This window comes from Microbulbifer maximicatervae (SeqCode) (assembly GCF_052467305.1).
This window is the reverse complement of record NZ_CP174306.1, coordinates 3,455,515-3,686,200: the sequence shown is the minus strand read 5'-3', so window position 1 is coordinate 3,686,200 and position 230,686 is coordinate 3,455,515. Positions and strand designations below refer to the sequence as shown.

The 230,686-nt window shown below is 49.3% G+C and carries 196 protein-coding genes, 4 tRNA genes, 1 other RNA gene and 1 pseudogene (2 of these 202 running past the window's edge); 121 read left to right on the top strand and 81 right to left on the bottom strand.

Annotated features, from left to right (window positions below; all coding sequences use genetic code 11):
* Positions 1 to 155, bottom strand: the 5' portion of a protein-coding gene (locus ACJJI4_RS16090; protein ID WP_282931463.1) for a peptidylprolyl isomerase. Its footprint begins 127 nt before the window's first position; the window shows 155 of its 282 coding nt (coding positions 1–155); it begins with the start codon at positions 153 to 155; the stop codon falls past the left edge of the window.
* A 194-nt stretch (positions 156 to 349) separates the two neighbouring features.
* On the opposite strand from ACJJI4_RS16090, the gene ACJJI4_RS16085 reads away from it, so the two are divergent.
* From ACJJI4_RS16085 to ACJJI4_RS16020, 14 genes are all read left to right on the top strand, one after another.
* Positions 350 to 925, top strand: coding sequence for an LON peptidase substrate-binding domain-containing protein (locus ACJJI4_RS16085; protein WP_413663148.1), 576 nt, complete (start codon positions 350 to 352; stop codon positions 923 to 925).
* A 96-nt stretch (positions 926 to 1,021) separates the two neighbouring features.
* A complete protein-coding gene (locus ACJJI4_RS16080; RefSeq protein ID WP_444925778.1) occupies positions 1,022 to 2,305 on the top strand; it encodes a glutamate-5-semialdehyde dehydrogenase in 1,284 nt (427 codons plus the stop codon).
* A 24-nt stretch (positions 2,306 to 2,329) separates the two neighbouring features.
* Positions 2,330 to 3,037, top strand: a complete 708-nt coding sequence (nadD, locus tag ACJJI4_RS16075) for a nicotinate-nucleotide adenylyltransferase (RefSeq protein WP_444925777.1) — start codon at positions 2,330 to 2,332, stop codon at positions 3,035 to 3,037.
* Entirely contained in the window at positions 3,034 to 3,411 is a 378-nt protein-coding gene (rsfS, locus tag ACJJI4_RS16070) for a ribosome silencing factor (protein WP_444896239.1), read from the top strand. The genes nadD and rsfS overlap by 4 nt, the downstream gene beginning before the upstream one ends.
* Before the next feature lie 5 nt (positions 3,412 to 3,416).
* Positions 3,417 to 3,893 carry a 23S rRNA (pseudouridine(1915)-N(3))-methyltransferase RlmH gene (gene rlmH / locus ACJJI4_RS16065; protein ID WP_282931467.1) on the top strand — a complete coding sequence of 159 codons (477 nt, stop codon included), beginning with the start codon at positions 3,417 to 3,419 and terminating at the stop codon, positions 3,891 to 3,893.
* Positions 3,894 to 4,013: 120 nt separating this feature from the next.
* Entirely contained in the window at positions 4,014 to 5,909 is a 1,896-nt protein-coding gene (gene mrdA / locus ACJJI4_RS16060; protein WP_444925776.1) for a penicillin-binding protein 2, read from the top strand.
* The gene (rodA, locus tag ACJJI4_RS16055) at positions 5,902 to 7,047 is read left to right on the top strand and encodes a rod shape-determining protein RodA (protein ID WP_413663143.1); all 1,146 of its coding nucleotides are present in this window, start codon (positions 5,902 to 5,904) and stop codon (positions 7,045 to 7,047) included. The genes mrdA and rodA overlap by 8 nt, the downstream gene beginning before the upstream one ends.
* A gap of 42 nt (positions 7,048 to 7,089) precedes the next feature.
* Positions 7,090 to 8,100 carry a lytic murein transglycosylase B gene (mltB, locus tag ACJJI4_RS16050; protein WP_444925775.1) on the top strand — a complete coding sequence of 337 codons (1,011 nt, stop codon included), beginning with the start codon at positions 7,090 to 7,092 and terminating at the stop codon, positions 8,098 to 8,100.
* Positions 8,101 to 8,247: 147 nt separating this feature from the next.
* The gene (locus ACJJI4_RS16045) at positions 8,248 to 9,123 is read left to right on the top strand and encodes a septal ring lytic transglycosylase RlpA family protein (protein ID WP_282931471.1); all 876 of its coding nucleotides are present in this window, start codon (positions 8,248 to 8,250) and stop codon (positions 9,121 to 9,123) included.
* Positions 9,124 to 9,372: 249 nt separating this feature from the next.
* On the top strand, positions 9,373 to 10,518 hold the full coding sequence (locus tag ACJJI4_RS16040) for a D-alanyl-D-alanine carboxypeptidase family protein (RefSeq protein WP_282931472.1): 1,146 nt from the start codon (positions 9,373 to 9,375) through the stop codon (positions 10,516 to 10,518).
* Positions 10,519 to 10,685: 167 nt separating this feature from the next.
* Positions 10,686 to 10,967: an HP0495 family protein gene (locus ACJJI4_RS16035; RefSeq protein WP_282931473.1), complete on the top strand. Its 282-nt coding sequence runs from the start codon at positions 10,686 to 10,688 to the stop codon at positions 10,965 to 10,967.
* Positions 10,967 to 11,668, top strand: a complete 702-nt coding sequence (lipB, locus tag ACJJI4_RS16030; RefSeq protein WP_444915656.1) for a lipoyl(octanoyl) transferase LipB — start codon at positions 10,967 to 10,969, stop codon at positions 11,666 to 11,668. The genes ACJJI4_RS16035 and lipB overlap by 1 nt, the downstream gene beginning before the upstream one ends.
* Complete coding sequence (gene lipA, locus ACJJI4_RS16025) at positions 11,661 to 12,644, top strand: lipoyl synthase (protein ID WP_282931475.1); 984 nt, start codon at positions 11,661 to 11,663, stop codon at positions 12,642 to 12,644. Before lipB ends, lipA begins: the two co-directional genes overlap by 8 nt.
* 893 nt (positions 12,645 to 13,537) lie before the next feature.
* The gene (locus ACJJI4_RS16020; protein ID WP_444925774.1) at positions 13,538 to 15,253 is read left to right on the top strand and encodes an AMP-binding protein; all 1,716 of its coding nucleotides are present in this window, start codon (positions 13,538 to 13,540) and stop codon (positions 15,251 to 15,253) included.
* A 71-nt stretch (positions 15,254 to 15,324) separates the two neighbouring features.
* On the opposite strand, the gene ACJJI4_RS16015 is transcribed toward ACJJI4_RS16020, so the two are convergent.
* From ACJJI4_RS16015 to ACJJI4_RS16005, 3 genes are all read right to left on the bottom strand, one after another.
* On the bottom strand, positions 15,325 to 15,615 hold the full coding sequence (locus tag ACJJI4_RS16015) for a DUF1540 domain-containing protein (protein ID WP_413663139.1): 291 nt from the start codon (positions 15,613 to 15,615) through the stop codon (positions 15,325 to 15,327).
* 147 nt (positions 15,616 to 15,762) lie between these two features.
* Positions 15,763 to 16,293 carry a GNAT family N-acetyltransferase gene (locus ACJJI4_RS16010; RefSeq protein ID WP_444925773.1) on the bottom strand — a complete coding sequence of 177 codons (531 nt, stop codon included), beginning with the start codon at positions 16,291 to 16,293 and terminating at the stop codon, positions 15,763 to 15,765.
* A 115-nt stretch (positions 16,294 to 16,408) separates the two neighbouring features.
* Positions 16,409 to 18,817 (bottom strand): autotransporter domain-containing protein, encoded by a 2,409-nt coding sequence (locus ACJJI4_RS16005; protein ID WP_444925772.1) that lies wholly within the window; start codon positions 18,815 to 18,817, stop codon positions 16,409 to 16,411.
* Between the two features lie 426 nt (positions 18,818 to 19,243).
* Here ACJJI4_RS16005 and arfB point away from each other — a divergent pair, with 426 nt between their 5' ends.
* The gene (arfB, locus tag ACJJI4_RS16000) at positions 19,244 to 19,663 is read left to right on the top strand and encodes an alternative ribosome rescue aminoacyl-tRNA hydrolase ArfB (protein ID WP_444896256.1); all 420 of its coding nucleotides are present in this window, start codon (positions 19,244 to 19,246) and stop codon (positions 19,661 to 19,663) included.
* Between the two features lie 279 nt (positions 19,664 to 19,942).
* On the opposite strand, the gene ACJJI4_RS15995 is transcribed toward arfB, so the two are convergent.
* Positions 19,943 to 20,503 carry a DUF2799 domain-containing protein gene (locus ACJJI4_RS15995; protein WP_444896257.1) on the bottom strand — a complete coding sequence of 187 codons (561 nt, stop codon included), beginning with the start codon at positions 20,501 to 20,503 and terminating at the stop codon, positions 19,943 to 19,945.
* Positions 20,504 to 20,749: 246 nt separating this feature from the next.
* On the opposite strand from ACJJI4_RS15995, the gene ACJJI4_RS15990 reads away from it, so the two are divergent.
* The 3 genes from ACJJI4_RS15990 (at position 20,750) to ACJJI4_RS15980 (ending at position 27,189) form a co-directional block, all read left to right on the top strand.
* Positions 20,750 to 22,171: an amidase gene (locus ACJJI4_RS15990; protein WP_444925771.1), complete on the top strand. Its 1,422-nt coding sequence runs from the start codon at positions 20,750 to 20,752 to the stop codon at positions 22,169 to 22,171.
* A gap of 472 nt (positions 22,172 to 22,643) precedes the next feature.
* On the top strand, positions 22,644 to 24,203 hold the full coding sequence (locus ACJJI4_RS15985; protein ID WP_444925770.1) for a M28 family peptidase: 1,560 nt from the start codon (positions 22,644 to 22,646) through the stop codon (positions 24,201 to 24,203).
* A 358-nt stretch (positions 24,204 to 24,561) separates the two neighbouring features.
* Positions 24,562 to 27,189 carry a TonB-dependent receptor plug domain-containing protein gene (locus ACJJI4_RS15980; RefSeq protein WP_444925769.1) on the top strand — a complete coding sequence of 876 codons (2,628 nt, stop codon included), beginning with the start codon at positions 24,562 to 24,564 and terminating at the stop codon, positions 27,187 to 27,189.
* 126 nt (positions 27,190 to 27,315) lie between these two features.
* Here the strand turns inward: ACJJI4_RS15980 and ACJJI4_RS15975 are convergent, their stop codons facing one another.
* The 4 genes from ACJJI4_RS15975 to can form a co-directional block, all read right to left on the bottom strand.
* Positions 27,316 to 28,047 (bottom strand): glycerophosphodiester phosphodiesterase, encoded by a 732-nt coding sequence (locus ACJJI4_RS15975; RefSeq protein WP_413663131.1) that lies wholly within the window; start codon positions 28,045 to 28,047, stop codon positions 27,316 to 27,318.
* 159 nt (positions 28,048 to 28,206) lie between these two features.
* Positions 28,207 to 28,719, bottom strand: a complete 513-nt coding sequence (locus ACJJI4_RS15970) for a flavin reductase family protein (protein WP_413663130.1) — start codon at positions 28,717 to 28,719, stop codon at positions 28,207 to 28,209.
* A gap of 103 nt (positions 28,720 to 28,822) precedes the next feature.
* Positions 28,823 to 30,439, bottom strand: a complete 1,617-nt coding sequence (locus ACJJI4_RS15965; RefSeq protein WP_444925768.1) for an FAD-dependent oxidoreductase — start codon at positions 30,437 to 30,439, stop codon at positions 28,823 to 28,825.
* A gap of 94 nt (positions 30,440 to 30,533) precedes the next feature.
* Positions 30,534 to 31,190, bottom strand: a complete 657-nt coding sequence (gene can, locus ACJJI4_RS15960; RefSeq protein ID WP_444915667.1) for a carbonate dehydratase — start codon at positions 31,188 to 31,190, stop codon at positions 30,534 to 30,536.
* Between the two features lie 136 nt (positions 31,191 to 31,326).
* Here can and ACJJI4_RS15955 point away from each other — a divergent pair, with 136 nt between their 5' ends.
* The 7 genes from ACJJI4_RS15955 to ACJJI4_RS15925 all read left to right on the top strand — a co-directional run bounded on the left by ACJJI4_RS15955 (position 31,327) and on the right by ACJJI4_RS15925 (position 38,954).
* Positions 31,327 to 31,530 carry a hypothetical protein gene (locus ACJJI4_RS15955; RefSeq protein WP_413663128.1) on the top strand — a complete coding sequence of 68 codons (204 nt, stop codon included), beginning with the start codon at positions 31,327 to 31,329 and terminating at the stop codon, positions 31,528 to 31,530.
* A gap of 136 nt (positions 31,531 to 31,666) precedes the next feature.
* On the top strand, positions 31,667 to 32,176 hold the full coding sequence (locus ACJJI4_RS15950; protein WP_444907420.1) for a GNAT family N-acetyltransferase: 510 nt from the start codon (positions 31,667 to 31,669) through the stop codon (positions 32,174 to 32,176).
* 1,153 nt (positions 32,177 to 33,329) lie between these two features.
* A complete protein-coding gene (locus ACJJI4_RS15945; RefSeq protein WP_413663126.1) occupies positions 33,330 to 34,052 on the top strand; it encodes a hypothetical protein in 723 nt (240 codons plus the stop codon).
* A gap of 236 nt (positions 34,053 to 34,288) precedes the next feature.
* The gene (locus ACJJI4_RS15940) at positions 34,289 to 35,401 is read left to right on the top strand and encodes a phospholipase A (RefSeq protein ID WP_444915669.1); all 1,113 of its coding nucleotides are present in this window, start codon (positions 34,289 to 34,291) and stop codon (positions 35,399 to 35,401) included.
* A gap of 80 nt (positions 35,402 to 35,481) precedes the next feature.
* Entirely contained in the window at positions 35,482 to 35,886 is a 405-nt protein-coding gene (locus ACJJI4_RS15935; protein WP_413663124.1) for an NUDIX hydrolase, read from the top strand.
* A 247-nt stretch (positions 35,887 to 36,133) separates the two neighbouring features.
* Positions 36,134 to 38,182, top strand: coding sequence for an aminotransferase class I/II-fold pyridoxal phosphate-dependent enzyme (locus ACJJI4_RS15930; protein WP_444925767.1), 2,049 nt, complete (start codon positions 36,134 to 36,136; stop codon positions 38,180 to 38,182).
* A 31-nt stretch (positions 38,183 to 38,213) separates the two neighbouring features.
* Complete coding sequence (locus ACJJI4_RS15925) at positions 38,214 to 38,954, top strand: SDR family NAD(P)-dependent oxidoreductase (RefSeq protein WP_413663122.1); 741 nt, start codon at positions 38,214 to 38,216, stop codon at positions 38,952 to 38,954.
* Positions 38,955 to 38,996: 42 nt separating this feature from the next.
* On the opposite strand, the gene ACJJI4_RS15920 is transcribed toward ACJJI4_RS15925, so the two are convergent.
* Positions 38,997 to 40,655 (bottom strand): acyl-CoA dehydrogenase family protein, encoded by a 1,659-nt coding sequence (locus tag ACJJI4_RS15920; protein ID WP_444925766.1) that lies wholly within the window; start codon positions 40,653 to 40,655, stop codon positions 38,997 to 38,999.
* A gap of 686 nt (positions 40,656 to 41,341) precedes the next feature.
* Here ACJJI4_RS15920 and ACJJI4_RS15915 point away from each other — a divergent pair.
* The 6 genes from ACJJI4_RS15915 to ACJJI4_RS15890 all read left to right on the top strand — a co-directional run bounded on the left by ACJJI4_RS15915 (position 41,342) and on the right by ACJJI4_RS15890 (position 45,780).
* On the top strand, positions 41,342 to 42,025 hold the full coding sequence (locus tag ACJJI4_RS15915) for a helix-turn-helix transcriptional regulator (protein ID WP_444896277.1): 684 nt from the start codon (positions 41,342 to 41,344) through the stop codon (positions 42,023 to 42,025).
* Between the two features lie 4 nt (positions 42,026 to 42,029).
* A complete protein-coding gene (locus ACJJI4_RS15910) occupies positions 42,030 to 42,458 on the top strand; it encodes a CsgE family curli-type amyloid fiber assembly protein (RefSeq protein ID WP_444896278.1) in 429 nt (142 codons plus the stop codon).
* The gene (locus ACJJI4_RS15905) at positions 42,458 to 42,859 is read left to right on the top strand and encodes a curli assembly protein CsgF (protein ID WP_444896279.1); all 402 of its coding nucleotides are present in this window, start codon (positions 42,458 to 42,460) and stop codon (positions 42,857 to 42,859) included. The genes ACJJI4_RS15910 and ACJJI4_RS15905 overlap by 1 nt, the downstream gene beginning before the upstream one ends.
* A 42-nt stretch (positions 42,860 to 42,901) precedes the next feature.
* On the top strand, positions 42,902 to 43,747 hold the full coding sequence (locus ACJJI4_RS15900) for a CsgG/HfaB family protein (protein ID WP_444896280.1): 846 nt from the start codon (positions 42,902 to 42,904) through the stop codon (positions 43,745 to 43,747).
* Positions 43,748 to 44,058: 311 nt separating this feature from the next.
* Positions 44,059 to 44,544, top strand: coding sequence for a hypothetical protein (locus ACJJI4_RS15895; RefSeq protein ID WP_444925765.1), 486 nt, complete (start codon positions 44,059 to 44,061; stop codon positions 44,542 to 44,544).
* A 54-nt stretch (positions 44,545 to 44,598) separates the two neighbouring features.
* The gene (locus ACJJI4_RS15890) at positions 44,599 to 45,780 is read left to right on the top strand and encodes a hypothetical protein (protein WP_444896282.1); all 1,182 of its coding nucleotides are present in this window, start codon (positions 44,599 to 44,601) and stop codon (positions 45,778 to 45,780) included.
* An 88-nt stretch (positions 45,781 to 45,868) separates the two neighbouring features.
* Here the strand turns inward: ACJJI4_RS15890 and holA are convergent, their stop codons facing one another.
* The 3 genes from holA to leuS all read right to left on the bottom strand — a co-directional run bounded on the left by holA (position 45,869) and on the right by leuS (position 50,094).
* Positions 45,869 to 46,873: a DNA polymerase III subunit delta gene (gene holA, locus ACJJI4_RS15885; protein WP_444925764.1), complete on the bottom strand. Its 1,005-nt coding sequence runs from the start codon at positions 46,871 to 46,873 to the stop codon at positions 45,869 to 45,871.
* Between the two features lie 13 nt (positions 46,874 to 46,886).
* Entirely contained in the window at positions 46,887 to 47,411 is a 525-nt protein-coding gene (locus ACJJI4_RS15880; protein ID WP_444896284.1) for an LPS-assembly lipoprotein LptE, read from the bottom strand.
* A gap of 85 nt (positions 47,412 to 47,496) precedes the next feature.
* Positions 47,497 to 50,094: a leucine--tRNA ligase gene (gene leuS, locus ACJJI4_RS15875; protein WP_444925763.1), complete on the bottom strand. Its 2,598-nt coding sequence runs from the start codon at positions 50,092 to 50,094 to the stop codon at positions 47,497 to 47,499.
* 161 nt (positions 50,095 to 50,255) lie between these two features.
* On the opposite strand from leuS, the gene ACJJI4_RS15870 reads away from it, so the two are divergent.
* From ACJJI4_RS15870 to ACJJI4_RS15860, 3 genes are all read left to right on the top strand, one after another.
* Entirely contained in the window at positions 50,256 to 50,705 is a 450-nt protein-coding gene (locus ACJJI4_RS15870; RefSeq protein WP_108734284.1) for a zinc ribbon-containing protein, read from the top strand.
* 197 nt (positions 50,706 to 50,902) lie between these two features.
* Entirely contained in the window at positions 50,903 to 51,484 is a 582-nt protein-coding gene (locus tag ACJJI4_RS15865; RefSeq protein ID WP_413663112.1) for a YdcF family protein, read from the top strand.
* 172 nt (positions 51,485 to 51,656) lie between these two features.
* Complete coding sequence (locus ACJJI4_RS15860; RefSeq protein WP_413663111.1) at positions 51,657 to 52,070, top strand: hypothetical protein; 414 nt, start codon at positions 51,657 to 51,659, stop codon at positions 52,068 to 52,070.
* 10 nt (positions 52,071 to 52,080) lie between these two features.
* On the opposite strand, the gene ACJJI4_RS15855 is transcribed toward ACJJI4_RS15860, so the two are convergent.
* The 6 genes from ACJJI4_RS15855 to miaB all read right to left on the bottom strand — a co-directional run bounded on the left by ACJJI4_RS15855 (position 52,081) and on the right by miaB (position 58,821).
* Complete coding sequence (locus ACJJI4_RS15855) at positions 52,081 to 52,998, bottom strand: TIGR01777 family oxidoreductase (protein ID WP_444925762.1); 918 nt, start codon at positions 52,996 to 52,998, stop codon at positions 52,081 to 52,083.
* 114 nt (positions 52,999 to 53,112) lie between these two features.
* The gene (lnt, locus tag ACJJI4_RS15850) at positions 53,113 to 54,678 is read right to left on the bottom strand and encodes an apolipoprotein N-acyltransferase (RefSeq protein WP_444925761.1); all 1,566 of its coding nucleotides are present in this window, start codon (positions 54,676 to 54,678) and stop codon (positions 53,113 to 53,115) included.
* 70 nt (positions 54,679 to 54,748) lie between these two features.
* Positions 54,749 to 55,633, bottom strand: coding sequence for a CorC family transporter (locus tag ACJJI4_RS15845; RefSeq protein ID WP_444925760.1), 885 nt, complete (start codon positions 55,631 to 55,633; stop codon positions 54,749 to 54,751).
* 83 nt (positions 55,634 to 55,716) lie between these two features.
* On the bottom strand, positions 55,717 to 56,187 hold the full coding sequence (gene ybeY, locus ACJJI4_RS15840) for an rRNA maturation RNase YbeY (RefSeq protein WP_444925759.1): 471 nt from the start codon (positions 56,185 to 56,187) through the stop codon (positions 55,717 to 55,719).
* A gap of 16 nt (positions 56,188 to 56,203) precedes the next feature.
* A complete protein-coding gene (locus ACJJI4_RS15835) occupies positions 56,204 to 57,259 on the bottom strand; it encodes a PhoH family protein (protein WP_413663106.1) in 1,056 nt (351 codons plus the stop codon).
* A gap of 194 nt (positions 57,260 to 57,453) precedes the next feature.
* Positions 57,454 to 58,821, bottom strand: a complete 1,368-nt coding sequence (miaB, locus tag ACJJI4_RS15830; protein WP_413663105.1) for a tRNA (N6-isopentenyl adenosine(37)-C2)-methylthiotransferase MiaB — start codon at positions 58,819 to 58,821, stop codon at positions 57,454 to 57,456.
* A gap of 180 nt (positions 58,822 to 59,001) precedes the next feature.
* Between miaB and ACJJI4_RS15825 the strand changes: the two genes are divergently transcribed.
* The 3 genes from ACJJI4_RS15825 to olsF all read left to right on the top strand — a co-directional run bounded on the left by ACJJI4_RS15825 (position 59,002) and on the right by olsF (position 62,107).
* Positions 59,002 to 59,334 (top strand): DUF1820 family protein, encoded by a 333-nt coding sequence (locus ACJJI4_RS15825; protein ID WP_172975496.1) that lies wholly within the window; start codon positions 59,002 to 59,004, stop codon positions 59,332 to 59,334.
* 311 nt (positions 59,335 to 59,645) lie between these two features.
* A complete protein-coding gene (locus ACJJI4_RS15820; RefSeq protein ID WP_444896292.1) occupies positions 59,646 to 60,437 on the top strand; it encodes a UDP-2,3-diacylglucosamine diphosphatase in 792 nt (263 codons plus the stop codon).
* A complete protein-coding gene (gene olsF, locus ACJJI4_RS15815) occupies positions 60,434 to 62,107 on the top strand; it encodes a bifunctional ornithine lipid synthase OlsF (protein WP_444915682.1) in 1,674 nt (557 codons plus the stop codon). The genes ACJJI4_RS15820 and olsF overlap by 4 nt, the downstream gene beginning before the upstream one ends.
* 84 nt (positions 62,108 to 62,191) lie before the next feature.
* Here the strand turns inward: olsF and ACJJI4_RS15810 are convergent, their stop codons facing one another.
* Entirely contained in the window at positions 62,192 to 63,466 is a 1,275-nt protein-coding gene (locus ACJJI4_RS15810; RefSeq protein ID WP_444925758.1) for an aspartate aminotransferase type Ic, read from the bottom strand.
* A gap of 190 nt (positions 63,467 to 63,656) precedes the next feature.
* Positions 63,657 to 64,523, bottom strand: coding sequence for a DUF6279 family lipoprotein (locus tag ACJJI4_RS15805; protein ID WP_444925757.1), 867 nt, complete (start codon positions 64,521 to 64,523; stop codon positions 63,657 to 63,659).
* Positions 64,524 to 64,785: 262 nt separating this feature from the next.
* On the opposite strand from ACJJI4_RS15805, the gene nagB-II reads away from it, so the two are divergent.
* Together nagB-II and nagA are read left to right on the top strand one after the other, a co-directional pair.
* Complete coding sequence (gene nagB-II / locus ACJJI4_RS15800; RefSeq protein ID WP_444925756.1) at positions 64,786 to 65,784, top strand: glucosamine-6-phosphate deaminase NagB-II; 999 nt, start codon at positions 64,786 to 64,788, stop codon at positions 65,782 to 65,784.
* 32 nt (positions 65,785 to 65,816) lie between these two features.
* Entirely contained in the window at positions 65,817 to 66,947 is a 1,131-nt protein-coding gene (nagA, locus tag ACJJI4_RS15795; protein WP_444925755.1) for an N-acetylglucosamine-6-phosphate deacetylase, read from the top strand.
* 29 nt (positions 66,948 to 66,976) lie between these two features.
* Here the strand turns inward: nagA and ACJJI4_RS15790 are convergent, their stop codons facing one another.
* Positions 66,977 to 68,023, bottom strand: coding sequence for a LacI family DNA-binding transcriptional regulator (locus ACJJI4_RS15790; protein ID WP_444925754.1), 1,047 nt, complete (start codon positions 68,021 to 68,023; stop codon positions 66,977 to 66,979).
* An 828-nt stretch (positions 68,024 to 68,851) separates the two neighbouring features.
* Between ACJJI4_RS15790 and edd the strand changes: the two genes are divergently transcribed.
* From edd to ACJJI4_RS15750, 8 genes are all read left to right on the top strand, one after another.
* Positions 68,852 to 70,669, top strand: coding sequence for a phosphogluconate dehydratase (gene edd / locus ACJJI4_RS15785; RefSeq protein WP_444925753.1), 1,818 nt, complete (start codon positions 68,852 to 68,854; stop codon positions 70,667 to 70,669).
* Positions 70,670 to 70,722: 53 nt separating this feature from the next.
* Positions 70,723 to 72,183 carry a glucose-6-phosphate dehydrogenase gene (gene zwf / locus ACJJI4_RS15780; RefSeq protein ID WP_444925752.1) on the top strand — a complete coding sequence of 487 codons (1,461 nt, stop codon included), beginning with the start codon at positions 70,723 to 70,725 and terminating at the stop codon, positions 72,181 to 72,183.
* A gap of 69 nt (positions 72,184 to 72,252) precedes the next feature.
* Positions 72,253 to 72,963, top strand: a complete 711-nt coding sequence (gene pgl, locus ACJJI4_RS15775) for a 6-phosphogluconolactonase (protein WP_413663095.1) — start codon at positions 72,253 to 72,255, stop codon at positions 72,961 to 72,963.
* A 21-nt stretch (positions 72,964 to 72,984) separates the two neighbouring features.
* Positions 72,985 to 73,611 carry a bifunctional 4-hydroxy-2-oxoglutarate aldolase/2-dehydro-3-deoxy-phosphogluconate aldolase gene (gene eda / locus ACJJI4_RS15770; RefSeq protein WP_413663094.1) on the top strand — a complete coding sequence of 209 codons (627 nt, stop codon included), beginning with the start codon at positions 72,985 to 72,987 and terminating at the stop codon, positions 73,609 to 73,611.
* A 75-nt stretch (positions 73,612 to 73,686) separates the two neighbouring features.
* Positions 73,687 to 74,721, top strand: coding sequence for a type I glyceraldehyde-3-phosphate dehydrogenase (gene gap / locus ACJJI4_RS15765; protein WP_444925751.1), 1,035 nt, complete (start codon positions 73,687 to 73,689; stop codon positions 74,719 to 74,721).
* A 117-nt stretch (positions 74,722 to 74,838) separates the two neighbouring features.
* Entirely contained in the window at positions 74,839 to 76,275 is a 1,437-nt protein-coding gene (pyk, locus tag ACJJI4_RS15760; RefSeq protein WP_444907446.1) for a pyruvate kinase, read from the top strand.
* A gap of 868 nt (positions 76,276 to 77,143) precedes the next feature.
* Positions 77,144 to 82,201 carry an RHS repeat-associated core domain-containing protein gene (locus ACJJI4_RS15755; protein WP_444925750.1) on the top strand — a complete coding sequence of 1,686 codons (5,058 nt, stop codon included), beginning with the start codon at positions 77,144 to 77,146 and terminating at the stop codon, positions 82,199 to 82,201.
* Positions 82,198 to 82,524: a hypothetical protein gene (locus ACJJI4_RS15750; RefSeq protein ID WP_444925749.1), complete on the top strand. Its 327-nt coding sequence runs from the start codon at positions 82,198 to 82,200 to the stop codon at positions 82,522 to 82,524. Before ACJJI4_RS15755 ends, ACJJI4_RS15750 begins: the two co-directional genes overlap by 4 nt.
* A 406-nt stretch (positions 82,525 to 82,930) precedes the next feature.
* On the opposite strand, the gene ACJJI4_RS15745 is transcribed toward ACJJI4_RS15750, so the two are convergent.
* On the bottom strand, positions 82,931 to 83,455 hold the full coding sequence (locus ACJJI4_RS15745) for a hypothetical protein (RefSeq protein WP_444925748.1): 525 nt from the start codon (positions 83,453 to 83,455) through the stop codon (positions 82,931 to 82,933).
* Positions 83,456 to 84,872: 1,417 nt separating this feature from the next.
* On the opposite strand from ACJJI4_RS15745, the gene ACJJI4_RS15740 reads away from it, so the two are divergent.
* From ACJJI4_RS15740 to ACJJI4_RS15730, 3 genes are all read left to right on the top strand, one after another.
* A complete protein-coding gene (locus ACJJI4_RS15740) occupies positions 84,873 to 85,424 on the top strand; it encodes a putative adhesin (RefSeq protein WP_444925747.1) in 552 nt (183 codons plus the stop codon).
* 555 nt (positions 85,425 to 85,979) lie between these two features.
* Positions 85,980 to 86,894, top strand: a complete 915-nt coding sequence (locus ACJJI4_RS15735; protein ID WP_444925746.1) for a zinc metalloprotease — start codon at positions 85,980 to 85,982, stop codon at positions 86,892 to 86,894.
* Between the two features lie 33 nt (positions 86,895 to 86,927).
* A complete protein-coding gene (locus tag ACJJI4_RS15730) occupies positions 86,928 to 87,329 on the top strand; it encodes a hypothetical protein (protein WP_444925745.1) in 402 nt (133 codons plus the stop codon).
* A 78-nt stretch (positions 87,330 to 87,407) separates the two neighbouring features.
* On the opposite strand, the gene ACJJI4_RS15725 is transcribed toward ACJJI4_RS15730, so the two are convergent.
* The 3 genes from ACJJI4_RS15725 to ACJJI4_RS15715 form a co-directional block, all read right to left on the bottom strand.
* Positions 87,408 to 88,271 carry a DUF4396 domain-containing protein gene (locus ACJJI4_RS15725; protein ID WP_444925744.1) on the bottom strand — a complete coding sequence of 288 codons (864 nt, stop codon included), beginning with the start codon at positions 88,269 to 88,271 and terminating at the stop codon, positions 87,408 to 87,410.
* 47 nt (positions 88,272 to 88,318) lie between these two features.
* Entirely contained in the window at positions 88,319 to 88,918 is a 600-nt protein-coding gene (locus ACJJI4_RS15720; RefSeq protein ID WP_444925743.1) for a class I SAM-dependent methyltransferase, read from the bottom strand.
* A 364-nt stretch (positions 88,919 to 89,282) separates the two neighbouring features.
* The gene (locus ACJJI4_RS15715) at positions 89,283 to 90,296 is read right to left on the bottom strand and encodes a Vgb family protein (protein ID WP_444925742.1); all 1,014 of its coding nucleotides are present in this window, start codon (positions 90,294 to 90,296) and stop codon (positions 89,283 to 89,285) included.
* A 409-nt stretch (positions 90,297 to 90,705) separates the two neighbouring features.
* Here ACJJI4_RS15715 and ACJJI4_RS15710 point away from each other — a divergent pair, with 409 nt between their 5' ends.
* Together ACJJI4_RS15710 and ACJJI4_RS15705 are read left to right on the top strand one after the other, a co-directional pair.
* Positions 90,706 to 91,887 (top strand): MFS transporter, encoded by a 1,182-nt coding sequence (locus ACJJI4_RS15710; RefSeq protein WP_444925741.1) that lies wholly within the window; start codon positions 90,706 to 90,708, stop codon positions 91,885 to 91,887.
* Positions 91,888 to 92,081: 194 nt separating this feature from the next.
* Positions 92,082 to 92,153 (top strand) — tRNA-Cys (locus ACJJI4_RS15705).
* Between the two features lie 84 nt (positions 92,154 to 92,237).
* Here the strand turns inward: ACJJI4_RS15705 and ACJJI4_RS15700 are convergent.
* Together ACJJI4_RS15700 and ACJJI4_RS15695 are read right to left on the bottom strand one after the other, a co-directional pair.
* Positions 92,238 to 92,798: a disulfide bond formation protein B gene (locus tag ACJJI4_RS15700; protein ID WP_444925740.1), complete on the bottom strand. Its 561-nt coding sequence runs from the start codon at positions 92,796 to 92,798 to the stop codon at positions 92,238 to 92,240.
* A gap of 10 nt (positions 92,799 to 92,808) precedes the next feature.
* Positions 92,809 to 92,961 (bottom strand): DUF5993 family protein, encoded by a 153-nt coding sequence (locus tag ACJJI4_RS15695; RefSeq protein ID WP_444919245.1) that lies wholly within the window; start codon positions 92,959 to 92,961, stop codon positions 92,809 to 92,811.
* Between the two features lie 431 nt (positions 92,962 to 93,392).
* Here ACJJI4_RS15695 and ACJJI4_RS15690 point away from each other — a divergent pair, with 431 nt between their 5' ends.
* Together ACJJI4_RS15690 and ACJJI4_RS15685 are read left to right on the top strand one after the other, a co-directional pair.
* A complete protein-coding gene (locus tag ACJJI4_RS15690; protein WP_444907459.1) occupies positions 93,393 to 94,100 on the top strand; it encodes a SapC family protein in 708 nt (235 codons plus the stop codon).
* A 139-nt stretch (positions 94,101 to 94,239) separates the two neighbouring features.
* On the top strand, positions 94,240 to 95,322 hold the full coding sequence (locus ACJJI4_RS15685; protein WP_444925739.1) for a sulfite exporter TauE/SafE family protein: 1,083 nt from the start codon (positions 94,240 to 94,242) through the stop codon (positions 95,320 to 95,322).
* Positions 95,323 to 95,441: 119 nt separating this feature from the next.
* On the opposite strand, the gene ACJJI4_RS15680 is transcribed toward ACJJI4_RS15685, so the two are convergent.
* From ACJJI4_RS15680 to ACJJI4_RS15630, 11 genes are all read right to left on the bottom strand, one after another.
* Positions 95,442 to 95,516 (bottom strand) — tRNA-Gln (locus ACJJI4_RS15680).
* Positions 95,517 to 95,555: 39 nt separating this feature from the next.
* Positions 95,556 to 95,632: transfer RNA gene (locus tag ACJJI4_RS15675), tRNA-Met, on the bottom strand.
* A 92-nt stretch (positions 95,633 to 95,724) separates the two neighbouring features.
* Positions 95,725 to 96,678 carry a DMT family transporter gene (locus tag ACJJI4_RS15670; protein WP_444925738.1) on the bottom strand — a complete coding sequence of 318 codons (954 nt, stop codon included), beginning with the start codon at positions 96,676 to 96,678 and terminating at the stop codon, positions 95,725 to 95,727.
* Between the two features lie 57 nt (positions 96,679 to 96,735).
* Positions 96,736 to 97,827: a redox-regulated ATPase YchF gene (ychF, locus tag ACJJI4_RS15665; RefSeq protein WP_413663075.1), complete on the bottom strand. Its 1,092-nt coding sequence runs from the start codon at positions 97,825 to 97,827 to the stop codon at positions 96,736 to 96,738.
* A gap of 206 nt (positions 97,828 to 98,033) precedes the next feature.
* On the bottom strand, positions 98,034 to 98,630 hold the full coding sequence (pth, locus tag ACJJI4_RS15660) for an aminoacyl-tRNA hydrolase (protein WP_444925737.1): 597 nt from the start codon (positions 98,628 to 98,630) through the stop codon (positions 98,034 to 98,036).
* 5 nt (positions 98,631 to 98,635) lie between these two features.
* Complete coding sequence (locus ACJJI4_RS15655) at positions 98,636 to 99,256, bottom strand: 50S ribosomal protein L25/general stress protein Ctc (RefSeq protein ID WP_444915710.1); 621 nt, start codon at positions 99,254 to 99,256, stop codon at positions 98,636 to 98,638.
* Between the two features lie 189 nt (positions 99,257 to 99,445).
* Positions 99,446 to 100,375, bottom strand: a complete 930-nt coding sequence (locus ACJJI4_RS15650) for a ribose-phosphate pyrophosphokinase (RefSeq protein WP_108735320.1) — start codon at positions 100,373 to 100,375, stop codon at positions 99,446 to 99,448.
* A 355-nt stretch (positions 100,376 to 100,730) separates the two neighbouring features.
* Positions 100,731 to 100,805: transfer RNA gene (locus ACJJI4_RS15645), tRNA-Gln, on the bottom strand.
* Positions 100,806 to 100,816: 11 nt separating this feature from the next.
* Complete coding sequence (gene ispE, locus ACJJI4_RS15640; protein ID WP_444925736.1) at positions 100,817 to 101,722, bottom strand: 4-(cytidine 5'-diphospho)-2-C-methyl-D-erythritol kinase; 906 nt, start codon at positions 101,720 to 101,722, stop codon at positions 100,817 to 100,819.
* Between the two features lie 86 nt (positions 101,723 to 101,808).
* Positions 101,809 to 102,456, bottom strand: a complete 648-nt coding sequence (gene lolB, locus ACJJI4_RS15635) for a lipoprotein insertase outer membrane protein LolB (protein ID WP_444925735.1) — start codon at positions 102,454 to 102,456, stop codon at positions 101,809 to 101,811.
* Positions 102,440 to 104,257, bottom strand: a complete 1,818-nt coding sequence (locus tag ACJJI4_RS15630; protein WP_444925734.1) for a tetratricopeptide repeat protein — start codon at positions 104,255 to 104,257, stop codon at positions 102,440 to 102,442. Before ACJJI4_RS15630 ends, lolB begins: the two co-directional genes overlap by 17 nt.
* Positions 104,258 to 104,494: 237 nt before the next feature.
* Between ACJJI4_RS15630 and hemA the strand changes: the two genes are divergently transcribed.
* From hemA to ACJJI4_RS15610, 4 genes are read left to right on the top strand one after another with little or no spacing between them, the layout of a single operon-like run.
* Positions 104,495 to 105,772: a glutamyl-tRNA reductase gene (gene hemA, locus ACJJI4_RS15625; RefSeq protein WP_444925733.1), complete on the top strand. Its 1,278-nt coding sequence runs from the start codon at positions 104,495 to 104,497 to the stop codon at positions 105,770 to 105,772.
* On the top strand, positions 105,769 to 106,851 hold the full coding sequence (gene prfA / locus ACJJI4_RS15620; RefSeq protein WP_282933938.1) for a peptide chain release factor 1: 1,083 nt from the start codon (positions 105,769 to 105,771) through the stop codon (positions 106,849 to 106,851). The genes hemA and prfA overlap by 4 nt, the downstream gene beginning before the upstream one ends.
* Positions 106,852 to 106,901: 50 nt before the next feature.
* The gene (gene prmC, locus ACJJI4_RS15615) at positions 106,902 to 107,729 is read left to right on the top strand and encodes a peptide chain release factor N(5)-glutamine methyltransferase (RefSeq protein WP_444925732.1); all 828 of its coding nucleotides are present in this window, start codon (positions 106,902 to 106,904) and stop codon (positions 107,727 to 107,729) included.
* A gap of 42 nt (positions 107,730 to 107,771) precedes the next feature.
* Positions 107,772 to 108,671 carry a cation diffusion facilitator family transporter gene (locus ACJJI4_RS15610; RefSeq protein ID WP_444892994.1) on the top strand — a complete coding sequence of 300 codons (900 nt, stop codon included), beginning with the start codon at positions 107,772 to 107,774 and terminating at the stop codon, positions 108,669 to 108,671.
* Positions 108,672 to 108,682: 11 nt separating this feature from the next.
* Here ACJJI4_RS15610 and ACJJI4_RS15605 read toward each other — a convergent pair whose 3' ends face one another.
* The 3 genes from ACJJI4_RS15605 to ACJJI4_RS15595 form a co-directional block, all read right to left on the bottom strand.
* Positions 108,683 to 110,149 carry a succinylglutamate desuccinylase/aspartoacylase family protein gene (locus ACJJI4_RS15605; protein WP_444925731.1) on the bottom strand — a complete coding sequence of 489 codons (1,467 nt, stop codon included), beginning with the start codon at positions 110,147 to 110,149 and terminating at the stop codon, positions 108,683 to 108,685.
* A gap of 121 nt (positions 110,150 to 110,270) precedes the next feature.
* A complete protein-coding gene (locus ACJJI4_RS15600) occupies positions 110,271 to 111,701 on the bottom strand; it encodes an MATE family efflux transporter (protein WP_413663066.1) in 1,431 nt (476 codons plus the stop codon).
* Positions 111,702 to 111,873: 172 nt separating this feature from the next.
* On the bottom strand, positions 111,874 to 112,587 hold the full coding sequence (locus ACJJI4_RS15595) for an alpha/beta fold hydrolase (protein ID WP_444925730.1): 714 nt from the start codon (positions 112,585 to 112,587) through the stop codon (positions 111,874 to 111,876).
* A 144-nt stretch (positions 112,588 to 112,731) separates the two neighbouring features.
* Between ACJJI4_RS15595 and ACJJI4_RS15590 the strand changes: the two genes are divergently transcribed.
* The 4 genes from ACJJI4_RS15590 (at position 112,732) to ACJJI4_RS15575 (ending at position 118,162) form a co-directional block, all read left to right on the top strand.
* Positions 112,732 to 113,349, top strand: coding sequence for an HvfX family Cu-binding RiPP maturation protein (locus tag ACJJI4_RS15590; RefSeq protein WP_444925729.1), 618 nt, complete (start codon positions 112,732 to 112,734; stop codon positions 113,347 to 113,349).
* Between the two features lie 47 nt (positions 113,350 to 113,396).
* The gene (rhlB, locus tag ACJJI4_RS15585) at positions 113,397 to 114,908 is read left to right on the top strand and encodes an ATP-dependent RNA helicase RhlB (protein WP_444925728.1); all 1,512 of its coding nucleotides are present in this window, start codon (positions 113,397 to 113,399) and stop codon (positions 114,906 to 114,908) included.
* 23 nt (positions 114,909 to 114,931) lie between these two features.
* Positions 114,932 to 116,947 carry an acyltransferase family protein gene (locus tag ACJJI4_RS15580; protein WP_444925727.1) on the top strand — a complete coding sequence of 672 codons (2,016 nt, stop codon included), beginning with the start codon at positions 114,932 to 114,934 and terminating at the stop codon, positions 116,945 to 116,947.
* Between the two features lie 129 nt (positions 116,948 to 117,076).
* A complete protein-coding gene (locus ACJJI4_RS15575) occupies positions 117,077 to 118,162 on the top strand; it encodes a hypothetical protein (protein ID WP_444925726.1) in 1,086 nt (361 codons plus the stop codon).
* Positions 118,163 to 118,216: 54 nt separating this feature from the next.
* Here ACJJI4_RS15575 and cysZ read toward each other — a convergent pair whose 3' ends face one another.
* The 5 genes from cysZ to gatC form a co-directional block, all read right to left on the bottom strand.
* Positions 118,217 to 119,047: a sulfate transporter CysZ gene (gene cysZ / locus ACJJI4_RS15570; protein ID WP_444918021.1), complete on the bottom strand. Its 831-nt coding sequence runs from the start codon at positions 119,045 to 119,047 to the stop codon at positions 118,217 to 118,219.
* Between the two features lie 43 nt (positions 119,048 to 119,090).
* Complete coding sequence (locus ACJJI4_RS15565; protein ID WP_444896334.1) at positions 119,091 to 119,387, bottom strand: PA4642 family protein; 297 nt, start codon at positions 119,385 to 119,387, stop codon at positions 119,091 to 119,093.
* 66 nt (positions 119,388 to 119,453) lie between these two features.
* Positions 119,454 to 120,905, bottom strand: a complete 1,452-nt coding sequence (gene gatB, locus ACJJI4_RS15560; RefSeq protein ID WP_444925725.1) for an Asp-tRNA(Asn)/Glu-tRNA(Gln) amidotransferase subunit GatB — start codon at positions 120,903 to 120,905, stop codon at positions 119,454 to 119,456.
* Between the two features lie 11 nt (positions 120,906 to 120,916).
* Positions 120,917 to 122,362: an Asp-tRNA(Asn)/Glu-tRNA(Gln) amidotransferase subunit GatA gene (gene gatA, locus ACJJI4_RS15555; protein WP_444925724.1), complete on the bottom strand. Its 1,446-nt coding sequence runs from the start codon at positions 122,360 to 122,362 to the stop codon at positions 120,917 to 120,919.
* A 71-nt stretch (positions 122,363 to 122,433) separates the two neighbouring features.
* Positions 122,434 to 122,721 (bottom strand): Asp-tRNA(Asn)/Glu-tRNA(Gln) amidotransferase subunit GatC, encoded by a 288-nt coding sequence (gene gatC, locus ACJJI4_RS15550; protein WP_413663057.1) that lies wholly within the window; start codon positions 122,719 to 122,721, stop codon positions 122,434 to 122,436.
* Between the two features lie 357 nt (positions 122,722 to 123,078).
* Between gatC and ACJJI4_RS15545 the strand changes: the two genes are divergently transcribed.
* The 7 genes from ACJJI4_RS15545 to msrB all read left to right on the top strand — a co-directional run bounded on the left by ACJJI4_RS15545 (position 123,079) and on the right by msrB (position 132,610).
* The gene (locus ACJJI4_RS15545) at positions 123,079 to 124,113 is read left to right on the top strand and encodes a rod shape-determining protein (RefSeq protein WP_020412569.1); all 1,035 of its coding nucleotides are present in this window, start codon (positions 123,079 to 123,081) and stop codon (positions 124,111 to 124,113) included.
* A gap of 139 nt (positions 124,114 to 124,252) precedes the next feature.
* Entirely contained in the window at positions 124,253 to 125,095 is an 843-nt protein-coding gene (gene mreC / locus ACJJI4_RS15540) for a rod shape-determining protein MreC (protein WP_413663056.1), read from the top strand.
* Complete coding sequence (gene mreD, locus ACJJI4_RS15535; protein ID WP_444896337.1) at positions 125,082 to 125,561, top strand: rod shape-determining protein MreD; 480 nt, start codon at positions 125,082 to 125,084, stop codon at positions 125,559 to 125,561. Before mreC ends, mreD begins: the two co-directional genes overlap by 14 nt.
* Positions 125,562 to 125,658: 97 nt before the next feature.
* The gene (locus tag ACJJI4_RS15530) at positions 125,659 to 126,270 is read left to right on the top strand and encodes a Maf family protein (RefSeq protein WP_444925723.1); all 612 of its coding nucleotides are present in this window, start codon (positions 125,659 to 125,661) and stop codon (positions 126,268 to 126,270) included.
* Entirely contained in the window at positions 126,267 to 127,754 is a 1,488-nt protein-coding gene (gene rng / locus ACJJI4_RS15525; RefSeq protein ID WP_444925722.1) for a ribonuclease G, read from the top strand. The genes ACJJI4_RS15530 and rng overlap by 4 nt, the downstream gene beginning before the upstream one ends.
* A gap of 36 nt (positions 127,755 to 127,790) precedes the next feature.
* Entirely contained in the window at positions 127,791 to 131,993 is a 4,203-nt protein-coding gene (locus ACJJI4_RS15520; RefSeq protein ID WP_444925721.1) for a YhdP family protein, read from the top strand.
* Between the two features lie 74 nt (positions 131,994 to 132,067).
* Positions 132,068 to 132,610, top strand: a complete 543-nt coding sequence (msrB, locus tag ACJJI4_RS15515) for a peptide-methionine (R)-S-oxide reductase MsrB (protein WP_413663051.1) — start codon at positions 132,068 to 132,070, stop codon at positions 132,608 to 132,610.
* A 59-nt stretch (positions 132,611 to 132,669) separates the two neighbouring features.
* Here msrB and yjgA read toward each other — a convergent pair whose 3' ends face one another.
* From yjgA to ACJJI4_RS15455, 12 genes are all read right to left on the bottom strand, one after another.
* A complete protein-coding gene (yjgA, locus tag ACJJI4_RS15510; RefSeq protein WP_444896341.1) occupies positions 132,670 to 133,185 on the bottom strand; it encodes a ribosome biogenesis factor YjgA in 516 nt (171 codons plus the stop codon).
* 46 nt (positions 133,186 to 133,231) lie between these two features.
* Entirely contained in the window at positions 133,232 to 134,599 is a 1,368-nt protein-coding gene (gene mgtE, locus ACJJI4_RS15505) for a magnesium transporter (protein WP_413663049.1), read from the bottom strand.
* Positions 134,600 to 134,698: 99 nt separating this feature from the next.
* A complete protein-coding gene (locus ACJJI4_RS15500; protein WP_444918013.1) occupies positions 134,699 to 134,968 on the bottom strand; it encodes an HPr family phosphocarrier protein in 270 nt (89 codons plus the stop codon).
* Between the two features lie 19 nt (positions 134,969 to 134,987).
* Positions 134,988 to 135,848, bottom strand: a complete 861-nt coding sequence (gene rapZ, locus ACJJI4_RS15495; RefSeq protein ID WP_444925720.1) for an RNase adapter RapZ — start codon at positions 135,846 to 135,848, stop codon at positions 134,988 to 134,990.
* Between the two features lie 105 nt (positions 135,849 to 135,953).
* Positions 135,954 to 136,415 (bottom strand): PTS IIA-like nitrogen regulatory protein PtsN, encoded by a 462-nt coding sequence (gene ptsN, locus ACJJI4_RS15490; protein ID WP_444925719.1) that lies wholly within the window; start codon positions 136,413 to 136,415, stop codon positions 135,954 to 135,956.
* Between the two features lie 3 nt (positions 136,416 to 136,418).
* Entirely contained in the window at positions 136,419 to 136,709 is a 291-nt protein-coding gene (gene hpf / locus ACJJI4_RS15485) for a ribosome hibernation-promoting factor, HPF/YfiA family (RefSeq protein ID WP_108734230.1), read from the bottom strand.
* A gap of 196 nt (positions 136,710 to 136,905) precedes the next feature.
* Positions 136,906 to 138,372 carry an RNA polymerase factor sigma-54 gene (locus ACJJI4_RS15480; RefSeq protein ID WP_444925718.1) on the bottom strand — a complete coding sequence of 489 codons (1,467 nt, stop codon included), beginning with the start codon at positions 138,370 to 138,372 and terminating at the stop codon, positions 136,906 to 136,908.
* A 194-nt stretch (positions 138,373 to 138,566) separates the two neighbouring features.
* A complete protein-coding gene (gene lptB, locus ACJJI4_RS15475) occupies positions 138,567 to 139,292 on the bottom strand; it encodes an LPS export ABC transporter ATP-binding protein (RefSeq protein WP_444925717.1) in 726 nt (241 codons plus the stop codon).
* 92 nt (positions 139,293 to 139,384) lie between these two features.
* Entirely contained in the window at positions 139,385 to 139,942 is a 558-nt protein-coding gene (gene lptA, locus ACJJI4_RS15470; RefSeq protein ID WP_444925716.1) for a lipopolysaccharide transport periplasmic protein LptA, read from the bottom strand.
* Complete coding sequence (gene lptC / locus ACJJI4_RS15465; RefSeq protein WP_444925715.1) at positions 139,929 to 140,498, bottom strand: LPS export ABC transporter periplasmic protein LptC; 570 nt, start codon at positions 140,496 to 140,498, stop codon at positions 139,929 to 139,931. The genes lptA and lptC overlap by 14 nt, the downstream gene beginning before the upstream one ends.
* Positions 140,495 to 141,034 carry a KdsC family phosphatase gene (locus tag ACJJI4_RS15460; RefSeq protein ID WP_444925714.1) on the bottom strand — a complete coding sequence of 180 codons (540 nt, stop codon included), beginning with the start codon at positions 141,032 to 141,034 and terminating at the stop codon, positions 140,495 to 140,497. The genes lptC and ACJJI4_RS15460 overlap by 4 nt, the downstream gene beginning before the upstream one ends.
* Before the next feature lie 66 nt (positions 141,035 to 141,100).
* A complete protein-coding gene (locus ACJJI4_RS15455; RefSeq protein ID WP_444896349.1) occupies positions 141,101 to 142,072 on the bottom strand; it encodes a KpsF/GutQ family sugar-phosphate isomerase in 972 nt (323 codons plus the stop codon).
* A gap of 409 nt (positions 142,073 to 142,481) precedes the next feature.
* Between ACJJI4_RS15455 and ACJJI4_RS15450 the strand changes: the two genes are divergently transcribed.
* From ACJJI4_RS15450 to hisD, 5 genes are all read left to right on the top strand, one after another.
* A complete protein-coding gene (locus ACJJI4_RS15450) occupies positions 142,482 to 143,135 on the top strand; it encodes an MlaC/ttg2D family ABC transporter substrate-binding protein (RefSeq protein WP_444896350.1) in 654 nt (217 codons plus the stop codon).
* 87 nt (positions 143,136 to 143,222) lie between these two features.
* Complete coding sequence (locus ACJJI4_RS15445) at positions 143,223 to 143,456, top strand: BolA family protein (RefSeq protein WP_444896351.1); 234 nt, start codon at positions 143,223 to 143,225, stop codon at positions 143,454 to 143,456.
* Positions 143,457 to 143,500: 44 nt separating this feature from the next.
* Positions 143,501 to 144,763 carry a UDP-N-acetylglucosamine 1-carboxyvinyltransferase gene (murA, locus tag ACJJI4_RS15440; protein WP_444896352.1) on the top strand — a complete coding sequence of 421 codons (1,263 nt, stop codon included), beginning with the start codon at positions 143,501 to 143,503 and terminating at the stop codon, positions 144,761 to 144,763.
* Between the two features lie 50 nt (positions 144,764 to 144,813).
* Entirely contained in the window at positions 144,814 to 145,452 is a 639-nt protein-coding gene (gene hisG / locus ACJJI4_RS15435; protein ID WP_444925713.1) for an ATP phosphoribosyltransferase, read from the top strand.
* A 14-nt stretch (positions 145,453 to 145,466) separates the two neighbouring features.
* Positions 145,467 to 146,777: a histidinol dehydrogenase gene (hisD, locus tag ACJJI4_RS15430; RefSeq protein WP_444925712.1), complete on the top strand. Its 1,311-nt coding sequence runs from the start codon at positions 145,467 to 145,469 to the stop codon at positions 146,775 to 146,777.
* Positions 146,778 to 146,824: 47 nt separating this feature from the next.
* Here the strand turns inward: hisD and ACJJI4_RS15425 are convergent, their stop codons facing one another.
* From ACJJI4_RS15425 to ACJJI4_RS15415, 3 genes are all read right to left on the bottom strand, one after another.
* The gene (locus ACJJI4_RS15425; RefSeq protein ID WP_444925711.1) at positions 146,825 to 147,253 is read right to left on the bottom strand and encodes a nuclear transport factor 2 family protein; all 429 of its coding nucleotides are present in this window, start codon (positions 147,251 to 147,253) and stop codon (positions 146,825 to 146,827) included.
* A gap of 20 nt (positions 147,254 to 147,273) precedes the next feature.
* The gene (locus tag ACJJI4_RS15420; protein ID WP_444925710.1) at positions 147,274 to 148,416 is read right to left on the bottom strand and encodes a trypsin-like peptidase domain-containing protein; all 1,143 of its coding nucleotides are present in this window, start codon (positions 148,414 to 148,416) and stop codon (positions 147,274 to 147,276) included.
* A gap of 270 nt (positions 148,417 to 148,686) precedes the next feature.
* The gene (locus ACJJI4_RS15415) at positions 148,687 to 151,368 is read right to left on the bottom strand and encodes a hypothetical protein (protein ID WP_444925709.1); all 2,682 of its coding nucleotides are present in this window, start codon (positions 151,366 to 151,368) and stop codon (positions 148,687 to 148,689) included.
* Positions 151,369 to 151,775: 407 nt separating this feature from the next.
* Between ACJJI4_RS15415 and sat the strand changes: the two genes are divergently transcribed.
* Entirely contained in the window at positions 151,776 to 152,966 is a 1,191-nt protein-coding gene (sat, locus tag ACJJI4_RS15410; RefSeq protein ID WP_444925708.1) for a sulfate adenylyltransferase, read from the top strand.
* 92 nt (positions 152,967 to 153,058) lie between these two features.
* On the opposite strand, the gene ACJJI4_RS15405 is transcribed toward sat, so the two are convergent.
* Entirely contained in the window at positions 153,059 to 153,499 is a 441-nt protein-coding gene (locus ACJJI4_RS15405; protein WP_282933890.1) for a Z-ring associated ZapG family protein, read from the bottom strand.
* A gap of 352 nt (positions 153,500 to 153,851) precedes the next feature.
* Between ACJJI4_RS15405 and zapE the strand changes: the two genes are divergently transcribed.
* From zapE to ACJJI4_RS15360, 9 genes are all read left to right on the top strand, one after another.
* Positions 153,852 to 154,976 (top strand): cell division protein ZapE, encoded by a 1,125-nt coding sequence (gene zapE, locus ACJJI4_RS15400; protein ID WP_444925707.1) that lies wholly within the window; start codon positions 153,852 to 153,854, stop codon positions 154,974 to 154,976.
* A 114-nt stretch (positions 154,977 to 155,090) separates the two neighbouring features.
* A complete protein-coding gene (rplM, locus tag ACJJI4_RS15395; RefSeq protein WP_108734214.1) occupies positions 155,091 to 155,519 on the top strand; it encodes a 50S ribosomal protein L13 in 429 nt (142 codons plus the stop codon).
* A gap of 15 nt (positions 155,520 to 155,534) precedes the next feature.
* Positions 155,535 to 155,927: a 30S ribosomal protein S9 gene (gene rpsI / locus ACJJI4_RS15390; RefSeq protein ID WP_413663030.1), complete on the top strand. Its 393-nt coding sequence runs from the start codon at positions 155,535 to 155,537 to the stop codon at positions 155,925 to 155,927.
* Positions 155,928 to 156,229: 302 nt separating this feature from the next.
* Positions 156,230 to 156,829, top strand: a complete 600-nt coding sequence (gene petA, locus ACJJI4_RS15385) for a ubiquinol-cytochrome c reductase iron-sulfur subunit (RefSeq protein ID WP_413663029.1) — start codon at positions 156,230 to 156,232, stop codon at positions 156,827 to 156,829.
* Positions 156,826 to 159,060, top strand: a complete 2,235-nt coding sequence (locus ACJJI4_RS15380; protein ID WP_444925706.1) for a ubiquinol-cytochrome c reductase — start codon at positions 156,826 to 156,828, stop codon at positions 159,058 to 159,060. The genes petA and ACJJI4_RS15380 overlap by 4 nt, the downstream gene beginning before the upstream one ends.
* A 107-nt stretch (positions 159,061 to 159,167) precedes the next feature.
* A complete protein-coding gene (locus ACJJI4_RS15375; protein WP_108734210.1) occupies positions 159,168 to 159,794 on the top strand; it encodes a glutathione S-transferase N-terminal domain-containing protein in 627 nt (208 codons plus the stop codon).
* Positions 159,795 to 159,819: 25 nt separating this feature from the next.
* Positions 159,820 to 160,215 carry a ClpXP protease specificity-enhancing factor gene (locus ACJJI4_RS15370; RefSeq protein ID WP_108735312.1) on the top strand — a complete coding sequence of 132 codons (396 nt, stop codon included), beginning with the start codon at positions 159,820 to 159,822 and terminating at the stop codon, positions 160,213 to 160,215.
* 134 nt (positions 160,216 to 160,349) lie between these two features.
* Positions 160,350 to 161,537 carry a GGDEF domain-containing protein gene (locus ACJJI4_RS15365; protein ID WP_444925705.1) on the top strand — a complete coding sequence of 396 codons (1,188 nt, stop codon included), beginning with the start codon at positions 160,350 to 160,352 and terminating at the stop codon, positions 161,535 to 161,537.
* 107 nt (positions 161,538 to 161,644) lie between these two features.
* The gene (locus ACJJI4_RS15360; RefSeq protein ID WP_413663026.1) at positions 161,645 to 162,268 is read left to right on the top strand and encodes a Yip1 family protein; all 624 of its coding nucleotides are present in this window, start codon (positions 161,645 to 161,647) and stop codon (positions 162,266 to 162,268) included.
* 38 nt (positions 162,269 to 162,306) lie between these two features.
* On the opposite strand, the gene ACJJI4_RS15355 is transcribed toward ACJJI4_RS15360, so the two are convergent.
* Together ACJJI4_RS15355 and ACJJI4_RS15350 are read right to left on the bottom strand one after the other, a co-directional pair.
* Positions 162,307 to 164,214, bottom strand: coding sequence for a M48 family metallopeptidase (locus ACJJI4_RS15355; RefSeq protein ID WP_444925704.1), 1,908 nt, complete (start codon positions 164,212 to 164,214; stop codon positions 162,307 to 162,309).
* Positions 164,215 to 164,216: 2 nt separating this feature from the next.
* Positions 164,217 to 164,813, bottom strand: a complete 597-nt coding sequence (locus ACJJI4_RS15350) for a LemA family protein (protein ID WP_444925703.1) — start codon at positions 164,811 to 164,813, stop codon at positions 164,217 to 164,219.
* A gap of 174 nt (positions 164,814 to 164,987) precedes the next feature.
* Between ACJJI4_RS15350 and ACJJI4_RS15345 the strand changes: the two genes are divergently transcribed.
* On the top strand, positions 164,988 to 166,178 hold the full coding sequence (locus ACJJI4_RS15345) for an acetyl-CoA C-acyltransferase (protein WP_444925702.1): 1,191 nt from the start codon (positions 164,988 to 164,990) through the stop codon (positions 166,176 to 166,178).
* Between the two features lie 70 nt (positions 166,179 to 166,248).
* Here ACJJI4_RS15345 and ACJJI4_RS15340 read toward each other — a convergent pair whose 3' ends face one another.
* From ACJJI4_RS15340 to ACJJI4_RS15325, 4 genes are all read right to left on the bottom strand, one after another.
* Positions 166,249 to 166,839: a BON domain-containing protein gene (locus tag ACJJI4_RS15340; RefSeq protein WP_413663022.1), complete on the bottom strand. Its 591-nt coding sequence runs from the start codon at positions 166,837 to 166,839 to the stop codon at positions 166,249 to 166,251.
* A gap of 3 nt (positions 166,840 to 166,842) precedes the next feature.
* Complete coding sequence (locus tag ACJJI4_RS15335) at positions 166,843 to 167,433, bottom strand: SIS domain-containing protein (RefSeq protein WP_108734203.1); 591 nt, start codon at positions 167,431 to 167,433, stop codon at positions 166,843 to 166,845.
* 64 nt (positions 167,434 to 167,497) lie between these two features.
* Complete coding sequence (locus ACJJI4_RS15330) at positions 167,498 to 167,860, bottom strand: YraN family protein (protein WP_413663021.1); 363 nt, start codon at positions 167,858 to 167,860, stop codon at positions 167,498 to 167,500.
* Positions 167,847 to 169,760 carry a penicillin-binding protein activator gene (locus tag ACJJI4_RS15325; protein ID WP_444925701.1) on the bottom strand — a complete coding sequence of 638 codons (1,914 nt, stop codon included), beginning with the start codon at positions 169,758 to 169,760 and terminating at the stop codon, positions 167,847 to 167,849. Before ACJJI4_RS15325 ends, ACJJI4_RS15330 begins: the two co-directional genes overlap by 14 nt.
* Before the next feature lie 39 nt (positions 169,761 to 169,799).
* Here ACJJI4_RS15325 and rsmI point away from each other — a divergent pair, with 39 nt between their 5' ends.
* The 21 genes from rsmI (at position 169,800) to mutT (ending at position 194,974) form a co-directional block, all read left to right on the top strand.
* A complete protein-coding gene (rsmI, locus tag ACJJI4_RS15320; protein ID WP_444925700.1) occupies positions 169,800 to 170,642 on the top strand; it encodes a 16S rRNA (cytidine(1402)-2'-O)-methyltransferase in 843 nt (280 codons plus the stop codon).
* 59 nt (positions 170,643 to 170,701) lie between these two features.
* An RNA gene (rnpB, locus tag ACJJI4_RS15315) (RNase P RNA component class A) lies at positions 170,702 to 171,058 on the top strand.
* Between the two features lie 455 nt (positions 171,059 to 171,513).
* Positions 171,514 to 171,957, top strand: a complete 444-nt coding sequence (gene mraZ, locus ACJJI4_RS15310; RefSeq protein WP_444925699.1) for a division/cell wall cluster transcriptional repressor MraZ — start codon at positions 171,514 to 171,516, stop codon at positions 171,955 to 171,957.
* 12 nt (positions 171,958 to 171,969) lie between these two features.
* Positions 171,970 to 172,902 carry a 16S rRNA (cytosine(1402)-N(4))-methyltransferase RsmH gene (rsmH, locus tag ACJJI4_RS15305; protein ID WP_444925698.1) on the top strand — a complete coding sequence of 311 codons (933 nt, stop codon included), beginning with the start codon at positions 171,970 to 171,972 and terminating at the stop codon, positions 172,900 to 172,902.
* Positions 172,903 to 172,906: 4 nt separating this feature from the next.
* A complete protein-coding gene (gene ftsL / locus ACJJI4_RS15300) occupies positions 172,907 to 173,182 on the top strand; it encodes a cell division protein FtsL (RefSeq protein WP_413663017.1) in 276 nt (91 codons plus the stop codon).
* Positions 173,183 to 173,370: 188 nt separating this feature from the next.
* Positions 173,371 to 175,128: a peptidoglycan D,D-transpeptidase FtsI family protein gene (locus ACJJI4_RS15295; RefSeq protein WP_444893031.1), complete on the top strand. Its 1,758-nt coding sequence runs from the start codon at positions 173,371 to 173,373 to the stop codon at positions 175,126 to 175,128.
* Positions 175,125 to 176,657: a UDP-N-acetylmuramoyl-L-alanyl-D-glutamate--2,6-diaminopimelate ligase gene (locus ACJJI4_RS15290; RefSeq protein ID WP_444925697.1), complete on the top strand. Its 1,533-nt coding sequence runs from the start codon at positions 175,125 to 175,127 to the stop codon at positions 176,655 to 176,657. The genes ACJJI4_RS15295 and ACJJI4_RS15290 overlap by 4 nt, the downstream gene beginning before the upstream one ends.
* On the top strand, positions 176,650 to 178,029 hold the full coding sequence (locus tag ACJJI4_RS15285) for a UDP-N-acetylmuramoyl-tripeptide--D-alanyl-D-alanine ligase (protein ID WP_444925696.1): 1,380 nt from the start codon (positions 176,650 to 176,652) through the stop codon (positions 178,027 to 178,029). The genes ACJJI4_RS15290 and ACJJI4_RS15285 overlap by 8 nt, the downstream gene beginning before the upstream one ends.
* Complete coding sequence (gene mraY, locus ACJJI4_RS15280; protein ID WP_413663013.1) at positions 178,029 to 179,114, top strand: phospho-N-acetylmuramoyl-pentapeptide-transferase; 1,086 nt, start codon at positions 178,029 to 178,031, stop codon at positions 179,112 to 179,114. Before ACJJI4_RS15285 ends, mraY begins: the two co-directional genes overlap by 1 nt.
* Before the next feature lie 8 nt (positions 179,115 to 179,122).
* A complete protein-coding gene (gene murD, locus ACJJI4_RS15275) occupies positions 179,123 to 180,505 on the top strand; it encodes a UDP-N-acetylmuramoyl-L-alanine--D-glutamate ligase (protein WP_444925695.1) in 1,383 nt (460 codons plus the stop codon).
* Positions 180,502 to 181,725 carry a putative lipid II flippase FtsW gene (gene ftsW / locus ACJJI4_RS15270; RefSeq protein WP_444925694.1) on the top strand — a complete coding sequence of 408 codons (1,224 nt, stop codon included), beginning with the start codon at positions 180,502 to 180,504 and terminating at the stop codon, positions 181,723 to 181,725. The genes murD and ftsW overlap by 4 nt, the downstream gene beginning before the upstream one ends.
* Entirely contained in the window at positions 181,725 to 182,822 is a 1,098-nt protein-coding gene (gene murG, locus ACJJI4_RS15265; protein WP_444925693.1) for an undecaprenyldiphospho-muramoylpentapeptide beta-N-acetylglucosaminyltransferase, read from the top strand. Before ftsW ends, murG begins: the two co-directional genes overlap by 1 nt.
* A gap of 29 nt (positions 182,823 to 182,851) precedes the next feature.
* Positions 182,852 to 184,315: a UDP-N-acetylmuramate--L-alanine ligase gene (gene murC / locus ACJJI4_RS15260; RefSeq protein WP_444925692.1), complete on the top strand. Its 1,464-nt coding sequence runs from the start codon at positions 182,852 to 182,854 to the stop codon at positions 184,313 to 184,315.
* A gap of 133 nt (positions 184,316 to 184,448) precedes the next feature.
* Positions 184,449 to 185,135, top strand: a complete 687-nt coding sequence (locus ACJJI4_RS15255; protein WP_444928238.1) for a cell division protein FtsQ/DivIB — start codon at positions 184,449 to 184,451, stop codon at positions 185,133 to 185,135.
* A gap of 115 nt (positions 185,136 to 185,250) precedes the next feature.
* The gene (gene ftsA / locus ACJJI4_RS15250; protein WP_282933862.1) at positions 185,251 to 186,486 is read left to right on the top strand and encodes a cell division protein FtsA; all 1,236 of its coding nucleotides are present in this window, start codon (positions 185,251 to 185,253) and stop codon (positions 186,484 to 186,486) included.
* Between the two features lie 88 nt (positions 186,487 to 186,574).
* On the top strand, positions 186,575 to 187,816 hold the full coding sequence (gene ftsZ / locus ACJJI4_RS15245; RefSeq protein WP_444915754.1) for a cell division protein FtsZ: 1,242 nt from the start codon (positions 186,575 to 186,577) through the stop codon (positions 187,814 to 187,816).
* Between the two features lie 394 nt (positions 187,817 to 188,210).
* Positions 188,211 to 189,125, top strand: a complete 915-nt coding sequence (gene lpxC / locus ACJJI4_RS15240; RefSeq protein ID WP_282933860.1) for a UDP-3-O-acyl-N-acetylglucosamine deacetylase — start codon at positions 188,211 to 188,213, stop codon at positions 189,123 to 189,125.
* Between the two features lie 156 nt (positions 189,126 to 189,281).
* Positions 189,282 to 190,217 (top strand): M23 family metallopeptidase, encoded by a 936-nt coding sequence (locus ACJJI4_RS15235; RefSeq protein ID WP_413663007.1) that lies wholly within the window; start codon positions 189,282 to 189,284, stop codon positions 190,215 to 190,217.
* Positions 190,218 to 190,380: 163 nt separating this feature from the next.
* Positions 190,381 to 193,131 (top strand): preprotein translocase subunit SecA, encoded by a 2,751-nt coding sequence (secA, locus tag ACJJI4_RS15230; RefSeq protein WP_444925691.1) that lies wholly within the window; start codon positions 190,381 to 190,383, stop codon positions 193,129 to 193,131.
* A gap of 232 nt (positions 193,132 to 193,363) precedes the next feature.
* The gene (argJ, locus tag ACJJI4_RS15225) at positions 193,364 to 194,566 is read left to right on the top strand and encodes a bifunctional glutamate N-acetyltransferase/amino-acid acetyltransferase ArgJ (RefSeq protein ID WP_444925690.1); all 1,203 of its coding nucleotides are present in this window, start codon (positions 193,364 to 193,366) and stop codon (positions 194,564 to 194,566) included.
* Positions 194,567 to 194,575: 9 nt separating this feature from the next.
* On the top strand, positions 194,576 to 194,974 hold the full coding sequence (gene mutT / locus ACJJI4_RS15220) for an 8-oxo-dGTP diphosphatase MutT (protein ID WP_444925689.1): 399 nt from the start codon (positions 194,576 to 194,578) through the stop codon (positions 194,972 to 194,974).
* Positions 194,975 to 195,027: 53 nt separating this feature from the next.
* Here mutT and yacG read toward each other — a convergent pair whose 3' ends face one another.
* The 5 genes from yacG to pilB all read right to left on the bottom strand — a co-directional run bounded on the left by yacG (position 195,028) and on the right by pilB (position 200,281).
* Positions 195,028 to 195,243 (bottom strand): DNA gyrase inhibitor YacG, encoded by a 216-nt coding sequence (gene yacG, locus ACJJI4_RS15215; protein WP_108734183.1) that lies wholly within the window; start codon positions 195,241 to 195,243, stop codon positions 195,028 to 195,030.
* 319 nt (positions 195,244 to 195,562) lie between these two features.
* The gene (gene coaE, locus ACJJI4_RS15210; protein ID WP_413663003.1) at positions 195,563 to 196,171 is read right to left on the bottom strand and encodes a dephospho-CoA kinase; all 609 of its coding nucleotides are present in this window, start codon (positions 196,169 to 196,171) and stop codon (positions 195,563 to 195,565) included.
* A gap of 110 nt (positions 196,172 to 196,281) precedes the next feature.
* Entirely contained in the window at positions 196,282 to 197,166 is an 885-nt protein-coding gene (locus ACJJI4_RS15205) for a prepilin peptidase (protein ID WP_444925688.1), read from the bottom strand.
* 3 nt (positions 197,167 to 197,169) lie between these two features.
* A complete protein-coding gene (locus ACJJI4_RS15200; RefSeq protein WP_444925687.1) occupies positions 197,170 to 198,384 on the bottom strand; it encodes a type II secretion system F family protein in 1,215 nt (404 codons plus the stop codon).
* A gap of 184 nt (positions 198,385 to 198,568) precedes the next feature.
* Complete coding sequence (gene pilB / locus ACJJI4_RS15195) at positions 198,569 to 200,281, bottom strand: type IV-A pilus assembly ATPase PilB (RefSeq protein WP_444925686.1); 1,713 nt, start codon at positions 200,279 to 200,281, stop codon at positions 198,569 to 198,571.
* Positions 200,282 to 200,653: 372 nt separating this feature from the next.
* Here pilB and ACJJI4_RS15190 point away from each other — a divergent pair, with 372 nt between their 5' ends.
* From ACJJI4_RS15190 to ACJJI4_RS15165, 6 genes are all read left to right on the top strand, one after another.
* On the top strand, positions 200,654 to 201,061 hold the full coding sequence (locus ACJJI4_RS15190; RefSeq protein ID WP_444925685.1) for a pilin: 408 nt from the start codon (positions 200,654 to 200,656) through the stop codon (positions 201,059 to 201,061).
* 205 nt (positions 201,062 to 201,266) lie between these two features.
* On the top strand, positions 201,267 to 203,168 hold the full coding sequence (locus ACJJI4_RS15185; protein WP_444925684.1) for a hypothetical protein: 1,902 nt from the start codon (positions 201,267 to 201,269) through the stop codon (positions 203,166 to 203,168).
* A 68-nt stretch (positions 203,169 to 203,236) separates the two neighbouring features.
* Positions 203,237 to 204,442: a glycosyltransferase family 2 protein gene (locus ACJJI4_RS15180; protein ID WP_444925683.1), complete on the top strand. Its 1,206-nt coding sequence runs from the start codon at positions 203,237 to 203,239 to the stop codon at positions 204,440 to 204,442.
* Between the two features lie 29 nt (positions 204,443 to 204,471).
* Positions 204,472 to 205,542 carry a glycosyltransferase family 4 protein gene (locus ACJJI4_RS15175; RefSeq protein WP_444925682.1) on the top strand — a complete coding sequence of 357 codons (1,071 nt, stop codon included), beginning with the start codon at positions 204,472 to 204,474 and terminating at the stop codon, positions 205,540 to 205,542.
* Positions 205,543 to 205,712: 170 nt separating this feature from the next.
* A complete protein-coding gene (locus tag ACJJI4_RS15170) occupies positions 205,713 to 207,026 on the top strand; it encodes an MATE family efflux transporter (RefSeq protein WP_444925681.1) in 1,314 nt (437 codons plus the stop codon).
* The gene (locus ACJJI4_RS15165) at positions 207,027 to 207,992 is read left to right on the top strand and encodes a glycosyltransferase (RefSeq protein ID WP_444925680.1); all 966 of its coding nucleotides are present in this window, start codon (positions 207,027 to 207,029) and stop codon (positions 207,990 to 207,992) included.
* Between the two features lie 184 nt (positions 207,993 to 208,176).
* Here the strand turns inward: ACJJI4_RS15165 and ACJJI4_RS15160 are convergent, their stop codons facing one another.
* The 5 genes and pseudogenes from ACJJI4_RS15160 to imuA form a co-directional block, all read right to left on the bottom strand.
* Complete coding sequence (locus ACJJI4_RS15160) at positions 208,177 to 208,872, bottom strand: methyltransferase domain-containing protein (protein WP_444925679.1); 696 nt, start codon at positions 208,870 to 208,872, stop codon at positions 208,177 to 208,179.
* 307 nt (positions 208,873 to 209,179) lie between these two features.
* Positions 209,180 to 210,135: pseudogene (locus ACJJI4_RS15155) on the bottom strand (IS30 family transposase).
* A 666-nt stretch (positions 210,136 to 210,801) separates the two neighbouring features.
* On the bottom strand, positions 210,802 to 213,978 hold the full coding sequence (locus ACJJI4_RS15150) for an error-prone DNA polymerase (protein ID WP_444925678.1): 3,177 nt from the start codon (positions 213,976 to 213,978) through the stop codon (positions 210,802 to 210,804).
* Between the two features lie 76 nt (positions 213,979 to 214,054).
* A complete protein-coding gene (locus ACJJI4_RS15145) occupies positions 214,055 to 215,560 on the bottom strand; it encodes a Y-family DNA polymerase (RefSeq protein ID WP_444925677.1) in 1,506 nt (501 codons plus the stop codon).
* A gap of 21 nt (positions 215,561 to 215,581) precedes the next feature.
* Positions 215,582 to 216,289 (bottom strand): translesion DNA synthesis-associated protein ImuA, encoded by a 708-nt coding sequence (gene imuA, locus ACJJI4_RS15140; RefSeq protein ID WP_444925676.1) that lies wholly within the window; start codon positions 216,287 to 216,289, stop codon positions 215,582 to 215,584.
* Between the two features lie 206 nt (positions 216,290 to 216,495).
* On the opposite strand from imuA, the gene dcd reads away from it, so the two are divergent.
* From dcd to ACJJI4_RS15110, 6 genes are all read left to right on the top strand, one after another.
* Entirely contained in the window at positions 216,496 to 217,065 is a 570-nt protein-coding gene (gene dcd, locus ACJJI4_RS15135) for a dCTP deaminase (RefSeq protein WP_282933840.1), read from the top strand.
* A gap of 33 nt (positions 217,066 to 217,098) precedes the next feature.
* A complete protein-coding gene (locus ACJJI4_RS15130) occupies positions 217,099 to 218,307 on the top strand; it encodes a BaiN/RdsA family NAD(P)/FAD-dependent oxidoreductase (protein WP_444925675.1) in 1,209 nt (402 codons plus the stop codon).
* Positions 218,308 to 219,020: 713 nt separating this feature from the next.
* Positions 219,021 to 219,827, top strand: coding sequence for a TnsA endonuclease N-terminal domain-containing protein (locus ACJJI4_RS15125; RefSeq protein ID WP_444901101.1), 807 nt, complete (start codon positions 219,021 to 219,023; stop codon positions 219,825 to 219,827).
* Positions 219,828 to 219,829: 2 nt separating this feature from the next.
* Positions 219,830 to 221,974, top strand: coding sequence for a TnsB C-terminal domain-containing protein (locus ACJJI4_RS15120; protein WP_444901102.1), 2,145 nt, complete (start codon positions 219,830 to 219,832; stop codon positions 221,972 to 221,974).
* A 59-nt stretch (positions 221,975 to 222,033) separates the two neighbouring features.
* Positions 222,034 to 223,428, top strand: coding sequence for an ATP-binding protein (locus tag ACJJI4_RS15115; RefSeq protein WP_444901103.1), 1,395 nt, complete (start codon positions 222,034 to 222,036; stop codon positions 223,426 to 223,428).
* A gap of 22 nt (positions 223,429 to 223,450) precedes the next feature.
* Positions 223,451 to 224,866: a TnsD family Tn7-like transposition protein gene (locus ACJJI4_RS15110; protein WP_444901104.1), complete on the top strand. Its 1,416-nt coding sequence runs from the start codon at positions 223,451 to 223,453 to the stop codon at positions 224,864 to 224,866.
* A gap of 9 nt (positions 224,867 to 224,875) precedes the next feature.
* On the opposite strand, the gene ACJJI4_RS15105 is transcribed toward ACJJI4_RS15110, so the two are convergent.
* On the bottom strand, positions 224,876 to 225,988 hold the full coding sequence (locus ACJJI4_RS15105) for a hypothetical protein (RefSeq protein ID WP_444901105.1): 1,113 nt from the start codon (positions 225,986 to 225,988) through the stop codon (positions 224,876 to 224,878).
* 366 nt (positions 225,989 to 226,354) lie between these two features.
* Between ACJJI4_RS15105 and ACJJI4_RS15100 the strand changes: the two genes are divergently transcribed.
* Positions 226,355 to 226,918, top strand: a complete 564-nt coding sequence (locus tag ACJJI4_RS15100; protein WP_444901106.1) for a 3'-5' exonuclease — start codon at positions 226,355 to 226,357, stop codon at positions 226,916 to 226,918.
* A 403-nt stretch (positions 226,919 to 227,321) separates the two neighbouring features.
* Here the strand turns inward: ACJJI4_RS15100 and ACJJI4_RS15095 are convergent, their stop codons facing one another.
* Positions 227,322 to 228,065, bottom strand: coding sequence for a transglutaminase-like domain-containing protein (locus ACJJI4_RS15095; RefSeq protein WP_152454492.1), 744 nt, complete (start codon positions 228,063 to 228,065; stop codon positions 227,322 to 227,324).
* 991 nt (positions 228,066 to 229,056) lie between these two features.
* Here ACJJI4_RS15095 and ACJJI4_RS15090 point away from each other — a divergent pair.
* Complete coding sequence (locus ACJJI4_RS15090; RefSeq protein WP_444901107.1) at positions 229,057 to 230,388, top strand: TolC family protein; 1,332 nt, start codon at positions 229,057 to 229,059, stop codon at positions 230,386 to 230,388.
* Between the two features lie 14 nt (positions 230,389 to 230,402).
* On the top strand, positions 230,403 to 230,686 hold the beginning of the coding sequence (locus ACJJI4_RS15085; protein ID WP_444901108.1) for an efflux RND transporter periplasmic adaptor subunit. 1,066 nt of this gene lie beyond the right edge of the window; 284 of the gene's 1,350 nt are visible here — the first part of the coding sequence; its start codon is at positions 230,403 to 230,405; its stop codon lies off the right edge, out of view.

Below are 230,686 nucleotides of genomic sequence, written 5' to 3'. Positions count from 1 at the left end.
AAAGAGCCCAGGTCACCGCCGGAACGGCTAGAGGGGCACTGGGAGTACTGCTCGGCAATTTTACCGAAGTCAGCGCCGTTCTCGATTTGCTGTTTCAGGTCCTGGCACTGCTGTTCATTTTCAACCAGGATATGGCGAGCGGTTGCTGTAGGCATGAAAAATCTCCGTTTGGTCAATTTACCGCAGCAGCTTAAAGGCTGGGTGTTGGGCTTGCCAGCGACAATTACCGCAAAGTGGAAAAACTTGCTCCCAATCCAACCGGTTGGCGGTAAAAAGTCTCTTAACCTGCCGCAGAGTTCCCTAGGGCGATGTTATCTTTAGGGCACACAAAAAATAATGAGTGATGACTTTGCAACAGATACCCCTTTTTCCCCTGAGTGTCCCTCTATACCCCGGCGTGACTTTGCCCCTGCGGATTTTTGAGCAGCGCTATATTCACCTTGTCAGTGAGTCCATGAAAACCAATAGCGGCTTCGGCATTGTATTGATTCGCTCCGGGGGTGAAGTGGGGCGCGCTTCAGTATGGCCTCTCGGTGTTTATGTCGACATCGTGGATTGGGGACAGGGCGAGGGAGGGCTGCTAAACGTGGAGGTGAAAGGTCGGCGTCGCTTTCGCATTGTCCACACCCGTCGCGCAGAAGATGACCTGCTTCTGGGGGACGTGGAATGGATACCAGATGAAGATGAAAAGCCGATTCCGGCGGATTGCGATGGTCTTCTGTCGGTGTTGGAGGAGTTGAAGGAGCGGGCGCAGTCGCTATCACTTAAATTTGAGCCGGTGGAGTCTGCGGACTCACTTTCCTGGCAATTGGCTCAGCTTCTGCCACTGGAGGATAAGGTTCGTACAGATCTGCTGGCGGTAGAAGATCCTCTTATGCGGCTTGCCACCATCGCCGAGAACCTGGACCGTTGGACGCGGGAATAGCTAGATACAAAGCTGTGCGGCCCGGTAATCGGCACTTTCAACCGGGTCTCGCTGGGTTATACTGCGCGGCCGACCGGATTTTGCACGGAGAGCCAAGTGACCGCCACAGACACCGCTGATCAGCAATCCACTCGCGCCAAGCTCGAACAGATGGGGCGCGCTGCCCGTACCGCCGCCAAACAGATAGCTGCCGCGGATACCTCCACCAAGAATAATGCTCTCAAAGCCATCGCTGCCCAACTGGAGACACAGCGGGTGTCTTTACTGAAGGCCAATGCATTGGATATGCAGGCGGGTCGCGAGCGCGGCCTGGATGCGGCTCTTCTGGATCGCCTGGAGCTTAATGATGCCCGCATCGATGGCATGATCGAGGGCCTGGTACAGGTGGCAGAGCTGCCCGACCCGGTGGGAGAAGTTGAAGATTTACGCTATCGCCCCAGCGGCATTCAAGTGGGCAAAATGCGTGTGCCCCTAGGGGTGGTGGGCATTATTTATGAGTCCAGGCCCAATGTGACCATTGATGCAGCAAGCCTGTGCTTAAAATCCGGCAACGCCACAATTTTGCGTGGAGGCAGTGAAGCGCTGCACTCGAACAAGGCAATTGCCACCTGTATTACCGCTGGCTTGCGAGAAGCGGGTTTACCGGAAACAGCGGTGCAGGTTGTCGATACCACCGATCGAGCGGCGGTGGGTGCCCTGATCACCATGCCGGAGTATGTGGATGTAATTGTACCCAGGGGCGGAACCGGCCTGATTGAAAGGGTCAGTCGCGAAGCCCGAGTGCCGGTGATCAAACACCTGCACGGTGTTTGTCATGTGTATATCGATGATCGGGCTGACCTGGCCAAAGCTTTCGATATCGCCCTCAATGCCAAGACCCATCGCTATGGTGTTTGTAACGCCATGGAGACACTTTTAGTTGCCGAGATGGTTGCGGCGGATATACTGCCGCGCTTGGCTAGTGCCTACGAAGAAAAAGGGGTTGAATTGCGCGGTTGTGACCGGACCCGTGAAATCATTCCTCACTGTGTAGCGGCGACAGAAGATGACTGGAGTGAGGAATACCTTGCCCCGGTTCTGGCTGTGCGTGTTGTTGCGGATATGGAAGCGGCTATGGAGCATATTGCCTGTTATGGATCCGGCCACACCGAGGCAATTGTCACTCAGGATTACAGTCGCAGCCGCCGCTTTATGAGTGCTGTGGATGCCAGCTCAGTGATGATTAATGCCTCAACCCGTTTTGCTGACGGTTTCGAGTACGGCTTGGGGGCGGAAATTGGTATCAGTACTGATAAAATCCACGCCCGCGGCCCGGTTGGCCTGGAAGGGCTCACTTCGCAAAAATGGATTGTGTTCGGAGATGGCCATATCCGGCAATAAGCATTTTTCCCTTTGGGGCAGCGAGTGCGAGAGGTACGAGAAATAATTGTGGCGAGCAAAAGGCATACGTTGGCCCTGTTTGGCGGAACCTTTGATCCGATTCATCTCGGTCATTTGCGCATGGCGCTGGAGCTGCGCCAGGTGCTCGAATTTGATGAAATGCGCCTGCTACCCAGCCACCAGCCCGCCCACCGGCAGACGCCAGGTGTATCGTCCCGCCAGCGTAGCGAAATGCTGGCTCTGGCGCTGGAGGGGTGTGAGGAACTCACCCTGGATGAGCGAGAACTCCATCGTGGCGGAGCTACTTATACGGTAGATACCCTGGAGGAGCTGCGCAGTGAACTGGGAGGTGAAACCTCCATCAGTTTCTGCATGGGATTGGACTCCCTATTGAGTCTGCACCGCTGGCACCGCTGGGAGCGCCTCTTGGAGTTGGCACATCTGGTGGTGGTAACAAGGCCGGGCTGGCACCTGCCAGATCGCGATAGCGAAGAGCATGGCCCTCTGGCAGAACTGCTGGAGAATCATCGGGGCACGGTTGCAGACTTGCATACACGAGCATGTGGTTGCCTGCTGTTGCGGGAGCAGACCATGTTGCCAATTTCCGCGACGCAAATTCGCGAATTAATTAAAAGTGGCCAGTCGCCACGCTATTTACTGCCCGCAACTGTGTTGCAGTACATAGAAGATCATCGACTTTATACAGAGGTTGCTTCAGGCGACCCGCAATGAATCAAGGTGTTATGACAAATATTAAAGATATCGCTCTCAATGCGCTGGAAGATTTGAAAGGTAAGGATATTGTTTCCCTGGATGTTTCCGGACATTCAGATGTAATGGACAATCTGCTGATCTGTACTGGTACTTCCAGTCGCCAGGTTAAGTCCCTGGCAGAGAACGTTGTAGACGAGCTGAAAAAAGAAGGTATTCGCCCCATTGGTGTTGAAGGTGTCGACCAAGGTGAGTGGGTATTAGTCGACTACGGTGACTTGGTTGTTCACGTGATGCTCGCAGATGTTCGCGGTTTCTACGATCTGGAAAAACTCTGGTCTATGACTCCGAATACCCGTGACGATGCCGATGGCAGTGATCCGCACCAGGGTTAATTGCTGTGAAAATCCGCATTCTTGCCGCCGGTGGAAAAATGCCGGCTTGGGTGCAGGAGGGCTACGCCGAGTACGCTAAGCGCCTGCCCCGGGAAATTGCTCTGGAAATGGTGGAAATTCCACTCGGCCAACGAGGCCAAAAGAGCTCTGCAGCCCTGATTGAAAAAGCGCGAAAAAAAGAGGGCGAGGCGATGCTCGCCGCTTTGGGACCGCGGGATCACGTGGTAGCGCTCGATGTGAAAGGCAAGCCCTGGAGTACCGAGCAGTTGTCGGCACAATTAAGTGATTGGCAAATGCTCGGGGAAAATATCAGCCTTTTAATTGGTGGGCCCGACGGTTTATCCGAAGACTGCCTCGCCCGTGCGCGCCAGCGCTGGTCTCTGTCCCCTCTGACCTTGCCGCACCCGCTGGTGAGAGTGGTTCTGGCTGAACAAGTTTATCGCGCCTGGACATTATTGGCCGGCCATCCCTACCACAAATAAAATATTTGCGATAAGTCGCGGAGAGATTTGCCGACTCGGTTCTCTCTCCAGACTCGCCCTGTGTTAATGTAGGGAATTAGATTTTTTGCACGCCAGTCAAAAACCATCGAATAAATTCTGATGCCGCACGATTACCATCTCAAGGACCCCCATACCGAGCAGCGATTGTTTCGCAATCGTATGTTGGTAGCGCTTGTGGGGGTTATCTTTTTACTGGGTGTTCTCGTAGCGCGTTTATACAACCTCCAGGTGGTTAATTACGAAGACTACCGCACTCAATCTGATGAGAACCGTATCCAGGTGCGCCCGGTCGCGCCGACCCGTGGATTGATCTACGACCGCAACGGCATTTTGCTAGCCGATAACCGCGCCAGTTATAACTTGTCGATTGTTCGCGAGCGCGTGCGCGATATGGATGCCACTTTAGAGCTGATCGGTAACCTGGTGCGACTCGATGAAAATGATGTCACCAAGTTCCAAAAACGCCTCAAGCGCCGGCGCCCCTATGAGCCAGTGCCTCTCCGGTTTCGATTGAACGAAGATGAAATCGCACGGATCAGTGTTAATCAATTCCGTATGCCTGGGGTGTCAGTGGAGGCGGAGTTGGTGCGCTACTACTCCCTTGGGGATTTATTTGCCCACAGTGTGGGCTATGTGGGGCGAATCAGTGACCGGGACCTGAGTAACTTTACCGAGGGTGATGTGCGCCGCTATCGCGGTACCCGCAGCATCGGTAAGGTTGGGTTGGAACGCTCCTACGAGGACCTCCTGCTCGGAGAGGTCGGCTATGAAAATGTTGAAATTAATGCTCGTGGCCGGGTTTTACGAGTACTGGAGCGCCAGGACCCCAAACCGGGCTCGGATCTGGTGCTCAACCTGGATGCTCAACTGCAACAAGTCGCCTCTGATGCCCTGGGAGATCGCCGCGGTGCAGTAGTTGCGATCGATGTAAATAGCGGTGGCGTGTTGGCGTTTGTCAGCAAGCCGTCCTTCGACCCCAACTTGTTTGTGACCGGCATCAGCTTTGCCGACTATCGCGCCCTCAGCGATTCCCTCGATGTGCCCCTGTTTAATCGGGCGGTGCAGGGTCAGTATCCACCGGGTTCCACTTTAAAGCCGTTGATGGGGCTGGGTGGACTCCAGGCGGGCATTATTACCCGAGAGAGTACAGTCAAGGACCCCGGCTTTTACAAGCTGCCGAACGATCCGCGCATCTACCGCGACCACGTGCGCTGGGGGCACGGTGAGAAAGTGGATCTGATACAGGCCATGGCGCAGAGCTGTGACGTCTACTTTTGGGATATGGCGCACCGCTGGGATATCGATGATATGCACAGCATCGCCTCTCATTTTGGCTTGGGCAGCAAGACCGGAATTGATCTGCCCATGGAACGCTCCGGGTTGTTTCCCTCTAGAGATTGGAAGCGCGGCGCCCGCGGAATGCCCTGGTTCCCCGGTGACAGTTTGAATGCGGTGCTGGGGCAAGGTTTTGTGTTGGCGACGCCACTGCAGCTTGCAGTAATGACTGCCACGATTGCCAATCGCGGCACCCACTACCGCCCGCAGATGGTCAAGTCGATCAACGGGGTGGAGCAACCTCCCGAGATACTGCACAACCTCGAGGCCCGCCCTGATCACTGGGATTTGGTATTCGAGGGAATGGAGGCTGTAGTCAACCACAGTACCGGTACGGGGAAACGGGCAGGTAAAGATCTGGATTTCCGCGTGGCGGGTAAGTCCGGTACCGCTCAGGTGGTCGGCATTGCCCAGGGGGAGCGCTATGACTCAGAGGCCCTGCAAGAGCGCCACCGAGACCACGCCCTGTTTGTGGCTTTCGCGCCTGTGGATAACCCCCGTATCGCTGTTTCGGTACTGGTCGAGAATGGCGAGGGCGGCGGCAAGGTTGCTGCTCCGGTGGCAAGAGAGCTATTTGCGGAGTGGATGTCACGCCCGCAGTTGGAACCGCAAAAGACGGCGGATACCACTTATTTGAGCGAGGGGGCTGGCAATGGCTAGTCGCGATTTCTCCCACCGTTTGTCAGATGCCCACGGCAGTCTGCGCAAGCCGGTCAGTCTCTCACGCCGCCTGCATATTGATATACCGCTACTGGTGCTGTTGTTGGTGTTGGCCGCTGTAGGACTTGGGGTGCTGTACAGCGCTTCTGGCGGTGATATGAACTATGTGCGGCGCCAGTCAATTTTTATGTGCGTGGCCTTTGTGGGCATGTTTATCGTTGCGCAAATCCCCCTGGATTTTTATCGGCGCTGGTCCCCCTGGGCCTATTTGGCCGGTTGTGCGCTATTGGTTGGGGTATTGTTCTTTGGTACCAAGGCGATGGGGGCACAGCGCTGGCTGGAGATAGGCGGGTTTCGCTTCCAGCCATCGGAAGTGATGAAGCTCGGTGTCCCCATGGCAGTGGCAGCTTACCTGCATCAACGCCGTTTGCCGCCATCACTGACCACAGTGATTGGAGCTTTGGCAATTGTGGCGATTCCCGCAGCTCTTATCGTACGGCAACCGGATTTGGGGACTTCGATCCTGATTGCGGCGTCCGGTCTTTTTGCCCTGTATCTAGCGGGGTTGAGTTGGAAGATGATCAGTGCGGCAGCAATGGCGCTGTTGGTTGCTGCCTATCCAATTTGGCACTGGGGGCTCCACGATTACCAGCGGCAGCGAATTTTGACCCTACTCAACCCAGATGATGACCGTTTTGGTGCTGGTTGGAATATATTTAACTCCAAAGCGGCTATCGGCTCCGGTGGTGTTTACGGCAAAGGCTACCTGCAGGGAACCCAGTCACAGCTCGATTTCCTGCCGGAGAGCCATACCGATTTTATTATCGCGGTACTGTCGGAGGAGTGGGGTATGCGCGGCGCCCTGTTGCTGCTTTTGCTATATGTACTGATTATCGCCCGTGGCATTTACATCAGCTTTATGGCCCAGCACGTATTTGGCCGATTGTTGGCGGGGAGTATTACCCTCACTTTTTTTGTCTATGTATTTGTAAACATTGGTATGGTTACAGGATTGTTGCCGGTAGTTGGGGTGCCTTTGCCAGTGATTAGTTACGGCGGGACATCCTTGATTACATTGATGGCCGGATTTGGCTTGTTGATGGCTGTTGGCACTGAGCGGCGCAGAGTTCACTTTTGAGGAACACTGCATAGGGACAATAACCGGATTTAGAGACGCGAGATGAAGACAGGAGCGGTCGTTTTGAAGTGGACCTCGGGATTATTAATCGGGATGGGACTGGCCCTCGCCGCCTGTGCGCAGGAACCGGGTCACGGAAATAATAAACAAGCGCAAGAATTCGTAGATTATATGGTGGAAGAGCACGAGTTTAATCGCGAAGAAATGCAGACTCTGATGCGTGAGGCCAAGCGCAAAGATTCCATCCTAAAGGCGATCAAACGGCCAGCTGAGAAAGCCAAGCCCTGGCACGAATATCGCAAAATGTTTCTCACCCCGCAGAGCATTGCCGGTGGGGTAGACTTTTGGGATCAAAATGCCGAGGCCCTGGCTGAGGCTGAAAAGAAATACGGTGTACCGGCAGAGATGATTGTTGCCATTATCGGTATCGAAACCCGATACGGCGGTAATATGGGCGGCTACCGGGTTCTGGATGCACTTTCCACGCTGGCATTTAACTACCCCCGTCGCTCTGCGTTTTTTACCAAAGAGTTAGAAAACTACCTTCTGCTGACTCGTGAGCAGGATATGGACCCCCTGGCCCTCAAGGGCTCTTATGCTGGGGCTATGGGCTACGGTCAATTCATGCCTTCAAGCTACCGCTCTTATGCGGTGGACTTCAGCGACGATGGCAAGGCGGATATATGGAACAACCCTACCGATGCGATCGGCAGTGTGGCTAACTATTTCGTTAAACATGGATGGAAGCCCGGTGAACCGGTCGCGGTACTGGCCAGCCCCCGCCCGAATGCGGATATGACAATCGTCAACGATACTCTGCAGCCGCAGTGGACCGTTGGAGAATTGGCGGACAAAGGCTTTAACGCTACTAGCCAGGTGGCTCCGGAAATGCCGGCCAACGTATTCTCCCTGCAAACTGAGCAGGGAAAACAGTATTGGCTCGGTTTGAATAATTTCGCGACTATCACCCGCTATAACCGCAGTCGTCTCTACGCTATGGCCGTCAATGACCTGGCCCAAGAGATCGTTAAAGCGAGAGGCGGCAAGTCTTAAGGCGGCTTCAGTCCCGCAGCTAAATTTAACCCAAATGGAGGGAACCATTTGGGTTTTTAGTGTTCATATTTTTCTATTTTATTTAGCAGTTCCAGATAATAGCGGCTTGGAGACGGCAGCAATAAGTTGTCGCGCGCCGGGGGGATTATGTTTCAGTGCAAAGCGCGTTGGGGAGTGGCCCTGGCGGTCCTGATATTAGCGGCCTGTAGTGGCCCGCAGCCAAAACCACAGAAAACCGAAAACACCAAGCAACCTGACTTTAATAGTATCAAGGATAGTGGCCCTGCTGCTCCGGTAAATATGCAAGCAGCCCCTGAGCCGATCCCTGTCCGCGAGCCGATCGGCGACGCCGGCAATAAATCCCCTTATAAGGTCAACGGTGTCACGTATCGTGTACGCAATGACGTCAAGGGCTATAAAGAGGTGGGGCAGGCTTCCTGGTATGGAACAAAATTCCACGGCCGACGCACTGCAAATGGCGAGGTCTACAATATGTATGCCATGTCTGCTGCCCATAAAACGCTACCACTGCCCAGCTATGCCAAGGTCACCAATCTCGACAATGGCCGCAGTATTATCGTGCGGGTAAACGATCGGGGGCCCTTTGTGCACGGGCGCATCATCGACCTCAGTTATACTGCTGCGCAAAAGCTTGGATACATTGATAAAGGCATTGCTCGGGTTGAGGTAGAGGCTCTGGACCCGGCCGCGTTGCCGGCGGCCAATGAAGTGCTGGCCAATAGTGATGGCACCGCTGGTTTGGCGGAAGATACGACTATCAAGTTGCCCGACAATACCTATCTGCAAGTTGGTGCTTATAGCAGTTCCGCGCAGGCCCAGGAAATTCGCACCCAATTGGCAGCGGCCATTGACTATCCTGTTGCTGTTAGTTCTGTTCAGAGTGGCGGCAAGACTTATTATCGAGTGCGAATTGGCCCACTCACCCAGCAGAGAGCTTTGGCAACAGCGCGGGAAACTGTTGAGCAAAAGCAATTTGGACAGCCACAAGTAGTTTACGAATAGTGTTGTGGGCTCTTGGGTATCAATAGGGAAGGGTGATATCTGCCTTAAATGATTGTGACTGATGCTATCGGTGGCAGTCATTTGAATACCCGTTCACAAAATAGTGCGCATTGACGCGTTTTTTCTTGTATTTTGTAATTTTGTAATGATAGGCGGCGTTTGGTGACAAGCTCTAGTGCCGCTGATTAACCTTGTAGATTTCGTTGCAGGTTAAGCCAACGAAAACGAGGAATGACGAGACATATACCTATGATCACACGGATTATCGCCTGTTCTTTCCTGTTGTTATGTGCGGGCCTGGCCCAGGCGCAATCTCTTATCCCTGCACCGCCTCAATTGGCGGCGAAGTCTTACCTGCTCTTAGATGCCAATACCGGTCAGGTCCTGGTTGAGCACGAGGCGGATACTCCGGTACCGCCGGCAAGCCTTACCAAGATGATGACGGCCTATATCGTTTCTGAGGAGATCCTTAAGGGGAGCATCAAAGAAAACGATATGGTTCGTATCTCTGAAAAGGCCTGGCGCAAGGGTGGCTCCAAGATGTTTGTCAAAGTGGGTGACCAGGTGCCGGTTATCGACTTGATGCGCGGTGTGATTATTCAGTCCGGTAACGATGCGAGTATCGCCCTGGCAGAACACGTCTCTGGTAGTGAAGAGGTCTTTGCCGAAGTTATGAACCAGCAGGCAGAGCTGCTGGGAATGGAAGATACTAACTTCGTCAACGCCACCGGCTGGCCTGCAGAGGGGCATGTAACGACTGCCCATGACCTGGGTGTACTGGCGCGCGCGCTGATAATGGACCACCCAGAGCATTACGATATTTATTCCGAGAAGTATTTCAGCTACTCCGGCATTAACCAGCCCAACCGCAATCGTTTGCTGTGGCGCGATTCCTCTGTAGACGGAATTAAGACCGGCCATACGGAAGAAGCAGGGTACTGCCTGGTAGCTTCTGCAATGAAGCGCGGCATGCGCCTGGTTGCTATTGTTGTCGGCACCGACAGTGATGAGAAGCGCGCCTCTGAGACCCAAAAACTGCTCGCCTACGGCTTCCGCTACTACCAAACCCATAAGGTCTATGGTCAGGGTGAAGAGTTGCAGACGGAGCGTGTCTGGGGTGGTAAAGAGCCCAGCGTGGGTATTGCCGTAGCTAAAGATGTATTCGTTACCATCCCCCGTGGCGGTGAGGAAGGCATTAAGGCCGACCTGATTGTGGATGGCGAGCTGGAAGCGCCTGTACAGAAGGGCCAGCCAGTGGGTAAAGTTGTTGTGACCCTGGATGGTGAGACTGTCGCCGATGTTAAAGCCGTTGCTGCCGAAGATGTGGAGCGTGCCGGTTTCTTCAAGCGCATGTGGGACTCCATCAAGCGCTTTGTAATGGGCTTTTTTAGCTAATTGCTGATTTAGGGATGGGAATGATTCCCATCCCTGTCCATCCCTCCCCACTCTCTGTCCACTTCCCCTTTTGCTCACTGTCCACTGCTGTTTAGCCGCTGTATAATCGCCGCCCGGCTGTGCCTAAGCTTTTCTCAATATCTAACAGCCCGGCCCCGGAGAGTGGTATGAGTCAAGATCCCAATCAAAAAGCCCCGAAAATTGAATTTCCCTGCGAAGACTACATGGTCAAGGTCGTGCGTGATGCCAATGATGAGGCGCACGAATTTGTACTGGATGTGATGCGTCGCCATGCCCCCGGCCTGGATGAAGAGCGCGTTACCTTGCGTGACAGTAGTACTGGTAAATTCACCTCAATGACTTTCTTTATCCTCGCCACTGGTGAGGAGCAGCTCAAAGCATTATTTGAAGAACTGAAACAGCACCCCGCTGTGCATATGGTGCTCTGATGACCATTGTTCGCGATCTTGCGCGGCGAGATTACAAGAGTGTCTGGCAGGCCATGTCGCGCTATACCGATAGTCGCGATGGCGAAACTGCCGACGAGATCTGGTGTGTAGAGCACGAGCCGGTTTTCACCCAGGGGCAGGCAGGCAAAGCCGAGCACCTGCTGAATACCGGTGATATACCCGTGGTTCAGGTGGATCGTGGGGGACAGGTGACTTATCACGGCCCCGGCCAGTTGGTGGTGTACCCATTGTTGGACCTACGCAGAGCAAAAATCGGCGTGCGTGATCTGGTCACTGCCCTGGAGACTGCCACGGTGGCAATGCTGGAAACTTTTGGTGTTGCAGCGGCACCCAGGGCCGATGCGCCTGGGGTCTACCTCACTGAAGGCCCACGTGCGGGAAGTAAGATTGCCTCTATCGGATTGCGAGTTCGGCGGGGGTGCAGTTTCCACGGTATCGCCATCAATATCGATATGGATCTGGCTCCATTCCTGCGGATCAACCCCTGTGGCTATGCGGGGATGCAGATGGTGCAGATGGCAGAAATATTGGAACCAACCCCGAGTTGGAGCCAGGTCGCCGAGATTTTTGTACGCGAGCTGCTCCACACTCTTCAGTTGCCCGACGCCCAGTGGCAACCCATTGATGAAAAAGTATTTGCGCAGCTGAGCGCAGAACAGCAGGAATTAAGTAATGGCTGATAAACCCGACCTGGTGCCCGTTAAGCGCACTCGCCGCCTCCAGCAGGGGGAGAAACTTCGCGATGGCGATAAGGTAGAGCGTATCCCGGTGAAGGTAATTGCCAGCGATAACCTGCTGCGTAAGCCTGACTGGATTCGCGTAAAGGTTCCCGCTTCAAAAGAAGTGGATCGCATCAAAAATATTCTCCGCTCACAAAAACTGTCAACGGTTTGTGAAGAGGCGAGCTGCCCTAATTTGGGAGAGTGCTTTAGTGGCGGTACCGCGACATTTATGATCATGGGTGAAATCTGTACCCGTCGCTGTCCTTTCTGCGACGTAGGCCACGGTAAGCCCAATCCACTGGACCCGGAAGAGCCTAAGAACCTGGCGGATGCCATTGCTGCAATGAGTTTGCGCTATGTGGTAATCACCTCTGTTGACCGGGATGACTTGCGCGATGGTGGCGCCGAGCATTTTGCCAATTGTATTCGTGAATCGAGAGCGCAATCCCCGAACCTGCAAGTGGAAATTCTCACTCCGGATTTCCGCGGCCGTATGGATGTAGCGCTGGACATTCTGGAGAAAGAAGCTCCGGATGTGTTTAACCACAATTTGGAAACTGTGCCACGCCTGTATAAAGAGTCTCGTCCCGGTGCCAATTACAAGTGGTCTTTAAAGCTGCTGCAGGAATACAAAAAGCGTCGCCCTGACGTACTGACCAAGTCCGGGTTGATGGTTGGCCTGGGTGAGGAGAAAGAGGAAATTTTCCAGGTAATGGACGATATGCGCGAGCATGATATCGATATGCTTACGATCGGCCAGTATCTGCAACCGAGTAAAGAACACTTGCCGGTACAGCGCTACGTCCACCCGGATGAGTTTGAAGAGTATCGCCGCTACGCCGAGCAAATCGGCTTTAAGCACGCGGCCTGTGGTCCCTTGGTACGCTCTTCTTACCATGCTGATAAGCAGGCTCACGGAGAAAAGGTAGGTTAATACAATTTGTAGGAGAGGGGGGTGTTTTTCACATCCCTCTCCCCATTTCTCCCTCCTCAATCTCGCTTTTAACGCCCAGTTAAACACATCTATTTTTATACAAAACTGACAATGCTTTCTGTGTTGCGAGCTCTGAAAGTATATTCTTGAATGAGAAATTAAAGTTATTTTCTCTGAAGTATTGAGGCGGCTATTTTCAATATTTAAGAGCTGTTAATGTTCTTAATTAAATTAAGGTTAATGTATTAATTGCCTTAAATGGATTTTAAGTCTCCGTGGCTTTTGTCGTTTTTAGTTTTACCTGGGTGCTCGCACTTGCTAAAAGGAAAGTTTTGTGGTTTTCGGACTTTTTAAGTCGGGTTTTGCTATTTGTTTTTGCTTGTTGTCTCAGGTTGTTTCTCTGTAACCGTGATATCAAATTAGAAATTGGTGCGGATTAAATTTTTAAGAAATCAAAAGTAATTTTGAATTACACTCATGTGACACTGTGTACCACAATGCTCTAGTTTTTAGTCCTATTAGTAAGTAGCGCCCTGCCTGATAAAAGGGATACTTTTGTTAGACCTGATGTCCCAATTAAGCAGCAAAGAGCCTGCTTCTTTGTGACCAGTCATTCGCATTTTATGGTTGATAACAATAATTGCACTAACAGCTGATCTTCAGTAACTTAAGGTAAAACAATAACTGTCAGAGATTCTGCCTTTTTAGGTGTTTCATCTGCCATATTCATTCGGCGGATCTAGCCAAGCTGGCTAAAAGTCGTTATTTAATGGCTTTGCTGCTTAGTTATCTTGGTAACTCCGCTCAGGGTGTGCTGCATATTGGTGCAATCTGCCCGGACAAATGATACTGCTCATAATTAAAAAAAACACAATAATCAGAGAGGACTAGCGATGACCCCGGAAGAAAAGTACGAGAAGGTGAAGGGCCTGCAACCTTTAGAGCTTCTTTATCAGAGGGAGGCGCAGCAGGCTGATACAGTCTTTCTTCGCCAAATGCAGCAGCGGCAATGGAGAGACTATACCTGGGGTGAGGTAATGGATCGGGCTCGCAGGATTGCTGGCTACCTGCGCGCTCAGTACGAGCCCGGTGATCGCATCGCTATTCACGGCAAAAATTGTGCGGACTGGATTATTGTGGATGTGGGTATCATGCTGGCGGGAATGATCAGCGTGCCGCTTTACCCAGGTCAATCTGTCTCCTCAATGACTTATGTCTTACAGCACTCTGAATCGAAGATGCTTTTCTGTGGGGCCACCGACAATAATGCGGCTCTACAGGAAGTTGCTGATAAGCTGCCCTCGGTCGCTATCCAGCGCTGTGAGATCCGTTGTGACCAGGATCTGGAAACCCTAATCAAAGAGAGTGAGCGCTTTGAGGAGAAGCCGACTTTTGATCTGGATGATATCTTTACGATCATGTACACCTCTGGAACTACAGGTAATCCAAAAGGGGTTATGCATAGCTGGTCTTCGGTGGTTTTTGTCTCCCCAAATATGATTCGCGGTTATGGAATGGATGAGAATGACCGTGTTCTTTCCTATTTGCCCTTAGCTCATGCTGCAGAGCGGATATTGGTTGAATTCCATTGTTTGTATTCTGGTACCCCAATTCATTTCCCCGAATCTCTGGATACTTTCCTGGAAGATTTAAAGCGCACGCGCCCGACGATGTTCTTCTCGGTTCCTCGTCTTTGGACCAAGTTTAAAGAGGGAATTGATGAAAAAATCCCGCCGTCACTGCAAGAAGTACTGCTACGTATTCCTGGAATCAATACCTGGTTGAGAAAGAAAGTTCGCAATGGTCTGGGGTTGGATGATGCAGAAATATTGGTTAGCGGCGCATCCCCTATTTCCATTGAACTACTGCGGTGGTACCACCGCATGGGAATGAAGGTGGCCGATGGCTACGGTATGACCGAGAATTTTATTTATGGTTGCTTTGCTCCGCCGGGGGAAGATCCTGTGCCGGGGACGGTTGGTAAGCCTTATCACGGCTGTGAAGTTAAGATTTCTGAGGAAGGGGAGATACTCTTTAAGAGCGGTTCCTTGATGAAGGGATACTATCTTGAACCGGAAAAAACTGCGGAGGTAATACGGGACGGTTATTACCACACGGGTGATTCTGGATTTATTGATAAGGACGGTCTGGTACATATCACTGGGCGTATTTCAGAAACCTTCAAAACCAGTAAAGGCAAGTTTATTCAGCCCAGCCGACTCGAAGGATTTTTTGGTAATGAGACAATGCTGGCCCAGCTCTGTGTTCTGGGGCACGGTATGGATCAGCCGGTAATGCTGGTGACTATCTCCGAGTCCGCTGAGAAATTACCACGGGGAGAAGTTAATGAGCATTTGCAGAAGCTACTGACTTCGGTAAATGATAAGTTACCGCAACATGAGCGGATTAAGACCATCTTTATTACCAAAGAAGAGTGGACTCCCCTCAATGAATTCCTAACGCCGACACTAAAGATTAAGCGAAAGGTACTTGAAGCTCATTATCAGCCTTTATTTAAACAACACGTGGATACCAAGGGGATTGTATGGGAGTCTCGCACTGCGGTGAGTGAGGGCTCAAAAGAGGCTTCACTTGAACCTGTGAGTTAATCGCCCCCGATTAATAGAAAAGCCCGGTGAGTATTGATCCGGGCTTTTTTATTGGGTTGTTGGTTGCCTAGTCAGTGAGTGTAGCTCTGACAGTGCTGGGATTTTCCTGTCAGCCCAATTTGAATACTTTCTGCTGAGCACTCGAAGTCATCATTAAATTTACAGTCTTCCATTTTGCAGGCACCAACGCCGGCGGTACGGGAGCTGCTTGTATGACGGGAGTTGGTGAAGAAAGTATCACAGTCGGGATCGGCACCGTCACCAATGGTAATTGCTCTGGCGTGGCAAGCATCATTGGCGTTATAAGCACATTGGCTGGCGGCACATCGACTGACTTCTGGCATATCGGTTGCGATAATCATGGCAGTCCTCTCCTTAATAGTAAGTTGGAGACTAGACCAGCATGGTTGCATGTCAATGAAAAACCACAGGGTCTGTGTGGTATTTTTATTATCAAGGTGCAGTGACGCTGTATATCAGAATTACTTTCTTAAGAAATAGTTTTTATTCTAGTTTGTTATTTCAGCTGCGTCTTTGTCCCAGGCCATTAAAGCCAGTTTCTCAGTCTCGCCTGGCAATACAATTTGCTTCTCGTGGGCTAGGCCGAGTTTTTCCAGTAATCGGATAGAGGGTTTATTTTCTGGTTGTGCAATCGCAAGGATTCGCGTTAATCCCAGTATATCCCTGGCGTACATCATTACAGCTTTGGCAGCTTCTAAAGCAAAACCCTGGCCACGATAATCGGGTAAAAAGGCAAAACCAATATCGGCTCCATTGAGCCCCTCTCGCTTAACCAGTCCGCAGATGCCTATTGCAGTGCCATTGTTCAAGGACACTTTGTACATACCAAAGCCGTGCTCACGATACATGGCAATGGGACCATTTAGGATATAGTTGCGAGCCTCACTTTTTGTGCGAACTCCGCGATCGCCAATATTCTTTAGAAAATCGGCATCATTGAGTAGTGCCAGCATTAAACCGTTATCCCGGTCTTCATTAAGCTCTTGAATAACCAGGTTGTCAGTTTCTAATCGGAGCATTTGGACGGACCCTGTTTTTTCAGTTTCACTGATGAGGGAAGGCTCTGAGGTGAGAAGAATCGTAGTTAAATAGAAGGGGAGGCTGTGCCCCCTGGTAGGGGGGCACAGTTACCACTTAGAAGCGGTAAGTTAAATTGACGGAAGCAGATTCAGTCGTTGGGCGGGAAGCGACAGTTGCGCTGACTGCGATAGCGTCAGCTGCTTGCCAGCGAATACCGGCAATCATACCCATACCACCGTTGAAGATACCTTCGTCGACACTGGCATAGCTAGGCATGGCATTCATATTGCCTTCCATGGATTTTACACCCACTTCAATAGTGTCTTCTTCAGTACCGTTGGTGTCTTCGTACCAAATTTCTGCATAGGCATTAATGGTGTCCCAGCTCTTATTGGCGAAGGCACCAAAACGCATATTTCTCAGGCGGCGCTCCTGATCACCGTAGTGCATACCCAGAGGGTCGAGCTCATTACCACTCAGGTCGGTATAGGTAAAGCCTTCGATGGCATCTTCGGTGTAGCCATCTACATCCGTAGTTACCTTGGTAAAGCTTACAAATGGACCGAACTGGAAGGTTTCGCTATTGAGCAGGTTGGCACCGGCAGTAATACCCAAGGACAAGTTCTCGCCAGAGGTATTCCCGGTCAGGTTGCCGTTATAAGTGTCGCCCAAAGAGACAGAACGGCTGACGTCATCGTAATCTACATCGGTCAGGGTCGCGTTACTTTCGACAAAGAAAATGTCGTAGTGCATGCGGCCAAAAACGCTGTAGTTGGTTGAGGTGGAATCAATAGCAAGCTGTGAATTATCCACATCAATATTGGAGCGGCTTACTGCAAAACCGATTTCCGCATTGTCGCGCACGGCGAAAGTCATGCCGAGAATATTGGAATAGCCATCTCCCCTGACATTGGCGGTGTAATCTGTATCGTAGTCGACGTTACCCAGGGAGCTACCGGCGAAAACGCCAGTTTGCGCAGTGCGATAGCGCATGCTAGCGAGGCTCTCGTCCAAGCTGTTGGTGTGGGTGCGAGCAGATTGGATGGCAATATCTGGCAGTTGCCCGGCAACTTGAGCCGCATTGACGACGGCGGTGTAGTAGTCACCGAGGATTTCCTGACCAATTTGGGTAGGATGAACCGTATCGTTAAAGATCAGCTTGTTCGCATCGGGGGCCGAGCCATCAATACCGTATACTTCATGCTCTACGCAGTCGTTACCACTATCGTCGTAACAAAACTGTTGGTCCTCAGAAGAAGCTAATCCAAATACTGTAGGGTTGTTTAGAGCGACTTTCAGGATACCGGCCTGGTCGACCATCAATACGCCGTCGATATTCTTTGCTTTGCTTAATAAATCAGCGTTGAAGGACTCAGAAGCGGCGCTAGCTGCTAGGAAGAAGGCAGACTTTACCTGAGCATCGGCATCTTCTTGGCTCATCAGGCCAGCGTCAACGGCTGCTTGGAGAGAGTTGGCATCTTCCTGGCTCATTAGGCCGGCGTCAATGGCTGTTTGGAGGGCGGTGGCGCTGTCAGTGCCTTGGATTTCGGCATAAACACCTGGGGTCTTGCTAATGTCTGGTACGTTAGACAGTAGAATGTAGTTGGCGCCAGCGTCGGATAGTGCGCCAGCGGCGCTGGCCAGCATTGTCGATGCTATTTCCAGTTCTGCTGTGACGGCTTCGATGGTTGCGCTACCTGCACTGACACTTTTGAAGCCGCTGAGCAGGTCGTTGCCCCCGCCATTCACCCAGTAAAGTGCGTTGTGGTCAACGCTACCGAGAGTACTTTCTAAGTAGCCCATGCCTAGAGGGTGTGGATTGCCAGAGATTCCGGTGGTACCAATAAGACCAGCAAAGGTGTCTTTAATTGCGTTGCCCATAGCGGCAGCTTGAGTCATCAAGTTAGCATAAGTAGCCATATCTCCCTCAGCCTTAGCTGCTTCGGCTTCAGCTACTAGTTGGGCTGCTGTGGCCTGTTGTACTAGCAATTGACCCAATAGTTGGGAGTCTGGATAGTTGGGCGTTAAGCCCTCGTCACCAGTGGTTGGCATCAGGGCGCTTAACAAGTTATGACGGCTCGGGTCAGCTTCTAGGCCATATGCTTGCAGGTAGGCCGCATAGTTGTCGGGGCCGATGATATTCATCAGAACATCAGCAGCTTTATGTCCACCTACGGCCCAGCCTGTACCAGCATTGCTCAAGCCAGCAGCAATCTGAGCAGTAACTGAATCTTCAAGATCCTCTGCACTCAACGAGGGGTCTACGGTGGGTAGGCAAAAGGAAGATTGCATACCTGCACAAGACGGTGTAACTGCACCCAAGCCGAGATTCTGGGATAAAAGACTAATGGCTACTTCACGATCGTCGCCACCATTAGTGAACACATCGTAGTTGCCAACATCAGTCAGACTGTCACCAAAGGCGATAACTTGGGAAAAGGCGGTGTCTTTAGCAAAAGCTGCAGAGCTTGTCATTGTTGCGAGTGCAATGGCCGCTGCGAGGCTACGCTTGGCGTTGTGCATGGTTTTCTCCTTGTCGCGGTAATCTCACACCCGCGGAGACATCGGGAGCAGTCCAGAGGAAACTACAGGGCGCGAGTCTTTATTGTTCTTTGCTCCAGTACTTCGAGGAAGCTGGGCAATGTTAGCGGATTTGACTGAGACTTGAAAATAAGTCACTAATCATCCCGCGTATTCTGGTCGGCTCTCAGGCCGCTTCACTAGCTTTTATTTGGCTGGCGCAATATTACTTAATGAGGGTTTCCCGGTAAATGAGGTTTACCCCCTGATATCCTCACTTTATAGAAAGCATTTTTCGGTATATTGATTTCTGTCAATGGCGAATTGTATCTGTGTGGCGGGACTGGTTAATAGCTGCACTATTTGGGCAAAATAGTCATAGAGTTTTGTATTTTTAGTAAAACGATGTAGCTCAGGCTTTGGATATTTATGGTTTATGGAAAAGGCAGGATATTGGTTTCTCAAGATGAGATTGAAATGAGTGCGATACGCGCTCAAGGCGCCGGTGGCCAAAATGTAAATAAAGTTTCCAGTGCAATTCACCTGCGCTTTGATATTCAGGCTTCTTCACTTCCTCAGCTAATTAAAGATGGCCTTTTGAAGCTCAAAGATCGGCGTATTTCTTCAGATGGAGTGGTGATTATCAAGGCCCAGAGGTTTAGGACCCAGGAAAAAAACCGTGCAGATGCCCTAGAGCGATTACAGGAGCTGGTGGATAAAGCCGCATTCAGGCCAAAGTTTCGTGTGGCTACCAAGCCCAGTCGAGGTGCCAAGGAGCGCCGTTTACAAGCAAAAAATCGTCGTTCTCAGGTGAAATCAATGAGGGGTAAGGTAAAAGATCAGCACTAATACAGTTCCCTAGAAAAGGGAAAAATTTTCACAAAGCTTTACTACCACTTGGCCCTTAGTACGGATGTTCTAGTTGGCGGGTAGGGTGATAACTCAGCTCTAGTGCAATCGAATTATTTGTAGAGCCGACCTATTTTTCTTTTCTAATATGAATTCCTTAGCTACTCACAGAGGGTGGCGTAAATCTGGGAAGGATGTGTGCTGATTGGAATAAGCTATATAGGTGTTAACCCCTGCGGACTAGAGTGACCGCAGAGGTATCCTCGATGGGGTAGAGACCTATAGGTAAGGAGAGCGGGCTAGGGCTTGCTGGTACTCTGCCTCCCGTTGCATTAGTTCGTATTGTAAGTCCGCTATTTCCATTCCTAGCTCAGAGTGCCTAACCTTTAGGCGAGCGACGTCAGCGATAAGTGTTACTCGTTCGGAATTGTCGATTGCTTCATCGACCAACATTGCACCAATTTCTGTCATGTCATCGAGAATGTGTTCTCTCTCCAACTCCAGGTTGTGAATTGCCGACACAATTTCCTCAACGGCTGACTTGGCAAGAAAAATATCCTGGCCTGAATTGTACCCCCGCAGGAATAATCCTTCGAGGTCCGCGGGGCAGACACCGTTATAGTGGTTACCGGAGCGCCCTTGGTCAAATCCGCGCAGCTCGGTACAAAAAAGCTCCAGCCCTTCACCTCGCCCACCCCGGTAAGCATTAGTATTGACCGTTACGCCATATTTTGCACAGGATTCGCGGCGTCTCCCCAGGTAGGATAAGTCCCTGCCCGCTGCGCCATCCTCATACCCGATTGCCTGCCAATCTGCGACATAGCATTCATCTTCACTCATGGTGGCACACCCTGAGATTGAGGTTGCTAAAAATAAGAGGAGGGCAATTGTAGGAGTAGACTTCACGGTGTTTTTCCATCTCATTAGTTTTGCTACAGCCTACTCAATTGATCCTGACTGGCAGCTGAAGCGCTAGTTTCATATGGCCATTATGTTAACAAATTGCTACCAACCGTGGCGCCGATAAGTTTCCGCTGACGACTAGTCTGATGGTGTTAAGGGGCCGGTAATTGTGAGTTTGGGTCAATGAGCGATTTCGTTGGGATGACTGCTCTCGAGTTGTTACGCGGATACAGGGCGAAGTGTTTTTCACCGGTTGAGGTTGTCGAGGGGCTACTCAATCAAATTGAGAAGCTAAATAGGCATGTCAGTGCTTTTTGTCTGATAGACAGGAAGACCAGCATTGCCTACGCACGGGACTCTGAGCGCCGCTATATGTCTCGTACTGTCAAAGGGTTGCTTGACGGAGTGCCGGTGGCAATAAAAGACGTTTTTTACACGCCGATGTGGCCGACAGTTTTCGGTTCCCAAATTATTGACCCAGAGACAACATTGGGTTGTGCGGCCCCTTGCATCGCGGCTTTGCAGCGCCATGGGTACATACCAATAGGGAAAACCACGACACCGGAGTTTGGTTGGAAGGCGGTGACGGATAATGCCATAGACGGTATTACGAGAAACCCCTGGGATAGGGATAAGACATCAGGTGGTTCGAGTGGCGGGGCCGCGGTTGCAGTATCACTGGGATTGAGCCCTCTAGCTGTGGGGGCTGATGGTGGTGGATCTATCCGGATTCCTGCCAGCTTTTGTGGCACGGTTGGGTTCAAACCGAGTTATGGGCAGGTTCCCCATTGGCCATTAGGTACCTTCTCCTCCCTGGTGCATGTGGGGCCCTTAGCATCGACGGTGGAAGACTGTGCACTGATGATGAATGTAATCAGTGAACCGGATCACCGGGATATCCGCGCAATACCACGTCGGAACATTGATTTCCTTGCAGCTATAGAGGGAAGGTTGATTGAAAGAACAGGAAAGTTGCGTATTGCTTACAGCCCCAGTCTTGGTTACGTAGAACCTGATCCCATGGTGGTGAGCAACGTTTCTGCTAGTGTAATGCACTTCCAGGAATTGGGTGCTGAAGTTGTAGAGGTTGACCCAGGTATTGATGATGCTAGTGCAGCTTTTGGCTGTCTATTTTGCGCGGGAATAGCGAGTATCTTTAGGGCGATGGATAGTACCAGGCGCCAACTGGTGGAGCCCCAATTGTTAGAGGTCGCAGAACAAGCGGACAAATTATCCTTACCTGATTATCTCGATGCGCTGAAGTGGCGAGATAACTTTGTCGAGCGATTACAGGAATTTTTTCTGAAATATGATCTGTTAGTGACCCCAACTTTACCCATTACCGCATTTAGTGCTGGGGCCAATGTGCCGGATAATAATCCAGGCTCTCTATGGTATTCCTGGACACCTTATACCTACCCCTTCAATTTATCAGGCCATCCGGCAATATCAATCAATTGCGGTTTTTCAGGGAATGGTCTGCCAGTAGGTCTGCAAATAGTAGGCAGAAAATATGCTGATGAGACCGTTTTATGTGCAGCCGCTGCTTTACAAAACCAGCAGGGATTAAAAAGGAGGATTCCTGATTGGGTAGATTCTGTGTGAGTTGCAATCTTAAAATTCTTCTTGTAGATCTAATTAAAATAAAGGGCTGAAAAACCCTTTAGTTCAGAAATTATTCCTAGTTCTATTTGCTATTAATAGTGTTTTTATATTCTATGTTTTTTGTGTATTTGTGATCCGCTTAAAGTTTATTGCGGCTCTTACGCTGAAAGATGCCAAATTGTTTTAGTATTTATTTGAATGTGCTAGCTTTTCCTTGCCGGATTGGTCAATCCGGTTTTGTTTGTTCTCTCTGCGCTTTTCGAAATTCGAATAATAAAAATATTTCTGGATTGTCCGCGATTGTTTATAGGTGTGGCCTGTAGTTCCATCCTTATTGATTTTTGTATTATTTGAATATTATTGAGATTCAAAACTGCTGTTTGTGCAGGCTTCTTGCATGTGTGTTTATTGCCTGCCTGTGTTTTTGAAATATCAGGGATTCGCAGGGGGCTAACTTAATGTGGAGAAGATAATGAAAAAAATTATTAGTAGGTCTTTAGTTGGGGTTCTTGCACTCCCCGGCGCTGTTATGGCAGAAGAGCTGTGGATAACTATAGGTAGTGATGGTTATAAAACCTTAAAGCAAAACAGTAGCCTGGTTGCTAAGCAACCACTCGCGATTCAAGGTGAGGAACGTAACGGAGTCACTATTCTAAAAGTTAATGAAAAGAATCTTTCCGAAATATCGACTCTGATGCACATCAACCATAACCGTTGTGGCGGCTTTATGGTACATGACTCATTGGAGGAAGCAGAAGCTGCCCAGATTTCATCGCTGACGACAACAGTGAATAACGTGATCGCTTACTCTATTGATAATGCAGATGTGGTTAACGCCCTGCAAGCAGAGATCTCAGAGTCTAATATACGGTCGACTATTCAAAGTTTGTCGAATTTTACTAATCGCTATTACACCACTTCAACCGGCGTGGATGGTGCTGAGTGGATAAGGGATGAGTGGCAGGCATTAACGAATTCACGAAGTGATGCCTCTGTCGAACTTTATAGCCATAGTTGGGCGCAACCCTCCGTAATTTTGACGATTCAGGGGCAAACTGACCCGGATGAAATTATCGTGCTGGGGGCGCACCTGGATTCTACGGTCGGTTTTGGCACTGGTGAAGGTACGAGAGCGCCGGGGGCTGACGATGATGCGTCTGGCATAGCAACATTGACTGACGTCATTCATGCAATTGTCGCTACAGACTATAAGCCGGATAAAACGCTGGCTTTTATGGGGTACGCTGCTGAGGAAGTGGGGCTGCGGGGGTCAGATGATATTGCCAGCGATTACAAATCACAGAATAAAAATGTGATAGGTGCTTTGCAATTGGATATGACTAATTACTATGGCTCAAATAGTGATATCTATATTATTGGAGATTACACCAATAGTGCCCAGAATAGCTTTCTTGAGGATCTGGCCCAGACCTACCTGAGCGGCCTTACTGTTGGAACAACTTATTGTGGTTATGCGTGTTCTGATCACGCATCTTGGTATAACCAGGGTTATCCGGTTTCCTTTCCTTTTGAGGCGACTTTTAATGGCTCAAATCCTTATATCCACACTTCAAGTGATACCCTCGCTAATAGTGGTGGAGATGCCAGTCATGCGGTGAAGTTTGGAAAGCTTGCTGCTGCCTATGTCGCTGAATTGGCCAAGGGTTATATAGGGGATGATCCGGGCCCAGACCCCGATCCGGACCCCGATCCCGACCCCGGTGAGGAACAAACAGAAACCTTTAGTGGTGATGTGGGTCGAGGTTCGGAGGATCACTATGGACCTCTCAGTGTAACGCCCGGTACAGATTTTATCGCGGATATGACCGGTACTAATGATGCCGATCTATATGTCCGTTTTGGTGCGGCACCTACTTGGCGCTATTACGATTGCCGTCCCTATGAGGGAGATAGCTCTGAGAACTGTTCCTTAACCGTGCCAAGTGGTGAGAGTGAAGTCTATTTTATGGTGCGGGGCTACAGTCGCCTGGGATCGGATTATGAGGTTGACGTTACTTATACACCTCAATAGACGGTGCTGATTTCACCTATTTATTTTTTTTAAGTGAACTCATTGCTGTCACTTTTGCTTCAGCCTTTCTAAAAGTCACGTTTGGCAGTTTTTGGCATTTGCTAAACGTGTACCCCCTCCTTTTAAAATAAATATCGCGACATTAATTTTTTGATTTGTTGGAAGTTGACATTTAATCGCGTAAAAGATCTACCCCAGGCGTGCACTAATTTCTGGCATGGATGCAATTTAACGGAACGTCAGTATGCCGCTTTTTTTGTTTAACCCCTGCACAGATCTAATTTGATGTGCATTACTTTGATGAATTATCCGGTGATGTTCTGTTTGATGTTAATAATGAGAAGAGAGGGTGGTGATTATGAAGCGTTACTTGTTGAGACCTTTGTCATTGGCGGTGGCAGTTGCGATTTTTAACTCTGGTGGGTATGCGATTGCTGAGGAAAAGGAAGAGGGTGCCTCTAATACTGCTGATCGGGCAATGGAGGAAGTGATAACCACAGGTACGCGCAAAGAGGGTGTATCTCCCACCGAGACTCTTTCTCCGGTAGATGTGGTTGGCGGAGAGGACATTGCGGATCAAGCGAGCTTTGATCTTACTGAGTCCCTGGCAAAAATTGCCCCTTCATTTAATACGCAGAGATTTCCAATTGCTGATGGTACCGCTTTTATCCGCCCGGTAACTTTACGTAATTTATCCCCAGATCAAACTTTGGTACTGGTCAATGGAACTCGCCGCCATCGCTCTGCGCTGGTTAATTTGCAGCTTGCCCCCCTGGGCACAGTTAACCAGGGTGCCCAAGCCGTCGACTTTTCGGCGCTACCCTCTATGGCTATAGAGCGAGTTGAGGTTTTGCGTGATGGCGCTTCAGCACAATATGGCTCCGATGCAATTGCCGGTGTTGTTAACATTATCCTGAAGGATGATGCAGAGGGATTCAGCTTATCAGCTCAGACAGGAGAATATTTTGAGGGGGATGGAACCCGGATGAGTATTGCCGCAAATACGGGATTTGCGCTGGGTAATGCAGGATTTATTAATGGCACCGTTGAATTTTCCCGCGCAGATAAAACCTGGCGTAGCGAAGCGCGGCCAGATGCGCAGCAGGTAGGATCAGTTGTGGGAAATAATTTAGTACCACTGGATGGCTTGGGTCAGAGATGGGGTGATCCCGATGTTGAGTCCCTGAAGTTTTTTATTAACAGCGGCCTGGAGATCTCTGATTCGGTAGAGCTCTATGGAAATTTCGGTTATTCACAAAATGAAACAATTTCTGACTTTTTCTATCGTGGACCGGTGCTCGATCCAGAACACCAGTTTACTGCGAGAGGTACCCTGCAAGTAGACAGCCCCAATGACCCCCTTGATCCGAATAGTATCGACTACATGCCCGATCCAGCTCCCCAGTCTTTAGTGGATTCTATTTTGGCGCAAGGCCTAAACCCCTCGGATTACCTGGTAGCAGATACTTCCAGCGACAGTGGGTACGTGTTGCGGAACCCAATTTATACTCAGTTCCCCGGCGGCTACAACCCTGAATTCGGTGCAGATATTTATGATATCGCTGCTGTATTCGGGGCTCGTGGAGAGCTTGCCAATGGTCTCTCCTGGGATCTACGCGGACGTTTGGCTGAAAATGAAGTGGACTATGTCCTGAAAAATTCCATCAATCCAAGCTTGGGTATTTTGTCTCCTACTTCCTTCAAGCCGGGAACCCTCACGCAGGAAGAGTCCAGCCTCAATGCGGATTTTGTCTACCCTATTGATGTCATGGCTTTTGCTTCGCCATTGAACCTTGCATTCGGCGCTGAGTGGCGTGAAGAGACTTACTCAATTGGTAGGGGGGATGCAGCGTCCACTGAGGTAGGTCCAACTGCTGCGTATTTTGGTGTGGGTTCAGATGGTTTTCAGGGGTTCCCGATTGAAGCGCTGGGTAGTTTCAGTAGTGAGAGTATTGCAGCTTACATTGACCTTGAAGCCGATGTGACTGAGGCTCTGACTTTGGGAGCGGCTTTACGGTTAGAGGAATATGATGAGTTTGGCTCGACATCGGATTGGAAATTGTCAGCACGGTATGATGTGAATGAACAACTGGCATTTCGAGCGACGGTAAATACTGGTTTCAGGGCGCCAACACCCGGACAGGTGAATACCTTAAATGTTACTACTACGACGGACTCCAGTGGCAACCTGATACCCAATGGAACCTATCCTGTGGCTCATCCGGTAGCGTCAGCGCTCGGAGCCGTTGAGCTGGAGCCGGAGGAATCCACCAGTTTTACCCTGGGTGCAGTTTTTGCTCCACTGGACAATACCAGTGTGACAATAGATTACTACAACATCGACATCGAGGATCGCCTGGCTCTGCGCAACAATGCCATCGGAGATGACGAAGTGATTCTGTTGCAAAATGCCGGTATAGAAAATGCAGCACTACTCAACGGCAGCAATGCAAACTATTTCGTCAATGCTTATGACTCGGAAGTGTCTGGTATAGATCTGGCAGTTACCAGTGATTTCGAGATTTTTGAAAGTTTATTGGTGGTGGATTTACGCCACAATCACAATCGCCAGGAAGTTACCAGTGTTACGCCAAATACCATCAATGCCTCACGGGTATTTGACCTGGAAAACCAAGTTCCCAGTGATCGAACGACTTTAACTTTTGATCTCGATACGGGTGATTTATTTGCAGGGTACCTGCGTTTTAATCGCTATGGCAGTTGGGAATCAACAGGCGGGTTGTTTGGTGCTGGGGATGCCAGTGATACCTATAGTTATGGCAGTGAAATTCTCGTTGATATCGAAGCGACGTTTACGCTGTATGAAAATTATAAATTGTCATTGGGGGGCGAGAATATCTTTGACGTAATGCCTGATGATGAGCAGGAGCCCACGTTGCGATATCTCGGAGTACGTCATGCCCTCACATCACCATTTGGCTTTAATGGTGGCTATTGGTATTTACGTGCTAGCGCAGAGTTTTAAGCAGTATAAATAGGGGAGACTATTTAGCCTGGAGTCTTTTCTTGCATTAACTCACAGCAGTACCCCGGTAATTGTCCCGGGTTACTGTCTGTTCTCTTAGTTGGTGAAGGGGATCTTCTCCAACGTCTAAGTGCCAGTTTTTGTGAATTCAACACGGGCATTAAAATCGGATACGATTTGAGGTTCATCAGTGAAAACCCCATCGATACCTTGAGCTGCCAACAGTATCAAATCGTTGGGGTCGTTGACGGTAAATACGTAGTTCTTAAGCCCGCGCTGTTTTGCATCGGCTATTAAATCTGCATTTATAAAATCTACGTTCGTATGTAATGAATAGGCCTTTAATGGAGCAGAGCAGGCTGCAAGATCGAGGGGAACACCGGAAACCAGCACTCCCCGCCGAACCTCAGGAGCTAATTGGAGGCACTGGTACAACTGGCGGTGATCGAAAGAGGAAACGATGTATTGCTCATAGCTCGCACCTGTATCCTGCGTAAAGGTGTGGATTTCATCCGCGAAAAGGGCTGCACAGTTAGGCCCTTTCAGCTCGATATTGAGTTGGGCACTATTTCCCACAAGTTCCAGGACTTCCCGTAATGTAGGGACCTTATTCCCGCAAGGGAGAGGTCTCTCTTTCAGGGCATCGGGATGCATTTCAGTGATGAGTTCGGAGCCCGCAATTAGGCGTCCGAGTCGCCGGTCATGCTTGACCAGAAGCTGCCCACCAATATTCCACACATCAATTTCGATACCCCCGACGTTGAGTTCCAACGCATGCCCGATTGCTTGGAGAGTGTTTTCACTGGCTCGCTGTTGATAGCCCCGGTGGGCGAAACAGAAGAGCGTAGTTGAAGTCATGGCTTATCAGTCCATTTTCATGGTTTGCTTCAGACTGCCCTTGAATTATTACGAGGTCACTAATGCAACACCAAAGTTTCTGCCAAATACTGGTTAATTGGCATTAAAAAATTATTTTTATAGCCTTTGGGTAGTGATTAGGCTCCAAAAAGTGAGCTGCTACTCTCCAGCCAATGCACGATAACAGCCTTGATGAAAGACCAGGGGTTCACCACCAAAAGCGGCAAATTCCAGCACCTCTCCAAGCAATATTGTGTGATCTCCACCATCAATGCACTGCGCGCGGCGGCAATGGAAATAGGCTGCACATTCCTCTAGGCGAGGTATACCATTGGGGCCTTCATACCAGTTGACCTGTCCAAACTTGTCTGCTCCTCGACCAGCAAATAGGTTTGAGACATGTTGTTGGTCTGCTCGCAGGATATGCACGGCAAAGTGCTCCCGGGTGGTAAATGCTTTATAGCCCATGGACTGCTTATCGATACTCCATAGAACCAGGGCGGGGTCGAGGGAAACGGAATTAAAGCTGTTAGCCGTCATGCCGGCAGGTTGGCCATTGGTATCCTGAGTGGTAATGACGGTTACACCGGTAGCAAAGTGGCCGAGGGTGTCCCGCAGTAGCCGGCTTTGCTCGGGTGACGGGGAAATCGTACGGCTTTTCTCTGTCGTCATACTAAGGCTACTTGTACCAAAACTTTGAAGGGCCGCCATTTTAAGGCAAAAGTTAACGGTTTGCGCGCTTTACCTCGAATAGCTATTAAAATAAGTACGATTATCAGTTATTTTTTGACTGGTCGTTCATAATTGGCTGGCACTCTTGGCTGAGCTTTTCCCGGAGGGCGATCGCACCACCGGTAAGGGCAAAACCGAGTAGATTGCCCTTTTCGTCGCGAAATTCGGCGCAAACCCCTGAATCTTCTATGTTGATTTGCCAAGTCCCCTTGGTATCAGGGCTTGGCGGGCAAACGGTAGTTGGGTGCAGGGTTGTCTTTACGGCCACAGGAATAACGCCAAAGCAAACGGGAGTCAGATTTCCTGACAGAGTTTGTGAGAGACTCTTCACACAGCTGATTAGGGGGGCGACAAAGAGTAACTGATGGCCGTCTATTTCTGCGCAATCCCCCAGGGCGTAGATATCGAGATCGCTTGTTTGCAGATATCGATCTACAGCAATACCTCTTTGCACGGCTATACCGGCCATGGAGGCTAAGCCGGTGTTAGCCTCAAGTCCAAGTGCGGCGAGAACGACATCCGCTTCTATTTGCTCTCCATTACTCAGCTGGGCCCGGAAACCGGTGCTCAATTTCTCGATACGCTTTAATGATGAGCCCCCATGGAAGCGAACGCCATAGTCTTCCAGGGCTCTCTGCAGATCGCGTCCGGCGACTTCCGGCAGCAGTGTCGCCAGTGGCCATTGCTCTATATCAACCAGATCCACTGCGAAGCCGGTCTGTACCAGATCGTTGGCAAATTCACAGCCAATCAAACCAGCGCCCAGGAGTAGTATGCGCTTGCGCCCCACCACGGCAGTTCGAAAACGGTGGTAGTCTCTGAGATTATTTATGCGAAAGATATGTGATTGGGCATCCCCCTCATAGTGGGGAAGTTTGCGGCACTTGGCCCCGGTTGCCAGAACTAGCTTTCCATAGGGAATCTTGGATACATGCTCTGCACCATCCTGCTGAATCGTCAGAGTTCTGTTTTGGCGATCTATATGTATTACCCGCGTGTGAACCAGAATTTGTGCATTGAGTTCGCGAGCCATATCTTCAGCACTGGAAGTGCTGAGTTGCTGTGCAGTCTTGCCGTGAGAGAAAGAGGCTGACAGCAAAGGCTTGGAGTAAAAAGCCCCATCATCGGCGGTGATTAACAGGAGAGAAGACCGGGGGGTAAGCTTGCGAAATTCTCGCGCCAGATTATACCCGGCCAGCCCTGTGCCAATAATAATTAAAGGTGCTGAGGTTGTAGTGGATGCGTTTTGGTTGGCTGAAGGGGACGGGGCTATGGGGGCTTGGCCCACGAGGACCATATCAAATTCTTGTTTACTAACGCCGCATTGAGGGCAATTCCATTCGTCGGGAATATCCTCCCACCGAGTACCAGGAGCAATGCCATCTTGTGGACATCCCTCGGCCTCATTGTATGTCCAGCCACATACCATACACTCCCAGATCCGGAAGCCATCATTGCTAGCTAAGCTGGCTTGAGTGGTATCGGCGCCAATCTCCAGCATGGAGAAATCTTGTTTGGCTGCACCACACTCCGGGCAGTACCAGTCTTCAGGTATATCTTCCCAGCGAGTACCGGGAAGAATTCCATCCTCGGGCCAACCTTTGGACTCATCGTATATCCAGCCGCAGTTCTGGCACTGCCACTTTCTGTATGCCGACATGTTTCTCCACCAAGCAGGGTCGAGCCCGATAAATAAATACCGGGGCTTTCCCATTTATAGCGGTAAAAACGAAAGGAGTTGTGGTTGGGCGGTATTATTCCGTGCTGCGCTGGGCGATTTTACTGAGAGCACTTTGATAAATATCAGCAATTTCCCCAGGGTGCTTGATTGAAATACCCAAATCGTGCAGCAGGCCATCCTTGAGTCCATATACCCACCCATTGACGGTCAGTTCCTGGCCCCTACGCCAGGCATCGCGGACAATGGTGGTCTGGCAAACGTGTATTACCTGTTCCAGAACATTGAGTTCGCACAGTAAGTCTGTGCGTTGCTGTTGCTGGAAAAGATCTATCAAGGTGTGATGCTTATCCCTGACATCCTGAATGTGTCTCAGCCAGTTATCGATCAGGCCAAGTTGCTCGTTATTAAGTGCAGCCTGGACACCGCCGCAGCCGTAATGACCACAGACAATAATATGTTTTACTTTTAGGATTTCTACAGCGTACTGCAGTACTGAAAGGCAGTTCAGGTCTGAGTGGACTACTACATTGGCAACATTTCTGTGGACAAAAAGCTCCCCGGGTAATAGGCCGACAATTTCATTCGCGGGAACGCGACTATCAGCGCAGCCAATCCAGAGGTATTCAGGGCTCTGCTGCTCAGACAGTTTAAGGAAAAAGTCAGGCTTATCTTCGCGAGTTGCCTCTGACCAATGTTGGTTGTTCTCTATTAAATGATTAAGCGGGTGCAATGAATCTATCCTGATGTGACCGTTTGGACAATTAGTCAGCAGGATAGCGACTTTGTTCGTGCGCGCCAAGTGTATCTGGTCTAATCTAAAAAGATGACTATTGCCTAAAACCTGGTCTAAAAAGGAATCTAAGATCATGGGAAGAAAGAAAAGCGCCATTCCCAGAAGGCGGCAGAGGGTTTCCAGGCACTCGAATTCAGTGGGGCGGCATCGCTTGAGAGTGCGTCAATTGCTTGCAAGAAGGACGCGTTTGCGTAGCTATTTACAGCATTTCCCAATGGATGAAAAAGCCAATATCGAGGCGGTACCGGAAAAGAAGGGTGCTGAAGTTACGGAGTAAATCCGATATTGTACCCTCTGTTGTCCACGCTGTATCAGAGATCTATAAGTGTGGTGGATAAGTTGGCTGTATAAGTGGTTATTAAATTACATTCAATAAAACCGTTGAGCTAATGGAAAAGTAAAAAGAGAATCATATGGTGTTGTCAGGTTGTAATGTAGATATTGACTTAAAAATTAGTTTGGCGAATTATGATGACTTGCATGATGCAAAAAGCATAATTGCTTTAATGGAAGAGTATGCACTTCATCCATTTGGTGGCGGTGAAGCTCTTTCTGATCATTGTCGAACAGGGTTGGTGCCGGCACTAAATGAATTTCCTGGAGCTTTTAGTATTTTAGCATACCGAGATAGTAGAGCTGTTGGTCTAATTAATTGTTTTACTGGTTTTTCCACTTTTTTATGTAAGCCTCTTATTAATATTCACGATGTTGTTGTTAGTGAATCTGCACGAGGTTTGGGCGTTTGTACGGCTATGCTGGGTTTTCTTGAGAAAGAAGCAAAAGATAGGGGATGTTGTAAGTTAACCTTGGAAGTTCTACAAAAAAATTACACTGCGCAGGCTGCTTACCGTAAGACTGGCTTTAAACCGTACGCCATGGATGAGGAGTTCGGTCAAGCCGAATTTTGGCAGCGATATCTTTAATGTTCACCTTTTAAAATTTGTAGTCATTGTATGGAGCTATCTTCCGATAAGCCGTGGCTGTGATCTGACAGCTACGGCTGACCAATACTGTTAGATATTTTATTGGTAGCTGCTGAAGTGCGATGTACCCCAATTATTAGTTCCATAGATTGGGTCTGTAGCCCTGAGATTTTACTGATTGATAATATTAAAAATAATGTCCATACAAACGGTGGTAGCAGTAGATACACAGAAGCTTTATGGAAGGGAATGTTTCTTGAGGTTTTGGGTGTTTTAAGAGTCCTAAATACCAATATCATATTTCTTGACTTTGGTGACGCTAGTGCGTGAAAGCTGGTAGGAGAAAGCGATATTTATAGGGATCTAATGGTTGTATTCCAGCAACATCATGGATACCTAAAGATATTGTCTCCGTAGCTCTTCTAAGATAATTAGTAGTTGAATTAGCGATCCTCTATTCAAACAAATTTCTGACATGCTGTTGCGTCGAATTTTACTCGCCATGAAAGCCATTCACTTTGCTGTACCAGCAAGTTACTGGTTTCGATGAGTGATATGGATAATGATAAAATTCGAGAGTTTACTCTTTGGTCATGCTCAAGAATTAAAGGCTACCAAATATATTTGGCTCATTCCCCCGGAAATCCTGTGCTGATAGCTGGAGTTTTATGCTTATGTGACGTGGGAAAAATTATTTGATGTTTATTGCGTCAGCTTGACGTTATTCCGCTTAAATAGTTTAAGTTTCTTTTGGGTGAATGAGAATAAAAGAAGAGGCTTTAAGTACTTTTGAAGATATAGGTTTTCCAATGATTGATAGTTGGTTCTAGGTCAGGAGTTACCTGGAATTTTTGATGAGCCTATTTTGGGGATACCTTAAATAAACCTCACTAGAGCTTTATATAAAACGTTCACTCTTTTGGTGCATCCAGCTGGAAAATTCTTCAACTACTTCAGGTTAAGTCATTCACTTTGGAGGTATTTCAGCTGTTTCATAGTTTTCCCTTATTTTTAAATCCTTGTGTTAGTCACTGTCTCCATAGTGTTTGGCTAAAGGAGGCGTAAAAAACGAGGTTAGCCTCCCTCCATGTGCAATACTTTTTGGGTACTGGACCGCCGGTCTGATGTACAGCGAGCAAGGAGGGAACCTGCGATGCGTTTAAATTCAACTTTGGCTCAGGGTCGCTATCACTACAGTTGTGATGGCAGGGAAATGCCTGTGCAAGATAGTTGGCAGTTAGGGAATGATGAGCAGGGGCGACGCTCGCTTGTCAGTCGGCGCTTAGTCGGGGACCAGGGGTTTGGTATCGAAGTATTTGCTCTTTTGGAAGGGGGGCTAGTGAGTGAGTGTGTTGTGCATTGGCGAGATGAAGTTGATGAGGTTAGCGCCCACTACAAGTTAATTCCAGAAGAGGGAAAGAGTCCTGCGATAGGTGATGATATTCAAGCCAGCTGGACAGGCCCCAATGGCCCTCAGCAACTCAATATCGAAGGGGAAGAGCGGCTATTGTTTCCACTGATGCGGGTTTTTATGGGGCCTGTCTTGTCGAGGTTGGTACAACATGAAAATGGCCTGGAAGTTGTGTCCCCTGATATTGTCGATCCATCTCAGCGGGGTAAGTTGCTCTCTCCTAGGGTGAGCCATCGCACGGCAAGATCAATGGCGGGGGATGTTTCGAGCCAGAAGGCTCAGGAACTGGGTTCTGATATTATTGCTTACATTTACCAGGGCGATGAAGCTGAAAGAGATGCCCATTGCTATGTTGATAGTCGGAGCCTGTTAGTGGGGTACGATTGGCCATCTAGTACTGGCCGCCTGTGGCAGGTTCGGCTGAGGGACTTGGAGTGGTCGTCGAGCTTAAAAGGACTACTTTAGCCCAGCTTGAGGAAACTTTATAACCACTATTGGTCACACAAATAGGCTTAAATGGAGATTGCTGTTTCTATACCTGTCATTATTTAGTTTTTTGTTCTAGCTAAGCTGAAATAAGGGCTTCTCTAGCCTGATTGGCTGTCTTGTCACGATAATCGCAAAATTATGTAGTGGGACTTGTAATCCTCTCCAGTGTAAGCTTGCATCATGATTGCAATAAATGACTGGGGGAAAGCGTTTTGTCCTACTATCGAAGAAGGGTTTTTGCCGGGCTCACATTACTTTCTTCTGTTGGGTTAGTTGCACAGTTGCCAACAGCTTTAGCTGAAGAGGTGCCAGAATCAACTTTTTCTATGGATGCAGGAGAAAACCTGCAGACCCACCATAAGCGCTGCTTGAACGAGCAAATTCTTGTTTCGGATGCCGATGTCACGATAAGGGAAATCCGACGTATCTGCGCTGAAAGAGTTAGAGCTGAACTGACTCTTGAAGAGGATCCGGTGATAGCGGACTTTATTGTCGACGAGTATGAGGAAGACCTTCCTACAGATGAAGTATTGTTAGGGGGGAGGGCTCAGGCTATCAGGGATGCTGCCAATAACCCTTTTACTTTAGCTTCCCATAAAACTAACTACGTGCTGCCAATGGTCTACAATCCAGCCCCTGAAGAGGGAGGGCTGGCAGACATTGAAGGCCTAGCTGAGGCAGAAGAGTTGGATAACGTCGAAGTTCAATTCCAGCTTTCTGTGCAGGTTCCTATTTGGCGGGGTTTTTTGGGGCAGGCTTCTGTACTGAGTGTCGCCTATACAAATCGCAGCTTTTGGCAGGCGTACAACTCCGATGACTCCGCTCCCTTCCGTGAGACAAACCACGAGCCGGAATTGATTCTGAGTTGGCTCAATGACTGGAGCCTATTTGGTTGGAATAATGTGGCTAACCAGGTAGCGATTAACCACCAGTCAAATGGGCGCAGTGAACCCTATTCCCGCAGCTGGAATAGAATATATGCGAATTTCATTTTTGAGCGGGATAATTATTCAATCAGCCTAAAGCCCTGGTACAGGGTCCCTGAAGATAAGGATGATGATGATAATCCGGATATTGAGCACTACTTGGGGCATTTTGAATTGGGTGGGCGATACCGCGATGGGGATCACACGATTTCAATGATGCTACGTAACAATTTGCGCTCAGATAATCGTGGTGCAGTGGAGCTGACCTGGGGCTTCCCTCTCGGGAAACGCGTCGATGGGTATGTTCGCTATTTCAATGGTTACGGCGAGAGCCTCCTTGATTATGATGAATCGGTGCAAACTTTAGGGTTTGGATTTGTGTTAGCCCAGGGATTTTAACCTTAACGACGAGGGCGTACTCGCAATGAATAGGCTCTCGTTTTTCCCTTCTTAACCTCACTTGTTATCAGGGTTTGTTCATGGCCTTTGATGATAGTTACCGCTTGAGTGCCCATGCGGTAATCACGAATACTGGCGGAGAAGTACTGCAGCTGAAAGCGACTTATGCTGAGCGTAGCTGGGGCTTGCCAGGCGGAGCATTAGACCCGGGTGAAACTGCCCATGAGGCATTGGTGCGGGAGTGCCATGAGGAACTTGGACGAGAAGTTCGAATAGAGTATCTCAGTGGCATCTATTACCACAACGCTTTCAATTCACATGTTTTTATTTTTCGAGCCCATTTCATTAAAGAGGGTGACTATATTCTCTCTGATGAACATTCCCAATGGGCTTACTTTCCGCTTCACCAATTATCCCAGGTACAACGTCACAGGGTCGAGGATTGCCTCACGTTTAATGGTATTGTGCGTAGCGCAAAGTTCTAACTTTATTATCTTCCTTGGCAATAGATCTGGTATGCCTGGGTACATTTGGCGAAAATCGCCAAATGCAATGTAGTCGCAGAATTCCCCTCCCTCCTACATTAGTATTTGCCCCCTGGTGTTTATTGCCCTGGAATTCCAGAGCCACCGCAACTCGCGGAGGCCTTATAAAAGTTAATAAAATCAAATAGTTGAATAATTGATACAGCAAGTTGTACTCACCTGCAAGCTATGCTGATGGATAAGAATTATGGGTTTGGAATTGAAGATGCCTGAGTTGGGCAACCTAAACGAAAACAGCCTTGAATTAGAGTGCCGGGTCGCTCTGGTCAGTTCTGATAGCAAATTGGCCAATGAGTGGATTACCGCTCTCAATAATACGGCAGCAGTACACGACAATCCTTTTGGTCTTCATTTTGAAGCCGTAACGCCCGCAGATGCTGAAAGGTTGGCAAAAGAAGAGGATTCCCTGCAAGCGGTCATTGTCGATGGTGGCAGTGACGGGCAGGGGCTGGATGCTGCAGATGACCTCGCTGACCGAATTCACGCTTTGCGTTCCCAGCTTAATATCTTCCTCGTAGCTCACAGTGGTTTTGCTGGAACAACCTCCAAGCCGGGCAAATCCGGTTCAAAATCCCTGGCAAATTTGCGTCGCCGCTTCGATGAGTTGTTCGACCGCCGTGAGGGCAATTTCAACCATATGTTCCGCTTGGTGCAGGCGTTTATTGCTCGACGAGCTTCGACTCCTTTTGCCGACACCCTGAAAGAATACGTATTCTCAGCTCGGGATGCGTGGCATACACCTGGTCATTCTGGTGGTGACAGTTTGCGCAATAGTCCCTGGGTGGGGGATTTTTATCGCTTTATGGGTGAACATATCTTCAATACAGACTTGTCTGTATCTGTTCAAGTTTTAGATAGTTTACTCGAGCCCCACTCGGTTATTCAGGAGGCTCAGGATCTAGCGGCTCAGGCTTTTGGGGCTCGCCATACCTTTTTCCTGACCAACGGCACCTCTACCGCGAATAAAGTGGTTATTCAGCAAATTCTTGGCGGTGGCGGAAAAATTATCGTTGACCAAGCGTGTCACAAATCAGTTCACCATGCGATTGTGATGAATCGCTGTGAGCCGGTTTACCTGAAGTCTGTATTGCATCCAGAATTTGGAATTTACGGGCCGGTAAAGCGTTCGGATATTGAAGCTGCCCTGGATGAGCACAGTGATGCGCGCCTATTGGTAATTACCTCCTGCACCTATGATGGATTGCGTTACGACCTTAAGCCAATTATCGACTACGCCCATGAGCGTGGAGTGAAAGTGCTGGTGGATGAAGCCTGGTTTGCCCATGGTTTCTTCCATCCCGAGTTGCGGCCTACAGCACTGGAATGTGGGGCAGATTATGTGACCCAAAGCACCCACAAAATGCTGTCGGCCTTTTCCCAGGCCAGTATGATCCACGTGCAAGACCAGGACTTTGATGAATTCCGTTTTCGCGAAAACCTGAATATGCACGCCTCTACCAGTCCTCAGTACGCAATGATTGCGAGCCTAGATGTGGCGCGTAAACAAATGGCGATGGAGGGGTATGGTCGTTTGAAGCAATGTCTAAAGATGGTGGAAGTTTTACGTAATGCCGTCAATGAGACAGGTGTGTTCCGCGCGCTAACACGTGATGACTTAATTGCTGACCCACTTGCCAGTGATAACATTCGCCTTGATCCCACCAAGGTGACTATTGATATTTCCAAGAGTGGTTACTCTGGCAATGAAATGCAGATTAAATTGTTTGATCAGTATGGCATCCAGGTGGAAAAGACCACCTACAATACCATTACTGTACTTGTAACCCTCGGTAGTACAGAGAGCAAATTACTTCGCTTGATTCATGCTCTTAAGCAATTGGCAGGAAATACTCACAAGCGTATTCATATCGGGTCGCCGAGGCGTTTGCCAGAATTTACCCGTTTTACATGTCTACCGGCAGATGCTTATTTTTCGGAAGCAGAAGAATTGCCGCTGATGGATAATGGCACAGAAGCTATTGAGAACCTGGTTGGTCGGACCAGTGCAGATGAAATTGTTCCCTATCCGCCAGGTATTCCGGTCCTTGTGCCGGGACAGGAAATTTCAGCCCAGATAGTGCAGTTTTTACAGCAGCTACTTCAGGGGCAGAATACGACAGAAATTCACGGTCTTATTTTCCGCTCTGATGAGCCGATGCTAAGGGTCGTTAAGGAAGCCTCCAAGGGCAAAGCTGAGAAAGTGCAGTCTTCTGGAGAGAAAAAGAAAGGAAAATAGTAAAACTCCATAATCCGGCATGGAGGCCGGTATGCTCGAAAGTCCACAATCTGTGTTGATAGCCGGTGCTTCCGGTGGCATAGCGCAGGCTATTGGCGCCGAAATTATTCGGCGCTATCCTCAAGTTACATTATTGACCTTGAGTCGAATCACAGTTGATATGATTCCTGGCCATGTCGGTGAGCGACACCATTTATCCGTTTGTTTAGAGCAAGCCGAGTCCATCGATATTGTTGAAAATTTTTTGGCCGAACACTCTGAGCCACCAAGTTGGGTAATCAACTGTTGTGGCATTTTACATGATGAGTTCCACGGACCGGAGAAGTCCCTATCGCAATGTGATGATCACTGGTTATTGCAGTCGATTCAGGTCAACGTACTTTCCCATTTACATTTAGCGCGCGCACTGGATGGATTCTTGAAGCGTAGACGCCCTTTGTTGTGGGCATCGCTTTCGGCAAAGGTGGGAAGTATCACGGATAACCAGCTCGGTGGCTGGTACAGCTACCGGTGTAGTAAGGCCGCATTAAATATGCTGGTTAAGAATCTGTCTATTGAGTGGGCGCGGAAACTGGAGGAAAGTTGTGTGGTAGCGATTCACCCAGGTACGACAGATACTTCACTATCCAAACCTTTTCAGTCTAATTTGCCCCCAGATAAACTCTACACCCCTGAATTAAGCGCGAATCGTATTGTAGATGTCTTGAGTCAACTGGCATCGGCAGACACCGGAAAATTACTGTCATGGGATGGAAGTTTTATACCCTGGTAGCGATCAGCGTGAAATAGGCGCGATAGTAGCTGTTATCGTATCTTAAGTTATAAGAGGGTTTCCCCGCTCCAGAATAGTGGCGATATCAATCCCAGTGGGTAGGCTTCCAGTATTGTGTGTGCCGTTAATCCCTATTCTTGATTTGATAAAGGCGTCAGTTACACAAGGGTTACTCCCCTGTAGCAGAAGGTGCGCCTGCATGGTCAGGGCCATTTGGTCAATAATATGACGGGCACGGTATTCAAATTGATTTAGGTCGGAAAGATCGTTTCTTAACTTGTCGACTGCCGTATCAAATTGTGTGTTTATGCCTCGACTAATGTTTAACTCATCAAACCAGTGGCTAATTACTGCAGGGGTTTTAGTGATGGCACGTAACACGTCCATCGCTTGAATGTTCCCTGAGCCCTCCCAGATTGCATTTATCGGAGCATCTCGGTACAGCCGTGCCGTAATAAAGTTTTCAATAGCTCCATTGCCTCCCAGGCACTCCATAGCCTCATAGGCGTGATGGGGACTGCGTTTGCATATCCAGTATTTTCCCACCGCGGCCCCGAGCCTGAGTAGCATCTTCTCGTGTTCGCTGCCCTCTTGATCCATTGCTCTGGCTATGCGCATGGTAAAGGCAATTGAGCCTTCCACCTCCAATTGAAGGTCGGTAAGCACATTTTGCATCAGTGGTTGATCAATCAGCTTTTTGCCAAATGCTTTGCGCTCACTAGCGTTGTAAATTGCCTGGATAACAGCTTGCCGCTGCCCTGCAGATGAGCCCATCATGCAATCAAACCGCGTAATCGCTACCATCTTGATGATGGCGCTGACCCCACGCCCTTCTTCGCCGATTAGCCAGCCCAATGCGCCGCGTATCTCAACTTCTGAAGAAGCATTGGAAACATTGCCACACTTTGTCTTCAGGCGTTGAATCTCCAGCTGGTTCTTCGAACCATTCGGCCTCCATCTTGGAACCAAGAAGCAGGATAAGCCGCCGGGCGCCTGGGCAAGAATTAAAAAGGCATCGCACATAGGGGCGGACATAAACCATTTGTGCCCTAATAATTCATAGGTTCCATCGGCGAGGGGAATTGCAGCGGTGGTATTTGCCCTGACATCTGAGCCCCCTTGTTTTTCGGTCATGCCCATACCGATCGTCAATGAGTTTTTCTCAAAATATGGGCGATTACTTCCATCGTAAGTGCGGCTGGTTATTTTGGGTATCCATTCGATGGCGATTTCAGAGTTTAGCTCGATAGTGGGCACTGAGGCGAAGGTCATAGTGATAGGACACCCGTGACCGGCTTCAAGCTGAGTGTGCAAGTAATTTTTTGCAGCTCTGGCCACGTGGGCACCTGCGCGTGGGTCGGTCCAGGGAGAGCTGTGTAAACCTTCTGAAAGTGCCAGCTGCATTAGCTGGTGATAAGAGGGATGGTATCGAACCAAATCAATGCGGTGGCCGGAACGATCGTGACTTTCGAAGATAGGTTTAAATTCATTGGCGGCATAACCCCGCTCAATCATTTCTGGCCTGCCACACACCTCCCCATACCGCTCCAGGTCATCTTCAGCCCAATGGGCCCCATTAATATGTACGGCTTCCTTTAACGCCTGATCAGTAATATAGAGGTTATGACCAGTAAGTGGGCGAGGCTGATTGCTAACTTGATATGTGGATTTGTAATCTGGCACATAGTTTTGACTGTTCATAACTTCACCTAAAGGACTTGAGATTTCAATTGGTGTAGCGACTTACTTTGTACAATTTTACCAATTAATTGAAGGTAATAATTCAAGAAATAGCTGAATATGAGCATAAAACAAGCTTTCCTTGATTACTATTTAAGCTGTTTGATTGTGGTCAGTTATTTTGTTGCTTTTATTTACAGGGCTGTATGTTTTGATTTGAGGGTAATGTTTACTCGATCAAATATGGTTTTAAAGTAATGAAATGAAATTTATATTTAATTGCTATCGAATACTATTTTTTCAGTTTATCTACTGTAGCTCTTGAATAGTTTGATGTTTGTCACCTCATTTTAGCTAAGGTTTTTTTTTATCTCAAATTGATCAAAATAAATTTAATAATACTGTGGACCAGTATAAAAAAATTGATATTTATGAGTTCTTGTTTGCTGGGAGAATCTATACCAAAGCATGTGAATTTTTCTTTTCGGTTCACCTTTCTATGATACCTTAGTATTACTAAATGGTATGAGGGAACCAAGTTGGCACACTTAAGATTGAATTTTTGATATCTAGATCACTACCGGTTGAAGTCATTGGGTTGATCGAATAGATTTAGCTCACAGCATAAGATGAGCGCGGAAACTTAAAAAATAGTTAGCCTGGCAACAGGCTTAAACATAAAAGGACTGCACATTGGGGGAACCCAGATGAATTTGCATAAGGATTATGCACCGCTAAAGGTTGTTAGCCCTAAGTCAGAAAAGACAGGGATTACAGTTGCCTTTTTAACCGCATGCGTCAATCTACAATCCTCAATATTTGCCGGGCGAATTGAAGATGAGTTTAAGACTACTTGCGCTATTTTGCAGCGCTCGACACTTTCTTCGCTGAGTGGCATTAAGGCTGAATACCTCCTTCTTGATTGTGCCGATGTCTCTGCTTCAGAGCTTGAATTACTCTTAAGGGAAATACACTCCCTGCCCAGTCCACCAAATATCGTATTGATCAATGTAGGTCAGAAATCGGATATTGATTTTGTTCTTCACTGGGAAAAAGTCTTGGGATTAATACCCTCTGAGTGCGAAGCAAAAGTCATTATGGAGAGGTTAGGGAGGATATTCTCAGGGGAATACTGGTTCCCAAGAGATGTGCTTCATAACTTCCTTAGGCAGCATAGAAAGCCAAAAAAATGGTGCGATAAAGTATCAAATCTTACTCAGCGGGAACGGCAAATTTTGCAGTTGATTTGTGACTGTAATACTAACGCTAATATAGCTGAAGCCTTGTGTGTCAGTGAACATACTGTTAAGAGCCATCTATATAAGATCTATAGAAAAATAGGCTGTAAGAATCGCCTAGAAGCAAGTAGCTGGGCCAGTCAAAACTTGTAATATTATGAAATCACTATTAATAAGTGCAGCTGTGTTTACAGTTGCACTTTCATGTATCGTATACAAAAGTTATGCCCAAGAAACAGGTGAGCAAATCTCAGAGGAGTCTCTGCTTACTGGACTGGTTATTGATAATACGGTAAGTGGTATCGGCCATGAGTTTGCGAGATCTCTTTCTATTTATATCACGACTAATTTCACTGGGTTTGATTACAATCTGACAGTGCATGAAAGGCCGTCGGCTAGATGGGGTAGTGTTGTTTGGGTGACCTTCGATAGCAAGCAGGTTTTTAAGACAGTTATTTACCCTGGGCGAAGAAAGTTCGGTGCAGTTGTTGAGCAGGCAGCATCGCAAATAAATAATAATGTACGTCAGCAGCGGTTACAGGAGCTGTTATCTCAAAATATTGATTTGGCGGGGGATGAAATATAATGAAATATATTTGCGCGGTAGCTATTTGTATTTTTTCTTGTTCAGTGTTTGCAACGGAGTTGGTGTATACGCCAGTTAACCCATCATTCGGGGGTAATCCTTTAAATGGTAATTATTTGTTGAATAATGCTAGCGCGCAGAACAGTAAGAAAGATCCTGATGCTAAGAATTCCCCCTATTCTGATTCTTCTTCCCTGGATAGATTTACAGACACTCTAGAATCTCGCTTGCTTTCACAGTTGTTGACAGATGTCGGGAACGGTAATGACGGGACTTTGGTGACTGATGACTACATTGTAAATATTGTTGATATTGATGGTGAGCTAACAATAACGATAACCGATGCTGTTACAGGTGAAATATCTGAGATTGTGGTAGTGGGTCTCAATCCTACCAATTAATAAAATTTTATCGATAGGCTTAGGTTTTTGTGGGGTGGTGCAATGTTGTTAAGAATATTGTTGTTTACTGTTATTTTTGGGTTGAGTGCGTGTAGCTCTGTAAAAGAAGCTTTATTTGGTCCCGGTCAACAAAAGGCAACGCTGACAGACCGAATGAGCACTTATTCTGATTTGGTTAGCTTGCCAGCTCCCAGGGGAAAAATAGTCGCAGCTGTTTATGGTTTTAGTGATCAGACTGGGCAGTATCGGCCTGCGCCTTCCAGTTCATTTTCGACAGCGGTTACTCAGGGAGCTGCTGCCATGCTTGTTCAGGTTCTGAATGAATCTGGGTGGTTTGTAACGCTTGAGCGAGAGGGTCTTCAGAACCTATTGACGGAAAGGAAAATAATTAGGGCCGCAATAAAAGAACAGGATAGCCCTGCAAGTCCTGTGTTCGATTTACCTTCACTAATGTCAGCAAACATTATGCTTGAAGGTGGGATTGTTGGTTATGATACCAATATTAAGACTGGAGGAGCAGGTGCCCGTTACTTTGGTATTGGTATTTCCGAGCAGTATCGTGTCGATGAAGTGACCGTTAATTTACGTGCAGTAGATGTGCGAAGTGGTCGGGTGTTGAGTAGTGTTTTGACTAGCAAGAAAATTTTGTCGAGGCAGGTTCAGGGAGACGTTTACACTTTTGTTGAGTATAAGCGATTGCTTGAAATAGAAGCAGGTATGACAACTAATGATCCTACTCAGTTATGTGTTCTTTCGGCCATAGAGTCAGCGGTAATTCACCTTATTTCACAGGGGGTCAATGCTAACCTGTGGGCGCTAGAAGATAATAGCCAATACCCTATGTCTGTACTTAGCGAATACGCAGCAACTCCAGTTAAAATATTATAAATTTTTAAAGAATATTAAATTTTGCAATACATGTTTCTATTTGTTTGGTTGGCCTGGAGTGGTTTTGTTTGTTAATTGTCAAATTTTATTTGTGAGCTTTAATGTTTTTGCGTGTAATTAGATGGAATGGGTTTACGTTGGCATTTTGTGTGTTTTGGGCTTGTGGTCTAAGTTAATACCAAAGTCTTATATTCTTCTTATTCTTTTTTATTAAATATAATCTTTCTTCTGATTCAATATTTCTCTTTTTTACCTATAGTTGTTCTCGTTGTTTTTTTAGTTGTTAACCGTTCTTTATTGAGAGGTGGTTGGTGATTGCTACAGCGAAACGAGTAACGGTAATTACACTTCTGTTCCTGGTTTTACCGCTTTCGGTGTGTTGGGCTTCTGATCTGGATAACCACGATGAACTGTCTGCGGGGCAGGGGGCCCTGGATCTTCTTTTACTAAGAAAAGATTCAATTGCGGGCAACTTGGCTCAGGTTTCACAAACGGGTGATTATAACGTTGCAGAGATTACCCAGTCTGGTTTTTATAACCAGGCCGTCCTGATACAAGGAGGTGAATCCAATGCTGCATTAGTGCAGCAAACAGGCGATTCTAATTATGCTGCGATATCGCAGTCTGGGGCCTACAACCAAGCTACAGCGATACAGAGTGGTGTGGGTAACGTGGCATTGATCAGTCAGGTTGGCTACGGAAATTCCGCAAACATTATTCAAAACGGTGATGGATTGTTTGGTTATGTCGCTCAGTTCGGTGACGACCATGCGGTGCAACTAGTGCAGTACGATTAAAGCACTGCACTCTTTTACTTGTATTTATAATTTTATTCCGAGGGAGATTGATAGATGAAAAAGGTTACACTTGCTGCTGCTATTGCTTTGGTTGTTGGCTCTAGCCAGGCACTAGCTGATAACAACTTTGGTGATCAGGTGCAGCTTGGAAATGACAATGATGCCAATGTTATCCAGGTGACAGCAGCTACCAATAATGCGGCGTACCAGTGGCAGGAAGGCGAGTCAAACTACGCCAGAGCCATTCAATCTAATGCTGATGACAACTACATTGACCAAACACAAATTGGCAACCGTAATTCAGCTAGAACAACCCAAGAATATGGCCAAGTAGGTAGTGAGGCAACTACTTATCAAGATGGTGAGGGAAACAACGGTGTAATTCATCAGTGGGAAGGTTCGTATAACACGACTCATATTGCTCAAATCGGTAGTGAAAACCAGCTGCATGTAGATCAGTTCTTTGGGTCTAATTTCAATTACTCTGACATGTATCAAGTGGGTAGCGATAACGCCGGACTCTTACAGCAAGAAGGTGATGGTAACTACTTTGTCAGCACCCAAGAAGGCGATAGTAACGGTGTTTGGAACAGCGCAGTTCTTTCTTCTACCGATGGGTTTTATGGCGGTCAGCTAGGTGACTTCAACGTGGGGTCAGTCTATCAATATGGTTCTGCCAACAATGCTAATTTGATGCAAAGAGGCGACTTCAACCTATTAGACGTTGGACAGGCCGGAGCTAATAATACGGCTAATGTCTTACAAGAAGGCCTGGGAAATGCGGGAATGGGCTATCAATCTGGAGATAATAACGTTGTTAATATCAGCCAGAACGAAACCTTCAATTATGGTGTTATGAATCAAGTGGGTAATGATAATAGCGCTAATCTTGTTCAAACTGGTGACGCTAATGTGGCCGACTTCGGTCAGTATGGCGATTTGAATCTTGTTAACATTGACCAGGCTGGTATTAGTAATGAGACATACGGTTATAGTGCCGGTGTATCAAATATTGTAGATGTAGATCAGTTTGGGGAGCTGAACTTGGCTGAAGTGCATCAAGATTTTGGTGCTGATAACCTGGTAACCGTAGCTCAATCAGGCGCCGAGCACTTCGCTCACGTTGGTCAGTCTGGCTATGAAAACATTGCCACTGTTAACCAGACAAGTACCTTAAATATGGCTAGCATTGAGCAAGTTGGCGCCAACAATATGGCTACCATCACTCAAAACTGATCTTGAAAAGTTTCAGGTATGAGAAAAAACCGCCCTTTTGGGGCGGTTTTTCATGAGGCCAATGTGGTTTTAGGTAAACAAAAAGTGACTAGATTATCCGTTGACCAGAAAAGTTGAGGATCAGCTCTAATAGCCCTGTCCATGGAGATTGCTGCCCACTACCACCTTTGATAGAGACATCTATAGCCCGAGCGCGAATTAATAAGCTTTCTAGTTGCTTCCTATTAAGTCTATGTAGGGCTCCTTGGACCAATGGCTGTCGCTTTTGCAGCCGAACCAATCTCGCTAGAGGTTGGCCTTGATCCAGTTTTTCCATGATGTCGAGAAGAGTGCGAATTTCTCTTGCTATTGCCCAAAGTACAATGGGTGGTTCAATACCTTCGACCCTCAATCCGTCGAGTGTTTTGACTGCTTTGGCTGAGTTGCCAGAGAGTGCTGTGTCAATTAGGTCAAAAACACTGTAACGGGCGGAGCTGGTAACACTATGTTCCATCATTTCCCGGGTGATTTCTTGCCCGGGGCAGGAAAGCTTAAGTTTTTCTATCTCCTGGCTTGCGGCAAGCAAGTTGCCTTCTACTCTTTCTGCCAGGATTTGTACTGCTTCTGGTTCGGCTGAGAGGCCTGCAGATGCAAGGCGCTGGTTGATCCAGCGGGGCATTTCCTGAATCGTCACAGGCCATACCTGAACCAATACTCCTGATTGTTCTAGGACTTTGACCCATTTGCTGTTGAGTTGCGATTTATCAAGTTTCGGTAATACCAGTAAAAGCAAAAGATCTTCACTCGCCAGTGAGGCAAACTCTTGCAGGGCTTTACTGCCCTTATCCCCCGGTTTACCTCCGGGTAAACGCAGCTCGACGAGTTTTTTTTCTGCGAAAAGAGACATATTTCCGGCTGAAGCAACCAGCGTGCTCCAGTCAAAATTATGCTCTGCGTGAATAAGTTCTCTCTCGGTGAAACCGTGCTTTTTCGCTGTTGAGCGGACTAAATCGCAGCACTCTTGTACTATTAAGGGCTCATCACCAGTGATAACAAAAATTGGCGATAGGCCCTTTTTTAGATTTTGCGATAATTGATGGGGGTTAACGCGCATTAATAAAACTAACCTAGTAGCTCTTTTCTTCTAATGAAGCATTCACATCGATACGCCGTAAGCGGTCGATAATGCGCCCAATAAGCTCCCGCTGCATCTCCGCGCGTAAGGTATTTTCCTCTTCACTTTTACTGACAATTTCATCGACATCCCACTCCAAGGTGCGGTAAACGTCTGCCTGTGCTTTATTTAGGAGGACTTGGCCTGAAGCTGTGCGTACGCTATAGATTGCACTGGTAATTAATTCGTATTCAGATGCTCGCCCTTCAGAGTCTACAGCTACGGTTAGTTTTCTCTCGGTTTCCTGGTGAATGATGAGTGTATAGTCAGCTTCTGCAGGTGATTCCGCCATAGGCACACCCGCATTATTGAGCAGTCGCGTTAATTGATCTGCGATATCACTGCGAGGGTCTACTGTGGATATATAGAGTGTACTACCGGGAGGAAAATTCTTAGGGGCGCCTCTTAGATGCCAGCCGCAACCGGCAATAGTGATAGCGAGAAGAAAAATAAAGGCTCGAATTGCGATTGTTTTCATAAACTACTTGCCTTGATCTTGTCGGCTACAGCGAGCTGACTTAAGTGAGCCGGGAGTGAAACTCCCGGCATCATATTGCGGGTCTCTACTTGGCGACAATATTAACCAGTTTGCCAGGAACGACGATTACTTTGCGCACCGTAGCTTCACCGATAAATTTCTGAACGTTCTCATCGGCGAGGGCGAGTTTTTCCAGGCTCTCTTTGTCTGCATCAGCAGGCGCATCCAGTTTTGCCCGTACCTTGCCATTGACCTGGACGACCAAAGTAATCGAGGTGCGCACCAGTGCTTTTTCATCTGCCATTGGCCAAGGAGAATCGATTAGGGCACTGGTATTCCCCAGCACCTGCCACAGTTGGTGACAGATATGAGGAGTAACCGGAGCCAACAGCAAGACGGCGGTCTGTAGGGCTTCTCTCTCTACAGCCAGTCCTTGATCACTGTTGCGATCTGCCAGCTTGCCCACTTCATTGAGCAATTCCATTACTGCTGCGATAGCGGTATTAAAGGTCTGGCGGCGGCCATAGTCATCCCCCACTTTTTGGATGGTCTCGTGGGTTTTGCGGCGTAGCTGCTGTTGCTTGTCATTGAGGGACTGCTGGTCGATCTGTGCTTCACTGGAGCCCGCTGCAATATGGGCGTGAACGGTCTTCCAGAGTTTGCGCAGGAAGCGGCTGGCACCTTCCACACCGGCATCGTGCCACTCCAGAGTCTGCTCCGGAGGGGCGGCAAACATGGTGAACAGGCGAACGGTATCGGCACCGTACTCCTCAACCGCAGCGTGAGGGTCTATGCCATTGTTCTTGGACTTGGACATCTTTACCACGCCGCCGGCAATAATCTCTTCGCCGGTGGCTCGCTCAATCGCTTTGGTCGGCTTGCCCTTGTCATCGCGCTCGACGTCCACATCGGCGGGGTTGATCCAGGTCTTGTGGCCGTGTTCCTCCTTGTAGAAGGATTCGGCTAACACCATGCCCTGACACAGCAGCTGCTTGAAGGGTTCATCGCTATTGACCAGGCCCTCATCCCGCATCAGCTTGTGGAAGAAGCGCGCGTAGAGAAGGTGCAAGATGGCATGTTCAATACCGCCGACATACTGGTCCACTGGCAGCCAGTAGTTGGCGCGGTCCGGGTCCAGCATGCCCTCTTCAAAATCGGGACAGGTATAACGGGCGTAGTACCAGCTGGACTCCATAAAGGTGTCGAAGGTATCGGTTTCACGTTCTACGGGAGTGCCGTTGAGTTCGTCTTTACGCCATTCGGGATCGGCTTTAATAGGTGATTGAACGCCGTCGAGCTCGACATCTTCCGGCAACAGGATCGGCAGCTTGTCTGCGGGTACTGGTATTTCTCCGCCGTCGGCCAGGTTGAACATGGGGATGGGCGCACCCCAGTAGCGTTGGCGGGATACACCCCAGTCGCGCAGGCGGTAGTTGGTCTTAACCCGACCCTTACCTGCAGCAATCAGCGCTTCGGAGATCGCAGTAAAGGCGCCATCAAAATCCAGGCCGTCAAAACTGCCGGAATTCACCAGTTTGCCTTTCTCTGTATAGGCCTCTTTCTCCAAATCGATAGACTCGCCGTCGGCAGCCTCGATAACCTGGATAACGGGCAGCTGGTATTTTTGTGCAAATTCCCAATCGCGCTGGTCGTGTGCCGGTACTGCCATCACTGCGCCTGAGCCGTAATCCATCAGAACATAGTTGGCCACCCATACGGAGACTTCTTCACCGCTGATGGGGTGAATTGCCTTGAGCCCGGTATCCATGCCTTTCTTGTCCATCGTGGCCATATCGGCTTCGGACAGGGACTGCTTTTTGCACTCGGCGATAAAGGCTTTGAGTTCGGGGTTGGACTCGGCAAGCTCCAGAGCGATGGGGTGCTCGGCGGCGAGGGAAACATAGGTAACGCCCATCAGTGTATCCGGACGGGTGGTATACACATCGAAGTGGTCCATGCCCGCAATAGGCTTGGGCAGGGCAAAGCTCAGCTCTACTCCCCGGCTCTTGCCGATCCAGTTGCGCTGCATGGTGCGCACCTGCTCGGGCCACTCGGGCAGTTTGTCCAGGTCTTCGAGCAGCTCTTCGGCATAATCGGTGATCTTGATAAACCACTGGGCCAGCTCGCGGCGCTCAACGGTGGTGCCACAGCGCCAGCAGGCGCCATCTTCGACCTGCTCATTGGCCAGTACGGTCTGGTCGTGGGGGCACCAGTTCACTGCAGAGTTCTTCTTGTAGACCAGGCCTTTTTCGTAGAGGCGGGTGAAGAACCACTGCTCCCAGCGGTAGTAGGTGGGCTGGCAGGTGGCCAGTTCGCGGGACCAGTCAAAGCCAAAACCCAGGGCCTTGAGCTGGCCTTTCATGTACTCGATATTGGCATAGGTCCATTTGGCTGGAGCGGTCTTGTTCTGGATGGCCGCATTCTCTGCAGGCAGACCGAAAGCATCCCAGCCCATCGGGTGCAACACGTTCTTGCCCTGCATGCGCTGATAGCGAGTAATTACATCGGTAATGGTGTAATTGCGCACATGCCCCATGTGTAGCTTGCCGCTGGGGTAGGGGAACATGGATAGGCAGTAGAACTTTTCCCTGCCGGCGTCTTCCTTTACTTCAAAGCTCTTCTCGGCCTCCCAGAATTCCTGGGCGGAAGCTTCGACTGCGGAGGGGTTGTACTGCTCTTCCATCGATTCGGGACCTATACTCTGTGATCAAAATTTGCGGGAAACTGTTCAGTGTTTATTGGGGGATGTGAACGCTTGTCAATCGGTAAAGATTGATCGCGATCAAGTTTCGCTCCCAGTGCATCTTTTACGATGCGTAAACGCGGGATTATAGGAGGGATACCGTGACGAAGGAACCAAAGTTGCCGCCGAAGGACGATCTGATTAATGAGTTTCGCGAAGACTTTGAAGATTTGGTCGAAGGTGAGCTGGCTGTTGAGAATCTCACCGCCAATAAGATGGCATTTTTGCGCGCTTGGCTGAAAGATGACCTGCATCGGGCTGCTGACTATATCCGGGGACTAGGTGGGGAATTGAAGACCCTAGAGGAGCGCAGCGGTGATTGGCTGCTGGATGCGGCGGACCCCACAGAAACTGCCTGGCCAAACTTAATGCGATGCATCAAAGAGGGCAAGCCCTGGGCTTTGGCCGGCGAGTTTGTAGGGCCGGATGAGGAGTTGCAGTGTTTGGGCTGTGGATACCGAGCTATGCCGCCGGCAAATACCCAGATCACTCCCTGCCACCGGTGTGGTTATGGATGCTTTCGTCAGATTGAGGGTGGTCTCGAGTATTGAATGGGCTCTATACGGCGGCGGCCACGCTTCTGATGCCTCCAGCAGCCCCATTGTTGGGGCTGCTGGTTGCATTCCTTTTGCGATTCTCTTCATCCGGGTCCTTGCTTGAGAGATGCTCTCTACCCTTGGCTGTGATTTCCTTTTGTGTGCTTTGGTTAGGGGCGACCCCGGCATTCTCATCCTGGCTTGGGGATCGATTGGGCAAAGTACCTTATCAACCCCATATAAGGCCTGAGGCTGTTGTGATCCTTGGTGCAGGGCGTTATCGCGACAGGTATTCGAATAGGGAGAGACTCTCTGCGGCGAGTCTTGAAAGAGTTGCCGGTGCTGTCGAGCAAGCACCAAAAGAGTTACCGATTCTGGTATCTGGCGGTCGGGTTCACAGCGGAGAGCGGCTGGCAGAGTCTGATTTAATGGCTGCGTTGTTGGAGGAAGAGTTTTCCACTCCGGTCACTTGGCGTGAAGATTGCAGTCGTACTACTGCAGAGAATGCAGTAAATAGTGCTGATATTTTGCACAGTGCTAATGTGAGGTCGGTTTTTTTGGCCACTCACTGGTGGCATATGCCTCGCGCAGCGGAAATTTTTTCCCGCGCTGGCTTAGAGGTACAACCCCTGCCGGTTGGGAGTGCCGGAGAATTGATGCCCCGCGCTCAAACAGGTGTGGGGCGCTGGCTGCCCAATGCTGTCTCCCTGCTAAGGACCCAGGTCTACTGGCGGGAAATACTGGCACGGATCTGGTATCGGTGGAGTTCGCTACCGTCCATCAGGAAATGTTGAGGATCCATAAGGAACTTTTTGATAAATGTAATCTCAGAGGGCTACAGGATTTGAGGGATCAGGCGTCGAGCCCAAATGTTTGAGAGCTCTTGATTGCTAGTTGTACCGGGCTTAGGATGACTGGCGCCACAGGACATACCCATTGATTACCTTTTAATATGGAGTAGCGGCTGTGGATAAGAAACATAACAATAATCGAGATAACCTTATGATGAAGGGCATCCCACTTTCTTTCTCTCCGATACAGTTACATAACCGGTTGAACCGGGCTGTTTGGATTGGCTTCAAGCGGGTTGAGCAAGATGGCCGCACACTGGTTTTTCTGTGTGCCGGTGGCGATAGCGGCGCCCAACTCAGTAAAAATTTTGAGACCTTTGCCGGGCAGATAGTCCGGGAGTTCGGTTTTGCTCCCGCCGAAGTGGAGTTTATCGAGCTGCGTTCAAAAGCCGAGGAGTCCCATTGGTATCGCTGGCATGCCCAATGGGTGGGGTCTGCGCCAATGGAGTGCCATGGCGACCTGGTGACCAGTGAATCTAGCCGACGCTACTTAGCCCAGGCACTCGAAAGCGATATGGCCGCCGCTTAAATTCATTTGTTCAGGCGCTGGCTTTAGTGGCAGCGCCGTCACCCTTGAGCAGGTCTGAGAGGGCCTGCTCCAGAGTTGGAAATTGGAAGGTATAGCCGGTTTCCAATGCTGTACAGGGCTCGACCCTATCACTGGCTAGCAGTAATTCATCAGCCATCTCTCCAAAAGCTATCTTTAAAGCCCAGGTCGGTAAGCGTAAAAACGCCGGGCGATGCAGCTCTTTGGCCAGGATCCGGGCAAAGCTGTTGTTGGTGACAGGTTCTGGTGCACTTCCGTTAAATGGACGGCAAAGTTGATTGTCGATGGCGTGTAATATCAGCCCGACTTCGTCTTCTTCGTGAATCCAGCTCATCCAGTGCTCGCCCGAGCCCATGGGGCCGCCAAGCCCGAGACGAAATGGTGGCAGCATTTGGGGAAGGGCGCCACCGCGCATGGAGAGAACGATAGCTGTGCGGATAATGCCTACCTTAACGCCAGAGTGCTGCAGCGGGAGCGTGGCGGCCTCCCAGTCCCGACACAGCTGTGCGGCAAAGCCCCCTCCTGGAGCGCTGTCTTCTTTCAGTAACTCCCCTCCGCGATTGCCGTAATAGCCGATTGCGGAGCCGGACAAGAAGTAGGATGGCTTGTCTCTTTGGCCCAGGGTCCAGTGAACCAGCTTCTCTGTTGTGTCCAGGCGTGAACTGCGAATCTCAGTGCGATATTTTTCTGTCCAGCGACGGGAGATGGGGGCCCCGGCAAGGTTCACAATAACATCTACGGGCTGGTTTACCTCTGCGGGATCGCGGCAGGCGTTGGCTGATTCGCCACATAAGTTTCGAACCCTGTCCGGATGTCGGCTTAATACCGTAATAGTATTGCCTCGCTCCAGCCAGCGCCGACAAAAGAGTCTGCCTATAAGCCCGGTGCCACCGCTAATCAAGCAATGCATGGGGAATCACCTTGCCTTATATTCGCTAGAAAATTGAATGGAGCATAGCAGTGATATTCAGTGGCGGTAGCTTACCGATGGCCACCCCGGCAGGGAGTGGCCACAGGGCTTGTTTTAATCGGGTAGCTCGCCACTGAGAGGGGAGTTGGATTGGGGTTCCACCCTACGGCGTAAAAACAGGGCCAGGGCCAGCATTGGGAGCGCCAAGGCAAATACCAATGAGATGCCGGCTAGCATAAACGGAGTGGCGCCACTCATCGCTCTGATATCCCCGGTCATATTCGCGCGCTCGAATTGGGGGAGTTTTTTAATAATCCTCCCCTTGGGGTCCACAATTGCCGTCACACCAGTATTTGTCCCTCTCACCAGGTAGCGACCAGTTTCCAAAGCGCGCATCTGCGCCATTTGCATATGTTGTAAGGGGCCAATAGAGGTCCCGAACCATGCATCATTGCTAATGGTCAGCAAAACCTGGGAAGACAGTGCTGAGTCGGCAACCAGCCTGGGATAGACAATCTCATAGCAGATAAGCGGCGCCCAGCTTGCACCAGCAGCATTGAGTGGTGATTGTTCGTCCGGGCCTGAGCGGATAAAGGAAGTGGGGAGATTAAAAAACTCGATAGTGCCCCGAATAAAATCCTCCAGAGGTACATACTCACCAAAGGGGACCAGGTGGCGCTTGTGATACACGCTGGGGCTCTGGCCAAAAACTGCGGCGGAGTTGTGAATACTCGGCCGCTCCTGTGCCGAACCCCGGGTGTCATAGAGAATACCGGTGATCAAATCGATGTTGGTAGTCTCAGCATTGCGTTGCAGCGCCTGCATAAGGTTGGGGGCTTGCCCGTAGAGCATGGGCAGGGCGGCTTCGGGCCAGATAATAACGTCTACATCCTGATCGCTAAGGGCGCGAGTACCCTCCTGATAACGACTGATAGTTTCCCCGCGAAACTCTGGCAACCACTTCTTTTCCTGAGGAATATTAGCCTGCACCAGCCCAACGCTGATAAGAGGACCTTTTGCGGAGGTCCACTCCACTTGGGAGAGGGCAGCTCCTATTGGCCAGGAGGCCAGTGCCGCAGTGAGTAGAATGATATGGCTGTGTCGCTTGAGCGGGGATAGGCGGCCACTGACAACCAGGGCCAGCACTGCGCCGGTAAATGCCAATAGCAGGCCTATGCCGTAGACACTCAAAATCGGCGCCCAGCCCGCTAGCCAGGTTTCTGTATGGCCATAGCCGGCGAAGAGCCAGGGGAAACCGGTAAAGGCCCAGCTGCGCAGCCATTCACTGATAAACCACAATGCGGCAAAAGCCAGAGCGAAGCTGAATTTATTATCTGTGAAGCGGCCCAGAATGTAGAAGGGCGCGGCTAACAGCAGCGCCATAATAGCGACGAAGCTTCCGGTGAGGGCCAGTCCTAATGGCACCGATGAGTTGCCAAAATTTGTAATCGAAACGTAGACCCAGGAAGCCCCGCTGGCGAAGAGGCCCAATCCATAGCAGAGGGCGAGCCAGAAGCTTTTGCGACCTGGTAGCACCTGCCCTTTGGCTGCAGAGAGCAGAATCCAGGCGAATAGTGTCAGGGACAGCAGGCCACATACCCAATAGTTAAATGGGGCAAATGAAAGTGTCATCAACCCGCCAGCTACAACGCTGGCGAGAGGAGAAAATAATCTGCGCATAAAGTTGTTGTCAGGATACCCCGTTCGCTCAGGGTATCAGTGTATTAAGGCTTGCAGTAATGAGCGGTACTCAGCTGTCTTCTTCTGGCGGTTTGCGCATATGGGCAACCCGCAAAAGGTGTATCTGGCGGCTGTCTGCATAGAGTACCCGGAACATAAAGTCACCCAGTCGGGTGACTTCGTCACGGCCCGGCAAATGGCCGAATGATTGCATAATAAGACCGCCGACAGTGTCGAATTCTTCATCACTAAAGGCGCTCTCGAAAAATTCATTGAACTCTTCAATGGGAGTCAGAGCTTTAACGATAAAATCGTTTTCCCCAACTTTACGGATATAACTATCCGCTTCTTCCTCGTCGGTCTCGTCTTCGATTTCACCGACAATTTCCTCGAGAATATCTTCGATAGTCACAACACCGGATACACCGCCGTATTCGTCTATCACGACCGCCATATGGTAGCGGTTCTCACGGAACTCGCGCAGCAGGATATTGAGGCGCTTGCTCTCGGGAATAATATTGGCTGGGCGGATCAGGTCTTCGAGCTGAAATCCGTCGAAACCTTTCAACAGGAGAGGGAGCAGGTCTTTGGCGAGCAATATCCCGCGTATATCATCAACACTTTCGCCGACGACAGGGAATCGGGAGTGCCCCGAATCAATAATTTTGGGGAGGAACTCTTCCGGCTTATCTTGAAGGCCTACCACAACCATTTGCGAGCGTGGAATCATAATCTCGCGGACTTGCTGGCTGGAAACGTCCAGTGCGCCTTCGATAATAGAGAGCGCTTCAGCATCTACCAGCTGATTTTCAGCGGCGTCCTTAATGATGTCCAATAATTCGTCGCGAGACTTGGGTTCAGCTGAAAAGGCGCTGAACAGCTTTTCCAGCCAACTTTTTTCACTCGCGCGGGATTTGCTCGCTGAGTGACTACTTGGGGGCTCGTCTGTGGTCATGGAAGTGGCCATGCTCCGGGGTTCTCTCGTTGGTAGATAAAATTCAGTAGCAGTTTGCCATTACTTCGGTGGTACAGCGGCTATCATCCCACTTCATCCTGTGGGGCGTAGGGGTCTGCAATGCCGAGGTTGGCGAGCAACTTCGTTTCCAGGCTTTCCATAACCTGAGCGTCTGCATCTTCGATATGGTCATAACCTAGAAGGTGCAGTGTGCCATGGACCACCATATGTGCCCAGTGCGCCGATAGTGATTTGCTCTGTTGCTCCGCTTCCAGTTCAACTACTGGGGCACAGATCACAAGATCTCCAAGCATTGGGAGATCCAGCTCCGCAGGGAAATCGGTAGGGAAGGATAAAACATTAGTGGGTTTATCCTTGCCTCGGTACTGGTGATTAAGTTCCTGGCTCTCACTTTCGTCCACGATTCGCACCGACAGTTCCGCTTCGTTGCGGTGGCCGGTCAAAGCCTTGGATACCCAGTTGCTGATAGCCTCATCGGAAGGGATGTCGTGGCAGCGGCTGACCCGCTGCACATCGAGTATTAAATCAGTCATAACTCAGGTGCGGACTCTAAGCGGCATTCTCATCGGCTTTATTGGAAATTCGATCTGCCGAGGCCATTTCCAGCTCAGCTTCATGAATATCGTAGGCCTCCACAATGCGCTGCACGAGGGGGTGGCGAACCACATCCTTGGCTCCAAAGTGGGTAAAGCTGATTCCGTTAACCCGCCCCAGTACTCCAACAGCATGGCGCAAACCGGAAGCTTGGCCACGGGGCAGGTCGACCTGGCTGGGGTCACCGGTAATTACGGCGGTTGAGCCAAAGCCAATCCGCGTGAGGAACATTTTCATCTGCTCGCGGGTGGTATTTTGGCTCTCATCGAGAATAACAAAGGCGTTATTCAGGGTGCGCCCGCGCATATAGGCAAGGGGAGCCACTTCGATAACGTTGCGCTCGATCAGCTTGCCAACAGTTTCAAAACCGAGCATTTCGTAGAGGGCGTCGTAGAGTGGGCGGAGGTAAGGGTCTACCTTTTGGCTCAAGTCACCGGGCAGGAAGCCCAATTTCTCGCCGGCTTCAACGGCGGGGCGGACCAGGAGGATTCGCTCAACTTCATCCTTGAGCAGAGACTCCACAGCACAGGCTACTGCCAGGTAGGTTTTACCGGTACCGGCGGGTCCGATACCGAAATTGATATCATTGGTCTGCACAGCGCGAACGTATTTACGCTGATTGAGCCCTCTGGGGCGTACCGAGCACTTCTTCGTGCGAATCAGTACTACTTGGTCAGCTTCGCTGGAGTCACCGCTACCATCCTGGCCGGTGAGTTCTTCAACTCCCGCTTGCTGCAGAGCCAGGTGAATCTCATCTGGAGTGAGATAGTCCTTGGTACCGGTTTCCTTGTAGAGCCTACTGAGTAGTTCGCCAGCGGCACGCGCCGATTTGGCATCGCCGAAAAATGAAAACTGGTTGCCACGATTTCGAATTTCGATATCCAGGCGCTGTTCTATTTGGCGTAGGTGTTGGTCGAACTGACCGCAGAGATTGGCGAGACGGCGTGCGTCGTTGGGCTCGAGAGTGATGCTGTGAGCGAGGGTTTGTGTTTCCAAATTGGTTTCCGGCACCTTTAATCCAGGGGTTATATTGCTAGGGTATACCCATTTTCCCTAAAGGGGAAAGAGGTGATTCCTACAAATAGGTTCTAACTTTACCTGATTTTAATTACGGGGCGTAATTTGGGGGGTAAGTTGAGCCTAATTTGGCGGCAGGATGTGCTTTCGAAGTACATCTTGCCGCTATTTGAGGTAATCACAAAGTCTTAGAACAGATCTTCTTCCAGCTCAGATGTGACTAAAGTACCGCGCAGGGAGTTTGGCAGGGCCTCTTCAATCACAACATCGGCAAATTTGCCGATCAGGGCGAGATCGTCCGCACGGAAGTTGACTACCCGGTTGTTCTCGGTGCGGCCTTGCAGCTGTCCGGGGTCCTTTTTGGAAACGCCGGTTACCAGCACACGCTCAGTGTTGCCAACCATGCGGCGGGCAATAGCTGCAGCCTGCTGGTTAATCCGCGCTTGCAGCAGCTGTAGGCGCTGCTTTTTCACCTCTTCCGGGGTGTCATCGGCCAAGTCGGCAGCCGGAGTGCCTGGGCGAGGGGAGTATATAAAGCTGAAGGAGATATCGAAGCCCACGTCCTGGATCAGGTTCATGGTCGCTTCAAAGTCCCTGTCAGTTTCGCCGGGGAAGCCGATAATAAAGTCTGAAGACAGGCAGATATCCGGGCGAATTTTCTTCAAGCGGCGGATCTTGGATTTGTACTCCAGGGCGGTGTGGCCGCGTTTCATTGCCATCAGAATGCGGTCGGAGCCACTCTGTACGGGCAGGTGAAGGTGACTAACCAGTTCTGGCACCTGTCCGTAGACATCGATCAGCGCATCGGAGAACTCTACCGGGTGAGAGGTGGTATAGCGGATACGGTCGATGCCATCGATCGCTGCCACATAAGTGATCAGCTCGGCGAAATCTACTTCGTGGCCATCTTCTCCCGTAGCGCGGTAGGCGTTTACGTTTTGCCCAAGCAGGTTCACCTCGCGGACACCCTGGTCTGCCAGATGGGCGATCTCTTCGAGTACATCGGCCACAGGGCGGCTGACTTCTTCGCCACGGGTGTAGGGAACCACGCAGAAAGTACAGTACTTGGAGCAGCCTTCCATAATAGAGACAAATGCGGTGGCGCCGTCGGCCTCTGGCTGGGGCAGGCGATCAAACTTCTCGATCTCTGGGAAGCTCACATCGACGATAACTGCGCCGCTTTTTTGCTCTTTGGTCTCCATCATCTCCGGCAGGCGATGCAGGGTCTGGGGACCAAAGATCAAGTCTACATGGGGTGCGCGCTTGGCAATCGCCTCGCCTTCCTGACTGGCTACACAGCCGCCAACACCAATCACCAGGTCGGGATTTTTTTCCTTCAGGTGCTTCCAACGGCCCAGCTGGTGGAACAGCTTTTCCTGGGCTTTCTCGCGGATAGAACAGGTGTTGACCAATAGTACATCCGCCTCGTCGGGATCGTCGGTAGGTACCATGTCGTGGGACTCGCCGAGCAGATCGCGCATCCTCGCGGAATCGTACTCATTCATTTGGCAGCCGTGGGTCTTAATATATAGCTTTTTCACCGATGTTTCGGACATATCGCGCCTGGTTAAAAACTGGTCAACAATTAGGGTGGGGCATTATAGCGATACGACCCGGCACTGCATAGATGGCTATATTAGCTGTTGCGAACCTGTGCTATTCTTGCGCGCTTTTTCGGGCTTTGCCCGTTCTTTGATCAATTTGAGCTTCGGGGTCATCCCCATCCTGAGAGACTTATGGCCAACCCGATTTATAAAGTTATTTTCCACAATCAAAACCAAGTGTACGAACTCTACGCTCGGGCCATCTATCAAAGTGATATGTACGGCTTTATCGAGGTGGAGGAGTTTGTATTTGGGGAAAAGGCTCAGCTTGTGGTCGATCCCAGTGAGGAAAAGCTGAAAACCGAATTTGCTTCGGTAACCCGTTCCTATATTCCGATGCACAGCATCGTGCGTATCGATGAAGTGGAAAAAGAGGGCACCGGCAAGATTGTTGAAGTAAAGGGTGACAAAGTTGCCAAGTTTCCTTTTGCCCCGCCTATCCGTCATCCCCAGGACACAGAGTGAGCTTTATTTTTACTCTGAATCAGGCCGGGCTCTATGCCCGGTTTTTAGCGCCAAAATCATCCGCTGCACCTTTTTTTCCTCTGCAATATAAGCTTCAATAAAAATCCTCCTGACTGTCATCAAATCGCTGCAAAGTGGTTGCGCTGACGATCAACGCCGTTCTGTATTTAGTTGATCTCAATTTGCTAGCAAGAGAGCAAATACGGATTTATCGATTTTTCTCAAGTTAGCTCAAGCGACGACCTATATTTTTGCCGCGTATCTGCCCTGATTTTTATGGGCTGATAACTGGTACAGACTGGAACTTTGCTATGAGCAATCGCTATCGCGCACTGTGGATTTCCGATGTCCATTTGGGCAGCAGAGACAGTGAGCCCCATCGACTTGCAGATTTTCTGGCTCAGAATCGCGCCGATACGGTCTATCTGGTTGGGGATATTTTTGATATGCAGGCACTCGCTCAAGGACGAGGTACATGGTGTCAGGCCTCTTCGCTGCTACTGGAAATGCTTTCCGAATTAAGTAGCCTGACGCCTGAAGTCATTTATATTCCTGGAAATCACGACGCGCCAATGCGCAGCTGGGCCGGAAAGCGGCTCGGCAATATCCGAATTGAAAAAGACTATATCCACACTGCTTCTAATGGGCGCCGCTTTTGGGTAACCCACGGCGATCAGTTTGAACACCGAATTAAAATAAATCCAATCAGTTACCATATCGGCGATCGCAGTTATTACCTGATGCTGCGCTTTAATCGCTGGATCAATTATTGGCGCAATCGGTTTAACAAGCCTTGGTGGTCGCTGGCCAGCCAAATAAAAAATCGTGTGGGTGCCGCTCGACAAATGATGAGTGATTTTGAGGATGTCGCCACCCGTGAAGCGATATCGCGGGGGTTCGATGGTGTTATTTGTGGCCATATCCATAGGCCTGCCCTTAGAAATAAAACAGTGTGTGGGGATGCTGTGACCTATGCGAATTGTGGTGATTGGGTCGACTCTATGAGTGCGGTTGTAGAACAACAGGATGGCAATTTAGATCTTTTACATTGGTATCGGACTCCAAAAATTGCCAGCATAATGACAGAGGTGGTTGCGGCATGATTCATCTTGAGACTCTTTTGCAGAAAAACGCCTGGTACAGCGCGGCACCACAAAAAACCACGCGAAAATTGGTTTCTGCCACAGTAAAGAAAATCTGTTGTGAGGAGCAGCTACAGGAATTTACCAGCAGTTACCCCCACCTTGGCGGCCTGGATTTTATTCGCCAAGTATTCGATGACTTGAATTTTCGCTACGAATTAAATCCATCAGAGTTGGCTCGGGTTCCCACTAGTGGGCCGCTGGTGATTGTGTCTAATCACCCCTTAGGAAGCCTGGATGGTCTCGCTCTGATCGATATGGTAGCGCGGGTACGGAAAGATGTTCGAGCTGTCGCAAGCCAATTATTATGGAACATAAAATCCCTGCGCCCCTGTTTATTGCCCGTAGATAACTTTAATGGGCGTACCCGTCGAGCCGATATTGAAGGTATCTATAGCCATTTAGGTGACGGGGGAGCGATTATTATTTTCCCGGCGGGAGAAGTATCCAGGCTCACCCCCCATGGGGTTCGGGATGGACGCTGGAATTCAGGCTTTGCCCGTTTTGCGGAAAAAACCAATGCGCCGATATTGCCGGTGCAGGTTTTAGGGAGGAATTCCTGGTGGTTCTATGGCCTCTCCATGTTGAACAAGCCCCTCTCGACTTTATGGTTGATTAGGGAGATGTTTAAACAGGCCAGCCGCAGTATCGATATTCGTATAGGACGTCCCTTGGAAGCGGAACACTTTCGTAGCTGGCCGCTAACACCCCGCGCCAAGGCTGCTCTGTGGCGTAAACATGTCTACCAGTTACATCGTTCGCCCGCCCCTCTGGGGCCGGAATTAATTGTTGAAGCTGAGCCAAAAGCCGATGTGGCGCGAGTGGTTGAGTCCTGTGTATCACTCTCTGAACTGGGTAATTTTTCTGTGCGTTTGTATCGGCAAAAAGCAGATTGCCCCGTCATGCGGGAATTGGCCAGAGTGAGGGAGATAGCCTTTCGCTCAGTGGGGGAAGGGACCGGCCAGAGCCGGGATTGGGATGCGTTTGATGCTCATTACGACCATCTATTGTTGTGGGATGCAGAAAATCGACAGATTGCAGGAGCTTACCGCATAGCAGCGACCGAGGCGCTCTCGGATGATCAGATATACAGCAGTACGCTATTTAATTACCCGCAGCCTCCTCGGCAGTGCCTGCCAGATTCTGCTGAGCTAGGGCGTAGCTTCCTACTGCCGGAATATTGGAGAGGGCGCGGGTTAGACCTGCTCTGGTGTGCTATTGGGCAGTGGGTATTGCGCAATAAGGTACGCTACCTATTTGGCCCGGTGTCTATGCCCGGTACATTTTCCGTGAGAGCGAAGTCCGTTATTGTGCGCTATTTTTCCCATTATTTTGCTCCTGAAAACTCCTTGGGGGATGCTCGACTGCCATTTCCGGAAGCACAATCTGAACTGCCTGAATTACTTGGGGATTCGGTGTCAGATATGCGTCAATTGAAGCATATTTTGCGTGAGGAGGGCGTTATGCTACCTCCCCTATTTAAAAAGTATGCCTCTGTTACTAAAACGGGAGGAACCAGTTTCCACGCCTTTAATATTGACCCGGATTTTTGTGATGCTGTGGATGGGCTGGTCGTTGTTGATTTATCAAAAGTGGACGAGAAGTTTGCTAAACGTTATTTATCCAGCTGACTTAGAAGTGGCTCTTTATGAAAAAGGCAGCGTAAAGCTGCCTTTTTTGAAGATTCAGGAAATCTCACCTGGCATTTTGGATGGTTAAATTTTGCCAAGCTTTTTACGTAGACTCACCAGTTTGACACAGAGGACGAAAACAGACATTGCGGTATCCAGTTCTTCCAGCGGTGGGAAACTGGGTGCAATACGAATATTGCTGTCCTCAGGGTCCTCACCATAAGGGAAGGTAGCGCCGGCAGGTGTTAATTTTACTCCGGCATCCGCAGCCATTTTAACCACTGCTTTTGCGCAACCGGGAAGGGTATTAAAGGAAACAAAATAACCCCCTTCAGGTTTTTCCCAAGTACCCATATCTGCATCGGTGAGGGCATTATGTAAATGCTCCAGAACACACTCGAACTTCGGGCGAAGAATATCTGCATGTTTATGCATGTGTTCTGTCAGGCTGGTGTATTCGGTAAAAAATCTCGAGTGACGCAACTGGTTGACTTTGTCAGGACCAATGGTCATTGCCTGCATTTGGCCTTTGAGGGAATCGAGATTTGCCTGGCTGGCGCTCACAAACGCAACGCCTGCGCCAGCGTGGGTGACTTTTGAAGTTGAGGCAAACTGTATTACGGAGTCTGCAGTATCATTTTCCAGGGTTGCTGTGCGAATATTTGGCAGATTTACATAGTTGCCAATGTCGTGCACCGAATAGGCATTGTCCCAAAATATCCGGAAGCTAGCGCCGGCAAATTGTCCCAGTTGCGCCAATCTTTCTACAGTTTCCTTGCTGTAAGTGGCTCCTGTTGGATTTGAAAACTTGGGCACACACCAAATACCAACAATCTCTGCGTCTTCACGCACGAGCTTTTCCACAAGCTCCATGTCGGGCCCCTGCTCTCCCATGGGCACGTTAATCATCTCGATACCCAGCTGCTCACAGATCGTAAAATGGCGATCATAGCCGGGAACAGGGCAGAGAAATTTGGGAGCTTTTAATTCGCGCCAGGGGGTAGTGCCCGCAAAGCCGAACAGGTAACCGGTGACTAGGGCGTGATACATCAGTGTAAGAGAGCTGTTGCCTCCGGCAATCACTTCGTTGACCGGCACTTGAAGCATTTCGGCTCCCAGCTCCCTTGCGCAGGTCAGACCGATTAAGCCACCGTAGTTGCGAGTGTCGGTACCGTCTGCCGCTCGATAGTCACCGGAGAGAATTCCATCAAGTTTATCGGAAAGTTTTAATTGCTCCGCCGAGGGCTTTCCACGTGTGATATCCAGGCTTAACTCGTGTTGACAGATCTTGTTGTAGTGAGCGCTTAATTCTTTTTCCCACTCGATCAATTGTTCCTGTGTGGCGGATTCGATATGCACTTGAATTCCCCTGGCTGGTAATGTGAGTTGGCGAGCTTATCAGCCTTAGGTCGCTTTCGTCAGCAGGAAATCACACATGATTATTAGTTTCTCTTGAATCTATTGAGTGGAATTTATCCTGGATACGCTAGCTTTTGAGCTCTCATGTCGTTCATCAGTTCGGCGGTGGTGTTGGGATCTGGGCGTCTGATTATTGGCTGGCTAGAGAGCGGAAGTCCTGGGCATAGTCGCGCAGAGTTTTGCTTAGATGACGACGTTGTGTGGGGCTGGTACTGGATAGAATTTGTTCTCCCAGTTCGCGAGCTTGGGTTTTGCGCTGCTCTTGCGCCTTGCGATATTCTTCGGACCAAAGTTGGTCTGGGTTTTCCAATAGACCGCGCAACTGTTGTTTGTATCCATCAGGCTTCTGTCGGAGAAGCTCAATGGCATGTTGCTGCCAAATCATATGTTGTTCGTTACGTAAAACAGGGTTGTACTCTACCTGCTTTACCCAGGCTGCGATCAGCTGCTTTTGTTGCTCGGTTAAACTTCCCAGCCATCGCCTGCTCTCCCGGCGAATTTGCCGATCGCGGTGTCGTTGTATTTTCCACGGCGAGCGCTGCCATTTTTCCAGTGTTTTCTGCTGCTTTTTGGCCAGGTTGTGTTGCAGGCGATCAATCTGTTGTGGTGTTAACTGCGCCACAATAGGAAGCATTAAGTTGAAGGCGTTGTTACTGGCGCTTTCGATGAAGTGGTACACCTCTTTTTCAACTGGGGCCAGCTGAGGATTCTCAAGTTGGCCTTGATCTACTTTATCTGCCAGTTGGCTCAGGAAATCGGCATATTTTGGTAGCTGTGTTTGGCGGTGCCAGTGAAAGAAGCTGTTTAGAGCCCCTTGAAACTCCAGCTCTTGCTGGGAATTTAAGTCGACATAGTCACGAAGCTTCCAGCGAATCCAATAGTCAATGTTGTTATAGGCGAATTGAATGCTGGAGCAGCTGCTCAGTAAGCTCGCAACTACAAGGAGAATGATTAAACGCCATTTTTGTGTGGTGCAACTGCCCGGGGTTTGGGGCATTGATCCTTCCTGTAGATATGATCGGCAGCGACTGATAGGGGTGCCTTAAGCATAGATTAAAAAGGTATACCCAATTCCAGTTTTGTTGTGACAGTAATGGGGTATCGGGTTGTCGAGCTAGTGGGCGTTTGAAAACAAAGCAGGACGATTAATGGCGTCAATTAACCGAGGTGAAGTACTGCTGGGCATAGACTGTTTGATGGAGCTCGGTATTAATGTGAGAACTGGGTTCATATTTTGAGTGAGTCAGGTAGGAAGTATTATGGTTACCACGGTCATGGAGGCTGAGGCTCGTGAGGCGCCGGATAGGATTGCTGAACAGCTGCATTCCAATGCCAATATAATGTCTCATCTGGGAGAGCGGCTGCGCCAGAAGCCTCCTCGTTTTGTGATGATTGTGGGGAGGGGTTCTTCTGATCATGCGGGCGTCTTTGCCAAGTATCTGATAGAGATTGAAACTGGTACCCCTACTTTTGCTGCCGCACCGTCGGTCTCCAGTGTTTATGGTCGCAAATTAAAGCTCGATGAGGCCCTGGTTATCGTCATTTCCCAGTCTGGGAGAAGCCCAGATATTCTGACCCAGGCCCGCATGGCGAGAGAGCAGGGGGCTTATACAGTCGCTTTGCTTAACGATGAAGATGCGCCGATTAAAGATGTGGTTGACTTGGTAATTCCCCTAAAGGCTGGCCCGGAAAAAGCGGTTGCAGCTACAAAAAGTTATCTAGCGACCCTATCTGCGATACTGCAGATGGTCGCCAGTTGGACGCAGAATCCCGCTCTTTGTAATGCTCTGGAAAAGTTGCCGGAAACTTTGAGATCTGCGGTGCGGGCAGAAATTCAATTGCGTCCGGAAAACCTGGCCTCGGTACAAAATCTGGTAGTTTTGGGGCGGGGTCCCGGTTATGGGATTACCCGGGAACTGGCGCTGAAGTTAAAAGAAGTCTGCAATATCCATGCGGAGTCCTATTCCAGTGCGGAATTCTTGCATGGCCCCGTTACGCTGGTGGAAGGGAAATTGACAGTGGTGAATGTTCCAATCGAGGATGAGTCATTCCCCACACACAGCCAGCAGATCGATGAAATTCGACGGCGTGGGGCGGCTCTGATTAATTTGCATGTGCCGAGTAAGGGGGTTCACCCGAGGGTGGCTCCACTGGCGCTGTTGCAGCGTTTTTATATCGATGTGGCCCACGTGGCGGTAAGTCGGGGGATTAATCCCGATGAGCCGGCGGGTTTAAAGAAAGTTACTCAGACAGTCTGAATAAAACAGAAAATAATATTTGGGAGGGGGAAGTGGGGGTTATCCTGATTGCTGAAAAGCTATTTGATGGCGAGCGCATACTTGCAGATGTTGCTATCACCATTGGAGATAGCGGACTGATTTCCGCAGTGGGTGGGGGAGTGAGTTCCGATGCTGAGCGCTTACCGGGTTTGTTGGTGCCGGGCTTTATTGATATCCAGGTCAATGGTGGAGGTGGTGTACTGTTTAATCAGGAGCCCTCAGTTAATGCGCTTCAGAAAATAAGCGAAGCCCATAGTCAGTTTGGTACCAGTGCTTTCCTGCCCACCTTGATTACGGATAGCTTTCCAGTGATGCAGCAGGCAGCCGATGCGGTAAGTGGGGCCTTGTCCAGCGGTGTTCCGGGTGTGATTGGAGTACATTTTGAGGGGCCGCATTTAAGTGAGGCCAAAAAGGGTACCCATGAAGGAGGGTTTATCCGCTCTTTGAGTCATGAGGAGCTCTCCCTCTACGCCCGGGAAGACCTGGGAATCCGCTTGGTCACTCTGGCGCCAGAGTGTGTATCGGTATCCGATATCCGAAAGTTGGTTTCCCTGGGGGTTCATGTTTGTCTCGGCCATTCGAATGCGAGTGCTGAAGTTGTTGAAGCTGCGTTGGATGCTGGAGCGACAGGATTTACCCACTTATACAATGCAATGTCCCCGCTTCATTCGCGTGAGCCGGGTATGGTGGGGGCAGCCCTGATCCGGGATGATGCCTGGTGTGGATTAATTGCCGATGGCCACCATGTCAGTACCGGCGCTATGGCGTTAGCTTTGAAAGCAAAACCTCGCGGTAAGTTGTTACTGGTAACCGATGCAATGTCGCTAGTGGGCAGTGATGCCACCAGTTTTCCCCTATTTAATCGAGTGGTTACACGAGAAGGGGATAAACTGACCTCCAGTACCGGAGAATTAGCGGGTTCTCACTTGGATATGATCGGCGCGGTTAAAAATATCAGCGACTGGTGTGGGATTGAATTGCTGGAAGCGCTGCGCATGGCAAGTTTGTATCCGGCGCAGTTCCTTGGTCTGGGGGCAGGTGTAATCACTGAAGGGGCCCGAGCGGATATGGTTTTATTAGGTGAGGATCTGCAAGTGAATAGGACCTGGAGCCTGGGGCGTGAAATTTATCGACGAAATTAACTTTCCAGGTCTCTCTTAAGCTGAAGGGGTTATTTGGGCGCGGGGCCAGTGGATTGTCGAATAATTAACTCGGGGGTGAAGCTACGGTATGTTTCACCCTCTTGCCCGGAACCATTGAGTTCTTTTGAACTTTTACACTGAATTTTCTCAAGCAGTAATTCTGCTGCCGAACGGGCGATTTCCTGGTTGGGTTGGTGTGCGGTTGTAAGTTTGGGCCAGGTTTGTCGAGAAAATGGGCTGTCTTCAAATCCTGCGATAGAGACTTGCCCGGGAACATCAATCTTTAACATACGAGCAGCAAATAGAGCGCCCGCTGCGATTTCGTCATTAGCGGCAAATATTGCTGAGGGAGGTTTGTCGCTGTCGAGGATCTTTCTCGCATTAATCTCGCCCGATTCAAATGAATATTTCCCTTCAACAATCAAATGTCGGTCTACTGCTATTCCTGCATCTTTGAGTGCCTGGCTGTATCCATTTTGGCGCCCCAATGTAGAAAGGTGCTCCTCGCCTCCGCTTAGATAAGCGATACGTTTGTGCCCGAGTGAAAGTAGGTGCTGGGTAATATTGTAGGCGGCTTGGCGGTCGTCAATCTGTATAGATTTTCCCTTTGCTTCCTCTGTACTGGTGGAGGAAATAATTCGCACAAATTCCACATTCATGGATTGGAGCGTATCGATAAAAGAAGGTGACTCTGAAAAAGGGGGGGTCAGGACCAATCCGGCTACTTTGCCGTGCTCGACCAGTTTATTTAGGTCGCTGTGGATAACTGGAGATTTCGAACTGCATGGATGGATAAGTAGTTCATACCCTTTTGCTCTGCAGGCTTCCAATATGCCGTTTTGCATATCGATAACGTAGTAGGCATTAGGGTTGTCATAAATAAATGCGATGGAGTAGGAATGTGTCCCCGCCAGATTCCGCGCGGCCAGATTGGGTGTGTAGTTCAGGCTTTTGACTGCGTCGAGCACTTTTTGCCGAGTGGCTGCGCGTACAGAGGGCTCATTATTGATCACCCTGGACACTGTTTTGATAGATACGCCGGCGCGCTCGGCAACATCGTTAATTGTGACTTTCATGCATCAACTAGTTCTATCTGAGCCTTGGCCTTGCTGGCATCGACAAGTAAGTATTGCTGGAAGGTGGGATTTTAACAGTTATGAGTCTGCAATTAGTTTATGGAGTGCGCTTCCTTTCTTAATTTGTGGGTAATTTGTAGTTTTTTATCCCAATGCGTTGAGATTTCTAGACCTTATCATTTGTCTGTAAAAATCCTACACCTAAGTAAGGCCAATCTTTCACTTTGTGACTGAATGAAGGCATTAAGTTTCCCAGTATTAAAGAAAATGATGGCTTTTACGCCAAATGCCTCCTATATGCCTGTCTCCCCTGGTCAACATCTTCAATCACTATTTGAAGCCTCTTGAAAATTTTTGTAGTTTTACTACATAATGCGCATCAATAAGATTGAGTGGCTACAGATTGGGTGAATTACTCAAGCCGGGCGTCCAAAGTCTCTACCACCTCAGTGGGGAGGAGGTTCCGGCATTGTTGGATCACTAACATTCAGCTCTAAGAGCGGGAAGAGGTTCGGAAGTGAGATTTCTACCCGATAACAGGATTTCCCATAAGTCTCCATAAGCAGTCTTGCCGTGGGCTGAAAGGTTTTCCGCTGGAATGATTGGGTTTCCAGCGATCTGATAAAGGCAACTTTGTTCCTTCTGCTTCAGATTTACGATTGGGCAATAGGACATTGGTGGCACTACAACCAAAGGGTTGCAGTGGGAGCCATTCCGCCGAAAGGCGCTCCACGGAAAGATAATCACAGGTGGCTGATGCCACTGAAATGTGACCCTGGTGGTTTTTGTAACTAGAGACCACCTCAACAGAGTTATTACGGAATAGTCATGGTTCACAGCAAGCTTCAGACCGTTACCGAACGCATCATTAAGCGCAGCGAAGAAACTCGTGCAGAGTATCTGGCGCAGGTTGAGAAAGCGCATATTGAAGGGCGGGCAGCGGCACATGTGTCTTGCGGAAACTTGGCCCACGCAATAGCTGCATCTCCGGAAGGTGATAAGCAGTTGATCGCCTCTGGGCGGGGGCCGAACCTGGGTATCGTCAACGCATACAACGATATGTTGTCCGCTCATCAGCCTTATGGTGCCTACCCTGCTCAATTGAAAGAGGCAGCTGCGCGCAATGGCGCAACGGCTCAGGTTGCCGGTGGCGTACCGGCAATGTGCGATGGGGTGACTCAAGGGCGTGCAGGGATGGAACTCAGCCTGTTTTCGCGAGATGTGATTGCCATGTCCACAGCAATCGCGCTTTCGCATGATGTTTTCGAAGGAGCCATATTCCTGGGTATCTGCGACAAAATTGTCCCCGGCCTGGTTATTGGTGCTCTCTCTTTTGGCCACTTACCTTCAATTTTTGTACCTGCGGGTCCAATGCCCACAGGTCTGTCCAATGCGGAAAAAGTCCGGGTTCGCCAGCTGTATGCTGAAGGTAAAGTAGGGCGCTCTGAACTATTGGAAGCCGAGAGTGCTTCCTACCACAGTGCCGGCACTTGCACCTTTTACGGCACTGCCAACAGTAACCAGATGTTGGTAGAAATTATGGGGCTGCAATTGCCCGGCAGTTCCTTCGTAAACCCCGGTACTGATTTGCGCTCGGCATTAAATGAAGCTGCTGTGGCGCAATTGGTAAAAATTACTGAACCGAGCCAGCATACTTCGGTAGCTAAAATTCTCACCGAAAAAGCATTCGTCAACGGAGTGGTGGGATTGCTCGCTACCGGCGGATCTACAAACCACACATTGCACCTTATTGCGATGGCGCGTGCAGCAGGTATTCAGTTGACTTGGCAGGATATGGCAGACCTCTCTGAAGTGGTGCCGTTGCTTTGTCATGTGTACCCGAACGGCACTGCGGATATCAACCACTTTGCCGCAGCCGGCGGTATGCAGTTCCTGATTCGCGAACTCCGCTCCGCTGGCCTTTTACACGATGATGTGCACACAGTACTCGGTAATTCCGGTCTCGAACCTTACTGTGAAGACCCCTTCCTCAACAGTGATACAGGTGGAGTGGTTTGGAAACCCACTCCAGAAGAGAGCGGTGATACGACGGTCATTCGTCCAGCCACTGACCCTTTCTCCCAGCATGGTGGCTTGCAGTTGCTCGAAGGAAACCTTGGGCGCAGTGTAATCAAAGTCTCTGCGGTTAAACCTGAGCACCTCAAAGTGAAGGCTCCGGCCATTGTTCTAGATAACCAGGACGACCTGCTCAAGCGATTCAAAGCCGGTGAGCTAGAGCGTGACTTTGTCGCTGTAGTGAGATTCCAGGGACCTCGCGCCAACGGTATGCCGGAACTGCACAAGCTAACACCGACGTTGGGGGTGCTACAGGACCGTGGCTTTAAAGTGGCATTAGTCACCGATGGGCGTATGTCCGGCGCTTCCGGGAAAGTCCCAGCTGCCATTCATATGTCACCGGAAGCCGTAGAGGGCGGTGCGATTGCCAAGGTACAAGAGGGTGACATGATTGAACTCGACTCAGAGGCTGGTGTTTTACGCGTACTGGTAGATGAAGCTGAATTTAATGCCCGCCAACCGGCCCAGTGTGACCTGTCTAAAAGTGCCCGTGGTACCGGCCGTGAACTATTCGCTAATATGCGCGGGCTTGCCAGTGGTGCAGAGACCGGTGCAAGTATTCTTTATTGATTATTACGGAGCCAAACAGGCTCCGAGACAAGAACGATCTCAGAGCAAAATTTATGATTAACCCTTTTGATATGGTGTTATTTGGTGGAGGCGGAGACCTTGCACTGCGCAAGTTACTACCGGCACTTTACCGAGCATTTAGAGAGGGCAGCTTGGTTGAGGGCTGTCGCATCCTTCCGGTGTGTCGCCGCCAGTCAGATGTTGATCAATATATCGATACAGCCCACCAGGCACTGCAAAAATATCTCCGTGAGGGTGAGTACAGTGCTTCGAGCTGGGACCAATTTAGCCAATTACTTTGTCCGATCGCACTGGACATTGCCGTACCGGATAGCCAGTGGGATCACCTGGCAGAAATTCTCGGTTCCGACTCAGAGCGGGTTCGTATTTTCTATTTGGCAATACCGCCCGCGGTATTCGGCCCCTGTTGTGAAAACCTCTCCGTAAAAGGCCTGATTACTGGAAATTCTAGAGTCGTAGTGGAAAAGCCACTGGGCTATAACGCCCAAACCTCTGATGAAATTAACAGTAAAATTGCCAGTTACTTCCCGGAAGATAGTATCTTCCGTATCGATCACTACCTGGGTAAAGAAACTGTCCAAAACCTTCTTGCACTGCGTTTTAGCAATGTATTGTTTGAGCATCTTTGGGATGCAAAAACCATTGATCATATCCAGATCAGTATTTCAGAAACCGTAGGCCTGGAAGGGCGTGCGGGTTTTTATGATGAAACTGGTGCTATGCGGGATATGGTGCAAAACCATCTGCTGCAACTGCTGTGCCTTATCGCCATGGAATCTCCCAACAGTATGTCGGCGAAGAATATCCGTGCAGAAAAAATTAAGGTGCTTGAGGCTTTGCGCCCGCTTACCGGAAACTTGGTCGATAAAAACGTTGTGCGTGGCCAGTATATAGCTGGGCAAATCAATGGCAATGATGTTCCTGGTTACCTCGATGAGCTCGACGGTGGAACCAGTTCAACCGAAACCTTCGTTGCCATTCGAGCGCATATCGATAGTTGGCGTTGGGCAGGGGTGCCGTTTTACTTGCGTACTGGTAAACGCATGGAAAAGCGCTGTGCCGAAATTGTAGTGCAGTACAAAAATGTTTCTCATCATGTATACGATGAGTCAGCCGGAAAGATTGTTCCCAACCGTTTGGTTATTCGCTTACAGCCAGAAGAAAGTATCAAACTGGTTTTGATGGCGAAGAAAATGGACAGTCTCACCACCGAGTTGCAACCGGCTGAATTGAATTTAACCCTTTCTGATACTTACGACAGCTTCCGCAGCGACGCTTATAAGCGCCTGATGTTGGATGCTGCAGCAAATAATCCCGCGCTTTTTATCCACCGTGACGAAGTTGCTGCTGCCTGGGCGTGGGTGGATCCAATTATTGAGCATTGGCGCGAAACGGCTAATCAGCCGCAGCCCTATCCTGCAGGTAGCTGGGGGCCAGAAGAGGCAGAAAAACTGCTGTCACGCACTGATCGTCATTGGTTTAACGCGCAGTAATAATTTGGAAAGCCGGCGCAGCTATTAATTTTACCGCGCCGGTTTCCACTAAGAGAAATGGAAGAATCCATGGCTGAAGAAAAATTTTTCCAAGATCGCGAGCGCCTGGTGCAGGCTCTAGCCCACGATTGTGCTTGCGAACTGCAAAAAGGTATTAAAGAAAATAATCACGCAAGTTTCCTGGTATCTGGCGGCAGTACGCCGGAACCAGTATATCGCGAGCTATCCAAACGCCCGCTTCCGTGGTCGCAAATTACAGCTGCTCTCGTTGATGAGCGCTGGGTAGAAAAAACCGAAAGCGGTAGTAACGCAGCTTTTATTGAAAAGTCGCTTTTACAGAATTTTGGAGCCGAAGCCAATTTTCTGGGTATGAAAAATTCACATGCATCAGCCGCTGAAGGTGAAGAGGCCTGTGAGCGCGCATATGGCGAGTTGCAGAAACCATTTGATGTTTGTTTGCTGGGTATGGGCAGTGACGGCCACACCGCATCACTATTCCCCCATGCACAGGGCTTACAGGATGCACTAAATCCTGAATCACAAAAGTTGTGCAAGGCAATTACTGCTAATCAAAGTGAAGTTACCGGCTCCAATACCGAGCGTATGACTTTGACCCTGAGTGCAATTTTGCAAGCGCGCAATATCAAGTTATTGATCACTGGCGAAGAGAAGCTAAAAGTTTATCGCGAGGCGTTGCTCGGCAGTGATGAGTTAGAAATGCCGGTGCGCAGTATTCTTAAGCAGGGGCTGAAACCAGTCACTGTTTACTGGGCGCCTTAACGAAAGATTTGGAATTATCTGATGCAGAAAAATATCGCCGAGATTTTGCAGGTAGCTGGCGTTGTCCCAGTACTGGTTGTAGATAAAGTTGAAGATGCCCTCCCTCTTGCCGGCGCTTTGATTGAAGGTGGCCTGAAAGTACTTGAGGTAACCCTGCGCACTGAGGCAGCCCTGGAAGTTGTTGAACAAATTGCAAAACACCTGCCGGAAGCCCATGTGGGAACTGGCACGGTGCTAAATGGTGATGATCTGCGTCGCTCTATCGAAGCCGGCGCCAGCTTTATGGTGAGCCCCGGCGCAACCGACCGCCTACTGAATGCTGCTGAAGGCAGTGAAGTACCGTTGCTGCCCGGTGCTGCCAGTGTTTCAGAAGTGATGCGCCTCTACGAGCGTGGTTATCGCTACCAGAAATTTTTCCCAGCCCAGGCGGCAGGGGGAGTGCCAATGCTGAAATCCATTGGCGGTCCGCTACAGGACGTTCGCTTTTGTCCCACCGGTGGTATAGGGCCTCAAAATGCCCCGGACTTTCTGGCTCTGAACAATGTGGTTTGTGTCGGTGGTTCCTGGATGGCGAGCAGCACTCTGGTTCGTGAAAAGAACTGGGCAGAGATTACTCGTCTGGCAAAACAAGCTGCGGAATTGAAATAACACACACTCGGTATGGTGCACTCGCAAGCGGGTGCCACTTGAAAAACCAGAAGCATATAAAGAGGGTAAAGCGAGATGAAAATTAAAATTGCCATTAATGGTTACGGTCGTATCGGTAGAAATGTCACCCGAGCTATCTACGAATCAGGCTACAGCGATCGTGTTCAATTGGTCGCGATTAATGATCTCGCTCCGGTAGCTTCTAATGCTCACCTGACTCGCTTCGATACTATTCACGGTCGCTTTGGTACAGACGTCAAAGTCGATGGTGATGCTCTGGTTATTGGTGGTGATCGAGTTCAGGTTTGCCAGGAGCGCGATCCTTCCAAATTGCCTTGGAAGCAATTGGGTGTGGATTTAGTCCTGGAGTGTACTGGCCGCTTTACCGATCGCGCTTCCGCTTCTGCCCATATTGAAGCCGGTGCCGCTGCAGTGCTGATTTCTGCACCCTCAAAAGATGCGGATCTCACAGTTGTTTACGGTGTAAACGACAGCAATCTCACTGCGGATCACCGTGTGGTGTCCAATGCATCCTGCACCACCAACTGTCTGGCACCTGTAGCTCAAGCACTGCATCGTGAATTGGGTATTGAGCGCGGCTTTATGACCACCGTGCATGCCTATACCAATGACCAGAATACCCAAGATGCAGTGCACGCAGATATTTATCGTGCCCGTGCGGCGGCGGATAATATGATCCCTACCAAAACAGGTGCGGCTGCAGCGGTAGGTTTGGTATTGCCTGAGTTAAAAGGTCGCCTCGATGGTATGGCCGTCCGTGTACCGATAAGTAATGTGTCTCTGGTGGACTGTCAGTTTATTTCCGGCCGTGACACCACCGCCGAAGAAGTTAACCGCATTATGCAGGAAGCTGCTAAGGCCAGTGGCGGTGTACTGACCTACTGCGATCAGCCCTTGGTATCCGTGGACTTCAATCACACCAGTGCCTCCAGTCACTTTGATGCCAACCACACCCGTGTGAATGGTAACTTGGTGAAGGTCATGGCTTGGTATGACAACGAGTGGGGCTTCTCCCACCGCATGTTGGATACCAGTTTGGCGATGGCTGAAACGCTTCAGTTGAACCAGCCTGTTGCTGAATCCGCCTGATTCCCCTCATTTACCATATTTTGGTAATTCAATTACTGAGGGCCATTAAATGGACATAGAATTCCTGTTTGATAGCCCTCTGAACCTCCTTCTCAAATTATTAGATGACGGGATCTTATGATTCGCCATACAAAAATCGTAGCAACCTTAGGCCCGGGTACGGACAAGCCTCGCGTAATTGATGAAATGATTCGCGCAGGGGTGAACGTTGTACGTCTGAACTTTTCTCACGGATCGGCAGAGGATCACCGACGCCGCGTTACAGAGGTGCGCAACGCCGCCGAAGCGCAGGGAAAAATTGTTGCGGTTTTGGGGGACTTGCAGGGTCCCAAAATCCGCATTGCCCGTTTTGCCAAGGGCAGTGTACAGCTTGAAAACAATGACGAATTTACCCTCGACCTGGATTGCCCGGTTGAAGGGGGAGATGAGCACCGCGTTGGAGTGGATTATCCAAGCCTGATCAGCGACTGCCAGTCCGGCAATATCCTGCTGTTGGATGACGGCAAGATTCGTCTCGAAGTAACCGGCACTACCCCAAGCAAGCTCTATTGCCGGGTTTTACAGGGCGGTAAGCTGTCGAATAACAAGGGCATCAACTTGTTGGGCGGCGGCCTGTCTGCACCGGCTCTGACAGAAAAAGACTACCGGGATATCAAGCTGGCAGCAGATCTCGAAGTGGATTTCCTCGCGGTCAGTTTTCCGCGCTGTGCAGAAGATCTGGATACTGCTCGCAAAGCCATGGCAGAGGCTGGTAGCCAAGCGGCGATCGTCGCCAAAGTTGAAAGGGCCGAAGCTGTTGCCGATGATGAGCAAATGGACAGCCTAATCCTGGCTTCCGATGCGATTATGGTAGCTCGCGGTGATTTGGGGGTAGAGATCGGAGATCCTGCTTTGGTCGGGGTGCAGAAAAAACTGATCAACCGCGCAAATGCTCTCAATCGCGCCGTAATCACTGCAACACAAATGATGGAGTCGATGATTACCAGCCCGACTCCCACCCGTGCCGAGGTGATGGATGTTGCCAATGCGGTGCTGGACGGTACCGATGCAGTTATGCTATCGGCGGAAACAGCAGCGGGCGATTACCCGGTTGCCGCTGTGGAATCTATGAGTGAAGTGATTATCGGCGCTGAACAGTATTTGGGTAGTGTTCCCTACACTGCAGAGGACCACGGTTCTTCAGCTTTAATCGATACTGTGATTGCCCAGGCGGCGATTGATGTTGCAACGCGAGTGGAGAACCTCTGTGCTGTAGCCGCATTGACCGAGTCTGGCCGCACACCGAGAATGATGTCCCGTGCAAATACTCGCTTGCCGATCTATGCACTAACCCGGCATCCTAAGATCGCTCGCCAGCTGATGCTGTTACGGGGAGTAGAGACAGTGAGCTTTGATCCGGCTTCGGTTCCCCTGGGACATTTAACCGAAGCGGTTATCGAGGTATTAAGCTCTAGAATCGATTTGCAGAAAGGGCAGCGGGTACTGATTACCCAGGGGGAACGCCTCAATATGGGTGGGCATACCAACTCCATGCGGATCAAAGAGATCGAATAGGCTTTCTGAAAAAAGGCTCAGGCACCTGATCATGAGGTTACTGGGCCTACTTCAACCCATACCGCGCTTTATTACAGTTCCAGGCAATCCCGTCCGCTGATTTCCCCGTTCACCCTGCTTGTAACTGGGATACCCCTGTGATGAGTGTCACAAATTTAAAGATCCAATTTCGCAGCCTGCCAAAAGCTATCCAATTAGTTACTTTTATCAATAACGGAATATTGATACTCGCTGTAGAGAAATTATCCAATTACGGTAAACAAATGAATAATAATTGTTCATAGGGTTTGTATTACGGGATATTTTTTTAATACACGGGTACTATTTTTATTGGTTTATTAAAAATTAATCGACGATAACTTTGGCTCGGTTTTGTGTTATCGAAGTTTTAATTTCTGCACCCGAAAGCTTCGCTACTCAGCTTAACACTTGCTATCTACCGTATTTACCTAATTTGCGGTAACCTCGCGAAGTAGATCTCAGTCCTATGTTTTATTTGGCGCCACCTAGATTCTTAATTTCTTAAGAGTGAAAAGGAAGATAAGAATCTAGTCGTTAGTATTCTTCTAGCACAGCAGCCCTTAAGCTCCCTTTTTTGGATAGAGAATGTTCTTCTCAGCGGCTTCGTTGTGTAATGGCGTGGTATTGGCTGATCTTGCGATTTCGATTTTAATCGACGCCGGCAAAGCTCGGAGGAATCACCAGTTCAAGTTTGGTTGACTTCAGCTTAAAGGTATTTTGCTCGAAAAATAGACGGAATCGAAAGCTTACCGGAGTTCTTTGGGGGTTCCCTAATGTTCGCGGGTGAGAATTAACTGAATTAAGTCCCCACTAGGTCCAGATAGGCGTAAGTGTTTAAAGGATTATCATGCAGCTACGTGTTGAAAATAAGCAAGGCATCCAGTACGAAGTGAGAGTAGGGTGGACGTACCCGCTGGGGATTCCTATGCAGGTCGATGCCGGCCACTTGCTTTCAATGTTCGACGATGCGGTTATTGAGAAAATTTACCAACATTTTTTCAGCCTGGGAGGTAGCTCCTGCAATTTGCTCAGTACCAGTATTCAAGCAGGTACCTCGGGCACAATCTTCCTGGGGCCCCTATCTGAGCCGCCCGGCCATTTGTCCTCTTCTGAACGAGAGATTTATCGCGCTTTAATCCAGAATCGACTGATTATTGAAGAAGCGCCAACAGCAGCTACCGTAATTGCTGAGAAACAGGCTGAGTTGATTGCCAAGATTCGTATCGGCCTACAGCAAATTATTGCCCAGGAGAGGGCAGAGGCGGCCCAAATCCAGCAGCAGCATGAGAAGCGCTCAACGCTGGAAAAAGTGGGTGCCTATATTGAAAGTGGCGCGACCGGTTTTGGCAATGCCGCCTGGGGCTTGGCGGTATGGACAAAAGATGTGCTTGAAGTGGCGCAAATGCTGAATCCCATGCGCCAATCCCAGCGGCTGGGTGTTGCCACAGCAAATTACTTCTGGAATGACAAGAGCTTCGCAGAGTCTGGCCAGGAATATGTCACTGACTTACAAAAGGAAGTGGTGGATGTACTCGGTTTTGACCCTTCAAAGATCACTAAACAGCAACTGGATTTGGCATTCGACGTTGCTCAAATTATTTATGATGATCCGGCCCTACGCGAGATTATTTTTCGCTTTGCCCAGGATTATGTAAAAGCACAACACAGCCTGGAAATTACCGAAATAGCCGGCGGTGGCGCCTTTGAAATTATCCTCACTATCGTCCTAGCGGCGATTACTGGAGGCGTCGGCGCCGCTGTAGCTATGGCCAAAAATGCGCGCTTGCTGAAGTCCTTTAAAAATGTCGGCGAGCTGATGTTGGACTTGGCCAAACTGAAGAAGCAGCAACAGCTGGTTTCCAAGAAAAAGGGTGGCAACGCTAAGGGAGGGGAAGGCGCTAACTTCTCCGATTTGAGTTCCTCTGAAGCGGCAGCCCCACCAGCCAGCTCCAGTGGGCCCTCTTCAAGTAGCTCCAGCTCCGGCAGTTCTGGTGGCTCAGGGGCCAGCAGCACTGCCTCAAATTCCAATCAAAGCAATAGTGGCTCCAATAATAATTCAAGTGAGTCGCAAGGTAGCCAAGCGAATAATAGCAACGAGCCGGACAATACCAATAGCGACACCGGGGAAAACCAGAACGGTGATACCTCCCAGTGCAATGCCAATGCCTGTGAAGGTGGTGAACCGATCAACTTAAAAACAGGTGAAGAGCGTCTGACTTTGGTGGATACGGTGCTGGATGGCCCGCTGCCACTAACTCTGGCGCGAACTTACCGCAGCAGTAACGCCAGGGATTTCGGTTTGGGCCACGGCTGGACCCACACGTTGAATGAGCGCCTGGTATGGCGTCCAGGCAAAGCGGTACAGTTTCATGATGCCGAGGGCCGGGTAATCAGCTTACCTGCACCGGGTAATAGCGGCCGCAGCCACAATGTGGTGGAAAATTTATCGTTAACTCGCGTTAACGATGAGCATTGGGTTGTAACTCCCTACGGAGCCCAAAATGGTGTGCAAAAACACTTCAAGGCGACAGGTACTAAAGGGGCTCTAAAACTCTCTGAAATCCGCGATGGCTACGGTAACTATTACCTCTTCCACTATATTGATGAGCGCCTGATTTGTATCGAGAGCAGCCTCGGTGAAGCTCTGCATATCAGCCCGCCCGAAGGGCAGCCCAATAGCCTGCGTATTGGCGAGTTAAAGAAAGAAACTCGCGATGGTCGCATTAAAATACTGGCTCAGTACGAATACAGTGATGAAGGTGATCTGATAAAAGCCACCGATGCGGATGGCTACAGTGAGCAATATGAATATCACCAGCATGTTATTTCCAAGCGCATCCTAAAAACCGGTTACCGCTTTTACTTTGAATGGGATAAAGAAGGCCCATCTGCCCGTTGCGTACGCCAATGGGGTGATGCTATTGACGGGCAGGCTACCTACAACTACAAATTTGCCTGGGATGAGGATGGCCACGGAGTTACCGTAACGGATACTCGCGGGGGACAGGAACGTTACCGCTTTAATGATCGCGCCCTACCGATTTATCACCGCGACCCTGAAGGTGCAGAGACCCTCTACAGCTACAACGATCTGGGCCAAGTTACCAAAGTACAATTGCCCAGCGATGATGGCAGTCGGCGAGAAGAACTCTATAAGTATGATGACCAGGGTCGCTTGATACTAAAGACCGATGCCGCCGGCAATAGCCACCGTATCGAATACAATAGTGAAGGCCTACCAGCCAAAGTCACAGACCCCAGTGGTAACACCTGGCAGCGTGAATACAACCAGAAAGGCCAGATCGTCACCACCAAAGACCCCCTTGGTAGTAGCACCCGATATAGCTATAACCCGGTCGGCCTGATCGGCAGTGTTACCGATCCTCTGGGCAACGCCACCCGCTATCTGTGGAATCCTGAGGGCAAGTTGGCAGCGGTCAAAGACCCCATGGGCCGTACCCAGCACTATCGCTATGACGGTGCCCGCCGCCTGGAGGAAGTACAGCATGCTCCTGGCCAGATAACCCGCTATGAATACGATGCCCAGGATCGTATCCACGCAGTTATTACCCCGGATGGATCTAGGACTCAGTACAGCTATAACCCCCAAGGGCTGCTTGCGGAAGTTATGGACTCCGAGGGCCGCAGCACCTGCTACGCCTACGACGGCCTGAGCCAGGTTAAGACACGCACCAACCCGGATGGTAGCCGCCTGGAATACCATTACGACGGCGAGCGTAACTTAGTTGGCCTCACTAACGAAAATGGTGAGCGGTACAAGCTCAAATACGACCTCAATGAACGCCTGATTGAAGAAGTGGGCTTCGACGGACGCATGACTCGCTATGCGTATAACAGCGCCGGTCATCTGATCAGTTCCAGGGCAGTCACTGATGCTGATAGTGGCAAAGGTGTCGACACTATTTTCGAGCGTGACCCCTTTGGCCGCCTGTTGGAAGAAGTCACCCCGGATGGTGTAACCAACTTCCGCTATAACCGCAGCGGTCAGTTAATCGAAGCGGAAAATACCCATCGTAAACTGCGCTGGGAATATGATGCCAACGGCCGCGTGACTGCGGATTGGCAGGGCAAAGATAAACTCAGCCATAACTACGATGCCGCCGGCAACCGTATCGCCACCACCTTGCCCGATGGCGAAGTGCTCAACTTTGCCTTCAACCCCGCCGGCCAATTCCAAAGCCTGCACCGTCGCCCCTCAGACACTGATATTGATCAGCTGATTACCAGTATCAGTCACGATGAACAGGGCAGAGAGAGTCAGCGACAGCACGGCAATGGACTGGAAAGCCAGCGGGATTATGACCCTCAGGGGCGACTGCAAAAGCTGTGTCTAAATAAAGCTAGCGGCCCAGTCTCCGACCCAACTCAAAATTCTCACTCAATTCTGGAGCGCAGCTACCAGTACAACAAAGCTGGTCAGATCGCCAAGATTGAGGACAGTTTGCGTGGTACTCGCATCTATCACTACGATGCTCTGGATCGCCTCACCCAGGTTGATGGCCCCAACCCAGAATATTTTGTGCACGACCTCGCACACAATATTCTGGCCACCGCTAGATCAGAAGATGAAGCCAAACAGCAGGCCAGTGCCACTCAAGTCAAGGGCAATCGTTTGGCTTTCCGTGGCGATACTCACTATCGCTACGATATCCATGGCAACCGTATCGCCGAGCTGCGTGGTAAAGGGCAGAAACTGCAGACCCGCTATCAGTACAACAGTCGCCAGCAGTTGGTGCGGGTTGAAAAGCTCAAAGTGGAAGAGGGGAGCGAACAGCTTCAACAAGAGATTCACTACCAATATGACCCACTGGGTCGCCGTATTGGTAAATCTACTAATAGCGAACAAACCTGCTTCCTCTGGGATGAGGATGTCCTGCTTCGTGAAAACAAATCCGATATCCACACCCAACAAGATCTTAATACTCGGACTTACTATTTTGAACCGGGGACTTTCAAACCGGTTGCACTGAAAGAAGATGAGCAGGTCTATCACTACCATCTGGATCACCTGGGAACGCCTGATACTCTTACAAATCAGGAAGGTGAGGTGGTTTGGAGTGTTGCCTATAAGAGCTATGGCAATATTGCATTAGCTCATGAGAATCAGGTAGAACAGCCGATTCGTTTCCAGGGACAGTATTTCGATGAAGAGACTGGGCTGCATTACAATCGGTTTAGGTATTATGATCCAGAGGTTGGGGAGTTTACTCAGCAGGACCCGATTGGGTTGTTGGGGGGATCGAATAATTACCGGTATGCGCCTAATCCGGTTGGGTGGGTTGATCCTTTGGGATTGGTTTGTAAAGAGCGCTTTGATCGGTATAAAGAATTAAGACAACAAGGTTTTTCCGCCAAAGAGGCGGCGCAATTTTCAAAGTCTAATTCACTTAGAATGGGTGATGAGTTAACCGGCAATGATCAAGCTTTAATAGAGGGCGCGGTCGCGTGGCAAGGTCCTGATAATAAAGGGTACCCCTACAAAGATACTTATGCAGGTGTTATGACACTTAGAAAAGGAGATGTCGTTCATGGTTTGTCTCCAGGTCGAGGAGAGTACTATACGACAAGTAATACTGTTGAGCGGTTTGGAGACTCATCGCAGTCTATGAATGAAGCATTGCAGGTTTGGCCGAGTGACTATGGTCAGCCTGAAGGCGTATATCGTTATAGGCCTGCTTTGGCTACGTATAAAGTTACTCAAGATACAGATGTTCCGGTTGGCATAGTCAAAGCTAATGACCAGTGGGGAGACGGTGGAGGCACTCAGTTGTATATGAAGGATCACTGGGACGTTTTAGAAGAGGTTGAAGTTAAAGATTTACCCAATAATGTCCCAAATGATTCTGTCCATGATTATAGAGCTGGAATGGATGAGAAAAAATGAAGCAAAAAATTAAGGAATCGCCCTATAAAACGGCGACGAAATTTGATGTCTGTACTCATCTTCAGCCCATTTTAAAGGTGCTAGAAGCTAATGGTAATGTTGCTGATAGATTAACAGGGATTATTTGTGATAAAGGAGATGGCAATATTCTATTGGTCGAGAAAGATATCGACTTCAATCTACTAGAAGCTTATTTTGAATTGCCTAATTTTATTATGATAAATGAACAAAAAAATCGGATAGTTTGTTCGAAATGTTGGTGTTCCATTGAGAAGAAAGTGTTAGGGAAAAAATTTAATACAAGTCAGAAAATTATTTACTAATCTTCGAGGGTTTCCCAAAGTGATTTTCTATATTTCAAAGCAGTCCTGGACACTCAGTGCGCCGAGCTAAATCGGCAAAAGTTTGGAGGTGAAAGCCCACTGCCTGAAAAGGTTTAGTAAAACACTGGGGCCCGAGTCATGAATACGGATTAGGACATCCATAGAATGGAGAGTCGGAAGCTAGACAAGAATTTTTACGCCACCACTTGGTAGCCGGTATATCTGTCTCAAAATAGATGGCAATTTGGCGTTAAAAGATCATTTGGAGAGTCCATAGGGAATCAGGCGGGATGTAGAGTCGGGAGCGATGGAATCTAGGGGCAGCTGATAAGCGGATTTCTGTAATTTAGCAAGGGGGGCTAAGAAAGTGCTGGCAGTCGCGCAGCCCGTGTACCCAGCGTTTATTTTACTGCGCACAGATCTGGCGTACTGCTTCCGCCGAGCCCATCAAGCGTTTAAAGCGGTTTTCAAAATTGCGGTTTAGATAGAGCCAGTGTTTTGGCGAAATACCCAGCCGATTTAAAATAGGTGGGATGTTTTCGGGAATAGCGCCGCGCTTTTCAGGGTGCAGCTGCCGGCCACTCCAGTCTACCAGCTCTAAATAGTGATCCAGCTGAAAAGGCAAGCCTTTAGGCATATCCCAGCGCTCCCCGCCCACCAGTGGCAGTAGGCTTTTGGGCTGCTGGCCTGAGATGGCTGTGTGGATGCGTTGCTGGATCGAAGTGTAATTGGATTCTTCTGGAGTTTTAGCGATACCAGCACGGATAGGGTTGAGGTCCACGTAAGCCAGGCAGGCGGCAAGGGCTCTTTCATCCAGCAAGGCCTGAGATTTGAAACGCCCTTCCCAGAAACGACCGGTGCAGTTGTCCTCGACATTGGCCTGGCGGGCGATGGACTCGTTTAGGCAGCGCATAAACCAGCTGATATTCATTAGGCGCTCCCGCCATTGGGACAAGAATTCTTTTAGCCTGTTTACTTCAGCGTGACCGAGGGCATCTCCTTGAAGATAGCGCTGGGCCAAGCTAGAGGCTTTGAAGAGCTTTTGTCAGCGAGTAATTATCTCTGCGACCACTTATTAGCAGATTCTGTGTCGATGTATAGCTCTATATGGTAGTGATTACTCATTACCGCATAGGCAGCAATAACTAGCGTAAACACCTTGGCCAACTTATGCATACGGCTTTGAATTCATTCGCGGCGATGCTCGTAATCCTTTCCGGATTCGGTATCTCTGCCACAAATAAATGCACGCCGCACACTGATGGCAACACTTAAAGATAGAAAAATATCAGGAAGGATAAACTCGTAAACTGGATTTGACCTGACGGGGTACCTTTATAAAAGCTGATAACTGTTAGATCGAGTCTGAACCACTACATTTAATACACATCCTTTAAGCCGATTTAAAGTCTCCGCTGCCTTCAAATAGTGAAGCAGTTTAGTTTTTTCCTGCCAAACAGTTTTGACGCCAGGCTCACCAGCGCTGCTTCGTCCAAGAAAGTCTCCAATGCCTGTCAGCATACGATTTATATCTATCACATTTAGAGGTTAATTTGGTGGGAAAGTTTTATCTTGTTTTATCCATACCATACGCCACTCTTTTTCAGCGTAGGCATTCGTCCATAGCTCATCAATTCATTCTTATCAGCTTAAAAAAGTAATCCAGCTGAAAGAGTAGGCCGTCAATATATTTAAGCCTTAATCGCTTGTGAGAGATTTCTCGACAATATTTTTGTAAGAAAATAACTCTGTATTTCATATGTTGGTAATCTAGGTTTTTGTGGCCTATTAACCTCTCTTCCTAGAGCAATGATGAGAGATGGAATGCCTCCCGCTTCTGATTTTAATCAAATAAATTTGAAAAAAAGAGTTTGCTAGGCGTACTTGACTGTATGATGGTTGTAATTGGCAAGCATATTGTCTTTTATGTGTAATAGAACTTTTTGTCATACGAAATTGAGTCTCAGCTTCTCTAAGGCTGCATAACCATTTTTTTTGTGAGGTTGTTCATCAGGCCTTAAACCCTTTTACTCCTAGTTTGAAATGTGGAAGAAAAATTCCTTAATTGGGATCCTGTGGTTTTTTTTGGGTTTTGTATGACGTTTGTTTCTCAGCTCATAGTTTTTTCACTTGTCATGATTACGGTTTTGCTTGAATGAGAGTGTGGTAATGAAGATTGGATTTCAGTCGCTTAGATAGATTTTATTTTCGTTGATCTAGTTTTATTTATCTGTAACCATTGAAAACAGTTGGGTTTTGTTTGAAAAGAATAATCTTAAATTTGTGACCGCACCTTGCTGGTGTAGTCAAAAAATAGATTCTCCAACCTTTGATCGATAGGGAATGTAATGAAAACTGTTCAGTTTGGAAAAGTAATAATTCATAAAAAGGAACAAGCTAGTGGTAATGAGGCGATCCTTTACGCACATGGTTCATTTGATAACGGCTCTTTTGGTAAGGCTGAATTGCCAGAGGGTTTGGCCCTATACTTCTACTCATTTCATGGTTCGGCATCCTCTGATCATGCAGTCAGGAGTTTGACAAAAACAGGTAAGCCTGCCAATGAGGAAAATAGTAAAGAAAAATTTGGAACTTTTGAGTTCCTAAACATGGGGTCAGGAAAAGTCCACTCTATAGCTGGTGGTGGTGCGAGTGTTTATAATTATAATCTCTCATATAATGAAAAAAGCCCTGGTCATCTGGATAATATCAAAAAGGCTTGGCAGAGTGGCCTTCATGATCATGATTTGATTTTGGTTGAAGATGGGGCTCATATTCATTTGGATGATGTTCTAAAAGTCATTACTGAAAATAAGTTAGGTTATAACAAGCTTCACTTTACTGCTTGCCGCTCGCCGAGTAGCGGGAATGATCTTAGCTCTCAAGAACAGTGGGGCTAATTGAGATTAGAGTGTTCACTCTAGTTTAAAAATTCCAGAATTTAAAGGCCGCTTAACTCCTTGGTCATAGGGGGTAAGTGGCCTTTGTTGGTTGTGATTGGCGTTTTGGTTTAGATTGTCTATTGATTGGAATGTCTTTTAATTATTAGCTCCAGCTGGTGCGAGCTTTTTTTTGCGATGATGTATCATAAAAAATATAATTGTCCGCTTTATTGAAATAAAATTCGGTATTTTTTTGTTTGAATTTTACCTATCAGTAATTTCAGGTTTCGCGAATTTTCATTCGTATTTTTAAGTGAGTTGCACCCTGTTTTTTTTGTGAAAAAATTTCATATGTAACTAATTTCATGGAGAAATGTATCTACATTTTGTTTTTTTGAGTTTTTATTTTTTTGGATTTAAATTTTTCTTGTTGAACGTTACGCCTTATTAAAGAGTTTGATGTCATTATCATCAATTTAAGAATTGGTGCTATTGACAAAAGTTTATGGAAGCGTGGAAAGTTGGCGGGCTCTTATGGGAGTGTAAATAAATAATAAAATTAAGGCTTAGGTTATGAGAAAGACTGTTTCCAATATCTCGATAAAAACTGCTCTATCATTGTGCATGCTTGCGTCATCAACTATAGGTTTTGCTCAAAGTGTTTCTTCGGTTGAGGCTGCCAACAATAGCGTTGGGCTAAAGCGCTGCGGTACAGACCATCCATCAGTTCAGGAAGCTGCATTAAAAGAGCAGCATTTTTCTACTCTGCGTGGTATATCAAGTGATAGAAGTGTGGCGCACACATTACGCCCCGCAGGTTCTGTAGAAGTTGATGTTTACTTTCATGTAATTACTGACACTGCTAATAATGGAGCGCTTTCTAATAGTGAGATTAATGCGCAAATGGATGTATTGAATGATGCTTACGCAAATACTCCATTTACCTTTAATTTAGTTTCAGCCACTGTTACAGCAAATAATTCTTGGTATAACGTTGGTTACAATTCTTCGGCTGAGCAGTCAATGAAATCTTCCTTGCGAGTTGGCGATGCAGGGGATTTGAATATCTATGTAGCTGAAATTAGTGATGGCCTACTTGGGTGGGCTACATTCCCAAGCAGTTATTCCTCTGATCCACTTGATGATGGTGTAGTAATTTTAACTGGTTCTGTGCCTGGAGGTGATGCTGCGCCCTACAATGAGGGGGACACCTTAACTCACGAGGTTGGCCACTGGTTGGGTCTTTATCACACATTCCAAGGAGGATGTTTTGGCCGGGGGGACTACGTCTCAGATACCCCTGCGGAGAGATCGGCTGCTTATGGCTGCCCTGTTGGTCGGGATACCTGTACCAGGGGAAGAAATGCTGAAGGGGAAGATCCGGTAACTAACTTTATGGATTACACTGACGACAGCTGTATGTACGAGTTCACTGAAGGTCAAGCCACTCGTGCGGATGAACAAAGCGCGACTTATCGTGGTCTTTAATGGTTAAGGGGGGCTTGCCCCCCTTCTTTAATTATGAATAAAGAACATTATTTATTTTTAGTGCTGAGCTTATTTGTTTTTGCTAGCCCGAATCTTTTGGCTCAAAGGTTAGCTGTTCCAGAGTACCTGACCTGTGGTCGAAACCAATTAACTTCATGGCAGGGAGAGATCACAAAACTTGTGCGAGTGAAAGATGGAGTCAAACTTTGGATTGCTACTGACCATGGAACAAATGAGGTTCTAAATTTGACTATGCAAAATTGGCAAGAGGTTCTCGGGCAGTTTCGTATCTATGGCCGCTCTTTTCATTCCAGCGATTGGGAGAAACTCATTGATATTAAGGGGAAGCTTAAGGCTGGCATAAAAGCGACTGTTTGGTTATGTAATACTGAAGGTATAAGTCCGGTAATCAATTGGCAGCCACCCTCAGAGTGAAACCTTACTACAGGCGGATAAAGAAAATTTTTGAATCTTATGCTTAAGCGATTATTTTGAGTGCATAAGGTTCTTAGATCAAAAGTATATTGGTGTGATTTTATCTGTGACATAAATTGCAAGAAAAAGAACTATAAAAGTGCCCGTTATCCATATACTTGATTCCATTATAGATAGAGAATGCATTTCCATTTTATGCGTTTCTGCTTGTGAGGTACCATAGGTGTGCGATGCTGAATTTGGGGCGCATTCATGAGAGCAATGACCAAGATTGGGCGCGGCTCCATCTTTTCCTGGAAGAGTCATACATCCGTGTTTTAAATGATTTTTTACCAGCCAATAGTTAATAGGGTAAGCAATAATACCTCCAACAATGGTTGCCAAGCTCATACGAAACCAAAAGGTAGCATTTGTTGGGTCTTCAGAATTTGGCCATATGGAAGTCAGTATTACCATAGCAGGTATCATGCCAGCCATAACCATATTCATAGATACAGTTTCAGCAAAGAAAGTTTTACCCACTGCTTTTAAGTAGTTTCCCTGATACATACTTCGCATCATCAATGCCTGGAAAATAAACAAACCACAAATAAAGCCAGCCAAGTACTCAATTATGGAGTCCCATCCATTGGTGAGGCCCAGTGTGGGTACAATAGATGCTGCGATAAGGATCCCGGTTGCATCACCTGCTAGACAGTGCATTTCGCTATTTACACTTTGCTTCCATGTCGCCCGAGTGAATTGATCATGGCCGCCAGGAAAGGGGCGGCGACAGGTGAGCAGGTAGAAGATTAAGCCGATGACACCGGTATAAAGAATCACTAATATCCAAGCCAGGCGCTGAACCCAGCTGGTTGGCGCATTAGTGATTGAGTCCCAAATAACAAAAACTAGGCTGAGACCGGTAAGAATAAACCAAACAAACATTGCTCCGGTTAACATATAGGCTACCCATGATTGAGGGGGCGGGGTCCGTGTATATAAAATAATTATATCTTCTGAGCAATCAAGTAGGCGTGTAATTCTGACGGTTGATCGTACTCCAGATGTCTACAAATACAACCAGATGAAATAAGGAGTTGTACAAATTTATTTGTGCCTAAGGTGGAGTAATATAATTCCGGTCCCATCGCATCATTCGTATGATAGTCCTCTTTATCTGTTCCACCAAAGGAAAATATTAGAACGCCTTCCTTGTTTAAGTAAGACGCTAGATTCCTTATTGTTTCCTCTTGTTTTTCAATTGGTATATGCCAGATGCTATCCCACGCACTTATAAAGTCATATTTTCTTGTGGCTTTCCACTTACATATATCTTCTAGATAGAAGTTGACATTAGGGTGCTTATCCCTGGCGATCTCTATCATTTTCTCAGAAACATCAATTCCCTCGGGAGAAAATCCTTCAGTTAGTAGAAGCTCGATATGCCTTCCTGTGCAGCCACACCCTACATCTAGTGCGGAGCCTCTATTTTTTACAAAGCCAAGTGCCCGCTTATACTGGCTAATACCGTTGTTCCTGTTGAACTCTTTACGTTCCCATAGATGTATGATGGTATCGTATGCTATCCCGGTTTGTTTCGGTTCCATAATTGTAAATTCTGTTTATGAGTTTTATTTAATGATTGCTGCACGCTTTTTGTTTTGTAGATTCGTTAGAGTTTGATTTATTTGAGGCGAATACTTCAACACCTATAATTATAACGGTCGCCACGAGTATCCACACGAGCCACTTTATGCCATTTTAAGCTAGTGTGACTTGTAGTGGGTTGCCAATAAGGTAATCCATCAATGGTTGCCTCATTAGGGCGCCGTGAATGGCTGTTAGTAGCGCTGAAAAAATTAGAACTCTAAATGGAAGTCTGTATTTGAATAGTTTGTCCTGTATCAGGATATATAGAGCTATTGCAGTGACGCCATACATCGATTGATATCAATAGAGCTATATATACTTCTATTTTGGTATTCCCTGGTCGATAAATCCAGAATCAACACCAAACCAAAAGCTTCCATCCATATTGTTAAAATACATATATCTTATATTTCCACCACTTGGAACTGGGGTCTTGCTTGTAAATTTCTCTTTTTCTGTGTTAAAGGAAAAAATGATATTTGGAATCTCTCCAGTATCAGCGAGCCAAAGTTGGTTATTGTTGTCCAGTGCTGTTCCGTAGGGGCGTGGATTCTTACTGGGTAGCTTCCACTCTTTAAACTCCTTGGTCGTCGGAGTATAGCGCCCCAAATAGCCTTCTGGATAATCTACGTACCAAATATTGCCGGTAGGGTCGATTTCCAGTCTGCGAGGGCGAGCATTTGGGCGCGGCAGGTTAACCTCATTTATGGTCATGGTTTTTGCGTCTACACGAGCTAACTTATTGGTGCCGAATAGAGCTACCCAAGGGTTTCCCTTAGCATCAATCTTAATACCGTAGGGGCGGGCATTAGCGGTTGTTGGGGTGGCACTTAGAACTTTGCCACTCTGTATATTTAGCAGGCCTATGCGGTTACTTTGCTGGGCTGTGAACCAGATATTTCCCTCTCGATTGAAGATTAACGTATGTGGGTCTTTGATACCTTCAGGCATTGGATACTGTTTAATTTGCCCATTCTTGGTGTCTAATCGCCCAATATGCGCATTGCGATTACCTGCATACCAAACAATATCGTTTGAATCCACAATCAGGTTATGAGGGTGAGTGCCTTCAGGTATTTCATACTGCTTAAACTCTTCAGAGGTCGGTGTAAACTTTCCGATGTAGTTACCCGCTTGTCCACAGAACCAGACATTACCTTTACTGTCTACATGCGGGTCTCTGGGGAGTCCCTCCCAGGGCACCTTCCATTCGTTTAATTTAAGTTTGTCAGGTAAGTTATCTTCTTGAGCAACGGCGTTCGCCAGTAGGAAAGGGAGTGTGGTAAATAGCATGACTAAGGTAAGATGATAAATTCGCCAGGAATGAATACGCATTTTTCTCTCCAAGAGTTATCTATGTCGGTAATCAGTCAAGCTGTGGAGTAAGGTGCCTAGACATGCAGCAGTTAAAGCATAGGTGAGTTTTGGTTAGAGTTGTCTGACTCTAGTCATTATATATAGTGAGCTAAGCTCCCTCATCTCATTTAAAATACATGGTTAGCGGGAATTAATACATAAATAGATTGCTTACTACTTTGCCAATTGGTACTTCTTATGCACCGATTTTCAGGCGGTTGAGCAAGCTATTGGAAAGTGTTGTCACTATTTAATGACATAATCAGTATTTATTTACATGAGCCGTAATATTCCCGATGAAAAGAGATATTTATCGGTACTATTTATATGGTTTTACAGCTGGATATTGAGGGCGTATATTGCGGGCCTTAGCTATAGGAGGTCATTTATGCTACAGCGTCTTCGCCGGCCTGAAATTCTTTTGCTTATTCTGGCAGCTTCAATGCCGCTCTCGTTTGCTGTTTGGAATACGCTACTTAATAACTTTGTCATTGAAAAGGCAGCATTTACCGGTGCAGATATTGGTTTGTTGCAAAGTGTGCGTGAGATACCTGGCTTTTTAGCCTTCCTAGTAGTCTTTGTATTGCTTTTTGTCAGGGAGCAGAGGCTGGCGATAATCTCCCTGGTAGCAACTGGCCTTGGAGTGATGCTAACGGGACTGTATCCGTCATTGACCGGGTTGTTACTCACTACGCTTTTAATGTCTACGGGATTTCATTTTTATGAGACCTTGCAGACCTCCCTGGCACTCCAGTGGTTCCCCAAACAAACAGCAGCAGTTTGGATGGGACGTATGGCTGCCGCAGGCTCCTTTGCTGCGCTTCTGGCTTATGGTTTGGTATGGGGTTTAATGAACTTCGCAGGTTTGGATTATTCCTGGGTTTATCTAATTGGTGGTGGCGCGACCATTGTCATTGCTTTAGGTGCCTGGGTCCTTTTTCCTCAGTTTGCTCAGCCCCACAGCCAGCATAAGAAGCTTATTCTGCGAAAACGCTATTGGCTCTATTATGCGCTCACGATGATGAGTGGGGCTCGCAGGCAGATCTTTATAGTATTCGCTGGTTTTTTGATGGTGGAGAAATTTGGATACAGCGTGGGGGAGGTTGCTGCTCTCTATACGGTAAACCATTTGCTTAATTTGTATATCGCACCGAAGATCGGACAGTTTATCGTTCGGTTTGGCGAGCGCCGTATCCTCACTTTGGAATATATTGGCCTGATACTGGTATTTGCGGGTTATGCGCTGGTAGAAAGTGCTGCGCTGGCAGCGGCATTATATATTGTTGACCATTTATTCTTTTCTATGGCAATTGCGATTAAAACCTACTTCCAGAAGATAGTCGACGAGCGGGATATCGCGGCTTCGGCTGGAGTCAGCTTTACTATTAATCATATTGCCGCAGTAGTTATCCCTGTAGTATTTGGCTTGCTGTGGCTTGTCTCTCCGCCAATGGTATTCTTTGCCGGGTCTTTAATGGCCTTAATTTCTCTTGGGTTGGCACAGCTGGTTCCAGAGCAGCCGTTGCCCGGTAATGAGGTTAGGGTTGGGCAGTATTCTGAGGCTACCTAGAAAGAGTTGATGGAGTTTTTGTTCCATTATCCTTGGCGGCAACTTAAACAAGACTGTTTACTATGAAATACGCGCAAGAACTTCTTTCTATATGTTGCTGCCAGGCAACCTGCGTGCTTCTGTAAATTTATTCGGAAGCGTTTTTGCTTCCGTAGAGTCAAAGAACCCGGAGCGGAAGCGCCGGGTTTTTTTATGGCCAGGTGGCAGAGAGGAAATGCGACGGTCTGCAACACCGTTTTTCACCGGTTCGAATCCGGTCCTGGCCTCTATTTATTCTGTTGATCTATGGATATATGCTTTGCAAGCTGTCTTTTGTATAGCTATCCCCCTTTTCTTTTCTCAGCTTGCTTTTAAATTCCGTCGATAGCGCCAAAGAGCCAATAGTTGTCTGGATTATCCGGGCAAACAGTAGGTCCACACTCTGCGAAGGTTATAAATATATTAAGTGTGGTAATTGAAAATGCAGCCACTATGGCCGTTTTTCCGAGAGCTCTCTGATCTCGAAAGCTAATAAATATGGGGTTCCCATATTGCTTATTAAATGCACTGACAATCGCGATGCCAATAATTGTCATGTAGAAGATAATCAGAGCCCAGGTGTAATAGTGATACCCCATTAATGGATTGCCATAACCTGGCGTTCCGGGAATAACATGTAGGCTGACTTGGCGCAGCGCGGTAGCGGCGCCAAATAGCGCTGACAGTGTAGCCAGGCTGTAGTGTAGAGGGCGGTTGCCATAGAGTACATTTAGCATCAGGCCAAATAAGACTCCTGTGAGCCCAATTCGTTGAAGTAAACAGAGAGGGCAGGGCAATTCTCCATTCACTAATTGAAAGTACTCTGCGGCGACGAGTACGGCACATACGGCGAGTATGCCCAGTGCATTAAGCTCTCGAAATATTTGCCCCATTCACCCTCCTCTACAAGGCTAAGTTGAGATTGTCGCCGGTGTGATAGCCCAGCCAGGCGATGCTTGATATCAAGGCAAAAATGAATGTTGCGGTTGCTAGGGTGTGGTAATTCTTCACGGCTAGAGACATTGCTAGGAGGTAAAAAATGAATAATAGGCTCATCATAGTGAGGCGCCCCTCGGTTTTGACATCAAACTCACTCCAACCACTTCTTCAATCGTATAAAAAAGCACCACTTGTTACGATAGCTGTAGAGGTGAGGGAGGGCTGATACAGGTAATGCGCTACCTGTCAGGGTAGGCTAACTAATACTCGATTCGTTGATTTTGAAGGTTGCCGGGTCATTTTAAGGGGGGAGCAGTGAATTTAATTGGTTCGACAGTCTTGAATTGTGTGAATTTAACCAAATAAATTTGTCTTTAGGTTGTTGTTGGTGGACTTTGTTTGCCAGTTGGGCTTCTTCCCTGTTTAATGCTGGCTTTGGTTTCCGGCGACTGTCGGGAAGCACTTGTCATCGTAGATGCGTAGAAGAGTGGTACGTTAGGGTATCTCTGAAAATTTAGTAACTATAAAAGTAGCTAGGAGTTGTACTTATGGCACAGATCAAAGCTTTGGATAAAAAGGCACATGCCAACCTGAAACTCACCCAGGACATTACTTTTGACCATGTAAGCGGTAATCACATTTTGCCGCTGGTGGTTCAGGAAATCGTACAGGCAGCCCAGAGCTACCCGATCCTGTTCGTTAAAGACCAGAATACTGACCAGTTTAAAGTTGTGGCGCTTACTGGTCTGCGCCCCGGTGAAAACCTGTTCTCTGGCGCTGATGGCTGGAATGGCAGCTACATTCCAGTGCAAGTGCGCACTTACCCGTTTGTTTTGGTGAAGAATCCAGACAACGCTGATCAGGCTGTTCTGTGCATCGACGAAGACTCCAAGATGCTGAGCGACTCTGAAGGTGAAGCGCTGTTTGATGGGGAAGGCGAGCAAACTGACTTCCTGAAGAATCGTGCTCAGGCAGTGGTTGAAACTGCACAGCGTGTTGCAGTGACTGAGTCTTTTATCGAGTTCCTGGTCTCCAAGGACTTGCTGACCCAGAAGAAGCTGACTCTCCGTGTTAGCGAAGATGACAAGCCTTACGATCTGACAGGTTTCTTTGTTATCGATGAAGAGAAGCTTAACAAGCTGTCTGATGAAGACTTCCTGGAACTGCGTAAACGTGGCGCGCTGCCGGCAATCTACGCCTCTATGATGTCCTCTATGCAGGTTCAAAACCTGATTCGCAAGAAGCGCTTGAACTAATCGCGCTTTGCCCGGCAGCTGCGGCTGTCGGGCGACCCTCCTGACTGGAATAGGCGAGTTCGCCAAATCTTGTCTTGATCCCACCTCACACTCGTACCACTATTGTCTCCCTCTGACGCTTTAGCTCACAAATAATAAAATGAAAAATGTGGCGCGATTCTCTCTTCGCTATTGGTTCGCTTGGTTGGTTCTGTTTTACGGTGTTTGGTTGTTCCTGATTTTACAGGGCGAGAACCTGGCCCTGGCGCTCGAGCATTGGTCCATGGCGCTGGCGATGGCGCTGGGTAGCTATGCCGCAGGTTCTACGCCGATGGGCGGCGGGACAGTTGGGTTTCCCGTGCTGGTGCTGTTTTTTGATATGCCGGCAAGCCTGGGTCGCGACTTTAGTTTTGCGGTTCAGTCGATAGGGATGGTCAGCGCCAGTTTGTTTATTCTCTGCCGACGCCAGCAGCTGGCTTGGTCGATGTTGCGGGGGGCGCTGCTTGGCTCCCTATTGGCGACTCCCGCCGGTATCCTGCTGTTTGCCCCTCTGATACCCGAACTCTGGGTGAAACTCTCCTTTGCCGTTCTCTGGGGCAGTTTTGGCATTTTCCATCTGTATCGCCTCAGCGAAATTACTGATTGTGAGCACGCGGGGGACCCCCGGTGCCCGACTGATTTTCGTGTCGGCTTGCTATTGGGTGCTTTTGCCGGCTTTTGCGTTGTGGCAGTTACCGGTGTGGGTGTGGACATGCTGGTGTATGCGGCTCTTGTGCTGTTGAGCAGGGTGGATCTCAAGGTGGCGATCCCTACATCCGTGGTGATCATGGCATTTTGTTCGGTACTCGGAGTAATAGTGAAGTCGCTGGCGGGAGATTGGCAGCCTGGGGTGTTCGGGAATTGGCTGGCGGCAGCACCGGTAGTGTCCCTGGGGGCGCCTCTGGGCGTTTTTGTTGTTAGCTTGCTGGGACGCAAACCGACCCTGTTGATTGTGGCCTTCCTGTGCGTTGTGCAGCTTGTGTGGACTTGTATGTCCGAGAGTGAGGCTATGAAGGGATATGGCGGTCTGCTAGTGCTGCTGGCATTGCTGTGCTGCCTGGCGGGGTTCGAGTGGCTGCGAGCCCTGGGTTTGCGCAGGGAGCAAGTGCGAACGCCTGTAGCAACTTCAGGAACTGCTGACCTGGAGCCCGATAGCGCCGAAGTGACAGTTATGGAAGCTAATGGTGTGGTGCTGCCGGAGTAGTTGATTTTTGGATTGCGTTCGCCGGACGAACTCTGGCGAACTATTCGCAGAATCAGATAAAAAACGGTTGGGGTTTTGATTGCTGCCCAGACTTGGGCCTGCTAGATAATTTGGGAAGATGGCTGGGGCGGAAGGATTCGAACCTTCGCATGACGGGATCAAAACCCGCTGCCTTACCGCTTGGCTACGCCCCAGTTTCAAGGTTCACAAAGAATAGTCTCTGTGATTTGAAATGGTAGCAAGGGGGAGACTCGAACTCCCGACCTCAGCATTATGAGTGCTGCGCTCTAACCGGCTGAGCTACCTTGCCATTTCTTTTGTTGTCTCGGCTGTCCCGAGGGCGCGCATTATTAAACGATGGGCCGGGGGTGTCAACACTTTTTTTGTATTCTTTTCAGATAGTTAGCGATTTTTTTCATCTGATGCCCGGGGCTGCTCAGAACCGCGCCTGGAACTGATTGCGGCGAGGGCGGAACCGAGTACCACGGCGCCGGCGCCGGCCCAGCTGATCCAGTTGAGCGGCTCAACTGCAATATAGTCGGGCCAGATAGAGCTGATCAGCGTACTGAACAATAGGGTGATGACTGGCACTAATGACAGGGTTGCGCTGACACTGGATGCCTCCCAGTGCGCTAGTGCCTTGCTAAAAGCCCCATAGGCGATCAGCGTATTGGCGGTGAGAAACGCTAAAAGCGCCCACTCGAGCCAGCCCAGGTGGGAAACCTTCATTGGCTCCGCCATGGGCAGGAAGAACAGGGTCCCTGCGATATAAATCACTACCAGTAAATCCTGGGGTGTTGCGCGGCTCAATATTTTCTTCTGGAAAAAACCGTAAATCGCCCAGGTGACAGCGGCGATCAGGATATAGCCGAGCCCCAGCAGGTATTCGCCGCCGGCGCCACTGGTCAGCTCTTCCAGGCGCTGGTTAAAAAATAACAGCAGCCCAATTACTACCAGTACTACGCCGCTCCACTGGCGCGGCGAGAAGCGCTCTCCCAGCCAAAGTACGCTGGATATCAGTAGAAGCAGGGGAGCCAGCTGGATCACAACCTGGGCGGCACCAGGGGTGATGTAATTGAGTCCACTGGCGTAGGCGAGGTAGTTCACCAGGAGGCCGGCAACGGCGAGGAAGGTGAAAAGCAGCAAGCCGCGACTGAATAGTGGCTTGAGCTGTAGTTTACGCGCCTGTCCGTAGTAGACGCCCGCTAACAGTGCTGCACCGGCAAAGCGATACCAGGTGGCGGTACCGGGACTGATGTATTCGAGAAGCCCTTTGAGAGCGATGGGCAGGGTTGCCCACATAAATACGGTAATCAGTGCCAGGGGCAGGCCGACTTTCCAGTTTGATTGAGCCATGGAATTTACACGGGTGGGCGCGCCTCCCGGGGTGGGGAGGCAAAAAAGGAGAGGTGGTTAGACGTTAAAACGGAAGTGGATTACGTCGCCGTCGGCGACAATGTAGTCCTTGCCTTCCAGGCGCCACTTACCCGCGTCTTTAGCGCCGGCCTCACCATTGTTATCAATGTAATCGCTGTAGCTGATCACTTCTGCGCGAATAAAACCCTTTTCAAAATCGGTGTGGATTTTGCCGGCAGCGTTGGGAGCGGTAGCGCCCAGTGGGATGGTCCAGGCGCGCACTTCCTTCACGCCAGCGGTGAAGTAGGTGTGCAGGCCCAGCAGTTGGTAGCCGGCGCGGATCACGCGGTTCAACCCCGGCTCTTCCATACCCAGTTCTTCCAGGAACTCCTGCTTCTCTTCGTCGTCCAGCTCGGCAATTTCCGCTTCGAGCTTGTTGCAGATAGGTACCAGTACCGCGTTTTCTTCAGCGGCGATGGCAGCTACAGCATCCAGGTGCGGATTGTTCTCGAAGCCATCTTCGTCCACGTTGGCGATATACATGGTGGGCTTGATAGTGAGCAGGCTCAGTTCGCGCAGGTCCGCCAGTTCGTCTTCTGAAAGCTCGAAAGAGCGCAGCGGTTTGGCTTCATCCAGGTGTGGCTGGATTTTTTCCAGCAGCGCTTTCATCTTGATCGCGTGCTTGTCCTGTCCCTTAGCGGCGCGGGTAAAGCGCTGTAAGGCCTTTTCCACAGTGTCCAGATCGGCCAGGGCCAGCTCGGTGTTGATCACCTCGATATCCGCTACCGGGTGTACCTGGTTGGCGACGTGGATAACGTTATCGTCTTCGAAGCAGCGCACAACGTGGGCGATAGCGTCGGTCTCGCGGATATTGGCGAGGAACTTGTTACCCAGACCTTCCCCCTTGGAGGCGCCCGCAACCAGACCGGCGATATCGGTAAATTCCATGGTGGTGGGAATGACCTTTTCCGGCTTGACGATCTCAGCCAGCTTGTCGATGCGGGGATCTGGTACCGGCACGACCCCAGCATTGGGCTCGATGGTGCAGAAGGGGAAGTTTTCCGCATCGATACCCGCTTTGGTCAATGCGTTGAATAGGGTGGATTTGCCCACATTAGGTAGGCCGACAATACCGCAAGTAAAACCCATGGTGATATTTTTTCCGTTTGCCCGAGGCGCATACAGCGCGCTCTGCTAATTGCGTTTGAGGTCCGGTAGTGGTTGCGCTGGCGGGATTTTGGATGGGCGGGATGTCTCGGCCACCACAGGGTCCGGGCCAGCCGGGAAAATACCGGCAATTTAGCGCAGCACACTATCGAGATTTCCGCGGCAAAAGGCAAGCCGGCGGGTGGGATCTATTTGTTGGTGTGCAGCGTTTTCATGGCTGCGCCCCAATCGCCGGAAGCGGCGGTGGGCAGAACGTCGATCGAGCGATCGATCGCATCAGCCAGTGTTTCCTGTTCCGCCCTGGGGGCTCGCTGGAGCACAAACCGGGCCACTTCGCTCGAGCTGCCGGGGTGGCCAATGCCGAGTCGCAGGCGCATAAAGTTTCGGTTGTTGCCCAGTGCGGCAATGATATCCCGCAGGCCGTTGTGTCCACCGTGACCGCCGCCGGCTTTCAGGCGCGCGATACCGGGGGCCAGGTCCAGCTCATCGTGAGCGACCAGAATGGCTTCCGGGGGAATCTTGAAGAAGTTCGCCAGTGGGCCGACAGATTGGCCACTGCGATTCATATAGGTGGTGGGAATCAGCAGCCGGATATCCTGGCTGCCGACCCGCATACGGCCAGTGAGGCCGTGGTACTTGCTGTCGAGGCTGAGCTGGGTGCCTTGTTGGCGGGCCAGCTCGACAACAAAGTCGGCACCGGCGTTGTGTCGCGTCCGATCGTATTCCGGTCCGGGGTTTCCCAGGCCGACAATCAACTGGATCGGAGTATCCGGTGCCGCAGCCAAGGCGATTACTCTTCGCCTTCGCCAGTTTCGGCTTCAGCTTCCACAGCGCCGCGAGGCTTGTGGATAGAAGCTACAACCAGATCGTGGTCTGCACCGTGGCTCAGTGCCACAGACTCAACACCTTCCGGCAGTTTCAGGTCGGAGATGTGCAGTACGCCGTCCATTTCCAGGTCGGCCAGGTCCACTTCGATGAACTCAGGCAGCTTGCCGGCAGGAGCGTTAACTTCCAGCTCGGTCAGGGTGTGGGAAACGATACCGCCAGCCTTAACACCTTTGCTGCTCTCTTCGTTCAGGAAGTGCAGAGGTACTTTAACGTGTACTTTGGTGTTGGCAGATACGCGCTGGAAGTCGATGTGCAGCAGCAGGGCTTTAGCCGGGTGACGCTGCAGGTCGCGCAGGATAACTTTCTCTTCTTTGCCGTCTACGTCAACAGTCAGCATGGAGGAGAAGAAAGCTTCGTTTTCCAGAGCTTTGGTCAGGTCTTTGTGCAGCACGGAGATAGAAGCAGGCTCTGCTTCACCGCCGTAGATGATGCCGGGTACACGGCCTTCCAGGCGACGCAGGCGGCGGCTCGCACCTTTCCCTTCATCGCTGCGGGCAATGGCGTTCAATTTAATATCAGACATGGGATAAACCTCGGGTTGTCTGTCCAGAGTGACCTGCGACCGGACCGCTCTGGCATGGATGTTAAATGGGCACTGGGCCCAAAAGTAATCGCCCGGCAGTGCCGGGCGGGCGCGTATTCTACGGGAATCAGCGCTAAAGGCAAAGTGCCCCGGCATGCGGGGCGCGGGGATACCTTGATCGGCAAGTTCCTAGCGGAACATTGCGGACAGGGATTCCTCATTGCTGATACGGCGCATGGACTCGGCCAGCATTGCAGACAGGGTCAGCTGGCGAATTTTTGGTGCCTTCTCCATTTTGTCACCCAGGGGGATGGAGTCGGTAACCACCAGCTCATCCAGAACGGAGTTGTTCAGGTTGGTGATGGCGTTGCCAGACAGTACCGGGTGGGTACAGTAGGCGACAACTTTCTCGGCGCCGTGCTCTTTCAGGGCGTTGGCGGCGTTACACAGGGTGCCGGCGGTGTCGACCATATCGTCTACCAGCAGGCAGGTGCGGCCGCTGACTTCACCGATAATATTCATGACTTCGGCAACATTGGCGGCCGGGCGGCGCTTGTCGATAATTGCCAGGTCGCAGTCGAGGCTCTTGGCCACAGCCCGGGCGCGTACAACACCGCCGATGTCCGGGGATACCACCACCAGGTTCTGGTATTTTTGGCGCTCGATATCGTCGAGCAGGACAGAGGAGCCGTAAACGTTATCCACAGGAACGTCGAAGAAGCCCTGGATCTGTTCCGCGTGCAGGTCGACGGTTAATACGCGGTCGATACCGACGCTCACCATCATATCGGCAACCACTTTTGCGGAAATCGGCACGCGCTGGGATCTTACGCGGCGATCCTGGCGGGCGTAGCCAAAGTAGGGGACTACAGCGGTAACGCGGCCGGCGGAGGCGCGGCGCAGGGCGTCTACCAGCAGGATCAGTTCCATCAGGTTGCGGTTGGTAGGTTGGCAGGTGGATTGCACCACGAAAACGTCGCGGCCGCGTACGTTATCGGTAATTTCTACTGCAATCTCGCCGTCGGAGAAGCGCTTGACCGTGGCTTCACCCAGGGGGATCGCCATATGGTCGACAACCTTCTGTGCCAGTTCCGGGTTTGCGTTGCCGGTAAAGACCATTAAGTCAGCCACTGCGAGTTCCTTTAATTCTGTCTTGAAGTGAATTGAAGTGTAGATGCCTGCATATTTGCTAGCAGTCAGGGTTTTTGCTGCAACACTTTTGCGTTGAGCGGCGCACTGTTGCGCGGATAAAAACAGGGTTTTGGCCACAGTTTTTTTCCTTGCTCAACGGGTTGCTCTGGGTGCGTGCTCGCACAACCATCGGGCGCTTGCACTCAAGTCTGCCTTCAGGATTCTTTAAAAATTGGGGGGTGGCTCTGTAAAGCCCTGTGCGAATGGCCTGGGCCGGCTGGATCAGCGTAGACTGAATCATGTCGGAACCGGTTTTTGACTGTGCCATTGCATATAAAGAAAGTGGCTGGGGCGGAAGGATTCGAACCTTCGCATGACGGGATCAAAACCCGCTGCCTTACCGCTTGGCTACGCCCCAGTAATGTTTCCTCAAAAATCTGAGGAGATTTTCGCTAGCGCTTGATGTGTCGGTGAAACCAATACACCCGCTGCTGTAAAACCCTGCCACGCTTCGGGCAGTTTGGCGTGTGCCTCAGTGGCCGCCTCTGCCGTAGGGAATGCTGCAAAAACGCAGCCCCCGGTGCCGGTGAGTTGTGCTGGAGCAAATTGCTCGAGCCATTCTCTGGCATCGCGTATTTCAGGGTAGAGCCTCTCAACTAATGGCTGGCAGTCATTGCCGGAAAATGTTTCCAGTTTTTCGCTGCCGAGTCGCATCTCGTTGGCCTGCTCCTCGCGAAGGGCCGCTAATGTAATTGCGACTGAATCTCTTGTCAAACGTGAATCGCGAAAAATTTTTGCAGTGCTCACTTCGCAACCAGTTGAGACAACCAGGTAGTGGCGTTGCTCGGTGGTTATTGGGGTTAATTTTTCACCAACCCCTTCCGCCCAAGCGGTGCGCCCCCGCACAAAAACTGGAATATCCGCGCCCAATTGCCGCCCCAGCTCCGCCAGTTTATCGATCGATAAATTGCACTGCCATAAGTGGTTGAGCCCGAGCAAAGTGGTGGCGGCATCGCTACTGCCTCCACCGATGCCGCCGCCGTGAGGCAACTTCTTTATCAACCGAATAGAGGCGCCGAGAGAATTTTGTCGGTCCGGCTCAGCTTGTTTGCGCAGTAATTGAGCTGCGCGATAAACCAGGTTGTCCTCTTCAGCCACATCCAGCTGGCCTGCATCGACACTGACAATGCCATCGCTGCGCTCACTGAATTCCAATAAGTCGCCGAAATCGAGAAGTTGGAACAGGGTTTGTAACTCGTGATAGCCATCCGGGCGACGGCCGAGAATGCGCAGAATCAGGTTGAGTTTTGCTGGGGCGGGCAGGGTTAGCAGCATGAGGCAAAAAGACGTCAATCAATTACAGGGTCACCATAATACCTGCATGCTGCGATTTGGGCATTGGCAGAGTTATGTGAAACTCTCTACAAACCCCAGTCTTTAATCACCAGGGTGACGGATACCGGGCCAGTAGGACTGTTGGTTTGTGCTTTGATCCGGGTTGGCAGCATAAAGGGGCCTTCGCTGCGATATTCACTAAAACTCAAGGCCCAGCCGGATTGTTGCAGGCTTTGCAGCTGGCCCTGGGCGTTGCGCTGCTCGCCACTTTTGGCGCCGGGCGCGGGAAGACCGCGTACCCAGTAGAACATCTCCCGGGCGGGCAGGGGCCAGCCCAGTGCTTCCTGGGTTAGCTGTGCCGGGTTGCGCGCATAAACTGGCGGCTCGCTACCGCGCACCAAACTGACGCCACCGGCTGAGCCGGTGATGACGGTGGTACCTGCTCCGAGCGGACCGCTGAGATGCAGGCGAAAATTCTCCGCGCCGCCCTGAAGCCAAGCCAGGTTAGCGCTGCCGTTTTCTTTTGGGGAGCGAACACCCAGCTTGCCCTTGAGATTCCACTGGGTAAATTCAGCTACTGTTTGCGGCGTTGGATTTTGATTTTCAGTGGGGGAGCCTGGCTCCGGTTCCTGTTTGGTTTTTTGACCGGCACAAGCGGAAACCATTATTGCCAGACATGCCAGCAGTAACAGATAGAATCTTCGCGCGGTTGTCTTGTCAGCTATCTGATGCATGTTGTTCCAGTGACTCTTTGATTTGTAGGCGCTTCATGGCAGCCGGAATAATTTTGCTGTGGGGATTCAGCAGAAGGCCTTTTCTCCACATGTTCATGGCGGCTTCTCTGTTTCCCTGAACCCAGAGTACTTCACCGAGGTGTGCGGCAATTTCGTGGTCGGGCAACTTTTCCATCGCCTGCCGCAGATACTTTTCCGCAGCTGCGTGATTGCCGAGACGGTACTCTATCCACCCCATGCTGTCGATTATTGCCGGGTCCTCAGGCTCGAGTTCCAAAGCGCGGCTAATCAATTGGTAGGCTTCTGTGTGCCGGGATTTATCTTCAATCAGTTTATAGCCGAGCGCGTTGAGAACTGTGGCGTTATCGGGATTTCTTTCCAGCAGGTTTCTCAAGTCCTTTTCGAATTGTTGTGCGTTGCCGAGTTGGTCATGCAACAGCGCGCGGGTGTACATCAAGCGACCGCTGGTGCTGTTGGTTTGTAATGCCTCGTCCACTCGCTGCAAAGCCATACTGGCTTCACCACTTTTGCGAAGTAATTCGACCTCCATCAGGTAAAAATGTTCTTCCTGAGTGGGGTGTTTTTTTCTCAGTTCAGCAAACCATTCCCGGTTAGTGCTGTACTGTCCGAGGCTCGCCAGTAATTCCGTACCGCGAGTAATGGCTTCTACGTAATCACTACCGGGCCCCACTTCGCGGAAATATTTAATTGCATGGGAAAAATCTCCAGATTTTTCTGCGATGCTGCCCAGGTAAAAATAAGCAGCGGATTCGTGCTGCTGTAATTCAAGTAGTTGGGTAAAGAGGACTTTGGCTTCGTCAGTTTGCTCTGTCTCGTACTGAATTAGGGCCAACGATAAAATCAGATTGCCATCGTCAGGGCGCTGCTTAACCAGTTCGGCAAACTGCTTGCGTGCCAGGGCCAGGTCCTCCCGAATTAACAGGCGGGCGTACTGAAGGCGCAGGCGGCTCTCGGAAGGATGGATGCCGACGAGTCGCTCGAGAAGGGAAATGGCTTCCTTGCGCTTGCCCTGATCAACCAATAGATGACTTTCCAGCAGTGGTGCATCCAGTTGGTCTGGATGGTGCTCCTGAACGCGGCGCACCAGGGACAGGGCGCGGGTGAATTCCCTTTCGGTGCGCAGTACCATGGCATAGGCGAGCACGACCTCGTCATCGAGGGGATAGACTTTTGCCAGCCGAGCAAACTCCCGCTTGGCTTGTTCCGTGAGTTGCTCGTGCCCAATAGCGGTTGCTGCGAGAGATTGCATGGGTGGGTTGCCGCCGAGTTCCAGGGTTTTACTGGCGTGAATCAGGGCTGTGTGTAAGTCGCCGGACAAAGTCAGCTCGGCTGTGAGGGCCAGCTGTGCATCGGCGTTTTGTGGCTCAAGCTCTACCCATAGCCTGGCTGAATCCAAGGCGGCCTGGCGGGCATTTAAAAAGCGGGCAATGCGTGTAGCGCGGGCGGCAACCCCGGGATCTTTGGTGACCTCCGCCTGGTGGTAGTAATTGGCTAGTGCAACGTCGTACTGCTCGCGGATACCGGCGACTTCGGCCACCAGAAGGGTGTAAAAGGTATCAATAGGGAAAGTTTTAGCTTCCGGCCCGTCTGACTCAGTGGTTTCCTTACCCTTAAGGTTGCTAGGCTCCAGTGCTGTGTTCACGGTTTCTGTAGAGGGGGCTGCCGGCGTCTGGTACTGGGTACAAGAAGCAAGCATTACGGATGCTACAAGGAATGCGGCAAGCTTGAGCAAGTGGCTGGAAATTCGGGCCGGAAGCTGATGTGCGCGAGGTGGGAGCATAGATCGTGTCCATACGTTACGTTGTCGCTGAAAGCTGGGTATTACTGGCGTGTTTTAAACGATTATCGCCATATAATTCTAGTCGTGAATCGGGTTTGGAACGGTAGTGGGCAGGGGCTCTTGCCAAATCGGCGGGCAATTTTACTGCCTCTTACGCTTGCAAGGGAGACGGCTGCCTATGAAAATGCGCTCCCAGTGCGGTTTCCGCCTTTTAAGATTTAATGCTAACGGAAGTCTATGCCAATTCTTACCCTGGGTATCAACCACGATAGCGCGTCGGTCGAAGTGCGCGAGCGGGTGGCCTTTGCCCCCGAGGTGATGCCCGGCGCACTGGGAGATGCGCGAAAAGCACTGGGGTGCCGCGAGCTGGCCATCCTGTCTACCTGCAATCGCACCGAAATATACGGAAATGTGGAGTCAGAAGCCCTGTTGCAATGGCTGTCTGAATACCACCAGGTGCCCCTGGAGCAGCTCAAGGGCTGTGCCTATGTGTACAGCGATGAAGAAGCGGTACGCCATATGATGCGCGTTGCCTGTGGTCTCGATTCCCTGGTGTTGGGTGAGCCGCAAATCCTCGGCCAGATCAAGTCCGCCTATGCGGTGGCGCGGGAATCCGGCAGTGTTGGCAGTGAACTGCACCGGGTTTTCCAGCGGGTGTTTACCGTCGCCAAGAAGGTTCGCACCGAAACTGCAATCGGTGAAAACCCGGTTTCTGTTGCCTACGCTGCTGTTTCTCTGGCTTCGCGTATCTTCACCGACCTGAAAAAGCAGACTGCCCTGTTGATCGGTGCGGGAGAGACCGTGGAGCTGGTTGCCCGCCATTTGCTCGATCAGGGAATCAAGCAGGTCATTGTTGCCAATCGCACATTGAGCCGGGCCCAGTTGCTCGCAGAGAGCTTTGGTGCCGAGGCAATCCTGCTTGCGGATATCCCCGAGCATCTGGCACGCGCGGATATCGTTATCAGTTCCACCGCGAGCCAGCTGCCGATTCTGGGTAAGGGAGCGGTCGAATCGGCGCTGCGCAAGCGTCGGCACAGCCCCATGTTTATGGTGGATATTGCGGTACCCCGCGATATCGAATCGGAAGTTGGCGAGCTGGATGATGTTTATCTGTATACGGTGGACGATCTGCGTGGGGTTATCGATGAGGGCAAGCGCTCCCGTGAGAAAGCGGCGGAGGCCGCTCAAGAAATCGTAAATGCTGCAGCGGCTGAATTTACCAAAGAGAGCCGCTCTTTGGAGGCTGTGGATAGTATTCGCAGCTACCGGCAGCGAGCCCAGGAAGTGAGCGCTTCCGAACTTGAACGGGTACTTTTGCAGCTGGAAAAAGGCGAGGACCCTCGTCGACTGATGGAGCAGCTCGCTCGCTCTCTCACCAATAAATTAATTCATGCACCCACCGTCAGTCTGAAAAAAGCTACGGCGGAGGGTGATATTGAGCGTTTGCGTATCGCTCGCGAGGTCGTTGGGTTGGATGATCTCACCGATATCGATTTAGAGAAAAAGCATCAATGAAAGAATCGTTACTGAATAAACTGGAAACCCTGCTTGAGCGCCATGAGGAAGTATCTGCGCTGTTGGGCGACGCCGACGTAATTGCTGATCAGGATCAATTCCGCGATCTTTCCCGCGAGTATTCTGAGCTGGAAGAAGTGGTTAAATGCTACGGCGCTTACAAACAGTTGCAGGAAGATATGGTCGCGGCTCGGGAGATGCTGGGGGAAGATGACCCGGAAATGCGCGAAATGGCTCAGGAAGAGCTGCGCGAGGCTGAAGGTCAAGTGGAGCCGCTGGAGCGAGAGCTACAGACTTTGCTGTTGCCGCGCGATCCTAACGACAGAAAAAATGTCTTTCTGGAAATTCGCGCAGGAACCGGTGGTGATGAAGCAGCTATTTTCTCCGGTGATCTGTTCCGCATGTACTCTCGCTATGCGGAGAAGCAGGGATGGCGAATAGAAATTGTCAGCGAAAATCTCGGTGAGCACGGCGGTTACAAGGAAATTATCACTCGCGTCGCCGGTGAAGATGTCTACGCAAAATTAAAATTTGAGTCCGGTGCGCACCGGGTACAACGGGTTCCTGAAACAGAATCCCAGGGTCGTATTCACACTTCGGCTTGTACGGTCGCGGTGATGCCGGAGCCGGATGAGCGCGATGCGATTGAAATTAATAAAGCGGATTTGCGTGTGGATACCTACCGTGCATCCGGTGCCGGTGGTCAGCACGTTAACAAAACCGATTCCGCTGTGCGCTTAACCCATATTCCCACGGGGATTGTGGTGGAGTGTCAGGACGAGCGCTCCCAGCACAAAAACAAAGCCAAGGCGATGGCACTGTTGCAAGCGAAGCTCAATACTGCGCAGGAAACGGCGGCGGCCCAGGAAATTTCCGATGCCCGCCGCAGCCTGGTGGGCAGCGGTGATCGCTCTGAGCGAATCCGTACCTACAACTATCCCCAGGGCCGGGTTACCGATCACCGTATCGGCCTCACTCTCTATAAACTCGATGAGATTATGCAGGGGTCTCTGGGGGAGGTGATCGGGCCATTGCGCACGGAATACCAGGCCGATCAGTTGGCAGCCCTGGCCCAATAAATCCAGATTTTTTACGCCGCCTCGAGCGGCGTTTTTATAGGTTTTTCTCCATGACCAGCGTCAAGGAAAATATCGCACGCTGCGCCCAATTAACCGATAGCGACAGCGCGCGCCTGGATGCAGAGCTTCTGCTCGGCAGTGTGTTGGGGCGCGAGCGCACCTGGCTCTATACCTGGCCGGAATACGAATTGAGTGAAGCTGAGCAAGTGCGCTATGAGCAGTTGCTCCAGCGCCGGCAAGCGGGAGAGCCGGTGGCACACCTTATCGGTGAGCGCGAATTTTGGTCCCTATCGCTAAAGGTGGATTCCTCCACTCTGATCCCCCGCCCGGACACTGAATTGTTGGTGGAGACCGCGCTGGAGTTTTTCCCCCAGGGCAGGTTGCGAGCACTGGACCTGGGCACTGGCACTGGTGCTATTGCACTGGCTCTGGCGTCGGAGCGACCGGGATGGGAAATTATTGCAGCGGAGAAATCACCCGCTGCGGTAGCACTGGCAGAGGAAAACCGGCGCTCCCTCAAGTTGCAAAATGTGCAAGTTATCCAGAGCGATTGGTTTTCTAGTTTGGAGCCACAGCCGTTTTCCCTGATCGTTAGCAACCCTCCCTATATCGATGCATCTGACCCGCACTTGGTGCAGGGCGATGTGCGCTTTGAGCCCCGCACTGCGTTGGTGGCAGAGCGACAGGGTTTGGCAGATATTGAGCATATCGCCACAACCGCTAGTGATTACCTGGAAAACGATGGCTGGCTAATGGTGGAGCACGGTTGGCAGCAAGCCGAGAGCGTGCGGGATATTTTTTCTGCGGCGGGATTGAATATAGTTTCAAGTCGCAGGGATTATTCCGGTTGGGAGCGAATTACCTTAGGGCAAAAATAGTGATACCTGCGGAGCTGCCACAGGGATTTGAGGAGGGAGCCTATGCATGATCATGTCCACCACCGAACCGGCAATGGGGCTTTGCGCCCATTAATTATTGCACTGGTTCTCACTCTCAGTTTTTCCATAGTTGAAGCCATAGGTGGTTGGCTATCTGGCTCCCTGGCATTGCTCGGCGATGCTGCCCATATGCTTACCGATACTTTTGCCTTGGCACTGGGGGCTATTGCCGCAGTACTGGCGAAAAAACCCGCTGATCGGGAATTGTCGTTTGGCTGGGGGCGAGCGGAGGTCTTAGCTGCGGTAACCAACGGCCTGATTATGCTTCTGATCGTGGTCGGTATTTCTTTTATGGCCATTGATAGGTTGCGCAATCCCCAGCCGGTGCATGGCAGTACGGTGATGTTGATTGCAGCCATGGGGTTGCTGATTAATATTCTGGCGGCCTGGGTTTTATTAAAAGGCGAGCGCACGCTCAATATTCGCGGTGCGCTTTTGCATGTGATGGGCGATATGCTGGGCTCTGTCGCAGCACTGGCTTCCGGAGCTGTGATTTATTTTACCGGCTGGGTACCCATCGACCCCCTGCTTTCATTGCTTATTTGCCTGTTAATCCTGGTTTCCTGCGTGCGACTGCTCAGGGATGCAATCGATGTATTGATGGAGCGGGTACCCAGGGAATTGAGCCTTCCGGTTGTGGGCGAGACACTGGCGGCGGTAACCGGGGTACGCTCTGTGCACGATCTCCATATTTGGCGCTTGGATTCCAGCACTATTTCCCTATCGGCCCATATTGTGGTGGATGACTTACAGGCTTGGCCCAGCGTACTGGAGCGCTTGCGGGAAACCCTGGTCAAGCGCTTCGATATCGACCATATAACCCTTCAACCGGAACCTTTGGCAATGCCCGAAGTGACGGTGATCGATAAGGTCAGTGATTAATAGGTGAGGATTTACTCCTCACCTTCTGTCGGCGGCTGGCGGTTTTCTGGAGTGGCCGGTACTTTACTCTCTGATTTGTCAGCGACCGATTCTTCCGCTACTACTTCCTGGGGCTGGCTGATTTGTTCCTGGGGAGCCTGGATACCGATATGGTAGGCGGCAAACCCCGGTTGCACGACCTGGTTTAATGCCATGCCGAGAATGCGGCCGTTGTGCTCGGAGCGAATTTCTGTGCGTACATTGGTAATAGGGTTGGTTACTGTTCCCAGTAAGTCGCCTTTACGCACAAACTCGCCGAGCTGGACTTCACTAAAGATAACCCCGCCAGTCGATGTCCGCTGCCAGGTGGAGGTGTAGTAAACCGGTTCGGGATCGCCCCAGAGGCGGAATTTACTCACCATACCCAGCTGGTTGAGCAGAGTGCGTATACCTTTCACACTGTGACTTACCGATAGCTCATCCAGCACCATGGGTGCTCCGGCTTCCAGAGTGACGGTGGGGATACCTGCCTCCACAGCGGCGCGGCGCAGGGTACCCTTGGCTCCGGCGCTGTGCAGCACCACAGTGGAGCCAAAACCCTGGGTCATTTTCACTACCTTGGGATTGGTTAAGTCGCCGCGCAACTGTGGCAAGTTGGTGCGATAAAAAGAACCCGTATGTAAGTCCACCACGGCGTTACAGTGGCTGATCACTTCGTGGAAAAATGAATTGGCAATTCGCGAAGCCGAAGAGCCATTGGGATCGCCGGGGAAGTGCCGGTTCAGGTCGCGTCGATCAGTCAGGTAGCGGGAGCCTCGATGGAAGCCTTGCAGATTGACGATGGGTACGCCAATTACCGCACCGCTCAAATGGTCTGCATCCAGGTCGTACATAACCCGCCGCACAGTTTCCACACCGTTCAACTCATCACCGTGCACCGCCGCAGTAAGGCAGAGAACCGGCCCTGGCTTGGCGCCGTTAACCACCAATACAGCGGTGGGGCTATAGACCCCTTCAAAGTGTTGGCTGGGAGACCAGGCTAGGCGCGTAGAGGTCGCAGGGGGAACCTCTGAGCCTAATAATCGCAGCGGCTTGGCCGTCTCGCCCGGAACCAGGGAAATGGTGCCGGGCTCCGGTAATTCGGGTTGAGGTTTAACTGTTTCAGTTTCTTTATCGGCAGTGGGAGCAGTCTCGGTGGGAGCTGCCGGTTTATCCAGTTCCTGAATAGGTTGGTCCAGCTCCAGATTTTCCGCTTGGGGCAGGGAAATTTCTTCAGAACCAGCATCTGTCGACTGGGATTGATCTTCAGTAGGGGCAACGTTGGTGGGTGGCCCCAGCTCTGTGATCACCGGTTGGTCCAGCTGCATATTGGCAGCCTGGGGGACCGCTTCTGTCTCTTCGCCAGTGCTGTCATCGGCGCTCAGGGCCTGGGTGGATGAAAGCAGTAAAGCCAGGCTTAGCAGGTGTCGGGTCCTTCGGGAGGATTGGCGCGGGATCATTCGGCACTCCGGTCAACTTCGTATATCTGGGTGTGCCGGAGAGCCTTGTGTCCGGCACAGATTGGGACTTTGGAGCGCCAGTATAGTCAATACGTTCCCGAGGAATGTGATACGCGCCGAATTACGCGTATCCGTAGGTTCGCTCGATGGCTTTGCGGCTGGTTCGCCAAAAGCGAATTCCCAGCAGGATTGAAGCCGTTCCCAAGCCGATACAGACACCGGTCCAATAACCGTATACCCCCCAGAAGCTCTCTCCCAGCCAGTAGGCGGTAGAAAGCCCCACCAGCCAGTAGGAAAATAGCTGTATAAACATGGGCGCACTGGTGTCCTTATATCCGCGCAGTGCGCCCCAGGTCATTGCCTGGGTGACATCCACCAGCTGGAATGCGGCACACAGCAATAGCAGGTTGGTGGCCACCGCGATAATTTCTTCATTGCTGGTGTAGGCCTGAACAAATAGGGTGCGCAGGGTAATCAAAAGTACACCGGTGCCCAGTGCGTAGATTAGCCCGCTACTGATGCCCACTTTGCCACAGAAGCGCGCGCGCTTTGGCCGTCCCTGACCGAGTAGTTGGGCGGTGCGGATACTCAGGGCCTGGGCCAGTGCTAGTGCGACCAAGTAAAAAATCGAGCCCACATTCATGCTGATCTGATGGGCGGCGACAATGGCTGCGCCATAAGGGGCAAGCAAAATAGTAAGGCTGGCAAAAAAAGTAACTTCACTGGCTGCACCCACACAAATTGGCAGGCCAACTGCGAGCAAGTGGCGCAGGGTTGGCCAGTGGGGGCGAGGCGGTAACAGCCTAAGTTTTAGCTTGTGATAAACCGGGTCGGTATTTGCGTGCCAGAAGAGTGCCAGTGCGATCAGGCAGCTGACCGCTGCGGTAGCCCACCCACATCCTGCCCCTCCCATTGCCGGTATGGGGCCGGCACCAAACACCAAAAGAATATCCAGGGGAATATTTAAAATTGCGGCAGTGATATAGATGCGCATTACCGGGCGCACTTGTCCCATACCCTCACAGTAACCGCGCAACGCCGTGCCGAGTGCAAAAGGCAGGGTGCCGACAGTCAGGGCCAGTACATAGCCCTCCATCACCTTGCGGACAGGCTCTTCCGTGTCTATCCAGTGGCTCCAGATAGGAACCGCAAGCAGGGCGGAAAACACCAGGATGCCACCGATCAGTGCGATCCACAGCGCCTGGTGCAGTTGCCTGGCGCAGCCAGCTTCATCGCGGCCACCGCGCAAGTGTGCAACAACCGGGGAGATAGCAGCGAGCAGGCCGATTAGTGTCACTGCGCAAACAGCCCAAATACTGGCCCCTAGGGCGAGCCCAGCGAGACTTACTTCTCCAGCGCGTCCTGCTACCAGAGTATCGACAACTCCCATGCTCACCACAGCCAGGTTACTGACCACCAGGGGGCCTCCCAAGGTGGTTAGGTGCGACAGTTCGGTTTTAGTGGCATTTCGGTAAAGCTTGAACAAAGAAAAACCTGAGCTCTTGTTACTGGTCTCGATAGAGGGTTCTGGGGTCTGGGCTAATTTTGACAAAAAATTAATCCTGCGGGGGGTTATTAACAGGCCCTGGCCTTCGCAAATACAGCTGAAAACGGGCGGCGGGCCAAAGTTCTGAGAGGCTTTCAGTCTGCCGGGAGAAGGCGGGGTAGTACTGCAAAAAGGTTCGACATTCTACGGTACAAACGGCGCCTGCGCCCAGTGCTGATTACGGACTTTCCTCAAGTAGTTTGGCCACAATTTCTGCCTTATTAATGATGCAGTCGTGGTTTATTGCTACCTCCCGATAAAGCCACCCGCTTATCCGCTTTGCTTTGCGGCTACTGTAGATGGCTGGAGGGTACTCGGGTTGGGTGCAGTGAATGAAAGTACAAGGAGGGCCCTGTTCTGGAGGGCGTTGTAAATAGATCGGGTCCAGTAGTGTTTTGATGGGATGTGGGGTCATACGGCGGTTTAGCCAGCGGATATCATCGGGGTGGGTTATCCCCAGGTCTTCTGGTGTTGGCGGCATAATGCACAGAGTGCCGTCGATATTTTGCGCCTGCCTTAATCGCTGCTCCTCTATACCGCTGGGGAGTTGGCTGCTGAATGGGCGCCCGGGCTCTGGAACAGCGCCATCCAGGTAGATCAAGCGGTGCACCCGCTCGGGTAGAGCGTCGGCGGCACCGGTTGCAGCCATTCCCCCAAAGCTGTGGCCCACAAGGGTGACTTGCTGCAACTCCTCCCAGAGGATTGTATTGACTAGGTCCTGGATAAAGGTATCCAGGCCAACGGAGGGGGAGAGTAGGTGTTTGCGTTCCCCCAGGCCACTATGGGTGGGGGTGAGTACTCGATGCCCATTACGCTGCAAGAGGTGGGCGACTCTGCTCCAGCACCAGCCTCCATGAAATAGCCCGTGGACCAGTACGTAAGTTTTCCCCACTAGGTTGCCCTCAAGTTACTTGGGTTCTGCAAGCATAGATGTGCTTTCTGGGGCGCTGAGATAGTGCAGTGTAAGAGTTGGCGATATCACTCGACTAAAGTGAACAAAGACACCGATAAGAGAGTGAGCTAAATGAGTGGAGCTATGAATAGTCTGAGCGGTTGGTACAACTGCTTTGTACATTATGTACGCAAAATAGACTGGCTGGGGCCATTATTACTACGGATTTATTTGGCGCCAATTTTTATCCTGGCCGGCATGAATAAGATGAATAATATCGAAGATGTTGCTGCCTGGTTTGGCAATCCCGATTGGGGGTTGGGGCTTCCAGCGCCGATGTTGATGGCGTGGATAGCTGCATTGGTGGAATTCTTAGGTGGCATCGCCATCTTGCTGGGCGTAGCAACTCGGCTGGTGGCGATTCCCCTGATGTTTGTGATGGCAGTGGCAGCCTATACGGCCCACTGGGAGAACGGTTGGTCTGCGTTGCCTGATAAAACCTTGAGTGTGCCCTGGGAGTGGCGCAAGGATCTGATTGATGAAGCCTCAGTGCGTAAAGAGAAAATTGTCGGTTTACTCAAGGAGCACGGAAATTATGAGTGGCTGGTGGAAACTGGAGGAGTGACCATCCTGAAAAATGGTATTGAATTTGCAGCTACCTACTTCATTATGCTGCTGGCGCTATTTTGTAGTGGGGCTGGGCGGTTTTTCAGTGTGGATTACTGGCTGTGCCGTCACTATAGCGGGCAGGGAGCCCCGTAGAGATGTTATACTCGCCGATTATTTGAACATTTGAGCGAGTATTTCACTTGATAGGAAAGTTGTTCCGCCGATCCTCCTCCAAAGAGGATAAGGGCTCCCGCCGGGGAGAAGACAGCTCCGGACGCCGAAAAGAAGGGCAAAAGCCGTCTGATAAGGCTGCCAAGGGGCGTACAAAATCCGCACAAGCGGAGGGGAAGTCGCGCCGGGGCGGTAGCAGAAACGCTCAAAAAGGGCGCCAGCGCAGCAGAAAGCCAGCGGCACCCGCAGCGCCCTGGTCCCTGGATGAATTCCAGGTTCCAGAACAGGAGGGCAAGGTCCGCTTCCACGACCTGGGACTGCCCAATGAGCTGATGCACGCTATCCACGACCTGGGTTTCCAGTATTGCTCGCCAATTCAGGGTCGCTCCCTTCCCCACACCCTCAATGGCCACGACCTGGTGGGTAAGGCACAAACCGGTACCGGTAAGACAGCGGCCTTCCTGATCACAGTGATTGACGATCTGCTCAAGCACCCGTTTGAAGGTGAGCGCTATGCCGGCGAAGCCCGCTCCCTGATTATCGCTCCGACCCGTGAGCTAGTAATGCAGATTGCCGATGATGCCAAGGCACTGTGTAAACACACCGAGCTGGAAATTCATACCCTGGTGGGCGGTATGGATTATGACAAGCAGCAGAGAAACCTGAATGAGCGGCTGGTGGATATCCTGGTGGCGACGCCGGGTCGCCTGCTGGACTTTGTCAGCAATCGGGATTGCTTCCTGGATCAGGTGGAAGTCCTGGTGATCGATGAGGCGGATCGCATGTTAGACATGGGCTTTATCCCCCAAGTGCGCCGCATTGTTCGTCAGACGCCGCGTAAAACTCATCGCCAAACTATGTTCTTCTCCGCCACATTTACTCCCGAAGTGGATGATCTGGTGGAGCAGTGGACGGATGATCCGGTAGTTGTGGAGATTGAGCCGGAGAGGGTTGCCACGGATACTGTAGAGCAGCATGTCTACCTGTCCGCCAGCGAAGAAAAGTACACCTTGCTTTACAACATTGTGCAGCGGGAAGAGGTGGATAGCCTGATTGTTTTTGCCAACCGCCGCGACCAATGCCGCCGCTTACACGAGCAGCTTCTTGCTCACGGCATTTCTGCGGGCCTGCTGTCCGGTGAAGTGGCACAAAACAAGCGGGTTCGCACCCTTGATGACTTTAAGTCTGGCAAAACCAAAGTACTGGTAGCTACTGATGTCGCCGGGCGTGGTATTCATATCGACGGTATTAGCCATGTGGTGAATTTTACCTTGCCTGAAGAGCCGGAGGATTACGTTCACCGCATTGGCCGAACTGGTCGGGCGGGTAAAACGGGCACCTCTATCAGTTTCGCCTGTGAAGATGATGCCATGCGTCTGGAGCCCATTGAGCAGCTGCTCGGGGGCAAGCTCAAGTGCGAAGTGCCGCCAGAAGAGCTTTTGGTTGAACCGCCCAAGGTGAAAGTTCAGCGCAGTCACGGTGATCGCGATGGGCGTCGCGGTGGCTCTGGAGGCCACCACCGTCGTCCCCGCAGACATTAAGTTTGGGGTTACGGTTACACACTATGAGCAGTATTGGGTACCGTCGAGATATTGACGGGTTGCGTGCATTAGCAGTTCTTCCTGTTGTTTTGGCCCATGCAGGGTTGCCGGGCTTCTCCGGCGGCTTTGTTGGGGTCGATATTTTTTTTGTTATTTCCGGTTACCTGATTACCAGTATCCTGGTGAAGGAAATTGGTGAACATCGCTTCTCCCTGGCTAATTTTTATGAGCGTCGAGCTCGCCGTATCTTGCCAGCATTATTCTTTGTTCTGGCGACTTCGATTGTTGCAGGGTGGTTTGTATTACCACCAGACCCCTTTAAAGAACTGGGGCAGTCCGCATTGGCGACGCTATTGTTCGCATCTAACTTCTGGTTTTGGCAAAGTACCGAGGACTATTTTGGCTCGGGAGCAGACTGGCAACCTCTGCTACACACTTGGTCGTTATCTGTTGAAGAGCAGTTTTATCTGTTTTTCCCGCTGTTGCTTTGCCTGCTAGCTTCTCGTAGCCGGCGCTCGAAATTGCTGGTTGTGGCTGGGTTATCGATACTCTCTCTCGTTTACTCAGTTTGGGCAACTAAAGCTCAGCCTTTCGCCAATTATTTCCTGACGCCTTCGCGGGTTTGGGAGTTGGGGCTTGGGGCTCTACTGGCCTTAGGAGTTTTTCCACAAGTGCGCAAAGCTTGGTTGCTGGAGTTGGTGGCGGCTGCTGGAATCACAATGATTCTTTATAGCGTCTTTGTTTATGACTCCTCCACGCCCTTCCCTGGAATTGCCGCACTATTACCTTGTATCGGAGCTGCGGTGCTCATTTGGACTGGAGGGAATCGGGAAACAATTATTGCTCGGTTGTTGCGGCTGCGGATCATCGTAGCAATAGGCTTGATTTCCTACTCTTTGTATCTATGGCACTGGCCAGTCCTGGTTTTACTCCGCCTTCTCAATGGATCAGCTGAGCTCCCCCTGGCAATGGCATTGGTCGCGATTGCGCTCTCTCTCATTCTCGCTTGGTTCAGCTGGCGATTCGTAGAGGCGCCATTTCGCCGTGCATCTGAGAGGGGATTTTCCCGTCGAAATCTTGCTTTGACATTGGGTATTGTGGGAACTCTTATCATGAGTGTCTCTCTGGTTATCAATGTTAAAAAAGGAGTACCTTCACGCTTACCTGAGCCGATATATGCAGCCTATGAAAGCGCTAAAAAGCGCACATCTAAAGAGCGTCGCTGCATGAAACTTGCGCCCTCTGAAGGGCTTTGTGAGCTGGGGAAGTTGGAGGATGAGCCCACGGCAAATTATCTGCTTTGGGGAGACTCCCATGCTGGTGCCTTTATCCCAGGCTTTGAGCGCTGGCTCGAAGCTGTCGGACAGAGTGGTATTGTGGCTGCTAAATCTGCCTGCGCACCATTACTGGGGGTAGTCCGGCTGGAGATGGGGGCAAGTCATGGCTGCGATCGTTTCAATAATGAAGTTATTGAAATCCTGGAGCGGCGCAAGGATATCGAGACAGTCGTTTTGGTGGCGCGTTGGGCGCTGCTTGTCGAAGGTAATCGCCCGTTGGGAGAAGGTGGTTCCCCCGCTGTACTCGGAATAGCGAAGGGAGCAGTTGATTCACCCAAAAGCAGTGATCCATCTAGACGTAACTTTGATTTGGTTAGTTATGGGCTTAGGGAGACAGTAGCAAGAATCCGTGAAACGGGTCGAAAAGTTGTGATTGTTGAAGGTGTACCTGAAATTCCTTTTTCAGTACCTCTAGCCATTGCCAGTGCAGAGTTTATCGGGGCTAAAGTCCAATCGGCGCCAACACTAAAAGAGGTTGAGGAGCGTAACCGTCGAGCTGGAATAATATTTGAGGTTTTGTCCCAGGAGTTTGAGATTCAGAGAGGATCTTTGGTGTCCCAGCTTTGCCCCGCTGAGTGCCAAATACAGCTGAAGGGGAAATCTCTATATCGGGATGGTGATCATTTGAGCACTTTCGGCTCTGAAAAGCTTGTTCCCGAACTGATGAATCGAATCTTGCTTGCTAATTCAGCGATGGAGTAAGGAACTGTATCCTTAGCTTCCTTTAAACGATTCATTGCATATGTAATAACGACAGTAATCATTGAGATGCGCACCCTTTACTTGCATATTGGATTTCATAAAACTGGCTCTAGTTCCCTCCAGCTAGCGATGAAAGAGCAAACCCAGGCTTTGAATGACGCCGGATTTGAGTTTTTGTCCTTGGGAAAAAAGGGTAACTCCTCGGGATGTGTGGAAGTCTCACGTTGTAGAGATCAGCTCAATTTTCAGCTTAATATGAGACTGGATGCATTACTGGCATCAAGTAGCGGTGAAAAAGCGATAGTGTCGGCGGAGCATCTTTGTTTTTTAGATCAACGCGAAAGTATTGAATTAGTTCAGCGTGTCTGTGCGAAATATTTCGATAAAGTTAACGTGATTGTATATTTACGCAGACAGGATTTGCAGGCGATTTCTTTTAAAAAACAAGGGGCGAGAGGTGTAGCTGCTAATCGGAGTTCTTCCAGTAAATTATTAGGTCATAGTGAAGGTGCTTTCCCAGCTTTCACTAAGGATATCGAGACTTACTATGATTATTTCTCCAAGTTAATTCTGTGGGAGTCTATATTCGGCAAGGCTGCTTTAAGCGTTCGCTGTTTTACCCGTGAGGCCCTTCAGGGGGGAGATATTGTCAGTGACTTTCTCGCATTGCTGGGAGGTGACATAGACATTTCAGGAAGGCGGGTCAATGAGGGGGTGGGAAGAAAGGAATTCCTATTGACTCATAAGTTATTGGAATTGGGAGTGGCTGAGTCGGAGCTGCTTAAGCTGAAACCAATGATGCTGGAAGAAAATACTCGGTTGGTACCCTCAGTAGTGGATGCCAAAAGTTTCTTTATGCACTTTAGCGATTCAAATCGCCAATTGAATGATCACTTTTTGAAGAATCAATCTGGCTTGGCATTTGATAGTGATTTTTCAGAGTATCCTGAGTGGGGAAATGACCGGATTACAGCGCAGGATTTGTTCAATTGGAGCCCGCAAATCTTGGCGTCTGGAATTCAAAAACCAGAGGGTTTACGCGATGCATTACTGGCTGACAGGATTCGACAAATGCGGAGCAAGAGTCTCTCGGGCGAGGTGCTTAACAGTGAGCTGGAGTACTTGGGGAAATGTTTGTCGGCTACAGCTTGTGTTTCTAAGGGTATGCAACCTTGGTATCGCCGGCTAAAAAAGAAAAAAGCTACAGGCCGCTAATATAAAAAGCCCTCTATTCGTGAGGGCTTTTTTTGGGGGGTATTTGAAGTTAGATTACTGAAGAATAGGAGTTCCAGTCCCCGGATCCCCTTCAATACGAAGTCGCTCAATCCACAGAGCCGTACCGCCAGCAACTGCCGCAGGCATAATAAAGATATTTAAAATCGGCACCATTTTGGCAAGCATCACGGTCCCACCAAAGGTAAGGCTAGTGAGTTTACGGCGGCGCAGTACCGTTTTTAATTCATCGAATGGCCGCTGGTGGTTATCCAGTGGGTAGTCAACGTATTGAATAGCCATACACCAAGCGCCCCAAACTGCGGTGAGCACTGCGGGGATAATAATGGTCCAGCTGGTGATGGTGGCAATTATAAATACGATCAAACCCCAAAATATAAAGTAACCCAGCTTACGCAATTCCCGGCCCAGGGTACGCCATACCATTTGCATTATCGGCTCTGCAGGAGGAGCTTTACCGGTTAGCAGTTCCTCTACTTTCTCAGCGAGCAAACCGTTAAAGGGGGCGGCAATAATGTTGGTGATGACGCTAAATAAATAGCCGTAAGCAAGGAAAAATAGGAAAAGCACTATTAGTGCAATAATCCAGGCCAGCCAGCGAAAAACACTGGCGGTCCATGCTGCACCCTTGGCCATAATGGCTTCCCACCAGGACATATTCTCCGTATTTACCGGCGTGTGGGAAAGCAGGCTACTTATATAATCGGTAAGCCCTCCGAGCTGTGAAATCATTATGCTACTAATAATAATAAACAGCACCAGATTTATTAGTAATGGCACCAGGATAAATGGGCGTAACTCACGCCGGGTAATCAAGTGGATACCGCGCACTAATGCGTCGATACCGTGAACGGGATTTGAAGTCATACTCTCACCTTTCGCTGGTACGATGCCTAAATTTCCAGAGTTCTCAGTTGGCGCCAGCGGCTTTTAAAATCTCGCTATATTCTGCGCCCTGGCGGTGTTCAGCAATACGTGCCAGCAGAGTTTTTCCATCGGGACCAGGACTGTTCAGATCCAGGCCTTCAGCAAGAAATAATTTTATAAATGTGGCAAAGCTCTCTGCTTTCATACTTCGGTAGGCGCGCTCGAGAAGATGAAAATCCCGGTTTACGCCTGCGGGAGCTTCGCCAATCAAGAATCCAGCAATACGCTCCTCGTCAAAAACTTCTCCGAGTACTTTCTGTTTGTCTTTTTTCAGGCTCAAAACTATATCCTTGCTACATAAATAGGGGGCGGGCGAAGCCCGACCCAGGTCTTGAAATGTTGAGGGTTAAAGCAGTGCGTCCAATTTTTGTTTGAGGATTTTATTAATCATCTGTGGGTTTGCCTGCCCTTTGGACGCTTTCATGATTTGCCCGACGAAATACCCCATCATTTTGGGGCGCTTTGATTCATCGGCCTTGCGGTAGTTTTCTACCTGGGCATCGCTTGCAGCGATCACCTCATCCACCATTTTTTCGATAGCGCCGGTATCGGAAACTTGTTTCAGCCCACGCTTTTCGATAACTTCGTCGGCACTGCCCTCTCCGTCGGCAATAGCCTCGAATACCTGTTTGGCGATTTTGCTGGAAATGGTGTTGTCTTTGATGCGCGAGATTAGTCCAGCCAGCTGGTCGGCAGAAACCGGCGATTGTGAAATAGTTAGTTCACGACGGTTGAGCAGCGCTGCCAGTTCACCGTTAATCCAGTTGGCGGCAAGCTTGGATTCGCCACAGGATTTACTCACAGTTTCAAAATAGTCTGCACTGGCACGCTCCTGTGTCAGCTGGTCTGCATCATAAGCGGATAGCTGGTATTCCGCTTGGAAGCGGGCTGCTTTTGCATCAGGCAGTTCTGGCAGGATGTTGCGCAGTTGCTCGACATATTCATCAGTGAGTACAACTGGCAGAAGATCCGGGCAGGGGAAGTAGCGGTAATCATTGGCCACTTCTTTACTGCGCATAGAGCGGGTTTCATTTTTGTCCGCGTCGTAGAGGCGGGTTTCCTGGGTAATGGTGCCGCCGTCTTCCAGGATATCGATCTGACGTTCAGCTTCGACTTTAATTGCGCGCTCGACAAAACGGAAAGAGTTGATGTTTTTTAATTCTGTGCGGGTGCCGAGTTTTGCTTCGCCTTTCAAACGCACGGATACATTGGCATCGCAGCGCAGTGAGCCCTGGGACATATCACCATCGGAAATGCCCAGGTAGGTTACGATACTGTGAATTTTTTTCAGGTAGGCCACAGCCTCGGCGGCACTGCGCATATCCGGTTCAGAGACAATCTCAATCAGCGGCGTACCTGCGCGGTTCAGGTCGATACCGGACATTCCGTGGAAGTCTTCGTGCAGGGATTTACCAGCATCCTCCTCCAGGTGAGCGTGGTGCAAACGCACTTTCTTACTGCTGCCATCTTCCAGGTGAATTTCCACTTCGCCGGGGCCGACAATAGGCTGTTCCAATTGAGTGGTTTGATAGCCCTTGGGCAAGTCTGGATAGAAGTAATTCTTGCGTTCAAAAACAGAGCGCTTGCCGATCTCTGCGTTCATCGCCAGGCCGAACATTACCGCAAAGCGAAATGCTTCTTCATTCGGTACCGGCAAGGTGCCCGGCATAGCCAGGTCCACAGCGCAAGCCTGGGTATTCGGCTCGGCGCCAAAGCGGATGCTAGCGCCGGAAAAGAGTTTTGACTGGGTGGAGAGCTGGACGTGAATTTCCAACCCGATAACGATTTCCCATTCCACAATTTATCTCCTTATACGGCGCTGGCTTTGTGCCAGTCGGTTACCTGTTGGTATTGGTGGGCGATATTGAGCATGCGCGCCTCTTCCAGGTAATTACCGGTTATTTGCAGGCCCACTGGCATATTGTCCACCAGGCCACAGGGTACAGACATACCCGGCAGCCCCGCCAGGTTGGTGGCGATGGTGTAGATATCCTCCAGGTACATAGCTACTGGGTCAGCGCTCTTTGCGCCAAGCTCGAAAGCGGGGGAGGGGGTCGTGGGGCCCATAATCACATCCACTTTTGCGAATGCTTCGACAAAGTCCTGCTTGATCAGGCGTCGGGCCTGTTGGGCTTTGTTGTAATAAGCATCGTAATAACCGGCGGACAGGGCGTAGGTGCCTACCAGGATGCGACGCTGCACTTCTTCGCCAAAGCCTTCACCACGGGAGCGCATATAGAGATCGCGCAGGTCCTTGGGTTCTTCACAGCGGTAGCCATAGCGCACCCCATCGAATCGAGAAAGGTTGGCTGAGGCTTCAGCGGGGGCAATCACGTAGTAAGCAGGTATCGCTAACTCGGTGTGTGGCAGGCTGATATCTACCAATTTTGCCCCCAGCTTCTCGAACTCTTTCAAAGCCTGTTGAGCCCGGCTTGCGGTGTCTGGGTTAAGCCCCTCACCAAAATACTCCCGGGGTACTCCGATCCGCAGCCCAGCAATCGGGTTATTCAGTTCGGCGGTGTAATCAGAGGGCTGCTGCTTCAGGCTGGTGGAATCTTTCGGGTCGTGGCTGGCCATAGCGGACAGCAGGTAAGCCGCATCTTCGGCGTTGCGGGCGATGGGGCCAGCCTGGTCCAGGCTGGAGGCGTAGGCCACGATGCCATAGCGGGAAATACGCCCGTAGGTGGGCTTCAGCCCGGTGGTATTTGTCAACGCCGCCGGCTGGCGAATAGAGCCGCCGGTATCGGTAGCTGTGGCGCCGGGTATCAGTTGTGCAGCAACTGCCGCAGCTGAGCCGCCGGAGGAGCCGCCGGGCACACGGCGAGTATTCCAGGGGTTTTTTACCGGGCCGTAAAAGCTGCTTTCGTTGGATGAGCCCATGGCGAATTCATCCATATTGGTCTTGCCTAGGGATACGGTACCGACAGCGTTGAGGTTCGCTGCCACCGTGGCATCGTAGGGAGGGATAAAATTATCCAGCATTTTTGAGGCACAGCTGGTGCGCACGCCGTTAGTGCAAATAATATCTTTGTGGGCGATGGGCACACCGCACAGTGCCGGTGCCTGACCATTAGCGAGGCGCTGGTCGGCAGCTGCGGCCTGTGCCAGAGCGCTTTCTTCGGTGACGGTAATAAAACTGTTGTAGTTGCTGTCCAGTTGCTGGATGCGGCCGAGTAAATGGTGGGTAAGCTCTGTACTTGAGAACTCTTTGCTCCGCAATCCACGGATGATCTCGGCGATAGTAAGCTGATGCATGTTATTCCCTTAAAGGCTCTAGACGGGCTGAGGGCTGGGTATTTAGGTGGACTTCGTTAGTGTTGGACCGGTTAATCAATCACTTTGGGAACCAGGTAGAGGCCTTCTTCGGTTTGGGGAGCCAGTTCTAGGAAGTCTTTGCGCTTGTCAGCCTCTGTCACTGCGTCGGTACGCAGCTCCTGGACTTCGTCCAATGGGTGCGCCATCGGGGCGATACCATCGGTATTGGTGGATTGCAGCTGGTCGACCAGTTGCAATACATCGCCGAGGCGGTTGCTGACTTCTTCGATGGTTTCTTTGGATATGGCGATACGGGCCAGTTCCGCGAGTTTTTCTACAGTTTGCGTATCCACTGCCATGGTGATGGACTCCTCCAGCTTGAGTTGCGAGTCGAAAACTGCCCGGATTATTTGCGGCGGGCAGAACCGGCAAATTTAGCACATTGGGGTTATATTCTCACCGGCTCCGGCAGTAATGGATAGTGGGCCTCAAATGAACTCCCTTCAGCCTTGCCCTGATGCCTAGCGGTTGTTAGAGTTTGCCGAATCCTGCCGAGTGATGAGAGACTCCGGTGTTTTGCGTAGAATCCGATTCGAAATGCGGCTCGGAACTCAGAATTATTTTTGCGGACTAATTAGGATTTGTATCCATAAAAGAAGCCGCGCCCGCAGTGCCCGACCTGGGGGCTGATAATTAGTACAAGGTAATCGAATTCCATGTTTAAACGTTTGCGGGGTATGTTTTCCAGTGATCTCTCCATCGACCTGGGAACTGCCAACACGCTGATTTACGTTCGCGATCGCGGCGTAGTACTCGACGAACCCTCTGTCGTCGCAATCCGTCACTACAATGGCCAGAAAATCGTTGAGGCTGTCGGAGTAGAAGCCAAACGCATGCTCGGCCGGACTCCTGGCAATATTACCGCTATTCGCCCGCTGAAGGACGGTGTTATCGCCGACTTCCAAGTGACCGAGAAAATGTTGCAGCACTTTATCAAGAAAGTGCATGAAAATAGCTGGATGCGCCCGAGTCCGAGAGTGCTGGTGTGTGTTCCCTGCCAGTCCACAGAAGTGGAGCGCCGCGCGATTCGCGAGTCGGCCCTGGGTGCAGGTGCTCGCGAAGTGTCACTGATCGAAGAGCCCATGGCCGCTGCCATAGGCGCAGGCTTGAATGTCGAGGAAGCGAGCGGCTCCATGGTGGTGGATATCGGTGGGGGCACCACTGAGATCGCCATTATCTCCCTGAATGGTGTGGTTTATTCCGATTCGGTGCGTATCGGCGGTGACCGTTTTGATGAAGCTATCGTCAACTACGTGCGTCGCAACTACGGCAGCGTAATTGGTGATGCAACTGCTGAACGGATCAAAGAGGAAATTGGCTGTGCTTATGCAGGCAGTGAAGTTCGCGAAATCGATGTGCGCGGACGCAATCTGGCCGAGGGCGTGCCTCGCAGCTTTACCTTGAACTCCGACGAAATTCTCGAAGCCCTGCAAGAGCCTCTGACTGGTATTGTGCAGGCTGTTAAAAGTGCGCTGGAACAATCCCCTCCCGAATTGGCTTCTGATATCGCTGAGCGCGGTATGGTGCTGACTGGTGGTGGTGCTCTGTTACGCGATCTGGACCGTCTGTTGATGGAAGAATCGGGTTTACCGGTGATTGTCGCCGATGACCCGCTGACCTGTGTGGCGCGGGGTGGCGGCAAAGCGCTGGATATGTTGGATCGCAGCCGTCTCTATCTGATGTCTAACTAGTAGACATCGGTATTATGAAACCTGCTAGGGAGCTTGTGGCTATATCCGCAAGCTCCTTGTAATAAAAAAATGCGAGTCATCTTTTGTGGCTTGTACTGTTCTCACCATCTTTGATTGACCTGTTAAGAGGGGATTGCCTGTGAAACCGCTATTTACCCGCGGTCCCTCTGCCGAATACCGCCTGGGCTTTCTCATCATACTCGCGATCTCGCTGATCGTTTCCGATCATTACACCAATTGGTTTCAGCCTGTCAGAGAACGCTTATCAGGAGTTATTGCTCCACTGTACTGGGTTACAGGAGCCCCCGAGCGTGTGGGCGATTGGGCCGATGAGCAGTTTCGCTCGCGCGAAGAACTGCAAGAGGAAAATAGCCGCCTCAAGCGCCAGGTTTTACTGCTGGAGCAGCGCAGCCAACTATTGGCGGCCGTAAAAGCGGAAAACACTCAGCTCAAAGAACTGATGAACTCAGCAGAAATGGTCGATGACCGAGTATTGGTGGCTCAGGTAATTGGCGTTACCCCGGACCCATTGGAGCATGTGCTGCTGATTGACAAAGGCCGCGATGACGGCATTGATATCGGTACCCCGGTAATGGATGCCAGTGGATTGCTGGGGCAGGTGATTGAAGCTGGCGACTCCTATAGTCGTATCCTGCTGATAACTGATTCCAGTCATGCCATTCCCGTCCAGGTTCTGCGCAACAGTATGCGCACCGTCGCCGAGGGTACAGGTGATCTGTATCGCCTGAAGTTACGCCATCTTGCTAATACCAGTGATATTCGTGAAGGCGATTTGCTGCTCAGCTCCGGCTTGGGTAGCCGCTTTCCCGCAGGTTATCCGGTTGGGGAGGTCATCTCGGTGCAGAGAGATCCGGGTAAACCTTTTGCGGAGGCTGAAGTGTTGCCGAGGGGGCGGATGAATCGCAGCCGCTTTGTATTGGCGGTCATTGGCAGTGGAGGACATTCTGTTGCAAGCGAATAACCGCTGGTTTATCGCGGTCACTATTCTGCTGTCACTGCTTCTCTCGGTTATGCCCCTGCCACAGCAGTGGCTTTGGTTTCGGCCGGCATTTCCGGCTTTGCTGGTGATATTCTGGATTACCCGAATGCCCCAGACCTTCGGGGTGGGGTTCGCTTGGATGATCGGTATTGTCCAGGATTTGGCTACGGGGGCGAGCTTGGGAACCCATGCCCTGGCCCTATCGGTACTCGCCTATTTCAGCTTACTGACTTACCAGCGCACCCGGGCATTTAATCCGGCCCAGCAATTGTTGTGGGTATTTGTTCTGGTGGGCATTCATCAAGTGGTGGGCAACTGGGTGCACGGCCTTGAGGGGAAATCGGTACCCGGGCTGACCTTCCTGTGGCCCGCCTTGACTACAGCCCTGCTCTGGCCCTGGGTGACCCCGTGGCTCAGGGGGCTTTCCGGGCGTTTACACGTTCGTTGACCGTCTCGTCGGCACTGTAAATCAGTGTAAAAAATCGATCATTTTTCGAACAGTGCCGCTATAATCAGCCGCTGACCCACAGGGAATATGTAATAGAGTGACAACAAGCGCTTCAGAAAATCGACTTCTTTTGGCCTCTGGTTCGCCGCGCCGCGCCGAACTGTTGGCCCAGATTGGGGTGCCTTTCTCCCAATTGTCCCCCGCTGTTGTAGAACAACGCCAACCTGCTGAAAGCCCTCTTGAGTACATAGAACGCTTGGCCCACGACAAGGCTGTCGCCGGGTTTCAAGCCGCTGACAGCCCGCAGGGACTCTGGTCTTTGGGAGCGGATACGGTGGTTATGGCAGGTGAGAGGCTGCTGGAAAAACCCCAAGATTTTGCTGACTTTGAGTCCATGATGCTGGCGCTATCGGGAGTAGAGCACTCTGTTTTCACGGCAGTGTGCTTGCGTTCACAGGATCGACAGTTTAGCCGTGTAGTGGAAACTCGAGTCAGGTTCCGCCACTTGTCCAGGGCTCAAATAGCGGATTACTGGAGTACCGGAGAGCCTGTCGATAAAGCTGGCGGTTACGGTATTCAGGGTTTTGGTGCCGCCTTGGTAGAAGCTTTTAGTGGCAGTTACAGCAATGTTGTAGGGTTCCCATTGGAAGCTGTAGTCCCCATGCTGGATCATGCGGGCATTCCCTATTGGCAGGAGGGCCAATCTTGAGTGAAGAGCTGTTAATTAACGTTGCGCCGACTGAGACCCGGGTTGCGCTGGTAGAAAATGGTGTGCTCCAGGAGGTCTACCTGGAGCGGAGTGCGCGGCGAGGGATTGTAGGAAATATCTATAAGGGAAAGGTGATTCGCGTACTGCCCGGAATGCAGGCCGCTTTTGTCGACATAGGCCTCGAGCGTGCGGGCTTTATCCATGCCTCGGATATTGCACCTCTCGACGAAGAAGGTATGGAGGCACGGGATGCCGAGGTGGCGGATATCCGCGCGCTAGTCAGAGAGGGGCAGTCAATGATCGTGCAAGTAGTGAAGGACCCTATCAGCAGTAAAGGTGCCCGGCTGACTACCCATCTGTCGGTTTCTGCACGTTACCTGGTGTATATGCCGCAGACGCGCCATATCGGTATCTCTAATCGAATTGAAGACGAGAACGAACGCGAGCGATTGCGCCAGTTGGTTGAAGCAGCTTCTCTACGCCTCGCGAAAGATGGTTTGTCGGCCGATGGGGGCTTTATTTTGCGTACCGTTGCCGAGGGAGTGAGTGAGGAAGAGCTGCTGAGAGATATCCCCTTTCTGTACAAATTATGGGGGGAGCTGGATGAGCGCATTAAGGAGCGTCCAGTGCCTTCGGTTATCTATGAGGACCTTCCACTATTTATGCGCGCATTGCGTGACCTTGCGCGCCCTTATACCGAAAAGATTCGTATAGACTCCCGAGAGGCCCACGGCCGTGCGGCAGAATTTGCCGGTAAATATGCGCCGGAAATTGCCGGTCGCCTGGAACACTATCCCGGTGAGCGCCCACTGTTTGACTTATACGGTGTTGAAGAGGAAATAAGAAGGGCACTACACAACAAAGTCACCTTGAAGTCTGGCGGCTACTTGATCGTAGAGCAGACAGAGGCGATGAGTACAATTGATGTCAATACGGGTGCTTTTGTTGGGCATCGAAACCTTGAAGAGACTATCTTCAAGACCAACCTGGAGGCCGCTACAGCGATTGCCCGCCAGCTGCGTTTGAGGAATCTGGGTGGGATTATCATTATTGATTTTATCGATATGAAAGACCCCGAGCACCAGCGACAAGTCTTGCGCACCCTGGAAAAGACCCTGGAGCGCGATCATGCCAAGTCCAGTATCACCGGGGTCTCCGAACTGGGGTTGGTGGAAATGACTCGCAAACGCACCCGTGAGTCACTGGGGCAGATTTTATGTGAGCCTTGCTCTGTTTGCAGTGGGAGGGGCACCTTAAAGAGTGCGGAGACAGTTTGCTTCGAGATTTTCCGCGAGATTATTCGAGAGGCGCGCTCTTACGATAGTGAAAAAATTATGGTACTGGCCAGTCAGGTGGTAATAGATCTTTTACTGGATGAAGAGTCGGCTAATGTCGCCGATCTTGAAGAATTTATTGGTCGGCCGATTCAGTTCCAGGTAGAGCCCATTTACAACCAGGAGCAATATGACATTGTTCTTGTGTAATCCATTATTCACTCGCCAGCAAGCTAAGAGAGCTTATTGTCAGCGCTCGGTCCGTGCCTGTTTGGTGGTGAGGGTATAGCGATGGTTGTAATACGCTGGATTGCAAGAAAGTTCTGGTTACTGTCGGTAAGTTTGGTGATTGCGCTGGCAATCATCGTGCAAACAGGCCGACTGCTGTCCCCGCAGGTAGAGAACTATCGTCCGCAGATTAGTCATTGGCTTAGTGAGCAGCTTGGTGTTCCTGTGCAGATGGATCGTATTTCCCTGCGTTGGGAGGCCCTTGAAGTTGCATTGCAGCTGGATGGACTGCGCCTTGGGGAACACGGCGAGCTGAGAATGGGGCACGGCCTGTTCCAGCTGGATCTACTTTCCAGTCTCTGGAACCGGGAGTTGGTTTGGAAAGACCTGCAAATGAATCAGTTTTCGGCCGGGCTCAGCCGCGATGAAAATGGCCTCTGGTATCTACAGGGGTTTCCCGATGCCCCGCTTAAGCTTGAAGGCAGCACTGCACCCGACCCCGAAGCGGCAGATCCGGCCCGCTTGTTCCAGTTGAGCCCCAAAATTCAAATCAGTGATGCAGCGATCACTGTGCGCCTTCCCGATGAGCAGCTGGCAGAAATCAACTTGCCTGAAATCCAGCTGGAAAATAGCGGAGATTTTCACCGACTGACTGCAAGGGCTTTTATTTCCCGCGAAGGGGAGAGCAGCCAGGTTGATGAAGAGACCCTTCGTGTTGTGTTAGAGGGGCGGGGCAATCCCAAAGATAAAGAGCACTTCTCACTGCGTGGCTATATGCAGCTTAATGAGTTGCTACTGGATGAAGACATTGTCAGTTTGCTTCACGAACTCACCCCGTTACCTGACCGGTTTCACTGGCAGGGGAAGAAGTGGGCAGACGGCCGCTTGTGGCTGCATAGTGATGCCGTAAGTGGGTATCGCATAGTGGGCCAGGTGGACTTGGCCCAAGTAGAAAGCCTGACCGATATGCAAAGGGCAGGAGATGATATAGAAGAGCATACACTGGCTCCGTTGCGCGCTTTTTCTGGCAACTTGTCGGGCCGCTGGTTGCCGGGAGAGCACTGGCGATTAGCGCTGCAGGATATTGAAATCGATTGGCAGGGCTTGAAAATGCCGTCGCTGAACCTGCAGGTTAACAGTGGCCAAGAGGGTATAGCCCTGATGGCAGATCTGGTCGATCTCGCTGGTTGGAGCAGTATCTTAAATCGCTTGTCGTTACTAGAGGGAGCTGCAGATGAATGGTTGCGTGCACTAAAACCCCAAGGTCAGTTGCGCAGCCTGCGTCTGCGAGCTGGTGCAGACCGGCAGTTAGAGATCAGCGCAAACTTGGAAGATATTGCGGTCGAGGCGTTTCGAGGAGCCCCGGCAATTACCCAGTTGAGTGGATATCTTCAGGTTGAGGGCGCCAGTGGCCGGGTTGAACTCGACGGTACCTCCCTCGGGGCGCACTTTCCCAGTCTGTATAAGAATGCTTTTGGGTTTGAGCAAGCCAGCGGCACCATAGCCTGGGATGTCGATAAGGCATTGAACGAAGTCAATGTATTGTCGGGCCCGCTGATGCTTGGCGGTGAACTTGGTCAGGTCGGTGGTCAGTTTATGCTGTCACTACCCTTCCACACCCAAACACGACCTGTGGATCTGGTGCTTTCCCTATCGATAAAAGATGCGGGGGTTATTACCCAGGAAGAGCTGGTGCCATTTGTGGTTAGCGATGATTTGCGCAGCTGGTTGAAAACTGGCCTGGGTAAGAACAATCAAGGGCGCGTTGAGAGTGCGGCCTTTATCTATCGCGGCAGTAGTTATAGCAAAGAGGGTAAAGAAGAATCCCTTAGAGCATTCGCGACTCACCAGAAGCGCAGAACGATTCAGTTGGCGCTCGACTTTTCAAATGCGAGCCTGGACTACGCCAGTGAGTGGCCTGAGGTCAGGGATGTGGATGGCCGTTTGTTGCTCGATGATGAAATTGTGCGGGTCAATGCCGATAAAGCCAAGCTCTGGAATATGGATGCTGGAAATATTCTGGTTGCGGTAACCCCTCAGAAGGGTGGAGGCTCACGCCTTGATGTACAAACTGAGGTGGTTGGACCCGCTGCCGATGGGTTGCGACTATTGCGTGAATCACCACTCAGAGATCACCTTGGAAGTGCCTTTGATGATTGGAGCCTGACGGGGAATTTGGATGGCGTTGTATCCTTAACTCTACCCTTGGGACAGTCATCCGTAGTTCCCGAGCAACAGGTTGAAGTCAACCTGAAGCACGGTGACCTTCAACTGAAAGGGCTCCGCCTCGATGCGACTGCGTTGAATGGTTTGGTGAAATACGATAGTGCGACAGGCCTTGAAGGGACCCAGCTGAATGGCAAATTGTGGGGCCGCCCGCTGACTGCTCGTATCCAACATATTGGCGAGGGGGATGCACGGGGTACCCAGGTGGTTATCGACGGCAATGCATTGGTTGAGTCGGTACACGCTTGGAGTTCGCGGCCAGAACTGCAGTGGCTGGAAGGAGAAATGGATTATCAAGCCCTGGTGACCATTCCTGCAAAATCAACGGAAACCCCTTACGCCGCAGTATTTGAGCTTACTTCCAACCTGGCCGGTGTGGCTGTAAATCTGCCTGACCCACTTGGTAAGACGGCGGAAACAGAAACCAATTTTGTATTGCGAGTGCCGATTGGAGAGCAGGGCAGCTTGTTCCACTTGGACTATGGAGAACATTTACAGGGACAATTCTGGCTGATTGATGGAGAGTTAGATCGGGCTGCAATCGCCTTGAATGCTGAGGCAAATTTGCCCTCCAAACGGGAGTTGACGGTCACTGGAGATATTTCCACTGTTGATCTGTCTCGCTGGCAGTCTCTGCTGGATATTTACCAGTTGTCTGAACCAGCGAAGCCAAGCGCTGCCAGTTCTGTTGCAAGTAATGCAGAAAATCCAGGAGAGGCTGCGGGTAGTGCCAGTGAGCCACTTCCGATACGCCTGGATCTCAGTACAGATCAGCTTCGGTTGGGCTCTGCAGAAATTGAGCATATCCATGTTACCGGTGAGGGAATGGGGACGGATTGGAAGCTCAAATTTGACAGTGAAATGATTGCAGGAAATCTAACAGGCTTATTGGATGGCAGTACACCGTTACGCCTCAAACTGGCTCATTTGCGTCTGCCTCAGCCAGAGAAACCGGCGGAAGTTAGTGATGAAGCTTTTCCCTCAGACCCCTTTGCGGAGGAGGTAGTAGCGGATCCTTTGGCGCAGTTTGATTTTACTAGTTTGCCACAAATCGATTTTAGTACTGATAACCTTCAAATAGGTGAAGAGGCCTTGGGTCCCTGGTCATTTAAGTTGAGGACATCTGCAGATCGTTTGGTGGTGAGTGATATCCACGGCACGGTGAGAGGGTTCCGCATCGAGGGGCAGGGCAAACACAGTGGTGAGCTAGGTGCAGAATTGGTGTGGATGAGGGATGCCGAGGGGCAGCAGTCATCACAATTTATCGGCCGACTGGTGGCTGATGATCTTGCAGATATCCAGCGCAAGATGGGCCATGAGCCATTGATTGAGAGTAAGTCGGCGATCTTTGAAACTGCTTTGAAGTGGGAGGGGGCCCCGACTCAGGTGAAAGGAAGCCTTCTCTCCGGAGAGCTTAAGGTTGATATTCGCGATGGCCGATTCCTGCGATCAACCGGTGCGACAGGCTCTACCGTGTTGCGTCTATTGTCACTGTTTAATTTTGATACCTGGGCGCGACGCTTGCGTCTTGATTTCACTGACCTTTACAAGAGTGGTATGGCTTTTGATAGGGTGCGTGGTGAAGTAGTCTTTGAAGGCGATGGTCAGCTTTTAATCGCAGTACCCATCCAGGTAGAGGGACCCACCAGTGAACTGCAGATGGCGGGGCGGGTTAATTTAGTCCGCGAAGATCTGGATTTAACGTTGGTGGCTACTTTGCCAGTTGGGAATAACTTGGCTTTGGTTGCAGCCCTAGCCGGTGGCTTGCCTGCAGCTGCGGGTGTCTACCTGATCAGTAAGGCATTTAAAAAGCAGGTTAAAAAGGTCGCTAGTGTCAGTTACCGAATTAGTGGCGGTTGGTCAGACCCGCAAATGCGATTTGAGAAATTGTTTGATGGAGATGGCGCCAAACGTGAGGGCGCGGTTCTGGACCATGAGGGGAACAAGACACAGGTTGGGGTCGGTTCTGAAGAGAAGTCCCCACCTGCAGCTTGACTTTTAATATCCAGAGGCAGCGTGCAATAGCCATCTAATCTTAGTGATGATCCCCTGTAAAAGGAGCACTCTAGATGGCGTTGCATTCATTATTGCCCCTCCTTCTTTTTACAGCCGTCACCCTTTCGGCGTGTTCTGAGGCAGATGACCACCAGCGCGACCAAAATATGACGGTCGCTCAAGCTGAAAAGCATATTGCAGAGGGGACTGATCTCGATCAGATCCCTAAGTCTGTCTGGAAGCAGATCCTGCCAGAGGATCGCTATAAGGTTCTCTGGAAAAAAGGTACCGAGCCCGCTTTTAGTGGCAAGCTTCTGAATAACAAAGAGAAAGGGGTTTATGTCACTGCGGGTTGCCGTTTACCGGTTTTCAGCTCTGAGCAGAAGTTTGAATCGGGTACTGGATGGCCCAGTTTTTGGGATGTTGCCTACCCACAAAATATTGTTTTAAAGGACGATTACAGCTGGGGCTTGAAGCGGACTGAGGTGTTATCAAAGTGCGGGGAACACTTGGGGCATGTTTTTAAAGATGGCCCGGAGCCCACTGGTTTGCGCTACTGCCTAAATTCTCTCGCCCTGGACTTTGTGCCGGCTTCTGGGGATAAGAAAGCGCAATAACTTCTGATGACTAGATTGCGGGCGCTGCCAGCCAGTTAACTCTGGAGCGCCCGGAGCCCTTATTCTGCTTCCTGGATAAAGAAGTCGCGAAGATAGCGGAATAATTTTCGTTGATTGGTTGGTGGCTTATTGTTTTTGATTTCTCGATGGGAGTCCCTAATCAGTTGGCGCAGCTGTTGGTGATCGACACCGGGATGCTGGTCAAAGAACTCACCCTGGGCACTATTGCCTTCCTCCAGTAGTCGTTTGCGCCAGTCTTCAGCCATTTTATCGAAACGCAGGTGTTGTTGGTCTCGCTCTTTAAAGCGGCTCAGCACTGTTTCTATCGCTTCTTGGTCGGCACTGCGCATCAACTTGCCGATGTACTGCATCTGGCGCCGGCGAGCTTCATTGGATTTGATCCGATGTAGCGTAGCAATAGCCTCCTGCAAGTCCTCATCTATGGGGACTTCAGCCAGTTGGGCCTTGGAGAGCTCGGTTAGTTGCTTGCCGAGATCTTGCAGCTCGTGCATTTCTTTTTTGACCTGAGTTTTACTTTTCGGCAGGTCGTCATCGTAATCGTCGTATTCGTACATCTTTGATTCGCTTTCGGTAAATAAGGGGGCTTGGTCCAGAGGTGATTTAGCTAAAGTACCAAGTGGCCAAGCCCAGAAAAGACATAAAGCCTACTACATCGGTGACTGTAGTAAGCGCTACCCCGCCGGCCAGTGCCGGGTCTATATTCATGGCACGCAATGCTACTGGTAATATCGCTCCGGCGAGTGCGGCGGTTAATAGGTTGATTATCATGGCGGCAAGGATGATTACCGCAATCCATATATCGCCAAACCACATGGCGGTTATCAAGCCCATCACAAGCGCCCACAAAAGAGCATTGAGTGCCGCCGAACCCAGCTCACGGGAAAGTAGCCAGCTTAAATTACTGCGTCCTATCTGGCCTAAGGCCATACCGCGAATGACCACTGTCAGCGTTTGGCTACCGGCCACGCCCCCCATGCTGGCGACGATGGGCATTAGGACTGCTAGGGCTACCACCTTGTCCAGGGTATTTTGGAACAAACTGATCACCCAGGAGGCAAGCAGAGCTGTGAGTAGATTAATACCCAGCCAAACGGCCCGGCGCCGAGCAGTGCGTCCTACTGGGGCAAAGGTGTCTTCCTCCTCATCGAGGCCGGCAAGGCTCATCAGGGAGTGATCTGCATCCTCTCGGATAACATCTACTACATCGTCAATGGTGATTCGCCCCAGCAGGCGGTTATCCTCATCGACTACCGGTGCGGTGATCCAATCATATTTCTCAAACAAGCGCGCGACTTCTGTGTCGGGCATATCTGCGGGTATTGGTTCCACATCGGTATTGACCACTTCGCGAACTGTCACCGATGGATCTGTGGTGAGAAGTTTGGATAGTGGCAAGAGACCGATATATTGGCCCCTCCGGTTAATCACAAAAAGGCTGTCGGTAGATTCCGGTAGTTGTTCATGGCGCCTAAGGTAGCGAAGTACCACATCGAGAGTCAGGTTGGGGCGGACAGAGATGGTGTCCGTATCCATTAAACCGCCAGCAGTGTTCTCATCATAGGCGAGAACACTTTCAACCCGGAGACGGTCGGTTTCCGTCATCGATGAGAGCACTTCGGCAACAACTCGCTCCGGCAGCTGCTGAAGTATATCGGCGATGTCGTCGGCATCCAGGCCTTCCATTACCTCCACCATCTCCTCGGTATCCATAGTGGCGAGGATCTGGCTGCGCACATCGTCGGTGAGTTCCTGCAGGACCTCACCCTCTATTTCCCTATCCACCAAATTCCAAAGTACCTGGCGGATACGGGGTGGAGAGCTCTCCAGCAATTGCGCAACACTCTGGGGAGTCAGGGTCTTAAGCATGCGCCGGACTTCTTGTCCCGTACCGCTATCCAGCGCGGCATACAGCTCACCCAGCTGATTCTGTGCGCGGAATTTGATTTCGGCTTGGGGAGAGCTGGGCACAACAAGTCCTTACTGCTAGTGGTGGATTTGGGAGGCGATGTAAAAGCTTAGCGATTTAATGTTTAGAGTGAGCTTTTCGTGGCAATAGTATACTGGCCTCTATTCAGCTTCGCCGAATCGATTGGAGATCAGTGTGCTGATAGCTTCTAGGGCGGCACTTTCATCTGTCCCTTCTATTTCCAGTTCCAGCTCCGTGCCTTTGCCTGCAGCTAGTAACATTAGGGCCATCACACTTTTTCCATCTACGGCTTTACCCTGGCAATGCACTTTAATATTGGAGCAGAACTTGGAGGAAGTCTGCGCGAACTTGCTTGCAGCGCGGGCGTGCAAGCCGAGTTTATTGATGATGGTCAGTTGGTGTTTCTGCATTGCGCTGCTCGACAAAAATCTATTTTTGTTGCTCCCTGTGGCGTATCTGGACGTTATCAAACTCTTTGGAAAATTTCTTTACCAGCTGTTCAACCATATAAACTGATCGATGTCGGCCCCCAGTGCAGCCGATAGAGACACAGGTGTAGCTGCGATTACTTTTCTGGTAGGAGGGCAGCCAGTTTTCCAAAAAGTTGGTGATGTCAGCCTCCATCTTTGCGGTCTCTGGGTGAGAGCGCAAGAATTCAGCGACCTCGATATCCTTACCGGTTTTTTCTCTTAGAGCTGGTTCCCAGTAGGGATTGGGTAGACAGCGCAAGTCAAAAATCAAGTCTGAATCCACAGGCACGCCATACTTGAACCCGAAGGACTGGAAGAGAATCGCCATGCTGTTTGATTGTTCACCAACAACACGATTTTTAATCATTTCGCGCAGTTGGTGCAAACTCAGGGTGCTGGTATCAATAACCATATCCGCAATGGTTGAGATAGGGGTGAGCAGCTCTTTTTCCTGATTGAGAGCTTCTAGCAAGTGGGTGCAATCATTGCTGAGAGGGTGCTTCCGTCTGGTCTCACTGAATCGCTGTACTAAAACCGGCTCGCGGGCATCGAGATAGATAACATCACATTGAACTCCTGCCTCGCGCAAGGACTCAATAACACTGGGAGCCTGTCTTATGTCTTGCCAGAGGTTGCGGGCATCGACGCCCAGGGCCAGGGGTGTGTTTTCTTTTGGCGGTTGTGCCTTGACCCTCTTAACCAGCTCCGGGAGCAGGCTGGTGGGAAGGTTGTCGATACAATTGAAACCGACATCTTCCAGTAATTGCAGTGCAGAACTTTTTCCGGAGCCGGAGCGTCCACTAATTATCACCAAGCGCATGGAGAGCCCTTTTCTTTGATCAAGTCTTTATTATTTCGCTTGTTGCACTACCTGAACAATGAGGCGAATGTCAGCTCTGAGACTCAGTTACTAACAAAACCTCCTCTAGGCGGCTGCGGTACTATCAATAGCGAGGGCATATAGCTCATCACTACTTTGTGCTTGCCTTAGCTTATCTCTAACCTGGCTGTTGGAAAACAGAGCGGCAATTTCGGCTAGTGTATCCAGATGTTCCTGCTCAGCATCTTCGGGGACCAGAAGAGTAAATAGCAAATCGACAGGCTGACGGTCGGCAGAGTCAAAATCAATGGCGGGCTGGGTGGTACAGAGAACCCCAATGGGGCTATCACAACCGGGCAGCCTGCAATGGGGAATGGCAACTCCATCGCCGATACCGGTGGAACCAAGGCGCTCACGGGCGATCAGTTGATTAAAAACTGTATCGGAGTCGTGTTGGGGATATTGTTCGGCGATGGCCTGGGCAATATTGAGCAGTAGCTTTTTTTTGCTGCTCCCCGCCAGATGGCAAAGGCTAAGGCGGGGAGAGAGTAATGCTTCCAGTGTCATAGTTCAGCGATGGTTCTGCAACTTCTCTTTGTGTTTTTTCAGTTGGCGGTCCAGCTTATCGGTGAGCGCATCAATTGCCGCGTACATATCTCTGTCTTCGGATCCAGCACAGAGGTCGTGACCGTTTATATGTACCGTCGCCTCAGCTTTTTGGATCAGTTTTTCGACGGATAAAATTACTTGCGCGTTGGTGATGTTGTCGTAATGTCTGGACAGCTTCTCCATTTTGCTTTCGCAGTAGCTGCGCATAGGTGAGGTAACGTCGACGTGGTGGCCACTAATATTGATCTGCATGGATTTCTCCTTAAAGGTGCATCACAAGCCGGCGCTCACCCCCTATCGGGTCGCAACCCTACTAGGAAGTGGGCCAGAATGGAAGGATACACTCAAATTTTGGATTTTGGTTGCAGGTTGGGGGCGGAAGGCGCCAGTAGCGTATGACTGGAGGTGGGTTAGGGGTCAGTTTAATTGGCTGTGTTTGGGGTGTGACTTAAATGAGCCTCTTTCTCTCACTTGAGGAGGGGATACCCATAGATTCGCGGTATTTCGCTACCGTTCGGCGCGCAACCTTGATGCCTTGCTTGTCCAGCTCCTGAGTGATCTTGTTATCTGATAGCGGCTTTCGAGGTACTTCTGTGTCAATCAGCTTGCGAATTAGGGCTCGAATGGCGGTGGATGACGCATCCTCACCGGAATCTGTACTGACGTGGCTTGAGAAGAAATATTTGAGTTCGAAAACTCCCCGTGGAGTCAGCATATATTTTTGGGTGGTCACTCGGGATATGGTGGATTCATGCATGCCAATGGTTTCAGCAATATCTGCCAGAACCATTGGTCGCATTGCCTCTGGGCCTTCCTCAAAAAAGCCTTGCTGCTTATTCACAATGGACGTGGCGACCTTTAGCAGGGTGTCGTGGCGGCTCTGTAGGCTCTTCAAGAACCAGCGGGCCTCCTGCAAGTGATCCCGCATGAAATTGTTTTCCCGGGAGTTATCCGCCCGTTTTACCAAGGAGGCGTAGTGGCCATTAATCCGGATCTTTGGAGTGATTTCTGGATTAAGTTCGACCAGCCAGCGGTGATCCTTACGGGACACAATAATGTCGGGAATGACATAAGCGGGCTGTTCCCCGCTGAACTCCTCACCTGGGTTGGGGGTTAGTGTCTGGATAAGGCGGATCACTTCGCCGAGCTGAGCTTCGTTGAGGCGTGTGCGTCGGGTGAGTTGCCTGAAATCCCTTTTACCAAGTAATTCCAGGTGGCGCTCAATAATGGTCTGCGCCTCCTTTAGCCACAGAGTTTCCGCTGGTAGCTGCTTGAGCTGGAGTAGAAGGCACTCTTGGAGGTTTCTGGCCCCACAGCCAGCTGGTTCGAATTGTTGTACAGCTTTAAGGACTGCAACTACCTCATCTTCTTCGAGCTGAAGGGAGGTGGCTACTTCATCAACGGTGGTATTGAGAAGACCGTTTGGGTCGATGGCGTCAATAAGGTGCTCGCCGATCCATTTATCGTGACTGGAAAGTGCTGTCAGGTTTAATTGCCAGCGCAAGTGGTCTTGAAGTGTGTCGGTGGAAGAGTTGCGCTCAAAATTGGGGTCGTCGCCCTCGGCGGGGCCACTGTAGCTGCTGTAAATGTCGTCCCACTGAGAATCAACGGGCAGCTCTGTTGGAATATCCTGGTTCCAGTCGGAATCACCAAGCTCTTTTTCCTCAGCGGCTGCGTGGTTTAAATCCTCCCCTACAGTGGCTGGTGGCTCTTGTTGTGCGTTGCTCTCGGTATTGGCTGTTGCTTGTTGAGCCAGATCTTCACCCTCAGCTTCCAGCATTGGGTTGCTGTCGAGGGCTGCCTGGACTTCTTGCTGTAAATCTAGTGTGGAGAGCTGCAGGAGGCGTATTGCCTGCTGCAACTGGGGGGTCATAGTTAGCTGTGCGCCGAGTTTGAGCTGGAGAGACTGCTTCATAATTTAAAGTTGCAGGCCAGTGCGACAAAGGGTTCGTCAAAATTAACCCGAGATGGCGCAGACTACCTTGGCCCTCAAACTATTACAAGCAATAAGCATGCCGACTATTGCCTGCCAGGAGGTCGACTTCTATGAGGGATATGATATGTTTTTCGAAATTTTGCCTATTGAGTTACACCTGTCATCATTTGCCATTAAATCGCGAACTCATGTCCCAAATAGACTTCGCGTACCTGTTGGTTAGCGAGGACATCATCGGGGGTGCCTGAGGCAATAATATGCCCCTCGCTGACGATATAAGCAGTTTCACAGATATCCAGGGTTTCCCTTACATTGTGATCTGTGATCAATACGCCGATACCCCTGTCCCGCAAGTGGCGAATAATGTGTTTGATATCGTTAACTGAAATAGGATCTACGCCAGCAAAGGGTTCATCGAGCAAGACAAAGCTTGGGTCTGTAGCCAGGGCTCGTGCAATCTCCACTCTGCGCCGCTCTCCGCCGGATAGGGCCATTCCTAGGCTGTTTTCAATGTGTATGATATTGAACTCTTCGAGCAACTCCTGGGCCTGCTCTTCGCGCTTTGCACGATTGAGCTCTTTTCGGGTTTCGAGGATTGCGAGAATATTGTCACGCACTGACAGGCGTCGAAAAACAGAGGCTTCCTGGGGCAGGTAGCCGATTCCCTTGCGGGCGCGCCCGTGCATTGATAGACGGGTAATATCTTCGTTGTCGATTAGGACTTGCCCGGCATCGGCCTGCACCAGCCCTGCGATCATATAGAAGCAGGTGGTTTTCCCGGCTCCATTGGGGCCAAGTAAGCCAACGACCTGTCCACTTGAGACGCTGACAGAGACATCTTGGACAACTTTTCTTTTCTTATATTGTTTGGCGAGGTGTAACGCTTGTAGCGTTGGCATAATGAGTCCTGAAATCTAACCGCTGCCGAGAGGGGCTGCGGATTACATCATTGTAAATAGCGCTGTTTTACAGGCATTGAAATTTGGATGAACTACTGGTTTTTGTCGGTATTAGCTTCAGCAGGCTCGCTGGCTTCGGTGCTCTCAGGTTTCCAGATCATCTCAACTCTGCCTTGGCCAGGCTGGCTGCGAGCGCTCATTTGCTCAGTGGCGAGATCATAATCGATTTTCTCCGCAGTCAGGGTGTTGCCATCGCGATCGATATAAGCTTGCCCTGTGAGCTGCAGTTCTTCAGAGCTGATGACATACTCTATGCGCTCAGCACGGGCTTTAACTGGTTCTTCGCTCTCCAGTATTTTTTGCTGGAAGTGCGCGGGGCGACCCACAGCAATGACCCGGCTGATTTCATCGCTGGCCGTAAAGTACACTTCCACGCGATCTGCCCTAATTTGGAGGGAGCCCTGTGTGATGACCACATTGTCACTATAAACCACTAAATTATTGGCGCGGTCGGCTGACATAGATTCCGAGCCCACAGAGATTCTCTGGGTTCTATCATCAGGTAAAGCCTGTGCTACGGTGGTAATAGCTGCCAGCGTAATCGCAGTGAAGGTCTTAAGCATAGAGGGATAGCGGTTATTGGGTGTCATAGCTGCTCTTCACGTCGGATAGAATTTCCATCCGGTTTTCTTTCAGGTAAGCGCGCATCCCCGTTCCTTCAGTGCGGTTGGGGCCGGAGCTAATAGTAACAACTTTGTCGGTCTCGGCGAATTCCCTGTCAGGGAAGATTGTGATTCGCGGTGTCTCCAATTGGATGCCATTCGGGCCAGGGAGTTCATCAATTTGAACGTCGCCACTAAGTACGATACGTTCTCCTCGATTGAAGGCCACACCCCTTTGGGAGCGAGTTGCCCACTTGGGCTGGTCGTCCGTATAGAACAGCATCCGCGGCTCTTTAAGGTTGGCTCGATCCCGACGTTTAAATTGAAAATAGGTGATTTGCTCTGCATCCACTCGATAAGCTAGGTTGCCTGCCTGGTCAAAATGGCGAGTTTCAGCCCCTTTGATAACAAGGTCCGCAGCCCGATTTTGTTGCTGAGGAGTGGGCCTTTTGCCTAAGAACTGCTCTGGCGGACTCTCGGAAAACCAGAGCCCGGCACTTATAAGTAGAATGACCAGTATGAGAGGCAACCACGAGCGCATCATTTTTCTCCGATATAGGGGGCGAGCGCCGCGTCAAAGGTCCCTTGTGCAATCATAATGCGGTCGCAGACTTCGCGTACAGCACCCTCGCCGCCACGGGCCTTTGTGATCCACAGGGCTCGCTCCCGTACGGGGGGGGCTGCATTAGGTGGTGCGATGGGACATCCGATTTTGGTCATTACCAGTAGATCGGGATAATCATCCCCGACATAGGCGATATCTTCCAGGCGGCATGACTCTTCAGAAAGTAACTCCTGTAGTGCGGCAAACTTGTCCTCCCGGCCCTGAATCAATTTATTGATACCCAGGTCGTGTGCTCGGCGCTCTACAACATTACTGCGCCGGCCGGTAATGATTGCTACACGTACACCAGAGTCTTGCAGCATTTTAATGCCGTGCCCATCCAGAGTGTGAAAGGTTTTGAGTTCGTTGCCGCTATTGTCAAAATAAAGCTTGCCATCTGTCAGAACACCGTCCACATCCAGAACAAGCCAGCGGATATTATTCAGGGAATCATTTAATTTTTGTTCGGGTATCACCGGAGTAATCTCTCTTCGCCTTTGATTGTGAGGGCAAAACCTGCGTATTAATTGTCCGGTATTATCTCAGATAACTCCGGCGCGCAGAATATCGTGCATATGGAGTACGCCGACAGGGTGGTGGGCTTCATCTTCTACTACTAATGCAGTGATTTTGTAGTCCTCCATAATTCTCAGGGACTCTGCAGCGAGAGTGTCAGCAGAAACCGTTTTAGGGCGGCGGCTCATCACCTCTTCCATTACAGCTTTGTCGAGTGCGATTTTTTGATCTATTACTCGGCGCAAATCGCCGTCGGTGAAAACGCCGAGTAATTCACCGTCGCTATTTACAATAGTTGTCATACCGAACCCTTTGCTGGTCATCTCTAGCAGGGCTTTTGATAGCAGCGTCTCTGGAGTTACCTGGGGGAGTTCATCGCCCGCATGCATCACATCCTCAACCTTTAGAAGAAGTCGGCGTCCGAGGGCTCCGCCGGGGTGGGAGAAGGCAAAATCTTCGGCAGTAAAACCCCTGGCCTCGAGCAGGGCGACTGCAAGTGCGTCTCCCATCACCAGAGTAACTGTTGTCGATGAGGTGGGGGCCAAATTGAGCGGGCAAGCCTCTGTGGCTACTGAGATATCCAAATTGACTTCCGCAGCTTGAGCCAGAGGGGAGTCAGTTTTTCCTGCCATGCTAATCAGTGGAATGCCCAGGCGTTTTAGCAGAGGCAGTAGGGTGAGGACTTCAGCGGAGGAGCCAGAGTTGGATATGGCTATGACTACATCATCTCGGGTGATCATACCGAGATCACCGTGGCTCGCCTCGCCGGGGTGAACAAAAAAGCTTGGTGTGCCAGTACTGGCAAGCGTAGCAGCGATCTTGCGGCCAATATGCCCAGATTTCCCCATGCCGGTAACTATCGTACGGCCGCGGCATTGCATGATCATTTCACAAGCACGCTGGAATTCGCCATTAACTCTGTTTTCCAGTGCTGCTACCGCTTCGGTCTCCATGCGGACGGTGCGGCGCCCGGCTTCCAAGATCAGATCCTGTGTCATCAACTGCCTCAAATCGCTTACTAGTGCTTAATAGGTGGTAATCAAGCCGTCTTATTATGCGACAGCTTCAATATTTACTTATGCGACAGCGTGAATAATTTTTGTCATAAGATTCCAGTAGTTTGAGGAAAGCTCAGTTTTTTGCTGTCGTGCTAATCTATATTAGCGGGCTGCTGGTGGCTGAAAAAGCCAGTGTGCTTTTCCTGGGTGTCAAATGACACGCTCGTACACCACCACATTACCGTGTGCGGCCATGGTATAGTTTGCCGTCACCGCTGTCAGCTATGTCACTCAATGGATGATCGACACACTCTCAGTTGGACTGCGGGAAGGTTGGTATGTGGTATTGCTATGGCACTAAATTGCGCCATATGCGTCCAAGGAATGATTTGCTAATTGGAGATAATTTGTGAACGTATCATTTTGGATTGGCCGGTACGGTTTGTCGCGATGGATTAGGTTTGCGCTTTGTGCTGTTTTTGCATCTGCAATAGTGCCTGTAGCTAATGCTGCCCAAAACCCTTATGTAATGATTAAAGGGGTTTCTGATGAGTTGCTGGGGGTGATCCGATCCAATGCCCAGTATGCAAATTCAGACCCACAAAGATACTACAGTGCTGTTGAGGGGGTTTTGACCCCGGTTGTTGATTTTGACTTTATCGCTCGCGGTGTAATGGGGCGCTATGCCAAGCAGGCGACTGCCGACCAACGCTCTCGCTTTACGGATGCTTTTCGTCGCGATCTTGTGGCGACATTTGCTCGCGGTGTGGCAAATTTTGGCGACCTGGATGTAAAAGTGGTCAATCCCGGCACCACACCTCAAGGTAATCGTGTAAATGTGCTGCAAGAAGTTCGCAGTAAAGAGGGTATAACAAAAGTTTCGTATACCTTGGTGCGCAATCGGGCAGGCCAGTGGAAGTTGATCAATGTGATTCTGAATGGGGTCAACCTGGGTAAGACTTTCCGCAGTCAGTTCTCACAGTCAATGCAGACTTATGGGGACATCGACAAGGTGATTTCTAATTGGTCAGCGGCAGACGATGCCGCAAATAAAGTGAGTTGATCCGCGAACTTTGGGGTGCGTAGCTGCGCACTCCGCTTGATTCAAGTACACTTGCGTGCTGTTTTTAACCAATCGCAAGTCCCTCCTATGCAACCAGACGAAATCAAGGCCCTGATCGAAGGGCAAATTCCCGACAGCACTGTTGAAGTGGCTTTTGAAGGTAGTCACCTGATGGTCACTGTAGTGAGCAGTTCCTTTGAAGGTCTGAGTCGTTTAAAAAAGCAACAGCTTGTCTATGCCGCTCTTGGTGAAAAGATCGCCGATGGCACCTTGCATGCCGTGCAAATGCAGACTCTGACCCCAGAAGAAGCCAGTCGTTAACTTGCCATTGCCACTGAGGTGTTGGCTATCTAGAAAGAGATTGAATGGATAAGTTGATAATAGAGGGCGGCAGCCCAATTTCCGGGACTCTGCGGATTTCTGGAGCTAAGAATTCAGCCTTGCCGATATTGGCTGCTGCTTTATTGGCTGACGGGCCTGTGCAAATCGATAATTTGCCGCATCTCAACGATATTACCACCATGATCACCTTGCTCCGGTGTATGGGGTGTGACGTCACTATTGATGAAAAGCTGGGTGTTGAGATTGACCCTCGCTCAGTCAATGACCTGACCGCTCCCTATGAGCTGGTTAAGACGATGCGGGCCTCAATCTTGGTTCTTGGGCCCCTGTTGGCTAGGCATGGGGTTGCGAATGTCTCCTTCCCTGGTGGTTGTGCAATTGGCAGTCGCCCGGTCGATATTCACCTAAAGGGCCTTGAGGCAATGGGTGCTGAGATAACCATCGATGGTGGTTTCATTCGGGCGCGCTCCAATGGTCGTCTTAAGGGAGCCAATATTGTAATGGAGAAAGTGACAGTTGGCGGCACTGAAAACCTGTTGATGGCAGCGGCACTGGCAGAGGGAACTACGACTTTGCACAACGCCGCTCGCGAGCCCGAAATCGTCGATTTGGCAGAGTTCCTTATTGCTATGGGGGCTCAGATTGAAGGGGTTGGCACTGACACCCTGCGTGTTCACGGTGTACCTAAGCTTACCCCCTGCAAGTTCACTGTTATGCCGGACCGTATTGAAACCGGAACCTTCCTTGCGGCAGCTGCTGCGGCGAGGGGCAAAGTGCGCCTGCTCAATACTCGTGCCGATATCCTCGATGCGGTTATGGTTAAGTTCGAAGAGGCCGGAGCTCATATCAGTTGTGGCGACGATTGGATTGAGCTGGATATGAAAGGCAATCGCCCTAAAGCGGTGAGCTTCCGTACCGCGCCTTACCCAGCCTTCCCTACAGATATGCAATCCCAGTTCACAGCAATGAATGCTGTTGCCGAAGGGAAGGGAACTGTAGTTGAGACAATCTTTGAAAACCGCTTAATCCAGGTTCATGAGCTGAATCGAATGGGGGCGGATATCACTCTGGAGGGCAATACAGCAATTGTTACCGGGGTGGAGAAGCTTAAGGGCGCTCCAGTAATGGCTTCAGATCTGCGCGCGTCAGCTAGCTTGGTTATAGCTGGTATGGTGGCGGAGGGTACTACTATGGTAGATCGTATTTATCATATTGACCGCGGCTACGAGTGTATTGAGGAAAAGCTACGACAGCTCGGCGCGAATATTCGGCGTGTCCCTGGCTGATTGCTGCCAAGTTAACCTTAAGAGCCAATGACGGACTGGCATAAATCAAAATGACTGCACAAATTACAATCGCACTGACAAAAGGGCGGATTCTTCAGGAGACTCTACCGCTTCTTAAGGCGGCGGGGTTGGAGCCTACTGAAGACCTAACTAAAAGCCGAAAGTTGATATTTCCGACGAATCGCGAAGGGGTACATCTCCTCCTCCTGAGGGGAGTGGATGTACCAACTTATGTGCAGCATGGAGCCGCAGATATTGGCGTGGCGGGGAAAGACACTCTTCTCGAGCATAGTTCTGATGGTATTTACGAGCCTCTCGATTTGGGCATTGCCCGCTGCCGCCTGATGACAGCTGGTGTCAAGGGCGGGCAACTGCCCAGCGGTCGAATTAAGGTCGCTACCAAGTTTGTACAAAGTGCCAAAAAGCACTATGCCTCTATTGGTCGTCAGGTTGACATCATTAAGCTGTATGGAGCTATGGAGCTTGCTCCACTAATGAATTTGGCTGACGAGATTGTCGATATTGTAGATAGTGGCAATACGCTAAAGGCCAATGGCCTTGAGGCCCGAGAAACCATCGCGCAAATCAGCAGTCGATTGATCGTCAATAAAGCAGCCATGAAGATGAAATATTCGCCAATCAATAGTTTGATTGAGAGGCTGGCATCGGCTGTGGCACAAACCAAATAGATACCCGAAGCATTATGACGAGCAAAGTAATTCATCGGCTAAATACGGTCGATAGAGATTTCGATGGCCAATTGAAGCAGCTATTGGCTTGGGAGGCAGTGGCGAATCAAGAGGTCGAAAGTATCGTTGCAGAAATATTGCGGCGTGTTCGCTCCCTTGGTGATAAGGCTGTTATCGAGTTCACCAACCGCTTTGATCATCGGCATCTGGAAAGCGCGAAAGACTTTGCTCTATCGGCCGCTGAGCTTACCGCAGCTCTAGGTCGTATTGGTATCGAGGAGCGCGAGGCCCTGGAGGCAGCCGCTGATAGGGTGAGGCGCTATCACGAGCATCAAAGGCAGGAGTCCTGGCGCTATACGGAAGCCGATGGGACTGTCTTGGGGCAGCAGATTACCCCTATGCAAAGTGTTGGCATTTATGTTCCCGGCGGGAAGGCTAGTTACCCTTCCTCCGTGCTTATGAATGCAATTCCAGCAAAAGTAGCTGGCGTAGATACTGTTTATATGGTGGTGCCGGCTCCGAAGGGGGAGCTGAACGACCTGGTGTTGGCGGCAGCGGCAATAGCTGGAGTGGACCAGGTGTTTACGATTGGTGGTGCCCAGGCAGTAGCGGCGCTAGCCTATGGTACTGAGTCTATTCCCGCGGTGGATAAAATAGTTGGCCCGGGGAATATCTTTGTGGCCAGTGCCAAGCGAGCTGTTTTTGGTCATGTTGCTATCGACATGATTGCTGGCCCCTCTGAAATTCTGGTGATTTGTGATGGGCAAACAAATCCTGACTGGATTGCCATGGATCTGTTGTCACAGGCTGAGCACGATGAACAGGCGCAGTCAATTCTGTTGTGTCCTGACTCCAAGTACTTAGATCGGGTTGAGAGTTCGCTGCAAAGGCTTTTGGTCGAGTTACCTCGGGCTGAGATTGCTTCCCGTTCCCTTGCTGATCGTGGAGCGTTGATCCAAGTGGAGTCCATACAGCAGGCGATCGAAATCTCTAATCGGATTGCACCGGAGCATCTGGAAGTTTCAGTAGATAATCCTGAGGCTTACCTTCCTGAGATCCGGAATGCCGGAGCCATTTTCCTAGGGCGCTATACGGCAGAGGCATTGGGAGATTACTGTGCTGGCCCCAATCATGTCCTTCCTACCAGTGGCACTGCCCGTTTTTCCTCACCGCTGGGAGTTTACGATTTCCAGAAGCGAAGTTCGGTGATCCACTGTTCTGAAAAAGGTGCTGATACCTTGGGGCGTGTAGCGCATACTCTTGCGCTCGGGGAGGGGTTAGAAGCTCATGCCCGCTCTGCGGGTTTTCGGGTCAAGGATCTCTGAGTAATACACCCCGACAGGTTCCTCTATGCGGGGTGTACATAATGCACTTATTCTATAGGGGGGATGCGGGTAGCCTGCCAGGCTAGCGCGCGCCACTCACCGTCCCGTTTAATAAATGTGCCGGTATTAAAGTAGTAGCTTTGTTCACCCTTGCCGCTGTCATTTGCAGATAACTTGAATGCAATGATAGCGATATTCCCTAGCAACCGAATGTCGATCTCCTCGGCGGCATAGCTCGTAGTTACAGGCTTGGTGGGAGATGTTTGCATTCCTTGCATAATCTCGCTTTTTCCAAAGCGTTTTCCTCCGGAGCTGGTATATACCAGATCCTCGGCCCAGAAACGTTGATGGGCCTGGGAATCAGTGGCGGCCTTGCCGATAAAGTTTGTCAGCAATTGGTGTAAGTCCTCTCTATCCCCAGCCATTGCGGTCGCAGTAGAGGTAATAAAGAGCAAGGCTAATACCAGTGAGCGCATAGAGACACTTCCTTATGAATTTACTCTATCGTCGTTTTTGTTTGGGGTTCTTCTGAAACAGTTGCTTCAACTGTGTGGGATGCCCCATCACGAATAAAGGTGATGGAGATGGTGTCGCCGGGACGCAGGGTGGCCATAGTTGCTTCTCCTTGCTTGCCATCGCCGATGGGCAAGCCATCCAGGTGCGTGATGACATCCCCTGGTTGAAGGCCAGCAATATGTGCGGGGCCTTCATTGTAGATGGCTGTCACCAATACACCACCCATGGAATTTAAATTGAACTCTTTGGCCATTTGGGGGCTAATGCCGGTGGCTTCAATACCCAGCCAGCCGGGCACGACGCGACCGTAAGCGATAATATCCTGCATTACTTTAAAGGCAATATTGGCTGGAATGGCGAAGCTAATACCGCCGGAATAACCGGATTGATTGAGTATTGAGGTATTGATGCCGAGCAGGCGTCCACGGGAATCAACCAGGGCGCCTCCTGAGTTCCCCGGATTGACTGCAGCATCTGTCTGCAAAAAGTTCTGTAAGTAGCTGCCGGTACCTGAGTTTTCAAGGTGACGGCCTTTCGCACTGATAATACCTTGGGTCACAGTTTGTCCAACACCAAAAGGGTTGCCGATTGCGAGGACGACGTCGCCCACTTGCGCCCTGTCGGGCTCACCAACAGAAATAGAAGTCAGCCCGTCTAGATCAATCTTGAGGACGGCTAAGTCAAAATCGGTATCGCTTCCGACGAGTCTTGCTTGTGCTTCCCGTCCATCAGCTAAAAGAATAACAATGGCATCAGCCTGATCGACGACGTGATGATTGGTTAAAATGTAACCGTTGTCGCTGGCAATGACACCTGATCCAAGGTTGGACTGCATCCTCTGCCTTTGTGGCACGTCCATATTGTCGAATAAACGCCTAAAAAGGGGGTCGTTAAATAGAGGGTGCTGGCGTTTAGGCATGGCCATGCGGGTATAGATATTCACAACAGCGGGACCTGCCACATTGACGGCATGGGCATAGGAAACCGGGCCTTGGATACTGCTTACATCTGTCTTGGGGGCGACACCACGCAGTTGAGGGAATATAACCAAGAGCAGGGCGGCCATGGCAAGGCCTATCAGGGCAGGTAGGGCCCAATCTTGTAGAAATCGGTTCTGGGACACTCGTGACTCCTCTTTGCCCTGATTATACACACGTCCTTAGGGAGAATCGCTGTGGACAGCATGAAGAGAGGGAAAATCTTGTCCTCTCTTGTAGAGCTGATGTCACGATGTAATGGGCAATCTAGAGCTCTGTATTGCTTACAGGTTTCCAATTGCTATGTTTCAAGGAATAAGCCTCCTCTAGTTGGTATCTCGTTTGAAGCTTTTGTGTTGGAGGAACCGCCACTAGCGCCTCATGCAAATTGGTGGCGGTTGTCGTTATATCTGTTTCTAGTGGCTATGCGAGGTGTCAAGGCACTGGACGGTCATATTTCTAGCGTATTCAACAGCGATAGGTAAGGCGTAAAGCATGTAGGCGTTGCGAGAAGGCTCTATATGATATTCGGCTTCACGTGCCGTGTCCGTGCCTATATCGTGGTTGTCTTGTAAGTATTGTGATTTAAAGGCAAACCATCCTGATGTGTTGTTCTCGGTCGGCATATCATCAATTCTGCTTTTGAAGTCGACATTATGATCCTTCATTTCCTGAAAGAGCGCGTCTGCCACACTTAAGTTCCACTCTAAAGCAGCTTTACTTTCCTGATTGCAAGTAGCTTGGTAGCCGATGCCATTAAACATGGGGGCCAAACTTTGCGAGACGAAAACGCCTTTGGCAAAGGTGGCATCTGACTCGGGGGTTAGATATACATTGGCTAATTGTTGAGGCAGTAATGACAAGTTAAGGTTATCGCTCGATGCAGGTTCAGTATGAAAGTAGTAGTGTGCATCGAGAAGGGCAGACAGCTTGCGGTCAAGTTTGTAGTGTACCTTTAGGTTGTTGTGGCCTGGATAGTTTTCTTGCCAGTAATCGGGTGATAAAGCAAAGGCTTCATGCTGACTGTAAAAGTGAGGCAGAAACTCCTCTAAAGCATCCCTTATCTTGGTTTCGTGAACTACTTGCCCATTCTCTATTCTGCCTGTGAGGGCTTTGTGGGTACTAAGCATCGCAGACATTGAAGGAAAAGGTGTACTGGTAAAGTAATATTTCTTTATGTGATCCCGCTGTTCTACTGGTGAGGCGTTTGTGGGGTATGGGTATCTATTCATATGGTAGTAGATGAAATCCTGATAACCTTTCAATGTGTCGAAACTGGCAAGGTCATCAAAAAGAAAATACTCATACATAATTGAGGAAAGGTCCTCCCCATCACTTATCTGTTGCATAACGTCTAGTGCAGGTTTTGTCCAATAAAAAGGAAAGCGTGAGTCCTTACCGCCCAGGTATTGACCTGTAAAGTGGGGGGCGTTGGATATATTTGTTTCGAGTTTGTGAGAAAAGTGGAAGTCCCGGGTGTGTCGATTCGCTTTGCGGGCAAAATCTATATATTTTCGGTCTCCAGAGCGGGCCCAGCTGAAGATACTATTGCGAACAATGTGGTAGTGAGAAATGGTTTGCCGATACCAGTTTGGGTAAATATCAAAGTTGCCCTCAGAATTTTGTGATGGATTTTTCATAAACCGGTTGTAAGGTACTCTCCCATAATCGTACCAGCCGCTAAGTGGATACCATTCACTTTGTGCTAAATAATGATCAAACCATTGTGAACGCAAATTCTCGAGATTTTTGTTGTAATTGACCCCTTGGAGGTAGGTAGCCATTACTGGAAATACAGCGTTATCAACATGCGTAATGTATTCGGGGGCAATGTAAGCCAAGTGTGGTGAAATTAGGGTTTGAAGGAGATAGTTTTCTATGGTGGTGTTGTCGGAACCTTGGGGGAGGAAGGATATCCGTAATTTGTGAGTGCGGGCAGTGCCTAAATGAAAGGGTTTTTCTTCATAGTGATTGACCACATCCTCAGGGCTGTTGAAGTCTTCCATCTCCGAGATTGTTTGAACATATGCCTTAGGGAAGCTATCAAGAATGGATCTTAGTTTGTAGTCAACGTGTTGAATGTACTCTTCATCTTCAGCGGACCAAAATATGAATGGGGATGGGGGTGTAGTTAGGCTGCTGTTTTCGGTGGTTAACGTGTTTTCAGCCCGCTCCTGGCTAGATGCAAAGAGCTCAAACTGATCAGTAGGCTCTAACATTATTCCTAGCTCTCTATATTGAACTTTCTCCTTGATGTTAAATAAAGTGTGTTCAATATCGATGATGTCAGAGTTGTGTTTTAGTGTAAATCTGACTTGAGCCTCGGCTAATATTGCATCGCTCTCTGTTACGTAATTCGCTCTTCCGGTGATGATTATTCGTAGAGGGCTATCACGTTCAACCTTCCAGTGAATGTTGTCGATTAACTTGGATGTTGTGGTGCATTCACTTGAGCCGCAGTTCGAGCTATCTTTCAAATAAAAGTGAGGAAGTATTGAAGTGTTTAAAATGGGCTCGGGAATTTGACTGCTGGACTGTTCGATGTTCTGAGGGAATAGAGAGGTATTGTTAAATGCTAGTCGAATTTTTCCTGTGTTAATAGTTATGGAATTATCTTCCATATTTTCAATGGTGATCCCACCTTGTAAGGTATTTTCTCTTGGGTTTTGCTGGGGGGCGAGATTGAGTTCGCACCCAGAATATTCAGGAGACCACTGGTATTCAACCCAGGCCCAACGAACACTTCCATCGCTCCAAACATTTTTTACCTCTTGGTGAGAGGGAGTATCTTCTTCCTGTTCCGCCTGAGTACAAGTTACCTGAGTATTGAGTAGGTCGGATTGACTCATGACACCTTTTCTAAATGGGATGCCAAAGCCGAGTATCTCTGAAAAGTTGTTATCAGCCCCCCCTAAGCGTTGGTCAGGCAAAGCTACTTCAATATTAATCTTACTGGGAAGAGGAGGTGATTCAGTTGTGGCAATAGCATTACCGCTAAAGGTGAGTGAGGCTAGTAGTGCCATCCCTATAGTTGCGATTGTTTTATGTCTTATAGGCAGCACTTTTACATTCATTGGATTCAAGTTGGTGATCTCCATATTGAGTGTTATCTCAAGATCTAGGTGGCCCCCTTATAAGTTGGCTAATCGCCTCTGGGTGCTAGGGGGATTTACCGTGATAGCTGATTACCTCTTGCATCAATTATTGGCACTTATGGGTGTCGCTAATTGATAAATAAATAGTAATAATTTGATTAGTGAATTTGGAGTAGTGCTGGATTACTGATCATTACACGTCAAAATTGGGGGCTTACTAAGTAGGTGGGATTTTCTAGTGCTTAGTGGGCGCTTTGCCCTGCTCTTGGGTGCTGGGGTCTAAAGCTTCCCTATCTGTGCGTATAATATGGCCCATGTATCCTCTTGAAATTGGTCGCTTGCGATAGATGCGTATAATGGCCAATCGAAATTTTAAGACTAACCGGTAACTACTGTTTTTGGAGACCTAAATGTCCCTAGTTCGCCCCCATGGCAGCGTTGAACTTCAGCCACGCTTTGTATATGACAGTGAGAGGCATCACCAGTTGATGCATGAAGCGGAGTCCCTGCCGTCAATCGTGGTCAGTTCGGCAGCCGCCGCTAATGCGGTAATGCTTGGGGCAGGATACTTCAATCCGTTGCACGGCTATATGAATCTGGCAGATGCCATGAGTGTTGCTGAAACCTTGCGCACAGTAGACGGCCTGTTCTGGCCGGTGCCGGTTGTTAATGTTGTTAAAGACGCTAGTGAAATTGAGGGTGCCTCCCGTATAGCCCTGCGTGACCCAAATGTCGAGGGAAACCCGGTTCTCGCTGTAATGGATGTTGAGGCGATCGAAACCATTTCAGAAGAGCAAATGGACACCATGGCTGAGCAGGTGTTTGGCACTCTGGATGAGAAACACCCTGGTGTCGCAACCTTTAAGTCTGCGGGTCGAACTCTGATATCGGGCCCGATCGAAGTGCTGAACTTTAGCTACTTCCAGAATGACTTCCCGGATACTTTCCGAACTGCGGTTGAGATTCGCAATGAATTCAAGGAGCGTGGCTGGAATAAGGTTGTAGCCTTCCAGACTCGCAACCCGATGCACCGCGCACACGAAGAGCTGTGCAAGATGGCCCTCGACGGAGTGGAAGCCGATGGTGTGCTGATTCATATGCTGCTTGGCCAGCTGAAGCCTGGTGATATCCCCGCTCCGGTGCGCGATGCCTCCATTCGCAAGATGGTAGAGTTGTACTTCCCGGCGAATACTGTGATGGTGACCGGCTATGGCTTCGATATGTTGTATGCTGGCCCGCGCGAAGCGGTATTGCATGCGGTGTTCCGCCAGAACTGTGGCTGTAGCCACCTGATTGTTGGTCGCGATCACGCCGGCGTTGGCGATTACTACGGCGCTTTCGATGCTCAGACAATCTTCGATGAAAAGGTGCCCGAAGGCGCTCTTGAGATTGAGATTTTCCGTGCCGACCACACCGCTTATTCCAAAAAGTTGAATAAGGTGGTGATGATGCGTGATGTTCCTGATCACACGAAAGAAGACTTTATTCTGCTTTCAGGTACTAAAGTGCGTGAAATGTTGGGTGATGGTATTGCGCCGCCCCCGGAGTTTTCCCGTCCTGAAGTGGCGCAGATTTTGATGGACTATTACCAGAGTCTGTAGGTGCCAAATAAAAAAGGCGGGTAGTTACCCGCCTTTTTTATATCTGGAAAAACTGTGTTAGCCCCCTGTCTGTCTGGTGGGCTCAGTCTGTCCTAACTGCTTTCGTGAGCCTCTTTTTCGAGTCCATAGTCTTCGGCAAGAGTACCTTTGGCGCCAGGTTCTTTAGGGGCCCAGTCACGAGGTGGCTCTATATCCTGCAGCTTTTCATCGTTGTCATTTAATTTCCCACTACCAGCTTTCAGCATTTGGCGACCAATATCCTGGCTGGATAGGCGCAATGCGCTGTTAGAAAGGTATTCGTGAACCTCTTTGTAGCTTTCGGTGAGGTTGTGGACGAGTTGTGACGTCTGGTCAAAGTGATCGTTGACCTGTAGCTGGAAATCTTCGAGCTTGTTGTTGGCCTCACGGAGTCTCTGCTCCAGCTCCTCTGAGCGCTCGACACTGGTACGCCCGCGCACAGCCAGGAATGCCAGGAATGCACCCAGGGTCATACCGAGGACGCCGACTAGAATTAATACCGATGTAGAGTGCACTTACTACCTCCTCAACTTGCTTTTTATTGTACAGATCACCTCGCGAAGAGGTGAGGCTGCCTGTGTTCGGCTTTGCCGGTGTCTGCACTGTGGGCAGCCGCTGTTACGTGGCTGTAGCCCCTCATAATAGAGTGGCCAGTATACGCGATTATTACGCTGACAATTCAATGTTGTCGGCTAATTGCGACAGAATGCTTGGCGCCTGGTTCCAGTTTGCAGGGAGGGCTGGCTATTTCGGATGGTTGCACTGGTAATTGAGGTGTCGACCGTTTTGTCCTGTGATCTGTGCGCTGAATGGTTGAATTTGATAGAGTGCGCGCCAGTTATTCAGTAGTCGAAGAAATTTTCCTCTATGTTGCCCGCCAAACCACTATTTTCTTCCCCTCTTGAGCGTTATGAGAGTGATCTTCAGCGCCCTGACTTTGTTGAGGATCAATCCCAGCGTCAGGCAGTTGAGGAGCTGCAGGATCTTCATCGGCGCCTGGTGGCTCGATCTGAGCGTGGTGCGATTATTAGTTTTTTGTCCCGCATTCGCAGTGGCGCTAATGAGCCCGAGAAGGGTCTTTACTTTTGGGGTGGGGTAGGCCGCGGAAAAACCTACCTAATGGATGCGTTTTTTGAGTCCCTGCCGTTCGCGGAAAAACAGCGCACCCATTTTCATCGCTTTATGCGTCGAGTTCACCAGGATCTAAAGGAGTACGCAGGGGAGAAGAATCCGCTGGAGAAGGTGGCGGATAAGATTGCCCGCCGCGCTCGGGTGCTCTGCTTTGATGAGTTTTTTGTCTCAGATATTGCCGATGCCATGATATTGGCCGGTCTGTTGGATGCGCTGTTCCGCCGGGGGGTGGCCCTAGTGGCGACCTCGAATATTGTGCCCAAAGGCTTATATAAAGATGGGTTGCAGAGGGTACGATTCCTTCCGGCCATCGATCTGCTGGAGAAGTACACCAAGGTGGTTAATGTCGATAGCGGTACCGATTACCGGCTGCGCACCCTGGAGATATTGGAGCTATATCATTCTCCGCTGGGACCTGAGGCGGATAGCAGTCTGGAGCAGAGTTTTTCACAGCTGAGTGTCAGCGGCTGCGAAGCCCGTAGCCAGGTTCAGCTGCAAGTGGAGGGGCGTCCAATTCGAGCCTTGAAAGTAGCGGATGATGTTGCGTGGTTTGATTTTGTGGATCTATGCGATGGGCCGCGATCGCAAAATGACTATATCGAATTGGCCAGGGAGTTCCACACGGTGCTTCTGGGGTCGGTAGTCAAGTTTGATGAGCGTATGGATGCCCAGGCGCGTCGCTTCATTAATCTAGTGGATGAATTTTACGACCGGTGCGTGAAGTTGGTAATTTCTGCGGAGGTTCCAGCTGAGGAGTTGTACGTCGGCCGGAATCTTAAGTTTGAGTTTGAGCGCACGGTGAGTCGGCTTTTGGAGATGCAGTCCCGCGAATATCTGGAGCGGCCCCATCGCCCCGAATAAGTCTGTCGAGTCGGGGTAAATTCCGCTTGAAAAGCATACACTCCTTTTGTACTATCCGCGCTCTTTTGTGGGACGGCCCCTAATTCTGGGGGTCATATTACAGGTGTTTATAACATGAAGACTTACAGTGCCAAGCCAGAGGCGGTAAAACGCGACTGGTACATTGTTGACGCTGCGGACAAGACCCTCGGCCGTATTGCTGCCGAGATCGCAACCCGCCTGCGCGGCAAGCACAAGCCTGAATACACGCCCCACGTGGACACTGGCGATTACATCATTGTAATCAACGCAGAAAAGGTTCGCGTGACCGGTAACAAGGCCAAAGACAAGATCTACCACAGCCACTCCGGCTACCCTGGTGGTCTTAAATCCATCAGCTTCGAAAAGCTGATCGAAAAAGCGCCCGAGCGCACCGTTCAAAGCGCCGTTAAAGGCATGCTGCCGAAAGGTCCTTTGGGTCGTGCCATGTTCAAGAAGCTGAAAGTATACAGCGGCAGTGAACATCCTCATGTGGCTCAACAGCCGATTGAACTGGCGATCTAAACGGGAATAAATCTGATGGCAACTACTCAATACTACGGTACCGGCCGCCGCAAGACCTCTACTGCTCGTGTATTCCTCACAGCAGGCGAAGGTAAGATCACCGTAAACGGTCGCACTCTGGACGAATACTTCGGCCGTGAAGTGGCTCGCATGATCGTGCGTCAGCCGCTGGAAAAGGTTGAAATGGTCGAGAAATTCGACATCACTGTTACTGTTAAAGGTGGCGGTTCCTTTGGTCAGGCGGGTGCTATCCGTCACGGCCTGACCCGTGCCCTGATGCAGTACGACGAAGCGCTGCGTCAACCGCTGCGCGCCGCTGGTTATGTTACCCGCGACGCCCGTGAGGTTGAGCGTAAGAAAGTGGGTCTGCGCAAAGCGCGTAAGAAGCCGCAGTTCTCCAAGCGTTAAGCTTTCTTTTTGGCCCGGCTTTTGCCGGGCTTTTTTATATTCCCGTATCTGTGGTTATCCAGCGCTCTTATGACTTTTGCTGGATTTATCGCGGTTTCGCCGCGTGATTCCCGACGTTCCCCATAGCATTGCCTTGTATCAAATTGGCATTTTCTTTAACATTGCGCCGATTTGTATCCGCTTGATTTGTGGGGTTTATTCGCGCGGGCAATCTGCCGGGGCGGGACTTCTTTCAAGACTTTTTGGGTTTGGGCCAGCGAATCTCCGGGCTATCGGGGTCGCTGTGATGGGAGAACTACGTCATGAGTGATGACGGTGTAAATGTAGGACGGCGCCGTTTTCTAACCGCTGCCACCTCAGTTGTTGGTGGCGCGGGTGCGGTGGGGGTTGCCGTTCCCTTCGTCGCTTCCTGGAAGCCGAGTGCCAAGGCGAAAGCCGCGGGCGCTCCGGTTAAATACAACATTAGCAAAGTTGAACCGGGCCAAATGGTCACTGTAGAGTGGCGAGGTAAGCCGGTCTATGTTGTGCGCCGTACCGATGAAATACTGCAAGACCTGGAGAAAGTGGAGCCTCTACTGCGCGACCCTAACTCCGAGGAGTCTATCCAGCCAGCTTATGTAGATCCGGAAAACCGCTCTATCAAGCCAAAGCTGTTGGTGTTGGTTGGTCTGTGTACGCACCTTGGTTGCGCACCTATGTACCGCCCGGAAGTGGGTGCTGCCGATCTGGGTGGTGATGAGTGGATGGGTGGCTTCTTCTGTCCCTGTCACGGTTCCAAATACGATATGGCTGGCCGTGTTTATACCGGTGTTCCCGCGCCTACCAACCTGGAGGTGCCGCCTTATTCCTATGAAAACGACGATGTAATCGTGATTGGCGTAGACCAGGAGGGCACCGCATGAAATGGCTCGCAGATTTCGGTGATTGGGTAGATCAGAGACTGCCCATTTACCAGGCCTGGGATAAGCACATGGGCAAGTACTACGCGCCCAAAAACTTTAACCTGTGGTATTTCTTCGGCGTTTTCTCCCTATTGGTCCTGGTCAACCAGCTGTTGACCGGTATTTGGCTCGTTATGAGCTACAACCCCTCCGCCGAGGAGGCATTTGCCTCGGTTGAGTACATCATGCGCGATGTGGAGTGGGGTTGGTTGATACGATATCTTCACTCCACAGGTGCGTCTGCCTTCTTCGTGGTGGTGTACCTGCATATGTTCCGCGGTTTGATGTACGGCTCTTATAAGCCGCCCCGCGAGCTGGTGTGGATTTTCGGTATGTGTATCTACCTGGTGCTGATGGCAGAAGCCTTTATGGGTTACGTACTGCCTTGGGGCCAGATGTCCTACTGGGGTGCCCAGGTAATTGTTTCCCTGTTTGGAGCAATTCCCGGTATTGGCGATAGCCTGGTTGAGTGGATTCGCGGAGACTACCTGATTTCTGGTATTACCCTGACCCGCTTCTTCTCCCTGCACGTTATTGCACTGCCGCTGGTATTGGTATTGCTGGTAGTTCTGCATATCCTGGCGTTGCATGAGGTTGGCTCCAACAACCCAGACGGTATCGAGATCAAGAAGAACAAGGACGAGAACGGCATTCCTAAAGACGGTATTGCTTTCCATCCTTACTACTCTGTTCACGATTTGGTAGGTATTGCGGTATTCCTGTTCATCTTCGCGACGGTTGTGTTCTTCTTCCCAGAAATGGGCGGTTTCTTCCTGGAGCACGCTAACTTCGAAGAGGCGAACCCGCTGAAGACGCCACCGCATATCGCACCGGTTTGGTACTTTACGCCGTTCTACGCAATCTTGCGTGCTGTAACTATCGATATTGGTCCTCTGCCGGCTAAGTTCCTGGGTACTGTTGCAATGGGTGCTGCTATTGCAATTCTGTTTGTACTGCCTTGGTTGGATAAGAGCCCGGTTCGCTCGATCCGCTACAAAGGATGGTTGCCCAAGGGCTTGCTGCTCCTGTTTGCCGCAGTGTTTATTATCCTCGGTTACCTGGGTGTTAAATCTCCAACTCCGGGACGTAACTTCCTGTCTCAGGTGGGAACCCTGTTCTACTTTGCTTTCTTCATGACCATGCCTATTTGGTCTAATCCGAAGGCACGCAAAGGGCTGGGATCGTGGATTGTTAGTGGGGCTTTTGCAGTACTGTTCCTGTGGATGGCATTCGCAAACTTTACTTTTGGCAATGAAGATGCGAGTAAGAACGGTTTTGTGAATACCTTTGTGGGTATTGCAGCCCTGTTGCTGGCTGGCTTCTTTGCAATACTGCCTTGGTTGACTAGCCGCGATGAGGTTTACCCAGAGCCCGAGCGTGTAACCAGCCCGTCTGGCGGTAAAACTTTCGGCATCCTGTTTATCGGTATTATCGTTGTTGGCCTGCTGACCTTTATCCCGATTAAAGCGGTAGGTGCAGAATCTGAGGTGGAGCTGGATCACATCAACATCGACCTGCGGAACAAACCGTCCCTGCAGCGCGGTGCCAAGTACTTCGTCAACTACTGTATGGGTTGTCATAGTGCCAATTACTCCCGTTGGGAGCGTGTGGCCACTGACCTGGATATCCCGGTTGAGTTGATGATGGAGAACCTGGTTTTGGGTGACGACAAGATCGGCAGCCTGATGACAATCTCCATGCGTCCAGATGATTCCAAAGTATGGTTCGGCGCCGCGCCGCCGGACCTGACGCTGGTTGCTCGTTCTCGCTCACCGGAATGGCTCTACACTTACCTCCGCAGCTTCTATAAGGACGACAGTCGTGCTACCGGGGTAAATAACAAGGTCTTCCCGAGTGTGGCCATGCCTCACGTTCTGATGGAGCTGCAAGGCTTGCAGGAGTGTGCCCCTGGTCCCAAGCGCGACCACGGTAAAGTTGTCCGCGATGAGCTCGGTAACCCGATTATGGATGCTGCCTGTGGTAGCCTGGAAGTCGGTAAGGTGAAGGGCTCTATGACACCTGAAGAGTTTGATGGGGCAATGTATGACCTCGTCAACTTTATGGAGTACATTGCTGAGCCGATGGCTGAAGATCGCAAGCGTGTTGGCTTCTATGTGCTGGCGTTTATTTTTGTGTTCTTTATCTTCGCCTGGTTGCTGAACCGCGAATACTGGAAAGACGTGCACCACTAAAGCCGTCGCTAGTTTGTCTCTAATGGGTGGTGGGTTTACTCACTGCCCTTTTATATTTTGAATAAAAGGTCGGCTCTAGCCGGCTTAAAGTTTGAGGTAGTTTGAACATGGGTGTGCCTACCAACAAGCGCTCCTCGATGACCTTCTTCTCCGATGGTCGCAGCCACTATAGCCACCGAGTACGTATCGTACTTGCAGAGAAAGGGGTTTCCGTCGATATCACCGATGTGGACGCCGATGATAAACCAGCTGAACTCGCTGACCTCAATCCTTACAACTCCCTGCCAACCCTGGTAGATCGCGACTTGGTTCTGTTCGAGACCAAAGTGATGATGGAGTATCTGGACGAGCGTTTCCCGCATCCGCCGCTGCTGCCGGTTTACCCGGTTGCCCGCGCGCAGAGCCGCCAGATCATGCATCGTATCGAGCGCGACTGGTGTCCTCTGGTGGACAAGATCCTTGCCGGTGGTAAGGACGCGGCCTCCGCTCGCAAAGAACTGCGCGACAACCTGGTTGGCATCGCTCCGATGTTTACCGACCTGCCGTACTTCTTTAATGAAGAGTTTTCTCTGGTAGATTGCTGCATGGCTCCGCTGTTGTGGCGCCTCGAGCAGTTTGAAATCAGCCTCCCGAAAACAAAGCAGGTTAAGCCGTTGCTGGACTATATGGACCGCCTGTTTGCCCGCGAGGCATTCCAGCAGAGTCTGACCGAATACGAACGGGAAATGCGTTGAGGGGATACTGGTGAGCAAGCCGGCCATGACATCCAATCGTCCCTACATTCTGCGGGCGTTTTACGAGTGGATAACCGATAACCGGTGCACTCCTTATATTCTGGTTGATACGCACCTCCCCGGTGTTTTGGTGCCGCAACAACATGTGAACGACGATGGTCAGATAGTGCTGAACATCTCGGAATCAGCGGTTGCCAGTCTGACTATGGATAATTACGCCATCAGGTTTAACGCCCGTTTTGGCGGGGTTCCGACAGATATCCAAGTTCCAGTGGGGTCTGTGGTCGGAATCTACGCGCGGGAAAACGGGCAGGGGATGGTATTTGAGGCCGAGGAAACTCCAGAGCCGCCCGAACCGACGCCACCCACCAGTTTGGGTAAAAAATCGGTGAAAAAGCCGGCTCTGCGTGTCGTTAAATAGTGCTCCTTTTTGCTGGTAGGGCAGATTTCTGAAGCCCTGCCAGTTCCCTTCCTCCACTTTTGTGACCTGGTTCCGGGTATACGCTTGTCCCAAGTCCGTATAATGTCGCGTTATCTTTTATTGCCGCGAATGTCATGCCGCCGTACCTTCAATGGCTGCGCTTTATTTGGCTGCCAGGGATGCTTCTGGTGCTTCTCGTTGCGCAGTATCTCCCCTGGATCGATCTGACCCACTTATACAGTCCGCAGCTGCCTGTGTTGCTATTGGCTATGGCGGCATTGCTCAGTTTTGGTTTTCGCTCAAGCCGGGTTGCGCTTGCAGCGCTGCTTATCATGGCCCTATACATCGCGGCTCACTCCCAGTTGCTCCCCAGCTTGCACAGGGATCTCCCACTTTATCTCTCACTGGTTGCGGTAAATCTTGTTCTGTTCACTTGCAGTCGTGATCGCAGTGTCTTCAGTATTTTTGGGCTGCTGTGGGGCCTGTTTTTGCTGGCTGAGGGGGTGGGTTTTGTCTTGCTCTACGATTGCTGCGCGCCGCTGAAGCTGGCATTTCCGGTCGAGAATTTGCCCAGGGGGTTGTCCGGGTTTTTACCCGACGCATTTTCGTTACCACAATTGATTGGCAGTGTCTCCGCTCTCGGTGCTTTTGCCTTACTTTTTCTCTACCCTGGCCCCACCGCTATGGGTCTGTTTAGTTGTTCTATTTTGCTGCTGTGCAGTGTTTGGTTGAGCCTTCCTCTCGAGTTTACCGGGTCTGTAGCGGGAATATTGTTGGTCGCTTCGCTGCTTGGGGCCAGTTATGAATTGGCGTTTCGCGATGAACTGACTGGGCTTCATTCCAGGCGGGCCTTCCGCTATCAGATGCTGACGCCAGCATGGAATTACAGTCTTGCCATGGTTGATATCGATCATTTTAAGAAGTTGAATGATCGCTATGGGCACCAAGTGGGTGATCAGGCTTTGCAAATGGTTGCGGCTCAACTCGCGCGCCACTCTCACGGTACCGTGTTTCGCTATGGCGGCGAGGAGTTTGTTATTTATCTTCCGGGCCGCAGTCGCGAGGCGAAAGAAGCTTTATTGGAAAAAATCAGGGAGAAAATCTCAAGCTACCCACTGCGCCTGAGGTCATCGGGGCGCCTTGCCGCAGGAGCTTCGCTCAGGGGAAAGGGCGGAGGGAAGCCAGTAAAAGTTACTGTGAGTATTGGCGTTGCCCACCGCAATAAAAAACTAAAGAAACCCGAGAGTATCCTTAAAGCGGCTGATCAAGCGCTTTATAAAGCAAAGCGCAGCGGGCGAAATTGCCTGTCTGTCCACAGCTGATATAAATCAAGTAAATTTGAAAGTGACGCTTAATTCCCTTTTGGCATTGGTCAATCCGTTGTGCGCCACCGATACTGCAAAGCAGGGTATTGGAAGGGAGATTTGGTGTGCGGATACTCAGTCATACAATAGGTATTCTTACCAACCCGGAAAAAGAGTGGAAAGCGATACGCGCTGATCGACATTCTTTTTTTGAGGTGTTTGTAACTCATGTGCCGCTTCTGGCGTTGATTCCTACCGTGGCCGGTTACTTTGGGGTTACCCGGGTAGGCTTCCAGGTTGGGGGGCATCTGGCAAAGCTGACACCTGAAAGTGCGGCTGTTCTGTCGGTTGTTACTTATTTTGCATTGCTGGTTGGCGTCTATTGCCTCGGAGAGTTTATTAACTGGATGGCACGATCCTACGGAGTTGAGGGAGATGAGCCCACGCGCCATTATGAAGGCACGGCACTTGCGGTGTTTATTACTACGCCAATCTTCCTGGCGAGTATCGTCGTCCTTTATCCACACCCCTGGCTCACGATGGCGTCGGTAGGCATTGCCGGGATGTATTCTATTTACCTGGTCTTTGCCGGCATTCCGATCCTGATGAATATGAATAAGGATCGAGCATTTCTGTATGCCTGTGCAGTATTAACCGTTGCCTTGGTAATGATGGTTACGGTGCTTATTGGCTCCGTCATTTTATGGAGTGTGGGCATCGGGCCGGTTTATCAGCACCACGCCCATTAAGGTTTCACAACGCCAGCATTTGTGCTGGCGTTGTGCGGCTACCTAGACTTATCGATAATCGGTGGCATAGGGCAGTCCAGGCTGTCAGCGACGGCCCTTAACAGTTCGATCTCCTCCGCTTTAATTACCCCATTGTGATTCAAGGTGATCACAATCGCTTTCAGTAAGTCGGGTTTCTCCAGGGGCGGTATAAGGCTGGCGATTGCAATGGCCTTGTCCAGTCGTGGTAGGGTGATATCAGCGATGCCAGGTAGCGGGGTTATTTCAAGGCTGAGAGCACTGAGTCCCTTCTCATAAGCACGTTTTGCTGGAAGGTATTGGCTGTTTCCCGCATGGGCGATGGCTGCAATGATAAATTGTGAAGCATCTTTGTTGGCATGTTTTCTGTGGGAGAGGCGCTGTCGATCTGGAGCGCCGTCGAGCGCGTGCATTAATACCCGGTACAGGGCCCACTCCCAAACTTCAACTTTCCCATCGCTGTGTAGAAGCTTGATAAGGTTTCGTTTAAAGATCTGGTACTGCTGGGGGACTAGGGCACGCAAGGCCGGGATACATAGGTCTATCAATGCGAGGCGAGCGTTGCTCGGCAGTGATTCCATATGTGGTGTGAGTTTTTTCATCTCGCGGATAACAGCGGGGTGGGCAATTTTCTCCAAGAGGTTTAGCTGTTTGTCTCGCTCGGTTTTATCCTTGTGCAGAAGAAGGTAGTAAACCAGTGCCCGGGCGGTAAAGGGTTCGTGTGCAGCCTGCTGGATAAGGGGTGGAATAGAGCTCAGTAGTTGATGTCCAAGCTCGACTTGATGTGTATCTGGCTTGGCAATGCTGTTGTCCACCGCATCCAGAGCAGCCTGGAAAGGCGTTGTAGGAGCGGCCATGGCGAACTGAGGATTTTGCAATTCACTGGGTTTTAAAGTCTGGGCCTCACTTTTTACCTGCTCTTCCGTATTGGCGAATAGGCCATTCCAGGCGGGTTCTAGCCTCTTTATGCGCACCGGTAGTGGAGGGTGAGTGGCAAAAAGGCTGAGCAGAGAGTGTTTTACCCCAACCGCGAACAACATATGGTTAAACTCTGCTGCGTTGGGGCTGCTGAGTTCTGAGCCTAAATCGTGGCCACCGATCTTTTTCAGTGCGTTGGCAATACCGAGGTTGTTGCGAGTAAATTGTACTGCGGAGGCATCGGCAAGAAACTCCCGCTGCCGACTGACTGCGGCCTTGATCAGGTTGCCGATTAGCGTACCGGTGTAGCCGAGGATAATCAGAGTTATTCCCAGGCCTAGTAGAGGATATCTTATGGGGGTTATGCGCCTGTGGGGTGCCGGGCTTCTGACAAGGAGCTGTCCCAAAAGTCCAATAATTAAGATTCCATGTAACAGCCCGGTGATCTGGGTGTTTAGACGAATGTCTCCATTGAGAATATGACTGAACTCGTGGGCAACAACGCCCTGTAGTTCCTCCCGGGTAAGCTTTTCCAAGGAGCCCCGCGTCAGGCCAATAATGGCGTCGGTAGGGTTTTGGCCAGCGGCAAAGGCATTGATGCTGCTGTCCTCAATGATGTAGACATCGGGTACCGGAATACCTGTTGCAATAGCGACCTCTTCCACAACATTGAGTGCTCTCTTTTCCCGCTCAGTTTGCGCGGAAGTATTAAGCTTGTGCCCTCCTAGGGATTCCGCCACAGCCTTTCCCCCAGGGGATAATTGATGGAACTTGTACAGACTGCCCAGGATAACGACGGTACCGATGACAAAGGCTATTGAGCCAAGGGTCTCCCAGCCCAGAAGTTGCACAACTTCAAAGGGAGTAAATGGTTGGCCGCGAGACAGTGACACCATGGCTGCGGTAGCCAGGGTACTCAAACTGATTAGGGCAATGAGGGCCAGGCTGAACAGGAAAACCAGCAAACGACTGCTGTGCTTGGCTTTGCCCTGGTGAACGTAAAAGTTCATATTTAAAACTCGATACGTGGCGCGACTTGAAAGGTTTCTGAGTCTGCGAACTCAAGCAGTTGGGCGTTGGCTCTGTGGCCAAAAAGGCCGGCCAGAAATACTGGGGGGAAGCTCTGCTTGTAGATGTTGTAGCTGGTGACGCAGTCGTTAAAAGCTTGGCGTGCAAATGCCACGCGGTTTTCGGTGCTGTTTAACTCCTCGTTGAGTTCGCGGAGGGTCTGGTCGGCTTTCAGTTCCGGGTAGGCCTCAATCACCATATTCAGGCGGCCGAGAGCGCTGTTGAGAAGACCTTCAGCGCGACCGAGCTTATCGATTGCGGCGGCATTAGTGGGGTTTTTAGCGGCGGTTTTGAGATCTGACATTGCACCATTGCGCGCGCTGATAACCGCTTCCAGGGTGTCTCTCTCATGGTTCAGGTAGGCCCTGGCGCTCTCCACCAGATTTGGCACCAGATCGTGGCGCCGTTTTAATTGTATGTCGATCTGCGCAAAAGCATTTTCACTGTGGTTTTTCAGTGAAACCAGTTTGTTAAAGATACTGATGATGAAAAAGAACAGTGCGATGACCACCGCCAGCACAATAAGTCCCGTAGACCCCATAACGCTCCCCTATTTATCCCTGTTGGTGGCGTAAATAGTAACACGATGGGCTGATACTGATACGCACCGGCCGCACCCCTGGCGGAGCGGGGTGGGGCTTCGGCTATAATGCGGCGACATTAAAACAATTGCCGCCACCACAGTGATGGCGGCACAGAACTTGGAGCAGCCAGAATGAGTGATGTAACTTCGGACCCTGTAGTGATTGTCGGAATGTCGCGTACGCCAATGGGCGCTATGCAGGGCAGCCTTTCAGCCCTCACTGCCCCGCAGTTGGGTGCTGCGGCGATTCGCGCAGCCCTTGAGGGCGCGGGTGTGGCACCTGCCGATGTGGATGAAGTGCTGATGGGTTGTGTGCTCCCGGCAGGTGTCGGTCAGGCTCCGGCACGCCAGGCATCACTGGGTGCTGGCATCCCTGTCGGCACTCCTTGCACCACTGTTAACAAGGTGTGTGGCTCCGGAATGAAGACTGTGATGATGGCCCGCGATGCCCTGCTGATGGGTGAGGGTAAGGTTATCGTTGCTGGTGGTATGGAAAGCATGAGCAATGCCCCCTACCTGCTGGCCAAGGCCCGCTCTGGTATGCGCCTCGGTCATGGAGAGGTCAAAGATTCCATGTTCCTGGATGGCCTGGAAAATGCTGCAGATGGCAAGCTGATGGGTACTTTCGCCGAATCTACTGCCGATAAGTACGATTTCACCCGCGAAGAGCAGGACGCTTTTGCCCTGGAATCTCTAGCGCGTGCCCAGGCCGCGATTGAAGGTGGTGATTTTACTCGTGAAATCTCCCCGGTCACGATTGCCTCTCGCAAAGGTGAGATTGAGGTGAGTGTCGATGAGGCCCCAGGTAATGCCCGTCCAGACAAAATCCCTCAGCTAAAACCGGCGTTCCGTAAAGACGGCACTGTAACCGCTGCGAACTCAAGCTCTATTTCTGACGGTGCTGCGGCGCTGGTGTTGATGCGCAAAAGTGAAGCCGAGAAGCGCGGCTTGAAAATTCTGGCTGTTCTCAAGGGGCAATCCCAGTTTGCCCGTGAGCCCGAGTGGTTCACTACGGCTCCGGTCGGCGCTATGCACAAGCTGCTGGAGAATGCCGGTTGGTCTGCGGCGGATGTGGACCTATTCGAGATTAATGAAGCATTTGCGGTAGTGACTATGGCTGCAATGCGTGAGCTCGATTTGCCCTGGGAAAAGGTCAATGTTAACGGTGGTGCCTGTGCCCTCGGCCACCCGTTAGGTGCTAGCGGTGCCCGTATCCTGGTTACCCTGTTGGCAGCGATGGAAAAGCGCGATGCCAAGAAGGGCGTGGCAAGCCTGTGTATTGGTGGCGGTGAGGCTACAGCGGTTGCTATAGAGCGCGTATAAGTTACAGACTTGAGCGCTAACAAAAACGGAGGCAGTTGCCTCCGTTTTTGTTTGTGTAGTGCGGGAAGTATTAGTTGATGTATTCCACTGCTTTTACAACCTTCTGTACCCCGCCTACCGAGCGGGTTACTTCGGCTGCCCGTTCCGCTTCGGCAGGAGTTAGCAGTCCCATCAAATAAACAACTCCATTCTCGGTCACGATTTTGATGCGACCACTGTCTACTTCTTTATTGGCAAACAAGTTGCTTTTCACCTTGGTGGTTAGCCAGGTATCGCTGGTGCTAGCCAGTAAAGTGACTTTACCGCGCACCTGAATTTCGTTGTAGACCTGGCGAACATTCTGTACTTGTTCCGCCGTGCGTCCGGCAAGCAGGCGCAGTTCCTGGCTGGGTACCTGGCCAGTGAGCAGTACAACACCATTAAAAGAATTGATATTGATATTCGAGGTTTTCAGGTCCGGGTGAGCTTTGTTGATATTGACTGTGGTCACCGTCTCGATACGTTGGTCATCAATATAGGTGCCAAAAGATCGCTCGCCGGGGTCCTGTTGTATGGGGCCGTCATGGGTGGCCTCCAATACAGTGCTGCATCCCGCTAACAAGGTGGTTGCCGCGAGGGCAGCCAGGAGATATTTCCCCAGGGTCAACTTTTTGTTGTTCATCGTTTATTCCTCGTAGCCACCAAACAAACTACTGTCGATTAGGTCGCACAGGCAAAAAATTGTCAGAAGATGTACTTGGTGTACCTCTGCTGCGACATCGGATGGCACCCGTAGTTCAATATCATGGGTATCGAGCAGGGCGGCGCAGTCGCCGCCATCACCGCCGGTCAGTGCGAGTATGCCCATATCCCGGTCCCGAGCCGCACGCATGGCCTGAACCAGGTTTGAGTCGCGCCCATCGCTGCTGATAATTACGAGGAGGTCACCGGGTTGCCCCAGGGCGCGAACCGGGTGTGCGAAGGTGTCTGCACCGCCGTGGTTCGAGGCAACGGTGCCCATGGAGACGCCGTCGCTGTTGAGGGCCATAGCCGGTAGGCCGGGGCGTTCGCGCTGGAAGCCGCCGGTCAGTTGCGAGCTAAAACTTTGCGCCAATGCGCCACTGACACCATTGCCACAGAGCAGGACTTTGCTCTCTGCCAAGAGTGTATGCACCACCATTTCGCTGGCTTCTGCAATCAGCGGGGCCAGTATCTCGCCAGCGTTCATTGTGGCTTCAAGACTGTGGTGAAAAAGGGTTACGACTCGCTGTTCCATTGTGTCCTTAATTCAGGTGAGCTCGAACTCACCATAACTTGACAGGGTAAATCTCGGTTTTGCCTCAGGCTTCGAAGGCGCTTTTAATCCACTGGATGTTTTGTGCATCGCCATCTATGGCAAGGACATCGAAGCGGCACGGACAGTCCAGTTTATGTTGCTGCAAATAGCGGCTGGCAGTGGCCAATAGCTTAGCTTGCTTGCGTGAATCCACGCTGGCTGCGGCCCCGCCGAACTGGCTCTTGCGGCGGAAGCGCACCTCCACGAACACGACAGTATCGCTTTCACGGGCGATAAGGTCTATCTCTCCGTGTGAACTGCGATAATTGCGCTCCAATAAGGTGAGCCCCGCGCGCTGCAAATAGCGGGCCGCGGCAGCCTCCATTTGGCTGCCGACAGTGCCGCTTGAGCCCTTAAAAAGCCTCACGATTCCCACTTAATTCGATCGGCTCCCGCTGCGGCAACTGGGGCTCGACGGTAGTGATGGGCACCGGCACCCCTTTGTCGATTCGCGCCCACATTTGTTCGCGCACTATGCGGCCATCAGCGCTCAGGCTCAATGCGCCGGTGAGACCGTGTACTTTCTGTTCCGGGAATTGGCGCAACATCGGCAAGCGCGGGTAGAGGCGGAAGGCATCGGCACCTAGGGCATACAGTCTGGCAAAAGCCGGTGCGGGCGACGCCTGCTCCTCGATATCCTGCTTGGTTTGATTGCTTTCAAATAGCCAGGGCAGGGCGGTAAAGCGAATACCGTTCATATCCCTGTCGCGATTGCGGTTGATGCTGCCACCAAAGACATGAGAGGTAGCGTATACGGGCAGGTCACTGGCGTAGTAGTAGGTCAGCATGGGGTTGAGCTGGCGCGCCTGCTGGGGTTGTGCTGCCAGGAATACCATATCGACATCGTCACGGCGTCTGGGGGTAAATTCCAGCTTTGCCGCCAGGTGACTCTGCAATTCCTTCTTGCGCGCGTTGCTGGCGGGAATTAACAGGGCATCGCTGACCAGGGCTGAGAACTTGCTGTTGTCCTTAAACGTCCGGCGAATGCTAACTGAGCCACCGAGGCGCAGCCACTCTTCTTCAAATGCTTCAGCGCCGCGCTGCCCCCAGCTATTGTCAGCGGTGAGGACCATTGCCTGTCGCTTGCCTTGCCGGTAAGCGTGCTGGGCAATTTGCCGCGCTTCATCTTCAATTGCCAGGCCAAACTGGACCAGGTCTGTGGTCAGGCGCCCCTCATCGCCGTAGTTGAGGGCGAGAGTAGGCACTGGCAGCTTTTCTGTGGCAAGCAGGTTGGCTACCTTGCTCTTATCCAGTGGGCCAACAATCATCTGCGCACCGGCATCTACGGCGCTCTGGTAAATTTCCTCAAATGGCTGACCGGAACCGGTGTCGTAAACCATCACTTTCGGAGTTGCGCCGCCAGCATTCAGAGCGGTGTAGTGGGCGGCCATAAAGCCATCCCGGATTGCCCTGCCGGCGTTGCCCAGGGGGCCGGACAGTGGCAGGAGCAGCGCCACGCGGTCTGCCCGCTGGGCGGCCAAGCGCTCTAACAGCTGCAATGCCTGTGGCGGATGGGAATTGGCACTATGGGCGGGCCAGCGCTCGCGCCAGCGGCTGAGGGCGGTCAGCTGTGAGCTGATATCCGTCTGGGTGTCGCGGCCCAGCAGGGCGAGTTGATACCAGGCGCGCATCTGGGTGTCATTGCTTTGGGTGGCGCGAGCCTGCAATTCACTGGAGGGCAGCTGGGTCAAGAGATGCCAAAAGCCGTTGTTATTCTCTGTGATCGCTTCGTCGGACTGGGCGATATAGGAGATTTCGCGCCGCTCACTAATTGCGCTGTCGAGATTTCCCAGAAGTCCCCATAGGTCAGCGCGCAGGCTGCGTAGAGGTAAGGCAGTCTTCTGTGGTAACTCCGGCCACACATTTTCCAGGCGTGGAGAGGCTGCCAGGTCGAGGGCCTCGAAGAAGTCGTCGTCTGCGGCAAGTAGGCTGCCATAGACCTGTGCATAGCTGGCGAAGAGGTTGTCGTCCAGCTGTTCGGGCGTAATTTTGATTACCGCCTCTTTTGCCGTCTCTTTATCTCCCAGCTCGTATAGAATAGCGGCCGCTTGCAGGCGCTGTTGATCCCGCGCCGGTGCCGGCAGGGTGTCGGCACTGCGCAGCATACGTACAGCTTCACTGCGGCTTGCGGTGTGGCCGGCCGAATAATCCGGCTGGTAAACGTTTGGCCGGGAAGCCGGTGTCTGGCAAGCAGCCAGTGCGACTGCCAGTGAGGCAGCTGCCATTCTGGTGATTACAGTAGAGGTGCGCCGGGAAGAGGCGGACATAATCTTCTCCCGCAATATTTATATTTGGAGTGAACAGCTATGGGGCCGGATCAGGCGCTGCTTTATATTGTCGCTACGCCCATTGGTAATTTGGCCGATATGGTACCGCGAGCGATCGAAGTTCTACAATGTGCCGATCTGGTTGCGGCGGAGGACACACGTCACAGTCAGCGATTATTTTCCCATTTTAATATCGATACGCCATTGATGGCATATCACGATCACTCGGATGACAAGCGCACAGAGCAGATTTTGCAGCGTTTGGAGCAGGGCCAGACCATTGCCCTGATTTCCGATGCGGGCACCCCACTGATCTCAGATCCCGGCTATCGCCTGGTACGTGAAGCCCGGGAGCGTGGAATCAAAGTCTCCCCGATACCGGGGGCTTGTGCTTTTATCTCCGCACTGAGCGCCGCCGGGCTCCCCAGTGACAAGTTTAGTTTCGAGGGATTCCTGCCGGCTAAGTCCGGTGCCCGTGAGCGAGCCCTACAGGAGTTGGCCAGTGATACCCGTACCCTGGTGTTCTACGAGGCCCCTCACCGGGTTGCCGACACTTTGGAGGCAATGGCGGCCGTGTTCGGCGGCAATCGCGAAGCGGTGATAGCCCGCGAGGTCAGCAAGGCCTTTGAAACTTTTCAGTTGATGCCTCTGGCAGAGTTGGTTGAGTGGGTCCGCGCTGACAGCAATCAGCAGCGCGGTGAGATTGTTTTGATGGTACGTGGTGCGGAGCGCTCTCGTGACAGTGAGCTGGATGGGGAGGCGCAGCGTGTGATGTCACTGTTGCTGGCAGAGTTACCGCCGAAAAAAGCGGCGGCGATCGCTGCCGAAATTACTGGAGTGAAAAAGAAAGCCCTGTACAACTGGAGCCTGGAGCAAAAATAAGGCACTGATTGCTGCAATTGCCTGTTGCAATCCGTCTGTCGCCTCTTTACTCTTCGCCGCGAGCTGGCCGGGCAATCGCTGTCGTCTTGTGCGATGGAGGAAAGTCCGGGCTCCATAGGGTGGAACGCCAGGTAACGCCTGGGGGGTGCGAGCCTACGGAAAGTGCAGCAGAGAGTAGACCGCCGATGGCTCCTTTTTTGGGAGTACAGGTAAGGGTGAAAGGGTGCGGTAAGAGCGCACCGCGCGGCTGGTAACAGTCCGCGGCATGGTAAACCCCGTTCGGAGCAAGACCAAATAGGCCCTCTATAGGTGTGACCCGCACTGAGGGCGGGTAGGTCGCTTGAGGTGTCTGGTGACAGGCATCCCAGATGAATGATTGTCCTCGACAGAACCCGGCTTACAGGCCAGCTCAACAATTTCAAAAGCCCGGCATTCGCCGGGCTTTTTTGTTTGCCTGATGTGGTGGTCCTGGCTCCGGTAGCCCTCTTTGTGTTCGCCTATTTCTTCTCGTTTAATTTCGGCTAAAGCCTCTTCTTGGCGCAAAAAAATTGATTAACTGTTAAGGGGGCGATCGTGCCAGATAGGGCTGTTCCGACTAGTTTCAATGTGCCAATATGCGCCACTTCTCTGGAGGCCGCGATTTTACAAGGGGTTATGGGGACTTTGGGGTCGAATTCCTTGACTTTGTGTCGACCAGTTTTATAGTGTCGAGAGTGGGAAAAAGTGGAAAATCGTGGAAATTTGTGGTTTATTCGCGATAAGTAAGTGGGTGTTCACACCGCCAGATTAAAGTCGAACATCTTTCTCCATTGACCTGCCATATGGGAGTGAGTCGCGAGAGGCGCGATCTCCAAAGCGAGAACCACTAAACGTGTATTTGGGCAGCCACGCAATCAATATGGACGCCAAGGGGCGTCTGGCAATACCGGCACGCGTCCGCGATAGGCTGTTGGATGAGTGTGAGGGGTGCTTGGTGGTGACTGCCCATACAGAGGAACGCTGTTTGTTGGTGTATCCGTCGCCCCAGTGGCAGCAAATTCTCCCGAAGATTGAAGCATTGCCCAGCTTTAACAAAGTGGCTCGGCGCGCTCAGCGCCTGCTGATCGGGTATGCCTGTGAGCTGCAGGTGGATGGCAATGGCAGGGTATTGATTCCGCCAACTCTGCGTGAGTACGCGGGGCTGGAAAAGAAATTGATGTTAGTGGGCCAGGGGAAAAAGCTGGAGCTCTGGAGTGAGGAGCGCTGGATGTCCTGGCTCGATGATAGTGAAGACGAAGAGGGTATGCCTGAGGAAATGGCATCCCTCTCTTTATAAGGGGAGTACCGGGTGTCTCAAGAATTGCATCGCAGTGTGTTGTTACGCGAGGCCGTAGACGCTCTGGTGACTGAGCCGGATGGGTTTTATATCGATGGCACCTTTGGCCGGGGAGGGCACAGCGCCTCAATCCTTGAGCACTTGGGGCCCAATGGCCAGTTGGTAGGGGTGGATAAAGATCCCCAGGCTGTTGAATTTGCAGAGCAGCGGTTTGCCGGTGAATCCCGTTTTTCCATTTGGCATGGGTCTTTTGCCGATATGGATAAGGCTGCCGGGCAAGCTGCCGGTAAGGTCAGTGGAATATTGCTCGATCTGGGGGTGTCTTCGCCGCAACTGGATCAGGCCGAGCGCGGTTTCAGTTTTATGCAGGATGGCCCCCTGGATATGCGTATGGATACCAGTCGGGGTATCAGTGCAGCGGAGTGGGTCAACACTGAGGTTGAGGCCGAAATGGCCCGGGTGTTTAAAGAGTACGGCGAGGAGCGTTTTGCCCGTCGAATGGCCGCTGCCATTGTAAAGCGCCGGCTGGAAAAACCATTTGAGCGCACCCTCGATTTTGCCGAGGTTGTGAAAGAGGCGAATCCGGCTTGGGAAAAAGGTAAACATCCCGCTACTCGAGTCTTTCAGGCTATTCGTATTCATATTAATGGCGAGTTGGATGATCTGCAGAGTGCGTTGGATAAATCCCTGCAGTTGCTGGCACCGGGTGGGCGCCTGGTGATTATCAGTTTCCACTCTCTTGAAGACCGAATGGTGAAGCGTTTTATTCGGGAAAAAGAGCGCGGTCCCCAGTTGCCTCGTGGCCTTCCGGTTATGGATAGTCAGATAGCCAAGTCACTGCGTTCGGTGGGCAAGGCAGTGAAAGCCAACACGGTTGAAGTGGATGAAAATCAGCGGTCCCGCAGTGCAGTAATGCGGGTGGCAGAAAAGCTGGCGGGAAGCTGAGTTTATGTCTGGCAAGGCTCTACTTGGAGTGGGGGTAATGTGGATAGCGGTAATACTGTCGTCGCTATCTGTTATTCATACCACCCAACAAAGCCGAGAGTTAACTGCTGAGCTCGGTAAGGCACAAAAAGCCCACGATGAATTGCGCTATGAGCAGGAGCGTCTCCTTTTGGAGAAAAGTGCCTGGTCTGCCTATAGCCGGGTCGAACAGGTCGCTCGAGAAAAATTAAAAATGCATATGCCAGCACCTTCGGAACAGGTATTGGTAGTGGCGGATTAAGTTTTAACCGCCTTGGATGAAGACGTAAGTACCCCACTGCTTGCCCGGTGGGGTTTCTGCGTTTGGGGGCTTTGGCCTTTAAATAATTATAAAGAATTTTGCGTTAATTGAGTTTTGGAGTTCAGGCCCTGGAGAGTGGCATGCTCAGCCGGGATGCAAAATAAATAGATAACGCCAACTGGGAAAACATGGGCGCAGTCAAAAAAAAGGATATTCAGCCGGGTATAGCCCGCTGGCGCTTTGCGCTGGTGGCGGTCCTGCTGTGCCTGCTCGCTCTTACCCTTGTGTTCCACTTGGCCAAACTGCAGGTAGTGCCTGCTGCTGAGCGCGGATATCGTTTCCTGCAAGACCAGGGCCGGGCCCGCACCTTACGCACCGAAGAAATTGCTGCCTATCGGGGCTCAATAGTCGATCGAAACGGTGAGCTTCTCGCTGTCAGTACACCGGTACACAGCCTGTGGGCCAATCCCAAGCTGTTGAGTGAAATAAGCGATGCGAATTTAGTGCGCCTGGCTCGCGCGCTGGATTTACCGTCTTCCAAACTGGGCTCTCGCCTGAAGAAATACCGAAACAAAGAATTTATGTACCTGCGCCGGCACCTGTCTCCAGAAGAGGCTGAGAAAGTGCTGGACCTGGGTATTACAGGTGTTTTCAGTAAAAAAGAGTATCGGCGCTTCTATCCTGCTGGGGAGGTCGTAGCCCAACTTCTCGGTTTTACCAATATCGATGATCGCGGCCAGGAAGGAATGGAATTGGCCTACGACGATTGGCTGTCCGGACAGCCGGGATCACGTCAGGTAATTAAAGATCTGAAAGGGCGCACGGTAAGGGATTTGGCAATTCGTCAGGAAGCGCAACCGGGCAGGGATCTGCGTTTGTCTATCGATATGCGCCTGCAATATTTGGCTTACCGGGAATTAAAGCGGGCGGTGTCGGAAAACGGCGCCGCCTCCGGCTTTATGGTGATTCTCGATACTCACAGTGGCGATGTGTTGGCCATGGCCAACCAGCCTTCATTTAATCCCAATGATCGCAAAGGGGTTAAATCGGCGGCTATGCGCAACCGTGCGCTGATCGACCAGTTTGAGCCGGGTTCTACAGTGAAACCCTTAACGGTATTGGCGGCTTTGGAAACCGGGCGCTACACCCCAAGAACAGAAATAAACACCAGCCCTGGATATATTCGCGTGCCGGGAAAAACCCTGGTGGACCCGGTTAATTACGGAAAAATAGATCTCACCAAGATTATTACCAAGTCGAGCCAGGTGGGAATTACAAAAATTGCTCTCGATTTGGAACCAAATTCTCTGCGGGGACTCTTTTATCGCTTGGGTCTGGGCGAGGCTGTGGGCAGTGGCTTCCCCGGTGAAGCACAGGGGATCTTGCCCAGTCGCAGCCGCTGGCACCCAATCGAGCGAGCTAATTTCGCCTTCGGCTACGGTTTAACAGTTAACGCCGTGCAGCTGGCACAAGCCTACAGCGTACTGGCGAATGAAGGGGTTAAGCGTCCTGTTTCCCTGGTTTTATCCGGTGACAAAGTACCGGGCGAGCCTGAGCAGGTTATTGAGCAATCCTTGGTTGGGCAGGTCACAGCGATGTTGGAGACGGTGATTTCCCGGGGTACCGGACGCCTTGCCGCTGTAGAAGGTTATCGTGTCGCCGGCAAGACCGGTACTGTGCACAAAGTTGGCAATAGTGGTTATGCGGATAATCGCTATCGCTCAGTATTTGCGGGCTTTATCCCCGCTGATAATCCGCGCCTTGCCGCGGTAGTTGTTATTGATGATCCCAGTCATGCCAAATATTACGGTGGTGAAGTTGCTGCACCGGTATTCGGTGCGGTGATGACTGGTGCTATGCGCCTGTTGCAGGTTCCGCCGGAAAAAATTAAATCGGCGGAGGGGCAATTGGCCGCGCAGTTAAGCGAGAGGGGTTCAAAATCGTGAGTCAGCGCGAACAACATTCTGTTTCTATCAAAGAATTAGTGCCGGGTTACGCCGGTATTCCCGATATTTCTGTCACTGGTATTGCCCTGGATAGCCGCAAGATAAAAGCGGGCGATGCATTTATGGCCTTGCGCGGTTCTGTGGTCGATGGTCGGGAATATATCGATGCGGCAATTACTGCAGGTGCTGCGGTAGTGCTTGCCGACGGCGACAAGTTGGAATGTAAAAGCCGTGGTGATATCCAGGTGGTCAGTGTTCCCGGTCTGGCAAAGCGGGTAGGGGAAATTGCCGCGCGCTTCCACGGTAATCCCAGTGGTGAAATGCACTTGGTTGGAGTGACTGGCACCAACGGTAAAACCACTTGCGCCTATTTGACTTCCCAATTACTGGCTCGCCACTTTGGCAGTGCAGCATTGATAGGCACCATTGGTAATGGTGTCTGGAAAGATAACCAAATCGAATTGCAGGAAACGGGTTTAACAACGCCTGACCCGGTGAGTTTACAAGCGGACTTTGCAAATTATCGCGATAGTGGCGTTGCCGCTGCCGCAATGGAAGTTTCTTCGCATTCCCTTTCTCAGGGACGTGTGCATGGGCTGATTTTTGATACGGCAATTTTTACCAATTTGAGCCGCGATCATTTGGATTATCACGGCAATATGGCCGCTTACGGCGCAGCCAAAGAGAAACTTTTCGGACTGCCAAAATTGAAGCGAGGAGTCATTAACCTGGATGATCCGTTTGGCGCCCAGTTGGCAGAGCGCTGCAAATTGCGTGGCCTGCGCGTTATTACTTATGGGCTGCAGGCGGGTGATTTATATGTTGCTGACCTGCGTCGCCATGAGCGCGGTTTTTCTGTAAAGCTTAATTCCCCCTGGGGCAGCGGTGAGCTGCACGCACCCTTAATCGGCGATTTCAATATTCACAATGCTCTGGCTGTGGTAGCTGCTGCAGCGGCAGAGGGCATGCCTTTTGAAGATATTCTTGCCGCTTTCCCCACTATTAAAGCGGTGCCGGGGCGTATGGAGCGTGTCCTGGTTGAGGGTTCCGATGATGTGGGTGTATTGGTGGATTATGCCCATACACCAGATGCTCTTCGCGCGGCTTTAGCAGCAGCGCGCCCTTACTGTCGCGGTAATTTGTGGTGTGTTTTTGGTTGTGGCGGTGACCGGGATACGGGTAAGCGCGCGGCGATGGGGCGTATTGCCTCCGAGATGGCGGACCGTGCCATTGTGACTAGCGATAATCCGCGTAGCGAGGAACCACAAAAAATTATCGACGATATTCTCGAAGGGGCTGCCAGTAATATCGAAGTTGAAATTGATCGCGCGATAGCGATATCTCAGGCGGTATCTGCAGCCCAACCGGGGGATATTGTATTGATCGCCGGTAAAGGGCACGAGAATTACCAAATTATCGGCAGTGAAAAAATTCAATTCTGTGATCGTGAGCAAGCTGCTGCAGCTCTCAAAGCCCGCGTGGATGAATCGGGCCAGTCAAGTGAAGGCAAGGAGAGCCAAGGTGATTAATTCCCTTACGTTGCAGCAACTGCAAAGCCGTTTTGGCGGTGAGTTAATCAATGGCTCTGTGGAGTTTGAACTGGTTTGTACGGATACCCGCAAGCTGGACCCCAAATCTTTATTTGTTGCTCTGGTTGGCGAAAATTTTGATGCTCACGACTTTGTCGGTGAGCTGGATGGCCAGGTATTGGGGTTGGTCGTCGATCGTGAAGTGCCCAGTTGCAGTTTACCGCAGTGGCGCGTTGAAGATACGACGGTCGCATTAGGACAAATTGGCTTACTGTGCCGTGAGCAGTTTGACGGTCCAGTTGTGGCGATCACAGGGTCCTGCGGAAAAACCACCGTTAAGGAGATGCTGTCTGCAATTTTTTCCCAGAGTCATACACCCTGCGTAACCGAGGGAAACCTGAACAACCAGTTCGGTTTACCTATGACTTTGTTTGGGCTGACAGTGCAACACGATGTGTTGATTCTCGAAATGGGAGCTAACGGCCCTGACGATATCGGCTACCTGTGTAGTATCGGCAAGCCGCAGGTGACGGCGGTAAATAACGTAATGCCAGCGCATGTCGAGGGCTTTGGTTCTGTTGATGCTATCGCAAAAGCCAAGGGCCAAATTTATACCAGTTTGGATGTATCGGCGACGGCGGTGATCAATACCGATGATGGCTATGCGAATTACTGGTTGGAGAATATGCCCGAAGGGGTAAAGACTCTGGCTGTTGGCTTGTCTAATGAGTGTGCTATCCATGCGGATAATATTGTATTGAACCCTAACGGTTGCCCTTCATTTGACTTGGTAATTGAAGGCGTTGCCCACTCTGTTAGCCTGAAATTGCTTGGTGAGCACAACGTTCACAACGCTCTCGTTGCTGCTGGATGTGCTTTTGCTGCGGGAATACCTGCGGTGGAAATAATCAGCGGACTTAACACGGTGACGGGGGTTGCTGGGCGCTTGCAGGAGCAGGCAGGTATAGCCGGTGCAACGGTTATCGATGATAGTTACAACGCGAACCCGGGCTCAGTAGGTGCGGCCATCGAATTGCTGTCACAGCGTTCAGGTAAAAAAATTCTGGTGCTGGGGGATATGGCCGAGTTGGGGCCGGACGCGGAGGAAATGCATAGAAGCGTTGGAGCTTTGGCTCGAGAGCGGGGCTTAGATGCGCTGTTTACCTTGGGGCCGCTGGGTACTGCCGCCAGCATGGCCTTTTCTGCGGGGAGGCAAGAGTTGCTGCGCAATTATCGCGAGAGAGAACCCCTGGTTACTGCTCTCACTCAACAATTGGATGAACAAACCACAGTTTTGGTTAAAGGATCACGCAGCGCCCGTATGGAATTGGTAGCGCAGGCACTGCTTGGCAATAGCAGAGGGGAGAAGTAATGCTGCTTTGGCTAGCGGAGCTATTACAACAACATGTCAGCGGTTTTTCGGTATTTAACTACCTGACAGTGCGCGCAATTCTTGCTGCGTTGACGGCTCTGGGTATTTCACTACTTGTGGGTCCGCGCATGATTCATTGGTTGAATCATTTACAGGTGGGGCAGGCTGTTCGCGATGATGGTCCGCAAAGCCATTTGAGTAAATCTGGCACTCCGACTATGGGCGGCACCTTGATTCTCGCCTCAATTTTTGCCTCAGCCCTACTCTGGTCTGATCTCAGCAATCGTTACGTGTGGGTTACTTTATTAGTTACCTTTGTTTTCGGTGCTGTGGGCTTCGTGGATGACTATAAAAAAGTCGTTTATAAAAACCCCCGTGGCCTTATTGCTCGCTGGAAATATTTCTGGCAATCCGTTGCCGGGTTGGGTGCAGCTATTTATCTGTATATGAGTGCTTCAAGCCCGGCAGAGACCCAGTTTTTTGTTCCCTTTTTTAAAGATGTTGCGATAAACCTGGGACCGATATCTTTTATATTGCTGACCTACTTTGTCGTTGTTGGCTCCAGTAACGCGGTTAACCTGACTGATGGCCTCGATGGCTTGGCGATTATGCCTACTGTGATGGTGGGTGGAGCACTTGGGGTGATTGCTTATTTATCCGGCCATATGGAATTTGCTGACTACCTGCATATTCCCGCAATTCCAGGAGCTGGGGAGTTGGCGGTGTTCTGCGCTGCCCTCGGTGGTGCCGGACTTGGGTTCTTATGGTTTAACACTTATCCGGCCCAGGTGTTTATGGGGGACGTGGGCGCTCTGGCACTGGGGGCGGCGCTGGGAATTATTGCGGTAATTACCCGTCATGAAATTATTCTGTTCATCATGGGCGGTGTGTTTGTGATGGAAACGGTTTCCGTAATTTTGCAGGTGGCATCCTTTAAATTAACGGGGAAGAGAATTTTTCGCATGGCGCCTCTGCACCACCACTTTGAATTAAAAGGGTGGCCGGAGCCTCGAGTCATTGTGCGCTTTTGGATTATTACCGTCATTCTGGTCTTGGCTGGTTTGGCAACACTGAAAATTCGATAAATAGATAAATGAGCCTGATCGCGACTTCTTCACAGCAGAAAGTGGTAATAGGTCTTGGCGCTACCGGAAAGTCGGTGGTGCGCTACCTGCTGCGTCACGGCCATACGCCGGTCGTGGCAGACAGTCGCGATAACCCGCCGGGGCTCGAAGCTTTCCGTCAGGAGTTCCCTGAGGTTGCGGTGGAAACAGGTCCACTGCGCCCGGGGACAATACTCGCTGCGAGCTTGGTTATTGCCAGCCCGGGAGTTGCGCTTGCTAAACCCGTATTGCAGCAGGCGATTGCGGATGGGATTCCTGTGGTTGGGGATATTGAGTTATTTGCCCAGGCCCTGACTCGGATGCAGTCGACAGCAAAGCTCGCCGCGATCACAGGCTCCAACGGAAAGAGTACAGTGACCACACTCCTGGGGGAGATGGTTGAAGAGGCAGGGCTGACAGTTGGTGTGGGTGGCAATATCGGTGTGCCGGTGCTGGATTTACTTGAGAAACCTCTGCCGGACATCTTTGTTTTGGAGCTTTCCAGTTTTCAATTGGAAACCACCTACTCGCTGGCGCCTACCGTAGCCACCATTTTAAACATGAGTGCGGACCATATGGACCGCTACCCCAGTATGGTGGAGTACCACCGGGCCAAGCAGCGCATTTATCGCGGAGCGGATCAGTTCGTGATAAATCGCGCGGACCCTTTATCCCAGGGGCCTCTTTCCCGAGAGAGACGGGAGTGGAGTTTTGGGCTTGATCAGCCGGATCTCAATCAGTTTGGCCTTCGCTTGCATGAGGGGCAGAACTGGTTGGCTCGAGGCACAGAAGTTTTAATGCCTATGGCCGATTTGGCTATGGTGGGTAAGCATAATATTGCCAATGGTTTGGCAGCCCTGGCAATGGGCTATGCACTGGGCCTGCCCACAGAGGCGATGTTAAAAATTTTACGTAGCTTTCGCGGGTTGAAACATCGCTGTGAGCGCGTGGCTGATTTTGAAGACGTTGTTTATGTTAACGATTCAAAAGGCACCAATGTAGGAGCAACCCAGGCGGCATTGGATGGCTTGGCTACGGCAAGCAGAAAAATAGTGCTTATTGCTGGAGGGGATGGCAAGGGTGCTGACTTTGCTCCCTTACGAAAAAGTTCAAGAGCACTCCGGGCCCTGGTTTGTATTGGTGTAGATGGAGACAAAATAGCCGGTGTCTTTGATGGCCTGTGCGAGATTCGCAGGGCTAGCACAATGGCAGAGGCCGTCGCTGAGGCTAGACAATTAGCCAATGGCGGTGACTATGTATTGTTATCACCGGCATGTGCCAGCTTTGATATGTATCAGAACTTTGAAGCCCGCGGTGATGATTTTCGCCAGGCCGTTCTGGAATTATGCGATACCGCTGGTGACTTCCAGTGAGTGCTCAGGTAATCAAGGCTCAAGGTAGTGAATGGCAGGATGGGCTGCTGCTACTCAGTGTTCTGGTTCTGGCTAGCATTGGTGTGGTGATGGTTGCTTCAGCATCTATCGCCTTTGCTACGGATATTTATGGTGACCCCTGGTATTTCCTCAGGCGTCATTTGGCTTTTTTGATGGTTGGCGGATTAGCTGGATTTGTCGTTAGTCAGATTCCCCTGTCAATTTGGTCGCGACTGTCCTGGCCATTATTACTGTTTGCTTGCCTGTTATTGATTGCAGTGCTTGTGCCGGGGATTGGACGGGAGGTGAACGGTAGCCGGCGTTGGCTGGTATTTGCAGGCATAACTGTGCAACCCGCGGAAGTGGCTAAGTTCTGTCTGTTAGTTTTTTTTGCCAGTTTTTTAACTCGTCGAAATAAGCAACTACGCCACTGGACCAGCTTTATGGTGCCAGTGGTGATTCTCGCAACGGTTGCTCTGTTATTGCTTTTACAGCCGGACTTCGGTTCTGTGGTTGTAATTTCAGGCACCGTGTTGGCAATGGTTTTTTTGGCGGGAGCGCGTCTTCCCCATACTTTTTTATTGGTAGCTGCGGCTGCGAGTGGACTGGCGCTAATGGCACTGATGAGCCCCTATCGCTTACAACGATTGCTGACGTTTCTGGATCCTTGGGGGGATCAGTTTGCCAGTGGCTACCAACTTACCCAGTCCCTGATTGCATTTGGTCGCGGAGAGTGGTTTGGAGTTGGTTTGGGCAATAGTGTGCAGAAGCTGTTTTACCTGCCTGAGGCCCATACGGATTTTATTTTCGCCATTCTGGCAGAGGAATGGGGAATGTTGGGTGGCGTAGTGCTGGTAGGGCTTTTTGTTGTTCTCACCTACTCACTGCTCCGCCTGGTAAAAGAGGCCCTGGTGCAGGAGAAATTTTTCGCTGCACTTCTGGCTTTTGGTATGGCAGTGCTATTGGCAGGACAAGCTTTCGTGAATATGGGCGTTGCGTCAGGCCTGTTGCCGACTAAAGGGCTAACGCTGCCATTTGTCAGCTCTGGTGGCAGCAGCCTGATTGTATGTTGTGCATTACTTGGCTTGGCGATGCGGATTCGGGCTGAACTAAAAAAGCCTGTTGAAAACGGAAGCGGGGGGCTTGAGCTTTTGCGTCAGCTGCCAATATTCCATTCACCCAAGTCCAGTGTGAAGGGCAGCAACGGAGAAACGGTTTGATGTCTGAAGTAAATAAGCGTTTTTCTGGAAAGAAGTTTTTGCTGATGGCCGGTGGTACCGGCGGTCATGTGTTCCCAGCGTTGGCTGTGGCTAAAGCGTTGCAAGAGCAGGGAGCTGTTGTCGAGTGGTTAGGCACTGCCCGTGGGATTGAATCCCGATTAATACCTGCGGCGAATATTCCTTTGCACTGCATTAAAGTGGAGGGTATTCGGGGGAAGGGAAAGTTGGCCTTACTTAAAGCCCCGTTGCAAATTTTGCGGGCAATTGCTCAGGCCAGGACAGTTGTTAAGCAGGTACAACCTGATGCAGTACTCGGCTTTGGTGGCTTTGCGACCGGCCCAGGGGGCGTTGCAGCCCGTCTCGGGGGGATACCGTTGATAATTCACGAGCAAAATGCTGTTGCCGGAACGACAAACCGCTTGTTAGCGCGGATTTCCAGCCAGGTGCTTGAAGCATTTCCCAGTGGGTTACCCGGTGCCAGGCAGGTGGGTAATCCAGTGCGCAAAGAAATTGCAGAATTGCCTGAGCCAGAAACACGAATTGGTAGCCAGTCATCTCTGCGCCTTTTGGTATTGGGCGGTAGTCTCGGTGCTGTAGCAATTAATGAACTGGTTCCTAAGGCAATCGCATTGCTGAAACCCTCCCTGCGCCCGGTAGTGGTCCACCAGGCTGGAGAGCGCCACCTTCAGGCTGCCAAAGACGCCTATAAAGAGGCGGCAGTAGAAGCTGAGGTGGTCCCTTTTATTGCGAATATGGCTGAGGCCTACCGCTCTGCGGACCTGATTATTTGCCGTTCCGGGGCTTTGACTGTTTCTGAAATTTCAGCTGCGGGAGTCGGTGCAATCATGGTGCCTTTCCCCTTTGCAATTGATGATCATCAAACGCGTAATGGCGAGTGGTTGCAAAATGCTGGCGGAGCGATTGTTATGCAGCAGCGGGAAATGGACGAGCAGAAGTTATCCGACTTATTACAAAGTCTGTTAGAGGATCGCCAGAAACTATTGCAAATGGCGACCTCCGCGCGGCGCGCGGCAAAAACTGATGCGACCGAGCAAGTAGTAAATGCTTGCAGGGAAGAGCTGGCCTCGGTCAGGTAACACAGAATAAGTGGACGAAGGTTAAAGTAATGTCTTCAGTGCGGACAAACGAAGATAAAAGTTATGCGGTACCGGCCATGCGTCGTATCCGCCGTATCCACTTTATTGGGATCGGTGGTGCCGGTATGAGCGGCATTGCAGAGGTATTGCAGAACCAGGGCTACGAAGTCTCAGGTTCTGACCTGCGTGAATCTGCGGTTACTGATAGATTGCGCAAATTAGGGGTTAAGGTCCAAATCGGACACAGCGAGGAAAATGTTCGCGGCGTTGATGTTGTGGTTAATTCCTCTGCCGTACATGGCGATAACCCGGAGCTGATTGAAGCGAGAGAAAAGAGAATCCCTATTGTACGCCGTGCCGAAATGCTCGGTGAACTAATGCGCTATCGCTATGGCATTGCTGTGGCGGGAACCCACGGAAAGACCACCACGACCAGCTTAATCGCCTCAATTTTTGCGGCAGATAAAAAAGACCCGACCTTTGTTATCGGTGGCCTGGTCAACGCTGCCGGTGCCAATGCCGCCTTGGGCGAAAGTCGCTATCTAGTGGCTGAAGCTGATGAGAGCGATGCATCTTTTATTCACTTACAGCCGATGGTGACGGTGATTACCAATATCGATGCGGACCATATGGAAACTTATGGTGGCGACTTCGAAAAGGTGAAACAGATCTTTATCGACTTTGTACACAACCTGCCATTTTACGGTCTGGCGGTAGTTTGCGGGGATGATGCCAATGTTCAGGAAGTCATCCCCAAGTTTTCCCGCCCGGTTCTGACCTATGGATTTGATGAGGGTAATGACTACCGCATCGTTGAAGTAAAGCAAGAGCCACTGCGCAGCCATTTCACGGTACAGAGACCCAAGGGTGATCTTTTGCAGGTTTCTGTGAATACACCGGGTGTTCACAATGTTCTCAATGCGACTGCAGCAATTGCTGTAGCTAGTGATGAAGGCGTTAGTGATGAAGCAATTCGCCAAGGCCTGATAGGCTTCCAGGGCGTTGGTCGTCGATTCCAGATCTACGGTGATTATGCCGTTAGCGATGATACCGAAGCTGATAAGGTGATGTTGGTAGATGACTACGGTCACCACCCACGTGAGGTAGCCGCTACCGTAAAGACAGTTCGAGATGGCTGGCCGGATCGTCGCTTGGTAATGATTTATCAGCCCCACCGTTATACCCGTACGCGGGACTTGTTTGAAGACTTTGTCCAGGTCCTCTCTGAGGTGGATAAGTTAATTTTGCTGGATGTATACAGTGCGGGTGAAGCGCCAATTGCTGGTGCCGATGGCAGAACGCTTGCGCGAAGTTTACGCAACAGGGGACAGGTAGATCCGATTTTTATGGAAACTATCGATCAGGTTCCCCCTGTATTAGCTGATCTGTTGGAGCCAGGTGATATTGTCCTGACCCAGGGAGCTGGCAACGTCGGAGCACTTTCGCAAAGGTTGGCTGATTGGCGCTTGGGCGAGCGCAGCGGCGAGGGCTAAGTAGCTAGTGAAAGGAGCTGGAACGAAATTAGCCGGGAGAAAAAAAAAGACAGCTCGCGGAGCGAGCCCTCTTGGAACCGATGATCCTGAGAAGCTTCGTCTGAACTGGAAGCGGTGTTTTTTTTTATTGGTGATGTTCGCAGGCTTTAGTGCTTTGCTCTATGGTGCAGTTTGGTTATGGCGATGGGTGCCATCGGTTGAGTTGAGTAATGTTGATGCCCTAGAGCAAGTTGAAGTACGCGGGGCTTTTAATGCGGTAACTGAAGAAGAGTTAAGAGAGGTGCTTCTTCCTCACTTGAAAGCGGGCTTTTTTTCAGCGGACATTCAGGCGATGCAGCAGACATTACTGTCTAACCCCTGGATTACTTCCGCCTCGGTGAGCAGGCGTTGGCCGAAGGGTGTTGAGGTTGATATCACTGAAGCGCAACCTCTCGCGACCTGGGGTAAAGATAAATTGTTGGTAGCGAGTGGGGATCTGCTGCCGCGTCCGTCACATATGGGGGTTCAGTCCCTGCCCGAGCTTGCCGGGGATGAAGAATTGGTAGAGCGGATTATGCTGCAATACCGCGCGCTTGCGGGGTTACTGACCACGCGGGATATGGAGGTTAAACGGTTGTCATTTGACGACCTAAGCGGTTGGCATCTGGAGTTAGTGTCGGGAATTGAATTAAAACTTGGCCATGATGCTTTATTGGAGCGGGTACACCGTTTTCTGTATTTGAGTCGGGGTGTACTGGCGCCGCACTTGCAAAAAGTTGTCAGCGTCGATACGCGCTATAGCAATGCGGTAGCGGTTCAGTGGAAAAACGAAGAAAAGTAAACATCGAGGCAGCCCGGGTGGCTGTTTTATAGATAAAAGTTTAAAAGCGAATGCTGTGTTCTGGTCCGATAGCAGAACCTGAAACAGAATGCAGCTCAGCGAGGTTGGCACGAAAATGACACAGGTATCCGATCAGCGCATGATTGTTGGACTGGATATAGGCACCTCTAAAGTAGTCGCTATTGTCGGTGAAGCTTCCGGTGATGGGGAACTTAATATTGTCGGTATCGGCTCTCATCGTTCCACTGGAATGAAAAAGGGCGTAGTGGTTAATATTGAATCAACCGTGCAATCTATACAGCGCGCTGTGGAAGAAGCTGAGTTGATGGCGGGTTGTGAAATTCACTCTGTGTACGCAGGGATTGCGGGAAGTCACATTCGCAGCTTGAACTCTCACGGTATAGTTGCGATTAAGGATCGAGAGGTTACCCAGCAGGATCTCGATCGTGTTATTGATGCTGCCAGGGCTGTCGCTATTCCTGCGGACCAGAAGATTTTGCACACGCTTCCGCAGGAATACCTGATTGATAATCAGGAAGGGGTAAAAGAACCTCTCGGAATGTCTGGTGTTCGCCTCGAAGCAAAGGTCCATTTGGTCAGCGGTGCAGTGAATGCTGCACAGAATATTGAAAAGTGTATTCGTCGATGTGGTCTGGAAGTAGAAGATGTCATTCTTGAACAATTGGCTTCAAGTTACGCAGTCCTGACCGAAGATGAAAAAGAGTTGGGAGTGTGCATGGTAGATATTGGTGGGGGAACTACCGATATTGCTGTGTTTACTGGTGGATCTATTCGGCATACGGGTGTGATACCGATTGCTGGAGACCAGGTTACCAATGATATTGCCATGGCTTTGCGCACACCGACACCGCACGCAGAAGACTTGAAAATCAAATATGCGTGCGCGTTGGCAAAGCTCGCTCGCGAAGGTGAGACCATTAAGGTACCGAGCGTTGGTGATCGCGCGCCTAGGGATTTATCCCGACAGGCATTGGCCGAGGTCGTTGAGCCGCGCTACGACGAATTGTTTACATTAGTACAGGCGGAGTTACGTCGCAGCGGCTTCGAAGATTTGTGTGCGGCGGGTGTAGTACTTACCGGCGGCTCTTCAAAAATGGAGGGCGCGGTTGAACTGGCTGAGGAAATTTTTCATATGCCGGTTCGCCTAGCAGTGCCTCAGGGTATTGCAGGTTTGACGGATATCGTCAGCAACCCAATTTATTCCACTGGAGTTGGATTATTGATGTATGCGATGCAGCAGGAAGAGGCTCGAGAGGGCAAAATACAGCCTGTGCGCAACGATAATCAGTGGTGGGACAAGGTAAAGCACTGGTTTCGCGGAAATTTGTAATAGAGTGCAACCAGATTTAGCCATCCGGTGAAGGATTTTTTTTAGGCATGGCTGTAAAATTCGACATGAGCAAGAAAGGGGAACAGCAATGTTCGAACTAGTTGATAGCGTACAGGATAAGCCTGTCATCAAGGTGATTGGTGTCGGCGGCGGTGGTGGTAATGCTGTTAAGCATATGATCGCCAATGATGTTGAGGGTGTAGATTTTATCTGTGCAAATACAGATGCACAGGCCCTCAAAGATGTTGAGGCCCGCACTATCCTGCAACTGGGTAACACAATTACACGCGGTTTGGGCGCAGGGGCAAACCCGGATATTGGCCGTCAGTCCGCACTTGAAGATCGCGATCGCATTGCTGAGGTATTAACCGGTGCGGATATGGTATTCATCACTGCCGGTATGGGCGGTGGTACCGGTACCGGTGGTGCGCCGATTGTCGCTGAGATTGCAAAAGAACTGGGCATCCTTACCGTTGCGGTAGTTACTCGCCCATTTAAGATCGAAGGGCGCAAACGCACTGTTGTAGCTGAAGAGGGTATTCTCGAGCTGCGCGATAAAGTTGATTCTCTGATTACTATCCCCAACGATCGTTTGCTGGAAGTACTCGGTAGCAAGATCACAATGAAATCTGCTTACAAAGAGGCAGATAACGTTTTATTGGGTGCTGTACAAGGCATTGCCGACCTGATGATTCGTCCGGGCATTATGAACGTGGACTTCGCCGATGTGCGCACCGTAATGTCTGAAATGGGCATGGCGATGATGGGGTCCGGTTCTGCCGTCGGTGAAAACCGTGCGCGCGAAGCGGCTGAGAAAGCCGTGCGAAGCCCGCTACTGGATAACGTCAACCTGGCAGGTGCTCGCGGTATCCTGGTGAATATCATCACCGGTAGCGAAGAGGCGGGCTGTCAGGAACTGACCCTGGGTGAGTACTCTGAAGTAGGTGAGATTGTCCAGGAAATCGCCTCCGATGAAGCTACTGTGGTTATCGGTACAGCGGTAGACGATAAGCTCGGTGATGAGATGCGGGTTACCGTTGTGGCCGCAGGTCTTGGCGAGGGTACTCCGGCAGCGCGTCCGGCGAAGGTGGTGGATAACACCCGCCGCCCAGAGCCTCGCGAGCCAGTTCGTGAAACCCGTGAGGTTCGCGATAGTCACAGCGCTCACGCTGGCCACAGCTCTGCGGGACTGGCAAGCCGCGAGGCTATTGATCCGCGCCCCCGTGCTGAAGCGGAGCGCCCCAAGCGCCCGGCTCCTGCCCTGAATCCCGCTGATGCGGATATGGAGTACCTGGATATTCCAGCCTTCCTGCGCCGTCAGGCAGACTAGAAAACGGTACCGCAGAGGCAGAACACCGCTCATGTCTGCCCGGCTCCGGCTGGGTATTGCCGCTGCGGTGCGGCTTTTGCTCGGGTCTACCTTGTCGAATGGGTGGGCCCTTGCCCCGTTTGTGTAGATTTTGATCAGAACTGGTGAGTCGCAATAACTATCTAAAATAATTAACAATTATTAACAGCGCTTGCGGAGCTTAGGATCTTAGAATGCTGTCATAGCGACATGCGTTGGCGCTGCAATCTTTGCTTGATCTATCCTCATATAGGTAGGTGGTGCACAGTTGTGGTGACCACTCGCCCAGAATTGGTATTGGCGTCGCAATTGTGCTAGTATCGATGGCTTGCTGCGCCTTAGGGGCGTAGTCCACCGACGGGGAAAAGATAGTTTCATGATCAAACAGCGCACGCTTAAGAATGCTATTCGCGCCACTGGCGTAGGTCTGCACACTGGCAAGAAAGTTGTACTTACCCTTAAACCAGCGCCCGTAGACACCGGTATCGTGTTCCGTAGAACCGATTTGGACCCGGTAGTTGAAATCGAGGCTCGTGCGGAAAATGTCGGCGACACTCTCCTTTCAACCACCCTGGAAAAGGGTGATGTTCGCATTGCTACGGTAGAGCACCTGCTCTCGGCAATGGCGGGCCTTGGCATTGATAATGCGGTTGTCGAGTTATCCGCGCAAGAAGTGCCCATTATGGATGGCAGTGCCGGCCCATTTGTATTTCTAATTCAATCTGCAGGTATCCAAGAGCAAGCAGCTCCGAAGAAATTCCTGCGAATCAAGAAGCCAGTAACTGTAGAGGATGGCGATAAGGTTGCCAGCTTCCTGCCTTTTAATGGCTTTAAAGTATCCTTCACAATCGACTTTGACCACCCGGTTTTCCAGGGGCGTAACCTGAGTTCATCCGTGGATTTCTCCAGTACCTCCTTTGTGAAGGAAGTGAGTCGCGCCCGTACCTTTGGCTTTATGCACGAAATCGAGTACCTGCGCTCCAAGGGCCTGGTTCAGGGCGGTTCCGTTGATAACGCAATTGTGATTGATCAGTACCGCATTCTGAATGAAGGCGGGTTGCGTTATGAAGACGAATTTGTGAAACATAAAATTCTGGATGCGATTGGCGATCTCTATCTTCTGGGGACCAGCCTGATTGGTGAGTTCAAGGCCTTTAAGTCTGGCCATGCGCTGAACAATAAATCCCTTCGCAACCTGATGGCTCAGGAGGATGCTTGGGAAATGGTCACCTTTGAAGGTGAGCAGGAAGAAGCACCGATCTCTTATATTAAGCCTATTTTGGCAGTTTGATACTTTCGCAAGAAGCCGGCATTATAGTGCCGGCTTTTTGTATGATTGTTTCACAGAGAAAGCCTATAGATTTTTGGTATCCTTATTGGTTTGGCACCTCGGCTTGTGAGCTGGGGACTAACGAAAATTAAAAATGTCGAACTCCTCACAGTTCCTATGAAAGTAATCCTGGTTAATGAGCGCGGTGCGACTCGCAGCTTTAATTTTGGCAGTTTGAGCAAAGCCCTGTTGGGGTTGTGCTTGCTGAGCCTCCCTGTGGGTGCATTTCTGCTGGGGGCGAATTTACCGGTTACTAAAACTGACTTATTTGATTCCCGAACGGCCAAGGCCTGGAGCCGCGCACTGCGCAAACAGCAGGAAGAAATTGCTGAAGCAGATAGAGAGGCGCGGGAGCAGCTGGCAGCTCTTACCGTTAAGCTTGCAGAGTTGCAGGCGCGTTTAACTCGCCTTGATGCGCTAGGTGAGCGTTTAACCTCTGTTGCCAATCTCGATGAAGGAGAGTTTGAGTTTGGCAGTGCACCTGCTATCGGTGGGCCGGAAGACCCCGGAATCGCAGGTGCATCGGAGTTGCCGTATCAGCCACCGGAATTCCTGGATGTTATTGGAGATCTCTCTCATCAGATTGAAGATCGCCAAATGCAGCTGAACACTCTCGAATCCCTGATGGCGAACCTCAAACTTGAGGATGAACAGTTTTTGGCAGGCCGCCCGATCAGCAAGGGGTGGATGTCTTCCCGTTATGGTTATCGCACCGATCCATTCACTGGCCGTAGGACCTGGCACAAGGGGGTGGATTTTGCTGGCAAGATGGGCTCCGATGTTGTTTCGGTAGCCGCAGGTGTTGTCACCTGGGCTGATGAGCGCCATGGCTATGGTCAGTTGGTAGAAATTAATCACGGCAATGGTTATTCAACCCGCTATGGGCACAATAGTGAGCTGAAAGTGGGATTGGGTGACGTGGTCAAGAGGGGGCAGACTATTGCCCTGATGGGTTCCAGTGGTCGCTCTACCGGGCCCCATGTTCACTTTGAGATATACAAGAACAACCGCACGGTTGATCCAGCTAGCTATATCCGCCGCACAGGCAGATAAGAACTATCCTTCCTTTACGCGTAATTGTTGGTAGCTTGGCATAAGAGTTGCCAGCGCTTGCGCCTTCCTGTTTACTTGCACCCCTCGCATAAAGGAGCGTCGGTGCATCGATCTGCCCGATATTAGCGCCGACAGCGCAAATAAGATAAGTGGTTTCTAGATAATGATTGGCAAACTGATTAAATCGGTCTTTGGTTCAAAAAATGATCGCGAGCTGAAGCGCATGCGACGCGTCGTGGGAAAGATCAACGCTTTGGAAGAGGATTTCCAGAAGCTTGACGATGCAGGCCTGCGGGCTAAAACGGATGAGTTTAGGCAGCGACTCGCTGACGGGGAAAAGCTCGATCAAATTCTGCCTGAGGCGTTTGCTGCAGTGCGTGAAGCGGGTCGTCGGGCCATGGGCATGCGCCACTTCGATGTTCAGCTGATCGGCGGGATGACCCTGCATGAAGGGCGTATTGCAGAAATGCGTACCGGTGAAGGTAAAACCCTGGTTGCAACCCTGCCGGCCTATCTGAATGCGCTTGAAGGTAAGGGCGTTCATATTGTTACGGTGAACGATTACCTCGCTTCGCGGGATGCCAATTGGATGCGCCCGGTATATGAATTCCTGGGCATGACGGTGGGAGTTATTGTTTCCCAGCAGCCACCGGAAGAAAAGAAAGCGGCCTATGAGGCTGATATTACTTACGGCACTAATAACGAATTCGGTTTTGATTACCTGCGTGACAACATGGTGTTGCGCAAAGAGGACCGCACCCAGCGCCCTCAGAACTTCGCTATTGTCGATGAGGTGGATTCCATCCTGATCGATGAGGCGCGTACTCCGCTAATCATTTCTGGAGCCGCCGAAGACTCTTCTCACCTTTATACGGCAATGAATAAGTTGGTTCCCCAGCTGGAGCGTGCCGAAGAAGGTGGGGAGGGGCACTACACCGTTGATGAAAAGACTCGCCAGGTTGAGCTGACCGAGCAAGGCCACTTGTTGATCGAAGACCTGCTGTCACGCAGTGGGTTGATGAAGGAAGATCAGTCCCTTTACGCCCCTGGGAACCTGGGCCTGTTGCACCACGTGCACGCCGCCCTGCGCGCGCATGTGCTGTTTAACCGCGATGTGGATTACATCGTGCAGAATGGCCAGGTGGTGTTAATTGATGAGCACACAGGTCGGACCATGCCGGGTCGCCGTCTCTCCGAAGGCCTGCACCAGGCGCTGGAAGCAAAAGAGAGTGTGCAGATTCAGAGTGAGAGCCAGACCCTCGCTTCTACAACATTCCAGAACCTGTTCCGCTTCTACCCCAAACTTGCGGGAATGACCGGTACTGCGGATACAGAAGCTTTTGAATTCCAGCAAATTTATGGCCTGGACGTGGTGGTGATCCCCACCAATAAGCAAATTCAACGTGAAGATCTCAATGACCTGGTTTACCTGAGCCAGGAAGAGAAGATGGAAGCGATTATTGAGGATGTGAAGCACTGTCGTGAAAAGCAGGCTCCAATCCTTGTAGGTACCGCTTCTATCGAAACCTCTGAAGAAATGTCCCGCAAGTTGCAAAAGGCGGGAATTAAGCACCAGGTTCTCAACGCGAAATACCACGAGCGCGAAGCACAGATCATCGCTCAGGCGGGTCGCCCGGGTGCAGTGACTATCGCTACCAATATGGCTGGTCGCGGTACCGACATTGTTCTCGGTGGTAACTGGGAGGCTGAAGCGGCAGCCCTGGCCCAGGAGAAGGGTAGTGAGCTGACCGAAGCGGAGCTCGCACAAGTCAAGGAAGATTGGAATAAGCGCCACGAGCAGGTGATCGCTGCGGGCGGTCTGCATATTATCGGTACTGAGCGCCATGAGTCCCGCCGTATTGATAACCAGCTGCGAGGCCGTGCAGGTCGTCAGGGTGACCCGGGTGTTACTCGTTTTTACTTATCCCTGGAAGATAACCTTATGCGCATCTTCGCCTCCGACCGGGTGAAGAATTTTATGCAGATGCTGGGTATGGAGCGCGGTGAGGCGATTGAGCACCGCATGGTTTCCAACGCTATCGAAAAAGCCCAGCGCCGTGTTGAAGGCCGCAACTTTGATATTCGCAAACAGTTGCTGGAATACGATGACGTGGCCAATGACCAGCGTCAGGTGATTTACGGCCAGCGCAATGAGCTGCTGGAAGCTGAGGTTATCAGTGATACGATCTCTGCCATTCGTGAAGATGTGGTTGACGGCATTGTCTCCGGTTCTATTCCCCCCCAGAGCGTGGAAGAGCAGTGGGATATTCCAGCCCTGGAGCAGCAGCTCTCTGGCGAATTGGGTATCCAGTTGCCGGTTCAGCAGTGGCTCGATGAAGATCGCACTCTGCACGAAGAGAGCCTGCGGAAAAAGATTACTGTCGCCGCGCAGGAAGCCTATGCTGCAAAAGTCTCCCGCATTGGTGAATCTTCCGGTGATGCCAATCTGATGCCGACTATCGAGCGTCAGATTATGCTGCAAGTATTGGATCAGTTGTGGAAGGAGCACCTTTCCAGCATGGACCACTTGCGTGCGGGTATTGGTTTGCGGGCTTACGCCAACAAAAACCCCAAGCAGGAATTCAAGCGCGAGTCTTTCCACCTGTTCCAGAGCATGCTGGAGAACCTCAAGCATGAAGTGGTGCGTATTCTTGCCCACGTAGAGCCGATGACTCGTGAGCAAGCGGAAGAGATGGAGCAGCGTCGCCTGGAAGAGCAGCGCAGGCAGCAGCTTGAGCTGCAACACGCTCAAGCTTCGGCGCTTCCAGAAAGTGAGCCCAAGGAGCAGCAGCCGGCTACCCCGGCACCGGAGCGTCGCGGTCCTAAAGTCGGGCGCAATGATCCCTGCCCCTGTGGTTCCGGGAAAAAGTACAAGCAGTGTCACGGCAAGCTGGCTTCCTCTACCCAGAGCTAATTCTCTACTGCTTGAATTCAGAAAATGCCCCGCTTAGTGGGGTATTTTTTTAACTGGAAAAAGAATTATCTGCGGAAAAGAATCCCAATCCCGCAGATAAGTTTATTTTTGGCTTGCCTTACTGAGGTTCGGCTTTGATAATGTCGGCCGCTCATTTATTTCCGCTATTCCGTTTGGGTGAACTGGGGTCTAGGTTTACCTGCAGCTGTGATAGCCCAAAGTCGTTATTCTTATGCCTGAATTATCCATACCCGCTGTCGAAGGGGTTCGCCTCGTCAGTGTGCCTGCCAGGATCAAAGACTGGGAACGCAATGACCTGTTGTTGGTTGAGCTTGCTGAAGGAACTTCAGTTGCAGCCACTTTTACCCAGAATACTTTTTGTGCGGCTCCAGTAACGGTGGCCAAAGAGCATATCGCCAAAGGAGAAGTGCGAGCCCTGGTGGTTAATGCCGGCAATGCTAATGCCGCTACTGGGGTAAGGGGGCTGGCGGATGCCCGGGCTACTTGCGAGGCGGTGGCAGATGCACTGAAGATTTCTGCTGAACAAGTATTGCCTTTTAGTACTGGTGTCATTGGTGAGCACTTGCCGATGGAGAGGTTACTCACTGCTATCCCGGGGTCTGCTGGACAGCTTGATCCCGCCGGATGGGAATTGGCGGCCGAGTCCATTATGACTACGGACACCCGGCCAAAGATTGCGAGCCGCAAGTTAATGATTAATGGTGAAGAGATTGCCATTGTCGGTATTGCCAAAGGTTCCGGCATGATCCAGCCGAATATGGCTACCATGCTCGCCTATGTCGCCACTGATGCCGGTGTGACGCAGCCCCTGCTAGATCAAATGGTGCGCGAAGTTGTCGGGGCCTCATTTAATCGGATTAGCGTAGATGGAGATACCTCGACGAATGATGCTTGTGTTTTGATGGCTACAGGTGCTCGGGGGGAGATGATCAGCAGCTCTGAGAACACTGGCTATCTGGAGCTGTATAAAGCAATTTCGGAAATTCATATAGAGCTGGCCCAGGCCATTGTCAGGGACGGTGAGGGAGCGACCAAGTTTGTTACCGTACAAGTGGATGGCGCGCTCAGCAGTGAAGAGGCCTTGGCAGTAGCTTTTGAAGTCGGTGATTCTCCGCTGGTGAAAACTGCACTTTATGCCTCAGACCCTAACTGGGGTCGGCTGGTGATGGCGATCGGCAATGCTATCCAAGGCGAGTTAGACACCGAAAAGGTGGAGATTTTCCTCGATGATGTACAGGTGGTAAGTGCCGGTGGGCGCGCATCTGGATATCAAGAGCAGGCTGGAGAGCAGGTATTTTCAAAAGCTGAATTTACAATCCGTATTGAGCTGGGTCGAGGTGCCAGCAGTGAGCACATCTGGACCTGTGACTTCTCTCACGAGTATGTCACCATCAACGCAGAATATCGGACTTGAGGTAGTAGAGTGAGTAAGGTTGTCCATGTTGCTGTCGGTGTAGTAACCCGGGGGGACGGCAAGATCCTGATTGCCCGCCGTCCCGACCATTTGCATATGGGGGGGCGCTGGGAATTTCCTGGTGGCAAGGTGGAAGCTGATGAGTCTGTGCAGGAGGCGCTCTATAGGGAGCTACTTGAAGAAGTGGCCATTGAAGTACAGGAGTTGCAACCTCTGGTAGAAATTCGTCACGATTACCCTGAAAAAACCGTGCTGCTGGATACTTGGCAGGTAACGCAGTTCACGGGTGAGGCCCTAGGACGAGAGCAGCAGGAAATCAAGTGGGTGTCTGCTGGGGAGCTGGATAACTTCCACTTCCCCGATGCCAACCAAGCAATTATTGAAGCGGTAAAAGGGAGTTTCTCCTAAGCTTCATCTTGAACAGCTGCTTGCAGGCAGCTGTTCAAGTGGGTTGGATGGCCTTAATGGCGGGGCTTGTTCGGGTCCAGGTCATCACTCAGCACATCGTCATACACTGACTCCCCGGGAATCTTGTGTCCCTCACTAGCCCATTCGCCGAGATCAATCAGCTTGCAACGTTCGCTACAAAAAGGTTTGAAGGGAAACTTATCGCTCCATTCAATGGGCTTTTTGCAGGTAGGGCAGTTGAGTGTCGGCGTTACGCTGGATTTAGGCATAAGATAGCTTGGGCTCTAAAGTGATCTGAATCGGAATTGTACTCTAATTAACTTAGGGAGCCTCTGAATAACTCCGTGATACCTCTGGCATGCAGAGCGGTTCACAATCAAGGCGCGGCTTCGCAGGAATGTCTAGACCTTTCAAGAGGTCGCAACGCGGAGCGTGAATAGCTCTGCAAGCCCCGAAGGGCGGGCCCTGAAGGCCACAGCTGCTGCGTTGCAGCTCTTGCAAAGGGCTACGGCCATTCGCGGCGAGCTGTGCCTAACATCTGCAACCTTCAAGGCCCGCAGAGGTATTACGGAGTTATTCAGAGGCTCCTTAGCTCGATTGTTCCGGCCGAGCAATCCGTAAGTATTCCCGGTGGAGCTGCTCTATTTGAGCTTTGAGTGAGGCTAAGTCACTAGCGTTATCCAGTACATCATCCGCCTTCTCTAGTCTTTGCTCCCTTGTCAGTTGGGCCGTCATGATTTTGCGAATCTGTTCCTGCTGGCTGTTATCACGCGCGCTGGCGCGCTCAAGCTGCAAAGCCTCGGGTAGATCGACTACACAAATCCTGTTAACGAGCTCATATTGGCCTGACTCAATCAGGAGGGGGGATTCCAATATTGCGTAGGGCCCCTGACTTGCGTTCAGTGAGGAAGTTATTTCTTCTCTAATCAGTGGGTGTAATAGACTTTCCAGCCATTGCCGTTCGCTTGGGTCGTCAAATATCAGTGTGCGCAATTTGCTCCGGTTTAATTCGCCACTTTCCAGTAAGACATCGGCCCCGAAGTGTCGGGCTATCTGTTCCAGAGCGGGCTTTCCAGGTTGTACCACAACTCTTGCCGCCCAGTCTGCATCTACTACATTAATGCCCAGGCCACGGAAATACCCAGCGGCTGCTGACTTTCCGCTACCGATCCCGCCGGTTAAACCTACGGTAAACAATGGCTGCCCTCCCCAAGAATAAATAGGTTGCACTAGAAATAAAAACCCCGGCCAGATAGCTGGCCGGGGTCATAGTAATGCAATTAGATGGAGGGTAGGTAGCTGGCGGCTTAACCGGTAAGTCCAGAGATATTGAAGTACCAGCTCATAATGTGGCTCCCCCAAAGCATAGCGATCCAGCCGGCACCAGCCAGATAGGGACCAAAAGCGATGGGTAGGTTTCGATCCCGCCCAACCGCAATGCTCCAGGAAATTCCCGCGATAGCCCCTACGACGGCAGAAAGTAGGATGACCATTGGTAGCACCTGCCAGCCAAACCAAGCTCCGATAGCTGCCAGGATTTTAAAGTCACCAGCCCCCATACCTTCTTTGCCGGTAACAATCTTAAAGATGTGAAACACCAGCCAGAGTGACAGATAACCGGCGATCGCACCGACAACTGCGTCCTGCAATGGGGCAAATACCCCCCAAATATTGATCAGTAAACCAGCCCAGAGTAGGGGCAGGGTGATATCGTCAGGTAGTAATTTTTTGTCAAAATCAATGCCGGTTAGGGCAATTAGGGCCCAGGTAAAAAAGCATCCGGCCAGCGCCTGCCAGGTGAAACCCAGTTGCCAGACGACGACAGCAGTCAGGATACCGGTAATCAGCTCCACCATTGGATAGCGTTTGGATATCGGGGTACCACAGGATCCGCATTTGCCGTGAAGCAGCAAGTAGCTAATGATCGGGATATTTTGCCAGGCCTTGATCTCAGTTTGACACTTGGGGCAATGGGAATGCGGTAGCAGCAGGTTAAAGGGCTTGTCGAGTTCTTGCTGTTCTGCGGCAGAGGGTTCAATACCGAAGTGGTCATAGAAACCCAGCTTGAACTCCCGCTCCATTATGACTGGAAGGCGCAGAATTACGACGTTAAGGAAGCTGCCTACGATTAGGCCTAAAACTAAAGCGCCGCCCAAAAGCAGTGCTGGATAAGAAAGCAGTAGATCTAACATCGATTAAATAACTTGCCCAAGCTGGAAGATAGGAAGGTACATTGCAATCATGAGTCCGCCGACCAAAATGCCAAGCACGGCCATGATCATGGGTTCTAGTAAGGTTGTAAGGTTGTCTACCATATTATCTACAGCTTCTTCATAAAAGTCTGCAGCTTTTCCTAGCATTTCATCTAAAGCGCCGGACTCTTCACCAATTGCTGTCATCTGCACGAGCATAGTGGGAAATAACCCTGATGAACGAAGTGCTGTATTTAGCGGAATACCCGTTGCGACAGCATCTCTGATTTTTAGGGTTGCCTCTTTATAAATGGTATTTCCAGTGGCTCCAGAGACAGATTTTAGGGCATCTATTAGTGGGACACCAGCGGCGAAGGTTGTAGAGAGTGTCCTAGCAAAGCGAGCGGAAATAGAATTATAAGTAATCAGTCCAATAATAGGCATCTTAAGGATAAGGCGATCAAAAAAGTCAGCTACATTTCGGTTTCTTTTTTTTGCTTCTATTATCCCTCCAATTGCTACTACGGAGATGATCAGAGCAATAAACCAATTTGCTTGCATCCACTCCGACATGCCGACTACGAGCTGGGTGAAAGCTGGCAGTTCAGCTCCAAAATTGGAGAAAGTTTCAGCAAATTGTGGAACAACTTTTACTAGTAGGATGGACGTGACAACAATGGCTACAACTACAACAGCTATAGGATAGGTCATTGCCTTTTTAATTTTTGCTTTTAGGGATTCCGTCTTTTCTTTATAAGTGGCAATCCTATCCAACATGGTCTCCAATGCTCCAGACTGTTCACCAGAAGCTACCAGATTGCAAAAGAGATCATCAAAGTAAAGGTGGTGCTTGCGTAAGGCATCGGCAAATGTTGTGCCTGAGGCAACATCGTCCCGAATCTTAAATATCAACTCTTTCAGACCGAGATTATCTAAGCCGTCAGCTACAATATCAAAACTCTGCACCAAAGGTACACCAGCCTTCATCATGGTGGCCATTTGGCGAGTAAATAGCGCAATATCTGCAGGTCTAACTTTCTTTTTTCCACCACCAAATAGCGGTTTGGGTTTCTTCTGAACTCGATTAGCAATAATACCCCGCTTGCGGAGTTGGGCTTTAACTAGAGCGGGGCTAGTACCGGTGACTTCACCCTGAACTTTAGTTCCTTTACTGTCGACACCTTTATAGATATATTCAACCGCCGTGGCATTGGCCATAAATGCTCTTCCTGCTCTCTAATTCTTACATGAGAATGTTATCTCTGTAAGAGTCAACTCTTTATTCTGTCAGTTGCTTTTAGGCAATATGCTAGAGTGCAAAACTTGCCGTCTCAGACAATCACTGGTGGGTTATTCATGGGTTCATTATCATTCCATTGGCTACTTGATGCACAAGCCGATGTTAATCTTTGGTTACCCGGTTTGCCTCTTCTAAGCTGGTGATCCCCATGGCTACTTTTCGCAGAGCGGAGATCCTTAGGTTATTAAACCCTTCTTTACGTGCTTGATCGGCAATCTGAATTGAGTTGCCGCCCTCCATTATAATTCTGGAGATACCATCAGTAATGCGAACCACTTCATACACACCTACACGTCCTTTATAGCCTTTCGAGCAGTGCTCACAGCCTATGGGTTGAAAAAGAGTCCATGCACTTTGAGGGATGGTAACCGTATCAAAGCCTTCTGCTTCTAGCACCTCATTGGGAAGGGTGACTGGTTTCTTGCACTCACTACACAACCTTCGGGCCAGGCGTTGGGCAATAATTACGCTCACTGAGGTGGCAATATTAAAAGTGGGGACGCCCATATTCATCAGGCGAGTTAGGGTTTCTGGAGCGGAATTGGTATGTAGTGTTGAAAGTACCAAGTGTCCGGTTTGTGCTGCCTTAATGGCGATTTCGGCAGTTTCTAGATCCCGAATTTCCCCCACCATTACAATATCGGGGTCTTGCCGTAGAAACGAGCGTAAGGCTTCAGCAAAGTTAAGGCCAACCTTCGTGGAAACGTTGACTTGGTTAATTCCCTCTAGGTTGATTTCCACCGGGTCTTCTGCGGTAGAAATATTGCGCTCCGGGGTGTTGAGGATGTTGAGCCCTGTATACAATGAGACTGTTTTCCCAGATCCAGTAGGGCCTGTTACCAGAATCATCCCTTGCGGTTGCGCTAAGGCATCCATATAGATTTTCTTTTGTTCGTCCTCATAACCCAAGGCATCGATTCCAAGTTTTGCGGAAGAGGGGTCGAGGATCCGCAGCACAATTTTTTCTCCCCAGAGTGTCGGTAGACTGTTTACCCGGAAATCAATTGCCTTGGTTTTGGATAGCTTCATCTTGATGCGGCCATCCTGAGGGACACGCTTCTCGGAAATATCCATCTTGGACATTACCTTTAAGCGGGCGGAAAGCCTGGTTGCGAGTTGAATGGGGGGTTTAGCAATTTCGTGTAAAACACCATCTGTCCGAAAACGTACCCGATAGGATTTTTCATAGGGTTCAAAATGGATATCGGAGGCGCCAGTGCGTATCGCATCCAGCAGCACCTTGTTTACAAAACGAACTACTGGAGCCTCATCTCCGCCAGGTTCATCGTCTTTAGAGCTATCAGACTCCCCATCGTCAACATCCAACGCTTCAAGGGCTTCATCGTCAATACCATCAAGACCTGCTCCCATATCATCGGTATCAGATAAGTAGCTCTCAATTGCCTTTGTCAATTTATCAGCTTCAACCAGGACAGCATCAGTATTCAGGCCAGTATTAAAGTTGATTTCGTCCAGCCCAGACAGGTTGGCAGGATCTGCCACGGCCACAAATAAGCGATTGCCTCGTTGGTAAAGGGGAAGAGCGAAGTGTTTCTTGATTAATTTTTCATCAATAATGCCTCTAGGAATGAGGTCAAAATTATAGCTACTGAGTTCAAAGAGGGGGGTACCAAATGCTTGGGAGGCTATACGGGCAAGTTCACGGCCCTTAACTAATTTTGCCTCTACGGCATGTTGGGCAAAAGTCTGTCCTTCTCTTCGTGCGGCCTTGAGTGCTGAGATCGCAGTGGATTCATCGAGAATTTGATCTGCAACTAGATGTTTGGCCAATCCACTAAGGGAGTTTGTTGTCATTTATCACACCGTCACTGACGTATGCGTGCCCGTATAACATTGTTCAATGTTCTAAAGAAATAAGTACACGCTATTTGAAATGTGAAATATAGCGAATTAATTGGCATGAGCCAAACGGAGGTAGGGCTGTAAATTTCTCGGCAAGCAGCAGAGACTTTCCGATAGAAAGTGACAAAATTCGTCACAACCATGACGTCTGCGTCAGGCTCGGAGTCATTTTGAAAGTTACACAAATGAAAAGTTGATCAATTACTCACTGGTTACCCCCAGCCTCCCTACCACTTGCCAACTTTGGCACAATCCTTGTATCTTGTTCTACGACATCCTCACGGGATTCACTTAACGTTATAAGTCTGTATGGAGACGGTTACAATGAAAAAGCAACAGGGTTTTACTCTTATTGAATTGATGATTGTTGTGGCAATTATCGGTATTCTCGCAGCGGTCGCTTTGCCCGCTTACCAGGACTACACTATCCGCTCTAAGATGTCTGAAGTTATGCTTCAGGCCGGTGCTCACAGAAACTCCGTGACAGAGTATTACCAGTCTATGAATACATTGCCTACCACTATGGATGCGGCTGGAGTTGCAGCCTCTGTTCCTAGTCCCTATATCACCAATGTATCCTTAGGAGCTAATAGTGAGCTGATATATGATCTTACTATTGACGGTCAATCTGGAAAGTTACAATTAGCTCCAACCATTAAGGACGGCAGCCTTACCTGGGTATGTAGCGCGACCACTATCTCTAAAAAATATTTGCCAGCGAATTGCCGCTAAGTTTTTATTTTAGTGGTAAAAGGGCCTCCTAGTAAGGAGGCCCTTTTTTTTCTAAAAAATGAAAGGCTCGCTCTACCCAAGTGTATCTTGCATGTTTCATATTGGTCGATTAGGCAATGTAGACAGTAAGATATTGAAGGTGAAAATTGTCTAGCTGATTAATCTTGAAATATTTTTGATAGTGACCAAATTTAGTGGAGCACAGGTGTTGTTTAAGGGTGAAAAACTAAAATATGGGGTCTACCTTTGGGGGCTATTATTCATCACAGCAGCAGCCTATTCTTTTGGTGTAAAAGGCCCTTTCTTACTTGATGATTTCCCAAATTTATCCCCTATAGCGGCTGGTGGGGGTGTAACAGATTTTAGTACTCTATATCGTTATGTAGTTGATCCAATTGGCTCCGATTGGATAAGGTCGGTTGCACGATTGACTTTCTTGCTTGATGACCAATATTGGCCGGCAAAAGCGGAAAAATTTAAACGAACAAATATAGCGATACACTTGTTAACAGGACTGTTAATATTTTGGTTTCTAGTTAAACTCCTGCCTATAAATTTTCATAAGCGCTTAGCTTACTCTGTAGCTCTGCTTGCTACAGCCGTGTGGTTACTCCATCCGCTTCATGTGTCAACGACATTGTATGTTGTACAAAGAATGACACAGCTTATGGCACTATTTTTAGTATTGGCACTTTTTTTCTATGTATGCTTTCGGCTAGAGAAATCTCCTTTTAGGGCCTGTTTCTGTTTAGTCGGATTTTTTATCGCAGCTATGCTATCGGTTTTTTCAAAAGAAAATGGAGCTGTTATTTTACTGTTAGTCCCTTTAATTGAATATATCTTTTTAAGGGAGGATAGGAGGTTCTATGATGTATGGTTGCGGGTGGCATTATGTGTAGGAGTGGCAGTATTTTTTATTTTGTTTTCGTGGGCTGCATATAACAGCTGGTCCAGATGGGACGAGCGAGTGTTATTTTCTGCTATAGAAAGATTGTCTATTCAGGGACAGGTATTAGCTGAATATTGGGGGAGTTTCTTTTTTTTAGGGTCTGGGAATTGGGGGCTTTACCATGATGACAAGGAATGGCTTCTAAATTTAAATGGCACTCAACTTTCGTCATTTTGGTGGATTTTACATATAGGCCTTCTGGCTTTTTCTTTTTATCAAAGAAAGAAGTATCCGTTAGTTTCTTTCTCAATTTTTTGGTTCTATTTAGCACATATTATTGAATCAACTATAGTTCCGATGGAGTTAAAATATGAACATAGGAACTATTTACCTTACGTAGGGCTTTCGGTTGGGCTTGCCTACTTGATGGTGACTTTAGGGAATCGATTAAAACTAAAATATAGTAAACGGGCACAGGTGTTGGTAGCGCTGCCTTTAGTTGTTTCTATACTTTTACTTATAAACCGGGCTGAGACTTGGTCGGATTACCGGTACTTGGCTATTAAGTGGTCAGAGAGACATCCTTATTCCCTAAGAGCGCAGTTGTCGATGGTGATGCTTCTTGCAGAGGCGGGCAATCCACAGGAAGCGTTACATAAGATTGATATAATTGGCCGACGATTTTCGGATCCTTCACTAGAGTTGTTGCGTTTAAATATCCAGTGTGAACATGAAAAACTTGATAACGTACAGCCTGTATACACTTCACTTTTTCAAAAACAACACTATTCAGTAGCCGTTGAACTACAGCTCAAGAAAATGTTAAGCCCTGAAAAAATGGAGTGTGTAAATAAATACTTACCCGAGGGGGGGATGATTAAACTTCTTCATGATATTGAAAAAATACCAGCATTAAATAGCAGTCCACTTCTCTATGCTTCTTATTTGGACTTTTCCGCCAATGCCTATTTGCTGATGGGGGAAAACCTTTTGGCTCTCAGATCAAGAGAAGCTGCTTGGGAAATCTCACCAAATGTAAATACCGGCATAGAACTGGCAAAGTTATATATCCTTGGAGGTGAATTTAATAAAGCGTTAAATATCATACAGCGCATTGAGAGGGAAACCTTAGACTCTCTTGTCCTTGATAGATTGAGTATAGAACATTTGAGCGCCTTGAAGAGTGCTCTTAAATATCAGTCTGGAATGACAAATTGATTATCAACTGTGCAGGAAATGGTTGATATTTCTTCGGGCCGACACATGGTTATCTTGGAGTATGGATTTTGAGCTTAGCGATTTCAATAGAAGACAGTGCTGTAGATGTAGTATTGCCAGACTCGATAGATATCTCGATTGTAATTCCTTGCTTAAACGAAGTTAAAACTATAGGGGAAGTTGTCAAAAATGCAGTTCTCGCCATTGAGAAAATGAGTGAGGAGTATGATCTGACAGGCGAGGTAGTAGTTGCTGATAATGGCAGTTCGGATGGTAGCATAGATATGGCTCGAATGGCGGGTGCGCGAATTGAAAACGTATTTGTGCAAGGTTATGGTTCTGCAATAAGGGGGGGGATTGCGGGCTCTACTGGGCGCTATATCATTATTGGTGATGCTGATGGTTCACATGATTTTTTAGAAACTCTTCCTATGATTAAAAGCTTGATGGCGGGCAATGATCTTTGTGTCGGATCGCGCTTCAAGGGCTATATTGAACCTGGCAGCTTACCTTTTCTAAATCGATATATAGGCAACCCCCTCTTAACGGGTTTATTAAACCTATTATTTCGTAGCGGCTTGTCGGATGCTCATTGTGGGTTGAGAGCAATTACTCGGGCGGCATTTTCTCGTATAAAGGCTACCTCTTCAGGAATGGAGTTTGCTAGTGAGATGCTAATTAAAGCATCTTTATTAAAATTAAAGCGAAGTGAAGTTCCTGTTTCTCAACATAAAGATGGCCGGGGGCGCGCGCCTCATCTTAGGCCTTTCCGAGATGGTTGGCGCCATTTGCGATATATGTTGCTATTGGCACCTATTAGTATTTTTATTGTACCATCTTTAATTTTTTTCTCTCTCGGTATATTCGTGTATCTTGGACTTATGCTTAAGGACCATAATTTCCTTGGGCTAATAAGCGGATCTGCTTTTGGGGATCATTGGATTTTGTTAGGAGCATTATCAATGGTCTTATCCCATACTCTTTTATTGTTTGGAGTTACATCCTATAGTTATTCCGTTTTTCAAGGATATAGAACTGTTGGAGATTTCTGGTGTAAGTTAAAGAGAAGGCTTTCAATAGAGTATATGCTCCTCCAAAGCATAGCCTTACTAATTTCATCAGCCATTATTGTTGCTGTTGTTTTTTTTCAGTGGATGGGGCAATCATTTCAAAACTTAGAGGCTTTACGACCTTTATCTTTGGCAGTGACATGTCTACTTGTTGGCATCCAACACTTTTTTGGAGCTTTCCTCGTAAACATTTTTAATAATTAGATTTTTAATTTTAATACATGAATTAATAGATGAAAGAGTGTAATTTACTAATTGTTACAAATTTATATCCTAATAAAAAGAGTCCAGCATTAGGGGTGTTTGTTAAAAACATCTGCGATGGATTGGAAGGTAGAGGGTGGGATGTTAATAAGAATATATTGACGTGTACAATTAAGAATCCTTTTGGTTACCTCTCTTATTGTGTTAAAACTTGGATAAGGGTAAGAAATTATAAAGGGATTATTTTTGTTCAGTATGTGGGTATATCAGCCCTACCTGTCATACTACTGTCATTAATCAATTCAAACTTACAAATTGTTAGTAATTTTCATGGTAGTGATGGAGTGGTATCGGAGTCAGATAACAAATTGGTGGCCGCCATAAAAAAAAATCTCTCTAGGATCGCAATCAGAAATTCAAGGCTAACAATTTATCCCTCTGAATACTTCTACATGAAAATGCTTGATTTATATTCGGATTTACGGGGGAGAGATTTCTTGATCTCCTCTTCTGGAGGAGTCTCATTGAGTGGCTTTTTATGTGAATCAAGTAATCGACAGATAGATTTTATTTTTGCTGGCAGAATGATCCCGGGTAAAGGTGTTATTACAGCGATTAAGACAATACACGGGGCGGTTAACAGTAATGTAGAGACACAAGCCTTGTTTGTGGGTGAGGGAAAAGAAAAAAAACTATTATTAGAGTTTTGTCAACACTTTAAACTTACGAAGTACGTTAAACTTAAGAGCTTTGTCCATCAAAGAGAGTTGGCTTATCTACTTAGGTCGGCAAAAGTCTTTTTGTTTCCTTCAACGAACATGTCAGAATCTTTGGGGTTGACATTAATTGAAGCTATTGATGCTGGTTGCATACCAATTACCATGAGTAATGGTGCAGTTGATGAGATTATACCATTTGGGCTGCAAAATGAGCTAATTGCTAAAGATGAACAGGAGTTTATTGAAAAGAGTCTGGCAGCTCAAAAACTCTCATTTTCAGAAAGAAAGCATATATCGTTGATGTTGACTGATCATATTAAAAAATTTGATTGTGAAAATGTTCTAAATAAATTATCCAAAAAGCTTAAATGTTATGCTTAACCATAGTTTGATTTGTTTTTAGCTTGTTATATTTCATTCTAAATGGCTGAGTGTAGAGCAATTTATATTGCTTATGGAGAAAATTAAGTATGTTAGACCGCTAGTTAAAAAATATTGGTTTCCAGTCCTTAGATTGAAGATCTACTCAGAATGCGGGGTGAAAGTTTAGGGTGAATTTTCTTATAGATACAATAGCGACATTTAAAAAAATAATTTTGTATTTATCGCCAAAGGAAATAATCAAGCCAATTTTTTTAAAGGGGTTGTCGGCCATTGCGACGTTTTTATTTGGGTTGAGTATTGCTAGACTGGGAAATATATCAGATTCAGGAAAGTTTTTTTATCTTGTCGCTATTGTGTGTTTCTTGGGGACGGTTATTAGGCTAGGGTTGGATCATTACATCGTCAGAACGGTTAACTCTTTATTTCATGATGAAAATAGAGATGGTATATCTAGTATTTATACAAATGGCTTAGTTGTTTTGTTTTTTCTATTTTCCCCTGTCATGCTAATTTCATACTTTTATAGTAAAGAAATTGCCTATACATCTAACTCTATACTTGCTTTGTTAATTTCATTATACGCTTTAGTGTATTTTCATTCAGTTTTCTTTCAAGCTATTGGGAGGCTCGTTTGGCATCAGATATTTCAGGGGGTAGGGGCTACACTTCTATTTCTAGTTATTAGTGTTGCTCTACACTTAACTATTGGTAATATTGACTTTGTATCTTTTTTGCAGGTTTACATAGCTTCGTATATCAGCATTTTAATATCCGCGTTCATAATTTGGTCAAGGACCGGGTATGGAATAAAAATTTGTACCTTTAGCTTTTCTCAAATTTTTTCCATATTGAAAGGTATGATTTTATGGCTGTCTCCGATGCTAATGTTTATAATATTTAGTTGGTTTGGGCAGATCATGTTAGGGTTTTTTTCAAGTAAAACTGAAGTGGCTTTTTATTCTATATCTCTTCAGGTTTCTTTGTTGGTCTACTTGATTCCCATGGCTGTTAATGCTTATGTCATGCCCAATTATCTAAAATATTTAAATGAAGGTAGCTATTTAGGTTTACAAAATTTCTTTTTTTCTGCCGTTCTGGTTTCAGTAATTTGTACTTTGCCTATAGCAGTTTTTATACTAGTCTTTCCAGAGTTTGTATTGATGATTTTTGGGGCAGGCTACTCAGACGCAGCAATGATGGTAAGGGTTTTAGTTTTTGGTCAGGTTCTAAATATCATTGGCAGCTCTTCATTTGGACTTCTTACTATGCTTGGAAGCTACAGAGCTGTTACGATTGTTTCTCTTCTCTCTGTCTCATTTATGCTGCTTTTTGTCTTATTTAACCTTTCAAATTTAAATGGTCTGAGAACTTCCTTGGCATATAGTCTTGGCCTAGCTATATCCAGTTTTGCTTCTTTCTATTTTGTATTTATGTTTTTTATAAAAGCAAAAAATAAACAATTTCTATCAGTGGTAGATTAAATGCAAACTATCTCAGTTATAATTCCTGCCTATAATGAGGAATTACATATAGGCTTCTGCCTTGAGTCTATGCACATTCTTAGTACACGTGATGATGTTCTTGAAGTTATCGTTGTAGATGATGGCTCTTCAGACCGTACTGTAGAAGTAGCAAGGTCTTTTGGTGTTAGGTTGCTCTCTTCTCCTAATCTTGGCGCTGGAGGAGCTAGAAATATTGGGGCAAAAAATGCCCAAGGTAACCTCCTATGGTTTGTTGATGCAGATTGTATTATAAAGGAAGATACACTTGATTATTTACTTGCACAAATCACAGAAACTAAGAGTGTCGGTGTTGGAGGCAGCTATGCAAATCAATTGCCAGGAAAATATTTGCCAAGTTTGATTCATGATGAAATTGAGTTAAAACATTCTTTAATGGGTGAAGATGTAGATTTTTTAGCATCTTTTAGTGTTTTGTATCGAAAAGATATTTTTCTTACTAATGGCGGCTTCAATCCTAGTTTTAGAAAAGCTCAAGATGTTGAGCTTTCTTTTAGGTTGGTACAAAATGGTGCTCGCTTAAAGTTTGAGCCGAAGTCGAAGGTGTATCATTTTCATGAAGAAAACTTAATTGACTACCTAAAAGTCCAGTTTTCTCAAGGCTTTTATCGGATTAAATTGTACAACGAGTATCCAAGAAAGATTAAGGGAGATTCTTACAGTAGCTTAAGTGATCTATTTCAACCAATATTTAGCGTTTTTATTTTCCTGTCCCTATTCGGGGTGCTCTTTAAGCCTTTATTTATTTTTTTTTGGGTAGGTTTAATTTTTTTGAACTTGTCTGGTGCTTATATTTCTTACAGAATATATAGGTCACTCAAAAAAAAGAAATTTTATTTTTTTATTCCATTTTATTTTTTTAGGTCTTTGGTCAGAACTTTGGGGATGTTGGCATATGTTGGTGACTATACTTTAAAGATTCGCTAAAAACCTTGGCTATTTTTGAGGTTATTTCTGGTTAATAGACTGTATTATGGAAAAAGAGTGAGTAAATCTCACTTTTTTCCATAGCTCTGATGGCTTGGGGGGTAGATCAATAGAAAGTTTTCGCCGATATATCCGAGAGTGTTAAGCAGCTATTTGAATTATATGCTTAAAGCTTCTTGTTTAATTATATTAATTGATAAATGTAGAAGTCAGCGAAGGAGCTATTTTCTTCATTCCCATTGTGGGGGTATTCATTTGGAATATGCATTACTAATTTCCATTGTGGCTTACTTTCTTCGATCCAGGTTGAAAATTGACGGTGCCTAACGTGAGGCGCTTGAAATATTGATTTTTTATTAAAGTTGGATGAATATATTATCACAAATTTTTTTGCTGAATTAAACAACAGCTCCATGTAATTATAAAATTTATCATCTTCAGTAAGATGGTAGATGACATCTAAAGATATTGCCAAATCAGCTATTTGATCTTCATACTCATTGGTTAGCTTGAAAGTTTTTGTTTTGTCCTGGGGGAAAATTTCTCTACATTTATTTAAGGCATTTACACTTATGTCAAAACCAATATAGGAAGGAAAATTTAGTAGTTTAAGTTGATTTCCATCACCACATCCATGCTCAATAACATTCTTAATTTTATGGATAGCTACAAAATTATTTAAAACTTTAGCTTTGTACTCTGCAAGATTTTTAAATGATCCTGCTCCAGAGTTTCCTCCTGTTTCATATCTTTTCTTCCAGTATCGTTCTGATCCTGGAAATGATATGAATGGAGATATAAATATATTATATGCCTTTTGGGCGAAAGAATTAATAAGTGGCTTCCTTCTTATGTACGCTTTTATTTTATGTGTTCTCATATAGTTGTAAAACCTCTTTCTTGACGCTTAAAGTTTAATAGTTGCTTGTTCTAGATTTGTATATTTCTAGTTCCTTATTGCTACGCCGATAATTGGATAACTTTCTTCTTTCTCATATTTATATTTTACCCTTTAAAAGTCTGCTTTACCATAAAATGTTTTATTGGTATGTGAAAATTATTCATTTTATAGTTTAGGTAAGATGTTTTTTCGATGAGCTTAAAATAACTCTCGGTTTAAATAAAAATTAAATTTTCTTATGCTATGAGGTAACTTGGTTTCAAGTAATATCTGCAGCCCCTTTATACTACAAGAAAATCCTCTTGAGCCCCATAAATAGCTCATTTGGAAAGCTTCCACCTTGGCTCGCTCTTGGTCCACTATTCAGGCGATCCATTACAAATTGAGTCTACTCGTCTGTCACTTTATTAAAGCTGGTATCTTTTGGGAAATACTGTCGAATGAGGCGGTTTGTATTCTCATTGATCCCTCTCTTCCAAGATAAATATAGGTGAGGAAAAGAAGTATTAGCCTCTAAGCCTTCCGTAATCGTTTCATGACCATCGAATTTAAGAAAAATGTCGAAGGCAATTGTTTTGATTTTATCTTTGAAGCTCAACATATGGCTAACCGCCGCTTCAGCCGGTAAGTCTGATCATTTACCCGTTAGCCTAGCAGTAATAGTAAATAACATCTTGCGCTCAATCATAGTCAGCAAAGCACTATCACGTCCCTTGATTATAACGGTATCACCTTCCCAGTCCTAACCAATTCATTCGGTCAGCAATGGCTGGCCGATCATCTATACTCACCCTGTTTTTAATTTTTCCGATCGATCATACTTACTGTAGCGCTTACGATAGGACCTTTATGCAAACCTAAGATGTTTATATAAGTCTCCACTATTTTTTTGATCTAAATAAATTAGTTTGTAGATCGTCTCACGATGTAACAATACACCGGTATGTCTCCTTAAATAACTTGCAGTCTGCTGAGGACTCAATTCTCTCCGAGTTAAGGTGCCTATTTGTTGTTACACGTTATTAGTCACTTTCTGTGCCTTATACGCTTACTAGCGTCTTAGTTCTGCAAGCTTATGTGCTTGTCCCGAGCGCTATCCTAGTAAGCCTATATTACGTCGAAGCTCTCGACTGATTGTCGATGTCTGTCTAACAATTTCGCTGTTGCTCCCTAAGAGTGTCCTGCTTTTCTTAATCTGTAAATTTGGTATCGTTCGTTTTCGCTCAGTTGGTAGTAGCGTATAGGTACCTTTCTCTTGGTCGGGAGAGTTACAGACTCTGCCAGCTGAGCCCTCCCTTACCAATTGCACTTATTACCTGAAGCTAAGACTTACTAAAATTAAAATATTACGGGGCTATGTGGCAATTTATTGCACCCCTCTATGTCTTTTGGAAGATTTTCTTAGTGGTAGCCTAATCGATTTCCTGTGTCGGTAATTTTGTGATTTCAGCATATAGAATTTATCCCTTTTTAGGGCGGCCTAGGTAAAACTATTTCCACAGATTTAGCATTTCTTTCCCCTTTAGCTGCTGACAATAACTACTTCTCCAATAAGTGACTTTATTGCCCTTCTGCTCGCCTAATCTCAGGCCCCGTCATTGGAAATATTTTGGACGACCTGTGACGCTTAGGGGAGTGTGTGGTAGCAATAGTAGAAGTTTATGCCATGTCCACTTCATTTCTTGAGGTTTGCCAGGTTTTTTAATGTCTCCAGAATAGCCTTTTTAGTATCATTGATCTTACCGTAGAATATTCCTATATAGGGTCAAATCTGTACGAAGTTTTTCAGTTTAGCTTAGAGTTGGAGTACTTCAAGCAGTTGTTCTTTTTCTCATCACCAGCTGAAGTGGAGCCGTTTGAGTGGGAGTTGCTCGATGAAATCTCTGGAGTGCGTCTAGATGAAGTTTTTTAATGAAAATTTCTTGTCTTCTGGTAATTTTTTTCATTGATACTTAATATTCTTCTGGCGATGACATGGGTGGTCTTATAGCTGTTGTTATTGGCCTCTTTAGAGATTTGTAGCTCCCCATGAACAATCAATATGCCTCCATGGATAATCTCTGCTTTATATAAGGTTTGATAGGCCTCATAAATCACTACATTTATGCAGCCTGTTTCATCTTCCAGGGTTAAAAACATCACTCCAGATGCGCTTCCGGGCCGTTGTCGGCAAGTTACCAGTCCAATGATGTCAATCTTTTCTTGATCAAGACGGTAGGTAAGATCCTTTGCCTTAGTATATTTCTGAAATTTCTTTTGCCTTCTTAGTAGTGCGACAGGATGTTCGCCTAGAGTTAAGCCTGTACTGCTATAGTCAACATCGCTACTGTCTTTTATATAATTTCGCGGTAAAAATTTTGTCTGTGGCTTGCTGCAATCGGTTTCTATAGAAGTCCAACTGTCGTTATGGCGATTTCGAGTCAAGCTGATAAATGCATTAGCCTTAGTAAGGCAGGAAAGCTGCTCATGGTTTAGCTTTAAAAGTTCTTGAAATTGTTTTATAGATTGGACTTTTGCATCCGCTCTAAGCTTTAGGATAGCTTTCTCTGTGGTTTCTTTTAGCCCTTTAATTAGACGCATGCCCAGACGTAAAGCGGGAGTTTTATTGCTGAATGCTGAATTTTCCTTGGACGGCATTGCCGGCGTATTAACTTCTGTTTTTCCTTTAGTATCGTAATTTTTTGAGGAGGCTCTTTGTTGAGGTGAAGAGAGCTCTTGTATCTCCAAACTGTGATCCCAATAGCTATAAAGTACATCAATAGGCAAAACCTTAACTCCGTGGCGTTGAGCATCATAAACTAGCTGTGCCGGCGCATAGAACCCCATCGGTTGGCTGTTGAGCAGCCCACAGTAAAAGGCCGCTGGATGATGGTATTTAATCCAGGCGGAAAAATAGGCCAAAAGCGCAAAGCTTGCGGAGTGAGATTCGGGGAAACCGTAGGATCCGAACCCCTTCATCTGGTTGAAGAGCTGCTCAGCAAAACTTTCCCTATAGCCATTACTTTGCATTCCCCGCACAAGCTTATCCCTGAATTTATACAAGTCCCCATTTTTTCCCCAGCTGGCCATGGCTCGGCGAAGCTCATCCGCTTCACCGCCGCTAAACCCTGCTGCAACCATCGATAGTTGAATAACTTGTTCTTGAAATATAGGAACACCGAGAGTGCGCTCAAGCACTGGGCGTAAACTGTTATGAGGGTAGCGCACGGTCTCCAACCCCTGCTTGCGTTTCAAATAAGGGTGTACCATGCCGCCTTGAATTGGTCCAGGGCGGACAATGGCGATTTCTATAGTAAGCTCATAAAAATTTCGAGGTTGTAATCTTGGCAACATGCTCATTTGAGCGCGAGATTCAATTTGAAAGACTCCAACGGTATCGGCCCTGCACATCATTTCGTAGACCTGTGGATCTTCGGCGGGAATATCCTGCAATCGCAATTTGGGGCCGTATAGAGCAATATAATTCAGGGATTTACGCAGTGCAGTTAGCATACCCAGCGCGAGTACATCGACCTTCATTAGTTTTAAATCTTCGATATCCTCTTTGTCCCATTGGATTAGAGTGCGATCCTCCATAGCGGCATTTTCAATTGGAACCAGCTGGTGTAATGGTTGTTCTGTAATAACAAAACCGCCTACATGTTGCGATAGATGTCTTGGAAAACCATATATTTGCTGCAGTAACTGTGGGAACATTTTTCCTACTGCGCTGCTCGGATCTATTCCCACTTTTTGCATCTGCTGGGGGAAACTATCTAGAGTGTCCCACCAGGCGCGTTCAGCAATAAGTTGTTCTATTGTGGCAGCGTTGATACCAAGGGCTTTGCCGATATCCCTTACGGCGCTTTTAAAGCGGTAGGTGATCTTACTAGCGGTAAGTCCAGCTCTTTCGCGGCTATATTTTGTGTAAATATACTGAATAACTTCTTCACGTCGTTCGTGTTCAAAGTCTACATCAATATCTGGGGGTTCATTACGTTCCCGTGAGATAAACCGTTCAAATAGCAATCCAATTTTATGAGGATCTATCTCTGTGATGAATAGGCAGTAGCAAACTACTGAATTGGCTGCGGAGCCACGGCCCTGGTACAAGATATGATTTTCGCGGGCAAACTGGACTATATCGTAAATGGTTAGAAAGTAATGCTCATATTGCAGTTCTGCTATTATTGCGAGTTCTTTATTGATAATCTCATCAATTCTCTTTTCAGGACCCTGTGGCCAGCGAGCAGCCCTTCCTATTTGTACTAGCTTTTTTAAATAGCTGCTCGCATTACTTTCTTGAGGGATAACTTCTGATGGGTATTCGTAACTGAGTTCGCTCAAGCAAAAAGTACACTGTTTGGCAATGAGGTTGGTATTGTCTATAGACTCTTTGGAGTGTAACGACTGGATATCACCTAAGTTGCGAAGATAACGTTCAGCATTTTGCTCAATACGATACCCTAGATTATCCAGGGTACAGTTATGGTAATTTGCGTTGAGTACATCTTGTAGTGGCTTTCGGCTATAGCAGTGCATCAAGACATGATTGGTTGCAACCAAGGAAATATTCTCTCTTCTTGCAAGCTCACTAATTCTATTGGACTTAAGGCTTTCCTCTGCGTGTAGGTGATTGTTGATGGCAATGTAAAGCCGTTCGCTGAAGGTTTTCTTGATTTCTTCAGGTATTTCTATCTTATTAAAATTTGGAATCCAGATGGCAATTAGGTTTTTGCATAACTCTACCAGGTCACTTTGATAAGTAATGTAGGTTCCTTTTTTTGCCCGTAAGCGTGATTTTGAAATTAACTGGCAAAGCTCGCTGTAGGCAGTTTTGTCCGGAGCCAGTAGAACTATTTCTATGTTGTTATGGAGCCGGAAATAACTGCCAAAAATTAGTTTAAACTCGGGGTTTTTAGAGTCTGTAGACTTGATGGTTTCAAGTTCTTTATAGGCTCTAACGGCTCCGGAAAGGGAGCATTCATCGGTGATAGCAAGGGCTGTATATTGCAGGTTGTAAGCAGTTTGGACTAATTCCTGCGGATGCGATGCCCCCTGCAGAAAAGAAAAGTTGCTTTGACAAAAGAGTTCGGCGTACCTCATGCTGATTCTCTCGGCGTCTATCTGTTGGTTGTGATGGGGTTGGGATTTTGGTGAAGATCAGTATTAAGAAGGGGGTTTAGCTATAAACGCCATGTAAAAACCACTCTTCGGTTGTAAGATCCTGAAAGACCCAGTAGAACTCATCTCTTTTATTTTTTGCGATATAGTAATCCCGCCCGTGACGCCCGTGCTGCCACCAATAGCCATCAATTCGCTCTGGCCCCTGTAATAGGTGTAGCTCTCCCTGATAAAATAATTTGTGTTCGCTACTTTCCAGTTTGGTTGGATGAGCTAATAGCCAGTTGGGGCGCGGTGCTTGGATGGGCTTAATTTGCTGTCCCTTAGCGTTACTTTTAATTATCAGGGTATCTGTATTTTGCCAGGCCTGCTCTGGTAGGTAGCTTTCTTTTAGGGCAATTCCCGAGAGTGCTTGATGACCGAGGCGGGCTTTTAATTTGTCTAATAGCTGTTGATTGCGTTTATGTTGGCTGCCTTCAGCAAATAAATCTTCATCCAGTGATCCCTGCTCCAAGGGGATTAAATGCTTGCAATTTAAGCTAATGGACTGCACTGGATGATCAAGAGTTACTCTTTCCATTTGCAGCTTGGTTAGTGCTATTAGGCGTTGAGGATCCAACTGCGGAGTGGAGAGTTCTACGGTTATTTCCTGAGATTTATTTTGGCCGAAATCCATATGCCAATTTAACTGTTGTGTGTAGAGCTGGCGTCGCTGCAACTGGGAGCATAATTCCCTTAGTAGGCGACCGATAGGAAATAGCAGTTGTTCGCTATTATCCAAGGGGCTGGGGAAAAATAACTCGCTGCGGAATTGTGCAGGGGGCTGATAACTACAGACTGGATCTTGGCGAGTTCCGTTCAGGCGTGCCAGGTAGTCCACAAATGGGCGACCAAAACGAGAGCCTACCTCAGAGAGTGGAATAGCGAGCAGCTGGCTTACTCGCTTGATACCACATGCGTAGAGCTTGGAAATAGTTTTGTTGTCGCAACTAAGGAGCTTGGATGGGGCAAAGCTAATCCACTGTCTCCACTGCTGAGGGCTGGGCGGAGAATCTGATTGCGCAAGCCAGTGCCGGTGTTCGGTCAGTTGGCTTAGCATATGAGCTGCACTGGGGCTGTGGCCGAGGCCCATCAGGCTGTGGATTCCCATCTGCTCAAGCTCATCGCTCAGCTGCTGTATCAATGCCTTGAAGCCACCGCTGGCCTTTAGGCAGCCGCTCAGCTCCAGGTAGAGGTGGGCGGGAGTGCTCTCACCATTGCTCATAGGCCCTGCGGACTGAGGTGATACAAGTGGTGTAAAGCTGTATGCCCACTGGGCCAGTTGCTGTAACTCTTGTTGTTCCCGCTGGGAATCGCGTTGTAGCAGCTGTAAATCTGCACAGAGAGCAGACGCAGTGGCAATACTGAGTCCGGTCTCAACGCCGCATTGGGATGCCGCTGGGTTTCTATCAATCACCAACTGTTTTTCAACCACAACTTGGGGTAGAGCCTCTTCTCCTTGTTGCTGAGCGCGGGTCAGAACTTCTAACGGAAGCCTGGGGAATTGAATACAAAGCCATAGCATGGAGCTACCCCTTGAAACCGTTCAGTGCATAGGTTGGTCCCGTCGCACCAGTTTTGCTGCTCTTGCCAAATAGAGGTTTTGGCCAGAGTTTCCACCCAATTGTTTTAAAAGCCTTAGCACCAGCTCTCCTTCCCTGGGTGTGAGCTGTAGGCGTAAGCTCGCGGGTGAGGGGTTTGCTGTTTCACACTGAGGGCGAAAGTGGAAGTGCAGACAGTCCCCATTGCGGGCAGCGAGCTGCAGGCGACGAAGATCTTTATGGTTCAGGGATTGCCGCCCCTGCCAGCTGAGTAAGGCACCACAGCTTCCGGACTGTAGGGACTGCTCGATCGCCCAGAGAGTATCCTTGGGGCCTCGGGGGTGCAGGATCAGCAGGTTCTCAAGGCGGATACCACTGTTGGCCAATGAGGGCGCATAGGGGATATGGGGTGGATTGATCAGTATGACCATTTGCCCCCTCTGAGTGAGGCCTGCCAGGGCCGGTAGTATTAAGGTGAGTTCACCGATACCCATCTGGTCCATGAGTAGCTCAGTAGTGGCCCCTCTTGGCCAGCCGTGGTTCGCTAGGAGGGCATCGAGGCTTGGATAACCACTGGCGATGCCGTTTCGCTGTCGTCGGGGTTCATTCGCTGCTTGCCAGATGTCGGCTCTGGTGAGTAACTGTGCCAGTTTCTGGTGTTTTGCCTGGCTTTCTAACTGATTGTTTTCTATGAAGTTTTCTGCGCTGCCCACGATTCCACCACTGAATTTTAGTCCGATCTGGCCACTGTCTTCGTCTTAATCTGTATGTGTATACAGTGATACTGTTAATTTATACAGTATCTATCCAGTGGCAACAAGTGAGAATTCATTGGATAGGCACTTTTTTGCACAGCCTAAACCGGCTATGATTCCGCCTCTTTAATTGAGCACTAATTATTCTATTCAGGGGGGACGGAGTGAGTATCAAGTCCGACAAGTGGATTCGCCGCATGGCAGAGCAGCACGGTATGATTGAGCCTTTTGAGGCCGGTCAGGTGCGTCATAACGATAATGGCGATCGACTCATCTCCTATGGCACCTCCAGCTATGGCTACGATGTTCGCTGTGCTCGTGAATTTAAGATTTTCACCAATGTTCACTCAGCGACAGTTGACCCCAAGACCTTCGATGAAAACAGCTTTGTGGATGTTGAAGGCGACCACTGCATTATTCCGCCAAACTCCTTTGCCCTGGCGCGTACAGTGGAGTATTTCCGTATCCCGCGCTCTGTATTGACGGTTTGCCTGGGTAAATCCACTTATGCCCGTTGCGGTATTATCGTCAATGTGACCCCACTGGAGCCGGAGTGGGAAGGTCATGTGACTTTGGAGTTCTCCAACACCACTAACTTGCCCGCAAAGATCTATGCCAACGAGGGTGTGGCACAGATGCTGTTCTTCGAATCCGATGAAGTTTGTGATGTGTCCTATGCCGATCGTGGCGGCAAATACCAGGGTCAGCGCGGCGTTACCCTGCCTCGCACCTGATCACCGGTCTTACTGCAGTACTATTTCCTACCTATGACAGAGGTTTCTACTAGCCAGCTACCAGAAAGCGTCGATGTATTAGTCATTGGCGCTGGGGCAGCTGGACTAATGTGCGCGGCTACAGCGGGTCAGCGCGGGCGCAACGTGTTGGTCCTGGACCACGCCAACAAAGTCGGAAAGAAAATCCTGATGTCTGGTGGTGGCCGCTGCAACTTTACCAATCTCTACACCAGTGCAGAGAACTTCTACAGTAACAACCCCCATTTCTGTAAGTCCGCCTTGGCTCGCTATAGCCAGTGGGACTTTATTGCATTGGTGGAAAAGCACGGGGTTGCCTATCACGAGAAAACTCTCGGTCAGCTCTTTTGCGACAATAAATCAAGGGATATTGTCGACTTGTTACTGGCGGAATGCCGTGCGGCCAAGGCACAGATCCGCACGCGCTGTAGCATTACTCAAATTCAAGCTCTGGGGCAGGGGTATAAGGTCGAAACCAGTATGGGAACGGTTACCTGTGAATCCTTGGTCGTGGCTACTGGAGGCCTTTCTATTCCCACCATGGGGGCGAGCGGGTTTGGATATGAGATCGCTAAGCAGTTTGGGCTTGATGTAGTCCCAACTCGAGCAGCGCTAGTGCCATTCACCCAGCATAAACGGCAATTAGAGCGTCAGGGTACCCTGCCCGGCACCTCTCTATCAGTGACCGCTTCTTGCGCTGAAGGTAGTTTCCAGGAGCAGATGCTGTTCACTCACAGGGGGCTGAGTGGGCCAGCGGTTTTGCAAGTTTCCAGCCACTGGCGAGAAGGTCAAACGGTAATATTTGACTTGGCTCCAGAGAAAAATCTGGCAGAGTGGTTACCGCTGCGCCGGCATCAGAGCCCGGATAGCCACTTGCACAGCGTTTTGGCTGAGGTTTGGAGCAAAAAGTTAGTACAGTTTTTCCTGCAGCGAGCGCAAATTACCAGCCGCCCCCTAAAACAGTTTGGGGAGGGGGAATTACAGCAAGCTGGGGAAAAGTTACAAAGCTGGAAATTGGTACCGGCGGGCACTGAGGGTTATCGCACTGCTGAGGTAACATTAGGTGGAGTCGATACTGCACAAGTCTCTTCCCGTACTATGGAATGTAAAACCCGGCAGGGGCTTTATTTTATTGGCGAGGTTCTCGACGTAACCGGCTGGCTCGGCGGGTTCAATTTCCAATGGGCTTGGGCTTCAGGTCATGCTGCAGGAGAGGTGGCTTAATGGTGTGCCGGTACAATAAAGTTTGAACACTGTAGAAAAAGTTTGAACACTGAATAATAAAGTTTGAACACTAATTATAAAGTTTGAATATTGCCACATCTGCGAGTGTACTCAGCGGGAGAGGTAGTCGTGCAGCCTATGCAGCTGGAATAAATGAGGATGAATATAACAATATATCCTTCGTTACTAGTTCAAAATCGATAACAAACCAAATCTTATATATAGATTTTAAGTGCAAACTGTTGACTTGAATGCCACCTTTTAAGGCCATCCGTATTTTAAGCCAAGCTCAGAAGTTGTGTAAGGCTTTATATGGCTCATAAAATACTCATTAAATGAGTCATAGAGCCTATTTCTATGACTCACAAAATACCCATTAAATGAGCCATAGAGCCTATTTCTATGACTCATAGTAGATTTACTTTGGCTGAAAATTTTATGAGATATTTTCTTTTTATAAGAAATTATCAAGACAATCCTTAAATCATATAACATAAAAAAATCAGATTTATAATAGGTAGAAACACTCTACGGTTTAGGCATAGCGGTCCTACGAATTTGTAAGATTTGCTAAATTTCATAATGTTTGAATAAGGATGAACACAACCACTTAAATATGACCTCAGTATGTATACTATAGATATCGGATTAATAAATCTTACAGACCTAAGATGTTAATGCTTTAGTCATAAATCAGATTGGGGTGAAAAGTTTTGGCGCGACACAGAAGGTTAGAGAGGCTAACTGATTTTCAAAGAGCTCTGAAAAACAAGTATGGGCTGGGAGCTGGAGAAGAATACAAACCCTGGCTGAGAGTTCAGGATGTTAAATCTAAGGGAAATAGTGGAAAAATTCAGGGCATTAAAGTTAATAGAGAGCATCATACCCTCTCAGAAAACGAAAGCTGTCTCTTCTATCTGGTTGAAAATTGTGATTCAGTAATCGATATAAGGGAACAGTTTCCCCTTCTCCCCTTAGACTTTTCTATCAAGATTGCAAAGAATCTAGATATAAATCATCCAAAAGTGCCTGGTTCTGGATCATACAATGTCATGACTACAGACTTTGTTTTGACTTGCACAGATAAACACGACTTTTGGTATGAGGCTATCTCTGTTAAATCAGCCCAAGAACTATCAATAAAGCGTACAGCTGAAAAATTAGAAATTGAACGTATTTGGTGGGAGCTTCTGGGGGTAAATTTCCATATATATACTATAAATGAAATATCGGTTATTCAATCTAAAAATATTCAGTGGTTTACCTCTGCATATAGACAAGGACGTAGATTTAAGGAAAATATAGAAAAGCAAGCCATAGAGACATTACATGTTGGGATCAATTTAATCGAAGATATATGCAATGGATTCTGTAAAAATTTAGATGTTGAGAACGATGAAGCTTTAGTACTTTTGAAGCATTTAATCGCTATTAAGAAAGTTGAGGTAGACTTAAGTAAACCGATAGTAGAGTCTGGAGTTATAGATATAACAAATATTCTTTCATCAATCGGTAGGTAAAAATGCGAGTTGAACGAAACAGTGTTTGGAGTGTAACTGATATTGATGGGGTTGATAGTGGTGTGTATCGTGTTCTTGAACTTTTTTATGATATAAATATTCTGGTTCTTTTTAATCTTGAAGAATCTGGAGGTTTAAGAAGGCCTATTAAGATTGATAGCTCCAGATTTTTGTGTGCGATTAAAGGAGGAGCTGTGAAAAGAAACTTTAGTCCTCTTCCCTACTATCAGCTAGCTGATGAGGGGTTGATACCTGAAGCTCATATTAAAAAACGTGATAGAAATATTGAGCTGATAAGTGAGCTAATAGAAAATCCAGATTTTCTCCTTGAGATTTCTACTGAAGAAAGAAGCAAAGTTCTGGTAAATCAGGCGAAAAGTAAAGGGGTAAGGGCTCAGAGAATATATAGGTTATTAAATCAATATTGGAGGGGTGGGCAAGAAAGAAATGCCCTCCTGCCTGCTTACAAGAATTCAGGAGGAGCTGGAAGAGTTAGGGTTTCAGGATGTCTTAAACGTGGAGCTCCAGTAAGAATGCTTACACCGAGCATGGAAATATATCAAGGGGTTAACACTACGGAAAATGATAAGAATAATTTTATTTTCGCGATGAAGAAGTATGGCTTGAAAGGGCGTCGAGTTCCATTTAGTCAAGTTTATGAAAAAATGTTGAAGGAGTTATACTCACAAGAACTAATACTGGCAGAGAGTGAATTTAGGTCGCCGAATGTTCCATCATATCGTACTTTTATATATTGGATTAAAAAATTAATTCCAAAAAATGAAATAATCCGAAAGCAAACTACAGCGGGTGACTTTGAAAGAAACAAGCGTGGATTAAGAGGAGCTGCGACAGATCATACCGAAGTTCCTGGAAGTTGCTTTGAATTGGATTCAACGGTACTGGATGTTCATATTGTCTCTGAATTTAGGCGCTCTCATGTTCTAGGTAGGCCTACTGTTTATTGTGTGGTAGATAAAGAAAGCAGGATGATTGTTGGGCTTCACGTTTCTATGGAATATGCTTCTTGGCGTGCAGGCCGTCAAGCTCTTGTCAATAGCTTTACGGATAAGAAAAGTTATTGCTCTAGGTTCGGTATCGAAATCGAAGATCATGAATGGCCTTGCCATCATATCCCCCAGCGTTTGCTTTGCGATCGAGGGGAGTTTATATGTAAGAGCGCTGAAAAATTAGCCGTTCCATTAATCGGTCACCTGAGTATAGCTCCACCTTATCGCGCCGATCTTAAAGGCATTGTGGAACGAAGATTCGAAATTTTGAATAAAAATCTAGTCCATGAATTATTAGGAACAACTAGAGGACATCATTATATTCGAGGTGATCGTGATCCACGTCTCGATGCAACATATACATTAGATGAAGTGACAAAATTACTTATTGATGAAGTTATGGAGCATAATAATTCTCTATTTGACGGCTTAGCTGCACAATCCGTCTTGTTAGTGCAAAATGGATTGGCCCCTACACCGCTTAATTATTGGAATATCCATCTAAAAAAGCATCGACATGCTTTAAGTAGATCAGAGGAGTCCGAAGTAAGGGCTAAACTTCTACCTGCGGTAGAAGTATCTATGACGAGTAAAGGTATCCGCTTAAATGAGGATATGTACTATGAATGTGACCGGGAAGAATTTCAAGAATGGAAAGTGCTTGCCCGGTCTACCAAGTGCTGGAAAATGGAAGCTCGTATCGATCAAGATAACTCTTCATTCATATATGTTCGCCTTAAGGAGCGCGAAGGGTTCACTAAATGCAACTTGATGAAGTTTTCTGCAAGCCTTAGTGATAAACATCAAGCTGATATATTGTATTTTAAAGATTGGAAAAAGAAAGAAAAAAGTAAAAATAAACCAGGTAAAAAGTCTATAGAAAGACATAATAGACGTAAATTAGTTAGCCAAGTAGCAAAAAGTGAAACAAAAAAAGATATACAAGATAAGAGTAAGACTGAGCGAATAAAGGGAATGAGAACACGAAGAAAAGAGGCGGTTCTTGATAGACGAATTGAACACGGTGAATCCATTAGAGAAGAGAAATCAGAAGTATATCCCGATGATCAGAACCTAGAGTCAAAAAGGAAAAATGAAGCTGTCTCATTAATAAAAAGGAAGAGGCGGAACCAGTGAGGGGTGTAAATGATGCAGAGTATAACATTGCAATACTCCCGGAGCATCGGGGGAACCCCTTGATCGAAGCATTACCAAAAAAATTGAAAGATGAGGATTTGGTAGAAAAATTAAGTAGCTATCCTTCATTTTCTGAAAGCGAGAGAAAATTGAGTGCTTTCGAGCGTATTGAATACCTTACAAGAATCGATGAGTTAAGGCAGCCTCTTCCAGTATATCTAGAATGCTTTAGAGCAATTGAAATTGCGATTAAGAAAGGTTATTCAAGCAAGAATCCCCTGTCGCCGACAACCATGAACTATTTACACTACCCTATAGACCAACGATCTAAAGTTGCTCCTAGAACAGGTTATTTCAAATCTAACGGGAGTGGTATAACTTTACTTGGGGAAAGCGGTGTCGGAAAAAGTTGTATGCTAGAGCAGATTTTAAATTGTTTTCCAGAAGTTATTGAGCATCGTAAATACCAAGGTGAGCCTTTATATATTAAGCAAGTAGTATGGGCTAAAGTAGATTGCCCAGAAAATTCGAGTATCAGAGCCCTTTGTCTTAAGATTTTATCGGAAATTGATAGAAAGCTTGGAGGAGAAGAGACTAAGCCAGAAAAAACGAGTGATCTACTTGTTAAGCAAATTGAAGCTAAAATAAAGTCTAGCTTTTTAGGTGTCATAATAATAGATGAAATGCAGCATTTAAATTTGGCAAAAGCTGGAGGCGAAGATAAATTTCTGGGGTTTCTTCATAATCTTATGAATGAATTGGGAGTTCCCATTCTTCTGTGTGCAAACCCTCCCTTTGACAAGTTATTAGGGAAAACTCTAAAGACAGCAAGGCGTGCAGAAAGTCAAGCTTCTTTTACTATGGACTTGATGAAGAATGATGAGGAGTGGAGCATGTTTATTGAAGAACTTTGGGTGTTGCAATGGACAAAGGAAAAAACTCCTTTAACTAAATCTCTTAGTGACAAATTATATGATCTATCTATTGGTAATATGGATCTGGCTGTAAGAATTTATAGGGAATCTCAGCGTTTAGTAATTGGTTCAGATAACGAGTCTATAACGGAATATGTCCTGGAGTATGCAGCAAAGAAAGCTATAAATTTCTCCAAAAAATCTGTAGATGAAGCAAGGATAAATAGGCTTGAAAAATTTCGGCGTATCAGAAGGGAAAAGAGTAATAATAGGTCTAAGGTCGAAACTAGTGAAATTTCATTTAAATCTATAGATACTTCGACATCAGAAGTTATGATTATCCCTGGAGATTTAAATCGCCCCCAGCACCATGAGTTTCATCAGAAGCTATCTTACTTACAATCTATTGGTGACTTAAATGAACTTATTAAAGATCCAGACTTGATAAGGCGAGCATCTATTTCAGAGAATCCTGAAGCTGAGTTAAAAAAAATGGGAGTTTTATTTAAAAATCCGATCAAGCATCTATCCTCAAAGTAAGTTTCACCCCATATGTGGCAATATGCTCCTGCCCAAAGCTTTTCCTGATGAACTTTTCTTTAGTCGAGTTATTCGCTTTGCTACTATTTCTGGATTAAAGGGTAAAGAGTTTAATAAAATATATCTTGCTGAGGAGAGGGCCTCCATACACCCCTTTTTGACATCGAATCTAAAAAAACTTTCAGCCCTTACAGATGATGAACCGTACGAAATTTTATTTGGTCAGACATTGGCTCCAATATATATATTTTATTTGCCTAAGTACTCAAATAACATAATAAAATTTATGTTGAGTAATGATAGCGCGAGATCAATAAGGGAAAGTCAGCTCCCATCATTTGGTGCAGGTTCTTCGCTATGCTTGAAATGGTGTCAAGAGTGCGCCTGTAGCGATATAAATCAATATGGAGTTGCTTATTGGCATAGATCGCATCAAATCCCTGGAGTCTCTTCTTGTGGTATACATCCAGTTCTCTTAGAGAGAATTGACTTACATAATCGTCAACGAATTAGCCTTGGGATGTTACCATCAGTAACCTGCCGTGCTAAAGAAGCATCTAGTGTTGAATATAAAGTAGGTAAGTTTGGATATGATCTTTTAAGAAAGATCAAATGGCCTATTCCGTTAATAGATATTTCTTCAAAATATCGCTATAAATTGCAAAGTATGGGCCTGGTAACGAATAGTGGCCGTATTAGGCGTCTAAAATTAATGCAAAATTTTTATGTATTTTCACAAAACTATCGACCATTTTATAATAGCTCGCTCCCCAAATCGTCTGAAGACTTCAGATATATTTCTCAACTTTTAGTCCCAGGAGAAAACCATAATCCCTTCCAGCATATTTTTTTCTCAAGCTGGCTTTTTTCTACCTTCCAGCAATTATTAGAGGGTCATAATAGTGTAGAGTTTGAGTTTAAGACCCGTAAAAAGGAATTTGCTAAGAGGACGAAAAGGAGGGAGAGGAAATGTGTTGAGCTTCTACGAAGCAGGTCGCTTAACGAAACTTCTAAAATTACAGGAAGAAGTAGAACTTATCTGAAAAGACTTGCAGCGCTCCACAATATCCCCTTGAATCTTAAGCCGCGAAAAATATCTAAGGCCTGTATAGATGAAATTATTCGCCTAGGGTATACAAGGATGAACCGGCATCGAATAGCTACAATCTGCAAAATTGGTGTAGGATCAGTAGAGCAAGTTATCTCAACTCACCCTGAACTAGTAACTTATCGTAAACGATGCCATATGGAGTCAATGCGACGTCGCTATAGACTAAAAATTCTTAAATATTACAAATTACACCCTAAAGCAATTCGTAAAGATATTAAGTTTCACTGTAATAAAGCCTTTTATTGGTTGTATTTATATGATCGTGAGTGGCTAGAGGTTGCTCTACCTAAACCTCTAAAGGCTAAAGGGAGGTATCCTAAAAAATAGAGGAAATATTTATTCATTGAGAGGTGCAGGGAGGCCTAAGGGATGTTTATAACCATACTTCTTGCGGAACTCATACCTTTGTATATTTAGCCAAGTAATGGTGCACCTTTTTGTAAAATCAATATAGTTATTGCTGTTAATTACCATTCTTGAATGATCGCTTTCACGAGAACTAGCTATAACGCCTGAAATTGAACAATCAGTGAAAGAATCTATATTCCATCGGGCACAAGATGCGCAGGTTTCTTTTTTATCTTTAAGTACAGGGAACTCCATTCCCCATTGTCTAACTTTTATAATTTCAAGATCTTCTTTTTCGAAGTTTTTAATGTTTTTGTAGTTTGATTTTAATTCTTTGCTGTACACATCATAAAAGCTCAATAGACAATACCTCTTTAATCTTGCTCTTAAGAGGTTTAGGTCGCCCGTGGGTTCTGCTAGTCTCCTATCAGAAAACCTTTCAATGTAATCTTTCTGATAGGATAAAGTCTGAACAAAATATTTTATGTAGCTTAATTTTGCACAGGGAGAAAAATAAAGTTTCCACTTCTTTATGGGGTCCAGATAATATTTATTGCTGTCTACTTCTGAAGTTAAGTGTTTTATTGAGTTGGATACTTTCTCCCAGTTAGCCGATAAAACACTTAAAATCACGTTTTTAATTTTGTTTTTTACTGAAGGAGTTCTTTTGATTTGCCATAACGGACAGTTATGCTTTTCGCAATATGATATATATAACCACTTGCTTTCGAAAAACGCATGACCCTGATTTGCAAGTTTTTCTTCAATACACTTTTTACAAAACTTAATAGGTATTCGTTTTCCAGTAAATTGCCCATGAGAGTAGTTAAGAATTTGTGGGAAGCCTTTAAAATGTGTAAATCTATTTCTGCTAAAAGTGTCCTCTGTTCCGATAGAGTAAGTAGAGTCAAAAATATCAATCAGTACTTTCTCGGGATAAAAAGTGAAATATTTTTTGGCTGTATCCGGAATTGAAGGGTACTCTCTCCATCCACCCCCGCCAGCTATTAAGCTATTTATATTCCGAAACCCAGCTTTTATAAAAACTCTTAATATAAAGGAATGGATGGATTCATCCGGCTGTTGCAATGCTCTAAGCATGGTTATACCATATTGTCAATATAGAAATATTGTGTGGATTGTAGTTTCTCTATCTAGCTTGCTGATAAGTTTTTTCTGAGAGCTATAGAGTTTCATAAATATACACACATATATTTTGAAATGCCTATTATTTTTTATGAATACCTACTGACATACCAAGAAATCTAATATTTAATAATTAAAAGTACTTAAAGGACATGTTATTGTTTCCATATAGTATATCCCTTGAAAAATTTCCAATACTCTATTGAGCCACGTCAATTGATGTCGGGCTCATTCTCAATATTTCACTCTGTTTATATGTATATTATAATTTTTGTATGCTAATGATTTTTTTCATTTTTAAAAAATACTATAGGGTTTAGCATGGTTTTTCAGAATTGCTTCAATGGTATTAAGCGCCTGCTGATTGTAGATCTTGAGGCAACTTGTTGGAATGATCGCCCACTATCTGTTGGGGTAATGGAGGTCATTGAATTCGGACTTGTACTGACTACTTTGGATGGTGACATCTTAGCTAGTCATAGTCAATTTGTTAGACCAGTGATTAATCCGAAACTTAGTAAGTTTTGCAGTGAGCTTACAGGTATCAAAAATAGCATGGTGGCTAGTGCGCCTGATTTTAGAGAAAGCACGAGTCTCCTTAACCTATGGTTATCTCATTATGAGTATCAAGCCTGGGCTAGCTGGGGGGAATACGATTGGAAGCAGATCAAAGTAGAGCTGACACGGCACGGTTGCGCGCCAGATTTTTTTGCTAAACCGCATATCAACCTGAAAGCAGTATGGCAAGAAAAGACAGGTAAGAAGCGTCGTTCAGGACTTGGATCTGCTCTACAGTCTCTCGGTATTGTCTTTGAAGGTCAGCAGCATCGCGGTGTGGATGATGCACGTAATATTTCGAGAATACTTCCTTACTTGACTATTTAAAAAATGTATCGTTGGTTTGATTCGAATAGGTGATGTACTTATTATAAATATAATTTTGATTGTATAAGAGGCTTAACCTCTGCCTTTCATGTCATAGAAATTTGTGTCATCTATTCATAGATGGCTATTGTATTTTATGACTCTTAATCTTTTATTGCGGGAAGATCAAGAGTACTCGATTTAATATTATTTAGATACTCCACTTTGATTGGTTGTTGATATGAAAGTTAAATTAGTTTATATGATTATGTAACCCTGGGTTTGTTTAAAAAGATTGTTTTATATTTTCTGGGATTCATTAGGGATATCGTATCTAAAGGAAATGATGCCCACCATATCTCCTATAGTGGCAGTTAAGTTACATATTTAGATCTCAAACTAGAGCTAGAGTTGGTATACTTTATCAGCTTAATTCTAAGGTATTACATTTACCTAAGCCCTTTGCTCGAATCCGTTTAACATTGATATTTATTAAATGACGGATCACGAAGCGAAATAGTAATTTCTTAATGCCAGTTAAATTACTTCCATAGAGCAGATAAAAATCATCAGGTTGCGTATAAACTCCGAAATCGTCTGCGATACCTTCTTTCTGTATAAATGTATCTTTATCCTCCCAGTCAATGGGTGGGTTTTGTAGGCATTTTGTGGCAATACCATAGCCTTTAAACTCAGAGCATTGGTTACGAAACCCTTCTTGGACTTTGTTCAGGTATGGGCGGTCGATAATATATCCTTCAAGGTTGATCCACCTATCATTTGAATATACTTCCACCCAGCTGTGGATAATTCGTTCAGGTACGATATAGAATAGATAACTAGGTATAGCACCTTTCTGAAGGTCTTTAAAAATAGTAAATCCATGAATGCGTGTAGGAATGCCAACAGCGCGAAGCAAAGCCATTAGCAATGTTCCTTTAGTGTTACATTGTCCGTACCCGTCTTTCAGTACCCTGCTAGCTGGAATACGATCATCACTATTGTAACCAAATAAAATATCATCACGAACAAACTTATAGATGGCACCAATGGCGTCATACTGAGATAGCTTACGCCATTTCTTATTTTCAATTAACATCTGAATGGTTTTATTCTCAAAGTCAAGCATAGGGGTTTCTGATAAGTATTCACGAGTAAGTGTCTTCATTCATTTGTTCTCCAAGGTAAGTTATAATGTGGGCATATTTAAACTCTGCCCTCTCGTATAATTGAATAAACTTCCTAAGACTTCACGAAAGCTCTCTTATCAAAATCATTCCTAAATGAATGTCGCATAGACTTTTATTTGGGTCGCTTATTCAAAGTTAACCCCCCACTTTCACGCAAGGTTAACGGTAGCTAAAAGAAATCGAATTTATCCAATGACTTTAACATTAGTATTATGGTCTCGCATCCTGATTAATTGAAGAATATAGCCCTTCTAAAGCTCTACCTTACCAACTAAAATTCCGTAGACTATGGGGCTGATAGACCCCTTACTAGTGTAAGTGTCACTATCTGTAAGTCGAGCCTTCTAGAGGCTGACTCCTCACTTGGATAGAAGGTGTGACCAAATAGATACTTTAGGATTAATGATAACTTTAAGGCAGTGAGCTTAGTTGAGGCATTTGGATTTACTTGCTAAAATCGCAGTCAGTAGATTCTGGTCTCCCTGTAACCTTTATGAATGTAGTTCGACTATCATTTTTGTTGATTGTACTTATGGTCTTTCAGACCGCAGGTGCATTCTATGATAGCCATGAAGAAGTTCAGGAGGTAACGAATCACCTGTCTCTACATCATGATGAAGATCTGCTCGGAAATTTACCGTTTCAACCGGACAGTTCCTTTTCTGATTTAAGTTTACAGGCCCCCTCCAGTGGGGATGAGACTGACCAATCTTCACTTCTTCTGGATTTATGTAATCACTGCTGTCATTGCCATGGAAGTACGTGTACCGTTCTGGTAGGTCAATCACTACACTCTACTCTGAACGGAATCGTGAATTATCGAGAATTCGGCAATACACGTGTTCCCAGTGGTTATTTTACGCCTCTACTCCGCCCACCTATAACCCAAGTCTGATTGCTCCAATACCGCGCGAGTAAGGAGAGCTACTAGGCCCCTTGCGCGAATAAAAACTGACTTGGGAGATACCCATGGATTTTTACTGCACGCTCACTGAGAGTGTGATTCGTCGTCGTGCCATATTCCAGTTGATGGTGGCGATAATGTATTTAGCTGCGCAATCAGTATCCGCGCAGGAGGGGGATTTACTGACATTACCGGATGCGATTGAGCTGACGCTCGCACAGAATCCGGAGCTTGCGGTATTCCCATTACAGAGAAGAGGTCTAGATGGTGCTGAAGAGACAGCAGCACTTAGGCCTGCGTTAAGCCTAGGAGGTGAGGCTCAATACAAGAACTTTGGTGATGGTGGCTCCAATAATGCGCCAGATCCCGAGGATGATGCCGACAATGAGCTTGAATTGACGGTAACTTTATCGTCCGTAATTGAGCTAGGGGATAAACGTAGAGCTCGAATAGATGTAGTCAATGCCCAGCGTAATTTACTGATCGCGGATGAGCAAGCTAAGGCGCTAGATCTTCTGGCAGAAGTTATCCGTCGCTATGCTCAGGTTCTTGCTGCCCAGGAATTAGTCGTATTGGCTGGAGAGAAGGTATTACTCGCACGTGAAACGCTAAGCGCTGTTAGCGCCAGAGTCAGCGCTGCTGCTAGCCCGGTTTCTGAACGCCTACGAGCGGAGTCCGCCCTGGAAAAAGCAAACCTCGCTAAGCAGACGGATGAGAGCATGCTAGTGTACTACAGGCATGCCTTATCGGCTCTGTGGGGACAGCCGAGTATAGATTATCGAGTAGACTCCAGTGAGCTCTATCGTTTTGAGCCCGGAGCTAGTTTTGACGAACTTTATGCGCGTGCACAGGAAAACCCAGCTATAGCGCGCTTTGCTTCCGAAGACCGTCTTAGAGCCTCACAGCTTCGCCTCACCCAGTCCAACTCTAAGCCTGATGTCGGGTGGTTTGCAGGTCTTCTCGTGAATCGGGCTGTTGACGAAACTACTGCTTTAGCTGGTTTCGAAGTTCCACTCTTTACTGCAAAACGCAATCGTGGTACCGAGCTAACAGCAATGACTGAGTTGGATGAGGTTATGCTCCGTCGCGAGGCGGCATTACTAAAACTTTATCCTCAGCTATTTCTTGCCGTTACCAGTCGCGAACTGGCCTTGGCTACTGTCTCCAGTTTGCAGGATTCTGTAATCCCTAAGCTTCGCGAGGCATTGGCTGAAGTAGATCGTGCCTATCGTCGTGGCCGGAGTTCTTATCTTGACTTAATTGTTGCTCGGGAAGAGTTACTTGATGCTGAACGTGCACGAATCGAAGCAGCGCGGTCTGTACTTCTTTTCGGCGCTGAGATTGAGCAGCTTACAGCAGGGCCTTTAGGTTCCGAGAGTGTAGGAAACGGAAAATAATTTTGGATTTAGATATGAGCAGATTAAGTAAAGTAATTCGCCTGGCAATATTATCCATATTCCTCATTTTCTCTGGATTTTGGATTGCAAGCCTGGGTCATGCAAATGGTGGTTATGATGAACATGTTAAGCAAGTTGAGGAGCCGGGCTCCAATAATAGCCATGATGAGCATGATGAACGGGAAGAGAAGAAATTCTCTAGTCATGGACATAATGATAACCATGGCGGACATGAAGACCATCGGGAGGAAAAGGGCCCCAATGGTGGCCGTTTACTGACTGAGGGGGATCTAACGGC

Excerpts from the sequence above, each read along its gene's own strand:
- ACJJI4_RS15590 (WP_444925729.1), top strand. The coding sequence starts at position 112,732 with ATGAATAGTCTGAGCGGTTGGTACAACTGCTTTGTACATTATGTACGC.
- ACJJI4_RS15670 (WP_444925738.1), bottom strand. The coding sequence starts at position 96,678 with ATGGCTCAATCAAACTGGAAAGTCGGCCTGCCCCTGGCACTGATTACC.
- rapZ (WP_444925720.1), bottom strand. The coding sequence starts at position 135,848 with ATGCGCTTGGTGATAATTAGTGGACGCTCCGGCTCCGGAAAAAGTTCT.
- prfA (WP_282933938.1), top strand. The coding sequence starts at position 105,769 with ATGAAAGAATCGTTACTGAATAAACTGGAAACCCTGCTTGAGCGCCAT.
- ACJJI4_RS15370 (WP_108735312.1), top strand. The coding sequence starts at position 159,820 with ATGACATCCAATCGTCCCTACATTCTGCGGGCGTTTTACGAGTGGATA.
- ACJJI4_RS15150 (WP_444925678.1), bottom strand. The coding sequence starts at position 213,978 with ATGAGGTACGCCGAACTCTTTTGTCAAAGCAACTTTTCTTTTCTGCAG.
- ACJJI4_RS15845 (WP_444925760.1), bottom strand. The coding sequence starts at position 55,633 with ATGACCACAGACGAGCCCCCAAGTAGTCACTCAGCGAGCAAATCCCGC.
- rsmI (WP_444925700.1), top strand. The coding sequence starts at position 169,800 with ATGGGGCCGGATCAGGCGCTGCTTTATATTGTCGCTACGCCCATTGGT.
- ACJJI4_RS15500 (WP_444918013.1), bottom strand. The coding sequence starts at position 134,968 with ATGCAGAAACACCAACTGACCATCATCAATAAACTCGGCTTGCACGCC.
- rpsI (WP_413663030.1), top strand. The coding sequence starts at position 155,535 with ATGGCAACTACTCAATACTACGGTACCGGCCGCCGCAAGACCTCTACT.
- yacG (WP_108734183.1), bottom strand. The coding sequence starts at position 195,243 with ATGCCTAAATCCAGCGTAACGCCGACACTCAACTGCCCTACCTGCAAA.
- ACJJI4_RS15145 (WP_444925677.1), bottom strand. The coding sequence starts at position 215,560 with ATGCTATGGCTTTGTATTCAATTCCCCAGGCTTCCGTTAGAAGTTCTG.
- ACJJI4_RS15825 (WP_172975496.1), top strand. The coding sequence starts at position 59,002 with ATGGCCAACCCGATTTATAAAGTTATTTTCCACAATCAAAACCAAGTG.
- ACJJI4_RS15200 (WP_444925687.1), bottom strand. The coding sequence starts at position 198,384 with ATGGCCAATGCCACGGCGGTTGAATATATCTATAAAGGTGTCGACAGT.
- prmC (WP_444925732.1), top strand. The coding sequence starts at position 106,902 with ATGACCAGCGTCAAGGAAAATATCGCACGCTGCGCCCAATTAACCGAT.
- ACJJI4_RS15725 (WP_444925744.1), bottom strand. The coding sequence starts at position 88,271 with ATGTTAACCGGAGCAATGTTTGTTTGGTTTATTCTTACCGGTCTCAGC.
- ACJJI4_RS15925 (WP_413663122.1), top strand. The coding sequence starts at position 38,214 with ATGCTCGAAAGTCCACAATCTGTGTTGATAGCCGGTGCTTCCGGTGGC.
- murC (WP_444925692.1), top strand. The coding sequence starts at position 182,852 with ATGTCTTCAGTGCGGACAAACGAAGATAAAAGTTATGCGGTACCGGCC.
- ACJJI4_RS15910 (WP_444896278.1), top strand. The coding sequence starts at position 42,030 with ATGAAATCACTATTAATAAGTGCAGCTGTGTTTACAGTTGCACTTTCA.
- lipB (WP_444915656.1), top strand. The coding sequence starts at position 10,967 with ATGACCATTGTTCGCGATCTTGCGCGGCGAGATTACAAGAGTGTCTGG.
- ACJJI4_RS15605 (WP_444925731.1), bottom strand. The coding sequence starts at position 110,149 with ATGATCCCGCGCCAATCCTCCCGAAGGACCCGACACCTGCTAAGCCTG.
- ACJJI4_RS16035 (WP_282931473.1), top strand. The coding sequence starts at position 10,686 with ATGAGTCAAGATCCCAATCAAAAAGCCCCGAAAATTGAATTTCCCTGC.
- rplM (WP_108734214.1), top strand. The coding sequence starts at position 155,091 with ATGAAGACTTACAGTGCCAAGCCAGAGGCGGTAAAACGCGACTGGTAC.
- pyk (WP_444907446.1), top strand. The coding sequence starts at position 74,839 with ATGATTCGCCATACAAAAATCGTAGCAACCTTAGGCCCGGGTACGGAC.
- hisG (WP_444925713.1), top strand. The coding sequence starts at position 144,814 with ATGACTGCACAAATTACAATCGCACTGACAAAAGGGCGGATTCTTCAG.
- ychF (WP_413663075.1), bottom strand. The coding sequence starts at position 97,827 with ATGGGTTTTACTTGCGGTATTGTCGGCCTACCTAATGTGGGCAAATCC.
- ACJJI4_RS15920 (WP_444925766.1), bottom strand. The coding sequence starts at position 40,655 with ATGAACAGTCAAAACTATGTGCCAGATTACAAATCCACATATCAAGTT.
- ACJJI4_RS15975 (WP_413663131.1), bottom strand. The coding sequence starts at position 28,047 with ATGACTTCAACTACGCTCTTCTGTTTCGCCCACCGGGGCTATCAACAG.
- ACJJI4_RS15930 (WP_444925767.1), top strand. The coding sequence starts at position 36,134 with ATGGGTTTGGAATTGAAGATGCCTGAGTTGGGCAACCTAAACGAAAAC.
- ACJJI4_RS15340 (WP_413663022.1), bottom strand. The coding sequence starts at position 166,839 with ATGAACAACAAAAAGTTGACCCTGGGGAAATATCTCCTGGCTGCCCTC.
- ACJJI4_RS15740 (WP_444925747.1), top strand. The coding sequence starts at position 84,873 with ATGAAAACTGTTCAGTTTGGAAAAGTAATAATTCATAAAAAGGAACAA.
- sat (WP_444925708.1), top strand. The coding sequence starts at position 151,776 with ATGTCCCTAGTTCGCCCCCATGGCAGCGTTGAACTTCAGCCACGCTTT.
- ACJJI4_RS15950 (WP_444907420.1), top strand. The coding sequence starts at position 31,667 with ATGGTGTTGTCAGGTTGTAATGTAGATATTGACTTAAAAATTAGTTTG.
- holA (WP_444925764.1), bottom strand. The coding sequence starts at position 46,873 with ATGCGCGTTAACCCCCATCAATTATCGCAAAATCTAAAAAAGGGCCTA.
- ACJJI4_RS15745 (WP_444925748.1), bottom strand. The coding sequence starts at position 83,455 with ATGAATATCAGCTGGTTTATGCGCTGCCTAAACGAGTCCATCGCCCGC.
- ACJJI4_RS16005 (WP_444925772.1), bottom strand. The coding sequence starts at position 18,817 with ATGCACAACGCCAAGCGTAGCCTCGCAGCGGCCATTGCACTCGCAACA.
- ACJJI4_RS15160 (WP_444925679.1), bottom strand. The coding sequence starts at position 208,872 with ATGAGAACACATAAAATAAAAGCGTACATAAGAAGGAAGCCACTTATT.
- ACJJI4_RS15255 (WP_444928238.1), top strand. The coding sequence starts at position 184,449 with ATGTTCGCAGGCTTTAGTGCTTTGCTCTATGGTGCAGTTTGGTTATGG.
- ACJJI4_RS15175 (WP_444925682.1), top strand. The coding sequence starts at position 204,472 with ATGAAAGAGTGTAATTTACTAATTGTTACAAATTTATATCCTAATAAA.
- ACJJI4_RS15720 (WP_444925743.1), bottom strand. The coding sequence starts at position 88,918 with ATGGAACCGAAACAAACCGGGATAGCATACGATACCATCATACATCTA.
- ACJJI4_RS15710 (WP_444925741.1), top strand. The coding sequence starts at position 90,706 with ATGCTACAGCGTCTTCGCCGGCCTGAAATTCTTTTGCTTATTCTGGCA.
- ACJJI4_RS15730 (WP_444925745.1), top strand. The coding sequence starts at position 86,928 with ATGAATAAAGAACATTATTTATTTTTAGTGCTGAGCTTATTTGTTTTT.
- ACJJI4_RS15190 (WP_444925685.1), top strand. The coding sequence starts at position 200,654 with ATGAAAAAGCAACAGGGTTTTACTCTTATTGAATTGATGATTGTTGTG.
- ACJJI4_RS15100 (WP_444901106.1), top strand. The coding sequence starts at position 226,355 with ATGGTTTTTCAGAATTGCTTCAATGGTATTAAGCGCCTGCTGATTGTA.
- ACJJI4_RS15110 (WP_444901104.1), top strand. The coding sequence starts at position 223,451 with ATGCTCCTGCCCAAAGCTTTTCCTGATGAACTTTTCTTTAGTCGAGTT.
- ACJJI4_RS15820 (WP_444896292.1), top strand. The coding sequence starts at position 59,646 with ATGAGCAATCGCTATCGCGCACTGTGGATTTCCGATGTCCATTTGGGC.
- arfB (WP_444896256.1), top strand. The coding sequence starts at position 19,244 with ATGGTTTATGGAAAAGGCAGGATATTGGTTTCTCAAGATGAGATTGAA.
- ACJJI4_RS15235 (WP_413663007.1), top strand. The coding sequence starts at position 189,282 with ATGAAAGTAATCCTGGTTAATGAGCGCGGTGCGACTCGCAGCTTTAAT.
- ACJJI4_RS15690 (WP_444907459.1), top strand. The coding sequence starts at position 93,393 with ATGGCACAGATCAAAGCTTTGGATAAAAAGGCACATGCCAACCTGAAA.
- petA (WP_413663029.1), top strand. The coding sequence starts at position 156,230 with ATGAGTGATGACGGTGTAAATGTAGGACGGCGCCGTTTTCTAACCGCT.
- olsF (WP_444915682.1), top strand. The coding sequence starts at position 60,434 with ATGATTCATCTTGAGACTCTTTTGCAGAAAAACGCCTGGTACAGCGCG.
- ACJJI4_RS15365 (WP_444925705.1), top strand. The coding sequence starts at position 160,350 with ATGCCGCCGTACCTTCAATGGCTGCGCTTTATTTGGCTGCCAGGGATG.
- ACJJI4_RS15345 (WP_444925702.1), top strand. The coding sequence starts at position 164,988 with ATGAGTGATGTAACTTCGGACCCTGTAGTGATTGTCGGAATGTCGCGT.
- ACJJI4_RS15855 (WP_444925762.1), bottom strand. The coding sequence starts at position 52,998 with ATGCATTGCTTGATTAGCGGTGGCACCGGGCTTATAGGCAGACTCTTT.
- ptsN (WP_444925719.1), bottom strand. The coding sequence starts at position 136,415 with ATGACACTGGAAGCATTACTCTCTCCCCGCCTTAGCCTTTGCCATCTG.
- lolB (WP_444925735.1), bottom strand. The coding sequence starts at position 102,456 with ATGCATCAGATAGCTGACAAGACAACCGCGCGAAGATTCTATCTGTTA.
- zwf (WP_444925752.1), top strand. The coding sequence starts at position 70,723 with ATGATTAACCCTTTTGATATGGTGTTATTTGGTGGAGGCGGAGACCTT.
- msrB (WP_413663051.1), top strand. The coding sequence starts at position 132,068 with ATGGCGTTGCATTCATTATTGCCCCTCCTTCTTTTTACAGCCGTCACC.
- murA (WP_444896352.1), top strand. The coding sequence starts at position 143,501 with ATGGATAAGTTGATAATAGAGGGCGGCAGCCCAATTTCCGGGACTCTG.
- ACJJI4_RS15545 (WP_020412569.1), top strand. The coding sequence starts at position 123,079 with ATGTTTAAACGTTTGCGGGGTATGTTTTCCAGTGATCTCTCCATCGAC.
- hpf (WP_108734230.1), bottom strand. The coding sequence starts at position 136,709 with ATGCAGATCAATATTAGTGGCCACCACGTCGACGTTACCTCACCTATG.
- ACJJI4_RS15655 (WP_444915710.1), bottom strand. The coding sequence starts at position 99,256 with ATGTCTGATATTAAATTGAACGCCATTGCCCGCAGCGATGAAGGGAAA.
- ACJJI4_RS15650 (WP_108735320.1), bottom strand. The coding sequence starts at position 100,375 with ATGGTCTTTACCGGCAACGCAAACCCGGAACTGGCACAGAAGGTTGTC.
- lnt (WP_444925761.1), bottom strand. The coding sequence starts at position 54,678 with ATGCGCAGATTATTTTCTCCTCTCGCCAGCGTTGTAGCTGGCGGGTTG.
- ACJJI4_RS15990 (WP_444925771.1), top strand. The coding sequence starts at position 20,750 with ATGAGCGATTTCGTTGGGATGACTGCTCTCGAGTTGTTACGCGGATAC.
- ACJJI4_RS15945 (WP_413663126.1), top strand. The coding sequence starts at position 33,330 with ATGCGTTTAAATTCAACTTTGGCTCAGGGTCGCTATCACTACAGTTGT.
- eda (WP_413663094.1), top strand. The coding sequence starts at position 72,985 with ATGCAGAAAAATATCGCCGAGATTTTGCAGGTAGCTGGCGTTGTCCCA.
- ftsL (WP_413663017.1), top strand. The coding sequence starts at position 172,907 with ATGTCTGGCAAGGCTCTACTTGGAGTGGGGGTAATGTGGATAGCGGTA.
- ACJJI4_RS15880 (WP_444896284.1), bottom strand. The coding sequence starts at position 47,411 with ATGAAAACAATCGCAATTCGAGCCTTTATTTTTCTTCTCGCTATCACT.
- lptC (WP_444925715.1), bottom strand. The coding sequence starts at position 140,498 with ATGATGCGCTCGTGGTTGCCTCTCATACTGGTCATTCTACTTATAAGT.
- mltB (WP_444925775.1), top strand. The coding sequence starts at position 7,090 with ATGAAGACAGGAGCGGTCGTTTTGAAGTGGACCTCGGGATTATTAATC.
- ACJJI4_RS15325 (WP_444925701.1), bottom strand. The coding sequence starts at position 169,760 with ATGTCCGCCTCTTCCCGGCGCACCTCTACTGTAATCACCAGAATGGCA.
- ybeY (WP_444925759.1), bottom strand. The coding sequence starts at position 56,187 with ATGACTGATTTAATACTCGATGTGCAGCGGGTCAGCCGCTGCCACGAC.
- ACJJI4_RS15095 (WP_152454492.1), bottom strand. The coding sequence starts at position 228,065 with ATGAAGACACTTACTCGTGAATACTTATCAGAAACCCCTATGCTTGAC.
- ACJJI4_RS15790 (WP_444925754.1), bottom strand. The coding sequence starts at position 68,023 with ATGAAAGTCACAATTAACGATGTTGCCGAGCGCGCCGGCGTATCTATC.
- ACJJI4_RS15355 (WP_444925704.1), bottom strand. The coding sequence starts at position 164,214 with ATGAACTTTTACGTTCACCAGGGCAAAGCCAAGCACAGCAGTCGTTTG.
- ACJJI4_RS15735 (WP_444925746.1), top strand. The coding sequence starts at position 85,980 with ATGAGAAAGACTGTTTCCAATATCTCGATAAAAACTGCTCTATCATTG.
- ftsA (WP_282933862.1), top strand. The coding sequence starts at position 185,251 with ATGACACAGGTATCCGATCAGCGCATGATTGTTGGACTGGATATAGGC.
- ACJJI4_RS15425 (WP_444925711.1), bottom strand. The coding sequence starts at position 147,253 with ATGCGCTCACTGGTATTAGCCTTGCTCTTTATTACCTCTACTGCGACC.
- argJ (WP_444925690.1), top strand. The coding sequence starts at position 193,364 with ATGCCTGAATTATCCATACCCGCTGTCGAAGGGGTTCGCCTCGTCAGT.
- ACJJI4_RS15455 (WP_444896349.1), bottom strand. The coding sequence starts at position 142,072 with ATGACACAGGATCTGATCTTGGAAGCCGGGCGCCGCACCGTCCGCATG.
- ACJJI4_RS15890 (WP_444896282.1), top strand. The coding sequence starts at position 44,599 with ATGAAAAAGGTTACACTTGCTGCTGCTATTGCTTTGGTTGTTGGCTCT.
- ACJJI4_RS15965 (WP_444925768.1), bottom strand. The coding sequence starts at position 30,439 with ATGTCGGCATACAGAAAGTGGCAGTGCCAGAACTGCGGCTGGATATAC.
- ACJJI4_RS16010 (WP_444925773.1), bottom strand. The coding sequence starts at position 16,293 with ATGCTCCGATTAGAAACTGACAACCTGGTTATTCAAGAGCTTAATGAA.
- ACJJI4_RS15610 (WP_444892994.1), top strand. The coding sequence starts at position 107,772 with ATGCATGATCATGTCCACCACCGAACCGGCAATGGGGCTTTGCGCCCA.
- hemA (WP_444925733.1), top strand. The coding sequence starts at position 104,495 with ATGCCAATTCTTACCCTGGGTATCAACCACGATAGCGCGTCGGTCGAA.
- rodA (WP_413663143.1), top strand. The coding sequence starts at position 5,902 with ATGGCTAGTCGCGATTTCTCCCACCGTTTGTCAGATGCCCACGGCAGT.
- murG (WP_444925693.1), top strand. The coding sequence starts at position 181,725 with ATGTCTGAAGTAAATAAGCGTTTTTCTGGAAAGAAGTTTTTGCTGATG.
- pilB (WP_444925686.1), bottom strand. The coding sequence starts at position 200,281 with ATGACAACAAACTCCCTTAGTGGATTGGCCAAACATCTAGTTGCAGAT.
- ACJJI4_RS16045 (WP_282931471.1), top strand. The coding sequence starts at position 8,248 with ATGTTTCAGTGCAAAGCGCGTTGGGGAGTGGCCCTGGCGGTCCTGATA.
- ACJJI4_RS16020 (WP_444925774.1), top strand. The coding sequence starts at position 13,538 with ATGACCCCGGAAGAAAAGTACGAGAAGGTGAAGGGCCTGCAACCTTTA.
- ACJJI4_RS15935 (WP_413663124.1), top strand. The coding sequence starts at position 35,482 with ATGGCCTTTGATGATAGTTACCGCTTGAGTGCCCATGCGGTAATCACG.
- ACJJI4_RS15335 (WP_108734203.1), bottom strand. The coding sequence starts at position 167,433 with ATGGAACAGCGAGTCGTAACCCTTTTTCACCACAGTCTTGAAGCCACA.
- lipA (WP_282931475.1), top strand. The coding sequence starts at position 11,661 with ATGGCTGATAAACCCGACCTGGTGCCCGTTAAGCGCACTCGCCGCCTC.
- lptB (WP_444925717.1), bottom strand. The coding sequence starts at position 139,292 with ATGCCAACGCTACAAGCGTTACACCTCGCCAAACAATATAAGAAAAGA.
- ACJJI4_RS15955 (WP_413663128.1), top strand. The coding sequence starts at position 31,327 with ATGGGAAGAAAGAAAAGCGCCATTCCCAGAAGGCGGCAGAGGGTTTCC.
- ACJJI4_RS15700 (WP_444925740.1), bottom strand. The coding sequence starts at position 92,798 with ATGGGGCAAATATTTCGAGAGCTTAATGCACTGGGCATACTCGCCGTA.
- edd (WP_444925753.1), top strand. The coding sequence starts at position 68,852 with ATGGTTCACAGCAAGCTTCAGACCGTTACCGAACGCATCATTAAGCGC.
- secA (WP_444925691.1), top strand. The coding sequence starts at position 190,381 with ATGATTGGCAAACTGATTAAATCGGTCTTTGGTTCAAAAAATGATCGC.
- ACJJI4_RS15205 (WP_444925688.1), bottom strand. The coding sequence starts at position 197,166 with ATGTTAGATCTACTGCTTTCTTATCCAGCACTGCTTTTGGGCGGCGCT.
- miaB (WP_413663105.1), bottom strand. The coding sequence starts at position 58,821 with ATGTCCGAAACATCGGTGAAAAAGCTATATATTAAGACCCACGGCTGC.
- gatC (WP_413663057.1), bottom strand. The coding sequence starts at position 122,721 with ATGGCAGTGGATACGCAAACTGTAGAAAAACTCGCGGAACTGGCCCGT.
- ACJJI4_RS15980 (WP_444925769.1), top strand. The coding sequence starts at position 24,562 with ATGAAGCGTTACTTGTTGAGACCTTTGTCATTGGCGGTGGCAGTTGCG.
- ACJJI4_RS15995 (WP_444896257.1), bottom strand. The coding sequence starts at position 20,503 with ATGAGTGAAGATGAATGCTATGTCGCAGATTGGCAGGCAATCGGGTAT.
- mraY (WP_413663013.1), top strand. The coding sequence starts at position 178,029 with ATGCTGCTTTGGCTAGCGGAGCTATTACAACAACATGTCAGCGGTTTT.
- ACJJI4_RS15480 (WP_444925718.1), bottom strand. The coding sequence starts at position 138,372 with ATGAAGCAGTCTCTCCAGCTCAAACTCGGCGCACAGCTAACTATGACC.
- ACJJI4_RS15755 (WP_444925750.1), top strand. The coding sequence starts at position 77,144 with ATGCAGCTACGTGTTGAAAATAAGCAAGGCATCCAGTACGAAGTGAGA.
- ACJJI4_RS15695 (WP_444919245.1), bottom strand. The coding sequence starts at position 92,961 with ATGAGCCTATTATTCATTTTTTACCTCCTAGCAATGTCTCTAGCCGTG.
- ACJJI4_RS15415 (WP_444925709.1), bottom strand. The coding sequence starts at position 151,368 with ATGGAGATCACCAACTTGAATCCAATGAATGTAAAAGTGCTGCCTATA.
- ACJJI4_RS15750 (WP_444925749.1), top strand. The coding sequence starts at position 82,198 with ATGAAGCAAAAAATTAAGGAATCGCCCTATAAAACGGCGACGAAATTT.
- ACJJI4_RS15915 (WP_444896277.1), top strand. The coding sequence starts at position 41,342 with ATGAATTTGCATAAGGATTATGCACCGCTAAAGGTTGTTAGCCCTAAG.
- ACJJI4_RS15130 (WP_444925675.1), top strand. The coding sequence starts at position 217,099 with ATGACAGAGGTTTCTACTAGCCAGCTACCAGAAAGCGTCGATGTATTA.
- mrdA (WP_444925776.1), top strand. The coding sequence starts at position 4,014 with ATGCCGCACGATTACCATCTCAAGGACCCCCATACCGAGCAGCGATTG.
- leuS (WP_444925763.1), bottom strand. The coding sequence starts at position 50,094 with ATGGAAGAGCAGTACAACCCCTCCGCAGTCGAAGCTTCCGCCCAGGAA.
- pgl (WP_413663095.1), top strand. The coding sequence starts at position 72,253 with ATGGCTGAAGAAAAATTTTTCCAAGATCGCGAGCGCCTGGTGCAGGCT.
- ACJJI4_RS15375 (WP_108734210.1), top strand. The coding sequence starts at position 159,168 with ATGGGTGTGCCTACCAACAAGCGCTCCTCGATGACCTTCTTCTCCGAT.
- ACJJI4_RS15715 (WP_444925742.1), bottom strand. The coding sequence starts at position 90,296 with ATGCGTATTCATTCCTGGCGAATTTATCATCTTACCTTAGTCATGCTA.
- ACJJI4_RS15575 (WP_444925726.1), top strand. The coding sequence starts at position 117,077 with ATGAAAGAGCAAACCCAGGCTTTGAATGACGCCGGATTTGAGTTTTTG.
- ACJJI4_RS16015 (WP_413663139.1), bottom strand. The coding sequence starts at position 15,615 with ATGATTATCGCAACCGATATGCCAGAAGTCAGTCGATGTGCCGCCAGC.
- ACJJI4_RS15295 (WP_444893031.1), top strand. The coding sequence starts at position 173,371 with ATGGGCGCAGTCAAAAAAAAGGATATTCAGCCGGGTATAGCCCGCTGG.
- ACJJI4_RS15805 (WP_444925757.1), bottom strand. The coding sequence starts at position 64,523 with ATGCCCCAAACCCCGGGCAGTTGCACCACACAAAAATGGCGTTTAATC.
- ACJJI4_RS15630 (WP_444925734.1), bottom strand. The coding sequence starts at position 104,257 with ATGCTCCCACCTCGCGCACATCAGCTTCCGGCCCGAATTTCCAGCCAC.
- ACJJI4_RS15120 (WP_444901102.1), top strand. The coding sequence starts at position 219,830 with ATGCGAGTTGAACGAAACAGTGTTTGGAGTGTAACTGATATTGATGGG.
- gap (WP_444925751.1), top strand. The coding sequence starts at position 73,687 with ATGAAAATTAAAATTGCCATTAATGGTTACGGTCGTATCGGTAGAAAT.
- gatA (WP_444925724.1), bottom strand. The coding sequence starts at position 122,362 with ATGCATCAGCTTACTATCGCCGAGATCATCCGTGGATTGCGGAGCAAA.
- yjgA (WP_444896341.1), bottom strand. The coding sequence starts at position 133,185 with ATGTACGAATACGACGATTACGATGACGACCTGCCGAAAAGTAAAACT.
- ACJJI4_RS15900 (WP_444896280.1), top strand. The coding sequence starts at position 42,902 with ATGTTGTTAAGAATATTGTTGTTTACTGTTATTTTTGGGTTGAGTGCG.
- ACJJI4_RS15090 (WP_444901107.1), top strand. The coding sequence starts at position 229,057 with ATGGATTTTTACTGCACGCTCACTGAGAGTGTGATTCGTCGTCGTGCC.
- nagB-II (WP_444925756.1), top strand. The coding sequence starts at position 64,786 with ATGGTTACCACGGTCATGGAGGCTGAGGCTCGTGAGGCGCCGGATAGG.
- ACJJI4_RS16040 (WP_282931472.1), top strand. The coding sequence starts at position 9,373 with ATGATCACACGGATTATCGCCTGTTCTTTCCTGTTGTTATGTGCGGGC.
- ispE (WP_444925736.1), bottom strand. The coding sequence starts at position 101,722 with ATGCTGCTAACCCTGCCCGCCCCAGCAAAACTCAACCTGATTCTGCGC.
- cysZ (WP_444918021.1), bottom strand. The coding sequence starts at position 119,047 with ATGACTTCAAATCCCGTTCACGGTATCGACGCATTAGTGCGCGGTATC.
- hisD (WP_444925712.1), top strand. The coding sequence starts at position 145,467 with ATGACGAGCAAAGTAATTCATCGGCTAAATACGGTCGATAGAGATTTC.
- ACJJI4_RS15985 (WP_444925770.1), top strand. The coding sequence starts at position 22,644 with ATGAAAAAAATTATTAGTAGGTCTTTAGTTGGGGTTCTTGCACTCCCC.
- murD (WP_444925695.1), top strand. The coding sequence starts at position 179,123 with ATGAGCCTGATCGCGACTTCTTCACAGCAGAAAGTGGTAATAGGTCTT.
- ACJJI4_RS15350 (WP_444925703.1), bottom strand. The coding sequence starts at position 164,813 with ATGGGGTCTACGGGACTTATTGTGCTGGCGGTGGTCATCGCACTGTTC.
- rsfS (WP_444896239.1), top strand. The coding sequence starts at position 3,034 with ATGAATCAAGGTGTTATGACAAATATTAAAGATATCGCTCTCAATGCG.
- ACJJI4_RS15905 (WP_444896279.1), top strand. The coding sequence starts at position 42,458 with ATGAAATATATTTGCGCGGTAGCTATTTGTATTTTTTCTTGTTCAGTG.
- ACJJI4_RS15380 (WP_444925706.1), top strand. The coding sequence starts at position 156,826 with ATGAAATGGCTCGCAGATTTCGGTGATTGGGTAGATCAGAGACTGCCC.
- zapE (WP_444925707.1), top strand. The coding sequence starts at position 153,852 with ATGTTGCCCGCCAAACCACTATTTTCTTCCCCTCTTGAGCGTTATGAG.
- ftsZ (WP_444915754.1), top strand. The coding sequence starts at position 186,575 with ATGTTCGAACTAGTTGATAGCGTACAGGATAAGCCTGTCATCAAGGTG.
- lptA (WP_444925716.1), bottom strand. The coding sequence starts at position 139,942 with ATGACACCCAATAACCGCTATCCCTCTATGCTTAAGACCTTCACTGCG.
- ACJJI4_RS15685 (WP_444925739.1), top strand. The coding sequence starts at position 94,240 with ATGAAAAATGTGGCGCGATTCTCTCTTCGCTATTGGTTCGCTTGGTTG.
- ACJJI4_RS15105 (WP_444901105.1), bottom strand. The coding sequence starts at position 225,988 with ATGCTTAGAGCATTGCAACAGCCGGATGAATCCATCCATTCCTTTATA.
- ACJJI4_RS15970 (WP_413663130.1), bottom strand. The coding sequence starts at position 28,719 with ATGACGACAGAGAAAAGCCGTACGATTTCCCCGTCACCCGAGCAAAGC.
- ACJJI4_RS15580 (WP_444925727.1), top strand. The coding sequence starts at position 114,932 with ATGAGCAGTATTGGGTACCGTCGAGATATTGACGGGTTGCGTGCATTA.
- lpxC (WP_282933860.1), top strand. The coding sequence starts at position 188,211 with ATGATCAAACAGCGCACGCTTAAGAATGCTATTCGCGCCACTGGCGTA.
- ACJJI4_RS15165 (WP_444925680.1), top strand. The coding sequence starts at position 207,027 with ATGCAAACTATCTCAGTTATAATTCCTGCCTATAATGAGGAATTACAT.
- ACJJI4_RS15445 (WP_444896351.1), top strand. The coding sequence starts at position 143,223 with ATGCAACCAGACGAAATCAAGGCCCTGATCGAAGGGCAAATTCCCGAC.